Annotated in this window: 230 protein-coding genes, 2 other RNA genes, 3 pseudogenes and 1 other annotated feature; of the genes and pseudogenes, 178 read left to right on the plus strand and 57 right to left on the minus strand. The window is 43.0% G+C overall.

Annotation, left to right across the window (positions count from 1 at the left end):
- The first annotated feature begins 1128 nt into the window (after nucleotides 1–1128).
- From PBF_RS10380 to PBF_RS10415, 8 genes are all read left to right on the plus strand, one after another.
- Nucleotides 1129–2706 (plus strand): PucR family transcriptional regulator, encoded by a 1578-nt coding sequence (locus PBF_RS10380; protein ID WP_035329677.1) that lies wholly within the window; start codon nucleotides 1129–1131, stop codon nucleotides 2704–2706.
- A gap of 111 nt (nucleotides 2707–2817) precedes the next feature.
- Nucleotides 2818–4002, plus strand: a complete 1185-nt coding sequence (locus PBF_RS10385) for a metal-dependent hydrolase family protein (protein WP_035329678.1) — start codon at nucleotides 2818–2820, stop codon at nucleotides 4000–4002.
- Nucleotides 4003–4173: 171 nt separating this feature from the next.
- Nucleotides 4174–5580, plus strand: a complete 1407-nt coding sequence (locus tag PBF_RS10390) for a sodium:solute symporter family protein (protein WP_035329679.1) — start codon at nucleotides 4174–4176, stop codon at nucleotides 5578–5580.
- Between the two features lie 35 nt (nucleotides 5581–5615).
- Nucleotides 5616–6737 carry a M24 family metallopeptidase gene (locus PBF_RS10395; protein WP_235192246.1) on the plus strand — a complete coding sequence of 374 codons (1122 nt, stop codon included), beginning with the start codon at nucleotides 5616–5618 and terminating at the stop codon, nucleotides 6735–6737.
- Nucleotides 6738–6806: 69 nt separating this feature from the next.
- Nucleotides 6807–7988, plus strand: coding sequence for a metal-dependent hydrolase family protein (locus PBF_RS10400; protein ID WP_035329681.1), 1182 nt, complete (start codon nucleotides 6807–6809; stop codon nucleotides 7986–7988).
- A gap of 168 nt (nucleotides 7989–8156) precedes the next feature.
- Nucleotides 8157–8519: a Na-translocating system protein MpsC family protein gene (locus PBF_RS10405; RefSeq protein WP_035329682.1), complete on the plus strand. Its 363-nt coding sequence runs from the start codon at nucleotides 8157–8159 to the stop codon at nucleotides 8517–8519.
- Between the two features lie 133 nt (nucleotides 8520–8652).
- Nucleotides 8653–9675, plus strand: a complete 1023-nt coding sequence (locus tag PBF_RS10410; protein ID WP_035329683.1) for a Nif3-like dinuclear metal center hexameric protein — start codon at nucleotides 8653–8655, stop codon at nucleotides 9673–9675.
- A 17-nt stretch (nucleotides 9676–9692) separates the two neighbouring features.
- On the plus strand, nucleotides 9693–10814 hold the full coding sequence (locus tag PBF_RS10415) for a hypothetical protein (protein WP_035329684.1): 1122 nt from the start codon (nucleotides 9693–9695) through the stop codon (nucleotides 10812–10814).
- 10 nt (nucleotides 10815–10824) lie between these two features.
- Here the strand turns inward: PBF_RS10415 and PBF_RS10420 are convergent, their stop codons facing one another.
- The gene (locus tag PBF_RS10420; protein ID WP_035329685.1) at nucleotides 10825–11289 is read right to left on the minus strand and encodes a hypothetical protein; all 465 of its coding nucleotides are present in this window, start codon (nucleotides 11287–11289) and stop codon (nucleotides 10825–10827) included.
- Between the two features lie 305 nt (nucleotides 11290–11594).
- Here PBF_RS10420 and PBF_RS10425 point away from each other — a divergent pair, with 305 nt between their 5' ends.
- From PBF_RS10425 to cyoE, 13 genes are all read left to right on the plus strand, one after another.
- Nucleotides 11595–12566, plus strand: a complete 972-nt coding sequence (locus PBF_RS10425) for a hypothetical protein (RefSeq protein ID WP_035329686.1) — start codon at nucleotides 11595–11597, stop codon at nucleotides 12564–12566.
- Nucleotides 12567–12595: 29 nt separating this feature from the next.
- Nucleotides 12596–13213 carry a hypothetical protein gene (locus tag PBF_RS10430; protein ID WP_035329687.1) on the plus strand — a complete coding sequence of 206 codons (618 nt, stop codon included), beginning with the start codon at nucleotides 12596–12598 and terminating at the stop codon, nucleotides 13211–13213.
- A 238-nt stretch (nucleotides 13214–13451) separates the two neighbouring features.
- Nucleotides 13452–14078, plus strand: a complete 627-nt coding sequence (locus tag PBF_RS10435; RefSeq protein WP_035329688.1) for a class I SAM-dependent methyltransferase — start codon at nucleotides 13452–13454, stop codon at nucleotides 14076–14078.
- A 602-nt stretch (nucleotides 14079–14680) separates the two neighbouring features.
- Nucleotides 14681–15670: a LacI family DNA-binding transcriptional regulator gene (locus PBF_RS10440; protein ID WP_035329689.1), complete on the plus strand. Its 990-nt coding sequence runs from the start codon at nucleotides 14681–14683 to the stop codon at nucleotides 15668–15670.
- A 219-nt stretch (nucleotides 15671–15889) separates the two neighbouring features.
- Entirely contained in the window at nucleotides 15890–17320 is a 1431-nt protein-coding gene (locus tag PBF_RS10450; protein ID WP_035329691.1) for a PTS transporter subunit EIIC, read from the plus strand.
- Nucleotides 17321–17376: 56 nt separating this feature from the next.
- On the plus strand, nucleotides 17377–18867 hold the full coding sequence (locus PBF_RS10455; RefSeq protein WP_035329692.1) for a glycoside hydrolase family 32 protein: 1491 nt from the start codon (nucleotides 17377–17379) through the stop codon (nucleotides 18865–18867).
- A 10-nt stretch (nucleotides 18868–18877) separates the two neighbouring features.
- Entirely contained in the window at nucleotides 18878–19849 is a 972-nt protein-coding gene (locus PBF_RS10460; RefSeq protein ID WP_035329693.1) for a carbohydrate kinase family protein, read from the plus strand.
- 242 nt (nucleotides 19850–20091) lie between these two features.
- Complete coding sequence (locus PBF_RS10465) at nucleotides 20092–20583, plus strand: fasciclin domain-containing protein (RefSeq protein WP_081757263.1); 492 nt, start codon at nucleotides 20092–20094, stop codon at nucleotides 20581–20583.
- Between the two features lie 406 nt (nucleotides 20584–20989).
- A complete protein-coding gene (locus PBF_RS10470) occupies nucleotides 20990–22084 on the plus strand; it encodes a DNA sulfur modification protein DndB (RefSeq protein WP_035329694.1) in 1095 nt (364 codons plus the stop codon).
- A complete protein-coding gene (locus tag PBF_RS10475) occupies nucleotides 22081–23115 on the plus strand; it encodes a DNA sulfur modification protein DndB (protein ID WP_035329695.1) in 1035 nt (344 codons plus the stop codon). The genes PBF_RS10470 and PBF_RS10475 overlap by 4 nt, the downstream gene beginning before the upstream one ends.
- A 155-nt stretch (nucleotides 23116–23270) precedes the next feature.
- A complete protein-coding gene (locus tag PBF_RS10480; RefSeq protein ID WP_035329696.1) occupies nucleotides 23271–23834 on the plus strand; it encodes a competence protein ComK in 564 nt (187 codons plus the stop codon).
- Nucleotides 23835–24053: 219 nt separating this feature from the next.
- Nucleotides 24054–24794, plus strand: a complete 741-nt coding sequence (locus PBF_RS10485; protein ID WP_035329697.1) for a hypothetical protein — start codon at nucleotides 24054–24056, stop codon at nucleotides 24792–24794.
- 230 nt (nucleotides 24795–25024) lie between these two features.
- On the plus strand, nucleotides 25025–25942 hold the full coding sequence (gene cyoE / locus PBF_RS10490; protein ID WP_035329698.1) for a heme o synthase: 918 nt from the start codon (nucleotides 25025–25027) through the stop codon (nucleotides 25940–25942).
- Nucleotides 25943–25982: 40 nt separating this feature from the next.
- On the opposite strand, the gene PBF_RS10495 is transcribed toward cyoE, so the two are convergent.
- The 3 genes from PBF_RS10495 to PBF_RS26135 all read right to left on the minus strand — a co-directional run bounded on the left by PBF_RS10495 (nucleotide 25983) and on the right by PBF_RS26135 (nucleotide 27576).
- Nucleotides 25983–26984, minus strand: a complete 1002-nt coding sequence (locus PBF_RS10495) for an HAAS signaling domain-containing protein (protein ID WP_035329699.1) — start codon at nucleotides 26982–26984, stop codon at nucleotides 25983–25985.
- Nucleotides 26971–27318: a PadR family transcriptional regulator gene (locus PBF_RS10500; protein WP_035329700.1), complete on the minus strand. Its 348-nt coding sequence runs from the start codon at nucleotides 27316–27318 to the stop codon at nucleotides 26971–26973. Before PBF_RS10500 ends, PBF_RS10495 begins: the two co-directional genes overlap by 14 nt.
- A gap of 117 nt (nucleotides 27319–27435) precedes the next feature.
- A complete protein-coding gene (locus PBF_RS26135; protein ID WP_160169257.1) occupies nucleotides 27436–27576 on the minus strand; it encodes a hypothetical protein in 141 nt (46 codons plus the stop codon).
- Nucleotides 27577–27777: 201 nt separating this feature from the next.
- Between PBF_RS26135 and PBF_RS10505 the strand changes: the two genes are divergently transcribed.
- From PBF_RS10505 to PBF_RS26465, 7 genes are all read left to right on the plus strand, one after another.
- Nucleotides 27778–28104 carry an ArsR/SmtB family transcription factor gene (locus PBF_RS10505; RefSeq protein WP_035329701.1) on the plus strand — a complete coding sequence of 109 codons (327 nt, stop codon included), beginning with the start codon at nucleotides 27778–27780 and terminating at the stop codon, nucleotides 28102–28104.
- 87 nt (nucleotides 28105–28191) lie between these two features.
- Nucleotides 28192–28707, plus strand: coding sequence for an SRPBCC domain-containing protein (locus PBF_RS10510; protein ID WP_019382113.1), 516 nt, complete (start codon nucleotides 28192–28194; stop codon nucleotides 28705–28707).
- Nucleotides 28708–29081: 374 nt separating this feature from the next.
- The gene (locus tag PBF_RS10515) at nucleotides 29082–30845 is read left to right on the plus strand and encodes a Rieske (2Fe-2S) protein (protein ID WP_035329702.1); all 1764 of its coding nucleotides are present in this window, start codon (nucleotides 29082–29084) and stop codon (nucleotides 30843–30845) included.
- A gap of 358 nt (nucleotides 30846–31203) precedes the next feature.
- Entirely contained in the window at nucleotides 31204–31410 is a 207-nt protein-coding gene (locus PBF_RS10520; protein ID WP_035329703.1) for a helix-turn-helix transcriptional regulator, read from the plus strand.
- 32 nt (nucleotides 31411–31442) lie between these two features.
- Nucleotides 31443–31841, plus strand: a complete 399-nt coding sequence (locus tag PBF_RS24925) for a hypothetical protein (RefSeq protein WP_051488863.1) — start codon at nucleotides 31443–31445, stop codon at nucleotides 31839–31841.
- A gap of 17 nt (nucleotides 31842–31858) precedes the next feature.
- Nucleotides 31859–32110 carry a small multi-drug export protein gene (locus PBF_RS26460; RefSeq protein ID WP_051488864.1) on the plus strand — a complete coding sequence of 84 codons (252 nt, stop codon included), beginning with the start codon at nucleotides 31859–31861 and terminating at the stop codon, nucleotides 32108–32110.
- On the plus strand, nucleotides 32088–32402 hold the full coding sequence (locus PBF_RS26465) for a hypothetical protein (RefSeq protein ID WP_051488865.1): 315 nt from the start codon (nucleotides 32088–32090) through the stop codon (nucleotides 32400–32402). The genes PBF_RS26460 and PBF_RS26465 overlap by 23 nt, the downstream gene beginning before the upstream one ends.
- A 205-nt stretch (nucleotides 32403–32607) precedes the next feature.
- Here the strand turns inward: PBF_RS26465 and PBF_RS10535 are convergent, their stop codons facing one another.
- The gene (locus PBF_RS10535; protein WP_035329949.1) at nucleotides 32608–33702 is read right to left on the minus strand and encodes a GerAB/ArcD/ProY family transporter; all 1095 of its coding nucleotides are present in this window, start codon (nucleotides 33700–33702) and stop codon (nucleotides 32608–32610) included.
- Nucleotides 33703–34170: 468 nt separating this feature from the next.
- Between PBF_RS10535 and PBF_RS10540 the strand changes: the two genes are divergently transcribed.
- The 5 genes from PBF_RS10540 to PBF_RS10560 all read left to right on the plus strand — a co-directional run bounded on the left by PBF_RS10540 (nucleotide 34171) and on the right by PBF_RS10560 (nucleotide 39502).
- The gene (locus PBF_RS10540) at nucleotides 34171–34794 is read left to right on the plus strand and encodes a hypothetical protein (protein WP_343299433.1); all 624 of its coding nucleotides are present in this window, start codon (nucleotides 34171–34173) and stop codon (nucleotides 34792–34794) included.
- Nucleotides 34795–35253: a hypothetical protein gene (locus PBF_RS10545; RefSeq protein WP_035329704.1), complete on the plus strand. Its 459-nt coding sequence runs from the start codon at nucleotides 34795–34797 to the stop codon at nucleotides 35251–35253. It abuts the gene before it with no gap.
- A gap of 436 nt (nucleotides 35254–35689) precedes the next feature.
- Entirely contained in the window at nucleotides 35690–37216 is a 1527-nt protein-coding gene (locus PBF_RS10550) for a phytoene desaturase family protein (protein WP_035329705.1), read from the plus strand.
- Nucleotides 37213–38673, plus strand: a complete 1461-nt coding sequence (locus PBF_RS10555) for a phytoene desaturase family protein (protein ID WP_035329706.1) — start codon at nucleotides 37213–37215, stop codon at nucleotides 38671–38673. Before PBF_RS10550 ends, PBF_RS10555 begins: the two co-directional genes overlap by 4 nt.
- Nucleotides 38666–39502, plus strand: coding sequence for a phytoene/squalene synthase family protein (locus tag PBF_RS10560; RefSeq protein ID WP_343299434.1), 837 nt, complete (start codon nucleotides 38666–38668; stop codon nucleotides 39500–39502). Before PBF_RS10555 ends, PBF_RS10560 begins: the two co-directional genes overlap by 8 nt.
- Before the next feature lie 373 nt (nucleotides 39503–39875).
- Here PBF_RS10560 and PBF_RS10565 read toward each other — a convergent pair whose 3' ends face one another.
- The 5 genes from PBF_RS10565 to PBF_RS10590 form a co-directional block, all read right to left on the minus strand.
- Complete coding sequence (locus PBF_RS10565; protein ID WP_035329708.1) at nucleotides 39876–41348, minus strand: phytoene desaturase family protein; 1473 nt, start codon at nucleotides 41346–41348, stop codon at nucleotides 39876–39878.
- Nucleotides 41345–42451 carry a glycosyltransferase gene (locus PBF_RS10570; protein WP_035329709.1) on the minus strand — a complete coding sequence of 369 codons (1107 nt, stop codon included), beginning with the start codon at nucleotides 42449–42451 and terminating at the stop codon, nucleotides 41345–41347. The genes PBF_RS10565 and PBF_RS10570 overlap by 4 nt, the downstream gene beginning before the upstream one ends.
- Before the next feature lie 14 nt (nucleotides 42452–42465).
- Entirely contained in the window at nucleotides 42466–43128 is a 663-nt protein-coding gene (locus tag PBF_RS10575) for a lysophospholipid acyltransferase family protein (RefSeq protein WP_035329710.1), read from the minus strand.
- A complete protein-coding gene (locus PBF_RS10580; protein ID WP_035329711.1) occupies nucleotides 43125–43856 on the minus strand; it encodes a carotenoid biosynthesis protein in 732 nt (243 codons plus the stop codon). The genes PBF_RS10575 and PBF_RS10580 overlap by 4 nt, the downstream gene beginning before the upstream one ends.
- A 370-nt stretch (nucleotides 43857–44226) precedes the next feature.
- A complete protein-coding gene (locus PBF_RS10590; protein WP_035329713.1) occupies nucleotides 44227–44802 on the minus strand; it encodes a CBO0543 family protein in 576 nt (191 codons plus the stop codon).
- Between the two features lie 324 nt (nucleotides 44803–45126).
- Here PBF_RS10590 and PBF_RS10595 point away from each other — a divergent pair, with 324 nt between their 5' ends.
- The 3 genes from PBF_RS10595 (at nucleotide 45127) to PBF_RS10605 (ending at nucleotide 46711) form a co-directional block, all read left to right on the plus strand.
- On the plus strand, nucleotides 45127–45609 hold the full coding sequence (locus PBF_RS10595) for a DUF2975 domain-containing protein (RefSeq protein WP_035329714.1): 483 nt from the start codon (nucleotides 45127–45129) through the stop codon (nucleotides 45607–45609).
- 9 nt (nucleotides 45610–45618) lie between these two features.
- Entirely contained in the window at nucleotides 45619–45828 is a 210-nt protein-coding gene (locus tag PBF_RS10600) for a helix-turn-helix domain-containing protein (RefSeq protein WP_035329715.1), read from the plus strand.
- Nucleotides 45829–45943: 115 nt separating this feature from the next.
- A complete protein-coding gene (locus tag PBF_RS10605) occupies nucleotides 45944–46711 on the plus strand; it encodes a DUF817 domain-containing protein (protein ID WP_200870037.1) in 768 nt (255 codons plus the stop codon).
- A gap of 53 nt (nucleotides 46712–46764) precedes the next feature.
- Here PBF_RS10605 and PBF_RS10610 read toward each other — a convergent pair whose 3' ends face one another.
- From PBF_RS10610 to PBF_RS10620, 3 genes are all read right to left on the minus strand, one after another.
- Complete coding sequence (locus PBF_RS10610; RefSeq protein WP_035329717.1) at nucleotides 46765–47256, minus strand: CBO0543 family protein; 492 nt, start codon at nucleotides 47254–47256, stop codon at nucleotides 46765–46767.
- 119 nt (nucleotides 47257–47375) lie between these two features.
- A complete protein-coding gene (locus PBF_RS10615; RefSeq protein WP_035329718.1) occupies nucleotides 47376–48143 on the minus strand; it encodes a YibE/F family protein in 768 nt (255 codons plus the stop codon).
- The gene (locus PBF_RS10620) at nucleotides 48140–49258 is read right to left on the minus strand and encodes a YibE/F family protein (RefSeq protein WP_035329719.1); all 1119 of its coding nucleotides are present in this window, start codon (nucleotides 49256–49258) and stop codon (nucleotides 48140–48142) included. Before PBF_RS10620 ends, PBF_RS10615 begins: the two co-directional genes overlap by 4 nt.
- Nucleotides 49259–49507: 249 nt before the next feature.
- On the opposite strand from PBF_RS10620, the gene PBF_RS10625 reads away from it, so the two are divergent.
- From PBF_RS10625 to PBF_RS10635, 3 genes are all read left to right on the plus strand, one after another.
- Complete coding sequence (locus PBF_RS10625) at nucleotides 49508–50173, plus strand: TetR/AcrR family transcriptional regulator (RefSeq protein ID WP_051488867.1); 666 nt, start codon at nucleotides 49508–49510, stop codon at nucleotides 50171–50173.
- A 153-nt stretch (nucleotides 50174–50326) separates the two neighbouring features.
- A complete protein-coding gene (locus tag PBF_RS10630; RefSeq protein ID WP_035329720.1) occupies nucleotides 50327–51229 on the plus strand; it encodes an ABC transporter ATP-binding protein in 903 nt (300 codons plus the stop codon).
- Entirely contained in the window at nucleotides 51229–52827 is a 1599-nt protein-coding gene (locus PBF_RS10635) for an ABC transporter permease (RefSeq protein WP_035329721.1), read from the plus strand. Before PBF_RS10630 ends, PBF_RS10635 begins: the two co-directional genes overlap by 1 nt.
- Nucleotides 52828–52936: 109 nt before the next feature.
- Here the strand turns inward: PBF_RS10635 and PBF_RS10640 are convergent, their stop codons facing one another.
- Nucleotides 52937–54940 (minus strand): sigma 54-interacting transcriptional regulator, encoded by a 2004-nt coding sequence (locus PBF_RS10640; protein ID WP_035329722.1) that lies wholly within the window; start codon nucleotides 54938–54940, stop codon nucleotides 52937–52939.
- A 159-nt stretch (nucleotides 54941–55099) separates the two neighbouring features.
- On the opposite strand from PBF_RS10640, the gene yfcC reads away from it, so the two are divergent.
- From yfcC to PBF_RS10690, 10 genes are all read left to right on the plus strand, one after another.
- The gene (yfcC, locus tag PBF_RS10645) at nucleotides 55100–56602 is read left to right on the plus strand and encodes a putative basic amino acid antiporter YfcC (RefSeq protein ID WP_035329723.1); all 1503 of its coding nucleotides are present in this window, start codon (nucleotides 55100–55102) and stop codon (nucleotides 56600–56602) included.
- 36 nt (nucleotides 56603–56638) lie between these two features.
- Entirely contained in the window at nucleotides 56639–57814 is a 1176-nt protein-coding gene (iadA, locus tag PBF_RS10650; protein WP_035329725.1) for a beta-aspartyl-peptidase, read from the plus strand.
- Between the two features lie 150 nt (nucleotides 57815–57964).
- Nucleotides 57965–59491, plus strand: a complete 1527-nt coding sequence (locus PBF_RS10655; protein ID WP_035329726.1) for a spore germination protein — start codon at nucleotides 57965–57967, stop codon at nucleotides 59489–59491.
- A 36-nt stretch (nucleotides 59492–59527) separates the two neighbouring features.
- Nucleotides 59528–60616 carry a GerAB/ArcD/ProY family transporter gene (locus PBF_RS10660; protein ID WP_035329727.1) on the plus strand — a complete coding sequence of 363 codons (1089 nt, stop codon included), beginning with the start codon at nucleotides 59528–59530 and terminating at the stop codon, nucleotides 60614–60616.
- The gene (locus tag PBF_RS10665; protein ID WP_035329728.1) at nucleotides 60613–61692 is read left to right on the plus strand and encodes a Ger(x)C family spore germination protein; all 1080 of its coding nucleotides are present in this window, start codon (nucleotides 60613–60615) and stop codon (nucleotides 61690–61692) included. Before PBF_RS10660 ends, PBF_RS10665 begins: the two co-directional genes overlap by 4 nt.
- Nucleotides 61693–61866: 174 nt before the next feature.
- On the plus strand, nucleotides 61867–62724 hold the full coding sequence (locus PBF_RS10670) for a MurR/RpiR family transcriptional regulator (protein ID WP_035329729.1): 858 nt from the start codon (nucleotides 61867–61869) through the stop codon (nucleotides 62722–62724).
- Between the two features lie 2 nt (nucleotides 62725–62726).
- Nucleotides 62727–63854 (plus strand): M20 peptidase aminoacylase family protein, encoded by a 1128-nt coding sequence (locus PBF_RS10675; RefSeq protein ID WP_035329730.1) that lies wholly within the window; start codon nucleotides 62727–62729, stop codon nucleotides 63852–63854.
- A 2-nt stretch (nucleotides 63855–63856) separates the two neighbouring features.
- Nucleotides 63857–64675 carry a GNAT family N-acetyltransferase gene (locus PBF_RS10680; protein WP_035329731.1) on the plus strand — a complete coding sequence of 273 codons (819 nt, stop codon included), beginning with the start codon at nucleotides 63857–63859 and terminating at the stop codon, nucleotides 64673–64675.
- 21 nt (nucleotides 64676–64696) lie between these two features.
- Nucleotides 64697–65827 (plus strand): o-succinylbenzoate synthase, encoded by a 1131-nt coding sequence (gene menC / locus PBF_RS10685; protein WP_035329732.1) that lies wholly within the window; start codon nucleotides 64697–64699, stop codon nucleotides 65825–65827.
- A gap of 133 nt (nucleotides 65828–65960) precedes the next feature.
- On the plus strand, nucleotides 65961–67046 hold the full coding sequence (locus PBF_RS10690; protein ID WP_035329733.1) for a YkvI family membrane protein: 1086 nt from the start codon (nucleotides 65961–65963) through the stop codon (nucleotides 67044–67046).
- Nucleotides 67047–67227: 181 nt separating this feature from the next.
- Here the strand turns inward: PBF_RS10690 and PBF_RS10695 are convergent, their stop codons facing one another.
- Nucleotides 67228–67689 (minus strand): hypothetical protein, encoded by a 462-nt coding sequence (locus PBF_RS10695; protein ID WP_035329736.1) that lies wholly within the window; start codon nucleotides 67687–67689, stop codon nucleotides 67228–67230.
- Between the two features lie 106 nt (nucleotides 67690–67795).
- Between PBF_RS10695 and PBF_RS10700 the strand changes: the two genes are divergently transcribed.
- Nucleotides 67796–68206, plus strand: a complete 411-nt coding sequence (locus tag PBF_RS10700; protein WP_035329737.1) for a RidA family protein — start codon at nucleotides 67796–67798, stop codon at nucleotides 68204–68206.
- 53 nt (nucleotides 68207–68259) lie between these two features.
- On the opposite strand, the gene PBF_RS10705 is transcribed toward PBF_RS10700, so the two are convergent.
- From PBF_RS10705 to PBF_RS27205, 3 genes are all read right to left on the minus strand, one after another.
- On the minus strand, nucleotides 68260–69726 hold the full coding sequence (locus PBF_RS10705; protein ID WP_035329738.1) for an Msr family ABC-F type ribosomal protection protein: 1467 nt from the start codon (nucleotides 69724–69726) through the stop codon (nucleotides 68260–68262).
- A 2-nt stretch (nucleotides 69727–69728) separates the two neighbouring features.
- Nucleotides 69729–70601: a putative RNA methyltransferase gene (locus PBF_RS10710; RefSeq protein WP_035329739.1), complete on the minus strand. Its 873-nt coding sequence runs from the start codon at nucleotides 70599–70601 to the stop codon at nucleotides 69729–69731.
- A gap of 333 nt (nucleotides 70602–70934) precedes the next feature.
- On the minus strand, nucleotides 70935–70979 hold the full coding sequence (locus tag PBF_RS27205) for an erythromycin resistance leader peptide (RefSeq protein ID WP_142301762.1): 45 nt from the start codon (nucleotides 70977–70979) through the stop codon (nucleotides 70935–70937).
- A 131-nt stretch (nucleotides 70980–71110) separates the two neighbouring features.
- Between PBF_RS27205 and PBF_RS10715 the strand changes: the two genes are divergently transcribed.
- Both PBF_RS10715 and PBF_RS10720 read left to right on the plus strand, forming a co-directional pair.
- A complete protein-coding gene (locus PBF_RS10715; RefSeq protein WP_035329740.1) occupies nucleotides 71111–71608 on the plus strand; it encodes a hypothetical protein in 498 nt (165 codons plus the stop codon).
- A 71-nt stretch (nucleotides 71609–71679) separates the two neighbouring features.
- Entirely contained in the window at nucleotides 71680–72531 is an 852-nt protein-coding gene (locus PBF_RS10720; protein WP_035329741.1) for a GNAT family N-acetyltransferase, read from the plus strand.
- A gap of 231 nt (nucleotides 72532–72762) precedes the next feature.
- Here the strand turns inward: PBF_RS10720 and PBF_RS10725 are convergent, their stop codons facing one another.
- Nucleotides 72763–73632 carry an EamA family transporter gene (locus tag PBF_RS10725; protein ID WP_035329742.1) on the minus strand — a complete coding sequence of 290 codons (870 nt, stop codon included), beginning with the start codon at nucleotides 73630–73632 and terminating at the stop codon, nucleotides 72763–72765.
- Nucleotides 73633–73772: 140 nt separating this feature from the next.
- Between PBF_RS10725 and PBF_RS10730 the strand changes: the two genes are divergently transcribed.
- Nucleotides 73773–74000, plus strand: a complete 228-nt coding sequence (locus tag PBF_RS10730; RefSeq protein ID WP_035329744.1) for a hypothetical protein — start codon at nucleotides 73773–73775, stop codon at nucleotides 73998–74000.
- 77 nt (nucleotides 74001–74077) lie between these two features.
- On the opposite strand, the gene PBF_RS10735 is transcribed toward PBF_RS10730, so the two are convergent.
- A complete protein-coding gene (locus PBF_RS10735; RefSeq protein WP_035329745.1) occupies nucleotides 74078–74368 on the minus strand; it encodes a phospholipase A2 family enzyme in 291 nt (96 codons plus the stop codon).
- A gap of 195 nt (nucleotides 74369–74563) precedes the next feature.
- Between PBF_RS10735 and PBF_RS10740 the strand changes: the two genes are divergently transcribed.
- Nucleotides 74564–74824, plus strand: coding sequence for a hypothetical protein (locus PBF_RS10740; protein ID WP_430515284.1), 261 nt, complete (start codon nucleotides 74564–74566; stop codon nucleotides 74822–74824).
- An 823-nt stretch (nucleotides 74825–75647) separates the two neighbouring features.
- On the plus strand, nucleotides 75648–76763 hold the full coding sequence (locus PBF_RS10745) for a cysteine desulfurase family protein (RefSeq protein ID WP_035329747.1): 1116 nt from the start codon (nucleotides 75648–75650) through the stop codon (nucleotides 76761–76763).
- 7 nt (nucleotides 76764–76770) lie between these two features.
- On the opposite strand, the gene PBF_RS10750 is transcribed toward PBF_RS10745, so the two are convergent.
- Complete coding sequence (locus PBF_RS10750) at nucleotides 76771–77313, minus strand: hypothetical protein (RefSeq protein WP_235192234.1); 543 nt, start codon at nucleotides 77311–77313, stop codon at nucleotides 76771–76773.
- A gap of 101 nt (nucleotides 77314–77414) precedes the next feature.
- On the opposite strand from PBF_RS10750, the gene PBF_RS10755 reads away from it, so the two are divergent.
- The 24 genes from PBF_RS10755 (at nucleotide 77415) to PBF_RS10870 (ending at nucleotide 101683) form a co-directional block, all read left to right on the plus strand.
- Complete coding sequence (locus PBF_RS10755; protein WP_035329749.1) at nucleotides 77415–78422, plus strand: DUF3231 family protein; 1008 nt, start codon at nucleotides 77415–77417, stop codon at nucleotides 78420–78422.
- Nucleotides 78423–78634: 212 nt separating this feature from the next.
- Nucleotides 78635–79288: a DsbA family oxidoreductase gene (locus tag PBF_RS10760; protein ID WP_268745107.1), complete on the plus strand. Its 654-nt coding sequence runs from the start codon at nucleotides 78635–78637 to the stop codon at nucleotides 79286–79288.
- 129 nt (nucleotides 79289–79417) lie between these two features.
- Nucleotides 79418–80326, plus strand: a complete 909-nt coding sequence (locus PBF_RS10765) for a cupin domain-containing protein (RefSeq protein WP_035329751.1) — start codon at nucleotides 79418–79420, stop codon at nucleotides 80324–80326.
- 118 nt (nucleotides 80327–80444) lie between these two features.
- Complete coding sequence (locus PBF_RS10770) at nucleotides 80445–81578, plus strand: endospore germination permease (protein ID WP_035329753.1); 1134 nt, start codon at nucleotides 80445–80447, stop codon at nucleotides 81576–81578.
- Nucleotides 81538–82998: a spore germination protein gene (locus PBF_RS10775; protein WP_035329754.1), complete on the plus strand. Its 1461-nt coding sequence runs from the start codon at nucleotides 81538–81540 to the stop codon at nucleotides 82996–82998. Before PBF_RS10770 ends, PBF_RS10775 begins: the two co-directional genes overlap by 41 nt.
- Nucleotides 82998–84140: a Ger(x)C family spore germination protein gene (locus PBF_RS10780; RefSeq protein WP_035329755.1), complete on the plus strand. Its 1143-nt coding sequence runs from the start codon at nucleotides 82998–83000 to the stop codon at nucleotides 84138–84140. Before PBF_RS10775 ends, PBF_RS10780 begins: the two co-directional genes overlap by 1 nt.
- 119 nt (nucleotides 84141–84259) lie before the next feature.
- Nucleotides 84260–84703, plus strand: a complete 444-nt coding sequence (locus PBF_RS10785) for a DUF2243 domain-containing protein (RefSeq protein ID WP_051488868.1) — start codon at nucleotides 84260–84262, stop codon at nucleotides 84701–84703.
- A complete protein-coding gene (locus PBF_RS10790) occupies nucleotides 84700–85185 on the plus strand; it encodes a hypothetical protein (protein WP_051488869.1) in 486 nt (161 codons plus the stop codon). Before PBF_RS10785 ends, PBF_RS10790 begins: the two co-directional genes overlap by 4 nt.
- 119 nt (nucleotides 85186–85304) lie before the next feature.
- Nucleotides 85305–87218: a PTS mannitol transporter subunit IICBA gene (locus PBF_RS10795; protein ID WP_035329757.1), complete on the plus strand. Its 1914-nt coding sequence runs from the start codon at nucleotides 85305–85307 to the stop codon at nucleotides 87216–87218.
- 282 nt (nucleotides 87219–87500) lie between these two features.
- Nucleotides 87501–89594 carry a PRD domain-containing protein gene (locus PBF_RS10800; protein ID WP_035329758.1) on the plus strand — a complete coding sequence of 698 codons (2094 nt, stop codon included), beginning with the start codon at nucleotides 87501–87503 and terminating at the stop codon, nucleotides 89592–89594.
- A gap of 12 nt (nucleotides 89595–89606) precedes the next feature.
- A complete protein-coding gene (locus tag PBF_RS10805; protein ID WP_035329759.1) occupies nucleotides 89607–90743 on the plus strand; it encodes a mannitol-1-phosphate 5-dehydrogenase in 1137 nt (378 codons plus the stop codon).
- Nucleotides 90744–90984: 241 nt separating this feature from the next.
- Nucleotides 90985–91485, plus strand: coding sequence for an NUDIX hydrolase (locus PBF_RS10810; protein WP_035329760.1), 501 nt, complete (start codon nucleotides 90985–90987; stop codon nucleotides 91483–91485).
- 16 nt (nucleotides 91486–91501) lie between these two features.
- Nucleotides 91502–92260, plus strand: a complete 759-nt coding sequence (locus PBF_RS10815) for an alpha/beta hydrolase (RefSeq protein WP_035329761.1) — start codon at nucleotides 91502–91504, stop codon at nucleotides 92258–92260.
- Nucleotides 92261–92469: 209 nt separating this feature from the next.
- The gene (locus PBF_RS10820) at nucleotides 92470–93189 is read left to right on the plus strand and encodes a GntR family transcriptional regulator (protein WP_035329763.1); all 720 of its coding nucleotides are present in this window, start codon (nucleotides 92470–92472) and stop codon (nucleotides 93187–93189) included.
- A gap of 215 nt (nucleotides 93190–93404) precedes the next feature.
- Nucleotides 93405–94463 (plus strand): ABC transporter substrate-binding protein, encoded by a 1059-nt coding sequence (locus PBF_RS10825; RefSeq protein WP_235192235.1) that lies wholly within the window; start codon nucleotides 93405–93407, stop codon nucleotides 94461–94463.
- 16 nt (nucleotides 94464–94479) lie between these two features.
- The gene (locus tag PBF_RS10830) at nucleotides 94480–95556 is read left to right on the plus strand and encodes an ABC transporter ATP-binding protein (RefSeq protein ID WP_035329765.1); all 1077 of its coding nucleotides are present in this window, start codon (nucleotides 94480–94482) and stop codon (nucleotides 95554–95556) included.
- 5 nt (nucleotides 95557–95561) lie between these two features.
- Nucleotides 95562–96479, plus strand: a complete 918-nt coding sequence (locus PBF_RS10835) for an ABC transporter permease (protein WP_035329766.1) — start codon at nucleotides 95562–95564, stop codon at nucleotides 96477–96479.
- The gene (locus tag PBF_RS10840; RefSeq protein ID WP_035329767.1) at nucleotides 96476–97276 is read left to right on the plus strand and encodes an ABC transporter permease; all 801 of its coding nucleotides are present in this window, start codon (nucleotides 96476–96478) and stop codon (nucleotides 97274–97276) included. Before PBF_RS10835 ends, PBF_RS10840 begins: the two co-directional genes overlap by 4 nt.
- Nucleotides 97277–97291: 15 nt before the next feature.
- Nucleotides 97292–97615 (plus strand): (2Fe-2S)-binding protein, encoded by a 324-nt coding sequence (locus PBF_RS10845; protein WP_035329768.1) that lies wholly within the window; start codon nucleotides 97292–97294, stop codon nucleotides 97613–97615.
- On the plus strand, nucleotides 97605–98684 hold the full coding sequence (locus PBF_RS10850; protein ID WP_035329769.1) for an NAD(P)/FAD-dependent oxidoreductase: 1080 nt from the start codon (nucleotides 97605–97607) through the stop codon (nucleotides 98682–98684). Before PBF_RS10845 ends, PBF_RS10850 begins: the two co-directional genes overlap by 11 nt.
- A 20-nt stretch (nucleotides 98685–98704) precedes the next feature.
- On the plus strand, nucleotides 98705–99043 hold the full coding sequence (locus tag PBF_RS10855; RefSeq protein WP_235192236.1) for a (2Fe-2S)-binding protein: 339 nt from the start codon (nucleotides 98705–98707) through the stop codon (nucleotides 99041–99043).
- Nucleotides 99044–100117 (plus strand): NAD(P)/FAD-dependent oxidoreductase, encoded by a 1074-nt coding sequence (locus tag PBF_RS10860; protein WP_035329771.1) that lies wholly within the window; start codon nucleotides 99044–99046, stop codon nucleotides 100115–100117.
- An 87-nt stretch (nucleotides 100118–100204) separates the two neighbouring features.
- Nucleotides 100205–100537, plus strand: coding sequence for a DUF1904 family protein (locus tag PBF_RS10865; protein ID WP_035329772.1), 333 nt, complete (start codon nucleotides 100205–100207; stop codon nucleotides 100535–100537).
- An 18-nt stretch (nucleotides 100538–100555) separates the two neighbouring features.
- Nucleotides 100556–101683 carry an NAD(P)/FAD-dependent oxidoreductase gene (locus PBF_RS10870; RefSeq protein WP_035329773.1) on the plus strand — a complete coding sequence of 376 codons (1128 nt, stop codon included), beginning with the start codon at nucleotides 100556–100558 and terminating at the stop codon, nucleotides 101681–101683.
- 102 nt (nucleotides 101684–101785) lie between these two features.
- Here PBF_RS10870 and PBF_RS10875 read toward each other — a convergent pair whose 3' ends face one another.
- The 5 genes from PBF_RS10875 to PBF_RS26765 all read right to left on the minus strand — a co-directional run bounded on the left by PBF_RS10875 (nucleotide 101786) and on the right by PBF_RS26765 (nucleotide 103812).
- Nucleotides 101786–102004, minus strand: coding sequence for a DUF2922 domain-containing protein (locus tag PBF_RS10875; protein WP_035329774.1), 219 nt, complete (start codon nucleotides 102002–102004; stop codon nucleotides 101786–101788).
- A 41-nt stretch (nucleotides 102005–102045) separates the two neighbouring features.
- Entirely contained in the window at nucleotides 102046–102264 is a 219-nt protein-coding gene (locus tag PBF_RS10880) for a DUF1659 domain-containing protein (RefSeq protein ID WP_035329775.1), read from the minus strand.
- A gap of 62 nt (nucleotides 102265–102326) precedes the next feature.
- Nucleotides 102327–102815, minus strand: a complete 489-nt coding sequence (locus tag PBF_RS10885; RefSeq protein WP_035329776.1) for a sigma-70 family RNA polymerase sigma factor — start codon at nucleotides 102813–102815, stop codon at nucleotides 102327–102329.
- Nucleotides 102816–102999: 184 nt separating this feature from the next.
- Nucleotides 103000–103422, minus strand: a complete 423-nt coding sequence (locus PBF_RS26760; protein ID WP_235192237.1) for a hypothetical protein — start codon at nucleotides 103420–103422, stop codon at nucleotides 103000–103002.
- A 48-nt stretch (nucleotides 103423–103470) separates the two neighbouring features.
- Nucleotides 103471–103812 (minus strand): hypothetical protein, encoded by a 342-nt coding sequence (locus PBF_RS26765; protein ID WP_235192238.1) that lies wholly within the window; start codon nucleotides 103810–103812, stop codon nucleotides 103471–103473.
- 303 nt (nucleotides 103813–104115) lie between these two features.
- Between PBF_RS26765 and PBF_RS10895 the strand changes: the two genes are divergently transcribed.
- The 7 genes and pseudogenes from PBF_RS10895 to PBF_RS25435 form a co-directional block, all read left to right on the plus strand.
- Entirely contained in the window at nucleotides 104116–104313 is a 198-nt protein-coding gene (locus tag PBF_RS10895; protein ID WP_035329777.1) for a hypothetical protein, read from the plus strand.
- A 3-nt stretch (nucleotides 104314–104316) separates the two neighbouring features.
- Nucleotides 104317–104712 carry a hypothetical protein gene (locus tag PBF_RS10900; RefSeq protein ID WP_035329778.1) on the plus strand — a complete coding sequence of 132 codons (396 nt, stop codon included), beginning with the start codon at nucleotides 104317–104319 and terminating at the stop codon, nucleotides 104710–104712.
- Between the two features lie 703 nt (nucleotides 104713–105415).
- Entirely contained in the window at nucleotides 105416–107656 is a 2241-nt protein-coding gene (locus PBF_RS10905; protein ID WP_035329779.1) for an ATP-binding cassette domain-containing protein, read from the plus strand.
- A 73-nt stretch (nucleotides 107657–107729) separates the two neighbouring features.
- A complete protein-coding gene (locus PBF_RS10910) occupies nucleotides 107730–108452 on the plus strand; it encodes a GNAT family N-acetyltransferase (protein WP_035329780.1) in 723 nt (240 codons plus the stop codon).
- 103 nt (nucleotides 108453–108555) lie between these two features.
- A complete protein-coding gene (locus PBF_RS10915; RefSeq protein ID WP_035329781.1) occupies nucleotides 108556–108957 on the plus strand; it encodes a hypothetical protein in 402 nt (133 codons plus the stop codon).
- Nucleotides 108958–109179: 222 nt separating this feature from the next.
- Nucleotides 109180–109533: pseudogene (locus PBF_RS25430) on the plus strand (FGGY-family carbohydrate kinase); the annotation flags it as partial.
- Nucleotides 109518–109910: pseudogene (locus PBF_RS25435) on the plus strand (MFS transporter); the annotation flags it as partial. The pseudogenes PBF_RS25430 and PBF_RS25435, both read left to right, overlap by 16 nt.
- A gap of 205 nt (nucleotides 109911–110115) precedes the next feature.
- On the opposite strand, the gene PBF_RS26770 reads toward PBF_RS25435, so the two are convergent.
- From PBF_RS26770 to PBF_RS10940, 4 genes are all read right to left on the minus strand, one after another.
- On the minus strand, nucleotides 110116–110340 hold the full coding sequence (locus tag PBF_RS26770) for a metal-dependent transcriptional regulator (RefSeq protein ID WP_235192239.1): 225 nt from the start codon (nucleotides 110338–110340) through the stop codon (nucleotides 110116–110118).
- 31 nt (nucleotides 110341–110371) lie between these two features.
- Nucleotides 110372–111313, minus strand: a complete 942-nt coding sequence (locus PBF_RS10930) for a metal ABC transporter substrate-binding protein (RefSeq protein WP_035329784.1) — start codon at nucleotides 111311–111313, stop codon at nucleotides 110372–110374.
- 275 nt (nucleotides 111314–111588) lie between these two features.
- Nucleotides 111589–112446, minus strand: coding sequence for a metal ABC transporter permease (locus tag PBF_RS10935; RefSeq protein WP_035329787.1), 858 nt, complete (start codon nucleotides 112444–112446; stop codon nucleotides 111589–111591).
- On the minus strand, nucleotides 112446–113192 hold the full coding sequence (locus PBF_RS10940; RefSeq protein WP_035329789.1) for a metal ABC transporter ATP-binding protein: 747 nt from the start codon (nucleotides 113190–113192) through the stop codon (nucleotides 112446–112448). The genes PBF_RS10935 and PBF_RS10940 overlap by 1 nt, the downstream gene beginning before the upstream one ends.
- A 338-nt stretch (nucleotides 113193–113530) precedes the next feature.
- On the opposite strand from PBF_RS10940, the gene PBF_RS10945 reads away from it, so the two are divergent.
- From PBF_RS10945 to PBF_RS10960, 4 genes are read left to right on the plus strand one after another with little or no spacing between them, the layout of a single operon-like run.
- Nucleotides 113531–114109, plus strand: a complete 579-nt coding sequence (locus tag PBF_RS10945; protein WP_035329790.1) for a glycerol-3-phosphate acyltransferase — start codon at nucleotides 113531–113533, stop codon at nucleotides 114107–114109.
- A gap of 3 nt (nucleotides 114110–114112) precedes the next feature.
- Nucleotides 114113–115723 (plus strand): GNAT family N-acetyltransferase, encoded by a 1611-nt coding sequence (locus tag PBF_RS10950; protein ID WP_035329791.1) that lies wholly within the window; start codon nucleotides 114113–114115, stop codon nucleotides 115721–115723.
- Nucleotides 115710–117539, plus strand: coding sequence for an LTA synthase family protein (locus tag PBF_RS10955; RefSeq protein ID WP_035329792.1), 1830 nt, complete (start codon nucleotides 115710–115712; stop codon nucleotides 117537–117539). Before PBF_RS10950 ends, PBF_RS10955 begins: the two co-directional genes overlap by 14 nt.
- Before the next feature lie 16 nt (nucleotides 117540–117555).
- Nucleotides 117556–117861, plus strand: coding sequence for a hypothetical protein (locus tag PBF_RS10960; RefSeq protein ID WP_035329793.1), 306 nt, complete (start codon nucleotides 117556–117558; stop codon nucleotides 117859–117861).
- Between the two features lie 519 nt (nucleotides 117862–118380).
- Here PBF_RS10960 and PBF_RS10965 read toward each other — a convergent pair.
- Complete coding sequence (locus tag PBF_RS10965; RefSeq protein WP_035329794.1) at nucleotides 118381–118857, minus strand: DinB family protein; 477 nt, start codon at nucleotides 118855–118857, stop codon at nucleotides 118381–118383.
- Nucleotides 118858–119075: 218 nt separating this feature from the next.
- Between PBF_RS10965 and PBF_RS10970 the strand changes: the two genes are divergently transcribed.
- Entirely contained in the window at nucleotides 119076–119684 is a 609-nt protein-coding gene (locus tag PBF_RS10970; protein ID WP_035329795.1) for a hypothetical protein, read from the plus strand.
- A gap of 10 nt (nucleotides 119685–119694) precedes the next feature.
- Here the strand turns inward: PBF_RS10970 and PBF_RS10975 are convergent, their stop codons facing one another.
- Nucleotides 119695–120573 (minus strand): AraC family transcriptional regulator, encoded by an 879-nt coding sequence (locus PBF_RS10975; RefSeq protein ID WP_035329796.1) that lies wholly within the window; start codon nucleotides 120571–120573, stop codon nucleotides 119695–119697.
- Between the two features lie 105 nt (nucleotides 120574–120678).
- Here PBF_RS10975 and PBF_RS10980 point away from each other — a divergent pair, with 105 nt between their 5' ends.
- Together PBF_RS10980 and PBF_RS10985 are read left to right on the plus strand one after the other, a co-directional pair.
- Nucleotides 120679–121632, plus strand: a complete 954-nt coding sequence (locus PBF_RS10980; RefSeq protein ID WP_035329797.1) for a DMT family transporter — start codon at nucleotides 120679–120681, stop codon at nucleotides 121630–121632.
- 124 nt (nucleotides 121633–121756) lie between these two features.
- Nucleotides 121757–122758: an LLM class flavin-dependent oxidoreductase gene (locus PBF_RS10985; protein WP_035329798.1), complete on the plus strand. Its 1002-nt coding sequence runs from the start codon at nucleotides 121757–121759 to the stop codon at nucleotides 122756–122758.
- Between the two features lie 114 nt (nucleotides 122759–122872).
- On the opposite strand, the gene PBF_RS25150 is transcribed toward PBF_RS10985, so the two are convergent.
- Nucleotides 122873–123598, minus strand: a complete 726-nt coding sequence (locus PBF_RS25150; RefSeq protein ID WP_235192240.1) for a hypothetical protein — start codon at nucleotides 123596–123598, stop codon at nucleotides 122873–122875.
- Nucleotides 123599–123733: 135 nt separating this feature from the next.
- Between PBF_RS25150 and PBF_RS10995 the strand changes: the two genes are divergently transcribed.
- Complete coding sequence (locus tag PBF_RS10995) at nucleotides 123734–124738, plus strand: LysM peptidoglycan-binding domain-containing protein (protein WP_081757266.1); 1005 nt, start codon at nucleotides 123734–123736, stop codon at nucleotides 124736–124738.
- Between the two features lie 34 nt (nucleotides 124739–124772).
- On the opposite strand, the gene PBF_RS11000 is transcribed toward PBF_RS10995, so the two are convergent.
- Nucleotides 124773–124997, minus strand: a complete 225-nt coding sequence (locus tag PBF_RS11000; RefSeq protein WP_035329799.1) for a hypothetical protein — start codon at nucleotides 124995–124997, stop codon at nucleotides 124773–124775.
- A 182-nt stretch (nucleotides 124998–125179) separates the two neighbouring features.
- Between PBF_RS11000 and PBF_RS11005 the strand changes: the two genes are divergently transcribed.
- From PBF_RS11005 to PBF_RS11020, 4 genes are all read left to right on the plus strand, one after another.
- Complete coding sequence (locus PBF_RS11005; RefSeq protein WP_035329800.1) at nucleotides 125180–125605, plus strand: VOC family protein; 426 nt, start codon at nucleotides 125180–125182, stop codon at nucleotides 125603–125605.
- A gap of 89 nt (nucleotides 125606–125694) precedes the next feature.
- Nucleotides 125695–126240 (plus strand): GNAT family N-acetyltransferase, encoded by a 546-nt coding sequence (locus tag PBF_RS11010; RefSeq protein WP_035329802.1) that lies wholly within the window; start codon nucleotides 125695–125697, stop codon nucleotides 126238–126240.
- Between the two features lie 214 nt (nucleotides 126241–126454).
- Entirely contained in the window at nucleotides 126455–127063 is a 609-nt protein-coding gene (locus PBF_RS11015) for a DUF6944 family repetitive protein (protein WP_035329803.1), read from the plus strand.
- 45 nt (nucleotides 127064–127108) lie between these two features.
- Nucleotides 127109–127684, plus strand: coding sequence for a DUF6944 family repetitive protein (locus tag PBF_RS11020; protein ID WP_035329804.1), 576 nt, complete (start codon nucleotides 127109–127111; stop codon nucleotides 127682–127684).
- Between the two features lie 177 nt (nucleotides 127685–127861).
- Here the strand turns inward: PBF_RS11020 and PBF_RS11025 are convergent, their stop codons facing one another.
- The 3 genes from PBF_RS11025 to PBF_RS11035 are packed head-to-tail and all read right to left on the minus strand — an operon-like array spanning nucleotide 127862 to nucleotide 131002.
- The gene (locus PBF_RS11025) at nucleotides 127862–128956 is read right to left on the minus strand and encodes an acetyl-CoA C-acyltransferase (protein WP_035329805.1); all 1095 of its coding nucleotides are present in this window, start codon (nucleotides 128954–128956) and stop codon (nucleotides 127862–127864) included.
- Nucleotides 128952–130403: an AMP-binding protein gene (locus tag PBF_RS11030; RefSeq protein WP_035329806.1), complete on the minus strand. Its 1452-nt coding sequence runs from the start codon at nucleotides 130401–130403 to the stop codon at nucleotides 128952–128954. The genes PBF_RS11025 and PBF_RS11030 overlap by 5 nt, the downstream gene beginning before the upstream one ends.
- Nucleotides 130404–130438: 35 nt before the next feature.
- Nucleotides 130439–131002, minus strand: coding sequence for a biotin transporter BioY (locus tag PBF_RS11035; RefSeq protein WP_035329807.1), 564 nt, complete (start codon nucleotides 131000–131002; stop codon nucleotides 130439–130441).
- A 261-nt stretch (nucleotides 131003–131263) separates the two neighbouring features.
- On the opposite strand from PBF_RS11035, the gene PBF_RS11040 reads away from it, so the two are divergent.
- The 19 genes from PBF_RS11040 (at nucleotide 131264) to PBF_RS11130 (ending at nucleotide 150334) form a co-directional block, all read left to right on the plus strand.
- Nucleotides 131264–132082 carry an alpha/beta fold hydrolase gene (locus PBF_RS11040; RefSeq protein WP_035329808.1) on the plus strand — a complete coding sequence of 273 codons (819 nt, stop codon included), beginning with the start codon at nucleotides 131264–131266 and terminating at the stop codon, nucleotides 132080–132082.
- A 78-nt stretch (nucleotides 132083–132160) separates the two neighbouring features.
- A complete protein-coding gene (locus tag PBF_RS11045; protein ID WP_035329809.1) occupies nucleotides 132161–132943 on the plus strand; it encodes an IclR family transcriptional regulator in 783 nt (260 codons plus the stop codon).
- Nucleotides 132944–133235: 292 nt separating this feature from the next.
- A complete protein-coding gene (locus PBF_RS11050; RefSeq protein ID WP_035329810.1) occupies nucleotides 133236–134513 on the plus strand; it encodes an MFS transporter in 1278 nt (425 codons plus the stop codon).
- 147 nt (nucleotides 134514–134660) lie between these two features.
- Nucleotides 134661–135197 (plus strand): cupin domain-containing protein, encoded by a 537-nt coding sequence (locus PBF_RS11055; protein WP_035329812.1) that lies wholly within the window; start codon nucleotides 134661–134663, stop codon nucleotides 135195–135197.
- A 164-nt stretch (nucleotides 135198–135361) separates the two neighbouring features.
- Nucleotides 135362–136276, plus strand: coding sequence for a VOC family protein (locus PBF_RS11060; RefSeq protein WP_035329814.1), 915 nt, complete (start codon nucleotides 135362–135364; stop codon nucleotides 136274–136276).
- Nucleotides 136277–136299: 23 nt separating this feature from the next.
- Nucleotides 136300–137091: an SDR family oxidoreductase gene (locus tag PBF_RS11065; protein WP_035329816.1), complete on the plus strand. Its 792-nt coding sequence runs from the start codon at nucleotides 136300–136302 to the stop codon at nucleotides 137089–137091.
- Nucleotides 137092–137118: 27 nt separating this feature from the next.
- Nucleotides 137119–138840: a thiamine pyrophosphate-binding protein gene (locus PBF_RS11070; protein ID WP_035329818.1), complete on the plus strand. Its 1722-nt coding sequence runs from the start codon at nucleotides 137119–137121 to the stop codon at nucleotides 138838–138840.
- Nucleotides 138841–138854: 14 nt separating this feature from the next.
- Nucleotides 138855–140300, plus strand: a complete 1446-nt coding sequence (locus PBF_RS11075) for an aldehyde dehydrogenase family protein (RefSeq protein ID WP_035329819.1) — start codon at nucleotides 138855–138857, stop codon at nucleotides 140298–140300.
- Nucleotides 140301–140312: 12 nt separating this feature from the next.
- A complete protein-coding gene (nadX, locus tag PBF_RS11080; RefSeq protein ID WP_035329820.1) occupies nucleotides 140313–141095 on the plus strand; it encodes an aspartate dehydrogenase in 783 nt (260 codons plus the stop codon).
- Between the two features lie 92 nt (nucleotides 141096–141187).
- Nucleotides 141188–142495 (plus strand): aromatic ring-hydroxylating dioxygenase subunit alpha, encoded by a 1308-nt coding sequence (locus PBF_RS11085; RefSeq protein ID WP_051488870.1) that lies wholly within the window; start codon nucleotides 141188–141190, stop codon nucleotides 142493–142495.
- 38 nt (nucleotides 142496–142533) lie between these two features.
- Entirely contained in the window at nucleotides 142534–143043 is a 510-nt protein-coding gene (locus PBF_RS11090) for an aromatic-ring-hydroxylating dioxygenase subunit beta (RefSeq protein WP_035329821.1), read from the plus strand.
- A gap of 15 nt (nucleotides 143044–143058) precedes the next feature.
- On the plus strand, nucleotides 143059–143844 hold the full coding sequence (locus PBF_RS11095) for a 3-(cis-5,6-dihydroxycyclohexa-1,3-dien-1-yl)propanoate dehydrogenase (protein WP_035329822.1): 786 nt from the start codon (nucleotides 143059–143061) through the stop codon (nucleotides 143842–143844).
- A 29-nt stretch (nucleotides 143845–143873) separates the two neighbouring features.
- Nucleotides 143874–144836: a VOC family protein gene (locus tag PBF_RS11100; protein ID WP_035329823.1), complete on the plus strand. Its 963-nt coding sequence runs from the start codon at nucleotides 143874–143876 to the stop codon at nucleotides 144834–144836.
- Nucleotides 144837–144942: 106 nt separating this feature from the next.
- Nucleotides 144943–145269, plus strand: a complete 327-nt coding sequence (locus PBF_RS11105; protein ID WP_035329824.1) for a hypothetical protein — start codon at nucleotides 144943–144945, stop codon at nucleotides 145267–145269.
- Nucleotides 145266–145826, plus strand: coding sequence for a hypothetical protein (locus PBF_RS11110; RefSeq protein WP_035329825.1), 561 nt, complete (start codon nucleotides 145266–145268; stop codon nucleotides 145824–145826). The genes PBF_RS11105 and PBF_RS11110 overlap by 4 nt, the downstream gene beginning before the upstream one ends.
- Before the next feature lie 109 nt (nucleotides 145827–145935).
- Nucleotides 145936–146700, plus strand: a complete 765-nt coding sequence (locus PBF_RS11115; RefSeq protein ID WP_035329829.1) for an alpha/beta hydrolase — start codon at nucleotides 145936–145938, stop codon at nucleotides 146698–146700.
- Between the two features lie 121 nt (nucleotides 146701–146821).
- Nucleotides 146822–148438 carry an ABC1 kinase family protein gene (locus PBF_RS11120; RefSeq protein ID WP_035329956.1) on the plus strand — a complete coding sequence of 539 codons (1617 nt, stop codon included), beginning with the start codon at nucleotides 146822–146824 and terminating at the stop codon, nucleotides 148436–148438.
- Between the two features lie 108 nt (nucleotides 148439–148546).
- Nucleotides 148547–149509: a bile acid:sodium symporter family protein gene (locus PBF_RS11125; RefSeq protein WP_035329830.1), complete on the plus strand. Its 963-nt coding sequence runs from the start codon at nucleotides 148547–148549 to the stop codon at nucleotides 149507–149509.
- Between the two features lie 369 nt (nucleotides 149510–149878).
- Nucleotides 149879–150334: a S1 domain-containing RNA-binding protein gene (locus tag PBF_RS11130; protein WP_035329831.1), complete on the plus strand. Its 456-nt coding sequence runs from the start codon at nucleotides 149879–149881 to the stop codon at nucleotides 150332–150334.
- Between the two features lie 106 nt (nucleotides 150335–150440).
- On the opposite strand, the gene PBF_RS11135 is transcribed toward PBF_RS11130, so the two are convergent.
- Nucleotides 150441–152114, minus strand: coding sequence for a ribonuclease J (locus tag PBF_RS11135; protein ID WP_035329833.1), 1674 nt, complete (start codon nucleotides 152112–152114; stop codon nucleotides 150441–150443).
- Nucleotides 152115–152453: 339 nt separating this feature from the next.
- Here PBF_RS11135 and PBF_RS11140 point away from each other — a divergent pair, with 339 nt between their 5' ends.
- From PBF_RS11140 to PBF_RS27210, 11 genes are all read left to right on the plus strand, one after another.
- A complete protein-coding gene (locus PBF_RS11140) occupies nucleotides 152454–153803 on the plus strand; it encodes an aspartate aminotransferase family protein (RefSeq protein ID WP_035329835.1) in 1350 nt (449 codons plus the stop codon).
- A complete protein-coding gene (locus PBF_RS11145) occupies nucleotides 153800–155272 on the plus strand; it encodes a pyridoxal phosphate-dependent decarboxylase family protein (protein WP_035329837.1) in 1473 nt (490 codons plus the stop codon). The genes PBF_RS11140 and PBF_RS11145 overlap by 4 nt, the downstream gene beginning before the upstream one ends.
- Nucleotides 155269–157050, plus strand: coding sequence for an IucA/IucC family protein (locus PBF_RS11150; RefSeq protein ID WP_035329838.1), 1782 nt, complete (start codon nucleotides 155269–155271; stop codon nucleotides 157048–157050). Before PBF_RS11145 ends, PBF_RS11150 begins: the two co-directional genes overlap by 4 nt.
- A complete protein-coding gene (locus tag PBF_RS11155) occupies nucleotides 157034–157621 on the plus strand; it encodes a GNAT family N-acetyltransferase (protein ID WP_081757269.1) in 588 nt (195 codons plus the stop codon). The genes PBF_RS11150 and PBF_RS11155 overlap by 17 nt, the downstream gene beginning before the upstream one ends.
- On the plus strand, nucleotides 157593–158921 hold the full coding sequence (locus PBF_RS11160) for a lysine N(6)-hydroxylase/L-ornithine N(5)-oxygenase family protein (RefSeq protein ID WP_035329839.1): 1329 nt from the start codon (nucleotides 157593–157595) through the stop codon (nucleotides 158919–158921). Before PBF_RS11155 ends, PBF_RS11160 begins: the two co-directional genes overlap by 29 nt.
- A gap of 12 nt (nucleotides 158922–158933) precedes the next feature.
- Entirely contained in the window at nucleotides 158934–160733 is a 1800-nt protein-coding gene (locus tag PBF_RS11165) for an IucA/IucC family protein (RefSeq protein WP_035329840.1), read from the plus strand.
- 137 nt (nucleotides 160734–160870) lie between these two features.
- Nucleotides 160871–161095, plus strand: a binding site (T-box leader).
- A gap of 45 nt (nucleotides 161096–161140) precedes the next feature.
- Nucleotides 161141–162271: a glutamate 5-kinase gene (proB, locus tag PBF_RS11170; protein WP_035329841.1), complete on the plus strand. Its 1131-nt coding sequence runs from the start codon at nucleotides 161141–161143 to the stop codon at nucleotides 162269–162271.
- Nucleotides 162262–163494, plus strand: coding sequence for a glutamate-5-semialdehyde dehydrogenase (locus PBF_RS11175; RefSeq protein WP_035329843.1), 1233 nt, complete (start codon nucleotides 162262–162264; stop codon nucleotides 163492–163494). The genes proB and PBF_RS11175 overlap by 10 nt, the downstream gene beginning before the upstream one ends.
- A 275-nt stretch (nucleotides 163495–163769) precedes the next feature.
- A complete protein-coding gene (locus tag PBF_RS26775) occupies nucleotides 163770–163916 on the plus strand; it encodes a hypothetical protein (RefSeq protein ID WP_235192241.1) in 147 nt (48 codons plus the stop codon).
- 106 nt (nucleotides 163917–164022) lie between these two features.
- Nucleotides 164023–165093: a hypothetical protein gene (locus PBF_RS11185; protein ID WP_235192242.1), complete on the plus strand. Its 1071-nt coding sequence runs from the start codon at nucleotides 164023–164025 to the stop codon at nucleotides 165091–165093.
- A 238-nt stretch (nucleotides 165094–165331) separates the two neighbouring features.
- A complete protein-coding gene (locus tag PBF_RS27210) occupies nucleotides 165332–165424 on the plus strand; it encodes a putative holin-like toxin (protein ID WP_226618119.1) in 93 nt (30 codons plus the stop codon).
- A gap of 29 nt (nucleotides 165425–165453) precedes the next feature.
- On the opposite strand, the gene PBF_RS11190 is transcribed toward PBF_RS27210, so the two are convergent.
- The 3 genes from PBF_RS11190 to PBF_RS25445 all read right to left on the minus strand — a co-directional run bounded on the left by PBF_RS11190 (nucleotide 165454) and on the right by PBF_RS25445 (nucleotide 166289).
- Nucleotides 165454–165780 carry a redoxin domain-containing protein gene (locus tag PBF_RS11190; protein WP_268745108.1) on the minus strand — a complete coding sequence of 109 codons (327 nt, stop codon included), beginning with the start codon at nucleotides 165778–165780 and terminating at the stop codon, nucleotides 165454–165456.
- Between the two features lie 18 nt (nucleotides 165781–165798).
- The gene (locus PBF_RS26470; RefSeq protein ID WP_200870033.1) at nucleotides 165799–165966 is read right to left on the minus strand and encodes a hypothetical protein; all 168 of its coding nucleotides are present in this window, start codon (nucleotides 165964–165966) and stop codon (nucleotides 165799–165801) included.
- A gap of 149 nt (nucleotides 165967–166115) precedes the next feature.
- Nucleotides 166116–166289, minus strand: a complete 174-nt coding sequence (locus PBF_RS25445; protein ID WP_081757270.1) for an aspartyl-phosphate phosphatase Spo0E family protein — start codon at nucleotides 166287–166289, stop codon at nucleotides 166116–166118.
- A gap of 249 nt (nucleotides 166290–166538) precedes the next feature.
- On the opposite strand from PBF_RS25445, the gene PBF_RS11195 reads away from it, so the two are divergent.
- The 5 genes from PBF_RS11195 (at nucleotide 166539) to PBF_RS11215 (ending at nucleotide 173282) form a co-directional block, all read left to right on the plus strand.
- On the plus strand, nucleotides 166539–167399 hold the full coding sequence (locus tag PBF_RS11195; RefSeq protein WP_430515283.1) for a glycerophosphodiester phosphodiesterase: 861 nt from the start codon (nucleotides 166539–166541) through the stop codon (nucleotides 167397–167399).
- A gap of 366 nt (nucleotides 167400–167765) precedes the next feature.
- Entirely contained in the window at nucleotides 167766–169028 is a 1263-nt protein-coding gene (locus tag PBF_RS11200; RefSeq protein ID WP_081757271.1) for an L-lactate MFS transporter, read from the plus strand.
- Nucleotides 169029–169286: 258 nt separating this feature from the next.
- On the plus strand, nucleotides 169287–171647 hold the full coding sequence (locus PBF_RS11205) for an FdhF/YdeP family oxidoreductase (protein WP_035329850.1): 2361 nt from the start codon (nucleotides 169287–169289) through the stop codon (nucleotides 171645–171647).
- Nucleotides 171648–171798: 151 nt separating this feature from the next.
- Nucleotides 171799–172680 (plus strand): LysM peptidoglycan-binding domain-containing protein, encoded by an 882-nt coding sequence (locus PBF_RS11210; RefSeq protein ID WP_035329851.1) that lies wholly within the window; start codon nucleotides 171799–171801, stop codon nucleotides 172678–172680.
- A gap of 110 nt (nucleotides 172681–172790) precedes the next feature.
- Nucleotides 172791–173282, plus strand: coding sequence for a hypothetical protein (locus tag PBF_RS11215; protein WP_235192244.1), 492 nt, complete (start codon nucleotides 172791–172793; stop codon nucleotides 173280–173282).
- Between the two features lie 37 nt (nucleotides 173283–173319).
- Here the strand turns inward: PBF_RS11215 and PBF_RS11220 are convergent, their stop codons facing one another.
- The 3 genes and pseudogenes from PBF_RS11220 to PBF_RS11225 all read right to left on the minus strand — a co-directional run bounded on the left by PBF_RS11220 (nucleotide 173320) and on the right by PBF_RS11225 (nucleotide 174350).
- A complete protein-coding gene (locus tag PBF_RS11220) occupies nucleotides 173320–173817 on the minus strand; it encodes a CBO0543 family protein (protein WP_035329852.1) in 498 nt (165 codons plus the stop codon).
- Nucleotides 173818–173860: 43 nt separating this feature from the next.
- Nucleotides 173861–173986 (minus strand): annotated as a pseudogene (locus PBF_RS26780) (glutathione-dependent formaldehyde dehydrogenase); the annotation flags it as partial.
- A gap of 100 nt (nucleotides 173987–174086) precedes the next feature.
- Complete coding sequence (locus PBF_RS11225) at nucleotides 174087–174350, minus strand: spore coat protein (protein WP_051488871.1); 264 nt, start codon at nucleotides 174348–174350, stop codon at nucleotides 174087–174089.
- Between the two features lie 154 nt (nucleotides 174351–174504).
- Here PBF_RS11225 and PBF_RS11230 point away from each other — a divergent pair, with 154 nt between their 5' ends.
- The 3 genes from PBF_RS11230 (at nucleotide 174505) to ssrS (PBF_RS25155) (ending at nucleotide 175256) form a co-directional block, all read left to right on the plus strand.
- The gene (locus PBF_RS11230; protein WP_035329853.1) at nucleotides 174505–174705 is read left to right on the plus strand and encodes a hypothetical protein; all 201 of its coding nucleotides are present in this window, start codon (nucleotides 174505–174507) and stop codon (nucleotides 174703–174705) included.
- The gene (locus tag PBF_RS11235; protein WP_035329854.1) at nucleotides 174698–175000 is read left to right on the plus strand and encodes a spore coat protein; all 303 of its coding nucleotides are present in this window, start codon (nucleotides 174698–174700) and stop codon (nucleotides 174998–175000) included. Before PBF_RS11230 ends, PBF_RS11235 begins: the two co-directional genes overlap by 8 nt.
- Before the next feature lie 60 nt (nucleotides 175001–175060).
- Nucleotides 175061–175256, plus strand: a non-coding RNA gene (gene ssrS / locus PBF_RS25155) — 6S RNA.
- 90 nt (nucleotides 175257–175346) lie between these two features.
- On the opposite strand, the gene PBF_RS11240 is transcribed toward ssrS (PBF_RS25155), so the two are convergent.
- Entirely contained in the window at nucleotides 175347–175622 is a 276-nt protein-coding gene (locus PBF_RS11240; protein WP_035329855.1) for a YqhV family protein, read from the minus strand.
- A 344-nt stretch (nucleotides 175623–175966) separates the two neighbouring features.
- On the opposite strand from PBF_RS11240, the gene PBF_RS11245 reads away from it, so the two are divergent.
- Both PBF_RS11245 and PBF_RS11250 read left to right on the plus strand, forming a co-directional pair.
- Nucleotides 175967–176665, plus strand: a complete 699-nt coding sequence (locus PBF_RS11245; RefSeq protein WP_035329856.1) for a class I SAM-dependent methyltransferase — start codon at nucleotides 175967–175969, stop codon at nucleotides 176663–176665.
- Between the two features lie 18 nt (nucleotides 176666–176683).
- Nucleotides 176684–177223 carry a GrpB family protein gene (locus PBF_RS11250; RefSeq protein ID WP_035329857.1) on the plus strand — a complete coding sequence of 180 codons (540 nt, stop codon included), beginning with the start codon at nucleotides 176684–176686 and terminating at the stop codon, nucleotides 177221–177223.
- Nucleotides 177224–177454: 231 nt separating this feature from the next.
- Here PBF_RS11250 and nagE read toward each other — a convergent pair whose 3' ends face one another.
- Nucleotides 177455–178831, minus strand: coding sequence for an N-acetylglucosamine-specific PTS transporter subunit IIBC (gene nagE, locus PBF_RS11255; protein WP_035329858.1), 1377 nt, complete (start codon nucleotides 178829–178831; stop codon nucleotides 177455–177457).
- Between the two features lie 286 nt (nucleotides 178832–179117).
- Between nagE and nagB the strand changes: the two genes are divergently transcribed.
- From nagB to PBF_RS11270, 3 genes are read left to right on the plus strand one after another with little or no spacing between them, the layout of a single operon-like run.
- A complete protein-coding gene (nagB, locus tag PBF_RS11260) occupies nucleotides 179118–179855 on the plus strand; it encodes a glucosamine-6-phosphate deaminase (RefSeq protein WP_035329959.1) in 738 nt (245 codons plus the stop codon).
- A gap of 14 nt (nucleotides 179856–179869) precedes the next feature.
- Nucleotides 179870–180607 (plus strand): SIS domain-containing protein, encoded by a 738-nt coding sequence (locus tag PBF_RS11265; RefSeq protein WP_035329859.1) that lies wholly within the window; start codon nucleotides 179870–179872, stop codon nucleotides 180605–180607.
- 4 nt (nucleotides 180608–180611) lie between these two features.
- Nucleotides 180612–180794, plus strand: a complete 183-nt coding sequence (locus PBF_RS11270; RefSeq protein ID WP_235192245.1) for an aspartyl-phosphate phosphatase Spo0E family protein — start codon at nucleotides 180612–180614, stop codon at nucleotides 180792–180794.
- Between the two features lie 284 nt (nucleotides 180795–181078).
- Here PBF_RS11270 and PBF_RS11275 read toward each other — a convergent pair whose 3' ends face one another.
- The 4 genes from PBF_RS11275 to PBF_RS11290 form a co-directional block, all read right to left on the minus strand.
- The gene (locus tag PBF_RS11275; RefSeq protein WP_035329861.1) at nucleotides 181079–183019 is read right to left on the minus strand and encodes an ABC transporter permease; all 1941 of its coding nucleotides are present in this window, start codon (nucleotides 183017–183019) and stop codon (nucleotides 181079–181081) included.
- Nucleotides 183009–183770 (minus strand): ABC transporter ATP-binding protein, encoded by a 762-nt coding sequence (locus PBF_RS11280; protein WP_035329862.1) that lies wholly within the window; start codon nucleotides 183768–183770, stop codon nucleotides 183009–183011. The genes PBF_RS11275 and PBF_RS11280 overlap by 11 nt, the downstream gene beginning before the upstream one ends.
- A 99-nt stretch (nucleotides 183771–183869) precedes the next feature.
- Nucleotides 183870–184874, minus strand: a complete 1005-nt coding sequence (locus PBF_RS11285) for a sensor histidine kinase (protein WP_035329864.1) — start codon at nucleotides 184872–184874, stop codon at nucleotides 183870–183872.
- Nucleotides 184867–185562 (minus strand): response regulator transcription factor, encoded by a 696-nt coding sequence (locus PBF_RS11290; protein ID WP_035329865.1) that lies wholly within the window; start codon nucleotides 185560–185562, stop codon nucleotides 184867–184869. The genes PBF_RS11285 and PBF_RS11290 overlap by 8 nt, the downstream gene beginning before the upstream one ends.
- Nucleotides 185563–185673: 111 nt before the next feature.
- On the opposite strand from PBF_RS11290, the gene PBF_RS11295 reads away from it, so the two are divergent.
- Nucleotides 185674–186381, plus strand: coding sequence for a sulfite exporter TauE/SafE family protein (locus tag PBF_RS11295; RefSeq protein WP_035329866.1), 708 nt, complete (start codon nucleotides 185674–185676; stop codon nucleotides 186379–186381).
- A 41-nt stretch (nucleotides 186382–186422) separates the two neighbouring features.
- The gene (locus PBF_RS11300) at nucleotides 186423–186881 is read left to right on the plus strand and encodes a hypothetical protein (RefSeq protein ID WP_035329867.1); all 459 of its coding nucleotides are present in this window, start codon (nucleotides 186423–186425) and stop codon (nucleotides 186879–186881) included.
- A 45-nt stretch (nucleotides 186882–186926) separates the two neighbouring features.
- On the opposite strand, the gene PBF_RS11305 is transcribed toward PBF_RS11300, so the two are convergent.
- On the minus strand, nucleotides 186927–188123 hold the full coding sequence (locus PBF_RS11305) for an MFS transporter (protein WP_035329868.1): 1197 nt from the start codon (nucleotides 188121–188123) through the stop codon (nucleotides 186927–186929).
- A 1-nt stretch (nucleotide 188124) separates the two neighbouring features.
- Nucleotides 188125–188520: a MarR family winged helix-turn-helix transcriptional regulator gene (locus tag PBF_RS11310; protein ID WP_051488872.1), complete on the minus strand. Its 396-nt coding sequence runs from the start codon at nucleotides 188518–188520 to the stop codon at nucleotides 188125–188127.
- A 392-nt stretch (nucleotides 188521–188912) separates the two neighbouring features.
- Between PBF_RS11310 and PBF_RS11315 the strand changes: the two genes are divergently transcribed.
- The 4 genes from PBF_RS11315 to PBF_RS11330 all read left to right on the plus strand — a co-directional run bounded on the left by PBF_RS11315 (nucleotide 188913) and on the right by PBF_RS11330 (nucleotide 192082).
- Entirely contained in the window at nucleotides 188913–189632 is a 720-nt protein-coding gene (locus PBF_RS11315) for a GTP pyrophosphokinase (protein WP_035329870.1), read from the plus strand.
- Nucleotides 189633–189646: 14 nt separating this feature from the next.
- A complete protein-coding gene (locus PBF_RS11320; protein WP_035329871.1) occupies nucleotides 189647–190072 on the plus strand; it encodes a DUF5392 family protein in 426 nt (141 codons plus the stop codon).
- Nucleotides 190073–190085: 13 nt separating this feature from the next.
- Nucleotides 190086–190694: a TetR/AcrR family transcriptional regulator gene (locus PBF_RS11325; protein WP_035329872.1), complete on the plus strand. Its 609-nt coding sequence runs from the start codon at nucleotides 190086–190088 to the stop codon at nucleotides 190692–190694.
- A gap of 122 nt (nucleotides 190695–190816) precedes the next feature.
- The gene (locus PBF_RS11330; RefSeq protein ID WP_035329873.1) at nucleotides 190817–192082 is read left to right on the plus strand and encodes an L-lactate MFS transporter; all 1266 of its coding nucleotides are present in this window, start codon (nucleotides 190817–190819) and stop codon (nucleotides 192080–192082) included.
- 40 nt (nucleotides 192083–192122) lie between these two features.
- Here the strand turns inward: PBF_RS11330 and PBF_RS27020 are convergent, their stop codons facing one another.
- Genes PBF_RS27020 through fdhF form a run of 4 tightly spaced genes read right to left on the minus strand, consistent with a single transcriptional unit; the run spans nucleotide 192123 to nucleotide 195956 of the window.
- A complete protein-coding gene (locus PBF_RS27020) occupies nucleotides 192123–192251 on the minus strand; it encodes a hypothetical protein (RefSeq protein ID WP_268745106.1) in 129 nt (42 codons plus the stop codon).
- A 12-nt stretch (nucleotides 192252–192263) separates the two neighbouring features.
- Nucleotides 192264–192479 carry a heavy-metal-associated domain-containing protein gene (locus PBF_RS11335; protein ID WP_035329874.1) on the minus strand — a complete coding sequence of 72 codons (216 nt, stop codon included), beginning with the start codon at nucleotides 192477–192479 and terminating at the stop codon, nucleotides 192264–192266.
- 5 nt (nucleotides 192480–192484) lie between these two features.
- Nucleotides 192485–192991 carry a DUF1641 domain-containing protein gene (locus tag PBF_RS11340; RefSeq protein ID WP_035329875.1) on the minus strand — a complete coding sequence of 169 codons (507 nt, stop codon included), beginning with the start codon at nucleotides 192989–192991 and terminating at the stop codon, nucleotides 192485–192487.
- Nucleotides 192966–195956 (minus strand): formate dehydrogenase subunit alpha, encoded by a 2991-nt coding sequence (gene fdhF, locus PBF_RS11345; RefSeq protein ID WP_035329876.1) that lies wholly within the window; start codon nucleotides 195954–195956, stop codon nucleotides 192966–192968. The genes PBF_RS11340 and fdhF overlap by 26 nt, the downstream gene beginning before the upstream one ends.
- Before the next feature lie 236 nt (nucleotides 195957–196192).
- Here fdhF and ssrS (PBF_RS25160) point away from each other — a divergent pair.
- From ssrS (PBF_RS25160) to PBF_RS11410, 15 genes are all read left to right on the plus strand, one after another.
- A non-coding RNA gene (ssrS, locus tag PBF_RS25160) (6S RNA) lies at nucleotides 196193–196389 on the plus strand.
- A gap of 153 nt (nucleotides 196390–196542) precedes the next feature.
- Nucleotides 196543–196683, plus strand: coding sequence for a hypothetical protein (locus PBF_RS26475; protein ID WP_175609081.1), 141 nt, complete (start codon nucleotides 196543–196545; stop codon nucleotides 196681–196683).
- 105 nt (nucleotides 196684–196788) lie between these two features.
- Nucleotides 196789–197766, plus strand: coding sequence for a ring-cleaving dioxygenase (locus tag PBF_RS11350; RefSeq protein WP_035329877.1), 978 nt, complete (start codon nucleotides 196789–196791; stop codon nucleotides 197764–197766).
- A gap of 108 nt (nucleotides 197767–197874) precedes the next feature.
- Complete coding sequence (locus PBF_RS11355) at nucleotides 197875–199113, plus strand: MFS transporter (protein WP_035329878.1); 1239 nt, start codon at nucleotides 197875–197877, stop codon at nucleotides 199111–199113.
- Nucleotides 199114–199276: 163 nt separating this feature from the next.
- Nucleotides 199277–200485, plus strand: a complete 1209-nt coding sequence (locus PBF_RS11360; RefSeq protein ID WP_035329879.1) for an acyl-CoA dehydrogenase — start codon at nucleotides 199277–199279, stop codon at nucleotides 200483–200485.
- A 14-nt stretch (nucleotides 200486–200499) separates the two neighbouring features.
- Nucleotides 200500–201273: an SDR family oxidoreductase gene (locus PBF_RS11365; protein WP_035329881.1), complete on the plus strand. Its 774-nt coding sequence runs from the start codon at nucleotides 200500–200502 to the stop codon at nucleotides 201271–201273.
- Between the two features lie 27 nt (nucleotides 201274–201300).
- The gene (locus tag PBF_RS11370; RefSeq protein ID WP_035329882.1) at nucleotides 201301–202914 is read left to right on the plus strand and encodes a long-chain-fatty-acid--CoA ligase; all 1614 of its coding nucleotides are present in this window, start codon (nucleotides 201301–201303) and stop codon (nucleotides 202912–202914) included.
- Between the two features lie 51 nt (nucleotides 202915–202965).
- The gene (locus PBF_RS11375) at nucleotides 202966–203529 is read left to right on the plus strand and encodes a TetR/AcrR family transcriptional regulator (protein WP_035329884.1); all 564 of its coding nucleotides are present in this window, start codon (nucleotides 202966–202968) and stop codon (nucleotides 203527–203529) included.
- Nucleotides 203530–203833: 304 nt separating this feature from the next.
- Entirely contained in the window at nucleotides 203834–204718 is an 885-nt protein-coding gene (locus PBF_RS11380) for a 3-hydroxyacyl-CoA dehydrogenase family protein (RefSeq protein ID WP_035329885.1), read from the plus strand.
- 11 nt (nucleotides 204719–204729) lie between these two features.
- Entirely contained in the window at nucleotides 204730–205131 is a 402-nt protein-coding gene (locus PBF_RS11385) for an acyl-CoA thioesterase (protein ID WP_035329886.1), read from the plus strand.
- Nucleotides 205132–205313: 182 nt separating this feature from the next.
- A complete protein-coding gene (locus tag PBF_RS11390; RefSeq protein WP_200870034.1) occupies nucleotides 205314–206387 on the plus strand; it encodes a phosphotransferase family protein in 1074 nt (357 codons plus the stop codon).
- Between the two features lie 33 nt (nucleotides 206388–206420).
- The gene (locus tag PBF_RS11395; RefSeq protein WP_035329887.1) at nucleotides 206421–208196 is read left to right on the plus strand and encodes an acyl-CoA dehydrogenase family protein; all 1776 of its coding nucleotides are present in this window, start codon (nucleotides 206421–206423) and stop codon (nucleotides 208194–208196) included.
- Nucleotides 208197–208221: 25 nt separating this feature from the next.
- Nucleotides 208222–209199: a quinone oxidoreductase family protein gene (locus PBF_RS11400; protein WP_035329888.1), complete on the plus strand. Its 978-nt coding sequence runs from the start codon at nucleotides 208222–208224 to the stop codon at nucleotides 209197–209199.
- A 116-nt stretch (nucleotides 209200–209315) separates the two neighbouring features.
- Entirely contained in the window at nucleotides 209316–210089 is a 774-nt protein-coding gene (locus tag PBF_RS11405) for a class I SAM-dependent methyltransferase (RefSeq protein WP_035329889.1), read from the plus strand.
- Nucleotides 210090–210101: 12 nt separating this feature from the next.
- Entirely contained in the window at nucleotides 210102–210887 is a 786-nt protein-coding gene (locus tag PBF_RS11410) for an SDR family oxidoreductase (RefSeq protein WP_035329890.1), read from the plus strand.
- Nucleotides 210888–211291: 404 nt separating this feature from the next.
- On the opposite strand, the gene PBF_RS11415 is transcribed toward PBF_RS11410, so the two are convergent.
- Nucleotides 211292–212476, minus strand: coding sequence for an MFS transporter (locus tag PBF_RS11415; protein ID WP_035329891.1), 1185 nt, complete (start codon nucleotides 212474–212476; stop codon nucleotides 211292–211294).
- 98 nt (nucleotides 212477–212574) lie between these two features.
- Between PBF_RS11415 and PBF_RS11420 the strand changes: the two genes are divergently transcribed.
- The 16 genes from PBF_RS11420 to PBF_RS11495 all read left to right on the plus strand — a co-directional run bounded on the left by PBF_RS11420 (nucleotide 212575) and on the right by PBF_RS11495 (nucleotide 230458).
- Entirely contained in the window at nucleotides 212575–213615 is a 1041-nt protein-coding gene (locus tag PBF_RS11420; protein WP_035329892.1) for a P1 family peptidase, read from the plus strand.
- A 137-nt stretch (nucleotides 213616–213752) separates the two neighbouring features.
- On the plus strand, nucleotides 213753–213944 hold the full coding sequence (locus tag PBF_RS11425; RefSeq protein ID WP_035329894.1) for an IDEAL domain-containing protein: 192 nt from the start codon (nucleotides 213753–213755) through the stop codon (nucleotides 213942–213944).
- A gap of 654 nt (nucleotides 213945–214598) precedes the next feature.
- Nucleotides 214599–215765 carry a pyridoxal-phosphate-dependent aminotransferase family protein gene (locus PBF_RS11430; RefSeq protein WP_035329896.1) on the plus strand — a complete coding sequence of 389 codons (1167 nt, stop codon included), beginning with the start codon at nucleotides 214599–214601 and terminating at the stop codon, nucleotides 215763–215765.
- Nucleotides 215766–215794: 29 nt separating this feature from the next.
- The gene (locus PBF_RS11435; protein WP_035329898.1) at nucleotides 215795–216490 is read left to right on the plus strand and encodes a hypothetical protein; all 696 of its coding nucleotides are present in this window, start codon (nucleotides 215795–215797) and stop codon (nucleotides 216488–216490) included.
- Nucleotides 216491–216602: 112 nt separating this feature from the next.
- Nucleotides 216603–218501, plus strand: a complete 1899-nt coding sequence (locus tag PBF_RS11440; protein WP_035329899.1) for a sigma-54-dependent Fis family transcriptional regulator — start codon at nucleotides 216603–216605, stop codon at nucleotides 218499–218501.
- A gap of 11 nt (nucleotides 218502–218512) precedes the next feature.
- Entirely contained in the window at nucleotides 218513–219949 is a 1437-nt protein-coding gene (locus PBF_RS11445; protein ID WP_035329901.1) for an FAD-binding oxidoreductase, read from the plus strand.
- Nucleotides 219950–219967: 18 nt separating this feature from the next.
- Nucleotides 219968–221302: a (Fe-S)-binding protein gene (locus PBF_RS11450; RefSeq protein ID WP_035329902.1), complete on the plus strand. Its 1335-nt coding sequence runs from the start codon at nucleotides 219968–219970 to the stop codon at nucleotides 221300–221302.
- Nucleotides 221303–221656: 354 nt separating this feature from the next.
- The gene (locus PBF_RS11455; protein WP_035329961.1) at nucleotides 221657–222652 is read left to right on the plus strand and encodes a tripartite tricarboxylate transporter substrate binding protein; all 996 of its coding nucleotides are present in this window, start codon (nucleotides 221657–221659) and stop codon (nucleotides 222650–222652) included.
- A gap of 266 nt (nucleotides 222653–222918) precedes the next feature.
- The gene (locus PBF_RS11460) at nucleotides 222919–223572 is read left to right on the plus strand and encodes a GntR family transcriptional regulator (protein ID WP_035329904.1); all 654 of its coding nucleotides are present in this window, start codon (nucleotides 222919–222921) and stop codon (nucleotides 223570–223572) included.
- 158 nt (nucleotides 223573–223730) lie between these two features.
- On the plus strand, nucleotides 223731–224951 hold the full coding sequence (locus tag PBF_RS11465; RefSeq protein WP_035329905.1) for a CaiB/BaiF CoA transferase family protein: 1221 nt from the start codon (nucleotides 223731–223733) through the stop codon (nucleotides 224949–224951).
- Nucleotides 224952–224969: 18 nt separating this feature from the next.
- Nucleotides 224970–225791 carry an enoyl-CoA hydratase-related protein gene (locus PBF_RS11470; protein WP_035329906.1) on the plus strand — a complete coding sequence of 274 codons (822 nt, stop codon included), beginning with the start codon at nucleotides 224970–224972 and terminating at the stop codon, nucleotides 225789–225791.
- Nucleotides 225792–225848: 57 nt separating this feature from the next.
- Complete coding sequence (locus PBF_RS11475; RefSeq protein ID WP_035329907.1) at nucleotides 225849–226355, plus strand: tripartite tricarboxylate transporter TctB family protein; 507 nt, start codon at nucleotides 225849–225851, stop codon at nucleotides 226353–226355.
- Nucleotides 226356–226385: 30 nt separating this feature from the next.
- Nucleotides 226386–227897 (plus strand): tripartite tricarboxylate transporter permease, encoded by a 1512-nt coding sequence (locus PBF_RS11480; RefSeq protein ID WP_035329908.1) that lies wholly within the window; start codon nucleotides 226386–226388, stop codon nucleotides 227895–227897.
- A gap of 20 nt (nucleotides 227898–227917) precedes the next feature.
- Nucleotides 227918–228433 (plus strand): gamma carbonic anhydrase family protein, encoded by a 516-nt coding sequence (locus PBF_RS11485; protein WP_035329910.1) that lies wholly within the window; start codon nucleotides 227918–227920, stop codon nucleotides 228431–228433.
- Nucleotides 228434–228565: 132 nt separating this feature from the next.
- On the plus strand, nucleotides 228566–229408 hold the full coding sequence (locus tag PBF_RS11490) for an ABC transporter ATP-binding protein (RefSeq protein ID WP_035329911.1): 843 nt from the start codon (nucleotides 228566–228568) through the stop codon (nucleotides 229406–229408).
- A gap of 63 nt (nucleotides 229409–229471) precedes the next feature.
- On the plus strand, nucleotides 229472–230458 hold the full coding sequence (locus PBF_RS11495) for a Gfo/Idh/MocA family protein (protein WP_035329912.1): 987 nt from the start codon (nucleotides 229472–229474) through the stop codon (nucleotides 230456–230458).
- Nucleotides 230459–230686: the final 228 nt, after the last annotated feature.

Raw genomic sequence — 230686 nt, forward strand, 5'->3', positions numbered from 1 at the left:
TTTATTCCGGCTATATTGAGGATTTTAACATCGGCTTTAACACAAGGTATTGGTGGCGATAAATTAGGTGAACAAACTTTTAATATTAAATAAAAGTTTAAAAACAGAAAAAACACTTACTTTTACCAATTAATCCGAAAATTAAAGCAGCAGAATTGCAGAAAGTCAATACAATGTGTATAGAAAAGTGTAAGCAGGGAGTATCATTTTGATGAGTAAAGGAAGACTTGAGAGCCAAAATCTGCAGATTATTTGCTGCATTATCGTTTTTGTTAGTGGTGAACAATAACCAATAGGTGGTTTCGTATTATTAAGTTAACCAGAACATGGTCGTTTGTTTGTCTTTTACTATGATTTCATTATGATGCTAACCCATTCACAGCTCCCAGCTTTACATTATTATGAGGAAGGCACTGATTATTCAATAAATTAAGATGTATAAAATATAAAAATATGAAAGAACCGACCATGATTGATCGGTTCTTTCTTTTACCCCTGGTAACTAGTAAACCAGGCAGGCCTTTTATTTGTTGATTTACTCCCATTGTAAGCAAAGGTGAAGGTTATTTTTTGTTTTCTCAGCTCTTTTATCAAGTCAGTTAGCTCTTGATCGCCGATTAGCCATAGTGCTCCGCCTTTTTCTCTTTTATCAACCACTTCGTACCCTAGTAATAGATCCTAATGATACTATTGAAGTGCCAATTATGAATGCTGCTAAAACAGAAATAGCATTCTTAGTAATGATACTGCCGAAAAAATAAGACAATTAAGTAAGAGATACAGCTACTCAAAACTAAAAAAATAGTTCATATTAACCACCTTTGAATTTTATTACTAAATTATACCAAAAATACCAAAAAGTGAAATGTTTTATTTAGGTAAATATTTAAAGCAGAAAACAGCCTTCATAATAATAATAAGGCTTTTTTCGATATTATTTAGCAGAAGCTGCCTTTATAATATAAACAAGCTAAGAATAATCATAAGTGTATTGATTAAGTGGATAAGAGATTCATACTAAAAATTGGGGACCTCGCACAGGTATGATAGACAAATGTCGAATGGCAGATTGAATCAATGAAGCTGTCCAAAAACCATGTTACATAGGCACTTTCAAAGGGGGATCTTATGATTACAGTCAAAGAGTTTGCTGATGTATTAGAAAGGGATAATATTTTGCTGGTGAGCGGCGGCAGGCAAAATATAAATAAAGAAATCGCCTACCTAACAAGCATGGAACTGACCGAAAAAACATCCCGCATGAAAGAAAAAGGCTTTGTTATGACCACATTTCACGCTTTTAAAGATGTGAATCAAATCATTAGCCATTTAGAATGGATGCAGGAGATCGGAATCAGTGCTATTGGTTTTCATACAGCAGCATTGAAAACGATTCCGAAAGAAGTTATCGACTACTCCAATACCCATTCTTTCCCGCTTTTTGAAATCCCCCAAGAGGTCCCGTACTATAGCATCCACGAGAAATATAATCAGCTGGTAAATAAGAAGGAAAATGAACAGGCTTCGAAAATACATAGATTAAATGAAAAACTGATGGAAATTGTTCTCCTGGAAAAGGATTTGAACTCAATTGTAAAAGTAATAGGAGAATATATTAACAATGTTGTGTGCGTGCTAGATCCGTATTTTGATTTGATGGCGTATTGGAAAACGAAAGAGCAAACCAGAGATGAGATTAAGCACCTGATTAATTTAATCATAAACCAGCATAAAGAGAACGTGTTAAAAGTGCGCTTCACCAATCGTGAGACGAATATAGCTGTGAAAATGGATTCTCTTTCTGACCAGAATTTCAAGGTAGCCCCGCTGTTTTCTAAGATGAATTTTCTTGGCTATCTGATCATTTGTCAAAATGGAGCAGCGGATAAGTTTTCAGAAGAGGTCATTAAGAACGGAATACGTGCTTTAAGTTTAGCTGCCTATAATAAAAATACATTGCTTCATTATCAAAAGAGCAAAGATATAGAAATGCTTGAAGGTATTTTTCAAGGTGAGTCCGATGATAAAAATCTATCTGACTTTTATATGGACCTTAAGAAGGTAAGATGCATTTTCCAGGTGCAGTCCTCCACTCCGGAAACACTTCAGTCAAAGCTTCAAATGCTTTCAGAGAGTTTAATAGAAAATGAAACAAATTCGCGATTATGGATTTATAACAGAAAAATTGTCGGGGTGATCGATTCGATATTAGACAGAGAGAGGGTAGCGACCATTCTGACAAACTACTCTGGAATCCGTATCGGCGTAAGTGCGATAGATGAAGTGAACCATTGCAGTAAAATTAAAGTTATGTATGACCAATCATCAATTGGGCTGCTGCATGGCCACATTCATGATGCACAATTGGTGTTTTGGGATCAGATGGGGATTGAAAAAATCGCCTACAATTTACAATCCCATCATTTGTTTCAAAACTTTGATGAAGAATTACTGGGTCCATTGATTGCCTATGATCTGGAAAAGAATGCTTCCTTGACCGAAACGCTATATACATACTTGAAACACTTTTTTAATCTTCAAAAGTCGAGCAGTGAATTATTTGTGCATCCTAACACGGTAAAATACCGATTGCAGAAAATAACTGAATTAATGCAGGTGGATATTCAAAATCCATCCCATTATTCAATGCTGATGCTGGCCTTTTCCATATACAGATTTAAACAAAAAGCAGATCAATTTCAATAGAATTGTTTAAAAGGGACAAATTACTGTCTCTTTTTTGTTTGTAGTATACAATGATAAATAATCTTTTTATTGTTATGATTTTGAATAATCAAACAATAGGAGGGCTTCAAAATGCCAGCAGACACGAAATGGATATTAAAAGGCGGCAGCATTATTGACGGACTTAATGATGAGGTGCTGGAGAATTCGTACATCAAGGTTGAAAACGGAAGAATAACTGAGGTCAAAGAAGGGGAGCCAGGTGATACAGAAGGATTTGAAGTCATTGATTGTGCCGGAAAATATATACTTCCCGGTCTGATTGACTGCCATGTGCATCTCGTTTGGAATGGCAGTGCAGACCCGCAATCGGTCATAAAAAATGAAGAGAATGACAGAATCGCTTTGGAAGCCTACAAGCATGCATTGGATACACTGAAATTAGGCGTCACTACGGTCAGAGATCTGGGTTCACCGGATCGAACCGTATTGCATGTAAGAAATGTCATTGATTCCGGCTTGCTTTCAGGGCCTACCATTATTGCTGCTGGCGCACCTATTTGTATGACAGGCGGACATGTCTATTATTTAGGCTATGAATCTGATGGGCCGGACGAAGTTCGCAAGAATACAAGAAGGGTGCTCAAAGAAGGGGCGGACCTGGTGAAAGTGATGGCAACCGGCGGTATTTATACCAAAGGGGAAGAGCCCGGTTCCGTTCAATTAACAATAGAGGAACTGAGTGCGGCAAAAGAAGAGGCACTAAAGAAAAATAAGAAGGTATCTGCTCATGCAGATGGAATTGAAGGGATCATGAATTGTTTAGAGGTCGGGATTGACACAATTGAGCATGGAATATATGCAGATCGTCAGGCTCTTGAAATCATGAAAAATCAGGGTACCTTTTTAGTGCCGACAATGGCCGTCATGAGACAGCTTATAAGCAGCCCGGACATTCCGGCATATGCTCTCGAAAAAGCGAAGCAAGTTGTGGGACCGCATTTCTCGATGCTGCAGGAAGCTGTTCAAATCGGAGTGAAGATTGCGACTGGAACTGACTGTGGCTCTCCATTAACCCCGCCCCGCTATTATTACGATGAATTAGCGATCATGCATGAAGCGGGAATGTCGGAAATGGAAGTCATTAAAGCATCAACGAGTGTTGCAGCTGAATGTCTCGGGATTGAAGATCAGCGCGGCAGCATTTCTCCAGGAAAGTTCGCAGATTTGCTGATTGCGGACAGCAATCCACTAAATGATTTAAATAGTTTGCGGGGAGACAAGCTTGTGATGAAAAATGGGGTTTTGGTCAGCTGAAGTCTTCTGTAAGCTGAAACGGAAACTGCAATGGGGCTCTGCAAGTGCGGGGTCTCCCTTGGATAAATTCCAAAGAAAATTTAATAGGATACATGGATCACTGTTCCAAGATTAAATCTGCATTAAGCTTCCACACAGCCTTATATAAAAATAGTAAAAGGAGTGAGCTTATTGAACATTTATTTAGTTGCAGTTGTGATTTATCTGGTTTTCATGGCGTTAATTGGTGTGTATTTCGCAAAAAAATCGGTGAAAAACAGTGATGATTTCATGGTTGCAGGACGAAGCCTGCCGCTATTCGTCGTCATGGGTACTCTACTTGCAACGTTTGTTGGATCTGGAACTGTTGTCGGCGGGGCAAGCTTTATTTACCAATACGGACCGTTTGCCGCTATTTTTAATCTGTCAGGCGGAATTGTTGGAGCTATCATTTTGTATTTTATTGCTTCTAAAATCCGCCAGATTGAAATCTATACAGTACCAGATCTTTTGGAACGGCGCTTTGGAAAAGCAGCTCTTTATATATCATCCGTTATTATCATCTTTGCCTTTGTCGGAATCACAGCCTACCAGTTTACAGGCGGTGCCTATGTGCTGCAATTAACCACAGGTATTCCACTGGAAATAGGAGCCATCATTATGTGTGCACTGGTTATCTTCTTAACGGTAAGCGGCGGGCTATTTTCAGTTGCATATACGGATGCGCTTAGTGCCATTCTCATTATCATAGGCTTTCTATTCGGAGTTCCCTTTGCATTGAATGCTGTTGGGGGATTTGAAGGATTATCTCTTTCTTTGCCTGAAATGAATAAGACCTGGAATGGCGGCTTATCATTTCCTCAGCTTCTCGGCTTCTTCCTGCCATTGTTTTTACTCGTTCTGGGTGATCAAAACATGTATCAGCGATTCTCTGCTGCGAAAGATCCGAACGTAGCCCGGAAATCCACTATCGGCTTTTTTGTTGGCAGTGTATTTGTCATTAGTTTAACCATCATCCTAGCAACTACCTCCATTGTACTTTTCCCAGAAATCAAGCCTGATACAGCTATACTATCGCTCGCGATTGATGGTGTACCTTTAGTAATCGGATTGCTTATTCTCTGTTCAGCCGTTGCCTTTATTATCACAACAGCAACATCTTATCTTCTATCAGCATCAGGAAATATTGTCAGTGACCTAATCCAGCGCTCAAGTAAGAGCAAGCTGTCAGAAAGTAAACTTCTATGGTACAACCGCGTGATTGTTGTGATATTAGGAATCCTTGCTTATGTGTTAGGTCAATTCTTCCCAAGCGTCCTGGCCATCCAAATGTATTCGTATACGATGTATGGCGCGTCCTTAACTCCTGCCATTCTTGCAACCGTATTATGGAAGAATGCGACAAAAGCAGGCGTGATCAGCTCCATGCTTGTGGGTGGTTCTGCCACTATGATATGGGAAATCGCTCTTGACCGTCCTTTAGATTGGAATAGTGTCCTGTTTGCTTTGCCATTATCCGTTTTAACACTCATTATTGTCAGTTTGGCAACGAAAAATAAAAACGTCACAACAGATCTGACTACTGATCATACAATCTAAAATGATTTTTAAAGGAGTTGGAAAGCGTGGATTCAATGAAACGAATCAATCGATTAAAAGAGTATATGAAAGAACAAGGAATTTCTGCCGTATTTGTCTTTAATCCTGACCATCAATTTTATTTAACGAATTTTAAAGCTTTAATTTATTCACGGCCCATCATCTTTCATTTACAGGAAAAGACAGCCATGATTGTTCCTGGCCTTGAAGAAACCCATGCACTGGAGCATTCACATGCAGATGATGTCCTGGTCTATTATGAGCATCCTGTAGCCGGCAGGGATGAGACTTCGCATATAGAGCATATACGTGCATTGGTAAAACAAAGTCCTGACTCATCAAAAATTGGTGTGGATTTAGCGTTTATTCCGGGTGATGCACTTCTCTATCTTCAGCAATCAGGCTATCAGGTGGTTGACATCGGGCAATTCATTTATCAAATGCGATTTATCAAAGATGAAGAAGAAATCCACATGCTGGAGCAGGCAGGACAATTAGTGAATCTGGCAGTAGGCAAGTCATTAGCGCAAATTCAGGCGGGCATAACAGAAATGGAAATAGATGCAGCGGGAAATGCGGCGCTGTTTGAAGCAACTGCTGCAGAATATCCGGATTCAGTTATTGATGTAGTGGTTATGTCGCCTTCCGGGTTAAAACGAAGCATTATGCCGCACGTCTTCTCCAACACAAGAAAAATTGAAGCGGGAGATGTCATTATCCACAGCAGACAGGTTGGGCTAAATGGATATCGTGCAGAATTAGAGAGAACCGTCATTGTCGGAAAGCCGACACCCCAGCAGGAAAAGGCATTTCAGGCTGCTATTGAAGCGCAGCAGCGTGCGATTGATTTTATTAAGCCAGGTGTGAAATTTTCAGAGGTAGATGGTGTTGCCCGTGAAGTGTTTGAAAGGGCGGGACTTGAAAAATATGCGATTCACCGCACCGGACATGGAATAGGTGTATCAGCACATGAGCAGCCATTTTTGCGTTATGACCATCATGATGTGGTAGAGGAAGGAATGGCATTCTCAATCGAACCTGGGATTTATATACCTGAGGTTGGCGGTTTCAGACACTCTGATACTGTTCTTATTACATCTGATGGATGCCGATTAATCACAGAATACCCGCGTGATATGGAGTCACTGCTTTATTAACTTAAATATCAAACTTGAAAGGGAGAAGTATCACACTTCTTCCTTTTAAAATGATAGGAGGAACATGTGATGGAGTTTGTGATAACGAATGTACAGCTATTGTATGGGGAAGAATTGGATTGTAAGAAGGGGTTAGCACTTTGGATAAAAGATGGTTTGATCAAGGAAATGATCCCTGAATCCAAACTGCCAGCCGGCGTAAAGGTCATCGATGGAAATGGAGGATTTCTCGCTCCAGGCTTAATAGATTTACATATTCATATGATGTGGGACGGCTCATTAAATCCAGTTCAAACCTCTGAAACAGAAGGATATGAGCAGATGCTTATAAGGGCCGTTGCCAATTGTCAAACCTATCTTCAGCACGGAATAACGACTGTCAGGGACATTGGCTCCATCGATGACATTGCTCTGCATGTGGCAAAAGGAATCAAAAGGGGGCTTATTCCAGGTCCTGATGTGATAGCCAGCGGAAAAACCTTAACCATGACAGGAGGACATGATCCGTTCTGGGCAAGATTTGTCGATGGGAAGGATGAGGCTTTAAAGGGTGTACGCGAACAAATTTTTAAGGGTGCTGAAGTAATTAAAGTAAGTGCAACTGGCGGGGTCTATGGCAGAATAGAAGGGGAACAGGTCGGCAATGCAGAGCTTAGCCTTGAAGAGCAGGAAGTCATCTGTAATGAGGCACATCGCTTTGGACTCAAAGTGGCGTCACATGCGATTGGCCGTGATGGAATACTTAATTCGATTCTTGCTGGTGTGGATACAATTGAGCATGGTCATTTTCTGGATGATGAACTGGCTGTCTTAATGGAGGAGCGGAATACCGCCTGGATTCCAACATTGTTTGTCTACAAGCAAATTGCCACACAGGAAGGAATTCCATCTTATGCACGAAATAAAGCAGAGGAAATCGTCAGCATTCACCGGAATGCATTTGAGACCTATTTTAACCGGAATTTTATAATTGGGGCCGGTTCAGATGCGGGTTCACCATGCACTTCTCACCGTGCGCTGCTGGATGAATTGTATACCATGAATGGTATTGTTCCTGATGCGAAAAAAGTCCTTAAAACAGCTACAGTAAATGCAGGGAAAATCTTAGGACGTGACGTTGGGCAAATTAAAGAGGGATACAGGGCAAATCTGATTTTGCTTAAAGAAAACCCATTGGAGTGCCTGAGTAATTTAGAAAGTATAAAGATGGTTGTAATCAGGGGAGAAGCTGCTTATGAAGCATATCAATAAGAACCTTGATAAGCAGGCGAAATAAGCAGTGTCCAGGTGACTAGTGTCTGAAGGTGGATTTTATCTAGTAAAATATAATTTTAATATAAACACTTTACAGATAGTATTAACTATGTTAAATTCTATTTATCAAATGATTCTGAAATTTCAAAAAGATGGTGTAAGTAAATGAGTTGGACTGCTGGCCCATTTAAACAGGAACTTATCAAGGATTATAACAATATCAATCTTCTTTTGTTTAACATTGGCGTCAAAAGTCAAAGAGTCGAGTTTTTGGGGGATAAGATATTAATTTTCGCCAATCATAAGAGAATTCCATCTCTTAAACATTTGGACGAGATTAATCGCTTTGTAACCCGAATGACTGACATTGCCATCATAGATAGTTATAAGGAACATTTAAGGAATGTCCTGGAAGAAAAGTATGGGATGAAGGTACTTTCTATATTAAAAGACTATGATCCCGTTACTGAACTCTCAGGAACGATCATTACCCTGGATCGGGATACAAGTGCCTATATTTCCAGGTAATTAAATAATGGTGACTGGTCCATTGAACTCTTAAGAGTGCATAAAAACCGTCAGTACAAGCTTTCAGACTAGCGTCTGTTTGTTTTGTGCTGACGGTTTTTTTTATAAAAAAAATAGAGGAGGCAGCAACATTATGAAAACAGTAGAAGATGTATTGATTGCGCTGGATGAGCTGACAGGAGGAAGAGTGATTAAATCTCTAAACGATATTACGAGAGGTGAGCATCCCTTTGTCATCATGAAATCTTCCAACATTCCCGGGAAAGAGATCATTGAAACGCCAGGTCTTGTCTATGGCGATATGAAAAAAGAAGTAAAAAAAGTAGCAGTTGCCATGACAATGACAGAAGGATGTATCGAACTTGCCGGCGCCACTGGTGTCGATGCCATTGTTGCTCATCATCCGATAGCTGAAGCGGCTAATTCGGGTGGAGTCATCTTGAAAAACTATCTGGATTTGTATAATGTAGCTGCATTTGAATTGCATGAAGCCTTCCATGGATTACATCCTGGCATCCCATTTTTGCACGGCCATCAGGTATACCGGACAGAGGTTTCTTATGGAGGACTACACGGAAATATTTTATATGCAGGGAAAGTGCTCCCTGAGGTGAAAACGCTGGGGGATATTTTAACACGGCTGGACAATTTTATGGGTCTGAGAGATGAAGAGGAACTGTTACATACTGAAAAGGAAATACGCAATAGTTCATCTCTGTCTGAAACTAGTATAGTGACACGCGGGAGAATCGTTCATGGAGAAGAGACCAGCCCCGTGAACAATATTGTGCACATTTTCCCGCATACGGGATTTTCTCCTGAACATTTGCGTCAAGCGATCCAGGAACACCCGGAGGCTGACACAGTTCTCGCTAGCATTAGCCGGGTTTATGATGGACATCCGCTTATTGAAACAGCTAAGGAGTTAGGACTTAATTTTATTATCGGAAATTGCCATGTGTTAGAAATACTTGAAAATGGTTTACCTTTAGCTTACGCCTTAGACAGATTGCTGCCTGATGTTGAAGTTGTAGTTTTTCGGGAACGTGTGACTAGCATATCCCTAAATGAAATGGGATCTCCTCAGTTAAAGAAATATGCAGAAGAAATGGCTGAGGGTTATCTATTGAAAAAAACGGCTGTCCAATCAGTATAAAAAAGGAGTGCAGGTAGATGAGCGAGGTTAAATCTTTAGTACAAGAAAATCTAGAAATAGAAGAGAATAGTGTCCCGATTCCTTTAACGAGAAAATGGACACGAATTGAAGCAGTCGGTCTTGGTTTAGTCATCATCTCACTGCTGGTATTGTTAATCACGCCAGGTACATTAGCCGGGTTATTTACTTCCATTGTCGACCAGGTTTTCCCGGTCATCGTAGAGATATTTTTAACCGGTACTGTAGGGGTTTCCATTATTGTCAGTGTTATTATAGGCCGGGTACTGGAAAGACTGGGATTTACGGATGCGTTAATTCGGATATTCATTCCTGTTACAAAGCTGATGAAAGTGAATTCAGCTGTTATCATTCCAAGTATATATAATATTCTTGGTGATATTAATGCTGCCGGGAAAATTGCTGGACCGATCTTAATCCGTTCGGGAGCAACAAAAGCAGAGCAGAAAATAGCCGTTGCCACCATGGTTCAATCGCAGCAGTCTTTTGCTACTTTTATGTTAGGTATGGTTGCATTAACGGCTGTAGGGGCCAATGCCTTTGTCGTGGTCGTGCTGGCTGTTTTCATGCCTGTCATTGTTGTCCCGTTCCTGCTTTCTAAAACCATTTACCGGGATACGAAAGCTGTCCAAATTGCAAAGCTGCCTCAATTTACGCCGAAGACTGGCTTTTTACCCACTTTGTTTAATGGAGCCAGGGAGGGAGCAGAGCTTTTATTCCTTCTCATTATACCGGCTGCCGCCGTCGTGTTTGCTGCTATTGGCGTTCTCGATTATATCGGCATATGGTCAAAATTTGAATCCGGCCTATCAGCCGTTTTGTTAGCTCTAAATATTCATCCTGAGACCGGAATTCTCTCCATATTAGCAAGCCCGGCGCTGGCCATGGCCCAGTTATCGGAAGTTGCTGGTTCTTTGGATCCGCGTTTGGTCATCGGATCCTTCGTATTAGCTTCATCCGGCTTGCCATTGTCTACAATCTTTGGTCAAATTCCGGTTATATGGGCAGCTAATTCTGATCTTAGTGAAAAGGAAGCAATGGGAGCGGCTGTACTAGGAATCGTCATGCGTATATTCACAGCCTTTTTGATTGTTTATTTCTTAACGCCGATATTGGTTTAATGCTCGGAGATTAAATTTTACCCAGTAAAAAAGAAAGATCGATAAAAAATTGATCTGGAGGGATCCTTTCAAATGATTGGGGATCCAGGTGGAGCTCTGTTTTTCTTAAAAGATTGTTTTCCTTGCTCCATAAGAAAAGAACGGCTGTTTGATGAATGGGTTCCATAATCCCTCTCATCGGCGCAATAAGTTCAATTTTTAGATCATTCAGGGGAAAGGCAGGCCGGCAAATAAGCCTACAAGGTGTTGTTTGTATGGGTTCATAGTGATTTATTGTATGATCAGACAAATGATGAATCCTCCCGGTGGCTGCAATTCTTTTATCAGGGAGAATCAGTCCAGATTCATGATAGATATCTCTTCCGATGGAGGAAGGGATCTTTTTTTTGTTCCATAAAATGGACATCGAAAAAGTGTAGCCAGGCAAAATCGTCCATGCTCTTTTGGCTATTAGTTCAAATCCGATAAAGGACATGGCTATCCCTCTTTCCTGCTGCTCAATACTGATGTTTATGCTCGAGAAGGAAAAAATATCTACTATGTCTCCATCGATTATTTATGATAGCTATTACTCACGAATCCTCTTTTTGTTGAGAACTGATCTGTTAAGATAGCAATCCCTTGGAAAACCGCCTTAATAAAAATAATTTAGCCTTTCTGCAGTATGCAAAAAAGTATGCTGTTTTTCTTTTTCTACCCACCCGATTTTTTGTGCACCTTCCTTGTTATGATTGATGTGTACCAGATAATTGGTAAAGAAATGGAAGGGGAGTTGTATTTATGAGAACAAAAGTGTTAATGGGGCTAATGCTTGTTCCATCAATTTTATTTGCCATGACCGGTTGCGGAAGTGAGGAGGATCCTGAAACATCAGTGAAATCAGCAGAAGCAGATTCAACTGATGTAGCAGCTGTTGAAGAGAAAGAAGAAGCTGCTGAAGAAATGGAGTCACAAGAAGAGGTTGAAGAAGCAGTGGACCCTGGTGAAATGTTCTCTCGTTTTATGGCTGAAAAAAACATTCAATTAAAAGCAAGAGATATACAGTTTGATATGCAAAATAATTTAGATCAGCAGTTTGCCATAATGGGAAATGCGAGTCTTGATACGTATTACAACTATGGATTTAGCAATCTGGAACAATCCCATTTTGCTGTCAGTATAGAGGACGAAGGTGCAGGGTATGCTGACCGCTGGGTTTTGTACTTTGACCGAGTAAAGTTTTCTAATTTGTATGAAACACTGAAAAAAGGTGACACCTATTTAGCAGCAGCGGCCACAATCCCAAAAGCACAATATGAAGATGGCCAGGATGAATTGGCGCTGGGTGTTGAATTTGAGTTAATGGGAGGAGAATCTGCTGCTCCAAATGAAGCAGGTTCAGTTGTCCAGGCAGCTGAAGAATATAAAACCCAAAAAGGTTTGAATCTGGTGGCACAGGATGTTTTGTATGATATGAAAAATCATTTGGATAAAGAGTTTTTAATCTCAGGTACCGCCAGTCTGGATACGTATTATAACTATGGTTTTAATGCTCTTGAAAAAACTCATTTTGCCGTAGGGGTATGGGATGAGTCAACAGGAGGAAAATGGACCGTGTACTTTGACAGGGAAGAATTTGCTGATCTATTTGAAACACTGAAGCAAACTGAAGAGTACGTAACCATTACCGGAATTATTCCCTCATCCTTATATGAAGATGGGCAAGGGGAATTGGCAAAGGGACTGGATATCAGTATTGGAACTGGGTATTAAATAATTTATCTAAAAGGGGAGTTCAAACGATGAAAAAGGTTATTGTATTTATGTCAGTTATGATGGTTTTGTTGAGTGCATGTTCAGAAAGTGAAAAGACAGCAGGTGAAAAAGAGACTGTTACTGAAAAAACAACGGAGGAAAGTGAAGCTGTTGAAGTTGATAAAGGCCTGCTAAATGTTGAGGTAACCTTGCCGGCTTCCATGTTTGAAGGAGAGGATGCAGATAGCTCAATTGCAGAAGCAGAAAAGGAAGGCATAAAAGTCACCAGGAATGACGATGGCTCAGTCACGTATAAAATGTCTAAAGCTAAGCATAAAGAAATGATGAAAGAAATGGAAACAGAGCTGCAGAAAACCATTGCCGATACGAAGAATGGAGAAGATTACCCATCCGTAAAAGAAGTTACGAATAACAAGGATTTTTCAGAGTTTACATTGGAAGTCGACAGAGAAGCCTATGAAAATAGCTTTGATGGATTTGCGGTGTTTGGACTGGGACTTTCCGGAATGTTTTATCAACTATTCAACGGTGTTGATCCTGAGGACTATGAAGTGAAAATCCTGGTGAAGGATACTGCGACAGGCGAGATATTTAATGAGGTCATATATCCGGATGCGTTGGAAGAGGCAGGGGACGAATCATAATATAATAAATAAACATAGGTAATAAATATAGGGGCGGTTTCTGGCGACTCACTCTGATGCGTAGGAACCGTCTCTATGTTTCCATAGTTGTTGCATGAATGATAAATATGTGATTTAATGAATTATAAATCGTAACAATTACGATTTGTTTGCGAATAAGGTAAATTTCAAAATAGAGCGAAGGTATAGATAACAGCCTTGTCTTAAGAAAGAGAGCCAAACAGAAGGAGATTGAAGGATGACAGAATTCTGGGAATCAAGTTTTATAGAAAAGCAGACGATGTGGGGATTTGAACCTTCAGACTCAAGCATTTTGACTAAGGATTTTTTCCTTGAACAGAAAGTGAAGGATATTTTAATTCCCGGTTTTGGATATGGGAGAAATGCGAAGGTTTTTATTGACAATGGAATAGATGTAACAGGTATTGAGATTTCAAAAACAGCGATTGAATTGGCAAGAGATAATGGGCTTACAATGCCTATTTTTCATGGTTCCGTAACCGATATGCCTTTTGATGACAAGCTTTATGATGGGATATTTAGTTATGCGCTTATACACTTATTGAATAAGCGTGAAAGAGAGAAGTTCATTCACTCCTGCTATAATCAGTTAAAGCCAAACGGATATATGATTTTTACTGCGATTTCAAAAGAAGCCCCAATGTATGGAAAGGGTAAACAATTGGGTAAAGACTATTTTGAGATCATGGACGGAGTAAAAATGTTTTTCTATGATTCCGACTCAATTAAACAGGAATTTGGACAATATGGACTGATCGAAATCTCGGAAATAGTGGAGCCGCATAAGGACAATGAAACGAAACCTCCATTTACATTTACAATAGTAAAATGTCAGAAAAAATGATTAACAGAATTGCACAAACTTTTCACTAAGGCTTGTAAAAAAGCAATAGGATTTCCTTTTAAACCAAAATGCCTGCCTATTAATAAAGGCAGGCATTTTTTAGAACGTATAACAGCTTAGGAAAATAGAATCTATCTCTTAACACATGATTAACAACTAATCACCTGTCCCTCCTTTTGAATAATCTATCATGAAGGAGGTGAACTGTAATGTTAGGGGATTCGAAAGATAATCAGTCAAGCTGTTCTTCAGGAAGAAGAGTTAAATCATTATTTCCACAAATAGAAATTGTGCCTAGAAGTAATCCGGGAGACACTTCAGACGACAACTGCGAGTATTATTGTATCGGCTATGTTTGTGTTAAAGTCTGCTATGGAGAATAACCAGCTTAATTAGACCATGAGCGTGTTTTGCGCTCAGGTATACATAATAGCACAGGTACTGGTCGTGGTTGGATATACTTTATGACTTAACATTCAGTTAGCGGTATTAATTGAATTTTACCTGGAGGACGATGGTTCCAACACGCAACTCCCTATAATTACTTCCTCTATTCATATATAATAAAAGCAATTCTAATTACAAAAATAGGTGAACAATTCATGAATACAACGATCAAAGATATAGCGAAGCTTGCCGGTGTGGCGAAGAGTACTGTTTCCAGGTATTTGAATGGCGGCAATGTAAGTGAACAGACGAAAGCCAGGATCAGAAAAGTAATTGAGGAAACGAAGTATGAGCCTAATTCGTTTGCGCAAAGCCTGAAGGCAAAGAAAACGAACTTTATTGGGGTAATTGCTCCTACACTTGATTCTTATGTAACATCGACGGTGCTGATGGCCATTGATGAACAACTGAGAAAGCGTGATTATACCACGTTGATCATTAGCACAAGCAAGCATGTGGACCGGGAAATCGAAAGCCTGATCAGCTTGTCCCGCCAAAAAGTGGACGGCATTATTCTGATTGCAACAGGGGTAACGGAAAAACACATCGAGACGATTAATTCCATTCAAATACCAGTCTTAATCGTTGCCCAGGAAGTTGATCAATGCACCTGCATTATTAATGATGATTATCTGGCAGGTTTTAAAATGGGCCAGTATGTTGCAGAAAGAGGACATCGCGCAGTAGCATATATTGGGGTAACGGAAAGTGATATAGCCGTAGGGCAGCGCCGAAAGCAGGGAATCATGGAGGGGTTAAAGACTGCCGGAGTCTCTGATGTTAAAACCTTTGAATCCCAGTTTGATTTGCAGGATGCAGCCAGAGTTACACAGGAAGCGCTCGAGGACTGCTCGCCGACAGCCATCATTTGTGCGACTGACACAATCGCGTTTGGGGCGATGAAAACAATCTCGAAACTGGGGAAAAAAGTGCCGGAGGATTTTTCAATCGCAGGTTTTGGGGGATACAATATTTCAGAAGTCATTCATCCTTCCCTAACGACCATTCGCTTTAAAAATGAAGAGACAGGTGTAATGGCTGCCGAGACGATTATTAAATTGACGAACGGGGAAGAAGTCACGCCATTACAGGTTTCCGGGTTTGACTTTATTGAAGGTGAGAGCGTGAAAAGTGTAAAAAGCTGATAACGTTTTCAAAAAAGGGTTGTTGAAATTTGAAAATTATACTATAATCACATCAATGGAACCGGTTCCCGCACAACGAACCCATGTAAGGGTAAGAAGCGGGTCATTTTTTGAACGGAAAAGGAACCGGTTCCAAAAACCAAAACAACATACATGACTATTTTTTTATCCAGAAATGGAACCGGTTCCGTTACTGAATAAAGGGGAGGAAATAGACAAATGGCAAACATAAAATCCAAATACCTGCCTACAGTCCAAGAGTTGCTAAAATTAATTGGAGGGAAGGAAAATCTTCAGGGTGCAGCCCACTGTGCCACAAGGCTGCGGCTCGTTCTGAAGGATAATTCCCTGGCAGACACAAAGGCAATCGGTGAGCTTGACCATGTAAAAGGATCGTTTGTAGCAGGAGATCAGCTGCAGATTATCTTTGGGGCGGGTACGGTTAATGATGTGTACGCTGTCTTCACAGAAGAAGCGGGCATTACAGGGATGTCGCTTGGCGACGTAAAAGAGCAATCTGCCCAGAAGCAGAATGCTTTCCAAAAAGGAATCAAGGCTTTATCAGATGTGTTTGTTGAAATCATTCCAGGCTTATTGGCCGCTGCGCTTTTGATGGGGGTAACAGGACTTCTCAGCCAGGAAGGAATTTTCGGTGAACAGTCGGTGGTTGAGATGTATCCGGCCATAGCTGGTTTTAATCGTTTTATCAGCATCATGTCAACCGGGATCTTTACGATTCTTCCATTGCTCGTTGTATATTCGGCGACAAAGCGTTTTGGCGGCAACCCGGTTCTCGGGTTAGTGCTTGGTGCGATTATGCTTCACCCGGATCTTGCAAACGCTTATTTAGTTGGAAACGGAACGGTCGAACCGGAAGTCATCAGCTTATTTGGCTTAAAGATTTCACTTGTTGCGTTCCAGGGCGGCATCATCATTGCTTTATTAATGGGGCTTGTTGTGGCAAAGCTCGACCAATTTTTCAGCAGGAAAGTTCCGGATATTATCAAGCTTTTCCTTGCGCCATTTCTAACAATTGTCGTTTCTGGTTTTCTATTATTCTCGGCTATTGGCCCATTTGGCCGATTGTTATCAGATGGAATTACCGCTGGTCTGATGTGGAGTGTCGATAACTTAGGGATTGTCGGGTTTATGCTATTTGCAGGGATCCAGCAGGTGATCGTTATTACCGGCCTGCATCATGTGATTGGGGCGGTTGAAGCACAGCTGATTGCTGACACAGGATCGAACTTCATTATGCCGCTGATGTCGGTTGCTTTAATGGGACAGGGCGGAGCAGTGCTTGGGTACACTTTGGTTCTTTGGAAAAATGATAAAGCCAAACAGATTGGCATTTCAGCGTTTGGTTCGACAATGTTTGGAATCTCTGAACCTGCACTGTTTGGGGTTAACGTGAAATATAGATTTCCGCTCGTTATGGGCTGTTTGGGCGGTGCCATCGGCGGAGCGTATGTATACATGACTGGAGTCAAGGCATTAGGGTTTGGTGCGACTGCACTGCCTGGATTCGCAATAGTCGCGGCACAGGGAAACGGACATATCAACTACATTATCGCCAATGTACTTGCCTTAGCAGTTGGTGCGGTTCTGACAGTTGTGTACTTTAAAGTAAAAAAACCAAACTTAGATTAATAGAAGGGGAGGGAGAAATTCCTCTCTTCTCTATTTTTTACAGGAGAGGACTTAGTATGGAGAGATATACAGAAGCAAAGTATCGAACGCTGCATGAAGCAAACGAGAATGAACTGGAGAGGCTTCGGGGAAAATCCGCTGAATCCCCATGGAAGCCGGCATACCATATTCACCCGCAGTATGGCTTAATGAATGACCCTAATGGTCTTGCATACTTCAACGGAGAATTTCAGGTGTTTTATCAGTGGTACCCATTCGGGGCCATCCACGGCATGAAGCATTGGGCCCATGTGAAATCAGCAGACCTTGTAAACTGGGAGCGCCTTCCGGCTGCACTGGTTCCGGTGGAGGATTATGAGTCCCATGGTGCCTATTCCGGGGCTTCCCTTGAGGTGGACGGAAAACTCTATTTGTATTACACAGGCAATATCAAGTACAGCGCAGAGGAAAGATCCGCGAATCAGTGCCTGGCAATCATGGATCAGGAAGGGAAGATTCAAAAGTATAAAAACAACCCGATTATTGAAGGGGTTCCGCAGGGATATACAGGGCATGTCCGCGATCCGAAGGTGTTTGAAAAGAACGGACGCTATTATATGCTGCTTGGTGCACAGCGGGAAAATATGACGGGTGCCATCATTGTCTATGAATCTGATAATGCCATTGACTGGTCTTTTAAGGGTGAGCTGAATCTGCAGATTGATTTTCCTGAATCAGTTTATATGCTGGAGTGTCCGGATTATTTTGAGCTGGATGGCAAGGATGTCCTGATTTTCTCTCCGCAAGGGTTAAAGGCGGAAGGGCATGATTACCATAACCTTTATAATGTGATGTATGCGGTGGGCCATTTGGATGTGGAAGCTCTTTCATTTGTGCCAGAGCATTTCCAGGAGCTTGAAAAAGGATTTGATTTTTACGCACCGCAAACTTTTGCCGGCAAACACAATGAGCGCCTGTTATTTTCATGGGCCGGAATGGGTGAAATCGATTATCCGAGTGATAAGGAAGACTGGGCGCATTGCCTGTCCATTCCGCGTGAGCTGGGTCTTGTGGATGGCAAGCTTGTTCAAAAGCCTTCGGTTATGCTGAAGCAGCTTCGTGCAAAGTCGGAAACGAACAGTGTGACTATCGAAGCAGGAAGCGTGATGATCGATGAAGGAATCGGGCAGCACGAGCTCGAATTTAATTTTGACACAGAAAATGCTGATGTTTTTGGGATTGAGCTGTTTGCTTCTGAAAAAGAAGGCTTAGTGCTTGAGTTTGACTGCAGCTCACAAGCTGTGAGGCTTAACCGGGAAAAATTTGAATGGGCATTTGGAGGGGAATACGGCTTTGTAAGGAGCTCCGGGCTAAAAATCGGCACTTCTGTAAAAGTTCAAGTGTTTGTAGATCACAGCATTGCAGAAATTTTTGTTAATGACGGGGAAGCTGTGTTCACGGCAAGAGTGTTTCCTGAAAACGGATCAAACGGAGTCAAACTGTTCACTGATCAAAAAATGACATGCAGTTATGTGAAGCATGAGTTAAAGCAAGGGATTACACGGTAAGGGTGAGGACATGACGAAACTATACTCGATTGGTGAAGTGTTGATTGATTTTATCCCGTTAAAGAAGGGGGAGGCCCTGAAGGATGTCGCAGCTTTCGAGCGGGCCCCGGGCGGTGCGCCGGCTAATGTTGCTGCAGCAGTGGCGAAGTTCGGCCACGAAGCTTCCATGATTACCAAGCTGGGGAATGATGCGTTTGGCGATTTCCTGATTGAGCAGCTGCAAAGTGCCGGGGTGAAAACAGACAAAATTCTCCGCACCAGTGAAGCGAATACAGGACTTGCGTTTGTTTCTCTGAAAGAAAACGGTGAGCGGGATTTTTCTTTTTACCGGAAACCGTCTGCAGATTTGCTTTTTGAGGAGTCAGAGCTTCAGGCAGAATGGTTTGGACAAGGGGATATTCTGCACTTCTGCTCGGTTGATCTTGTGGATAGCCCGATGAAAGAAGCCCATAAGAGAGCTGTGGAGTTAGTGAAGGAAAATGGCGGTCTTATCAGCTTTGATCCGAATGTCAGATTGCCATTATGGGAGAGTCCTGAGGAATGCCGGGCTGCCATTTTGGAATTTTTGCCCCATGCACATATTGTTAAGGTATCTGATGAGGAACTTGAATTCATTACCGGAATCAGGGAAGTGGATGAAGCGATTGCTTCGCTGTTTACGGGCGATGTCCAGGCTGTGGTCTTTACTAAGGGCGCTGATGGAGCAGAGCTGTATACACAAGCTGATAAATGGGAGTCTTCGGGATTTACAGTAGATGTCCAGGATACTACAGGTGCTGGTGATGCTTTTATCGGCGGATTTTTATTTAAGCTTCTGGAAGCTAAAGCAAATCCTGAAAATGTGTTAAGCATACTAAGAGAAAAGCATGCAGACATTTTGCTGTTTGCCAATGCAAGCGGGGCGTTAACCGCAGCAGGCAAGGGGGCTATTTCAGCACTGCCTGTTAAGGAAAAAGTGCTGGCTCTTATAAAAGAACAGTAAAAAAGCTAAAGACGGCATGCCATGTTTAACTTTCAAAGAAGATGCAATGAAGCATAATTTCCGTATGAGGAGATTATGCTTTTTTTTATGAAAGATAAATCATTTCTGAGCAGAAGGGAAACATCCATTCATGCTGCCGATTAGGTACTCGAGTGCAATCAGGATAAAATTTACAGAAATGCAAACAATAAAACCTGGTGTTTACATAGTGTGCACCATTAAATAAAAAGGAGGCATTTCTAATGAAGAAGATTTTTGCTTTTTCACTGGTTTTTATGATGCTGCTGTCCTTCTCTGGACTGGCATCAGCTGCAGATAACACCGGCAGCAAGAAAGACATCGTTGATACTGCTGTACAAGCAGGAGATTTTAAGATCCTGGCAGCTGCTTTGGAGAAAGCGGGGCTGGCTGGGACGCTTAAAGGTGAAGGTCCATTCACTGTATTTGCTCCAACAGATGCGGCTTTCAACCAGCTTCTGACGGATTTAAACATTACGGCAGAACAGTTATTGGCAAGAAAGGATCTGAAGGATATTTTGCTTTATCACGTGGTTCCGGGTAAAGTCATGTCTGCTGATTTGAAAGATGGAATGAAGGCAAAAACACTCGCAGAGAAAGAAGTGACAATCTCCCTTAACCCTGTAAAAGTCAATGATGCAACTGTAGTAACACCTGACATTGCAGCATCCAATGGTGTAATCCATGTCATTGATCGGGTATTATTGCCGAAATAGTTCTGAGAAGAGACTGAAATTCCCTGGGGTTTTCAGTCTTTCTTTATGTCTTTTTTGCCATATTTACGTTATTAGTTATTCAAGAATGATCCTGGTGAGATTAGCCTGTCACAAAATGTTCGAAATTTGGAGGAAAATTTGTTTATTATACTCATGATTATTGTGAAAGCAGCTGAAAAGAGTGTTTAAATGAGGTATTTGTGACACACATCACAAATATAAGTCCTACGCTTCGTTCTAAAATTGAGAAGCATATTATATGTTGTCTTCCCGCTTCTGTCAATAGTAAGAAAACAGGCTAACTTATTAAAATCAAGACTAAGAAAGAAGGTAGCCGGTGTGAAGCTGAAAAAAGATTTTACAATAATCAGATAACATGCCTATAATAAACCTCGGGGTGAGAATTATGACAGATATTGGTGTATTAACCAGAATTATGGGATCAGCATACAATCAGTTTGGTAAAAAAGTACTGGCTACTCAGCTGAGGTATGCGACTTTGGAAGCTGTTTTTGAAGTGGATGAGGAAGTTCAGAGAAAGCTGGATCCTAAAAGGCGGGTGGAGATCAGAGAGTTTATCATTCAATCGCTGGAAGGAGGCAGGGACTTTTATTTTTCTCCATTTGTTTTTTCGGCCAGAGGCGCGATTCGCCAAACGGAGGATGGATGGGAACTGACTCCCGGAAGCAAGCTTTACATCATTGATGGACAGCACAGAAGCGCGAGTTTTTCATCTGCCATAAGCCATCTTAAATCCAGAAAAGAATCAGCGGAAGAAACAGGCAGGCTGGATGAAGCAAGCAAACTGCAGACCTATATTGAAAGATTGAAAGAATATCCTGTTGCCTTGCAGGTATTCCTGGATTTGACAACCTCTGAGGAGAAACAGCTTTTCACAGACATAAATACTGAAAGAAGAGAGGCTCACATCGGGCAGATCATGCTTTATGATCAGCGTGACCCATATACTGAGCTGACAAGAACTGTTGCAGCGAAGCTTCAGCCAATCTTTGAAATAGAACAAAGCCTTTCCAGAATTTCCATTCACAACTCCGCACTTACATCATTAGCCACCATGAAGAGATGCATCATTGCCTTGTTTGAAGGTATTTTGACTGTAAAAAAAGGACCCCCATATTACAGATGCAATCCGACGGAAGCAGAAGAGATTGCACTTGGATTCTTTCAAGTATGGCAGCAGATTTTCCCGAAGAGAAGCGCTGACAGATTTAAATTTGTAAGCGGTTACTCCGGTGTGCAAATAGCTCTTGCTTATTGCGCCAACCAGCTGGCCAGGACTCATAACTTATCCTGCAAAGAAGCTATACACGAACTCAAACACTTAAAACGAGAGTGCAGCTGGAAGCATGATGATCCGATGTTCCGGCATTTGTTTGACCCTATGTCTTCCAAAATTAAAGGCCATTCTGCCACGAGAAAAATCCAGCAGACCTCATTGGAATTTAAAAAGAAAATCGAACAGGGAGGGCTGAAGCCGTGATTGTTCATGACATTTTTACAAAGCGGCAGACCTTTATAGCGCTGTCTGTTTCCCAACTGGTCCATATGCATAAAGAAGAAGGGCTTATTCTGAGAGACACGAATCAGCTTCAGGTCAGAAGGATTAAAAAGTATATCTTCTCTAATGCTGCAGGGGGAGAAATATATCTGCCGCCGCTGGTTGCCGCAGCAGAAGAGGGGATGTTAGGGGGACAAACTCCAGGCAAATTAAAAATCGTAGATGGATCACACCGGATGAAAGCCCTGCTTCAGCTCGAGGATCAAATTTTCATGAGCATGAAAAGTGAGAAGGACGAAGAGATCCGGAATGCTTATCATCTTCAATATCTGCTGGAAAAGACAGAGATTGCCATTCAGGTCCTTGAAGGCCTTTCCAATGATGAGGAGAACCAGCTTTTTATTGATTTAAATACAAAAGGGAAACAGGTGGCATTGTCCAAGCGAATCGCCTATGATTCCAGAGACCGTTTAAACGGGATTACCAACCGGATTCTTCAATCGAATGCAAAGCTGATCGAAGCAGGTGTGGAAACCGAAAAAAGAGCCATTATTCGGCCAGCTAATAAAAAGTTTCTCTCACTTTCCCAGCTGCGTTTGCTTGTGGCCACTTTTCTGGCAGGCAAGCTGTTAAGCAGAGCAGATGAATGGAAGGAGAATGCCGGGGGAGAGGATGAAGCCTATATGGATATCGTAAATTGCTGGTTCGATAAACTCTTCACCTTTGATTCTCCTAAAAGAATCGGAAACTATCACGAAACCATGCTGGCGAGCTTTCCGCTCATTCAAGCTGTTTCGTTATACGCAATTAAAGACTGGGAAAATCAATCCCTGTCTGCCAAAAAACGAAGTCTGATTGTGCGAATGGATAGCATAAAGGGTGTAGATTGGAGCAGCAAGAACCCGCAGTGGCGAAGATTTGACGGAATGGGAAGAGGAGAATTCTTTTACCCTGATAAAAGCAAGAGAAATATAGAGGAGATCGCCAATTGGCTGGAGTCGCAAAGGAGGTGAGCAGGATGTAGCAGCATAAAAAAAACCCTCAGGCGGGTCTTGGTGGACGATAGCCTGAGAGTCTCGGTGAGATGGAGTATACCAGCTCATAAGTTAGTATACTCCTTAATTTGCATTTTTTAAATAGTGAAGTTTAAGGGAGGGTATTCAATACAATGAATGCATTACTAATCAAGAAGTACATCATCATTCCTGAAACGAAATCAATCAGGGCCTATTTTTCCGAAATAGGTGAATGCTGCAGTTTGGTTTTGGAAGGGAATTATACGTTTATGGTAAAGATGAAACCGATTGAAATTATAGACGAAAGCATCAATTATTATGGCTTTGATTTGAATGGTGCATCTAGCGGTTCAAAAACCATACTTGGACCCTGCAGAGCTGCACCCGTACGAATTCCAGGCGGAATGGATATGTACTGGTTTCCTCATACTTCGCCTGGACACGATGAATGTGTGTGGTTTGCGCTGCATCATGTGGATGCCATCATGCCTGAGGGCCATAATACCTCAAACGTTTATGTGAGTGGCGGGCATTGTTTTAAACTGAATGCTGCTGAAAAAGAGGTTTCTATGAGATATGACCGGGCAGAGAAGCTGGAATCAAGAATATCCAAGCGCAAGGTAAACACCTTCAGCTTTATTATGGAAAGAACCACCGACACTTACTCGGTTAAAAAAGGAAAGCGAAATTATCTCATTGACAGGAAGAAAGAGTAGAAACAGTTAGCGTCATTTCGGGCTTAAGAGTGCCTGTCCGCATAACAGCATGGGGATAGGCACTTTATTTGTTCCAAATCAGGCACCTGACCTCATGGATTGGACTTAGAGGACAGGTGTTTTCATTTTTCTGATCCACCTATCTGAAAATTTAACAGGTCAGCGTCGTACAATTAATGGGGAAAGATGATGACATAACTCAAAGGGAGATAATCATACATGAAAAACCTGACCATATTCACCGCCTCAGCTGTTAAGCCAAATATCATTGTGAATCCTGCTGATGATTCAGACCGAATGGAACCTCCAGCCGGCTGGAGCATCTCAGCCGAGAATCCTGAAGATATCATCCATGGCTTCTCTCAATTAAAGATCAAAAAAGAATTCAAGCTAAGAGGCTATCAATACTTCAGCGGAGGAAACGGCAATGGAATGGTCTGGGCGATTCCAGCTGCAATGGAGCTTCCTGAACCTGACCTTTGCGACCGATTGGATGACTTTTTCCTCAGTCCTCCTAAGCCTCAGTTCGCATTGGATGACTTTATGGGTGCGATTGATGGGGACAGGTCACCTTTATCTTATCTGCAGGCAGCGATTGCTTTGCATGAGCTTCATGAATTTGGGGCGATGTGGCACGGCTGTTCCTGGGGACAGGATCGGATTTTGCCGTATACGGATGATTACAGAGAAGAGATGCTTTCAGACATAGACGATCATGTTCCCACAATAGAAGATTACTTGAATTTTATTCACCCGTGGGATGAACTGAAGGAAATTCCGGATATCCTAAATCCTCATTTCTTCTATAAAAATGGAAAACCGGTAATCATTTTTTATACGATTAATGATATCGGCTATTACAAATTAAACCGGTATATCCATACCTTTGAAAAAGAATCCTATATTCAGAAGGTTGAACGTGAAGAAATTGGGTCAGGCCCAGGGGGAATCATTTTCTGATTGAAATGAAACAAAGATGTCACGATTATAAGCCCCATTACCATGCAAATAATGTTAGAATCAACAGGGAGGACTAAGCGGAAGGCAAGGTTCTCTTTTCTTTTTCCGGGGAGTTTACCAGCATTGGGATTTTTCAGAAATCATTGAGCATCAACTCCTGTTATAATAGGTGTATAATAAGTATTGGCGTATAGAGAAAGAGAGAATAATTAAAAGGGGAAGAAACGATCATGAAAGAGGAAGCAACCCTGAAAATGCAGGGACGGCCTTTATCAAAGATCCTCGCACTTACAGTCAAGACAGGGATTATTAAATCTAACCTGATCCCGATGTTTGCAGGATTAACACTGGCCTTATATACGTATGACTTCGGCCTTCTGGAGAAACTGCCCGAGATTCTGCTGGCCTTTATTGGCTCAAGCCTTGTAATGGGGGCAGCCGGAGCTTTTAATAATTTATATGACCGTGATATCGATTCGATCATGAAGCGGACCCAAAGCAGACCAACTGTCACAGGGGAAATCAAGCCAAAGCAGGTGTTGTGGCTTGCATCCTTCATGTCTGTGTTTGGAATCCTCGCTCTTGCCTTCACGACTCCGTTAGCGGGGCTGCTTGGATTTTTAGGGCTGTTTTTTTATGTGGTCCCATACACGATGTGGAGCAAGAGAAGAACCATTTATAACACGGAGATCGGAAGCATTTCCGGTGCGACGCCGCCGCTTATCGGCTGGGCTGCCATCCATCCGGATATCACGCATCCTGCGATTCTTGGCCTGTTTATCATCACCATCATCTGGCAAATGCCGCATTTTTATGCGATTGCGATCCGGAAGCATGATGAATATAAAGCGGCAAATGTGCCGATGCTGCCTGTTGTTAAAGGTGTCAGAAGGACGTATATCCAGACGAATGTTTACTTAGTTATTCTGATCGGGATCAGCTTTCTGTTAGGTTCTTTAAGCCTTGGCCTTATGCTGGTTGCCCTTCTTTTGGGAATCATTTGGCTGGGCATAAGTGTCTATGGGTATAAACGGATGGACCCGGAAAAGTGGGCAAAATCACTGTTTATCTTTTCGCTTGTTCATATGACAGTACTGTTCTCGACGGTTATCATTTACTCGATTATGGGGATTATTTTTAATTTGTAAAAAAACAGACACACTGGACAATCAGTGTGTCTATTACTGTTTAAGAGGTTATTCTTGATTTGCGGATTCCGTCATAAATACTGATTCCTGCATAGATGATGAAAATGATAATGATGCTGCTTAGCAGCCAGCTCTTCAATTGGGCAGCTGAGATTGAAAATAAATCGGTCATGTATGCTATAAATTCCGCCTGTAGCAAACCCGGGTTCAGCAGGATGAAGATGAACACTATGGTTGCAAACAGTTCAAGGATGGTATTGAAGATCGCCATTTTTTTCGTCCATTGCCCAATGATTAGTTTGTAAAGAGCGAGTCCCGCTTCGAGCGCAATTATGATCACAACGACCGGCCAGTATCCGAGCAGCACATCCTGGTTGACCGCAGGAATCTTAAACTCCAGTCCGTCACCTCCGCTCCTGTAGACACCCATCAGCCTGTCGGCATAAAAGTAAAGGGTAGCCCAAATGGCAGTCCACATTAAGCTTCCGAACACCTCGAACTTGGAAATGGCTTTTTTCTTCGGAATATATGTGATGCTTTTCAAATCGTCCGGAGTCCACGGTTTTAAGCTTGGTGACAACGGATGCTGCTCTTTACCTTTATCCAACCTCTCAATAACCGCGAACACTATCGTCAGCCAGAAAAATACCTGGACGGCCACTTCAATGAGTCTCCAAATTCCGTAGCCCATTAATTCGAGTATGGCATTGATGATCGTTTCCTCACGGTTAAAATTAAATATAAACTCGGCAGCAATCGAAATCAATGAAATCGCTGCGGCAATCGGCAGGATCATTTTTAACAGTGATACATATACATCAAAATAGCGCGGCCCGATAAGATGCATCGGCTGATCCCGGTATCCTGCCGCCAGGGCTGCGGGACTGCCCAATTTGCTGAGGACATCTTTAACAGCTTCCTCGTTGTAATCATCCGGAAGCATATCGCCGATCGTTGACTGGAGCTCGAGTGCGATATCCGCACGGCTCTTTTCAGGCAGCCTCCGGGTCACTTCCTGTATATAAACCTCAATTAAATTCATCTTCCTCATCCCCCTTTAACAGCCCGTAAAGCTGTTTGGAATTCTTAATCCATTCTTCTCTCAGTTGCAGAAATGTCTCCAGACCAAGTTTGCTTAAAACATAATACTTGCGCGGCCGGCTCTCCGTATGATCCCAGCTGCTCGTGACAAGCTCCTGTTTTTCCAGACGCCTCAGCAATGGATATAACGTGCTCTGATCAATATTGATACCGGAGTCCTCCAATAACTGAACCAGTGAATAACCGTATTGCGGTGTCCGAAGCTGGCTCAGCACTGCCAGCGTCAATGTCCCTCTGCGCAGTTCGGTTGTTAACGAATTCAGCAGCGTGCTCATTCAATCACCTCGCTTGATATACTATATGTCATACACTATATGGTTTATACTATGTATCATACAGTACAAAGGTGAAAAAAACAACAAAGAAAAAAACATTGGCTGAATCCCAATGTTTTAATGCTGTTTACCCAGTGCCATATTATATCCATCTGCTCTTCCGTCTGCAATCGTCCTCTTTGTAATAAGGGCTGTATCGATCCCCGGGCTTATGACTACATTATCTCTTTTAATTCTAATCCGGTAGGAAATATTCAAGATTAATAATCCTTCTTTTCTGATGAAAATGCCCTTAGTGGGTCGATATTGGCCATTTTTAAAATTGTTTAAAATATTCCTTTACAGGAATATTCCTAGTAGTGTATATTGTTCTTAAGGAAAGTTACAATAAGGAGCGGGGGTGGGATCTACAATTGAAATGGGAAAAGTGAACACAATCACACTGGGAGATGATTCAACATGAACGGGCAAATTTTCAGTGCACTGGCTGAGCCCAACCGCCTGGATATCATTGACCTGCTGCTGGAGGGAGCACTTCCGGTGGGGGATATTGCCAAAAAGCTAGATTTGAACCAGCCTCAAACCTCCAAGCATCTTCGCGTTCTTTGCGACGCTGGCCTCGTTGAGGTTCAGCCGATCGCCAACCGCCGGATTTATAAAATCAGGCCTGAACCTTTTCAGGAACTGGATAGGTGGCTTGATTCCTACCGCCGATTATGGGAAGGCCGAATGGATAGGCTGGATGATTACCTTAACGTATTGCAGGGCAAAAAACCTTTGAATTGATGGTATTAAAATGGAGTAAGCTCAATAAAATTTGTCTCTTCAGTTACAAACGGTTTTACAAATACAGCTTCTAATGGAGGAGTAACAATGTCAAATAATGCAATGCTTTCAAGAGTTGAAGATGAACGAGTGCTGGTATTGGAGCGAGTATTCGATGCACCGCGTGAGCTTGTCTTTAAAATGTTTAAAGAGCCGGAACACCTGAAACATTGGTGGGGTCCGAGAGGCTGGGAGCTCCCGGTTTGCAGCGTTGACTTCAGACCTGGTGGAGTATGGCATTATTGCATGAAGTGTGTTGATCGGAATCAGGGCCAATTCTATGGCATGGAATCTTGGGGCAAGGGGATATATAAGGAAATTAGCGAGCCGGAGAGCATCAGCTATACGGACTACTTTTCCGATGCTGAAGGGACTATTAATGAGGAAATGCCATCTACAGAAGTGACTCTGGAATTTGTGGATGTGGACGGCAAAACGAAATTAATTAACCGGGGAGAATATGTATCTGCAGAAGCGCTCCAGTCCGTGATGGAAATGGGTATGCTGCAGGGTATTACAGATACCTGGAATCGTCTGGAAGAGCATTTGAACGAGATCAAATAACGAAATTGAACATATAGAAGGCAAGTTTTGCTGCAAATTTATAAATTAACAAGGCGTTGATCCTAGAAGGATTAACGCCTTGTTTGGTTTCACCTGAGCCCTATATCTCTGTGGGAGAATTCATAATTGGATTTTTAATGATTATGTTAATAGGTTATCAGTCAAAGTCGTTATGGGACTCCATCCGGTCTTCTGGTTGATAAGCTAGAAAATTTTAGGGTTTATCTATCAGCCTTTTGGATGAGAAAAGTCCACACTTATGAAGGATTACTGTATTCCATCAATAATATAAAGTAGTAGATAACCATTTTTTTGTATGCCCTCTATCCTTATCTGGAGGGTCCATTTAAATTTCATTTTTGGGAGTGATACCATTGTCAGAATTGATTTATGCCGGTTCATTAAAGACGCTTGAAGATGAAGGTGCAAAGGTAATTAAAGGTGGAAGTCATGCAATTGCCGTATTTGTTTACGAAAAACAAGTCTATGCGGTGGATAACCGATGTCCTCATATGGGATTTCCCCTCCATACAGGAAGCCTATGTGATGGGATTCTGACGTGTCATTGGCATCATGCCCGCTTTGATATAAAAAGCGGTGGAACCTTGGATCCATGGGCAGATGATGTTCCTACTTATCCTGTTGAGATTAAGGAAGATGGGGTTTGGGTTCACCGGGTTCCTTTTAATAAGGTGACAATCGAAAAATTGAGGCAGCGATTACGTGACGGCCTTGAGCAAAATATTAGTCTTGTCATCGCTAAATCAGTTGTCGGATTGATGGAAGCGGGTTTTCCAGCGACTGAGATTGCAAAAATCGGCGTCGAATTCGGAACAACACATCGGAGGAGTGGATGGGGATCGGGATTAACGATTTTAACAGCCATGACAAATGTATTGCCCAAATTAGATAAAACTGGGCAGGTTTTAGCGCTGTTTCAAGGCCTGGTTCATGTTGCACGGGAAAGTTCCGGCATGGGAACACGCTTTTTGCTTGGATCCCTTCCTGTATCAAATGAAAAGAATACCCAATCATTCGAACAATTATCAGAATGGTATCGTCATTGTGTGGAGGTGCGGGATTCTCAGGGAGCTGAGCGTGTGCTGTTGACCGCGATAGAATTGGGATTCTCGGACGAGCAGCTTGCTGATATGATGACCACAGCGGTCACGGATCATTTTTATGTAAATACAGGTCATACTCTTGATTTTCATAATAAGGCATTCGAGATTATAAATCAGATTGGTATTGAGCACCGGCCCTATGTATTGTCATCCCTGCTGTCTGGTATCAGTGATGTAACCCGCAGTGAAGAATCCCATAGCTGGCAATCACCTGTGAACCTGGTCATACCCTTAATGGAGGCGTTCCGGGAATTACCTGATATTCTTGCTGATGACGCATCACGAGGGGACGCAGGTATAGATGAAACAGCCCTGGTTGAACAAATTTTATCAGATGAACCTATTAAAACGGTAAATATGATGATGGATGCACTAAAAAACGGCGTCACTCCTTCCCGGTTGGCCCAGCTCGTAACTTTAGCAGCTGCTGATCGGATTTCCCGCTTCCATGTACAAAATGATTTCAGGGATTGGATTACTGTACTTCATACATTTACTCACGCACATGCGGTACACGAATCGTTACGCCGCTCTGCTACACCTGAATTGACCCGGGCTGTTTTCCATGGAGCAATGAGTGTGTATCTTGATCGTTTTCTCAATACACCGTCTGCCAGAAGGCCGGAACCAAAGGATGTGGAAACTGAACCGCAGAATCCTTCAGAATTATTGGAGATGATGAATCAACAGCAGCAGGTTGCAGAATCTGCAAGATGGGTAGTAAATCACCTGACACGCGGCGGTGATAAAAGTGAACTCTTCAATACGCTCGGGCACGCTTTACTAAGAGAAGATGCAGAGTTTCATTCATTTCAAATGTATGAAGCAGCAATGATCGAACATGATCATTGGGAAACGGAGGATTCCGAGCTTGCTAAATATGCACAGGAAACATTGATCTTAGCAGTCACACGTTATCTGGCAGGCCATGCCCCAACTGCGAGAGAAATGCCGCATACAGCACAAATTGCCATGCGCCTCCACCGGGGAGAAAAATTATTTGAAGATGCATGATCAATCGATGACGAGTCATGATTCAGAACGAGAAAGACAAATGATTATATCATGCTAATTATCGCTTTTATAAACCTGTTTTAAAAGTGTCTAATCCCTTGGTAAATAAGGGGTTAGGCATTTTTTTAATATCATAATTAACGTTATGAACATCAGGGAAGTGGAATAATCGTCATGACTATTTTCAAACAAACAAAAAGCCTAAGAAAGGGATCGTTAATTTATTGTTTTATAGTTGAAGTCTCAGGCTTTGAATTTAAATGGAATTAATTCTTAACAAAATGACAAATATTCTTGACCTAATGTTAAGTATTCTTTACAATGAAAAAGCAGGAAATGGTAATAGGGGATGTTAAATATGCTGAGAAATAAAGTGAAGGAATTAAGAGCGAGGCATAATTATACTCAGTCTGATTTAGGTAAATTGGTTGGGGCTACCCGCCAAACCATTGGCATGATTGAAAAAGGTGACTATGCTCCGTCTGTGCTGTTAGCATTGAAAATTGCTAAAGCATTACGGGTCGATTTAGAGGAACTGTTTTGGATAGAGGGGGAGGATGAGTGAACATGGAACGGTTTTAGCGTTCACCTTTTACAATGAGTGTGTTTCTGATTGGGCTTGCGATCATTTATTCGCTGAGCATCGTATTGGAGCAGCGGAATTACATGACGACGACTATTTTTATTGCTTATGCTATTTTTGTCATCAGCTATTTCGGAACAATGGTTTATTTTAACCTTAAATTCCCAGACCGGAAGATTCGTATTCTTACCTTCATCCCTTATGAGCTGAAAGAAGAAGATGAAGGGCATCAATATATTACGTATCGTGCTTGCCGAAAAGTATATATTTACTACTATTTTGCAATTCCGGCAGCCATTGTTGCAGTTGCACTGTTTAAAGAAGTCGAGTTGCTCCCTGTCATCGCTTTGACTGTACTTGGCATTGGGCAGTATTTTATTTTTTGGTCGGAAGTAAAAAAACTATATGAATAAAGGGGAGGATGAAGGATATGCTTTTATCGTATCTATTTGTATTTCTTCTGGCAGCAATTCCGTTATTTGAACTTGTTGCTGTGATTCCATTGGCTATCATCGGAGGTCTATCTCCAGTTTTGACAGCGATACTTGCTTTTTTGGGGAATGCTCTGACAGTGGTTCTATTAATTGTTTTTGTGGATCAAGTGAAGAAATGGATGAGAAAGCGAAAACAAAAAAAAACGTATGCAAGATATTATCCATGTGGAAGAAGTTGCGGCGACTGAAGCTGAAGCTGCAGGCATGGAAGAGTCGAAAAAAGGCAAACGCGCACGGGCGCTTTTTGATAAGTATGGGTTACCTGGCTTGGCGATTATTGGTCCTTTTTTCGTTGGGTCTCATATCTCCGCGTTTATGGGAATGAGCTTTGGTTCGACAAGAAAAAGGGTAACCGGCTGGATGTTGACCAGTTTATTCCTATGGACAGTCGTTATGGCTGTAGCTTCAAGTTATGGAATCACCTATTTTATGCCTCATGTTGAAGAAGATGGTTTTTTAATCCGACTATTCAGCAACTAACATTTCATTAGAGACTTTTAAGGTCCTTCGTACTAAGCGGGCGCTTTTACTGAGATGTTCACTTTGTTAAGAATACTTTTTGCCGGTTTAGTTGCAGAAGTAAAGTACTTAAGCGATTCACCTTATTCAGCAATTTATTATGCTTGCCGGTTAAAACCAAAAGAAAATACATCCGGCAAGCAGCAGAACACATTAAGATAAGCCTTTATCGCCTTTTTTTTACTCTCTTGGCAATCATGATGGCGGCAAAGAACAAGGGAATATAAATGAATGTAAAGCCAAACCCCATTTTTCCAAAAAAGTCATTAAGCATACTAATTCTTTCGCGCGAATTAATAAAGTTAATTAATATTAATAAAGCACTGACAATAAAAAACACTCCGATCTTTTGTCTAATATTAAAGATTCTCTTGATAAGTCTCGAACAAATCCAAATAGCAATACACACATTCGGAAGCATTATTAAGTTCCAGTTTGCAATTCCAATATATTCGAAACGTTCCACAAAAGGCATTTCAACAATTTTCCACATTGTCAAAGTGGGCCAGACCTGTTTAGCAAGCAGATCTTCCGAATAATAGGCAAACGTAATGACTGCTAAAATCGTATAAATCAAGGTAGTGGTGAAAACAGCAAGGTGGGCCCACTTTTTGGATTTCTTTGGTTCTTTTATAAAAGGATAAAGGAACAGAATAATCTCAAAACCGATGAAGGTAAGCGACATATTGTAGGAACTCATGAGAAGTTCCTTAACGGAATGATCCCAAACTGGGAGAAGATTATAGAAATTTGAGAATTTAATGGCCCAGCCAAATGTGAGAAGAAGATAAGATGGCAATATAAGACCAAAAAAGGCTATACCGACTACCGTTCTGAACCCTCCAAAAATGATATATGTACAGAGAATCATGAAACCAAAGGAGAACCAGAAAGTGCTCAGATCCGGAAACATCCACACTTGAATAATTTCGATAAATGTTCGTGCTATAGCTAAGACATATAAAAAAAAGTAACCTATGAAAATGGAACTGATTGCTTTGCCGATTAAATTGCCTAGAAGGTACTTATGGGCTGTCACAAAATCTCCATCAACCGTTTCGGCAATTTTATAAATCATCCAAAGGATGACATGTATGCATCCCCCGGCAAACAGGATGGAAATCCAAGCATCATAGCCTGCATACTTTGCGATGTCTCTCTGATAGACAAGAACCCCAATGCCAATTTGCATGGACATAATTAAATAAAATACTAGAAATGGGGATATCTTCAGTCTGTCTGGTATTGGCTGCTCCTGTATCTGGTTCACCCCCGTTACATGATATGGTAACTGGCTGCGGTAAAAACTGCGTTTTCCTCTCCCTCGTTATTCATCAATATCCTTATAGGCTCATCACAAACCTGCACATCAGGTACAAGCTTTAATGTCCGCAATTTCCGAATTTCTCTTCCGGAAGATTAGGAGATAATACCATCCGGAATCAAATTTTCATCAATTAAAGTGGCTAAGTAAGCCCAAAGCGCACATTTGATTATTTTCGGCATTACGCTTATTGTTGCCGGTTTTGGAAAACTTATGAATGGATGGCAATAAAAATTTAAGGTGTGAAGGTAAGGCATTTATATTCAGTAAGATCATTAAATTCAATGGAACGGAGGTAGTAGTTCACAGCTTCATCTGCGAAACCCTTATATTATTGCATGGTGGTCGGCGGCATTTCCTGGATTCGGTCATCTTCTTTTGTCAAAATATCTTAGAGGTTATGCCTTGTTTATTTGGGAGATTTTTGTAAATAATATGGCCCACATAAACCATGCGATGGTTTTATCTTTTACTGGGAATATTGAAATGGCAAAAGATGTTCTTGACCCAAGGTGGACCCTCATGTATATTCCTGTATACATTTTTGCGATTTGGGACATTTATCGGACAACCGTAGATTTGAATAGAGTATTTCTATTAGCTGAACAGGAAAATGCAGCTTTCAATTCATATGTCATTAGTGCCTTAGAGATAAATTATTTGGATAAGAGGAGACCACTCAACGCAATAGTGTGGTCTATTTTAACCCCTGGATTAGGCCAATTATATATCCATAGAGTGTTGACTGCGATTTTTACAATGATTTTTATGATTGCATTTGTCTATTTTTCAAAGTTTCTTGTGGCCATTCATTTTCTTTTCATAGGAGAGATTAGTCAGGCAACACAAGTCATTAATCCGCAATGGTTTCTTTTTATTCCTTCTCATTACGGGTTTTCTATATATGATTCATACGTTAATACAGTTGAAAATAATAAACTATTTGAAAGTGAACAACGAAAATATCTAAAGGAAAATTACCAGCAGTATCGAGTGAAAATTCCCGTTTCAGTGAATGAGGTGAAATGAATGCAGATAATCTCAACCTTTGAGCATTCCTCCTATCTGGAATTAGCAATCACAGCTTTGGAAAAAGAGGGTGTAAAGAAAGATAGTATTCTTGCTGTCCCCCTTATTAACAGAGTTGAGGAAAGGAGATTATTTGATACACTTCATCGGGCAGACGGCATTAGCCTTTTTGATAAAGGAGCAGCGATTGCAACGGCGTTTTCTGTTATTGGAGCAAGCGTAGGGTTTATTTTAGAATGGGGTCCCATTTATTGGGGACTAATTGGTGCGGCAACTGGCTTTATACTCGGCTTTATTATCGACTACATTATTTTTAAAGTTGTACATAAAAGAAATAGGGTGGTAAAAGGAAAAAAGTCTGAAGTGGTTTTAGTCTTAGAATGTCAGAAGGAATTGGCTGAGAAAGTTGAAAAGGTGCTGTGGGAATACTTAGCATTAGGAGTAGCAAAAATAGAGTAATTGTTTTGTTCAGATAGTAATACATCAGGAATGGAACTTTTGCTTATCAAAATCTGGCTGAAAGCGAAGATCAGCCAAGACAATTAGTGAGTATTGCAGGGCAACAGGAAGATAAAATGGTTTATATTCAGTCTAAGACCGCTTAACGAAGCGGTTTTTTATTTAAAGGTAAGAAAGTATAAAATTTTGAACGTCGATAACTGTCCAGCTCCAGCGCCTACCCCCTCGAGGTCACAAGCCGAGCCTCCCAAAAAGGCAAAGAACGCCTTTCCGGGAGGCTCGTCTTGTGCTTGTCGGGGGTGGGCAAGGCGCTTGCGCTTTTGTCAATACAAGGGAACACATTCAATCAAGTAAAAATGTAGCAATGAGCATATAAAGATTGTATAATAATTGTACATAATTTGTATAAAGTTAATGTACAAGGAGGCTCATGAAGTTGCCGAAAAAAATGATAGTGATCGGAGCAGGGCCTGGAGGGCTGGCTGCAGGTATGATGCTTGCCGGCAATGGTTTTGAAGTGGAGATTTATGAGAAGCAGACCTATATCGGAGGCCGCAATTCACAAATCCGGCTGGGAGATTACAAGTTTGATATGGGGCCGACTTTTTTGAGTATGCTCCATATTGCAGAGGAGCTATTCCAGGCATCAGGCCGAAACATGCACGACTATATACAGGCTGTTGAACTCGATCCCATGTATGAGCTTATATTTGAAAATAAAAAACTGCTGATGACACGAGATGCGCAAAAAATGAAGGCGCAAATAGAAGAGCACTATCCCGGAAATGGGGAAGGCTATGAACGTTTTATGAGGGAAACGGCCAAAAAGATGGAAGCTTTAACACCGATTCTTCAATCCAGGATGGACCGTTTCAGGCACCTGTTTCAGCCGAAGGTGATCAGAGCGCTGCCCCAGCTTGAAGTGGCCAGCAGTCTCTATGATGTGCTCTCACGCTATTTTACAGAAGAAGAACTGAAGCTGGCATTCACATTCCAGTCCAAGTATCTCGGGATGTCACCGTGGGAATGTCCGGGCGCCTTTTCGATTCTCTCCTATATGGAACACGCTTACGGGGTATTCCATCCCATTGGAGGAGTGAATCAGTTATCAGAGGCAATGGCAAAGGTAATTAAAGAATACGGAGGGAGCATTCACACAGGCAGCGGAGTGAAAAGACTCTGGTTAGAAGGAAAAGCCGTTAAGGGAGTTCTTTTGGAAAATGGTGAGCGCAAGGAAGCCGATGAGGTCATTATTAATGGGGATTTTGCCCACGTCATGACTAATTTGGTTGAAAAAGGAACGCTGAAAAAATACTCACAGGCAAAGCTTGAACGCAAGAAATATTCATGTTCTACGTTTATGATCTATCTCGGAGTAAGCAAACAGTTTGATTTACCTCATCATACAATCGTGTTTGCAAAAGATTATAAGAAAAATGTTGAAGAAATAACGAAGACACAACTGATTTCAGAAGACCCTTCTATTTATATCCAGAATGCAAGTGTTACAGACCCTACACTTGCACCTGAAGGCAAATCAGCTTTGTATATCCTCGCGCCGGTGCCTAATAACTTTAGCAGGATCAATTGGGAGAAGGAAAAGAAGCGGGTGAGAAAGCTTATTTTGAAAACACTGGAAGAAAAAACAGGGTTCAAAAATCTCGAGGACTATATTGAGGAAGAAAGAATCATCACGCCTGCGCAATGGGAGAAAGATATTTTGGTTTATAAAGGCGCCACCTTCAACCTGGGCCATCAGCTTTCCCAAATGATGGTTTTCAGGCCGCACAACCAATTTGAAGAGCTGGATCACTGCTGGCTTGTTGGCGGGGGAACCCATCCGGGAAGCGGGCTTCCGACGATTCTGGAATCAGCGAGGATTACGGTAAATGGCATTCTCGAGCAGAACGGGCAGCAAACGGTAAGTGTTGCTCCATTGCCGGCTGTGGAGGGATTCCGATGAAAGCAGCCATAATCGGGGGAGGCATTGGCGGCATGATGGGTGCGCTGTTTCTCTCCAGGCAGGGTATAGATGTCACGATTTATGAAAAAGAGAACCGTCTTGGCGGACGACTTTCATTTATTGAGAGAGAAGGGTTCAGAATAGATGAGGGTCCGACAATCGTGCTGCTTCCGGAAATGCTGCAGCAGATGCTTGATGAAGCGGGAATCTGCAGGCATGATTATGAGCTGATTACATGTGATCCTCTTTATTCCATACACTATCGGGATGGTTTAACGTATACGAAATATCCAGATTTAAATAGGCAAATGGAAGAAATTCAGCGTGTGTTTCCCAATGAAACAGAGGGTTTTCAGCTTTTTATAAAAGAAGGGAAGGTGCGCTTTGAAATCGGAAAACAGGCTTTTCTGGAACAGGAATTTTCCAATCCAAGAGCGTTTTGGACCCGCAATAACGTAAAGAAACTATTAAAACTGAAGCCTTACCAATCTGTCCAAAAGCTGATGTCATTCTATTTTCAGGATGAAAGGCTCCAGGCCGCTTATTCGCTGCAGACCCTTTATATCGGAGGAGATCCTTTTCATGCCCCGGCCATGTATTCACTGGTCCCTTTCAGTGAACATGAGCATGGTGTGTTCTATTTAAAGGGCGGGTATGCGAGTCTGGTTAAAGTCCTGGAACGCGAGCTTGAACGGAGGGGGATCAGTATTATATTAAACTCAAACGTTGCGAGAATCACAAAAACAGGGCAGAGGGTGACAGGGCTGGAAACGTCAGAAGGTGAACAGCACTATGATGCGGTTATTTTTAATGGGGATTTTCCGCACTTAACCAATATCCTGCAGCAGCCAGCCAAGCGTTCCTTTGTTCCTTCATCAGGCTGTGTCCTGCTTTATTTTGGATTGAATCGTGTATACAAAGAGGCGAATGTCCACCAATTTCTGATGGGCGGAAATTTCGCCGGCCACATGAAGGATGTTTTTGAACGGAAGCAGGTACCGGCAGACCCTGCCATCTATGCGTTCCATCCTTCACTCATAGATGACAGCCTGGCACCTGCGGGAAAAGGTGTTCTATACACGTTAATTCCTGTACCTTCTGATACATCAATAGACTGGAAAAACCAAAGGGACTGGATAGACCAAATAATCCGCCGATTGGAACGGGATGCTTTCCCCGGCCTCCGGGAAGCGATTGAATGGATGGAAATCAGGTCACCGGAGGATGCCGAAACGTTCGGTTTATTTAAGGGAGGCAGCTTTGGCATAGCCCCTTCTTTATTCCAGTCAGGTGTGTTTCGTCCCCAGGTAAAGCCATATCCTTTAGAAAACCTTTATGCGGTCGGCGCTTCGATTCATCCGGGAGGCGGCATTCCGATCGTGATGCAGGGAGCCAGGCTGATGGCAGAGCAGCTGCTTCAAGACCGAATCGGAAAAGGAGTGAATGTCCATGCTTAGTGTAGAAGAGGCTTACAATCATTGTGAAAAGATTATTGCCCATCATTCCAAAACCTTTTACAAAGCATTCTCCATGCTTGAGGAGGACGATTTCAAAGCCGTTTGGGCTATTTATGCGTTTTGCCGTACAGCGGATGATATAGTGGATGAAGGTAAGAATCCTGAAGCAGAACTGACTCTTTTTAATCAGGAATTCGAACTGTTTTTAAGAGGGGAATATAATCCTGAAAATCCGATGTGGACGGCATTGAATGATGTTTTCAGCCGCTATCCGATGGATGAAATGGCGTTCCGTGATTTGCTGAAAGGGCAGGAAATGGACCTTTCTATTAATCGGTATAAATCGCTTCATGATCTTTTGGAATATTGCTACCGGGTTGCCAGCACAGTGGGATTGATGCTCTTGCCTATTCTTGCGCCGAAGAAAGTCAATATCCTGAGGGAAGGCGCCATCGCTCTTGGGCTTGGAATGCAATTGACGAATATACTCAGGGATATTGGTGAAGATCTTGAGAGAGACCGCATTTATCTCCCGGAGGACATCATGAAGAGAAATGGGTTAACAGAGGGAATGCTTCTTATTGGAGAGAGTACATCGGATGCATTCAGGAATACTTGGGAGCAGCTGGCAGACTTCGCGGAGGAATTCTATCAGAAAACATTCCAGACGATCGATGAATACCCGAATCAATCCAGGTTTGCCGTTAAAGGAGCAGCTTTACTATATCGTGAAATATTGCCGACAATCCGGGCAAAGCAATACAAGGTTTTCCATGAAAAGCATTATGTAAAAGAGGAAGCCAAGCAGGCGATTCTGACTAGTACTTAACAAATTAAAAAGGGCAAGAGGAGCACATTTGCTTCTCTTGCCTTTTTTTAAAAGATAAGAAAGTATAAAACTTTGAAGGTCGATAACTGTCTAGCTCCAGCGCCTACCCCCTCGAGGTCACAAGCTTGTCTAGTTGCGGCTCCTAGGGACTCGGGGGCATAAGCCGTATCCTTTCAGAAGGAAAAACGCCTTCTTACAGGAACCGTCTTATGCCTGAGGCCCGCAGGACAAGGAAGGCTTCGTCAGCATAATCATCGCACGACCAAAAGCGACAGCTTTTGGGAGGATGCGGGTCATGCAGACGTTGCCACAGGACGTGGCGTTCTTAGTCTGCGTTCATTCGTGGGCAAGGCGCTTGCGCTTTTCTTATAGGCTATCTTTCTGCCTTGATAATTAAATTGGCCGTATTCATGCCGCTCAATGTCACGATCGGCGACCCGCCGCCGGGATGGGTGCTGCCCCCGGCGAAATAAAGATTGGCGATATCAATGCTTGCGTTCCGAGGACGCAGAAAAGCATCTCTCTTCCGATTGGAGGACGGTCCATACAGCGCCCCGCGGAAAGCGCCAAATTGGGATGCGATGTCCGCCGGTGTATAGACTTTTTCCTCTGCGATATGCGGCTTTAATGTAAGCCCGAATGAAGCAAGCCTGCGATAGATAAGCTCTTTATACTCTTCCGGATCTGTCTGCAGCAGTGCGTCAGCAGGCAGTGCAGGTGCATTTGCAAGGATAAACAGATTGCTCCCTCCAGGCGACTGGGCGGGATCGGTAAAGGAAGAGCTGCTGATATAAATGGTGGGCTCTTTGCTGTACTGTTTGTGTTTGAATAAGTCTGTGAATTCCTGCTCATAGTCATCCGAAAAAAAGACGTTATGGTGCCTGAGCTGGGGAAATTGCTTATTGACTCCTGCAAGCACGACAAAAGCGGAAGTGGAAGGCTCCATTCTTTCTGCTTTTGAATCCGGAAAGGAGGGGCGGTCCCTTTCATCTGCCATTTCAGGATAGGCTTTCAGCAAATCAGCATTCATGATGACATAATCCCCGTGTATCTTCTCGCCATCCTCAAGCTCAATCCCAATGGCTTTCTTGTTTTTGACGCAGATTTTCTTTACAGGTGTTTCACTGTGAAGCCCGGCACCGAGTTTTCTGGCTAACGATACATTGGCCTCGGCAATTTTAGCGTTTCCGCCTTGCACATAATAAACTCCGCCAATCATTTCAAGGTAAGCAATCATGGCAAAAGTGGCAGGGGTCTTATAGGGAGATGAACCGATGTATGTGGAATAGCGATTAAAAGCCTTAATCACATGAGAGCGGGAAAAATATTTCCGGAAAAAGCTGTCCAGGCTTTGTGCCGGCCTCACCCGCAAAAGTGCTGCCCCAAGAGACGGTGATAAATAGTCCTTAAAGGAGCTGAATGTTTTCGGGAGGAAGTGCGCCTCTGATAACTTATATAATTTTGTAATTTCTTTTAAGAAATCATCATATCTATGCGCAGGATCCATCCGATTCAGCTGCTCTATCATATATTCTCTGCTGCTTGAAAAGTCAAAGATGCTGCCATCAGAAAAGACATTTCTTGTATGATTCTCAAGCTTAATCATATGAAAATAGTTTTCTGCTTTTTCGCCTGTCTGTTCAATCACTTTCCGGAATACTTCCGGCATGGTGATTGTATTCGGCCCGAAATCAAATCTATAATCCCCCAATGTCACAGGCATTAATTTTCCGCCAAAATGCTTGTTCTTCTCGAACAACTCTACTTGAAATCCATTGCTGGCAAGTGTTACAGCTGCTGAAAGTCCTGCCAGCCCGCCGCCGATGATGATTACTTTTTTCTTCATGTATAGTGCCTTCCTTTCCAGCTATAAGGCTTTTTCCTGATCCATCTCCACATAGAAGCATTCATGATGATAATCAGTGAGACCGCCGATAGCGGCATGAAAAAAGATAGTGACAGACGCTGATTGGCTTTCCAATCCACGGCCATGCGCTGCAGGACAGTCAGGAAACAGGGGAGTGCATAAACCGGCTGCAGCGTCCATAGTCCATACAACAGCAGCAGTCCTGGCAGTACATAAAAACATGCATAAAACAGGCTCAGGAGAATGACCATCGGGACTGAACGGCCAAGGCCTGAAAAAATATTTTTGACAAACCCTTCCCATACCTCGCTATTTCGTTCATACATCCGGCACGAAATGTCATCACTTATATCAGCAAGACAGACGCTGAAGCCAGATGTTTTCATGTTTTTGGCCAGCTGAACATCCTCGACGATAGAAGATTGTACGGAATAATGCCCGCCCATTTCCTGGTAGGCTTTTCTTTCAAAAAGCATGAATGCCCCATTGGCAGCCGTTGCGGATATCATCTTCCCCTTGTTTGCGATGCGGATAGGAAGGTGGAACAGGACAACAAAATGCATCATGGGAATCAGCAGCTTGCTCAGAATTCCCGGAACTTCAAAGGAAGGGAACCCGGTTAGCAGTTTGCTGCCTGTTTTCTTTAAGAGAGCAAGCGCCTTTTCAATTAAGTCAGGGGATAACCGGACATCTGCATCAAGGAATAGGAAGTAATCTCCTTTTGCTTCCCGCTGGAGCTGATGACAGGCATACACCTTGCCAGCCCACCCTGAAGGTAGTTCTGTTCCTATTACTATCTTAAAGCGGCTGTCTCCGGCGGTATGGTCCCTCAGTAATGACAGTGTCCGGTCTCTCGAGCCATCATCCAACAGAATGATTTCCACATTTGGATACGATATGGATTTTAGACTGCTGATCAGTCCGCTTACGTTTCTCTCTTCGTTCCTTAAGGGCACAAGGATGGTAACAGGCGGATGGGAGGATTCTGTCAAATCTGGAGCAGGCAGGCTTGGCAGTCCGCTCATATTCCAGAGTGTCCACAGCAGAAAAAGGGTGAGACTTATGATTAAAAATAGGAGCATCCTTTCATCCCCCCTTAAAGTAAGTTAATGAAATTCTTCGTATTTTCACTGATCACTTCGGTTTTCAAAACATCCAGGAGGTTCGTGCATGTCTTTTCCAGTGATGCTGTTTTTTCGCGCCTGGAACTTCCCGGCAGGTCCTTACTGTACAACGGGCTTCCTGCGCTTATCCATACTTCAGGCTTTCGTTTATGTGAGAAAGAATAATAGAAAGCGACAGGGATCAATGGGATTTCCGGAAGCTTCTCCTGCAGGTATAAAGGTCCCTGCTGAAAATGCAGCGGCCGTTTTTCCAGGTGAAATTCATCGCCCTGTGGAAAGATCCATATACTGCTCCCGTTTTTCAGCAGCTTCTCAGCATACTTCATTGTTTTTAAGGTTTCCTTTGGACTTGAGCTGTTGATTGAGAAGGCTCCAAGTTTTTTGAAATAAGGAAACTGCTTCAGCCCCTGCTCATGCATCATGATATGCAAATCCTGCTGAATAACGCTTTTCGTGAGCTGGTAGTAGATGAGCCCATCCCACCAGGATGAGTGGTTGCAGACAAAAATGGCAGGGGAAGCAGGCTGGATTCCGGTGTTCTGCCAATACACTTTGTCAAAGGAAAAGGACATCAGCCTCTTATGGAAAATAGAAAACAGTTTATCAAATATAACGTCTTTTTTAGCTTCAATCATGCTGGTTTCCTTTTTAAAGCCGTATATAGTATCAGTCCTGCCAGTGACGCTGTCAGGATGCCTGCCGGCCAAAGTCCGCCGGTGATGGCAAGCAGGACAAACATGGCAATGGTCAGGGCAAACAGCAGGAACATCCGCATTTCCCATAATACATTCGTGTTTGGAGGAAAGATTAGGATGAACAGATGCAGAACGAATGCCACAAGGAACCATCCTAAAAAATTGCTGAACGGAATGTCATAGTAGACACCGGCTTCTTCCCAAATCCAATATTTTTTAAGCTTAAAGGCGACCGGATCAATGATTAAATCGATGATCACAGCAATACAGGCACCGATCACAGGCTGAAGAAGTTTTTTGCCTGTTATGGCTGCGGCCAATGCATGGGAGGATCCCATCACCATCAGCCATGCAAACCCAATGGCTATCGGAACGCCGAATAAATTGGGTGCAAACCGATCTGTGTAATAATACTCGCCAAATAAAATGCCATAATACGATCCTATGAATTCTGCAAGATAGGAAACTATGAAAATACCCATGCTGATCAGATAACCTGTTCGTCCAAAGACTTTGGTAAAATAAACAATTGCCAGGAGGCCGCTTAAAATCAGAAAAACAGCGTTCGCCCATTCAAGCCAGGGGGGCAGCAGATCAAAGCTGAGCAGAATCACTCCGCAAATATACCAAAATATAAAAAAATGAAATAAGACATTGTCAAAGGTCATCGGTTTCTCCTCTTTATTATTTGTACAATTATTATACATTAATTATACAAATGTGAGAACTAATATGAAATGAATTGTCTCTTTTGAAAACTAAACACATTTATAAAGGGGTCTGATGTTCTTTGCGGAAGGAATATTTCCGGTTATAGAGAATATGAAGAGAAAAAGTGGATTAAACAGGAAGATTCCTATGGACTCATTATTTTTTTGCATTGCGAAGACTCCCTTTAACCCTGCGCCTGCATTTCGTTTAATCGTTACTGGCATGTTTTTTTGCATGCCTGGGGATGGATTCATTGCTGTGCCGTTTCCAGCCATGCTTTTTAAACCAATCGAAAAAAAGACTTTCTGAAATATCCGGGAAAGTCTTTTATTTTTTTCCTGTTCCTTTTTCAAGACTCTGAAAACTCTCCATTCTCGTTACCCAGTACCCGCTGTAATATAGTGTGAGAAAAATGACAAAATCATATAAAGTAGACCAGCCTTTGGGATTGTAGAAATCAATGGCGTCAAATAAATTCATCCCTCCGAATGCTGCAATAGCAGAAAATATGATTCCCTTTACCAATGTATTCATTTCAGGTTTAATTTGAAGAGCTAACATTATCCATGTTGGAGCCAATGAAAAGTGATACGGCAAAAATAAAAAAGGTGCCAGGGGGATAATAATCATAGGGTAGGACCATAATCCCAAAGATAATGCTGCCAGATCTATTGTCAGGGATAAAATGATGACTGCTAATCCAGCCAGGAGAAGACGCCCGGTGCTGTCTTTCTTTCTAAACTTAAACCATATCAGCCAGGGAATGATAAACAAAGCAAGTCCGGCCCACCATTGCCACGTATTAATAAAATCATTCTTGACTATATCCGCGAATACAGAGCTTATATCCGTAAATTGTTCGTATGCCTGTTCAGACTTGGCCAGTCCTTTATCAAACGTCATGCCCAATCACCCATTCTTTCTAGTTTAGCTTCCAGGGCTTTCATTCGTCGTTAGAAGCAATTTTTAATATGCACATAATTCCGTCTGTTAATACAAATATATAAACCTGATTCTCCCTTGCCCGATATTGAAGCAGGAGGAAGGACTAGGATTAATCACATCTTCAGATGATGAAGTGAAAGTTGTGCAAAGTAGCATCCCTGAAAATTCAGGGATGCTCTTTGTCTATTCGATAATAAAATAATCAAAAACATTAAATATTTATTGAAAAACGATAAATAATAGATTAAAATCAAATTGAAAATAAGAAATGAGGTGCTTTTTATGGAAAAGGTAACAACGCTGTTTTTAAAAATAGCCGTTATTCTATTAGGAGTCCCAATTTTAGTTTTGTGCATTTTTTTGGTGCCTGAACTGGGGAATGTCGCAGGTGAATTGCTGCCGAAGTTTGCTTTTTTTAAATATTGGGTTTACATCGTATTTTATGGATCGACGATCCCCTTTTACTTTGCGCTGTACCAGGCTTTCAAACTTTTACGCTATATTGACAAAAATAAAGCGTTCTCTGATTTATCTGTCATCGCATTAAAGAAAATCAAATATTGTGCCATCACCATCGCCTGTCTGCATGTGCTGGTCCTGCCGCTATTCTATGTTTTTGCAGAGTTAGACGATGCCCCTGGTGTTATCTTCGTCGGGTTGGTCGTTCCTTTTGCTTCAATGGTTATCGCCGTTTTTGCGGCTGTTCTCCAGAAGCTGCTGAAAGAAGCAATTGATATCAAATCAGAAAATGATTTAACGGTCTGAGGTGAGAACATGACAATTATAATCAATGTTGATGTGATGCTGGCAAAAAGAAAAATGAGTGTAACGGAACTCTCAGAAAGGGTAGGAATCACCATGGCCAATCTCTCTATCTTAAAAAATGGAAAAGCAAAAGCGATCCGGTTTTCAACTTTGGAGGCCATCTGCAAAGCATTGGACTGCCAGCCTGGCGATATCCTGGAATACCGCAGTGATGAATAAATGGGACAGGGGGATAGGTTCATCGTCCCAATTGGGACAATGAACCTGTCCCTTTGTCCCAGAGAAAGGAGTATTTCAAATGCATTTGACTATTCGTAAATTGGAATCTCAGCCGGTGAGAGCCCTAAAGCAGCTCTTTCGTTTCGGCTGGGAGCAGGCTTTGTCCTGCTTGTTTCCTGTTGTCATTTTTGCTTCTTTAGCTTTAACCAAATTCCTGCCGTTGCCCATTCTGCCGCGGTATGACTGGCTTTTGATCATATGTCTTCTGATGCAGTGGGTAATGGTGAAATCGGGGCTTGAAACAAAGGATGAATTGAAGGTTATCACTTTGTTCCACATTATTGGGCTTGCACTTGAACTTTTTAAGGTGCATATGGGCTCATGGGCTTATCCGGAGGAGGGCTATTCCAAGGTGTTTGGAGTTCCTTTGTACAGCGGCTTCATGTATGCCAGTGTAGCAAGTTATCTGTGCCAGGCATGGAGGAGGCTGAAGGTTGACCTGGTCAAGTGGCCGCCTTTCCTGGCAGTAGTGCCTCTTGCCGCTGCGATTTATCTGAATTTTTTCACTCACCATTATTGGATCGATATCCGCTGGTGGCTCTCCGGAATGGTTCTGGTCATTTTTTGGAGATCCTGGGTCAGTTACGAGGTAGGCGGAATCCAGTACCGTATGCCGCTTGCACTATCTTTTGTTCTTATCGGATTCTTCATATGGATAGCGGAAAATATCGCAACATTCTTTGGGGCCTGGGAGTATCCCAATCAGGCCGATGCATGGAGTCTCGTTCATCTGGGGAAGGTGAGTTCATGGCTTCTGTTAGTGATTGTGAGCTTTCTTATAGTGGCGACCCTTAAGCAGGTTAAAGGGAAGACTTGCGCTTAAGAAGCTTTCGGTCAATAATAATTGAATTTATTGGGCTGGCATCAATCCGCACGTTATAGAAAATCAAACAAGAACAAATATAGGGCAGCTATAGGAACAGAAAGAATCAATGCCCGCAGTTTATGTGCATGGTGTAAACGGATCATAGGAAACATAATGGCCACAAATTGAAAAGACCACCAGATATTCCATCCGTTATGGTAGGTTATGAGACTAAGACGGGATGCCAGCCATTCAGCCGCCCAAAACAAAACCATCCATCTTGCATAATAAAAGATTTTACTTTTAAGATTGCTGGGATAATTAGATAAAAACACAAAGCCAAGTAAAGGATTAATAACGATGTTATGCAAGAGATGGACGCCCATCAAATTCAAAAGCCCTTTTTCAAGCTCCCATAGGTGAAAATGGCTGTGGGAAATAAATTCATAAATGAAAGATGCCACGGAAATATACAGCAGGGTAGGATAATATCTTTCCCAGTTTTTCCAGTCGCCTCTTATATAAGAAAGAATGCTAACCAATAATACAAGGATGTAGTGCATAGGTTCACCTCATTTTACTGTTACTTAGTATGGACGATTTCCATCATCAAATACCATTATCTGTAAAAAATAGGTCATTCATCCTTGTAATATTGTGTAATTATCCATATGCAATCGAGCTATTCAGCAGAATTTCCTCTTTTCACTAAATACAGTGCAGTAATCCAGGAAGTAACAGGAATGACCATTGTTACCCCAATTCCTGCACAGAAAATTGTAATCATCTCGCCGCTGAAAATCTTTGAATTAATAATTTCTCCTGGTGAATAGGATAGGTCTTTAAACCAGATCAGGAGTGCTAAATATCCCCCGAAGAAGGCAAAAAATAACGTATTGGTGCTTGTTCCCAGGATATCCTTGCCGATGCTGATGCCAGCCTGGAACAATTCCTTTCGGCTAATGTCCGGGTGATGATAATGGATTTCCCTCATTGGGGAAGAAATGGCCATAGCAGCATCCGTGATGGCTCCAATTGTACTCATGATGATGACAGACGCAGCCACTTTAACGAAATCAACCCCAATATAAAGCGAAAATATGCTCAACTCTTCTATTTCCTCTTCACCAAATCCCTGGATCATGGCCTTTTCTGCAATAATGACAATGAACACAATGAGAACGACCGTAGTAATGATCGAAGCCAGAAATGCGGTTATCGTCTTAATGTTCACTTCATTTATAAAAAATAGATTGATGCAGCCAATGAAGGCACAGGCAATTAATGTAACGATAATGGGATTGATGTTTGGATCGTTCATAAAGAAAAGGACGAAAATAATTACTCCGAAGTTGAGGAAGATCGCAAAAAATGATCTGGCCCCTTTTTTTCCGCCTATAAGGATCATCAGAATAAATAATATGGCAGCCAGCACTAGAATTGCATTCATTTTCGTGCCCTCTTTCTATTAATGAAATATATGGCAGTATACAAGCCAATCGGAATGGTGATCACGATTCCGATTCCTCCGGCAAGTGCCCGGGCTAATTCAAGTGAAAGGTTCATGGATAGGCTGAATCCGAGCGGTGAGTCATTTTTTATATACAAAATAAGCATCGGAATGGAGCCGCTGATATAGGCGAAAAACAAGATATTCGTCATGGTGCCCATAATATCTTTGCCCACTTCCATTCCAGAGCGTTTAAGATCCTGCACTGGAATGCTGTTATTTTTTTCATATAAGCTGAACAGGGAAGATGACATGGTAATGGCGACATCCATAACCGCTCCTAACGAGCCGATAAATAACCCGGCTAAGAACACCATCTGATAGGGCCTGGTTATAAACTGGAGCTCTTCGTATCTCAGCCCCTTCCCGCCAGTCAGCCATATGACCAGATAAGTGATCAATAATGACAAGAATGTTGCCGCAAGCGTTGCGATAATGGCTGCATACGTTTTTTCGTTAAACCCGTTTACGAGCAGAAGGGAGGTAACGGTAAATAGGATGACTGCCGCACTGCATATCAGCAGCAGACTTATTTCCGGATTTTTCAAATATACATCTAATGCATAGGAAAGCAGCACGGCATTAACTGCCAGGCTGATGATGGAAAAGAGGCCTTGCTTTTTACCGACAAAGAGCAGTATCAGGATAAAGATCCATCCTGTTAGCAGTATGTAATGATCCCGCTTCAGATCAAGGATATCTCCGCTTAATTCTGCAGTACCCCCTTTTTTCTCCTTTATGGACACAAATAATTTTTGGCCGCTTTGAATTTTATAGTCATATGCTTTGGCTTTCGAATACTGATTTGTTAAGTGAATATGCTGTCCTTTTGCTTTTCCATTCGTAATCTCAGCTATAATCCGCTGTTCATATATGCGATCTTTATTATCATAAACATCCGTTACTTCTTCAGAGTGAACAAGCTGGACTTCCTTTACTTCAGCTATTGTCCGTTCATAGAAAGAATCATTGTTCTGGACAAACAGTACGGAGGCAGCTATGCCTATTGCCAATATGATATAAAAATAGAACTTTTTAATAGGGATGTTATTCAAAATAAACCTCCAGGAGTATAAAAATACAAGACCTTTGCAACGGAATAAGGATATCAGTAACTTTTTCGGATAGTCAAGTTTATCCCTGTTCTGGATGGGAGACTTGTTGATCAAAAAAAATGATAAAATTTGTCAGAATACTGGACGGAAATATATTGACCAATGTGGTCATCTTTGCTACTCTTGAATTGACCATATTGGTCATTATTGCGAAAGGAGTGCAATATAATTAATACTACTTTTTACAGTTTGAAACCCGAAAAACAGGAACGGATTATCAATGCGGCCATGAAGGAATTTGTAAAGAGCGGCTTTGAAAAGGCATCTACAAATGAAATGGTAAAGGATGCACAAATAAGTAAAGGCTCATTGTTTAACTATTTCACCAATAAAAAGGATTTGTACTTCTTTTTGATTAAGAATGCCGTAAACATCATTGAACAAATCTATGTTGAAATAGACATGAATGAAAGGGACATTTTTGAAAGGATCAGTCAGGTAGGGTTCATTAAGCTAAACATTCAAAAAAAGTATCCCCTTGTATTTGATTTCTTGAAATCGCTGCTTGAAGAAGATGCGCAGGATGTGAAATCTGAAATAAATCAACTGCTGGCAACCATTCAAAAAGATGGCTTCAAAAGAATTTACGAAAACATCGACTGGTCAAAGCTTCGGAAGGATATTGAACCTGAAAAGGCGATGAATATCCTGAATTGGACCATGACTGGTTTTGCGGAACTGCAAATCGCCAAAATCAAGTCATTTGAGGATATCGGTACCGAGGTGTTTAACGAATGGGACAGCTATAAAGAAATTTTAAAGAGCTGTTTTTATCGCAGTCTAACGGGCAGTAAGACCCCACTTCAAGACTCAGAGGAATCAAAGGATGATAAGTGGGGGTCAAACTGCCCGTAAAGGCCCGAAAGAAGGACAAAGACTAAGGACGCCACGTCCTGTGGCAACGTCTTTGTGACCCACTTCCTGTGGGCCTCAACTAACAATCAGTGGGGGATAAAGAAAACCCCCACTGATTGAAGTTTCACTTTATAAAAACGGGGAGGAATGAGCATGAGCCTTTTAAAAGTAACCAATCTAACAAAAAAATTCGGCAAGTTTACGGCATTGGATGGGGTAAATCTTGAGTTAAACGCAGGTGAAGTACTGGGCTTCATCGGACCCAATGGCGCGGGCAAGTCAACCACGATCCGAGTGTTATTGGGAATCTTAAAGGCAACAGATGGAGAAGTAAAAATTTTTAGCAAGGACGCCTGGCAGGATGCTGTCGACATTCATAAAAGGGTTGCCTATGTGCCTGGTGACGTGAATCTATGGCCAAACTTAACCGGGGGAGAGGTCATTGATTTATTTATAAAATTAAATGGTGCTGCGAATAAGGCAAAACGTGAGGAGTTAATCGATAAGTTTGATTTGGATCCATCCAAGAAGTGCCGAACCTATTCCAAAGGCAACAGGCAAAAGGTTGCTCTGGTTGCGGCCTTTTCCTCTGATGCTGACCTGTTCATTCTGGATGAGCCGACATCAGGACTTGATCCATTGATGGAAAAGGTTTTTCAGGAATGTGTAATGGATGTTAAAAAACAAGGAAAGAGCGTTCTCCTGTCCAGTCACATCTTATCGGAGGTAGAAAAGCTGTGCGACCGGGTAAGCATAATTCGTCAAGGCAAGATTATTGAGTCGGGAACTTTAAGTGAGCTTCGCCATTTAACCCGGACTCAAATGCTCGTTGACACGAAGCTGCCTATTACAGGATTAAATGAACTGAAAGGCATCCATGACATTCAGGAAAGTAAACATGGGATGACGTTTCAGGTGGATACGACGCAAATGGATGATGTGATTAAGCATATTTCTTCATTTGGCATCATCAGGCTGGAAAGTGCCCCGCCAACATTAGAGGATTTATTTATGCGCCATTATGAAGGGGAAAAGGATACAGGAGGTGTCCGCTGATGGCAGGCAATCACTTGGCAAAAACCGCTTTCCTTTCAAAATTTATTTTCCGGCTGGACCGTTTGCGGATCCCATTATGGGTGCTGTCACTGACCTTTTTTACGATAATCGTTCCAAGTTCCTTCAAGGGATTATACAGTTCTCAGCAGGAAAGAGACGCTATGGCACAAACGATGGCCAACCCGGCGATGACTGCCATGACTGGTCCCGCGGATTTAAGCAACTATACAATCGGTGTCATGACAGCCCATCAAATGCTTTTAATGACAGCTGCTGTAACCGGTTTAATGAGCATCCTGCTGGTAACGCGGCATACAAGGGCTGATGAAGAGGATGGACGCCTGGAATTGCTTCGTTCGCTGCCTGTAGGGCGATTATCCTATTTAAATGCATCATTGTTTACAGTGTCAGCAGCTTGCATCGGCTTGGCACTGATTAATGGATTCGGCCTTTACGCCCTTGGAATTGAAAGCATGGATCTCGAAGGATCATTGCTTTATGGTGCGGCATTAGGGGCATCAGGTTTATTTTTCGCTGGTGTAACAGCTGTATTTGCTCAGGCTTCAGATAGTTCACGGGGGACAATTGGGTATTCGATAGCCGTTCTTCTTATTTCCTATCTTTTTAGAGCCATCACAGACATCAGCAATGAATCATTGTCCTGGCTTTCGCCGCTAGCATGGGTAACCAAAGCAGAAGTCTATGATTCTAATAATTGGTGGCCTATTGTATTGATGATTGCTGCAGCCATGGTTCTATTTGCTGCTGCGAATTATTTGAACGCTATTCGGGATCTGGATCGCGGATTTCTGCCCTCCAGGCCGGGAAAACAATATGCATCCCGCTTTTTGCAGAGTCCAATCGGCCTTGCGTTAAGATTACAGCGGACCGGAATCATTTCATGGGCAATCGGCATGTTTGTTCTCGGGGCTTCCTACGGTTCAGTATTAGGGGATCTGGAATCATTTTTCTCCGATAATGAAGCCATGAAGCAGCTCCTTAAGCCAACAGAAGGGGTAACATTGGTGGAACAATTCATTCCCATGCTGATGATTGTCATTTCACTGATGGCAACAATCCCTCCGGTGATGGCCATGAATAAACTTCGGGGAGAAGAGAAGAAGGAACGAATTGTTTATCTTTTAAGCAGAGCGGTTTCTCGGAGCAAACTGTTAGGCAGCTATTTTGTTATTTCTGTCATTAATGGATTTCTCATGCTCTCGCTGGCAGCACTTGGGCTATGGTCTGCCGGAGATGCAGTGGTTGAAGGCGGTTTATCCTTTGGAATGATTTTTGGGGCAGCACTGTCCTATTATCCAGCCATGCTGGTCATGATCAGCATGGCCGTCTTTCTGATTGGATTCCTGCCAAAATTCACAGGTTTCATTTGGCTTTATGTATTATATTCTTTTATTGTGCTGTATTTAGGGGGGTTATTCCAATTCTCTGACTGGATCGGCAGCCTTTCTCCTTTTGGCCATGTTCCGCAGGCACCGATTGAGGAATTTTCGATTATCCCGCTGCTGTTATTGTGTTTGGCTGCCGGGGTGCTGGCTGCTGCAGGATTTATCGGATTCCATAGACGGGATATTGAATAATAATAGAACGTACCTTTAATAGAAATAATCTGGAATGATCAGCACGATCTCTAGTATCGTGCTGATTTCTTTCATTTTTCGATTGAATAAGTTATTTTCTGATTTTATTTCAAGACAGTACATCCAGCCCCATCTCTGTAATAAGGGTACCGCTCCTTCCCTGTGGGATCATAACATATCCCAAATGTTCCAATTCCTTAAGTCGTAACCTTACCTGCTGTTCCGTAAGAGGGAAGAGTGTATTCCGGGTAAGAGCTGACAATTTTTTTCGGCTTGCTGGTATTCCTTTCTCATTTAACTCGGCAATAAATGCAAGCAGGATCTTGTGTTCAGCTTTTAAGTTTGATAGAGTCTTTGGCATTGATGGCACTTTTGCCGGAACAAGGTCTGCCGGCAAATCAGAAGCTTTCAGAACATTATTATCTGAAACGGCAAGCATGTACTGTACCACATTCTTCAATTCTCTTATATTACCCTTCCATTCCATCCCGGACAAAAGTTCTAAAGTTTCCTCAGTTATGTCAGCAGCAGGTTTGTGGCTCTGTCTTATGAAGGATTTTATTAAAATTGGTATATCTGTTTGTCTCTGTCTTAAAGAAGGAAGGGACAGGGACAGAACTTTTAAACGATGATATAGATCTTCGCGAAATCTTCCTTCTTCGATCATACTCTTTAAATTCCGGTTCGTCGCCGCAATGATTCTGACATTTATAGGAACAATCTTGTTTCCTCCTATTCTGCGGATCTCCCATTCTTCAAGAACGCGTAAGAGCCTGGCCTGCAGTTTCATACTGATATCTCCAATCTCATCCAAAAATAAAGTCCCTTGGTCAGCCTGCTCAAACAGTCCCTTTTTTCCGCCTTTTCGTGCCCCGGTAAATGCCCCATCCTCATATCCGAATAATTCACTTTCAAGCAATTCTTCTGGAAGAGCGTTGCAATTAATCCCTAAAAAAGGTGCATTTCTCCTGCTGGATTCCGAATGGATGGCACCGGCGAACAGTTCTTTTCCCGTGCCGCTTTCCCCCTGAATCAAGATAGGAAGGTCGGATAATGAAAGTTTCCCGGCAATCCGAATGGTTTCCTGAAGAGCAGGGCTCTCACCTAAAATGCTCTGGAAAGTATATTTGGATACAAAACCCTTTTTTTGAAGCTCCAGTTTAACCCTTCTTTCCATTTCGATGGTTTCATCCATATTTTTGAATGTGGCAACAATCGTGTCATCATTCTTCATTGGAAAGCGGTGCACCAGCAAGTTTGTTTGTCTTACCGTAAAAGCTTCCTGATTGCCGGATTCATCATTTAATAAAAATTCCAGCAGTTCACTGTTTCTGAAAACCTGGCCGAGTTTCTTCTTAACCGCATATTCAGGTGATATTCCTATCATTCTCTCAAGCTCTTTGTTGAAGACTGAAATCGAACCGGATCTGTCAAATGCCAAAATCCCATCATTTACTCCATCCACAACCCTTTTTAAATATTGATTGAGTTTATCGGCTTCCTGTTTCAACGATGAGAGTTTCTTGCTCAGTTCTATTATTTTTCCGGTGTACCTATCGGTGATATTTATTCTGAGGGCTTCCGGCAGTTCAAAATAATCTATTATAGCCATAATCGTGTGGATATCAATAAGCCGTACACCGAGATTAAGTTTCTTCGGGATAGAAGAAGGAATTAGATCCATTTCTCCAGGAGTAACGGCAATCTCAATTGAATCTGGAATTTCTCCGCCTGGTGAATAAGGAATATATCGGAGATGGCTGATTCCGAGTCTGTTCAGGGTTTCAATAGAGTCTATGGTGCTCTGGGGAAAGTCATTTACAAAAAGGACATTTGTGTCATTTGGTATTTCAAATAGGTAATCGATATATTGATAATTTACGGTTCTGTGTGCTGTGATCACTTCACAGGAAGGAGCAATAACATGCTTTACTTCATCATGAATCAGGTAGGAAGAATACACGATTAAGGCATTCTCTATTAATGGGGGGAGATATTCCTCCGAAGCAAAGCTTTTTATTCGGATATACTGTCCGAGCATTCCTTTTAGCTGTTCTGTGAGAGCTTTGCATGTCTCTCTTGTTCCGGCAAGCAGCACTAATTCATTTTTCATGGTAAACTCCTTTAATGGTTGATTAATGGTTAATATTATACCAATTAAATCACCCATTAATAAACCAGTTTCTATTCTTTTATCCATTTATTCAGAATTTTCAACTTGGCACACAAATTGCATTAGGTATTTACATCTAGAAATGAAGGGGGAAATAGAATGAAAGAAAAGAACAGAGTCTGGAAAGTGCCGCACACGTTTGTCATCGTTTTCTTTGTGGTCCTTCTGGCAGCCATTGTTACATATTTGGTTCCCGTTGGTCAATTTCAGACGGAAGAAGTAACTTATACGCAAAATGGGGAAGAGTCAACAAAGACCGTATTGATTCCCGACAGCTTCGAAATAGTGAAAGATGAAGAAGGAAATCCTGTCCGCCAGGGTACAAGCCTTTTTGAATCCGGGGGAGAAGCCGGGTTTTTAAATTATGTTTTTGAAGGACTCGTATCAGGAGATAAATGGGGATCCGCTGTGGGCGTAGTAGCATTCATATTGATCATTGGCGGAGCATTTGGAATTATAATGAAAACCCGTGCAATTGAAGAAGGCATTTTAAGCGTGATTGATAAGACAAAAGGCAGAGAAATCTTAATCATTCCGATTATGTTTTTCCTGTTTTCGCTTGGCGGAGCCGTTTTTGGCATGGGAGAGGAGGCCATTGCGTTTGCGATGATCCTTGTTCCTCTTATGGTTGCACTTGGCTATGATGCGATTACAGGAGTGATGATCACCTATGTGGCAACACAAATTGGCTTTGCCACCTCCTGGATGAACCCTTTCAGTGTGACCATTGCACAGGGTGTTTCGGGAGTTCCTGTTATGTCTGGCGCACCGTTTCGCATAGGCATGTGGGCTGTTTTTACATTAATAGGCATTATCTATACATGGAGATATGCAGCTGGAATAAAAAAGGATCCATTAAAATCAGTAAGCTATGAATCAGACAGCTATTTCAGGAAAGAAATGAAAACGGGGGAGCTGAAGGTCCGATTTACTCTTGGACATGGTCTTGTTCTATTAACCATAGCAGCCGGAATTGCCTGGATTGTATGGGGTGTTGTGGAACATGCATACTATATCCCGGAGATTGCCTCGCAATTTTTTACGATCGGATTGGCAGCGGGCCTCATTGCCGTCTTCTTTAAGCTTAATAATATGAAGGTAGATGATATTGCTGAAGGATTCATTGAAGGGGCAAAAGATCTTCTGCCGGCAGCATTGGTTGTAGGAATGGCAAAAGGAATTGTCATCATATTAGGCGGTGACAGCCCGGATGCGCCGTCTGTACTGAATACAATGCTCTTTGGAGCAGGCCAGCTTATAGGAGATTTCCCTTCAGCCCTGTCGGCATGGTTTATGTATCTTTTCCAATCCGTCTTTAATTTCTTTGTTGTTTCCGGTTCAGGCCAGGCAGCTCTTACGATGCCGCTGATGGCTCCGCTGGCTGATATAGCCGGTGTATCCAGGCAGGTTGCGGTGCTTGCTTTCCAGCTTGGCGATGGCTTGACAAATATTTTTGTTCCTACCTCTGCAGCTCTTCTGGGGGCTCTTGGAGCTGCGAGGCTCGACTGGGGAACATGGGCAAAATTCATCATCAGATTTTTGCTGCTCCTCATGGGGGTTTCTTCATTATTCGTCATTGGCGCAGTCTTAATCGGTTTTTAACCTGACATCATAAGTTAGACAGAAAGGGGTTTATCCTTGTTAACTCTTATAAAAAACGCAGAAATTTATTCTCCGCATTATCTTGGGAAAAAGGATTTATTACTCGTTCATAATAAAATAGGCTACATCCGCGATTCCATTGAACTGCCTGAGCTTTCATTTGCGGATATTGAAGTCATTGATGCCGAAGGGAAAATGGCCGTTCCGGGTTTTATTGATTCGCACGTACATATCATCGGCGGCGGCGGTGAGGGGAGCTATAAAACCCGGACACCGGAAATCCAGCTGACAGATGCTACACTGTCTGGCATCACTACGCTGGTGGGTGTCATTGGTACAGACGGAACAACACGGAACATGGCTAGTCTTATTGCAAAAGCCCGGGCACTTGAGGAAGAAGGAATTACCTGTTATGTCCAGACGGGTTCTTATCAGGTCCCGGTAAAAACGCTGACTGGAAAAATTGAAGATGATCTCATTCTGATTGACAAGATTATCGGTGTCGGAGAGATTGCGATCGCAGACCACCGTTCTTCCCAGCCGACGGTTGAAGAGATGGCCAAAATTGCTTCAGCTGCACGTGTTGGCGGCATGCTTTCAGGTAAAGCGGGAATCGTAAATGTCCATGTGGGTGATAGTTATGATCATTTAAAGCTCCTGGAAGACATTGCGGAGAACACGGATATACCAATCAAACAATTCTACCCGACACATATAAACCGTAATCCGCATTTGTTTGAAGCTGGCATACGTTATGCCAAAAAAGGAGGCTATGTAGACTTCACGACAAGCTCGATTCCAAAGTTTTTCGAAGAGGGGGAAGTTAAGTGCAGCAAGGCTCTCAGAATCATGCTGGACGAAGGGGTTCCTGCTGGCCAAATTACGTTTACGTCTGACGGCCAGGCCAGCCTGCCTGATTTCAATGAGCAGGGAGAACTAATTGGTCTGCAAATCGGCAAAGTTTCCACACTTTTTTCCGAAGTGCGGGATGCCATCCTTCAAGAAGGGGTCTCTATCGAACATGCAATTTCTGTAATAACTAAAAATCCAGCTTCTATCCTCAAGCTTCACCAAAAAGGCAGGATCGAGGAAGGGAAAGATGCAGACGTTGTGCTTTTAAATAAAGAAACACTGGCAATTGAAACCGTTTTTTCCATGGGAAGAAAAATGGTTGAAGACGGTAAGGCTGTTGTGAAGGGTACCTTTGAATAATGGCCTGAAAATGATTAAAGTATATTAAATGGCATGATTGTTTTTCGCAACATCAAAAGCAGATATTGATCTAACATTTTGCAATAGAATAATTAAAACCCACCGGCACATACTAAAACTACGATTTGTTAAGTTTTGGAGGAGTGTCCGGTGGGTTTTTTTAAATCTAAATTAAAAAGGTTTAATAGGGACAATAAACAAAAGAGGAATGGAAATAGTGAGCATGAATTAAGAATTGATGAACTCCTTCATCGCTGTAAAGAATCTGCGGATTTTGTTTCCTACAGATATTCAGAATCCAGCCCATTTTATATCCATTATTACCAGACTATTGTAGACATTAACATCCTGCATCAATATGTCTTGCCTTATATCAAAGAAAATGAGAGTAAAACTCTGTTTGATCTTCAGCAGGCTATTCCCATCGATAATACTGAAATTATAGATAATGTTCATGAAATAAGGGATAAGCTGCTGACAGGCTGTGTTGTCATAGAAGTAAAAGGTTCGCTGCAGGAGGCTCTGGTCATTTCTGCTGTTTCGCTTGAGAAGAGGCCCGTCAGTATGCCGGAAGTCGAGTACAGTGTTGTGGGGCCAAAGGAAGCTTTCGTCGAATCGATTGATGCTAACATCAATCTGGTCAGGAAGAGGCTGCCTATTCCAGATCTTATCGTGGAAGAAGTAAAGATAGGCAGTCTGACGAAAACAAGGGTGGCTGTTATTTATATTGAAGGAATTACGGACAAAGAAAACGTGAATACCATTCTGCAGCGGCTGAATGAGATTCAATTTGATCAAATCGTGGACAGCTCTTTTATAAATCAGATCATTTCCGATAACCACAATTCTCCCTTCCCTCATTTAATTGACACGGAAAGGCCTGATAGGGTAGCGAGTGTGCTCTCGGAAGGGAAAATAACGATCATTGTAGATGGCTCACCTCATGCCCTGACAGGCCCTACAACTCTCGTAGAGTTTTTTTCAGCTTTTGAGGATTACTTTTTATCATGGCATATTGCCTCTATTTTTCGGCTTGTCCGCTTGTTTGCCGTATTCTTTTCCGTTTTGTCGACTTCTCTTTATGTCGCCGTGCTCACATATCATTACGAAATGATTCCGGAAAACCTGCTTAACCCGTTAATTGCTTCAAGGAGCGGGATTCCGTTCCCCCCTATACTGGAAGCGATTATTCTGGAATTGACCATTGAATTATTGCGGGAGGCTGGAGCAAGGCTGCCGACCAAAATCGGTCAGACGATTGGTATCGTAGGCGGTATTGTTATCGGGACTGCAGCAGTACAGGCCGGGCTGACCAGTAATGTGCTGCTGATCATCGTGGCGCTTGCGGCCCTGGCATCTTTTACAACACCTGTCTATCAAATGGGCAATACGATCCGCTTAATCCGTTTTCCTTTTTTAATCACTGCCCAGTTATGGGGGCTTCTTGGAGTTACGTTTTGTTTCTCATACATCTTGAGCCATTTGCTTAAAATGACTTCTCTGGGACGCCCATATCTGGCACCTGTCTATCCATTGCGGCTGGATGATTTAAGGGATTCCCTCTTCCGACTTCCGTTTTTCATGCAAACGAAGCGGCCTTTGCAGGTCAGATCTCCTGTACGAACTCGTTTTCAGCCCAAAAAGCACGAGAAATCGAAAAGAGACATAGAAGATTAATTGGAGTAAATATGTTCCGATAAAGGAGGCTAGCTGATGTTTCCATTGCCTAAAGAGGATAAAAAGGTATCTCCCTATTTTGTATTTTATTTAATACATGCGATGCAAATAGGCGTAGGGATTCTGGGTTTCGAAAGAATAATTGTCCAGACGGCCGGCTATAGCGCCTGGATTGCAATCTTAACTTCCGGCGCCTCCATTATCGGATTGATCTGGGTTTCCTATCGAATTCTGAATAAGGGGAACAATGATATCGTTGCCATCCATGCTGAAATTATGGGGAAATGGATTGGCGGTTTTTTCAGCTTTCTATTCTTGTTATACTTTTTTGCTTTTGCATTGGTTGTTCTTAGATCATATGTGGAAGTACTCCAGGTTTGGGTATTTCCCGAAGTCTCAGAATGGATATTCGTACTCATTATTATTTTTTTAGCTTATTCCTATGTCACAGGAGGTTTTCGGGTTGTAACAGGGGTAAGCTATTTAGGGATTTTATACGGCTTGCCGCTATTGTTGGTGAAATTTTACCCTTTACAGTATGCAGATTATGGAAATTTGCTTCCAATCCTGAATGCTTCTCCCGCAGAATTGTTTAAAGCTTCAAAAGAAATGACTCTTAATTTTCTCGGGTTCGAGACGCTTTTTATGTTTTATCCATTTATAAAAGACGGGCCTAAGTCGGAAAAGTGGGCATATTTTGGGGTGCTGTTCAGTATATTTATATATTTGCTCACTGCTTTTGTTACGTTTGTCTACTTCAACCAGGAACAGTTGAAAGGCACCATTTGGGCTACACTCACACTATGGAAAATCGTGGACTTAATCATAGTGGAAAGGTTTGAATACATCGGAATTTCCGTATGGTTCTTTGCCATTCTGCCGAATATTTGCATCGGCCTCTGGTGTGCCAGCCGGGGGATGAACCGTCTGTTTCCCGTCTCTCAAAGAAGTGCATTAAGGATCTTTTGCCTATTGCTGTTTTTCATCAGCGTTCTATTAACAAATAGACAGCAAATTGATTTGCTGCAGAAAGCTGTCTCCCAAATTGGGTTATATACCATCTATTTTTACTTACCATGCTTACTGGTCCTGCAATATATCATCATGAAGGTGAAAAAAGCATGAATGTTAAAAACTATCTATGCTGTTCCTTGATTCCAATCCTCCTGGCAGGCTGTACTCCAAGTCCTAAGGTTCTGGAGGATATTCAATTAGTGCAGACCATTGGCTATGATTATGTCAATGGTGAGGAATTTGAAGGAACAGCAGGCTCCTCCAATATACCACCAGGTGAACAGTCACTGCCGGTAAACGAGGTCTTTACCGCAACAGGGAAGACAAGTAAGCGGATCAGGCAAAAGATTCAGGCGGAATCCGCAAGGCCTATAGTTGTCGGAAGGGTGGGACTGGTCATTTTCAACCAGGAACTCGCTGAGAACGGCATTGAAATTCAAATAGACAGCCTGCAGAGAAACCCCAGCATTGGCAGGAAATTGCTGCTGGTTGTATCAAAGGAGAAGGCGAAAGACATCATTGATTCTAATTACTCGCAGAGTGATTCTGTATCACAGTATTTAATTGATGTGGTTGAACAGAACCTTGAGCAGACTATTCCTAAGGTAAATTTACACCGCTTTCTTGTCCACTATTACAGCAAAGATGCCGACCCTTTTTTACCTTTAATAGAGAAACAGGGGAAGCACTTGAAAGTAAGCGGCCTGGGAATTTTTAAAGACAATAAGCTTGTTGATACAATCAGCTTTGGTGACGCCTATATCTTTAAGATACTTTATGAAAAATTCCGGCGGGGACAATTTGAAGTGGAGCTTAGCGGCGGAGAAGATGTAAGTCTTGAAAACCTGTCATCAAAACCTAAAATAATGGTGGACAAGAGAAATGGGAAATATACAGCCGCCTTTAAGGTAAAAGTTAGCGGCAGAGCGATGGAAGGAGTTGATTTAGATCTTACAGACAAGAAAACGATTGAGAGAATTGAAAAAGCAGTGGAAAGAGAAATAACTGAGAGAGCAGAGAAAATGGTCAAGAGGTTTCAGGAATTGAACACAGATCCCCTCCGCATCGGTGAAAAGGCCAGGCAGCGCTCCGATTTTAATCGGAAGGAATGGAAAGAGCAGTATAGTCAAATGGAAATTAAGATTGAAGCAGATGTGAATGCTGTTCAATCAGGGATAATAGAGTAATCCTGTAAATGATATGTAACTTGGCATCCGTTAAGGGTGTCATTTTTTATTATAAAATTTTCAGAATTATTATTGTTTTCCGAAGAGTGATGTGGTAGTTTAATAAAAACGAAGTTAATACTTCAAAAATCTATTTAATACAGCTCAAACTTCATATGTGTAAGGTGATCCTAAATGATATTAAAAGAAACAATAGAAAAAGAGTTTTCTAACCTGTCCAAAGGCCAGCAAAAGGCTGCGAAGTATTTGCTCGACCATCCTAAGGATTTTGCCGTAAAGTCAGCGGGTGAGATTGGCAAGAAGATTGGGATCAGTGAAACGACAGTTATTCGATTTTGTTATTCCATTCAGCTTTCCGGCTATTCGGAGCTTCAGAAGACGGTAAGAGAACAGCTATTGAAGGCAAATAGCACACTTGGTCAATATTTTACCAGCAAGGTGGAACTGGCCAAAAAGCCGGAGTTCCTTGCGAGTGTTATGGAAAAGGATTGTCTCCATATCAGGGAAACGATTCAGAATATAAGTCAGGACGATTTTGATGTTTTAGTAGAGCGTTTGATCAAAACGAGAAAAATATATGTGACAGGTTTGCGGTCTTCCTTTGCGGCAGCAAGCTGGCTTTCTTTTACTCTTGGTGTTGTAAGGGGCAATGCGAAGCTGATCCGGCCGGATACGGATGATCTGCTCTTGACGGTCACCGAAATGGATAAAGATGCAACATTTATTGCCATTTCATTCGACCGCTACATGAAAGATACGATTAAAATGGCGGAACTGGCGAAGAAGCAGGGAGCTTTTGTAATTGGCATAACCGATTCAGCGATCGCGCCAATTAAGGAGCATGCCGATTTGCTTTTTCAAATTCATTCTTCCGAAAAATCGACGATTGATGCGGCACCCGCCCTATTTTCCTTTCTGAATGCGGTGATTGCGGGGGTGTCCATACAAGATCAGGAACGATTTCAAACAAGAAAAGAACAATATGAAAAGCTGGAAAGTGAACATTTTTTTATTCAGCCGGGAGGGAAGTAGGATTGAAGGACATGATTGAAGAGCTAAAACCCGCATTAGAGATGGTATTTACTCATTTGCACGAAAATCCGGAAGTGAGCTGGAGGGAATATAAGACAACCGAGTTCCTGCAGAAATTCCTGGAATGCCGGGGGTTTCAGGTTCAGCTGTTTGGGGATTGCACCGGCCTGGTTGTTGAAGTGGGGGAAGGGAGTCCGTGTGTCGCGCTGAGAGCGGATATGGACGCACTTTGGCAGGAAGTGGACGGCAAATTTCAGGCGAATCATTCCTGCGGCCATGATGCCCATATGACAATCGGGGTCGGGGCGATGCTGCTGCTTCAAAAGGCGGGATTTCCCAAGAAAGGCAAGCTGAAATTCATCTTCCAGCCGGCTGAAGAAAAGGGCACCGGAGCTCTGAAAATGATTGAGCATGGCGTGCTGGATAATGTGAATTACCTGTATGGTGTACATCTTAGACCCATCCAGGAAATAAGAGACGGGGAAGCATCTGCAGCCATTTATCATGGTGCTGCAAGATTTCTGACCGGGGAAATTATCGGGGAAGACGCCCATGGCGCCCGCCCGCATCTTGGCCAGAATGCCATTGAGATTGGCGCTTCTTTTATTCATGAAATCAAAAATATTCATTTGGACCCTATGGTTCCGCATACGGCTAAGATGACCAGGTTCCATGCAGGCAGTGACTCAGGCAATATCATACCAGGAAAAGCATCCTTCAGTTTAGACCTGAGAGCTCAAACAAATGAAGTGATAAACGCATTGTCTGAAAAAATTGAAACGATCACGGAGTATTTATCCAAGCTCTACGGAGTCAAAATTACACTGGAGACGAAAGCGAATGTGGCAGCAGCTGAAGTAGATGATGAAGCCCAGCATTTTCTTGAGAAGGCCATAATTGATGTACTGGGAGCCGGCCAATTACGGGAGCCAATTGTGACTTCGGGCGGGGAAGACTTCCATTTTTATACCCTCAAAAAGCCGAATATTAAAGCCACGATGCTAGGATTGGGCTGTGATTTGCAGCCTGGGCTTCATCATCCGGACATGACGTTTAATCGGGAAGCCATTTACTCAGGAGTAGAAATACTGGCCAGGGCGGTAATGGCCACTTTGGTAAAGGAGGAGTGAAGATGGCAGCTGTGACAATCGATTTGCGGATATTAAAGACAGCGTCCGATATGAATCTTATTCAAAAACTGGAGGAGACAATCTGGAGCATGGCACCCCTGCCGGTTCATCAAACCATTACAGCTGCCCAGAACGGCGGGCTTCTCCTCGGGGCATTTATAGAAGAAGAACTGGTGGGGTTCAGCTATGGATTTCCCGGTTTCAGCAAGGGAAAAGGGTATCTGTGCTCTCATATGCTCGGCATTCACCCCGACCACCAGGATAAGGGGCTTGGCGCATTATTAAAACAGAAGCAAAAGGAACTGGCCGCTGAGATGGGATATGATCTGATCACCTGGACGTTTGATCCGCTTGAAAGCCGGAATGCATACTTGAACCTGTCCAAGCTGAATGCGGTTTGTTCCACTTATGTGGAGAATTGCTATGGAGATATGGATGATACTCTGAATCATGGACTGCCGACAGACCGTTTAAAAGCAGAATGGTGGATTGCCAGTTCACATGTGGAGGAGCCATTGCGTATAGAAACAGCTTCTGCAGAGAACCCGTTTGACTGGGGAGTATCAGAGGACAACTTTCCAGTTTTATTAAATACGGAATGGGATGGTTCTGGAGTCCCTGTGCTTGTGCCGATTCCGGCAAACTTCCAGGCTGTAAAAAATCAAAATTTCGAGCTTGCAATGGACTGGCGCTTCAAAACTAGAGAAATTTTTCAGGCGTTATTTTCAAGAGGGTACGCAATGGCGGGTTTTCAAAAAAGTACAGTTGGACCGGTACACTACTATGTATTAGTTCAAAGAAACGAACTTAAACTCAACTAACAGGAAAAGGCGGGAATGAATATGAAAGTGACAGAAGTCGTGTTGAGGCATATGAAAATGAGAATGAAAGCGCCATTTACCACAAGCTTTGGCACGTTTCAGGATAAAGAATTTCTCTTGCTGGAAGCTAAGGATGAGAACGGTGTGAGCGGCTGGGGGGAATCAGTTGCCTTTCATTCACCATGGTATAACGAAGAAACACTGAAAACGAACTGGCATATGCTTGAAGATTTCATCATTCCGAATCTATTACACAAAGAAATGGAACACCCTGATGAAGTATCGGAAACCCTCTCCTACATACGGAAAAACAATATGGCGAAATCGGCTTTTGAAGGGGCCGTTTGGGACATATATGCCAAGCAGAAGGGAATTTCGCTTGCGAAGGCGCTTGGCGGAACAGCGAACGAGATTGAAGTTGGAATCAGCATCGGGATTCAGGATCGTGTTGAGGACTTGCTGAACCTTATTGGTGAATATGTAGAGGATGGCTACAAACGAATTAAAGTAAAAATCAAGCCGGGCTGGGATGTTGAAGTCATGAGAGAAGTGAGAAAGCATTTCCCGGATATAGCGCTTATGGCGGATGCAAACTCAGCCTACACACTTGATGATATTGAACTGTTAAAACAGCTGGATGAATTTGATTTAATGATGATCGAGCAGCCGCTGGCCTCCGATGATATTATTGACCATGCTGTCCTTCAGAGAGAACTTAAAACACCGGTCTGCCTTGATGAAAGCATCCATTCCTATGAGGATGCGCGCAAGGCGATTGAGCTTGGAAGCTGCAAAATTATTAATATCAAAATCGGCCGCGTCGGGGGCTTGACAGAATCCAAAAAAATTCATGACCTCTGCCAGGAACGCGGCATCCCCGTGTGGTGCGGCGGCATGCTGGAATCGGGCATCGGCAGGGCACACAATATTGCCTTAACCACTCTATCAAACTTTATTATGCCAGGGGACACAGCAGCATCATCCCGCTATTGGGAAAAGGATCTGATTGCCCCTGAAGTAACAGTTGCAGATGGAATGATCAAAGTTCCAGAAAAATCCGGACTCGGTTATGAACCGAATTATGAAACTATCAGGGAGTTTACTGTTTTTGAAAAGAGATTTGCGTTGGAGGAGATGAGTAAACAAGCGTGAGTGGCCCTCAACGGTTAGAATAGTGCCACTCAAGTCACATAATCAAGCATGAATGGCACTCAGAGAGAGGATTCTCTCTTTCTCTTTTAAGTAAAGTTGTCGAAAAATTCAAATATCAATAGGGGGAATCAGTGTGAAAAAGAGTATTCAGATTGCCGGGGCCTTTATTGGGGTCATTGTCGGAGCAGGCTTTGCTTCGGGGCAGGAGATTTTGCAGTTTTTTTCGGGCTTTGGCTGGATGGGGATAGCCGGAGCCGTGCTGGCGACTTTTTTATTTGCGTTTCTTGGCATGAATTTAACGCAGCTGGGGAGCCGTCTGCAGACAGATTCCCATAAAGATGTGATTTACCATATCTGCGGAAAGTATCTTGGGATGGCTGTTGATTTTATCATTACATTCTTCCTTTTCGGGGTGGCCGTCGTCATGCTTGCCGGATCGGGATCGATCTTCGAAGAGCAGTTCGGCATCCCAAGCATGGCAGGGAATATCATTATGGCTGTGTTAACGATACTGACCGTATGTCTGAACATCCAAAAAGTCATTTCAATTATCAGCCTGGTGACTCCATTTCTGCTGCTCATGGTGGTTATCATTAGCGTCTATGCCCTAAGCACGATGGGGCTGGATATCTCGGAAGTTCAGAAATTGGCGGACAGTCAAACGCCAGCTGCATCCAACTGGTTTATGGGCGGATTATTATATGTTTCTTATAATATCGCTGCTGGTGCTGCCATGCTTGCTGTCATGGGGGGCACAACAAAGGATGAAAAGCAGGCAGGGATGGGCGGCATACTGGGCGGTGTTGGACTGGGTGTCCTGATTTTACTTATAAATATAGCCATGCTGGTCAAAATGGATGTTGTTGAAGGATCCCCGATGCCGATCCTTGCTCTAGCCAATGAAATCTCACCGGTATTTGGACTGTTCATGTTCACAGTCCTGCTGGGCATGATCTACAACACCGCTGTTGGTATGCTGTATGCATTCACCGCAAGGATCGTGAAAAGAGAGAATCCTAAATTTAATGTTTTTGTTGTATTATTTGGAGCTGCAGCTTTTGGAGCAAGTTTCATCGGTTTTATCACTTTGGTCGGAACGGTTTATCCTTTAATGGGGTATTTAGGATTTACTTTGATTGCGGCTATTGTGTTTGCATGGTTTAAGGGGAAGAGGAAGGCTGTTGGGAGGATTGGAAGCGGGATTGGCATTGAATCGTAAAAATGGTAAAATAGCTGGTCCCCGTTAAGGAAGGATCAGCTTTTTTTACGGTCTTTGCGGAGAACATTGATGGACCACGCGCTGGCAAAGAATATCGAAGAGAAAGTTCTAAATGGTATAAAAATCATAAAATAGTAAGATAACTGACCCAGCAAGGTAAACCATCCTTTTGATTTCCCTATTACTGAACTTCCACCACAAATGTATAAGAAATTTCACCGTTTTTCCATTCAGCTAAGACTTCATAAATATACGTACCTTTATGTGCAGGCACAGTTATTTGGTCATCCTCCAGCTTGATTTCTTTTTCTTTTCCTGTTTCATTCCATAAAAACACATTAATAATTGGGTCATCTTCTATCTTAACTTTAACTTTCTGTCCTGGCTTTACAGAAATAGGTTTAAGATCTTCTGCCATCTGATTCGGTGATGCGTGATCTGTAGTCACTGTTTCTGTTTCAAGGCCATTTTTTCTGACCCACTGATAGCTTCCTTTTTCCATTGGATATTTTGAGCCGTTCACTTCAACAGCTGCCGTCTTCTCTGGAGGAAATTCAGCTTGATCCACCGATTTATCTGTACATCCAAGCAGCAGGCTGGCAGTAAGAATTCCTATCATTCTTACTAACTTTATACCCCGCATCTTGCCATCCCCCTTTTAAGATATTAAAAACAGTTTAACTGAAAAAGGAAATCTTAAATATAGGTGGAATTAAAATAGTAAAGGCCAAAGGAAAGGAATTTAAGAAATGAAGAAAATCTCATTAATACATTCTCCAGTTTTACCTGCCGTTGACTATGCTTACGCCTCCCATGTTCCTGCAGGAATGGAACTATATTTTATGGCAGGGGCGTGTCCGCTTGATCAAGAGGGAAGAGTGCCTGTGGGAATAAGGTATGAAGAACAGGCCAAGCTTTGCGTGGATAACCTGAAAGCAGCCTTACAGGAATGTGGCGCTGAATTAAAGGATGTGGCTTATTCAAGAGTCCTTGTTGCATCCTCTGACCATTCAGATTTGGTGGCTGTATGGCAGGCAGTCAGAGAAGAATTCGGTTCACATGATGTTCCAAGTACACTGTCCGGTGTCACTGTTTTAGGTTATAGCGGCCAGTTAGTTGAGATAGAAGCGGTTGCTGCTTTACCCCAAAACACAAAATAGCCGTCTGAATAAAAAACTGGACCCGACTGCAAGCAGTCGGATCCAGTATTCGTTTAGTTCTTCTTTAGAACCAGCACTTGTTCTTCTATTACATACACGCAATCCGCCACCCGTTCCACAAATACTTTATCATGCGAAACCAGCAGGATGGTTCCCTCATATGCTTTAATAAATGTCTCCAGAGCTTCAATACAGAAAATATCCAGGAAATTCGTCGGCTCATCTAAAATCAGTACATTATATCTGCCAAGGAACAGCTGACACAGCACTAGGCGGATGGCTTCCCCGCCGCTTAAGCTGCGGACGTTCTTTTTCAGATCATTCCCTGTAAAACTCATGGAATGGAGGACAGAACGAATTTTACTATCTTCATAAACGCTTTTTTCTTTCATATATTCCAGCACGGTTTTGCTTTTATCGAACTGATAATCCATCTGTTGATAGGCGCCTATTACCGCTTTAGGAGAGATGGTTATGCCCTCGCCGCGATTCAGGATGTGGTTGAGCAGAGTTGTTTTTCCAGATCCATTTTTTCCTGTAATTGCAATGGTATGGCCAAGGGGGAATTGAAAGCTTGCTTCTTTCAGGAGTGTTCTTTCTCCGCCTTTTAACGTTAACCGATCGCCCATGATGGGAAATTTATTGTGCATTTCCAGTGCCGGATGCTGATGAAAGCGTATCGTCATTTCTTCCTTTGGCGCATCCACATTCTCCAGCATCTGTACCCGCTGTTCAATTGCTTTGGCAGCGCGCTGGACAGCTTTTTGGCTTGTATCCTTGGATTTTGTCATAAACATTTTATTGGCTTTCGCCTTTGTTTCCTTTTTGGAGATATGCCCATTAGCCTGTGTAATCTTCTCCGCCTTTTTCATTTTTTCCTCAGCCGCTTTTAATAGGCGCGACTTCTCTTTCACAAATTTTTCATGCTGCTCGAGCTGCTGTTTTCGCTGCAGTTCTTTTTGTTCCGTGTAATCAGAGTAGTTCCCGGTATATTCTGTCACAGAACCCTCTTCAATTTCCCAAATTTTTGTGACCAGCTTGTCAAGCACATACCGGTCATGGCTGACCAGCACAAGGGCACCATAATAATAGGTCAGCTCTTCAATAAAGAATTGTATGCCTTCCTTATCGAGGTGGGTGGTTGGCTCATCAATTAATAAGCCTTCATAATAGCTGGAAAACATTTGTGCCAATTTCCTCCTGGTTCTTTCCCCGCCGCTTAAATTTTCTATTGCGGTTTGAGGAATCGATAGCTGACCAGCCAGTTTATAGTCTATTTCGCCCGATTCTGGCGCTGACAGCTGATCGAAATAGGCAAAATCAGCAAAACCTTTAACCATTCCTTTTTCAGGCTTTAACTGTCCAGCCATCAGCTTCAGCAGGGTGCTTTTACCAGCACCGTTCTTACCGACAATGCCAATCCGGTCAAACTGGTGCACGGCCAGCCGGGGAATGTTTAATACTAATCTATCTAAATAGGACACTTGTATATTTTCTAATTCAAAAAGTACATTTTCCATGCTTATAGCCTCGTTTCTTTTTGGTTTAATCCGATTAAAATATCTGCATCGATGGTGATTTGGCTGCTCCTGGTGATAAATGCATCCAAAGCTTTCTCATTTGAATCCCAGGCAAGCGGAGACATCTGCACTAAATGTGTCCGTTCGCTTTTATCCAACTCTCTTGCATCCGTCACAGTGATGATGTCAGTGAGTGTAAAATGCTTTTTAAAAAGAGAAATGGTTTCATCATTCTTATAAAGATTATTCTCTTCGATTCCATGAATGGCATCCCGCAGCTCTTTTAAATGGTCAGCTCGCGGAACCACCTTAATGATGAGCCCATCTGGAGCCAAGATCCTTTTAAACTCCTTGTAATTAGAAGGAGAAAAGATATTTAAAATCAAGTTCATAGAGTGATCTGCCAGAGGAGATTTTGCCAGATCCCCGACAAGCCAAATTGAATGTTTATAATTTTTTGCAGCCTGAGCAATACCGTCTTTGGATAAATCCAGGCCAATACCTGTCACTGTTTCGTTTCTGGAATTGTCCAAAATCTTTTCCAGATGTGATCCTTCACCGCATCCTGCATCAAGGATAAAGGCAGGCTTGTCAGAATCGGCGGAATAGGTGTCAATTATGGCTGATATTTTCTCATGGAGCCTTTTAAAAAGTTCACTCTCCATAATGATTTTCTTCCTCGCTTCAAAAAAGGCTTTATTGTAACGGCTTTTCGGTGAATGGCTGAGCGTGTTCACATAGCCATGGTGTGAAATATCAAAGGTATGCCTGTTCGGGCAAATCAGGCTTTTCGATTGAACAACCTGAAGTGATTCCTCACAAAGCGGGCATCTAAGTGCATTTCCGAAATTTTTATATTTTGCATGATTCTCCATTTTTCTTTTCCTTTCAATAAAAAAATCACAGGCATCTGCCTGTGATTCAGAGTAAAGGGAAGAGGACCCATCCTAATTCGGTTAGGGGCTGATCAGGAGCCGTCAGCAAATAAACCTTCCTTTTGCTTGTCTATGGGAAGGCGTATAGACATAAAAAAAGAAAGGCAGAAAAATCTGCCTTTCCATTCATATCAAAATTGCCATAGATTTACTGGCAATTCTAAGAAACAACACCAATAGCGGCTATTTCAATATGAAATGAAGATTATTAAAAAAGGACAGACTAATCCCGTTTACTCTGTTAACACAAACAGAGCCTTTGAACGTATTAAATTACTGGTTCAAAGTTGGGAATCGAAGTCTCATCGCGTGTGTCATTTTTTAATAATCCTCCTAGATAATTAGATTCAATGATTATTATAAATTCCTCTATTAAAAAAGTCAAAGGTTCATCCGAATTTTTGAGCGTGTGCAGGGGGAAATTAGTCTTTGAAATGGAGGTAATTCAGATGAAAAAAAGATTCTTAATTTTACCGGTGTTTATTGTGTTTTTTGCACTTCAAATAAATACAGCACATGCAGGGTTCCTTTCTTATCCGTGCAGCATTGTATTGGAGCCGGTAAATGAAATCCCCAATAGCAGCGGCACCGCTTTAATTGCAAAAATAAAGAAACCGTATACAGACCAGCCGGGAAGTTCAGCAAGAGAACGAACTGGTGTCGGGGTATACGCTGATTGGATGCCTATGCCTTCTGCCTTTGGCGATTATGATCAATATGAAGGATTTGCCCAAATACCCGGTGAGATCAGCTGGAGATTCCACATGAATTTAGTAAAGGAAGATCAGCCAAGCTGGTTTGGCGGTTCGCCTTGGGTGGGGAAATTTGATGAAATCTCAGCAGCGCTATCTGCTGAGACGATCGTAAGCATAAGGCTGTCCAATTCCAGGACCAATCGTCTGGGACCGGCAATTTTACAAGGTACATTGAAGGGATGTGTAAAGTAAGAAGGATTTTGTATAAAGGATATTTAATACTTATTAGGGTGAAAAAACAAAAGACTAAGAGGGAGAAGCGAATGATAGCGGAATTAGCAGAATTAAATCAATATGATATTCCCGGCCTAATAGATTTATCGGCATCGGTTGGTTGGGATTATGATGAATATGAAGTAAGAACACTTTTGGAATCCGGAAGAGTTTTCGGTCATAAGAATGCTGCAGGGAGAATTGTATCCAGTTCAGCCATAATCCCCTATGACACAAAACTGGCGTCAATTGGCATGGTTATTGTCCATGAAGAATTCAGGGGATTAGGGCTGGCAATGGAAGCAGTCCGGAAGTGTGCTGAAAGTATTAATGGGGATATGTCGCTAATGCTCATTGCAACGAAGGAAGGAAAGCCCCTTTATGAAAAAATGGGCTTCAAAACAGTGGATTATATAAGCAAATTTCTCTGTGATCAATTTGTCCCTGCACATTTACACGATCATGATGGAGTTTTCATAGAAGACTTCAATCAGTCTGATTTAGCCCAACTTCTTGATTTGGACGGGGCTGCCTTTGGGGATAAGCGAAGCGTTTTTCTCCGCAATCGAATCAGCCAGTCCCAACAATGTCTTGTTGTTAAAAATAATAATGGTGAAATCATTGGATATGGATTATCCATACAGGGGCCAGTCAATTTAATACTTGGACCCATTACAGCAGCTGATTCAGATACAGCTGCCTTAATCGTAGAAAAATTGGCTTTACATCATAAAGGGAAGCTGCGAATTGATGTTCCGGAAGGAAGAGCGGATTTCATGTCCTACCTGGAGCGAGCGGGTTTTGTTAAAACAAATACTCCTCCAGTCATGATGAAAAATTCAGCAGCTATGCCGAAGAGAAACAATTCCTTATATGCTATTGCTTCGCAGGCTTTTGGATAGGGGAATGTTGAAATTGTCTATAAGCAAATAAATAGTTTTATCCGCAAGTAAAATTGGGCTATGTGCTAATAAAATATTTTATCCGCAAGTAAATTTCACTAGCACGTCAATAATGATTATATAGCTCTGAAAAACGGCTGCAGGAAGTCCAATTTCCATGCAAAATCATAGAAAAACGACTTAATCTCAGGATTAAAGCCGTTTTTTCATGTGTTAAACTCAAATTTCCGCCTAGATGATCAGCAATGCCGTTCCGATCGTAATCATAATGGCGCCTCCAATTGTGTTCATTGCCGGCTTCTCTTTTAAAAAGATAAAACTTAAAATCATTGTCAGCACCACACTGAACTTATCAATAGGGTTCACGATACTAACCTTGCCGATGGCGAGAGCGCCGAAATAGCACAGCCAGGATAACCCGGTTGCGGCTCCGGAAAGGAAAAGAAACAGGTAGGCCTTTTTTGTGATATTTTTTAGATCCTTAAAGGTCCCCTGAAAAAGCACTATTCCCCAGGCGAAAAGAATGATAACTACAGTCCTGATAAAAGTTGCCACATTGGAGTCGACGTCTTCAATTCCGATTTTCGCTAAAATATTGGTGGCTGCCGCAAATACAGCTGAAAGGACTGCAAGAAAAATATACGATTTTGTATTGAATACTTTCTTCTTGCGGCTCTTTTTCCGGTCTTTGCCGATTAATACAAAGGTTCCAATGGAGATAATGACTCCCCCTGAAACGACTAAAGCTGTGGCGGGCTCCCTGAGAATAATAAATGATAGCAGGATCGTTAAGACGACGCTCGACTTATCGATGGGAACTACTTTTGATACATCTCCGATCTGGATGGCTTTAAAAAAGCAGATCCATGATAAGCCGGTTGTCAGGCCCGATAGGATCAGAAATATGTAAGATTTCACTGAAATAGTCAAGATGCTTTCTGTTTCACCAGTAATTAAGACCATTAAAAAAGCCATGATGACCACCACAATCGTCCGTACTGCGGTAGCCAGATTGGAATCAACTTTTTCAATGCCAATTTTTGCGAGTATGGCTGTGAAGGATGCAAATACTGCGGCAAGCAGAGCTAAAATGATGCTCATAGACATGATCTCCATTCAATGGGATGATTATATACATTTAATTTTGCTGAAATGCATACAGAATATTCTATGATTTATTTAGTGATTTTTATCTTGTTAAGTATTCTATATTATATTTTGGTTAAACAAGGAGGCAGGAAATGGATTATATTGATAAAAGAAATCGCCTGGATGAAGAACCATTTGGTTTTCGTGTAAATAAAAATAGCACAGTGTTCCTTGATTATTGTGGAAAACAAGTGAAAATCCTCAAAGGAAAAGAGGCAGAGAAGTTTCTAAAAAAAATGAATGATGCTGAAGGTGAAAAGAGCAGGCAATTAATCATGGCGAAGATAACCGGGAATTTTAAGCGGGGAAATGAACGTTAACAGCATTGCCGATTGGTCCAGTTGTTCTGCTCTATTAGGTAAAGACATTTAAAAAAAGCGACTGGCGCCGCTTTTTATTAAAGTCTTCTCCTCCGAAACCGGCTGCAGGTAAAATCAGTTTGAATCTTCATGTAAATATAAATGATTGCCGCAATGGTTCCTTCTTCGCCGTGCCTGTTTGTCTTAGGCTTCAGACATCTGAGAAACTCCCGGTCACAGCTGCATTTGGATCTTCCGCTTGCCCAGCATTTATCGTGTGCTCTGCAGCAATCATCCACTTCATTGATTGGGGCGCCTGGCCCGCTGCAGCCGGGACCGCACCATTTGTAGCCCGGGAAAAGGCAAGGAATCTGTTTTCTTCCAGTCACTAGTATCCCTCTTTTTAAAATCAATTTATTTTAAGATATGGCAGAATCATAATAGAGGTGTGGTTACTTATCTATTAAATGAAGATTGTTTTCAGATTAAGGGCAGGGGCCCATACCCCATAGGCAACTGACGCATATCCTTTACTGTAGACAAATACAGAGGAGGAGTTCCGATTGGATTATCAATACCAGCACATGCCGGTGACACAGGAGTTTGTTCCACACAATAACATGTATTTCACTGACCATCGAGTTCGTCCCGGCTTTGGAATTGGAAGAAGACCCGGATTTGGTTTTGGCCGGCCGGGATTCGGGTTTGGAGGACCAGGCTTTGGTCTGGGGCTTGGGTTTTTAGGCGGGCTTGCAACAGGAGCATTGCTGACACCAGGACCAGGCTTTGGATATCCTTACTATCCATACCCGCCATATCCGTATCCGCCATATTACTATTATTAAGGGAAGAGAGCTTTGTCCTAGGGCAGGGCTCTTTTTTAAAAGATAAGAAAGTATATAATTTTTGAACGTCGATAACTGTCTAGCGCAAGCAGCCTACCCCCTCGAGGTCACAAACCTGTCTAGTTGCGGCTCTTAGGGACTCGGGGTCATAAGCCGTTTCCTTTCAGAAGGAAAAACACCTTCTTACAGGAACCGTCTTATGCCTGAGGCCCGCAGGACAAGGAAGGCTTCGTCAGCATAATCATCGCACGACCAAAAGCGACAGCTTTTGGGAGGATGCGGGTCATGCAGACGTTGCCACAGGACGTGGCGCTCTTAGTCTGCGTTCATTCGTGGGCAAGGCGCTTGCCCTTTTCTTAATATATATAATGATGAAAGGAGTGTAAGAACAGGATTAAACAAGAGAAGAAAATTACTTTGCAGTGATGGAGAGAAAGTGAGAAGTTTGAATCAAAGCCGGATAGCTGCAGTTGTTTGTACATTACATAATACTTGTCAGCTCACATTTTGATGCCGGGTTTCCAATGGGAGATAAAAGAAAAACTAAAAACTGAGTTCTTAGGTTAAAAGTTTACGGGAAAAGTGTACAAACAATAGTCAGGACAGCTAATCTAAAAAGTTTCTCAAGCATAGCGCCAGCTCCTCTCATTAGTTGGTATATTTTTATTTTAAGCCTGCTTTATTAAAGCAGGATAAAAGGTCTGTAAATTTATTGTTAAATGGTTTTTTGGAGGGATGAGGGGACATCCCTTTTAAATTTGATTAAAGCTCCAGTTCCTCTATTTTCATGATTTTGATATTCTTATAGAAAGGGGGAAGGGAAATGAACAAAGTATATCTCGATTACAATGCAAGCACTCCTTTGGCACCAGAGGTTGTACATGATATGTATCCTTTTCTGACAGACTTTTACGGAAATCCTTCTGCAGTGCACTGGGCAGGGCAGCCGGTTAAAGAAAAAATGAATCGTGCGAGGGAACAGGTATCTGACTTGCTGTCATGCTCACCTGAAGAGATTATTTTTACGAGCGGAGGAAGTGAAGCAAATAACCTGGCATTAAAGGGCTATTTTTTCAAGCATCTGTCAAAAGGCAAGCACATCATTACCTCAAAAATAGAGCATCCTGCCATAATCGGGCCTTTAAAATTTCTGGAGCGATTAGGTGCTGAAATCACGATGATAAATGTGGATGAATATGGTATGGTTTCCACTGATGATATTGAAAAGGCCATTCGGGAAGATACGATCCTGATCACTGTTATGCATTCAAACAATGAAGTGGGGACTCTTCAGCCAATAGAAGAAATAGGAGAAATCGCAAGGAGGCATAAGATCGCTTTTCATACCGATGCTTCCCAATCCGCCGGAAAGGTGCCAGTTGATGTTAATAGGCTGAACGTGGATATGCTCACCATTGCCGGGCATAAATTGTACGCGCCTAAAGGGATTGGCGCCTTATATATCAGAAAAGGCATAGAGCTTGAACCGCTTATTCATGGGGCAGGGCATGAGTTTGGAATGCGGGCAGGAACAGAGAACACATTGCTTGCAGCAGGGCTCGGCAAAGCATGTGAGTTAGCAGGGAAGCATGTGACGGACGGCAGGCTTGCTGACTTAACGAATTATTTTTGGGGTGAATTGAAGGAGGCCTTTGGAGCTGAAGTTGTCCTTAATGGACATGAAGAAAAACGGCTGCCGAATACCCTGAATGTCAGTTTTATTAATCGGATTGGCCAGGACATTTTAACAGCCATTCCTCAGCTTGCAGCCTCTACAGGATCCGCCTGCCATGCAGGCAAAGTGGAATTATCTCCTGTATTAAGGGAAATGGGGGTTCCTGAACATATTGGAATGGGCGCTGTCAGATTCAGTCTGGGGAAATATACGACAAAGGAAGAGCTTGATCAGGTGGTTTCCTGGCTTAAAGAAGTGATTTAGGCACCCGCTAATCCAATGAAAAGACATCAGCAATCTGCATAATATCACCTGAAAAAATGCAATACATATCTTCCGGGCCGGTTTCAATTGGCATTTTCGGAATGATGATACCATCGCAGCCTTGCTTCGTAAGGCTTTTGCGAAATAGGGTGTTGGCTTCATCTTTATTCAATAAGATCGCCTTATCTTTCCAGGTAAGGTGTCTTTTTTTTGCACTTGCGTAGTCACAATAGGGATCCCTTTCATTCATGAAAAGTTCATAGGAATCATACTCCTTTAAGCTTGGCTCATCCATATACACTTTATAGACAAATCCGCGGATTGGCTTATCGTATTGAACCACTTTCGGTGTTCCATCCTCCCAGAACTCCGTATCCGATTTTTCGCAGACTGTTTCTGTCCCGATGGCAAATGACTTAGCAGACTCAAAATCCGTTGTACACCAGATCCCAAGTGTATCAAGTTCCTTCATAGTTTTTTGACCTGCCGGCTCTTTTTGAAAGTAATCCAATTTCTTGATGGACCCGTAATAAACGATCAAAACAAACACCTCCCATTGTTAGGATGTGCAATATTTAGCCATTTAGTAAATCCCATTGTTTTTCTTTCAGCTTTTGGAAATGCTAATAGAAAAAGGAGGGACGTGCAGTCATGGATGATAGTCAGAGAACTGCATTAACTGCAGCTGAAATAGCACAATTATGGTCGGCTTATTTGAACAGCAGCATGTGTAATTGTATTTTCATATACTTTTTTAATGTTATTGAAGACCGGGAACTGAAGTCAATGCTTCAGGATAGTATTCAACTGACAGAAACACATTTAAAGAAACTGAAGGGCTTTTTTGAAAACGAAGGGTTATCCGTGCCCCATGGATTTAAACCTGAAGAGGATGTAAGAGAAAACGCTCCACAGCTGTTTTCGGAGAATTTTTCACTGCATTTCTTCTACAATATTGCCATGTTTGCGGTGAATTTTTATGCGCTGTCCAAAACACTTTCCGTCCGGTCCGATATCCAGGAATACTTTAACAATTGCTTGATGGAAATTAATGAATATGAAACAAAGCTAAAAAAAATGCTGGTAATCAGAGGCTTGTATATGAGATCCCCTCATGTCATTCCAGTGAAAGAAACCAGCTTTGTTGAAAGCAAAAAATTCATGGGTGGCTTGTTAGGAGATAAAAGGCCTCCAAATGTTATAGAAATTACAAATATCTATATGAATTTGAAAAGTAATGCCATGGGAAAAACGACCATGGTGGGATTTAGCCAAGTCGCCCAATCGAAGGAAGTTGGCCAATTCATGGTAAGGGGAAGGGACATAGCTGCGAAGCATACAAAAGTATTTGCCGGGATGCTCGAAGAAAGTTATTTGCCTGTTTGTATGTCTTGGGATATGGAAGTAACAGACTCCACTGAACCGCCATTTTCAGATAAGTTAATGATGTTTATGACCACATCCCTCATCGCACTGAGTGCAGGAATTTATGCAACAAGTGCAGCTTCGTGCGCACGAAAAGATATATCAGTTAATTTCATCCGCTTGTCTGCTGAAATCGCTGGTTTTGCTGAAGATGGTGCAAACATACTTATCAAAAACGGCTGGTTCGAGGAGCCGCCGCATCCAGCGGACCATGATGAACTGGCGAATAGATGAGAGGAATTACGTGGAAAAAGAGGGTAGCCTGAGACAAATGAAATAGTAGTTAATCGGGTGGAAGTCTAATCCTAAGTCTGCTGACTCCAGCTCTGAGCTTTTTCCGTGTAAAATAAATTTCCCCCAACTATACTTAAGAAGAAAATACTGTATGGGAGGAATCAGGTATGCATATTGAAATGTGGACTGACTTCGCTTGACCGTTTTGCTATATTGGCAAAAGGCATCTGGAGGATGCCATTAAACAGATTAATCATCCAATTGACGTGACTTATCGGTGCTTTGAGCTGGACCCGACGGCAGAGCGGGATATTCAGGATAACATGTATGAAAAATTGGCGAAGAAATATGGGATGACGATTGAGCAGGCGAAAGCCAACACGCAAAACATGGTGCAGATGGCGAGAAACGCCGGGCTGGAATTCAACATAGATACCATCGTTCTCACTAATACGTTTGACGCTCACCGTCTCACGATGTTTGCCAAAACAAAAGGGTTAATGAAAGAAATGACAGAACGTCTGCTGCGTGCTTATTTTACTGATTCCATACATATCGGAGATCCTGCGACGTTAGCCCAGTTAGCAGAAGAAGTTGGCCTGAACCGGGAAGAAGCTGAACAAATGCTTGCAGGCAATGCGTTTGCAGATGAAGTCCGTGCAGACGAGCAATTGGCACAGCAGTACCGCATTACAGGGGTACCGTTCTTTCTAATTAATAAGAAGTACGCACTGAGCGGAGCACAGCCAACAGACATGATCGTTCAAGCGCTGCAGAAGATTATTGCAGAGGACGAGATTACTGTTCTAAATGACAGCGACAGTATGATCTGTGATGATGACGGCTGTGAAATTCCCAAAAAATAATTTGTTTAAAGAACCAGTCAAACAAGACTGGTTCTTTTACGTACATAAGCCCAACTTATTAAAACAACGTACCTTCTTTTTTTATAGGCATATGATGTGATGATAATTCTGTGAAGGGAATGACTAGTATTGTATCATCCTAATGCGTATTCCTATCCTTACTATCCGCAGCCTCATTCACCTGTATATCATACGGACGAAATGTTACGAAGCAATCAGGATCATTTTCAGCAGCTTTGTGAAACGGTTCTTGAAGGAGTCAAAAGGGAGGCATCTGCACTTGAGCTTTACACTCAGCTGGCAGAGCATGCCCCAAATGAAGAGCACAAGCAGAACATTATTCAGGCAATTGAAGGAAAGAAAATCTATTTAAACCATTTTTGCAACCTTTATTACAATTTAACAGGAAAACAGCCCGAGTTTCAGGTCGGCCATGTTGCCATTGATCATTATCGTGATGGATTGCACAGGGCTTATCAAATCGAAATGGAAGGTTTCGAGGAGAACCAAAGGGGTTCTGTGCTTACTCAGCTTCCACAGGTTCAAAATGTGTTCTTATGGGCAATGAGCGGAGAACAGGAAAATGCTGCTCGATTAGTCTCACTGAATAACCGGGTGACTGATTTCGGTCCGCAGCCTTTTGTTGTGGATATTGAGGAAGCAACGAAGAAAAATAACAACTTCCGGACAGCCCTATGGACTGGAGAGCATTTGCAGCTGACATTAATGAGCATCAATGTTGGCGAGGATATTGGCCTTGAGGTTCACCCGGAGCTCGATCAATTCCTAAGACTGGAAGATGGTGAAGGAATGGTTTATATGGGGGACAGTCCTGACCGTCTGGATTTCCAGCGGAAAGTAGCGGATGATTTTGCGATTATCATTCCTGCAGGCAAATATCATAATCTCATCAATACAGGCAATAAACCACTTAAGCTTTATTCCATTTATGCGCCGCCGCAGCATCCTTTTGGAACGGTGCACCAGACGAAAGCTGATGCGATGGCTGCGGAGGAAGAGCATCAGCAGGGAAATTAAAAGAAAAGGGATGAAATGAAAGCAATCAGCTTTCGTTTCATCCCTCTTTACTATCTCATTACATAAATTGCTCTTGTATGGTAAGTATATTAATTAAAACAATTAGCTGGAGATATTTATGCAAAATTTAGTTAAAGTACTGATACCCAGACAACTATTGTTATTGCTCATCCTGTCTACAGGCTTGCTTAACCATGTAATATTGATCCCTAATTTATTGACAGCTGCCGGCAGAGACAGTTGGCTGAGTGTGATTGCAGCTTATCCAATCTCACTATTTTTTATGTGGCTTATTTACTACATACTTAAAAATTCTACAGATGAAGGTTTCTTCTCAATGCTGAGAAGGCGTCTCGGAAGGACGATTTCCGTTCTCTTATCGGTTCCGGTTATTGCTTTTCTAATCATCAGTTCCTATATAACATTCAGAGACCTAATGATTTGGTTAAATGCGTTTTTCCTGGCAGATGCCTCTGTATTAATGATTAACATCATTTTAATTATTGTTTGTTCCATCATGACTCTGGCCGGTGTGAAATATATGGCTATATCAAGCGGTGTACTGCTGCCCTTAGTGATGCTTTTCGGAGTATTTATTTCCATTACAAACACCAGATTGAAGGACCCCGGCCTGTTGTTTCCCTTATTTGCAGGGGGGTTAGAACCTTTCATGAGCGGAATTGTTTATACTCTTTCGGGGCTGCTTGAGATTTATATCATCCTCTTACTGCAGCCATACTCACAAAAACCCTTTAAATTCAAGCATTTACTTTTCCTTTTGACGCTTCTGACAGGATTAACTTTGGGGCCGCTTACAGCCTCGATCATGGAATTTGGTCCTGTAGAAGCCACGAAATTTCTTTACCCTGCCCATGAGCAATGGAGGGTCTTAAGCATTGGAGAGTATATCTCCCATTTGGACTTTCTCGCTTTATACCAATGGCTGAGCGGTGCATTGATCAGAATTGGCTTATTTATGTATTTAGTAGGTGGATTTTTTCAAGTCAAAAAGAAACATTATCGATTGAATCCCAAATTGGTCCTTACTTTATACGTTGGTTTGTTTGGATTGATGAGCATAAAGATTGAAACCCATACTTTTTATCAATTTATCTATAAGTATTATCTTCCAGTCAGTATGGTTTTTTTTCTGTTCTATATCCTTTTGTCTGCCCTGATTGTATTAGTTCTGAAGAAAAGGGATGAAAAACATGGCAAGAACAAAAATTCTCAAGTCGAATCCACAACCTAAAGAGAATGGCTGCGCGAAGGCAGAAGAATTAAAACAGCTATTTTGCAAAAGCAGTGATTTTGTGAAGAAATCCCACATCACAGAGAAAGATCAGTTTGAAATTTTATATTTCGATACCTTGGTCGATACTCAATATTTGGATCAATATATTCTGCCGATGGTTGCTGCTGAGAAGGAGAGTTTGGCAAAAGATAAGCTCATGACTTTATTTCAAGCGGACCTTGTAACGGATAAGTCAATTGATGACTTGTCTCAAATGCTTTTTGAAGGAAACTTTATTTTCCAGGCTGACAGGGACCTGTTAAGTATTAGGGCGGCCAACCTTCCAAAAAGGCAGCCTGAAGAATCTGCGCTGGAGACTTCCATCAGAGGCCCAAAGGATGGATTTGTTGAAGATCTGCAGACCAATATATCTTTAATACGCAGAAGGCTCAATACCAGCACGTTATGTGTTGAAAAATATACAATTGGAAAAAGAAGCAAAACAAAAGTAGCCCTTATGTATATGGATGATATTATTGATAAGCGTGTGCTGGAAGAAATTCACAAAAGGCTTGGCAAAGTTGAGCTCGATATTTTGACGAGTATCCATGAACTCGACTCTTTAATCAGGGATCGTCCTTATTCGATATTCCCCAGCCTTGATTATACCGGCCGTCCGGATTTTATCGTTCAGGCACTGAATCAGGGACGGTTCGCCATATTGGTGGATGGAAATCCAACCGTTACTTATGCCCCGGTCAATTTATTACTGCAGACCAAATCACCTGAAGATTATTACATGAATTATGCGTTTGTGAGTATGGAAAGATTTATTAGAATGATCGGGATAACCGTATCAGGTTTCCTTCCAGGGGTATGGATTGCTTTTTCCGCTTTTAATATTGAACAGATTCCATATTTGCTGGTAGCCACTATTTCAGTGTCGCGTTTTGGGCTGCCGTTGAGTGCGCCAATTGAAATGTTCATCATCCTCCTGTTGTTTGAGCTTTTTAATGAAGCAGGAATCAGGCTGCCGAGAGCCATTGGGCAGACAGTGGCCGTACTGGGAGGTTTGATTGTTGGGGATGCCGCTATAAGAGCAGGCTTAACTTCGCCAACTATGCTGGTTGTTGCTGCGATAACGTATATTTCATCCTTTACCCTTGTAAGTCAGTCCCTTAGTTCTGCCATTACCATTATTAGATTTGTGGTCATCATCATGAGTACTTTTTTAGGCTTGTTTGGGGTCATCTTATGCTATATTATCACTGTTTTATACTTTTCAACGCTTTCATCCTTTGGAGTACCTTACCTCTCAGCTGTAGCTCCAATCAGCTGGAGAGAAAGCATTAAGGCCTTTCTGTTGCTCCCTGTACAATTTTATAAATCCCGCTCCACTACCACCAGCCCTGAAGATCCCATGAGAGGGGAGAAATAATGGCCAGAAGTGTGATTCTGATGATTGCCTTATGCGTTCCAATGCTTTCAGGCTGTTCGGGCATCAAGAATATACAGGATTTAACCTATATAGTGTCAATCGGCATGGATTATGACGATGAAAAAGGTGAGTATACAGTCTATCTCCAGGGTCTGAACTTTTTAAATGTCGCCAAGCAGGAAGGGGGAAAATCAGCAGAGCCAGTCCCTATTTTTGTGGCTTCAGCAAAAGGAGAAACGTTAAATTTAGCTGTAAGGAAGCTCTATAAAATGTCCGAACCTCCTCTATATTTCGGGCATATAAAAACCCTTGTCATTACCGATCGGATCGTTCAGCACAAGTTCAAGGAAGTTGTGGAGGAAGTCGGGAAGAACCGTTCCATTCGTCCTACACTTCATGTCGTCACAACGGATGAAGAAATTGAAGAGGTTTTTAATATTAATGCTCTTTTTAATTATCCAGCTGTATATACTGTTTTATTTAAAAAGGATACTTATGAGATTGCACAAAATGAAATTAGACCAGTAACATTAATGAAATTCCTGCGGGAATATTATGAGCCAATGAATGCAGCGAAACTGCCTGCCGTTAAAATTGATAAAACAAGCTGGAAGGCGGAAAAGGATTATCCGGTATTATATTTTGATGGCTATACCGTTTTTCAAAACAGGACCTATAAGAAGGAACTGGCTTTTGAGGATTCCTTATTTCTCAATTGGCTGATGGAAAAGTATATTGCTATAGACCGAAGAGTGGATATAGAGGATAAGTTGGCTGCAGCAGTAAAGCTGGAAAGCCCGAAACTGAAAATCAAATATGATGAAGATTCTTCCAGCCCGAAATTTTCAATTAATTTGTCCATTCGCGCTGATTTACTGGAAAAGGTACAGGACATTTCCATGAACCGATTAACCAGTCTGGTTGAAGAGGAAATAAAAGCGAAACTTAGAACACTATATTTGAATGGAGTGGAAAATAAAATTGATTATCTAAATGCCGGAGAGAAATGGTTTCGGATGCATCCTGAGAAATTTGCAGAGTTACAAAAAACTGGCCATTTCTATTTGGAAGATGACTCTCTCACTGATATAGAGGTAAAAGTTCAGATTTTTAACTTCAACAGCTATAAATATAATCAATGAAGCTGGGAAGAGGCTGTGTCTCTTCCTTTTTTTGGGGGTAAATTTGATTGATAAGAATAATTCCTCTCCATTTTGGGCACTAATCAAAGTATTACTATTTTTTCAGGATGGTGCTTAAGGTGAGAAAAGAAAATAAAAATCTCTTTATAGCCGGCTTAATACTCGGTTTAGGGCTTGTAGGGGCGATTGATGGCATCGTATTTCATCAGCTGCTGCAATGGCATCATATGATTCTGAGCCCGAATATCAAACTCGAAATTTTTACAGATGGCTTATTCACGGCTTTATTTTCGGCGAAGCTGCTTTGGGGCGGGATGAAGATATTTCAGGATGCACGGAAAAATGAATTGGGCACCAGCTGGAAGATCTTCACTGGCGGTATATTCATAGGGGGAGGGGCCTTTAATCTTGCCGAAGGAATTGTCGACCATCATATCCTCCAGGTGCACCGTGTCAGGCCATTGGCAGAAAATCCTTTATTCTATGATCTTGCCTTTCTGGCAATTGGATTATTGCTTGTTATCATTGGGTTTATGATTAAGAGGATGGAGAAGGAAGCATGATGAAAAAGGTAAGAAGCTTGATCAGTTTTATCATTATATTTTTAGGCTTTTTTTATTTTTACACCAGCCAAAATCCTCATTATCAGACCGGTGCAGCGGGTCACATGGCACATGGATATGTGGAAATTCCAAAAGAGAATGAGATTCCGGCTGTAAACTTTACCGTATCCCAGGATGGTCCGGATACATGGCTTTTAAAGCTGGATCTGCATCATTTTACATTTGCGCCTGAGAAGGCGGGCGAGAAGCAGCCAAGCTATAACGAGGGCCATGCGCACTTATACATAAATGGCAAAAAAATCAGCCGCTTATACGGAGAGTATTATCATTTAGGCAACCTGAAGGAAGGCAGAAATGAAATTACCATAACCCTTAATTCCAACAATCACGGGGCCTTAATGGCCGGCGGAAAACCCGTGAAGGCAACCAGGTTCATTGAAGTGAATAAGCAGGGAAAGAGCGGGGAACTCGATCAGGAATAGGAGAAACTATAGTTTTGTCATCAGTCATGCGACAAAGTTAGGTTTCTCCTTTGTTGAGTCCGGCGGTTATGTACTTTACCATTATTAATAAAGTACTTATTTTGAAAGGATGAGTGTAAATGGCTCAATCTAATCTAAAAGTTGCTGTACAAAAGTTCGGTAACTTCCTGAGCTCCATGGTAATGCCGAATATCTCAGCATTTATAGCTTGGGGTCTTATTACAGCTTTATTTATACCTACTGGTTTCATTCCAAATGAAAGCCTTGCCAAAATGGTAGGGCCAATGGTGACATACTTGCTTCCGCTGTTAATCGGATACACCGGAGGTAAGCTTGTACATGATCAGCGCGGTGCCGTTGTTGGTGCCATCGCGACAATGGGGGTTATCGCAGGAGCGGAAGTTCCGATGTTCCTCGGCGCCATGATAATCGGTCCTTTGGCTGCTTATGTGATTAAGGGCTTTGACAAGTTAATCGAAGGCAGAGTGCGTGCAGGCTTTGAAATGCTCGTGAACAATTTCTCTGCGGGAATTCTTGGTGCGTTTATCGCAATCCTGGCGTTCAAGGGGGTTGGTCCGGCAGTTGATGTCTTCACAGGGTGGCTTGTAGCCGGTGTTGACTGGCTGATAGGCACAGGGCTGCTTCCTCTGACAAGTATCCTGATTGAACCGGCAAAGGTATTATTCCTGAACAATGCCATCAACCACGGTGTACTTTCACCAATCGGAGTTGAACAGGTAAAAGAAACAGGACAATCCATCCTGTTCCTGCTTGAAGCGAACCCTGGACCTGGTATTGGTGTTTTGCTTGCTTACATGTTCTTTGGAAAAGGCAATGCAAAGAAATCTGCTCCAGGTGCCGGAATTATTCACTTCTTCGGCGGGATTCATGAAATTTACTTCCCGTACATTTTAATGCGTCCTATGCTCATTATTGCGGTTATCCTTGGCGGAATGAGCGGTGTGTTCACACTGGTTCTTTTAGGCGGCGGATTGTTCGCTCCTTCATCACCGGGAAGTATCATCGCAATTACCGCTGTAACACCTCATCATGCAAGTGCGTATATTGCAAACTTTGCAGGTGTGCTTGTGGCTGCTGCTGTTTCATTCATTGTCTCTGCATTCATTATGAAAACAGGCAAGCAGGGTGAAGAAGATATTGAAGAAGCTGCGAAAAAGATGCAGGAAATGAAAGGCAAGAAAAGCTCTGTTTCAAACGTATTAGAAGGCGGAAAAGCTGCCATGCCTGATAACGTATCTAAAATCTTTTTTGCCTGTGATGCGGGAATGGGCTCTAGTGCCATGGGTGCGTCACTGCTGCGCAAAAAGGTGAAGGAAGCAGGCATGGACGTTGCAGTTACAAATACAGCGATCTCCAATCTTCCTGCAGATGCCCAAATTGTCATTACTCAGGAAGAACTGACACCAAGGGCACGCCAGAAAGTGCCGAATGCATTCCATGTATCGGTTGATAATTTCCTGTCAAGTCCGGAGTATGACAAGCTGATTGACGCACTGCAGTTCCCGGCTAACTCGGAACTGCACGAAATCGTTGAAAAAGCTGAAGAAAATGTTCCTGATACGAAGGATGAGGAAATGGCTCATGAAGACGACTTATTGCGTCCGGAAAATATTTTTCTGAACAAAGAGTTTGCTGATAAGGATGAAGCAATCCGCTTTGCCGGAAGAGTGCTTGTGGATGCAGGCTATGTTGAAGAGAGCTATATTGAAGCGATGATTGAACGTGATAACATCACATCCACTTATATGGGGAATGATGTAGCAATCCCTCATGGAACAGAAGAGGCAAAAAAGGCTGTCATCAAATCAGGCTTTACTGTTATCCAGGTGCCAAATGGCGTAGATTTTGATGGCCAAAAGGTCCGTCTGATCTTCGGAATTGCAGGAAAAGACGGCACACATCTTGAAATCTTATCAGGCATCGCGGTAACATGTTCTGACATGGATAATATCGAGAAACTGGCTTCAGCCGAATCCGTACAGACTATCATGGATATTATAGGCAAGAAATAATTTTTACGAATAGAAAAGCGTCTCAATGCGCTTTTCTATTCAGTGTTTATCGCAGTCTAACGGGCAGTAAGACCCCTGCTTCAATACTTAGAGGAACCAAAGGAGGATAAGTGGGGGTCAAACTGCCCGTAAAGGCCCGAAAGAAGGACAAAGACAAAGGACGCCACGTCCCGTGGCAACGTCTTTGTGACCCACTTCCTGTGGGCCTCAACTAACAATCAGTGGGGGACCACTGATTGAAGTTTCACTTTATGCAACTAATTGTAGAAATGAGCTGATCTCATGTATATTACATCGAGGGAAAAAGCCATTATTGAATTCATTATTAAAACTTCTGGGAAGCATACGGCCTTGTCGATTGCTTCTTCATTAAATGTCAGCTCAAGAACGATTCAGAGGGACTTAAAGGCAGTTGAGAAAATTGTCAGTGAGTTCGGACTGACCTTAACCCGAAATGTAAATCAGGGACTTGTCATTGAAGGGAAAAACGAGCAGATTTTCAGGCTGATCCAGCATTTGGCCAGCAGTGAACCGATCGATGAGCTCCCTCAGGAAAAGAAGCTGCGCCTTCTTTTGGCTATTCTTGAAGAAGAGGTATATAAGACTCAGGTGCTTGCCGGGTACCTCGGCATCAGCACGGCAACTTTGACAGCATATCTCGACGAGCTTGCTGAATGGCTATCCCTTTTCCGGGTGGGCTTGACGAGAAAGCGGGGAGTCGGTGTAGAGATTCACGGAACAGAAGCAAATAAACGAATGGCGCTTGCCCATTTTCTCATTCAATACTTTCATGAAGAATTAATTGAGATATTATTTTTGCTGGAAAAAGGAAAGCTCGGTGAAGACAGGATTCTGCACTATTTTGAAGCGGATGATATCCGCCATGTGAACAGCATCGTTCAGACTGTGTTTACTGGCGCACCTTCCCGGTTTGCGGATAGCGGATATCTGGAGATTGTGCTGCATACCTGCATAACACTAAAGAGGGCACTCAGCGGCTTTCCTGTGGAATGGAAGGATCTTCCGGAGGCAGAGGTTACGGTTGAATACAGATTGATCCAGGAGGTCACAAGCAGACTCGGGCAGACATTTGACTGCGAGTTTTCAGAGGGGGATATCCTTTACCTGGCGCGTATACTTAAAGGCACCAAATGGAGCGGGGCTGAGGCTTTTCCGTACGACAGCATTGTACTCGCCCAAATGATCAGGAACGTGATTAAATCTGTTTCGGAACAGCTTCATGTAAATCTGAACAAGGATTTTTCCTTATTTCAGGGGCTGCTCGCACATATGGAGCCATCCTTATACCGGATCAAGCAGAATATGGAATCCTATAACCCGCTTAGAGAGGAAATCAAGCGTAAATATCCGGTTCTGTTCATGGCTGTGAAAAATAGTCTTGAAGAGGAGTTTACAGATATTGATCAATTTTCAGATGACGAAATTGCGTTTATCGTCCTTCATTTCGGATCGGCTCTTGTCATGCAGGAAGAGAATCTTTACATAAAGGCCCTTCTTATTTGTCCGACAGGCATTGGCACATCCAAAATGCTGAAAAGCAGGCTGAAAAAAGAGGTGGCTGAAATTGATGTCATCGAAATCAAATCGCTTAAGGAAATGTCAGTGGGTGCCGAGATAAAGGAATATGATTTAATCCTTTCTACTGTCAGACTTCCTTTTATGAATGCAGAGTATATATTGGTGAACCCCCTCTTAAGTGAAGAAAATATTCTCACGATAAAAAACTACCTGAAGAATAACATTGAAAGCCTCACAAAAGGGAAGCAGTATCAGGAATTGGCGGAGCATGGGCAACGGCAGACTGAGCAGAGCAATGTCTCTTTAGACTCCATGCTGGAGGAGATAAGAGATATTCAGGAGAGCATCCAGTCTCTAATTCATAACTTCCGGTTTTACCGGATGGATGAGAAAGCAACCCAGGAGCAGATTCTCACAAAAATGCTGGTGAATGCAGAAGAAGATCATCTGCTGGCGAATCCAGAAGATGTTCTGCAATCTTTACGGAAGCGGGAACAAAAAGGCGGTCTTGGCATCCCTGAAACGAATATGGCTCTCTTTCACACCCGCAGTAATAACGTCCGTAAGCTTATTTTTCAAATTGCCCATCTGCCAAAGCCATGCCTGGTAAAGGGAATGGACGGAAAAGAAGTGGCAATGAAAAACCTGCTGCTGATGCTGGCCCCAGACGAGCTAAGCAGAAGAGAGCAGGAAATAGTAAGCTTAATCAGCACGAATATCATTGATACAGAGGAAGCGATATTACTATTTTCTTCCGCAAACGAAGAGATGATCTTCAAGAAGCTTGAATCGATTTTTACAGAATATCTCCAGTCTCATTTTAAAATAAACCGGTAAAGGAATGATTCGATGAAACAGGCAGTGCATTTTGGAGCAGGGAACATAGGAAGAGGATTTATCGGAGCACTATTTTCACAGTCAGGCTACCATGTGACGTTTGTTGATATTGCTGAAGGGATTATTAATCAATTAAACGAAGAAAAACAATATAAAGTGATACTGGCTGCAGATGAACAGGAAAGCCTGACCATTGAAAACGTGTCAGGATTGAATAATCTGAAGCAGGAGGCTGAAGTGATTGAGGCCATTAAACAGGCTGATTTCTTAACAACAGCCATTGGGCCTAACATCCTTCCGCGGATTGCGCCGTTAATGGCGAAAGGCTTGGCTGCCAGAGCAGAAGCAGGGATCACGGAAAAGCTTTATGTCATCGCATGTGAAAATCAGATCTCGGCAACTGACTTATTAAAGGGTTATATTTTGGAGAATCTGGAGAGCGGTATTAATCTTGAGAATGTATTTTTCTTAAACTCCGCTGTTGACCGGATTGTCCCTATTCAAAACAATCAGGGATCACTCGATGTTCTGGTTGAACCGTACCATGAATGGGTTGTCGAAACAACTGAAGACATTCCGCATATCGAAGGAATGAAAATCGTTCCGGAGCTTGCGCCGTTTATCGAAAGAAAGCTGTTCACAGTTAACACAGGGCATGCAGTTATTGCGTACTTTGGCTACCTGGCAGGGAAAGAAACCATCGATCAGACACTGGCTGACGGGGACATTTATAAGCAGGTGCAGGCAACACTTGGCGAAACAGGTGCTTATTTAATCGATCGCTATGATCTGAATCCCGCCGAACATCAGAAATATATCGATAAAATTATCGGCCGTTTTGAGAATGCCCGCCTGAATGACGGTGTCACACGAGTCGGCCGTTCACCAATAAGGAAGCTCGGCCCTGAAGACAGACTGGTCCGCCCGGCACTGCAGGCCCAGAAGGCAGGCTTATCCTTCACAAACCTGGCAAAAGCCATTGCTGCAGCCCTATTGTTTGATAACAGGGAAGATGAAGAAGCGGTTAAGCTGCAGGACATGATCCAGGAAAACGGAGTGGCATACGTACTGAAAGAAGTATGCGGACTTGAAGAATCAAGCGAGCTCGCAGGAGAAATACTGAATCAATATGAAACATTGAGAAAATAAAGTGAAACTTCAATCAGTGGGGGGCTCGTTATCCCCCACTGATTGTTAGTTGAGGCCCACAGGAAGTGGGTCACAAAGACGTTGCCACAGGACGTGGCGTCCTTAGTCTTTGTCCTTCTTACTGCCCGTTAGACTGCGATAAATGGAATGAAGACTGCTGAGAATGATCTGCAGTCTTATTTTTTTGGAGCTTTTTTCGGTGTAGCGCTGTAAAATATTTTACAAGTGAGGTGATGTAGATATGATATTTACTATAGTGTTTGAAGAAGAAGGTCTGAAGTATCATTCTTTGAAAACGAGGGAAGCTGTCAGGGCCGTGATTTTGGGTGAAAATGGAATTTTGCTGGTGCGCTCGAATCGCAGTGATTATAAATTCCCTGGAGGTGGTGTTAAAGGAAATGAAGATTGGCATGATGCGCTATTACGCGAAGTGGCAGAAGAAACGGGTTACATACATGCAGCCGTAAAAAACAAACTGGGTACCGTTATTGAACGGAAAATCGATGAGTTTGATGATACCGTGCTGTTTCAAATGAATTCTCATTATTATCTTTGTGAATTAATCGATCATCAGCAACTAGACCAGCAGCTTGAAGGCTATGAGATCACACAGGAATTTTCACCGGAATGGGTGGCTATTGAGGAAGCGATCGCAAGGAATGAGGCAGCAGCTAAACTGAATGGAGCCAATAGATGGATAAGAAGAGAGAATTTTGTTTTGAACGCATTATTAGAACAGTGAGAATGAGGTGGCAGCCATGCTTGAAGTGTTAACTGTGTCCATTTTTAATCAGGAAAGAAAGATTCGAATTTACCTGCCGGAGAATTATTACTGCAGCAATAAACGTTATCCAGTTCTATACATGCATGACGGGCAAAATGTTTTTGGTGCTGAGGAAGCAATTGGCGGAGTGTCACTGGATCTGCATAACCATCTGGATCAATCCAAATCAGATTTAATCGTGGCGGCGATTGACCAAAATACAGAAGGCGAAGAACGGATTCATGAATATTGCCCATGGAAACATGGAGATTTCAGCGAGCAGCTGTTAGGCTATAATAGCGGCTCAGGCGGTAAGGGGAGTGATTATGCTGACTTTATCGTGGATGAACTGAAGCCAATAATAGATGGAAAATATAAAACTATGACTGATGAAAACTATATGGCTGGCATCTCTTTGGGCGGACTCCTCTCTGTTTATGCCGGCTGCAAATATCCTGATGTTTTTAAAAAAGTCGCAGGGATGTCATCTGCTTTTTACCGGAATCAAGAAGATATAGAAAAACTGGCGGACAGCACACCTCCATTAGGGAAAATATATCTCGATTGCGGCACTGCAGAGGCGGGGGAAAATAGAAAGATCAGTGAATTATTTTTGGAGTCTAACAAAGCTGTTTATGAAAGGTTAAAAAGCAGCGGATGTGAGGTTGAGCTTCGGATCGTTGAGGGGGCGGGGCATAATTATACTGCATTTAAGGATCGAATTGCTGGTGTGATGGAGTTTTTCCTGGATTAGAAGTGTGGGGAGATGACTAGGGACGAAAAAGAGTGGAGAGTAAGGGGAATGAAATGGTAGTTAACCAGGAGGAATAACGACCAAGAAAGCAGATTATTAATTTAATAATGATTAAATTTTCAAAAAATATTGACAACTAATCTAAAAACAGATAAATTATAAAATAATATAAAGTTATAACATTATATTCTTTCAAGGGAGATACATAAATGCAGATAGATAAAAGTTTACATATACCCCTATATAGACAAGTAGAACAGATTCTGGAAGAGAAAATCATATCCGGACAATGGGAGGTAGGGAGCCAGCTGCCGACTGAGCAGGAGCTGTCCGATCGATTCGATGTCAGCACAATTACGGTTAAAAGAGCGGTGATTGAGCTTGTGAATAAAGGTTATCTATTCAGACAGCGAGGAAAGGGGACTTTTGTATCCGGAGCTGCAAAAGAGCAGGACCTTAATTCCATCATTTCGCTTTCCACCGGTTCGGAACAGGAACATCCTCATGAAATGATCAGCTTTAAATATGAAGCTGCAGGTTCTGAAATTGCGCAGAAGTTAAGGATTGATCCAGAGGATGAGGTGATCAAAATTGAGAGATTAAAAGTGGAAAACAATGATCCTCTCGCGCTGGAATATACCTATCTTCCGGCGGATAAATGTCAGGGGCTTACACCTGAGATGATCAATAACGACTTAATTTTTAACATCTTAAAAAATAGATTCCATATAGCGCTAAACCGGGCTAAGGTATTTATCCGGCCTTATATTCTTCCCAGTCACCAGGCAAAGCTGCTTCATGTGGAACCCGGGACCCCGGTATTTGAGTGGGAGCGTACTACATACACAAAGCAAGAAGACATTATTGAGTTCTCTAAATTCTATATCCGCAGTGATAAAGAGGTTTATTATACAGAGGTTCAATTGTAAAAAAATTGCTGAAATCCCATAGGACAATTTATATATATAAAAGATATAAAGTTATAATATTATATCTTTATATTTTATATAGAAATCAATCTCTTTCTATAGATTGATCTAAATTAAAAAGGGGGTATGCTTTTATCAGGTCTTCATCCTAGAACTGCTCCTTATGCGAAAAGCAAAAATAAACGAGGGGGAAAAAGAAAGCTTATTTAATTGTATTGCTTTGTTTATTGCTTGTCACGGCTGCAGGATGCAGCGGCCAAACAGGAAGTTCTGCAGATGAAGGATCAGGAAAAAGTGATGAAAAGACACTTGTCTTAGCGGCATATGGAGGAAGCTATGAGCAAAAGATGAAGGAGGACTTGATCCCTAAGTTTGAGAAAGAGCATGGCGTAAAGGTGAAATATATTACGGGAAGCTCTGTTGATACGTTATCCAAGCTTCAGGCCCAAAAGGATAATCCTCAAATTGATGTAGCTTTCCTTGATGATGGACCTCAAGCTCAGGCAAAGGCGTTTGGATTGCTGGCGCCAATGGATGAGAGTGTTGTTACGAATCTGGCAGATGTCTATGATATTGCAAAAGACAAAGATAATGTGGGTGTAGGATTTGGAATCATTTCAACCGGCTTGGCTTATAACAAGGATGTCTTCGAACAGAATGGCTGGGAACCGCCGACATCCTGGAATGATTTGGCCGATCCGAAGTATAAAGGAAAACTCGTACTGCCTTCCATTGCCAATACGTATGGAGTTCATTTTCTGCTCATGACTGCGATTGCCAATGGCGGAGATGAAGAAAACATTGAACCAGGCTTTGAAAAAATGAAGGAAATTGCCAAAAACGCGATTACTTTTGATAAAACGGCTGACGTATCCAACTACTTCCTGCAAGGGCAGACAGTTGCAAGTGCATGGGGAAGCAGCCGGGTGTTTACCCTTCAGGATAGCGGATTCCCGATTGAGTATGTCATTCCGGAAGAAGGGGCTCCGGCCCTGATGGCCACCGTCAGTGTGGTGAAGGATGCTCCAAATGGGGATCTTGCTCAGGAATTTGTCAATTTTGTTCTGGATGAAGAAGCACAGCTTCTATTTGCCAACTCCTTGTTTGACGGTCCGGTTAATAAGAATGTGAAGCTTGATGGAGACATCGTCGATAAAGTGGCTTATGGGGAAGAGGAGATTGCCAAATTGATCAAAGTCGACTGGGAAACTGTTAATGCAAAACGGGCTGAGTGGACAGAACGGGCCAATAAAGAAATCGAAGTAGCCCATTGAAAGAGAGGGGAAACGAATGAGTTACTTAAGCCTGGAAAACGTGGTTAAGACATTTAATAAAACAGAAGTCGTTAAAAAGCTCAGCCTTGACATCCAAAAAGGGGAACTGGTCTCCTTTTTGGGGCCTTCGGGCTGCGGAAAAACGACAACACTGAATATGATCGCCGGATTTTTGGAAGTGGATGGCGGGAAGATTGAGGTGGACGGCAAACCCGTTCACCTGCTTCCTCCCAATAAAAGAGAAATGGGCATGGTGTTCCAAAACTATGCTTTGTTTCCGCACATGACGGTTTTTGATAATGTCGCCTATGGGCTTAAGCTCCGTAAAGTGCCAAAAAGTGAAATCAGCAAAAGGGTGTTTGAAGCATTGGAGATGGTTCGTCTGGCTGGCTATGAAAAACGTTATCCAAAGGAACTTTCCGGAGGGCAGCAGCAGCGTGTTTCATTGGCGAGGGCCCTGGTCATTAAGCCGAAGGTGCTTCTACTGGATGAGCCATTGAGCAATCTTGATGCCAAGCTTCGCCAGGAAATGCGTGAAGAAATTGTTGATATCCAAAAGCAGGTGGGGATCACAACGATATTTGTCACACATGACCAGGAGGAAGCATTGGCCATATCGGACCGTATTGCGGTCATGTATGAGGGCCGGATTGAACAGGTTGATGATCCGGCATCCATCTACAACCATCCAAAGACTGACTTTGTGTCCCAGTTCATAGGGGAAGTTAACCACATCCAGGGGAAAGTCCTGGAAACTTATGAAAATAAGAAATGCAAATTGCACTTTTTTGGGAATGAACAGATTGTTTCAGTCCCATCTGTAAAAAATTCCGAAGTTCACTTTTTCATCCGGCCGGAAAAAATCCAAATCGCTTTAGCCGGATCAAATGAAAGAAATGAGGCTTTTCAAACCAGGGTGGAACGTAAAATGTTTCTCGGAGCCAAGACAAGATACATTTTGAAGGTACATGACCGGCATCTGATTGCAGATATTTCCAATACCGTATTAAATCCTACCGAAATTAAAGAAGGAAACAGTGTCTACACATATTGGAACCCTGAAGACCTGCTGCCTTCGAGAATGGCGAGGTGACTCACATGCAAGCCGGAATCGGAACGGAACATGACTTATTGCTTCAGCAAAAGAAAAAGAATGTGAATAAAAAACGGCTTGATACGTGGCTGCTTTTGCTTCCGACGCTGGGAATCTTCATTTTCTTCTTTTTGCTGCCATTGTTTTTCTTATTTATTACAAGCTTTAAAAATTTTGATGCCAGTACAGGAGTGGGAAATGAATGGACGCTCCAGAACTACATCAAGTTCATGTCAGATCCTTTTTACCTTGGAGTAGTCTGGCGCACGGTGAAAATCGCTCTTTTAACAACATTGATTACGATCATTATCTCTTACCCGGTAGCTTTTCAGATTTCAAGATCAAAAGGAAGAGCCAGAAATTATTTAACCCTTCTGGTGCTTTCTCCGCTTCTGATCAGCATGGTTATACGCTGCTACGGCTGGGTGATTCTATTATCCAACAATGGTGTAGTCAATAATACACTATTAAAGCTGGGCTGGATTGACCAGCCTTTAACCCTCTTATACACCGAATTGAGTGTGGTCATCGGTATGGTGCATGTTCTTTTCCCATACATGGTGCTGAGCATCATGGGCTCACTCGAAAAAATAGACCCTTCTGTCATCAGAGCCTCGCAGAACCTTGGGGCCGGCTCCTTCAGAACTTTCTTTTCCATTTTGCTCCCGTTAACCTTGCCTGGTGTTTTTGCCGGATCGGTTATGGTATTCAGCTTAAGCGTCAGCTCATTTGTTACACCGGCCATTCTTGGCGGCCCGCAGGTGAAGGTTATGTCCTATTTAACGTATGAACAGGTAGCTGTGATGCTGAACTGGCCGTATGGAGGCGCTATTGGCTTCCTGCTGATCCTGATTGCCACCATTACCATCATCGCATACAGCAAAATCCTTGCCAGGTCTGAGAAAGGGGTGGCCATACAATGAGCAGGAAGCTTCCCAAGTATTTCTTTAACTTTGTTTGTTTACTGGTTTATATATTCCTGCTGGCGCCAATCGTGGTTGTATTGCTTTCCTCTTTAACAACTACCGAATACATTGTATTCCCGCCAGAAGGCCTGACTCTCAGATGGTACACAGAGTTAATTGAACATCCGGAATTTATGCAGTCGTTTACACTGAGCATTATTGTGGCGTTCGGAACTGCCATTATTGCCACTGCCATTGGCACATTGGCTTCACTTGCAGTTGTCCGGCGTCAATTTAAAGGGAAGACAGCGATTGTTCAATTAGTGGGTTCGCCTCTCTTGATTCCATCTGTTGTTTTTGGTGTGGCTCTCTTGCAGTTTTACTCATGGATTGGTTTGGCTGCGAGCCCCCTTGCATTGATTTTGGGTCACATCATCTTAACGGTTCCTTTTGTGATGCGCCTGGTTGTTGCCAGTTTAGTAGGTTTTGACCGTTCTATCGAACAAGCTGCCTTGAACCTTGGTGCAGGACCGATGAAAGTTTTCTTTCACATCACACTGCCGATCATTAAATCAGGCGTGATAGCCGGCGCCATTTTTGCCTTTATTACTTCATTTGATGATTTAACAGTTGCCTTATTCATTGTCAGCACCGACGTTGTGACACTGCCAGTACGGATTTACACATACATGCAATATCAATATGATCCGATTATTACATCCGTATCAAGCATCATGATTCTTTTCACTGTCGTATTAATGCTCATAATTGAAAGAGTGTTAGGTGTTGGGAAAGTGTTTTCCTCTAAAAATTAGATAGGAGAGGTCTTTATGCACATTGAGAAACATCCGGTTCTCGGCAGGAAGCTCCACACGCCTGTAACCATTTATTTCAATGACCAGCCATATCAGGCCTATACGCAGCAATCTGTCGCTGCCGCGTTAATGGCAAATGGAATTAAGAAATTGGGTGTCAGCCGAAAGCTGGTCCAATCCAGAGGATTATTCTGTTCGCGCGGGAGATGCTGCAGCTGCTATATGACCATTGATGGAGAGGACCATGTACGGAGCTGTATGACAGAAGTTGAAGATGGCATGCGAATATACCCGAATATGGATGATCCCGAGGTAAGGAGAGAGATTGATGAAGACTGATGTACTGATCATTGGAGGCGGTCCTGCAGGTCTATCAGCAGCAATTGAGACAGCATCAAGGGGACTGGATGTAACTATTGTTGACGAAGCTTCCCAGCTTGGCGGGCAGCTAAACCAGCAGACTCAAGTGATGCGTCAGCTTCCTTCTGTATATGAACCCATGCGTGGCTTTGAATTGGCCAATAAACTAATTGAGCTAATTAAAGATTGTAATGTAAGACAGCTCCTGAATCACCGTGTGGTTGGATTTTACGCAGATGGAAGTGTCGGAATTACCGATGAAGAAAATGTATTCCCTGTAAAAGCAAAAAAGATTATTGTGGCTTCCGGAGCGGCTGAAAAGGCTGTGGCGTTTCCAAAATGGACCATGCCGGGGATTATGACAATCGGTGCTGCACAGACATTGATCAATCGTGATTTTGTGATGCCTGGGAGAGAAGCTGTGATTGTGGGCTCCAGTGATTTTGCCATGGAAACGGCTATACAACTGATGGATGTGGGTATCCGGGTCAAAGCAATTATAGAAAAACAAAGTGGAGCTTTGGCAAAAGAGCAGGAAAAAGTGAGTGAACTGTCACGGAGCGGAATTCCATTTTATTTTAATAGTTTTATAAAAGAAGCAAGAGGAAATGGGCAGGTGGAACAGATTGATGTTGCGCTGCCGGATGAAGTCATTACCCTGAATGTGGACCTCGTTTGTATGGACGGAGGCAGGGCACCCATACTGGATGTTTTTTATCAGCTGGGCTGTTCCTTTGGATTTCAAGAGGAGCTGGGCGGATGGGTTCCGCAATATAATAATAGATTCCAAACCGATAGGGAAGATGTATTCATAGCCGGGAATGCGGCTGGCATTACCACCCAGGGTCCGTTGCTTTTAACAGGAATGATTGCCGGCATCAGTGCAAGTGAAGAACTGCAGGCAATCAGCCCGGCAGAGGCCAATGAGATGAGAGAGGCACTTTGGAAGGAACTCGGATTATTGGAGTACAGAGAAGTGTACAGCGGAAGAGTCAAGCATCTCGAGAACTTCGCAAGCCCGGTACTTAAAGATCAATTTATCTCCTAGATAGGAAAAGAGAGAAGAAGGTGAATAAGTTGGATAAAACGACGATCATCTGCAGATGTGAAGAAATCAGCTGTGAAGAAGTGGAAGAGGTTATCAGCAATGGTGGAAGGACCTTTGATGATGTGAAGAGGATTACCCGCTGCGGAATGGGTCCTTGCCAGGCTAAAATCTGCACCAGCATGGTGGCAGAAATTATTCACCAGCAGACTGGGCTATCACCTTCAGAGATTCCGCTGCCGAGAATGCGGATGCCGTTATCCCCTATTAAGCTTGAAACACTGGCAACGAACAGTACATCCTTTAGTACCGTCAAGTCTGTTCTTGATGAGGTGGAATTGGAAGAAGGGAAGGTGAGGTAATTGGAAACCAATTATGAAACAATTGTTATCGGAGGGGGTGTAGTGGGCAGCGGAATTGCTTACCACCTTTCTGAGCGGTACAAAGAAGGCGTGCTTGTGCTTGATAAAAAATACCCCATGTCAGGAACATCCGGATCCACCCAGGCCTGGGTATGGGTACATAATAAAACACCTTCCTGGTATGCGGAATTTAATATGTACAGTGCCGAACTCTATCCTTATCTGTCTAAAAAGATCGGGGACGTTGAATACAAGCGGACAGGAGGGCTATCGCCTTTTTTCAATGAAAGTGACCGTGAAAAGGCACAGAAGCTCGCGGAATCATATCGGAAAATCGGCATCAAAATTAAAGTATTATCCAGGGAAGAAGTTCTCGAAAAAGAGCCCTATATGAATCCGGAAGTAGCAGGGGCTACTTACAGCTCCATTGATGGCAATGTCAATCCATTCCGCTTGATTGATATGTACATGCGAGCAGCTAAAAGAAATGGCGTCCGGTATTCTACTTATAATAAGGTAACTGAGATAAAAAAGCAGGATGGTAAATATTCAGTTGTATCAGATAAGGGTGCGTTTGAATGTAAAAACCTTATTCTGGCTGGCGGAACCTGGTCGAGAGAAATAGGTGACATGCTTGGAGTTAAAATTCCTGTTAATCAATTAAGAGGGCAAATCCTGGTGTCTGAACCATTAAAGCCTTTCTTGAATTTTACAATCAGCGGATTAAGGCAGGCAAACAATGGGGAAGTTCTGATGGGCTATTCAATGGAAGAAGCAGGCTTTAATCGGGCAACAACGCTTGATGTGATTCAGGAAACAGCCAATATGGCAGTCCAATATGTACCCGGATTAAGAAAAGCCAAAATTGTCCGCGCTTTTTCCGGAATCCGGGCTATGCCTGAGGACGGCTTTCCGATTCTCGGTAAAGTACCCGGTCATGAAAACCTTTATGTAGCAGCGACCCATAGCGGAGTTACACTTTCTCCCTTAATAGGAACGTTAATAACAGAATTAATCATGGATGGAGAAACATCCATACCAATCGACAGGTATTCTTTAAGCAGATTTGGTTAGAGTGAATGTTATTAAGTTATAATATTATAACTTTTTTATTCCAGTTGTCAGGAAAAATATTATGTAAATTAGCTTGGAGGAAACAGGATGCCGCATTTGTTTATTAGAGGAATTTCAGTGGATCAGACAAAGGAAATCAGTACCCAGCTGGTGAAAGACCTGGCTCGGCTATGTGAATGCGGAGAAGATAACTTTACATTGGAAGTTTTGCATTCAACTTTTGTGTTTGATAAAAAAGAAGTTCCAGCATATCCATTTATAGAAGTAAAGTGGTTTGACAGGGGCAAAGGAGTTCAAAATCAATTTGCCGGGATTGTTTCGAATCATGTTCGGTCGCTTGGAGTGCCGGAGGTTGAGGTGGCATTTACTGCATTTTTAGAGGCTGATTATTATTTGAATGGGAAGAGTTTTGCGGATTAAAAGGGGGGGAGTTCAACCATGAAAATAGCAGTCATAGGCTCAGGAATTGTCGGTGCAAGTGCAGCCTATTACCTCTCAAGGGAAGGTGCAGAGGCAGTCATTATTGATAAGGCACATCAGGGACAGGCAACTGCAGCAGGCGCAGGAATCATTTGCCCGTGGATTTCCAGAGCAGATCATAAAGACTGGTACACCATTGCAAAACGAGGAGCTCTTTACTATCCATCTTTAATAGCAAACCTTAAACAAGATGGTGAAGAGAATTTTGGATATGGAATGGTAGGAGCCCTGGCAGTCAGCAGCAGTTCGGATGAGCTGGATGCGATTGAACAAAGTGTCCGGCAAAAAAAGGCTGAAACCCCTGAGGTTGGGCAGATTACGAGATTAACAGCAGCGGAAGCCAGGGAACTTTATCCTCCGCTCCGTGAGAATCTGCAGGCTGTCCATGTTACGGGTGCAGCCAGATTGGATGGCAGGCTGTTAAGGGACGCCATGATAAATGGTGCAAAAAAACATGGTGCTGTATTACTTGAAGGTGAAGGTGACCTTGTACTTCATAATAATAAGGTTACAGGAGTAAAAGTGAACGGGGATGTCATTACTGCGGATGCAGTTATCGTTACTGCAGGTGCATGGGCTAAGGACTTACTTGCACCGTTGGGAATTGATCTTAAAATTGAGCCTCAGCGCGGGCAAATTGCTCATCTGGAAATGAACAGTGTGGACACTTCCAGCTGGCCTGTTGTCCTTCCGCAAAGCACTCATTACTTAGTAGCTTTCGACCATTCGAAAGTGGTGGCTGGAGCTACCAGGGAAACGGGAGCCGGGTTTGATTATAGACTAACGGCGGCAGGTGTGAAAGAAGTGCTGGATGAAGCTTTAACAGTGGCACCAGGATTAGCTGAAAGCACACTAAAAGAGGTAAGAATTGGCTTCCGTCCGGCTGGACCTGATATTTTGCCGCTGCTGGGTACGGTTCCTCCTGCAGAGGGGCTGGTAATCGCAACAGGATTAGGGGCATCAGGGCTTACGATGGGACCTTACGTGGGCACCCTGGCTGCAGATCTTGCTTTGAACAGGGAGATGGAACTGGATCTGTCACCCTATGATCCATTAAGAACAGGCTTGGAAGCAGGAATAAAGTGAACTATTCTCTAGAAAAAGCTGCCATACTAATTTATGGCAGCTGCTCCTTTCTGGAGAGTAGTGTAAAAATGGCCGGGTTCCAAGGAATCCGGCCACTGATGATTATACTAATTCGTATTCAGTTACATTCCGTTCAACTAATCTGGCACTTTCCGCTATAACCAAATCTCCGCCATTTCCATCAAATGCATTGGCAGCAATGATTTGCTCCATGGCTGCTTTTACAGAAGCAGGATCAATCGGTTCAATCGGGTTATCAACAGATAGTTTCGTTGGCTTGCCCAGTTCAGAGATGAAAGTCATTTCTAATGATTTAGCCATTTAATATTCCCTCCTTATGTTTTGGTTTTTTAATAGTTTGTTTAGCCTATAATATCGAAGCTGTCATTTCTGTTGATTTCAGCTAAAGGATAGCTGCTAAGTCCGGCGATTGCCTGTCCAACTGTGAAAAGCTGGTCTGCTGTGGCCGATTGCTTTACGCCGCTGTAGGTTTTTGATTTGTGAACCGGCTTACCCTGCTCATTAAGGCCTGTTTCAAATACCAGGCGAAGTTTGGAATCAGTGATTACTGCTTGTGCCATCTTGGGTCACCTCCTTTCACCTTTTATATACAGTTTGGAGGGCGAAAAGGACAGGGTGAATTTTAATTAAGCTGCAAAATTTTCTTCAGCTTCTCACGGGCACCGTGCCGCCAGTTTTTGACTGCAGACAATGAGAGCTGCTCTTTATCAGCAATTTCCCTGACTGATAGCCCATCACATAAAGTATATTGGAGCCATTTCATTTGGTTTTCAGATAACATTCCGCATTTTCCAAAAAGATCTTGTGTGAGCTCTGAGCTGGGGGCTGGTGAGGTATCTTCGATAAATTCCCAGAAGTCTGCCTCTGGATAGATATACCGGTCAATTTGGCTTGTTTGCCTCGTTAATTCGTTCATCATTTTTCCTTTTACCATTCCGTAAGCATAGGAAAAGAAGTTTCCTTTTTCATCGTCATGATTTTTCCACGCCTGCCAAAGTGTGATTAAACCCAGCTGCTGGAATTCCTCAGTGTTTTTATAGATGTTCAATTTATGCATGATGTCATGAATCATAGGTTCATATTGTGCTGCTATTTGTTCAAAACTCTCCATGAAAATGTCCCTTCAAGGAAAGCGCGCTCTCTGTGATTCCCGGGTAGTTCAAACATAGCCTGACAGCCAATTTTTTACGAATCGGGTAAATGTCGTATATCGGCCTTTAACTCCCTCTGGGTCCGGAGTTAAGGGGTCTAAGTCTGAAGTTAGGGGGTCTAACTCCCAGCAAAGGGGCATTTAGCTACTTTTTGTAAAAAAAATTTAGCGAAAAGGCATTGTCTTCAGCCGGAAACCCCATTTCAAGCAATTCTTCAAAGTAATTTTCTTCAAATTTCTTATTCAGAATTCCATAGAAATAAGCGATGGGCTTAGCAATGGTGCTGGTTTTCATTTTTCGGATCAGCTGCTTAAAGGAATGGATGGCTGTATCTAAAATAGTGATCGAATCTTGTTCACAATTGCTTTTATATGCTGCGAGTGATGCCATTCTCCAAAACTCTTCAATCTGCCTGGCTTCCGAAAAAAAGTACTTTACTGTGCTGATAAATGATTTTGGTACACGGTCACTTGTAAAAGTGTGATCGAGGACGGTTTCATTACGTTTAGTAATCTTTAGATTTTTATTAGTTTTAGAAAGATTGATAGTTTTATTAGGGTGGTCCAATTTATCCTTCTCAGGTGGTTCACTCTTGGGAAAACGATTAAAAACATATTAGTTACTGGATTGTGAGCCGTTTTTTCTCTCTGTTTCATGAACAGTAAAAATACCGATTTCTGCCGCTTTGGCAATCATTCTTTTAAACGTGGAGCGGGAAATGCCATTGCCGTTATATTCTTCGTGAATGGCTTTTAAAACAGTGCCAATCTTGGCATTGGATACCCCCGGGATTTTCGCAGCAAAACGAACCAGCCTTTTTAAACCAGCCAGCTCTCCCTTTGAAAACTTGTCTTTATGTACCGATAGCCATTTCTCCAAATGGGCATTAAACTCCTGAAGATCTTTAAACTGAGAAAACTGTTCAAACTGCTCGACTCTGCCTGATTTCAAATTCATAAAATTGCACCACCCTTTCACCTTCTATATACAAATCAAGAAGGGATTTGGACAGGGTGGTTTTAGGAAGGGTGTGACAGTTTTGTGAACATGGGGTTTGTTAAGAGCAGTGATCCATTTATGGAGGAGAAAAAGAAGAGGCGCCAGTAAAAATGGTAGCCATGAGAGGTTTATGAGGACGAAAAAGGGGAGGCTCAGGTAAAAACGGTCGCCATAGAAGTTCCATGACTGTAATTAGTCTCATGTAACGTATCCTATCCACTTGACCTTGATAATCATTTTCACTTAAAATGGGTTTTAACAATGATAATCATTATCAATAGAGATAATATACATAATAGATCCACTATGAAGGAGGGAGCTAAGTCGATTGAACAATATATTTGCGGCTGGTGTGGGTATCTAGCGGATATGGAAGCTGATGAATGTAACGATGACAGCTGCCCTTGCTGCGGTTTGGATCTTATCGGAGCAGCTGAATTTGACATGTGGGAGAGTTGAAGAATGAGTGAACTTTATATCGCAATAGAGCAATTTGAACATCAAATCGATTGCTTTTGTCCAGATTCAGATCATGTGAATATACTGCACTTTCAAAAGGGAGATTTAATTGAGGTTACTCCTGACCGTAAATACACATTTTTGGGATGGTATGCGCTTGTGGTGATTAATGGACAGCAGGCATGTTACATGGCTATTGAGGATATAGAAAGATATTTCATGGGTGAATGCATATCATCACAGTTAGACATAGATTTGAAAATCAATTATCTGCAGTATAAAATTGATCAGGATCTTGAAGCGGGGGACAAAGATTCATTTGCTGAGAATAGCAGAAAGCTTAGCGAAACCTGCAGCCTGAAAAAGGAATTGGAATATTACATAGCCAAGGCAATTTAACCTGAATAAAAACATAAAGCTGGCGTGAGAGCGTTAGCTTTTTTTGGCTTTTTTTCGATTGTAGAGTCTCCAGTTACTGGTTTGCAGCAATGTCATGGGAAAATTGCTTTACTACATTATAATTGTCAGCCATATTGACACAAGTTTTAAATTGGAGATACCTCCATCACTAAATTTTGCGGCGCTTTTGATCAGCTTCAGAGAACTATAGAAGAACAGGGAGGAACAGTTGTCAGGAATCCCCTGAGAATAAAAGAAACCGGTAGTGCAGCCCTTTATTCTACGTTGGGAAAACTGCTCCTCAACATTTCAAAAAAAAACCCCTGTTGGGGAATGAAAGAGTAGCTCACTATTTTGATTTTTTCTCATTCGACTTTTCCTTTTGAAGCTTTTCTTTTTCCAGACGCTCTGCATCCTTCTTAAACGCCTCCATCGCTTTGTAAAAAAGGAGAGTCATCGCTATTTCTCACCTCCTTATCCAGTTTACTTCGTTAAGTTCTTACATTTTCCTTTTGAATTTCATTAATTGTTAACATTTGGAAGGAATTCACGCATTTTAAGAGAATTCATTTTTAAGGTAAGATGCTTGAGTATTTTTAAAAGAATTAAAGAATATTATTGCAATTTGTTTTCCACTATTGGTATGATAATTCTCCGCGCAAATTTCTTACATAAGAAAAGTATTTCAAAAGGAGCTGATTGTGTGAAGCAGGAATTCATCGAAATTTTCAATGCAAGAGTAAACAACCTGAAGAATATTAATCTGCAGATTCCAAAAGGAAAGATTACGATCTTTACAGGCGTCTCCGGTTCAGGCAAATCATCCATCGTGTTTGATACGATTGCCCAGGAGGCAGGCCGGCAGTTAAATGAGACGTACAGCAGTTTTCAGCGGCTGTTTCTTCCGAAGTATAGCCGTCCGGAAGCAGATGAAATCAACAATCTATCTACAGCCGTTGTAGTCGATCAAAAACGGCTCGGCGGAAATGCCCGATCTACACTTGGAACTGCTACAGATATTAATCCTCTTCTTCGCCTGTTATTCTCCCGATTTGCAGATCCTCATATAGGGTACAGCAACGCATATTCGTTTAATGATCCCAGCGGCATGTGCCCGAAATGTGAAGGGATTGGAAGAATTATTACACTGAACCTTGATGCTGCTCTTGATAAGGAAAAAAGCTTAAATGAAGGTGCTATTCTGCTTCCGGGTTTTGGACCTGGAACATGGCAATGGAAAGCGTATGCGGAATCCGGATTCTTCGATAATGATAAGAAAATTAATGATTATACTGAAGAGGAGTTTAATAAGCTCGTCAATGCAGAACCGCAAAAAGTAACAGTCAGTTATATGAATAATGATATGAATGCAACCTATGAGGGCCTGGCAGTCAAATTTATGAGGCAGCATGTGAAGAGGGACAAAGAGACTTCAAAAACTGGCGAGAAGCTCCTGAAGAACTTCAGCACCATGACGAAATGTCCTTCCTGCGGAGGAAAACGGTACAATGAAAAGGTGCTTTCATCCACAATCAAAGGCTATACCATCTATGACCTGACATCCATGCAATTGGACCAGCTAATCAAAACTCTTCCACAGATTACTTCACCTGAAGCTAAGCCAATTCTTGACGGGATCATGGAACGGTTGAGAAATCTTTGTGATATTGGACTTGGCTATATGGATCTGACAAGGGAAACGCCAACTCTATCGGGCGGTGAATCCCAAAGGGTGAAAATGGTCAAATATTTATCCAGTAACTTAACAGGCTTGATGTACATATTTGATGAACCCAGCACCGGCCTGCATCCGAGGGATGTCTACCGGTTAAATGAATTGCTGGTTCGGCTGCGTGACAGAGGCAATACCGTTTTAGTTGTGGAGCATGATTCTGATGTCATTCAAATAGCTGACCATATCGTTGATGTGGGGCCGCGTGCGGGAACAAATGGGGGAGAGATCATGTATACCGGCAGTTATCAGGGTTTCTTATCTTCTGATACATTGACTGCCAATTATTTGAACCGCAGTGCAGAAATCAACGCCAATCCGAGACCGGTTTCCGAGTTTATGGAAAGCAGGAAAAGCACTCTTCACAATTTGAAGAATGTTAGTCTTTCAGTTCCTAAAGGGGTTTTTACGGTTATTACAGGAGTAGCGGGTTCCGGGAAAAGCACTCTTGTGAATGAAGTGTTTGCTAAAGATTTTCCGGAGGCCATCCGGATTGACCAAAGCCCGGTTCATGCCAACATACGGTCCAATCCGGCAACTTTTACGGGTATTATGAATTCGATCCGCAAGTCATTCTCAGATGCCAATGGAGTGGAGAGCGGATTATTCAGCTATAATTCGACCGGGGGATGTCCGACATGCGGAGGCACCGGGACGGTTGAGATCAATTTATCTTTTATGGATACAATGGAAGTCGAATGCAGTGAATGTCATGGAAGCCGTTTTAGGCAAGACGTGCTTCAATACTTATATAAGGGCAAAAATATTGTTGAAATCACGGAGATGTCTATAGCGGACGCTGTGGAGTATTTTGATGCAAAAGACATTCAGAAAAAGCTCAAAGCCCTGGAGACTGTCGGTCTTGGCTATTTGTCATTGGGACAGCCGCTGACCACCTTGTCAGGAGGCGAATGTCAAAGACTTAAGCTTGCAAAGGAACTGAATACGAAAGGAAACATTTATATACTTGATGAACCAACGACGGGATTGCATATGTCGGATGTCGCCAATATTCTGGACATCATTCATAAATTGGTGGAAAAGGGCAATACCGTTATAGTCATAGAACATAATCTGGATGTCATCCGGAAAAGTGATTGGATCGTGGATTTAGGTCCGGATGGAGGCGCTGGAGGCGGAGAAATCCTGTATGAAGGACCGCCGGCAGGAATATTGGAATGTGAGCGTTCAGTTACTGCACAGCACCTGTAAATGAATGAAGATCAAATGGCCATGGAATTTTTCAATGGCCATTTTCTTTATCGGTTAAATGGAGGTGATTACTATGGATGAACTAATAAAAGAACTAAAAGCGGAAGGTGTTCACAGTATAAAAGGTGATTCGGAGATAATATTGGAAATCTTTCAGGAGGAACAAATAAGTCCCAATAAAGCAGATTATTTAATAAATAGGCTTCTTACCCTGGATGAAAGCAGAATTGAAAAAGTGAAGCTTCAGTGCTCTCAAGGAATCCTGGATAAATTAATGCTCACCCGAGGAAAAATGAAAGTGATTGGTGAGAGAGTTATTTTTAAAAAGTCGTTTGCAGAATATGAAAATGAAAAAGTCCATCCTTATGAAGTTTGGCCGCTTCTTAACAAAAGTTCCATTGCTTTTTTATCTGAAGTTATGAATTTTAGTAATGAGCAAACTGCAAACTTTTTAAAGAGCATTGAGGCAGAACTCCCAGAACAGGCTGATAAAATGTTTACCGTTTATACTGTTAATTCTGAACCGGCTGGAGCCGTTTTTCCTCATTTGGAACCTGACCGTGACCGGGAAGGAAGGATGTTTTGGATCGGCATCCACCCTGATTTTAAGGGTAAAGGGTATGGTAAGAACCTGCATTTAATAGGGCTTCATAGGTTGCAGTATGATTTTAAAGCTGAAAAATATCTTGGGGCAACCCGCGCTGATAATGCTGCAATGAGAAAAATAATGGAAGCGAATGGATGTACACAGGATAGCAATTCTGTTATTTCCTTAGTGTATACTTTTTCGGGATAATCAAGAATGATTTATGAAAACAGGATCCTTCCCGGCACAAGTCAAGGTGTTAAAAATAGAGAAGTTGTAAATAGAAAGAACGTTTTTGAGGGGGTTTTTCAAAATGGAACAATACACGGGCTTTTTCATTACACTGCTGCTTATCATTATCATTGTCGTTTCCAGCAAGTATATTGTCTGGTGGGTAAAATGTGTCATTGTAGCTTACTATATTGTGGTTTCCTATTATTTTATTACGGTAAAAAACAGGATTGATAAGGAATTCGAAGGAATATCCCCAGTGCCTGATGCTTATTGGGACCAGAACTCAGGATGGGTTGACACAATCACAAATTATCTGTTCCTTCCGCTTGCAGCGATCCTGGTTTTCATTTATGTTAAGTGGTTTACCAAAACACAGAGCAGGAAGGCTAAAATTCTTATTCTTATTAGTTTGATTCCATCTGCATTGCTGTTTATGTTTTTTCTGATTTTATTTTCGTTTGCTTATGGATATAGGCCATAAAAATGTTCCGAACACATCCGGGACATTCTTTTTCTTTTTCGTTAATCTGCAATAAAGGCCGATCAGGCAGTCTATTTATTCAAGTTTCCCTGCAGATCCGAGTTCAGAAAGTTCTCTGTTGCATAAGCTGAAGCTCCAAGTGCTGTGGATTAGATCGATAAATCTGCAAATGTAATATTTAGGTTTTGCTGGTTAAATCTTAAGGAACGTTTCTCGGCAACTTCCATAATCGAATCCAGTAATTCTTTATCCTATGAAGAACAAATTAATCATGGTGAAGAGAATGCCCATTACACAATGGTTGTAACCCTGGCAGCAGGACATAGTTTGAGGTGGTTTAAAAATACGTTTGCAGAAAAGGAATCATTTGACTCCCTGCTGGCTGAAATAAGTGAGGTTCCGATTGGATCGACCGGTCTTTTGTTTACGCCCTATCTAGCTGGTGAGCGAACGCCACATTCAGATTCGCAGATTCTGGGAAGCTTTATCGGCATGGACTCTTCACATAATCGAAACGACTTTGTACGATTGGTCATTGAAGGAATTACCTTTTCATTAAAATCACAGGTTCCATTGGCATGGCGATTGGGATGTTTGGTGTTGCTGGAATGGCTTTTTCCATATAATTGGCATGGGTACATTAATTTTTATTATCGTTTACACATCGTCTTTCATGATGTCATGGGGGCCGATCTGCTGGGGATTGATCTCGGAAATTTACCCGAACAAAATCCGCGGACAGGCAGTTGCGGTAGCTGTAGCAGCGCAATGGGCCGCAAACTATTTTATTTCATCGACTTAACCGATGATGATGGAATTCAGCGGCGGCTTAACTTACGGCTTCTATGGACTGATGAGTGTTCTTTCAGCCATTTTTGTTTGGAAGTTCGTGCCTGAAAACGAAAGGGAAGACCCTTGAGAACATGGAGAACATATGGAAAAAAACAGCCTGATGGATTGTACTCCCAATCAGGACAAAAAAACGCTTGAATGTGTTCAATAAACACCTCAAGCGTTTTTCTTATTTTCTGCTATAAAGCTCTTAATTTTAAAAATAACTTCAGATCCAAGATACATTTCCACATCTCTAACTTTCTGCGGGATCTGTTTCTCTTCAACCCCAATTATTTGATAGAACTCCATTAAGAACTGATGATCCTAGAATAGCTTTTTGCCCATTTCTGCTCCATGTTTTGTCAGAGTAATGGTTCCATAGGGCTGAAAGTAAATGTAACCGTCCTCTTTAAGTTTTCCGGCCATTTTAGAGGCAGCCGAGGCGGTGACCTTCACTGCCTTGGCGATGCCGGAAATGGCTGCATAGCCATGTGCTTCCTGTAAGATATAAATTTCCAGAATATATCTCTTTATACGAATGGGGATCACATGTTTCACCTGCTTGCTGGAATCGTGTGATTTATTGCTTCGTCAAGCCTTCTTTAATGGTTTTTATATTCCATTCCATCATCGAGATGTACGTATCGCCGTCTTCACCCGGCTTTGCCAGAGAGTCTGTAAACACTTTTCCCATGATCGGGACATTGGTTTCATCCGATACAGCTTCCATGCTTCTTGCGTCTATGCTGGTTTCGAGGAATAGTCCTGTAATGCCTTTTTCATTAATGATATCTACAATTCTTGTAATTTGTTCTGGTGTTCCCTGGTTTTCCTGGTTGATTTCCCAGATGTATTCTGCCTGGAATCCGTAGGCTTCGCTGAAATATTTAAAAGCACCTTCACTTGTTACGAGAACCCGTTCAGATTCCGGGATTTCGTTAAATCGTGCCACAGCTTCATCATGCAGCTTTTGAAGCTTTGTAATATATTCTTCCGCGTTTTTTTCGTAAACCTCTTTGTTGTCTGGATCAGCTTTGATGAGTCCATCTCTGGCATTTTCCGCGTATTTGATCCCGTTTCGAATGTCGAGCCATGCATGGGGATCTTCTTCACTTTCTTTACCCTTTGTGGTTAAGTGCATGGCCTCAACGCCTTTGCTCATCAGGAAGACCGGCGCATCTTCACCGTCTTTTCCGGCCGTTTCCATCAGCTTGTTGAACCATGAGTTGCCGGCTTCGAGATTCAGGCCGTTATAAAATACAGCGTCTGCATCCGTTGTTTTTTGCACATCCTCAGGGAGGGGGTCATATTCGTGGGGATTGGAGCCGATGGGTGCCAGGCTATGAATCTGAACCAAATCCCCGCCTACATTTTTCACAATGTCATAAACAATCGAATACGTAGTGACAACCTGGATTTTTCCGTCATTATCAGATGAAGTGCTCTTTCCGCTGCTGCAGGCTGACAGGAATAACACAGAAAGAAGGGATGCAGCTAATAAAAGAAAGCCTTTTTTTAACATTGGGAAAACCTCCTCAGATTTTTTTATCGCAGTCTAACGGGCAGTAAGACCCCCACTTCAAGACTCAGAGGAATTAAAGGAGGATAAGCGGTGGTCAAACTGCCAATTGGTGAGATACAGTGAAACTTGCCGACGCGCAGGCAGAGGCTTAGTTGAACCAATCGGGTTCGTAGTGTCGATTGATCGAAGCGCTAGCGGAGATCTTAGCGACACTAGAACGCGACTAACAATCAGTGGGGGATAAGGATAACCCCACTGATTGAAGTTTCACTTTATCACACTAATGAAGCTCTCTTTTTCTTTACTTTCAGCGTTTTCCATATCAGCCCATGCTTAGGGGAGAATAAGAAAACGAGAATGAAAATAGCGGTGGATGAAATGACGATCGTTGCTCCTGAAGCTAAGTTGTAGGTGAAGCTGAAGTAAAGTCCAACGATGGATGAAATCACCCCAATGCCAGAGGCAAGGAAAATCATCATCCACAGCCGCTCGGTTAAGAGATAAGCTGCCGCTGCAGGGGTGATCAGCATGGCCACCACGAGCACAATTCCTACTGTCTGGAGGGATGCAACGGTTACCATCGTCAAGAGAGTCATTAGGAAATAATGAATGAAACGAACTGGCAGTCCGTAAGCTGCTCCCATGGTCGGATCAAAAGAGGTGACCAATAATTCTTTGTAAAAGAGGTATACAGCCGCTAATACAATCAGGCTGATGCCCAATGTGATCCACATATCGGATGATCTTACTGCAAGAACATTTCCAAATAGAATATGGTACAAATCAGTACTGCTTTTTAGCATCGTAATAATAATGATTCCTGAAGCAAATGCAGCTGTAAACATAATGCCAATTGAGGTATCATGCTTAATCCGGCTGTTTTGCGATACAAAGCCGATAGCAATCGCCGTGATTACACCGCTGATCACGGCCCCAAAGAAGAAATTAACACCCAGCATATACGAAATGGCGATACCGGGAAGTACTGCATGTGAAATGGCATCTCCCATAAGAGCCATTCCTCTCAGGATGATAAAGCACCCAATGACTCCGCAGATAATTCCTACCATAACCGAGGTTAATAACGCTTTTTGCAGAAAACCATATTGCATGACCGCTTCAATAAAAGCCATTATAATGACACCCCAATCTCATTCATAAAAGCAAATTGCCCCTGGTAGGCTTTGGAGATTACTTCCGGTTTAAACACTTCTTCAACAGTTCCGAAGCTGATCAATTCCTTATTTAACAGGATTAACTGATTGAAATAATCGTTGGCCTTACTTAAGTCATGATGTACGACAATCACCGTTTTTCCCTGTCTGCACAGCTCCTTCAGAATGTTCACAATCGTTTCCTCACTCGATACATCAACCCCGACAAACGGTTCATCCAGGAAAAACAGATCCGCTTTCTGGGCAAGGGCTCTCGCCAGAAAAACTCTCTGCTGCTGGCCGCCTGACAGTTCACCAATCTGTCTTTTGCTGAATTCCTGCATGCCGACTCGCTGAAGGCATTCCATGGCCCATTCTTTATCCTTCTTCTTTGGACGGCGGAACAGTTTTAAATGAGGGTAGGTCCCGATAAGAACCGCATCAAGCACCGTGATTGGAAAATCCCAGTCTATGTCATTCCGCTGCGGGACATAGGCTATGCTTTTGCGCACTTCAGTGATGGGTTTTCCCAGCACCTTTACTGCACCTTTATCCTTTGGTATGAGATTCAGCATGGCTTTTAGGAAGGTTGATTTGCCTGCGCCATTCGGGCCGATAATGCCCACCAGATTCCCGGTATTCACCGATAGGCTGACCCCCGTGACCGCTTCATTTCCAAAATAGGAGACATGCAAATCCTGTATGGAGATAGCTGGATCCTTCATTTTTTATCCTCCTTTATTTTCCAAGTTTAAATGGATTCAAATTAATTGTTTTTATACAATTTAAATTCACGTGGACAAGATTAATGGACTTATTAAAAAGTTTTGCCTTAATGCAAATTATATGCGAATGATAAACAATGTCAACACAAAAAAATTATTTTTACTGAAAGTTTATTGTTGGCATTAAAATAGCTGAATTATGATATAAGGCTCTGGCATTCAACTTGTTTAATGGTAAAATTAGGTGAGTAACGGAAAAATTAGATTGTAAATTTGTAAATATATGAAACTTTTTACCCTTTTTGATCGTTTAATTAGTAGAAGGCGGGATAGGTTTTATGATCGAAGATGTCTGGTCCGCTCTGATCGTTATGGCCTTTTCTTACGCATTGGGCAGCATAACTGGAGCTTATTATGTGGTTAAATATTTGGCTAAAGAGGATATAAGGTATATAGGGAGCGGGAATGCAGGGGCTACCAATGCCGGAAGAGCATTCGGGAAGACTGGTTTTTTTCTGACCATAGCAGTTGATGCGGGAAAGACATGGGGAGCTTTATATGCAGCTGGACTCTTGTTTGAAGGTGATGGTGTATTTATTCTTAGCGCTGTTTGCGTGCTCTTAGGCCATCTTTTTCCAATTCAACTGGGGTTACATGGCGGAAAAGGAGTGGTTGTCTATCTGGCTTCTGCCTTGTATCTGGAGCCCCTAACGATAGCAATCATGGCCATAACAATGGGAATCATGTTTGCATCTTTTCGGAAGTATACATTATCGGGTTTTATCTCGATGGCTTCAATTCCCATAACAGCCTCTGTGATTGGGGATTCATTCATTATTGCGCCTGGCCTGCTGCTGATGCTTATCATCGTCCTAATTTCCCACACAAACTTCATCATGCCTAAACATAGGAGGTAAACTATGAATATTATCTGTAAAATCGCAGCCGAACCTGATGAATTTGACCAAATTCATCAGCTGAACTATCAGACATTTGTGGAAGAAATTCCTCAGCATAAACAAAATGAAGATCAGCATTTAATTGATAGATTTCATGAAGAAAATACATATGTTATTGCCAAGGCTGGCGGGGAAGTAGCTGGAATGATAGCCATTCGTGCGAAAAGGCCATTTTCGCTTGATTACAAACTTCCTAATCTCGAAGACTATTTGCCTGATAAGGGTAAATTTTGTGAAATTCGCTTGCTGTCAGTCAAAAAAGAGTATCGCAGCACCCGTGTTTTTTATCAGCTTTGTGAAAAGCTTGTAGAGCATTGCCTCGAAAAAAATTACACGATGGCGCTGATATCTGGTACGGTCAGACAGCTGAAATTGTATAAGAGGATGGGGTTTCTGCCTTTTGGTCCTCTGACAGGAGAGGAAGGAGCCCAGTTTCAGCCCATGTATCTGACAAAAAAGAATTTCGAACGCTCAACGAAAGCCTTTGAACGCTTAATGGCCAGAAATTCAGCACCCGCCGGGCAGCATTCTTTTTTGCCGGGGCCAGTCCCTATTCATGAGAATGTGAAAAACGCTTTTGCCATAGAAGCCGTATCTCATCGCAATGATGATTTTATCAACGGCTTGAAAGAGCTGCGTTCTCAATTATGCAGGATGACAGGTGCCTCCTATGCGCAAGTTATTGTCGGGACGGGAACCCTTTCCAACGACCTTGTGGCTGCCCAGCTGAAAAGCATGGAGGGGAATGGGCTGATCCTGGCCAATGGTGAATTTGGCTATCGTCTCATTGATCATGCCAGAAGATTTCAGTTATCTTTTCAGACGATTGAAAAACCCTGGAATGAACCGATCCTGCATGAGGAAATAGCATACATGCTGGCAGAAAATCCTTCTATAAAATGGGTATGGACTGTCCATTGTGAAACCTCAACCGGGTATTTATTTGATATCAGCGCAATTCAGGAGCTGTGTGCAAATCATGGTGCAGAGCTTTGCGTTGATGCATGCAGTACAGCAGGGATCGTTCCGCTAAACCTTAAGAATATTCATATGGCATCGTCCGTGAGCGGAAAAGGATTTGGCTCGTACCCGGGTCTTGCGATCGTGTTTCATAGAGACAGAATTAAAGGTAACAGCAGTGTTCCAAGATATCTGGATTTAAAGATGTATGAGGACAATGAAAGCATCCCATACACCCATTCTTCCAATTTGGTCAACGCCTTAAAAGAGAGTATAAAGCTGATAGATTTTGAGAAAATAAAACGATTGTCCTTAAAAGTAAGGGGAATGCTTGCGGAAAAGGGTTTTTTCGTTCTGGGCGGGGAAGGTTATTCGCCGGGCATCCTTACTGTCAATTTGCCGGAGGGCATTTCGAGCAGGGAATTTGGCGACTTATGCAAACAGAAAGGAATTCTTCTAAGCTATGAAAGCGGGTATCTGCTTGATAGAAATTGGGTTCAGGTGGCTCTGATGGGTGCGCAGGAAGAAAAGAAGGTCATGCTTTCTATCGAAATGATGGCACGTATTTTCGAAAAACAATATGAAAAGCGGTATGATTATGAAGTTATTTAATAAGCTTCCACCTATTTGGGCTGCTGTCATACTTTTCTGGATCAAGACGGCTGCTGTATCCTTTATCGGATTCAATTTGCACCCGGAGAACTGGACTGATATTTTATTTATGCTATTAAGCCCGATTGGGGCCATTATGGTCATTCTCGGAATTCCTTATTATTTTAAGCGAAAGGCCAAACCGGGAGCTATTTTTGCAGTGATGGCAGTACTGACCGGCATTCTTTTTGGGGACCTTCTTTATTATCGTTTCTATACCGATTTTGTTACCGTTCCGATCCTTTTTCAGTTTAAAAATGTCGGAGGGATTGGACCGAGTACTTTTGAATTGATCAGTCCGTGGGATCTTCTGTTATTGGCTGATCTGGTTATTTTCTGGATTTTCTATTTAAAAAGGAAATCAGCAGGTGAGCACGTTACAAATAAATCAAAAAGAATCTATGGTGCTATCAGTCTGATGTTTGTTCTGATAACCATCACCCTCGGCATGGTGAAGGTGCCTCATTTATTTTCGGAATCTTATAATCGACAGCAGCTTGTAAAGCATATCGGCTTGTATCAGTATCATCTTTATGATATTGGCATCGCTGCAGCAAACCCGCTCAACCGCGCTTTTGCCAGTGCAACTGATGCTGAGGCTTCTGCTGAGTATGTCCAATCCCATGAAGATAAGCCATCGGATTATTTTGGTGCCGCAAAAGGAATGAATGTCGTTCTGATCAGTATGGAGTCCACACAGAATTTTGTGATCAACCAGAAGGTGAACGGCCAGGAAATAACGCCTTTCCTGAATTCACTGATTGAAAACAGCTTTTATTTCAGCCGGGTCTATGATCAGACCGCACAGGGCAAAACATCGGACTCTGAATTCATGGTTGATACAGGCCTTTATCCGTTGTCCAGCGGCTCGGCATTTGTCCGAAAAACGGAAAACGCTTATCGGAGCCTGCCGCATATATTAGCTGAGAAGGACTATTACGCAGCCGTTTTCCATGGGAATGACGCCTCTTTCTGGAATCGGGAGGCCATGTATGATTCTTTAGGGTATAATCGGTATTTTTCAAAAGCTGATTATCTGGTTACGGATGAGAATTCTGTGAACTACGGGATTAAGGATATCCCATTTTTCAAGCAATCCATTCAGCATCTGGAAGAATTGCAAAAGCCATTCTATGCAAGGTTTATCACATTAACAAACCATTTCCCGTTTTTGCTGGAGGAGGAAGATCAGTTTATCCCTGAGGCCAAAACGAGTGAAATGGTGGTCAATCGCTATGTCACAACCGTCAGATACCAGGATGAAGCCATAAAAACCTTCTTCCAGGACTTAAAAAAGAGCGGACTCTATGAAAATACGATGTTCGTATTGTACGGCGACCATTATGGCATCTCGGACAAATATGAGCATGGCGTGCTTGAGCTGCTGGGCCAGGAAGATACGATTGTGAACCGCATGCAGCTGCAGAGTGTGCCGCTGATTATCCATGTGCCGGGGGTGGAGGGCAAAACGTTCTCGAACCTTGGCGGGGAAATCGATATCAGGGCAACCATTCTTCATTTGCTCGGCATAAGTGCTGATGATAATTTCAGCTTTGGGCAGAACCTGTTTACAAGGGATCCCCATCACCCCGTTACCTTCCGTGATGGAAGTTTCATAGCGAAAGACTATTTGTACAAATCCGGTAAATGCTTCAATAGTAAATCGGAAGAAGAAGCGGATATTACTGGCTGTGAACCTTTAATGGATATCTCCAGAAAAGAGCTTGGGTTCTCTGATGATATTGTACATGGGGATTTAATGCGGTTTATGGAGTAAAATTTGGAGGAGAAGCATGGAAGTATTCGGGTTTATATTCTTATGGGGGATACCTTTGCTGCTGCTTTGGAGCTTTATTTTAACGCTTATCGAAGTTAAGAGAGCAGGCAGCGAAGGACAGTTCCTGGGCAGGACGCTGGCATTTATCGGCGGAATTTATCATTACGCCATTTCCTCATTTGCCGCTTGGGTTGGTTTGATTGCTACCGCATTCGGAATTGCAGCCCTGGTGGAGGGGTCAATTTTCGGTGCATTATTCTTTGGTTTATTCGGTGTTTTTATGGTTTATAACTTTTTTCCGAGATTGAATATGCCGGAATGAGATTGAGGTATGTCCTGTAGGGCATGCCTTTTATCTTTTTCTAGTAGCAATTTGGTCTTTGGCCAAACATAGAAAGCGGAAAGAGCAAGTCAGAGTCTGAACCGGGGGAACATCGGACACAGCAAGCGGGGAATCGTTTGAGTCAGAACCCGGTGCAACTTCGGACACAGCAAGCGGGGAATCGTTGATTTGAGTCAGAACAGGGGTCAACTTCGGACACAGCAAGCTGAGAACCGTTGATTTGAGTCAGAACCCGGTGCAACATCGGACACAGAAAGCGGAAATCCCGAGTTCTGAGTCAGAACCCGGAGCAACTTCGGACACAAAAGGCGAGATTCCCGTGTCCTGAGTCAGAACCCGGGTCAACATACGACACAGCAAGCGGGGAACCGTTAATTTGAGTCAGTATCCGGAGTAACTTCGGACACAGAAAGCCGGGAAATAGACAGACACAGTCCGAACTGGAAGCTTTTGTAAACAACAGACAGGAGTATGAAAGGCTGTACTTTTTTGAACAATTCAGCCTTTATTTAAAATAGAACGATAAATCTGTTTAATCGTTTCCATGTGCAGCGCTTCATGATAAAAGCCGAATAAAAAAGCCTCCCCGGCTGTATAGAAGGTTATGCCACCGCGGTTTGTGAAGGGACTTGGAAGTTTTTGATCCATACGCCCATGAAGAAAAGTCTTTATTCTGGGCTTTTGTTCGGTTAGGACAAATGCAATTTCTTTGAAGGAAGGCGGTGGCTCATTCCAATCGGCAGGCTTAGTTCCAGCGCCAAATAACCTTTCATAGTTCATCGGGACGTTCATTGTTTCACCCGATATTCCAAAGACAAGCTTTTCCTGAACAAATGCAATATGCCCGAAGTTCCAGCGGATACTATTGTTAAACCCTTCCGGTATGATATCAGCCATATCTTCAGGAATCCGTTGAATCGATTTTTCAGTAATGCCCCGCACTGTCTCCATATGATCAAAAATTTTCTGTTCCAAAATTCTCACCCTCCATAATCATACTCATTGGATAAACTTCTAGGGATTCACTTCATTTTCCTACATCTATATTTATTATTATCTAAAAGAGCCATGAATGAAAATTATTAACCTTAAGTCTCAAGTCCTATAAGCATATACAGCGCAGGCTTCTTAATCTAAAGACCGTGCTTCTTTATTATAAAAATATAATCATATTTTTGATAAGGAGATACGTTATGTCTAATCAAAAAATCTATATACTCCTTACGGATACCGGAACATTATTTACCCGGCTTATTAAACTTTACACAAAAAAGCCGTATAATCATGCTTCTATCTCCCTTGATCCTGAGTTAAAAGAAGTTTACAGTTTTGGCAGAAAAACGGCGAAAAACCCATTTATCGGCGGTTTTGTTCAAGAAAATATCCGAGGAGAACATTTTAGCAGCTCAAGATGTACAGTCATTAGCTGTTCTGTTACAGAAGAACAGCACAACAAGCTTAAAGCTTTCATAAATAAGATAGAATCAGAAAAACAACATTACGGCTATAATCTGCTTGGGCTATTTGCGATTATGTTTAATAAACCACTTTCAAGAGACAATGCTTTTTTCTGCTCTCAATTTGTAGCTACTGTCTTACAGAAGTGCCAGATTGTCCATTTTACTAAACCTCCCGCGCTGGTTATACCGCATGAGTTTCTGGAAATGGAAGATTTCCATGTTGATTTTCAGGGTAACCTGAAAGATTATTTTCAGAATATAGACAGCCGGAATATAGAAATGAACACATTTATTTCATCTCATGACCAGGAACAGTGTGGACAATCAATGGCAATTTCCTAATGTGCTGCAGTCAATTCCGATTCTTTTTATAAGCTAATGGTGTCATATTCATCGCTTTGCGGAATTTTTCAATAAAATAACTGCTGCTGTTGAAGCCAACTTTATACGCAACCTCAGTTACATTCGAGCCCGGCTCCTGAAGCAGGGGAAGGCTTTTTTGCAGGCGGTGCTGAATCAGGTAATTAATGGGTGTGGTTCTTAGAATCTTTTTAAAGTATCGGCAGCATTCAGAATTGCTCAGTCTGCCGGCTTTGGCAATACATTTTAGGGTGACTTTTTCAGCATAATGCTCATGGATCCAATTCAGCATTTCTTTCATCCGCATGTGTTTTTCAACCTCAGTCTGGCTGTATTCCAGCTGGAATCCGTTCCTGATTAACTGCTGCCAAATGAATGTGAGCAGACGGGCTATATCAATCTCATAAAATGGTGAATTCTCATGAATTAATTTCCTGACATCCAGGATGCTGTCTGAAATATTTTTCCCCCATTCCTCACGTACGTCCAAAATGATGTATGGAAGATTTGTTGCTGAAATATACGGAGAAATATAGCTGCTGTATAGTTCCTGGGGAAGCAGAAAATGAGGGGAGACATTTAAGCATATGTAAACGCAATCTCCGCTGATATCTTCGGCTGAATGAAGGCACCCGCTATTGATGAAAAGGCAGTCTCCTTCTTTCATCGCAAATTTCTCCTCATTTACTTGAACCATGGCTTCGCCTTTAAGTGTCAGGATAAATTGAATTTCTTCATGCCAATGCAAAGGGATTTTGCCTTGGATATTATCTGCAATCTTCGTTTCGTAGCAGGCGACAGGCATCACCACCGTCCTGTGGCTCGTCAATTCCTTCAGGCTTTCATCCACTTTAAAATCTTTAATCTGCAAAAAAGCCACCTCAATATTGTTATACTTTTTTATTTTATCCAGCTATTTTTATCACAGAATTTGGTTTATTATAACACTATTATTATATTTAAGGTGGAATCGAACATGAAAGGACGTTCAAGGAGTACGGGTTTATTGCTCGTAATTTTTGGAGCATCATTCTGGGGAGTTGGCGGAACAGTTGCCCAAAAGCTTTTTCAGGAATTTGGAATCTCTGTTGATTGGCTTGTCACAGCCCGGCTTCTGATCGCGGGTGTTCTTCTTTTGGCTGTTCAGTTTTTGCTGAAAGATCGCTCACAGGTATTTGGGGTCTGGAAGAATAACAGGGCAGCCATCATGCTCTTGATCTTTGGCCTCGCTGGAATGCTAGCCGTGCAGTACACCTATATGGCATCGATCCATCATGGCAATGCGGCTGTTGCCACACTGCTTCAATATCTGGCACCGGCTATGATAATTATTTACCTGGTTTTACGGAGACAAACGGTGTTTTCCAGACAGGATTTTGTAACAGTATCCCTTGCATTAGCAGGGTGCTTCTTTCTATTGACTAACGGTTCCATTTCTCAGTTATCCGTACCGGCACCTGCAATTGTGTGGGGAGTTCTATCTGGTGTGGCACTCGCTTTTTATACTTTGTATGCCATTCCGCTGCTGAAGGAGTATGATTCACTTGTCGTGGTTGGATGGGCAATGGTCATTGGCGGATCTGCATTGAGTTTCGTCCATCCCCCATGGAAAATGGAGTTTGGCAGCTTAACGGCTGAAGCTTACCTTTATTTGGTCTTTGTTATTATTTTTGGAACAATGCTTGCATTCTGGTTCTATATTGAAAGTCTCCAAACGCTGTCTCCAACAGAAACCAGTCTTTTAAGCAGCCTCGAGCCGCTTGCCGCCGTATTTACTACGGTTATCTGGCTGAACGAACCATTCGGCATGTTCCAGTGGGCGGGTACTGCCTGTATCTTTGGCATGATTCTGCTGCTGGCCTTGAATAAGAAAAAACCGGAAAAAACCAGTGTTTCTGCTGAAAATGAAGAACCATTAAGAGTAAGCTGAGAGCCAGTCCCTTTCGCGGGGGCTGTTTTTTTCTTATTAATTTTGCTCACACTAAGCATTATATTTTCCTAAATTTATTTCGGTTGTTAAAATAAAATCAATTCTTCATGAAGGAGATTATAAAATGACCAATATACAAATTCCTGTTTCTGTTTTAAACCTTGCTCCGATACGGGAGGGGAAAGACAGCAGGCAGGCTATCGAGGATCTTGTTGATCTGGCTCAGGCAACAGAGGAGATGGGCTACAAACGCTATTGGATAGCGGAGCATCATAATACCCCGACACTCGTCAGTTCTGCCACGGCTATTTTAATAAAACATGCATTGGAACATACTAAAACGATCCGCATAGGCTCCGGCGGAATAATGCTGCCGAACCATGCACCATTAGTGGTTGCCGAGCAATTCGGCACGATGGCGACCATTTATCCGGATCGGGTGGATTTGGGCCTTGGAAGGGCACCTGGAACAGATATGATGACCGCTAATGCGCTTCGCCGTTCAAAAAATGATTCTGTTTATACATTTCCTGAGGATGTGAAGCAGCTGCTGACATACTTTGGTCCTTTAGAGGAGCAGAGCTATGTAAAAGCGCACCCGGGGGTTGAAACGAACATTCCCATTTATATTCTTGGTTCTTCGACAGATTCAGCGTATTTGGCTGCTGAGCTGGGGCTTCCATATGTGTTTGCTTCACACTTTGCTCCAAGGTGGATGGAGGACGCCATCCGGATCTACCGTGCCAACTTTAAGCCTTCGCAGTATCTGGATAAACCATATATGATGATCTGCCTAAATGTTATTGCTGCAGAAACGGACGAGGAAGCTGAATTCCTGTCAACTACGATGAAACAGTTTTTCCTGAATGTGGTCAGAGGGACTTCCATGAAATTGAGCCCTCCGGTCGAGGACCTGGACTCTATCTGGAACCCAATGGAGAAGGAAGCGGCAGAGGGGATGTCAAGCGTCACCCTGATGGGCAGCAAAGAAACAGTCAAAGGGCAGCTGGAGCAGTTCCAGAGCATGTACAATGTGGACGAAATCATGGCGGTTTCTTATATTTATGATGAAGTAAAACAAAAACGTTCCTATGAACTATTGAAAGAAATTACAGACGGCAAATGAGCGGGGAAATTATTCCCCGCTTTTCATATTTCTCGGGAAAGCGCAGGATTAGACTTTTCTTGCATCCGGCGGTCGTATGATGGCTTTTAATGGCGAAAAATGAAAATTCCTGCACTAATCTATGGTTTCCTGTTTGTAGAGTGCGGGATTGGCTGCCGTATTAAGGCTCTGTGCAGACGCCCACAGATTCGCCAGGAACCGCGGCATCATCTGCTGTGACGGAAGAGTGCCATATCTGGAAAAGTAAACAAACAGCTTCAGATATGTTCTTGCATTATTCGGCAGATGAATTTCCCTTGCATAGTATTCATTTTCTGTATAGGTTGCAAAAGAACGGGTTTCAAATCCGGAAATAAACCGGGTGACCTCTCCTTTGTATTCATTTTGAATGTAATGGATCTTTTTTATTATTGTTGGGTCATCAGAGCCATCATAATTAGCAAGCCTTGCCTGCCGGAATACGGGGACAGATGACAGATTATCAGTAAGTGCAAGTGCATGACCGTATGCTTTGTCATGACCTTCATATAGAGGCCGGATATCAGCATTCTCCATTAAATCCACTAAACGCAATTCCTCATTTTCCAAATAGGGCGGCCTGTAAATCTGTCTGGAAAGCTTAAGCTCATCAAGTGAATTACATACGAATGAAGTGAAAAAATACCACTGCCCATTGTCATCAAGGCTGATATTATAATTCTTCCCATCTTTTTCAATCCGGTAATCAATAAAGCGGTCTTTGCGGTCGAAGGTAAAATCAAATTGTTCTTTTTCTGCTGGATTAAATCCATATGGAGTTTGAATCGGTACACAGATTTCTGAGAAGTATTGACTTTTCATGCTGATCCACACCTTACATTTCTTTTATTCTGCTATAGAAAATACCCTGCAGATTTCTTTATCATGCCAAAAAATGAGGATAATTTTCTTTAGTTATACAAAAATAATAAAAATCGAATGGAAAGGACTTTGAGTATGAAAAAATGCATTTTTCTTTTCCTCAGTTTCGCAGTGTTCTGGCAATTGAATTGGAGCAGTGCACATGCCGAAAACAATCCCCGCAATATTTATGATGTAAAGCAGGGGGATACCCTGACATTGATTGCAAAAAAATATGGATCAACAGCCGCGGACTTAAAACTGTTTAACGGCCTGCAGTCAGACAGGCTTTTTGTCGGGCAAAAGCTTCGTGTCCCGATCATGTACAAAGTGGCACCCGGAGATACTCTCTGGAAGCTGGCGGAAAAATTTGATTCAAGTGTACCGATAATTATGACAGCAAATGGACTATCCTCCAATACTATAAATGCTGGGCAAAAAATAAAAATTATTCCAAAGGAATTAGCCATGGATGGAAAGTTTGTCCTCATGACAAGAGAGGAATTCCGGGATTGGATTTTCAATCAGAAATTTACGAGGAAAGTGGCAAAAGTTCAGCAGCATCACACTTATCAGCCATCATACAAACAGTTCAACGGCACAAATCATTTTGCGATCATGAAGGGGATGGAGGAGTATCATGTAAGCGGCATGAAATGGAGAATGATCAGCCAGCAGCTGACCACTTTCCCGGATGGAAAAGTGGCAGTGGGAAGGCCGTTCGATGTGGCCCCTGAAGGATCATTCGGCCTGCAGAATAAAAAAGCGATGCACAAGATCGAAGCGGATGCGATAGCGATCGAGAATCTCGGTGATTTTGACTCCAATCAAATGACTGCCGAACAAAAAGAAACGATCGTGACTGTCACAGCTCTCCTGATGCTGAAATATGGCCTGGCGCCATCCATTGACAGCATTACCTATCACCATTGGTGGGATATAAACTCAGGTGAGAGGGTGCTGGATAACAGCCATGGGCATGCCGTAAAAACCTGCCCCGGCACTGAATTTTTTGGCGGGAATTCAACTGCAAATGCTAAGAATAACTTTTATCCTCTGGTCAGGAAAAAAATGCAGGAGATCAGAGCAACCTTTCATTAATAGGAAAAACCCGCAGACAAGGTGCGGGTTTTTCTCATCGCTTCTTCTTTTTCTTTTTCTCATCGTCTGCTGCAAGCTTCGCTTTGTTTACACTTTCCAGCTCTACCTGTACATGAATTTTATTTTTCTCTAATGATGTTACACTGGTTACTATGCCTTTGCGTCCCTTGATTTTGACCTCTGCTCCTTCATTTGGAACACTTTTGCGAAGCTGATTTAATAATACATTTTTCCCATCAAGATAATACACCGTAAACATTTTCATCTCACCTTTGTCTATGGATTGTGGTACAAGTTCCTGCACCATTTCTATAAAATATAGACTTAGGGATAAAAATAGACCGGTTTTTCAAAAAAAACATTGCGAACATTTGTTCCCGATAGTATAATAAGCTTGCAACGAATGTTAAGAAAAATGAAAATATTTGGGAGCTGATTTAAATGACAGTAAGAGTGATTCCTTATTTGGTGATGGACGGAAATGCGAATGAAGCAATTGAATTTTACAGAGAAGCGCTGGAAGCCGAGGTTTTGTATAAGCAAACATTTGGGGAAGGTCCCGATAACCCTGAATATCCGCTCCCTGAAGAAGCAAAGAACCGAATTATGCACGCAACTGTAAAGGTTGGGGAGAATGAACTTATGTTTAGCGATACATTCCCGGGCCAGAATCATCAATTAGGCAATCAGGTGACCATTTGTCTTTCAACATCAGATCCTGAAAAATCGAAGAAATTTTATGATTCACTACAGCAGGGCGGGCAAGTGACCATGCCTCTTCAGGAAACTTTTTTCAGTCCGGCATATGGCAGTGTAATCGACAAATTCGGAGTGCATTTTCAAATCTATACAGAGGGCGAGCATTAATTAATTGCATGAAAGAGCCATTCTTTTTTAGGAGAGAATTGGCTCTTTATCATGAATTTCGAAATGATTCACTAGAGTGAGGGATTGTTGTGATTATAAAATCAAAAGAATACCTAATCAAAAATCTGAACTATATGATCAGATCGGCTGTCGAGGAAGATGCAAAGGAACTATCTGAAGTAAGGGTGCAGATTGATGGCGAAACGGAGAACATGGACAGGGAAGCTGGTGAAGCATACATTGATGAAAAAGGTTTCAAAGAATTAGTGAATAAAGATTCCATTAGTGACCGGAATATATTCCTGGTTGCTGAGGTGAATGGCAGAATTGCCGGCTTCTCCAGATGTGAAGGCAGCGAACTGAAACGAAGCAGACATAAAGTGGAATTTGGTGTATGTGTGCTCAAGGAATTCTGGGGCTTTGCGATTGGAAAAAACCTTTTAGCTCAGTCTATTCAATGGGCGGACTTTAATCATATTAAGAAGATTACCTTAAATGTCCTTGAGACAAATGAGAAAGCGATTAAGCTATACGAGCAAAATGGCTTTGAAATTGAAGGGGTATTAAAAATGGATAAGCAGCTGTCGGATGGAAACTACTACAATACCTTCTTAATGGGAAGGATTAGTGATTAAACTCAAAAGGAAGAATTGAACATATGAAGGAGTTAATGCATACAACACGGCGTAGTCGCCAAAACTCTATGCTTCACTGCTTGTATAAGAATCCAGTTTAGAGTTGACTTCTTTATACTCCGACACCGGAACTTCCTCTCGTCAACCCATAACATCGTACCCATTATTTACGTTATTGAATATAATTAAACATACGTCAGCTAAGGAGTATGTTATGGACAATCAACTAAAAGAGATCATCGGAGCCGCTTTAGCTGCCATTGGTACGGTCATTTCAGCTGTCTCAACCATACCCGCAAAGACAAAGAAAATGGAAAAACTATTTGATGGCTTTGATATCGTGGGGAATAGCCTCCAGGCAACAGGAAATGCCCTCGAAGCAGACGGACAGGGTGAACCATCTCTCGAAAAGGCAGGCAATGAGATACAGTCTATTGGAAACATTACAGTCATTGCTGGATTAACTTTAGATTTAGAGGGAGAAAATGAAGATAAATTAGTGATTGCAGGGAATTGGATTCAGGCACTTGGCGGGGCCGCTGCACTTGGAGACGAATTTGAAGATCCCACTGCAGCAGGTCAGCTTTTTAATATATACGGCAACCTGCTTCAGGCGATTGGCAATTCCCTGCAGGCAATCGGGGGGACTATAAATCTCAGGGAAAAAGAGAGGGGAGAATCGGGAGATAGCGCAAACAATATTATTGCAGCAGGAAGCTGGATACAGGCAGTTGGTTCTGTTTTATCACTAATTGGCCAGATTCAAGAGGAGAATCAGGAGACTTCTTCTGGAAGCAGTGATGAAAGCGATGAGCCGAACTGAAAATCTTCTTTGGCGAATGAAGAAGTTAATTAGAGAGGGGTAAACATGAATCTGGAAGAAGATGATTTATTAACTGTCGGAGCTTATTTTTTGGTTGCAGGTACATTTATTTCTGCGATTGGAGAAACCATGAAGCCGGATGTAAACAATGTGAACAAAAAATTGATACGGGACGGAAACGGTGTTCAGGCAGTTGGCAATAGCCTGCAGGGATTCGGAAGGATAAGCCTGGCTGAAGAAAGTGAAACAGCTAATTTATATGGAATTATTGGGAGCTTTACGCAGGCAGGCGGGAATTCCATCAACACGGCTGCAAATAATATTGAAATTCAAAATCCATCAGTTTCTGTGTCAGGCTTTAATTCACTAGGCAGTACCATTCAATCCATGGGTGCAGCATTGGAAGCTGCAGGAGTTGAAAACGATGAAAACAATCTGCTCAGCAATCTAGAAACTCTGGGTTACTCATTGATTTCGGTATCTGCTATCCTCGACGCTATAGGAATTCTTATAGAAGATGAAAAGAGCATTCAAAAAAGAGTCCTGCTGGCTGCAGGAGGATGGCTTGAATTCATTGGTGCAGTTCTTGGCGCATATGTGATCATTCAGGCAGGTGAATAAGCTGCATATTTTGCAAAAAAAGAGAAAAAGCATGGTTATCATTGTGATATCAGGTGATATTTGTCGACTATCAATCTGCTAGCAGTTGATAAAATTGTGCTAATACGTCGGATTCTGCCAGATTTCAAGCCGAAAAATAACCTGGAATCACACTTCTCCAGGCCATCCTTCAAGCTTTCAACAAACTGCTTCAAACAAAATAGCAACACCAACTCCGCCTCCGCTTCCAATGGCAGCTAATACATATTTGCAAGAACGTCTTCGCTGCACATCATAAAATAATTTTGTAACCAACACAGCACCTGACGCTCCATAGGGGTGGCCAATTGTTAAAGCCCCTCCATTAACGTTCAGTTTTTCATATGGAATGGAAAGCTCATTGGCACATGCTGTAATTTTTGAGGCGAATGCTTCATTAATTTCTATTAAATCAATATCGTCAATGGTTAAATAATTTCTTTCCAGTATTGTCTGTATGGCTGGAACAGGCGCAAATCCCGGATAGTTGGGGTGTACACCAGCAACGGCACTATCAGCAAAACGCAAAATGGGTTTGTAGCCATTTTTAATTGCTGTTTCTTCCTCCATCACCAGCACAGCAGATGCCCCGTCATGAATGCCGCAGCTATTGGCTGCGGTAACAGTTCCATCCTTTTTAAATATTGGCTTGGCTCGTTTTAAAAGGGTATCCATTTTTCTTTTTTTGAAAAACTCCTCATCATGTGAATGGCTTCCAAAGGGAATCAGTTCGTCTGCCAGGATTCCATTTTCAAAAGCTCTCCAGCTCCGTTCATAGCTTAATCGTGCATATGTATCCTGAGCTTCTCTTGATATGCTGTACTTTTCCGCAACATTTTCCGCTGCGGCACCCATATCAGGGTCTCCAATTTTGTCGGGGGAGAATCGGGCCCTTTTGGAAAATGGCGAGGTACTGGCACTTTCCGTACCACCTGCTAAATAACAAGTACCCGCACCTCCCTGGATAAGATAGCACGCCAGCCGAATGGCCTCGAGACCTGCACTGCATTGCCTGTCCAGGGTTAAACCCGGAACGGACAGAGGGATACCTGCTTCCAATGCAGACAAGCGGGCTACATTGCCGCCAGGTCCAACGACATTGCCCAAAATGACGTCATCAATTTTTTCTTCTATACCTGCAGCAAGATAATTCAGAAGCGGGGCAGCGAGTTCATGAGGTTCATAGTCTTTGAGCATCCCATTTACTTTTCCAATTGGCGTTCTTTTGGCTTTTACAATCACTGCTCTCTTAATGGCTGATCACCTTTCTTTCGATGGAATCCTTCAGCTGGGCTCTGGCGATTTTCCCGCCTGCTGTGTAGGGCATTTCTTCAGTAAAGATCCATTTGCGCGGTATTTTATAGGAGGCAAGATGTTTTTTGCATAAGCGTTTTAACGAAAGGGCATCCGTGTTGCCTTTAATAATCGCCACTGCTATTTGGCCCCAATATGGATCATCCATCCCGATCACAGCAGCCTCCTCGACAGCGGGATGGAGCCTGATCACCTTTTCGATTTCTTCAGGGAAGATATTTATGGCTCCATATAAAATGATGTTCTTTTCCCGCCCGCTGATGTATAAATATCCTTCTTCATCAACATAGCCCATATCATCAACAGTTGCCCATCCATCCTGATCCTGTATGGAATGGATTGTTTCATTTGAAAGGTATCCATCGAAAATAAGTTCACTTCGTACAAATATTTTGCCAATTTCATAAGGAGCAAGCTTCCTTCCATCTGTACCTCTAATTTCGATTTCAACACCATGGCAAGGCTTTCCGACTGATCCTGCTTTATCCTCATCCGCAAGAAATGTTACATAGCTCAATTCACTGGCTCCATAAAATTCGATCATGGAGAGCTGGGGGAATATGTTGCTGATTTCCAGCTTCGAAGTTTCATCCCATTTCGCACCTGAGGAACAGATTTTTATCGGTTTCTCTACGATTCTCTTTTCTCTTAAAATAGCTGAAACCATCGTAGGAACTGTATAAAGTGTGCTGATGGGCTGCTCCTCGATACATGAGAGAACCTTGGCTGCACTGAATTTTTCGAGCAGGTGAACCGTTCCTCCCGTACACAGCGTACTTACCGCACCATACAAAAAATGAGAATGGATAAGTGCCCCCGGTATCAGGACGTGTTCTTTCTCATTCATTTTAAAATCATAATGGTTCACCTTGAAGCTGGCCGCCCAGGAATTATGGGAACGGATAAATGCTTTTGGGCTGCCGGTAGTACCTGAAGTAAAACCCATATAAAAAGGTTTGTTGCTTTCTGAATCGATATGAAAGACAGGAATTTGTCCGCCAATTTCCATTAAGGCATCCTCCCATAACAGGACGGAAGGGTGCATGCTGGAAACTTTGTCATAATTTTCTCTAACTGTTACCACAATAGAAGGGCTGGATATCCTGATCCGCTCATTAAGTTCCTCAGCTTTCCATTTTATGTCGTAAGGAACAGCTGTCCATCCAGCCATGGCGGCAGCTGTGAATAATTGGAGAAATTGAATCCCGTTTGGCAGCAGGAAACCGACAGTTTTATTGGTCAAAGGAATGGTGTCAAACCAGTTAGCCGTTTGACCCAGCAGATTTATCCACTCTTTATAGGTTAGTATTTGGTTTTGGGTAATAATTGCTGCTTTATTCGGAGATTCTTCGGCGAATTTTTTGATATTTGCTGTAATATTCGTCATTGGGCTGTTCCTCTCCTTATGGAAAAGGAGACACCTTAAAGTGTCTCCAGAGATTTAGAGAATTGCTTATTAATAATCGGATGCTTAAGCAGTCTGTATACCAGGAATGAGGCAAGAGTCGCCTTCAATACATCTCCCGGGATATAAACCAGGCTTAATTTAATTGCTTCTGCCAGAGGAATATTCATCATAAAGGCCTGTACCGGAATGCCAAACAGATAGATTAGGAATATTCCGACAGTCAGATTTATGAGAAGGATATTCATTAATTTTAAAGTTTTGAAGTGTGAAAGTAAATAGCCGATAAAAAATGCTGTTACCGGGTAAGAAATTAAATAGCCGGCGCTGGGACCGAAGAAAACCCCAATGCCGCCGCGGCCACCCGATAATAATGGTGCACCGGCAGCAACCAAGAGTAAAAACAATGCCATGCTGATTCCACCAAGCCTTGCACCTAGAATACCGCCGGCCAAAAGGACTCCAAGAGTCTGCAAGGTAATCGGAACGGGTGTAAAAGATAGCATGATAGGAGGAACAAGACCGAGTGCTCCCATAACAGCCGCAAAAAGTGCTACAAATGTCATCTCTTTAACTTTCATAATACCTCTCCAATTCATATTAATAGGTTAACTGGTTTTATTTTATGGTTTACATAAAAATTTGTCAACCTGATATATAATGCAGTTTACACTTGTTTTTAGGAAGGACTGAAAACGTGTTAACTAAATCTTAATAGGCAATGAGTTAATGGATATAATATATTTTGATTATTCAGTTGACTATTCCAGAATATGATTTATGATTAGGTTAACCGAAACGATGTTTTACTTACAAAACAAACATGTGTGGAGGTTAATAAAATGCCATTTATTGATGTCAATGATTTAACTATTCATTATGAAGTAGAAGGAAATGGTGAGCCGCTTGTTATTCTTCATGGACTGGGAAACAATTCACAATCCTGGAAAAAGCAGCTGGAAGGGCTGAGTAAGGAATTTACTGTTATTGCCTGGGATGCGCCCGGCTATGGCAAGAGTTCTGATCCTTGGGAGGAATTTACACAGTTCAGCCAATTTGCTGATGTTTTGAAGGGCTTTATTGAAGGGCTGCATTATCAATCTGTTAATCTATTAGGCCATTCAATGGGCTCAGCCATCGCGCTTGATTTCTGCAGCCGTTATCCCGATATGGTGACCAGGCTGATTATTGCAGATGCCACTCGCGGTGCCGCTGGGCAGAGTCATGAAGAAAACGAAAGAAAGCTGAAGAACCGCTTACATAATATTGATACATTGGATCCAAAGGAATTGGCTCAATTAAGAGTAAAAGAGCTTCTTGCGCCAAACCCGGATCCAGCAGTAAAGAAGGAAGCAGAACGCATCATGTCCCAAGTGAGGCCGATGGGCTATCGCTCTGTGGCTTTTTCACTTTCAAATTTAAATCAAATGGATATTCTGCCTTCCATTCCTGTTCCTGTCCTTGTTATTTGCGGGGCATTGGATAAGGTTACTCCTGTAAGCGAATCTGAAATTTTCCATCAGTACATCCCAAATTCAATTCTGAAAACCATTCCGAAAACAGGGCATTTATGCTATCAGGAGAATCCGGACTATTTTAATGCCCTTATTTTGAATTTCCTGCAGGGAGCATACAAAAAAGAAGAATTAGCAGAAAGGTAACCATAGAGAAATACTTCCTATTTCTATCCTGGTTTTGTTAATATGTTAGTAAAAATGTAAACACAGGGGGTGACTTGCATGGCAAAAGAGGAAAAAGAGCGGTATAATGCCAATGCACTGGTACGGGGACTGGAAATCTTAAAGCTCTTTAATGAAGAGCGTCCAACTCTGTCATTGGTTGAAATTGCAAAAGAATTGAATGTTAGCCGAACAGTCCCGTATCGATTATTGTATACCCTCCAATCGCTTGGTTATCTTGACCAGGATGAAAACTCAAAGAGATATAGTTTAACGCCCCAGGTATTGGAATTGGGCTTTTCCTATTTAAGTACGTTAAAACTTCCGGAAATTGCCCAGCCTTATTTGGAAACATTAAGAGATGAAACAGGGGCTTCCTGCCATTTATCCATTCTGGATGGGAACGAAGTGGTGTATGTTGGCAGTGCGCCTGTCAGAGGGGTATCTGCTATTAATGTCAATATCGGACTGAGGCTTCCGGCTCATGCAACCGCAAATGGAAAATTGCTGCTGGCCTACCAGCCGCAGGAAAAGCTGAAACAGCTTTTTTATGGGTCCGAATTGAAGCCGTATACGGATAGGACCAAAACGTCCCTGGCTGATTTTCAAAATGAAATTGAAATAATCAGGGGAAATGGATACTCCATTACAAAAGGAGAGCTTCACCATGGGATTCAATCGGTAGCGGCACCGATATTTGATAAATCCGGCAGCATTATGGCTGCTATTAATGTTGTAGCAACAGAGGCAACATTCCATGATGAGTTTATTGAACAAGTAGCGCTGCCTAAAGTGCTTGAGATTTCAAAAAAGTTATCTGGCTATATGGGATATCATCTATAGGAATAAAAAGAAATGGTTAAAAGCTTGCAGCACTGCAAGCTTTTTTGTTTTGTATATAAAACATAATTTAGCAAATGAAACAAATTGAAATTTTTTATTGACTCAATTTTCGAAAAACTTTACACTATTAATAAGTGGTAAACATTGTTTTATATATAAAACGAAGAATGGCTGAAAGGAGGGCAAAAAATACCACCAAAAAATTTTTTCTTATGAAGTATAATATTTGAGAATCGAAGGTAATTGAAAGCGGTTACAAAAAATGAATATGTTTCTTGAAAGGGGATCACAAATGCTGAAGGGGAACAAAAGATGGCTCTATATTGCTGTGCCTATATTCTTTTTCTGGTTTTTTGGACAAATTGATAAACTGGGAATCTCGGTTATTCAAACGGATCCTGGCTTCCTTAGTGATCTGGGGCTAACAGGGGCAGACAAAAACGCCAAAATTGGCTTAATAACATTTATCTTTACAATCTCTTACGCCGTTTCAAACATTTTCTGGGGCTTTGTTATTGATAAAGCAGGCCCGCGGAAAACCGCTGTATTCGGGCTGGTAATTTGGACTGTGACCATGATTGCAGGCGGTTTGTCAACTTCCTATGAGATGTTTTTAGTCAGCAGGGTTATTCTTGGATTCGGTGAAGGGATGATGATTCCGGTTTGCGGAAAATTCATTTCGAATTGGTTTAACCAGCGGGAACTTGGCCGGGCACAATCTACCTGGCTCGCGGGCAATTATTTCGGACCTGCCTGTGGTGCCGTTATATTGACTTTAGTGCTTGCCACTTTCCATTGGGAAGCTGCGTTTTTCTTCCTGGCTGCTTTTAATCTATTTATTGTTATTCCAATGTTTTGGTTCCTTAGCCGGGATACTCCTGAAGAGCATTATGCAATTGATAAGGAAGAGCTTGCGTATATCCGCAAGTCTGATGGCACTGAAAAACCAAAGAAAAGCTTTGCCCAGGACTACCGCTACTGGATCGTTTGGTTTGGCATGTTAATGTCATCGTTTTTGTTTTTCGGAATAAGCATCTGGCTGCCTACTTATCTCGTTGAGGCGAAAAGTTTCTCAAGAGAAGCAATGACAGGGATTACCTCATTATCCTGGCTTTTTGCTCTAGGGTTTGTATTATCCTGCGGATTTTTGGCAGACAAAACAAGACGTCCAAGCTTGCTGGCCACGATTCTGTTCAGTTTAACGGCAGTATTCTTAACAGCAGCTATTTTTGCACCGCATCCGGTTCTGGCAGGTATTTGTATGGGACTCGCAATGGGAACTCAAGGCGGAGTCTTCCATTTAAGCAATTTATTTATCGTGAAATTTTCGACCCCGGAAACAGCAGGGCGTGCTGCCGGTCTTATGGGATTCACAAATATATTAGGCGGTTTTTCAAGCTATATCATGGGATGGATGAGAGACCTTGCAGGCGGGGATTTTGGCCCATCTATCGTTATGCTTATTATTGCAGCGAGTCTGGGCTTCATCGCTTATATATTCACAATCAAAAAAGAGGCAGCGGAGCTTCGGATAGAACAGATTCCTCCAAATAGAAAAGTAATCGTATAATAGTTTTATATTTAAAACCAAGTTTCAATATTTTAATTTTTCTCAATATTTTTAATTGACATATTAAATATTGGGATTTATTATTAACCTGTAAGTAAAACATTGTTTTGTATATAAAACATAATAATGGTTTAGGAGTGATATTAAATGTCAGCTGAAAAATTTGATGTGCAGGCTTTTGAAAAAAAATATGTAGCAAGGCTGGAAGACCGATCACTGGACTGGAATGTTCTTAAATTTCAGGAAGAAATTGATCCAAAGTATAAAAGGGCGCAAATGAGATATATTGGCCGCGGAGCAACAGCGAATAATGATTCAAATGTAATTGCAGCGGAACATTTCACACTCAGTACGATGGTCCTTCCAGCTGGATGTGTTGGACCTCTTCATCTTCACGATGATGTGGAAGAAGTGTTCTTTATTCTTAAGGGGAGTGTAAAGGCTCTTATCCAGGAAGTAGGGAAGGAAGAAGTTCATGAAATTCGTCTGAATGAACGCGATTGCATCAGTTCTCCACCAGGAGTGTACCGCGGCATTCATAATGATGGCGATGAAGAAGCGTTAATGCTGGTTATGCTTGGTGCCGTAAAACCAAATCTTCCTACATATCCGAAGGGGAGTGCTCTTGAGGAGCTTCGCATTCAGCGTGCGAAAGAAAGAGAAGCCATTATCAACGGAAAGTAATCGTTTTCAAGCAAACTGGCAATCTAATAAATATTACCGGGATGGACCGCTAACACTTAAATTTGCCGGGTCATCCCGGTTCCTTTAACAAAAAAGGTTTCCTGATACACATGGCTGCATGCAACTGATTGAATGAAAGACTTATTACTTTGGAGGTGCATGGGATGTTAGGCATTACTCACTTGAGGCACATTAGTCTCATTACTCCAGTTCTTGAGGAGCAGGCTGAATTTTACGAGAAGATTTGGGGTCTTGATAAGGTATCCGAAGATGGGGATTCTGTCTATTTCAGAGGTGCTGGTTCAGAGAATCATATTTTACATTTGAAGCGGGGAGAAAAAGCGGGGCTTCATCATATTGCATTTGGAATGGTTGATAAGAACGCCGTTGACAGGGCTGCGGAGATTCTGGCTTCCAAGGGGATCCCGATTATTTCACCGCCGGGCTATTTAGATGAAGAAGGTAAAGGGTACGGGCTACGCTTTGCTGATCCGGAAAACCGCTGCATTGAACTTTCAGCATGGGTGGAAATGCACACGACAATCTGGAATAAGAAGAATGTTGATCCGGTGAAGCTGAATCATGTTGTCATGAATACGGCAGACCTGGATATGATTACAGACTTTTATACAAATATTTTAGGATTTAAGGTTACTGATTGGAGCGAACACCAAATGTCCTTCCTCCGCTGCAACAGGAAGCATCACTCAATTGCCTTCAACCAGGACCAGCATGCATCTGTCAATCATATTGCCTATGAGGTGGACACAGTGGACGAAGTTATGCGGGGGATTTCGAACGTCCGAAAGGCAGGCTATCAGGAGCTTTGGGGTCCTGGACGCCATGGACCGGGAAATAACATCTTCTGTTACTTCCAGGATCCTGCCAAATTTGTCATGGAATACACTTGTTACCTCGAAACCATTGAAGACGAGGAAGAATGGGTGGCTCGAGTATGGAAAAGGGTTCCACACCTGATGGATCAATGGGGAATAGCCGGACCTCCAAAACCTGAAGCACGTGCGGCGATGGGCGGAAAGCCAGATCCGGGCTGGATCAGCGTGAAAGCATTAACCTAAAGATATTTGAAAGGGGTATCGTGATGGACTTTGGTTTAAAAGGAAAAACAGCAGTCATTATGGGCGGGACTTCTGGAGTAGGCCTCAAGACAGCAGAAATGTTCCTTCAGGAAGGTGCCAATGTGGCAGTATGCGGCAGGAATGCAGAGAGGAAGGATAATGCCTTTGACCATTTATTGCATTTCGGATCCCGTGAGTCGATTCTTGCTGCCACTTGTGATGTAACAAATAAAGAGGATGTTACCCGTTTTGTCGATTCGGCAGCAGCCCGATTTCAGGGAATTGATATTTTGGTTAATGCAGCCGGACAAAGTGTTATGGGCCATTTCTTCGATATTACAGATGAGCAATGGCAGGAGCAGATTCAGTTAAAATATTTTGCCATTATCCATGCAGTACGTGCTGTTCATCCATATTTGGTGAAGAGCGGAGGCGGAAGGATCATTAATATTAATGCGACGCTCGCAAAGGAACCTGAAAGACATATGGTTGCTACAGCTGCTACAAGGGCAGGTCTTCTGAACTTAAGTAAAACGCTTTCCCAAGAGCTTGCATCAGACAATATCCTGGTCAACTCCGTAAGTCTTGGATTAATCCGTACAGACCAGTGGGAACGCAGACGATTAAAAAATGCACCTGATATGGATGCCGAGGAATATTACAAAGATCTTGCAGCAAAGCGGGAGATTCCGCTGGGCAGGGTTGGAGAAGCAGAAGAAGTAGCCAGTGTCATTCTCTTTTTAGCCTCAAAGCAGGCAAGTTATGTTTCAGGATCAACCATTGAGACAGCTGGAGCGCTGGGGAAAGCGCTTTAATATTAAGCAAAGGCAGGAATGATTAGGATGAGCCAACAGGAACAATTGGTAATTGCACCGGTAAAAGCAAGTGAGCAAATGGAATTTACTGCAGCAGATGCAGTTGTGAAGGAACTCGTCCGTGCTGGTGTTGAGGTGGCATTTGGGATTGTAAGCATTCATAATATGCCGATTTATGATGCCATCCTCCGTGATGGAAGAATTCATCTGGTATGCTCCCGCGGGGAGAGCGGTGCGGCAAATATGGCAGATGGTTATGCCCGTGCGACAGGAAAATTGGGAGTGGTCATCACGAGTACGGGAACTGGTGCAGGAAACGCTGCTGGTTCACTGATTGAGTCATGGGCAGCGGGGGTTCCGCTCCTGCATTTAACAGGTGAGGTTGCATCCCCCTATTTGGGAACTGGAAGAGGCTATATTCACGAGTGTAAAGACCAGCTGTCTATTATGGAGGGTTCATGCAAAAAAGCTATGCGGCTAAGAAGGCCTGAACAGGCAGCTGCGGTTATCAGGCAAGCCATTAAGGAAGCTGCTGCTGTACCTTCAGGACCTGTTTCAGTAGAAATTCCAATCGATTTCCAATCTGCAATTATACCGGATTATTCATTGGAAGAAGTGAATGTTTCAGTACAGGAAAACAGCTCAATATCGTATCTTCCAAAAGAGGCGATAACCAAAGTCAGCCAGGCCCGCCGCCCGGTCATTTGGGCAGGTGGGGGCGTCATTAGCTCCGGGGCTTCCAAAGAATTGCAGGAGCTTGCGGAAAGGATCGGGGCAGCCGTTATTACGAGCCAATCAGGAAAGGGCAGCATTCCGGAGGATCATCCTCAATGTATTGGCCACTTTGCATCATTTGAATTAACAAAAGATTTAGTGAAAAAATCGGATCTCCTGATCAGCATTGGAGTCAGATTTAGAGGGAATGAAACCTCCAACTGGAAAATAGAAGTTCCAGAAAATCATATCAGCATTGATGCTGATCTCCAGGCAATGAACAGAAATTATGCCGCGGCCATTGGGCTGGCAGGTGATGCTAAGCTTATATTGAGAAAAGTAAATGAAGAATTGGCTAAGGAATCATTATCACCTTCCAAAGATTATTTGGAAGAAGTGCTATCAGTAAGGAAAGAACTGCGTCTTCAGTTGAGAGCAACACTTGGACCATATGAAAAAATTGCTGATGCTATGCGTAAATTGCTCCCGCGGGATACTGTATTGGTGCGTGACGTTACGGTACAGGCAAATGTCTGGGGCAGCCGATTATTTGAAATATATCAGCCGCGTACATCCATACATGCTTCAGGCGGAGGAATTGGGCAAGGCTTGCCGACTGCAATCGGAGCACAAATGGGATGTAAGGATAGACAAGTTGTTTTATTAGCTGGAGATGGCGGCTTCATGGTCAATGTCGGTGAAATGGCAACTGCAATACAGGAAAGCCTTCCGATAATCGTCATCCTGTTTGATGATGCAGGATATGGTGTTCTCCGAAATATTCAGGATGCCGCCTATGGACGGCAGGTTGCGGTCGATTTAGTTAGCCCCGATTTCGTTTTGCTGGCTCAGTCCTTGGGATTTGCATCTGCAAAAATCGGTTCTCCGGAAGAATTCGCATCCGAGCTGGAGAAGGCAATGGACAGGAGAAAACCATCCATGATTGTAGTGGATATGGAAGCAGTCGGGCCAATGGCGAAACCATTTGGTGGGCCTCCTGGCGCGGCGGAAGCGTTCAAACCGAAAAAGTTGTAAGGGAGTGATTTGGGATGATTTCGACGTATCCATTTGTTTCAGGAAAATATTTAATAGCTGGAGAGTGGATCCAGACAGAAAATACAGCCCATGTTCTTAATCCGGCTGATCATCAGGAAGTTGTGGGCGAAGTTGCCTTGTGTACAGAAGAACAGGTTGAATTGGCCATTTCTGCTGCAGCAAAGGCTTTTGAAACCTGGTCGAAAAGTGAGATTGAGGACCGGGCAAACCGGATGAAGCTCGCTGCCGACGAGATTAAAGCAAGTGTCGAAGAGAACGTCACTTTGCTGATCCGAGAAAATGGAAAAGTGCTGGTGGAAGCGAAAAAAGACCTTCTGCGCTGTGTCGATATTATGAAGGAAACTGCCGAAGAGCTTTTGGAATGGTGGAAGCCTGAATCCATTCCCGGTTCCCAGAAGGTCCAAATCCGAAAGCGTCCCCGTGGGGTAACGGCAGTGATCTCTCCATGGAACTCACCAATGATCCTTACGTTTAAGCGGGTGATCCCAGCTGTTCTTGCCGGAAACACAGTCGTTGTAAAGCCGGCGACAAGCTGTCCGCTAACAATCATGTCATTCCTCAAGACAGTGGCTTCTTATTTCCCTGATGGAGTCATTAATGTTGTAACTGGTTCAGGAGGGCTGATCGGCAATAAGCTTTGCTCAGATCCGCGAATCCGAACCATTGCATTTGTCGGCAGTACCGAGACCGGGAAAGAAATCATGCGAGCTGCTTCAGGCACGGTGAAAAATGTCTACATGGAGCTTGGCGGAAATGATGCGGCTATTATTCTCGAAGATGCCAATCTGGATGAAAGCGCTATTAAGCGACTGCGTTTCGGAGTTCTTAGGGCAGCAGGCCAGGTGTGCTCAGCCATCAAAAGGATCTATGTCCATGAATCCCGATACGGGGAGCTGGTAGAAAAGCTTAGAAAAGAATTTCAGCATATTAAGGTTGGAAATGGCATTCAGCCTGATGCCGAGATGGGGCCTTTGAACAATAAGGCCCAGTACGAATATGTGAATGGCCTGATCGAACGCGCCAGAAAATCCGGAGCCACCGTCATCACAGGAGGGATTCAGCTTGATCCAGAGTCCTGGGATAAAGGCTATTACATACTGCCTGCAATCATCACCGGAGTGGATCAGAAAAGTGAAATTGTTCGTGCCGAACAGTTTGGACCTGTCATACCAATCCTTCCATTTAAAGAGGATGAGGAAGTCATCAGCCTGGCAAATGACAGTGAATTTGGTTTAAGGGCTTCTGTTTGGACAGAAGATGAATCCAAAGCACTTGAATTTGCAGACCGGTTAGAGGCCGGCGCCGTTTTCCATAATAATCATACCGTTTTTCAGGATCTCCGTCTGGACTTCCCGGGCCTAAAGGAAAGCGGACTTTCACGTGAAACGCGGCATTGCGGCCTGGAGTTTTTTGCAGATTCCTATGGTTTTGCCAATTAGGGGGATACCGATATGAAATTAGCCTTAATAGGAGGCGGGAATATAGGCAGGTTCCTGCTTCAAAGCATTAATATAGACTGCTTAATACCGAATGCGAAAATTATTGGCCTTCATACTCGCTGCCAGGAACAGGCAAAGGAACTATCACGTGAATTTGAAGCGGAAATCTTTGAAGACGTGGAATCCCTTTTAAAATCCGATGCCGACCTGGTTATTGAAGCAGCAACTGTTGAAGCTGTAGAAGAGTATGCTGCTTCCATTTTGCTTTCAGGCAAAGATCTGGTTGTCAGCAGTGTTGGGGCATTGGCAGACCGGGAATTTTATAAGTGCCTTGAAGAAATCTGCATCTTAAATAATACGAAAATCCACTTGCCATCAGGGGCAATCGGCGGACTGGATATTTTAAAAGCTGCCAAATCGATTGGTGAGCTGGATTCTGTCTCCATTATCACCAGGAAGCCTCCTCAGGCACTTCCTGGTGCCCCGCTTAATGGGGAAAAGGTGCTTTTTGAGGGTTCTGCCGCCGAAGCCATTAGATTATTCCCAAAGAATATCAATGTTTCCATTATCTTGTCTCTCGCGGGATTAGGTGCCGAGAATACCGGAGTTAAAATCATATCCGATCCAGCAGCAAGGAAAAATAGCCATACGATTGAGGCAGCAGGTTCTTTCGGAAAGCTGTCGCTTCAAGTCGAAAATGACCCGATGCCTAATAATCCAAAGACAAGCTACCTGGCAGCTCTAAGCATCCTGGCTTCATTGAAGAATAGGGATGAGATGATCCGGGTTGGATAGATGTAAACTGGTGCAACAGCAGGAAGAGAATATTTCATTCTTTTCCTCGCTCCTTGGAGAAGCTTATTTTAAGACGAAGGGGGAATTTACATATGATTAAAACGACAACTAAGAATTTAGAAGAAATGACCCAAAAAGAAACGATCGGCTACTTGAACGAAACAGTCCAGCCTGAGGCTGGATCCATTCCTGCTTTTATCCTCGCAGATCCTAAGATTTACGATATTGAGCATAAAAAGGTGTTTATGAAAACCTGGCTTTTTATTGGCCATGAATCAGAAATCCCAAATAAAAATGATTATATGCTAAGAGATTTAGCAGGCTACTCTATTATCATTACAAGAGATTCAGAGAATGAAATAAGCGGCTTTTACAATATGTGCACACACCGGGGGATGAAATTATGCCGTGCTGACAAAGGAAATAAATCCTCATTTGTATGTCCTTATCATGGATTCAATTTTAAAAACAATGGAGATCTGATTGGAGTGCCTCTGCAGAAGGATATTTATGGAACTGACCTGGATAAGTCCAAGCTGGGACTCCACAAAATAAGGATTGAATCGTATAAAGGCCTTATTTTTGGAACCTGGAATGAAGAAGCAGAGTCTCTTTCAGATTTTTTGGGCGATTTCAAATGGTATTTGGACATTTTAGCCGGGCGTGCTGAAATGGAGGTCGTCGGCCCTCCGCAAAGATTCATCATCCATTCGAACTGGAAGGTAGGAGCAGATAACTTTGTCGGCGATTCCTACCACACAATGGTCACTCATGGATCCATTGCAAAATTGGGCATGGTGCCCAGTGCAACATATTCCAAAAAGGGATACCAGATCCACACAATGAACGGGCATGGTTTAAATCTGGGCACTCCTAATCCTGATTTCGCATTCCCTGAAGAGCTGAAATCGGAATATAAATCCAATTTAACAGATGAACAATATGATGTGCTGGCCAATTTGAAAAATATGATCGGTAACATCTTTCCCAACCTGAGCTTCCTCATTTCGCATACAAAAGTGAAAGGGCAGCTGATTTCGAATACAACCGTTCGGATGTGGAGGCCAATTGGGCCCGATAAAATGGAAGTAATCGCCTGGTTCCTCGTAGAGAAAAATGCTGCAGAGGACTGGAAGAAACGTTCAAGGGATTCATTCATTTTAACGTTCAGCCCTTCAGGCATTTTCGAGCAGGATGATACAGAAGTATTTACTGACATAACCGCTGCCGCATCAGGTCCAATGCCTGTTATGAAAGAACTTGTCTACAATTATACGATGGGGATGCACCGTGAACCGGTCAGTGGTTTCAACGGTCCTGGTGTTGTCTACGATGATAAGTTTTCTGAAGCGAATCAAAGGAACTTCTATCGCTACTGGCTTGATCTCATGAACGCTTAAGTAAACTGGAACGATGCCTGGAAATGGGGGAATACAGAATGAGTTTAGAGAAAATGCTCGCAACCTATGAATTTGAACAATGGCTATACAGAGAAGCTGAGCGGCTTGATCATATCGATTTTGATGGCTGGTTCAGCCTTATGCATTCATCCCTGATTTATCAAATGCCTGTACGCGTCAATAAAGAAGGCACTGAAAGGCCGGATTATGCGGAAGATATGTTTTCGTTTAATGATGATATAGAGTTGCTGAGCCTGAGAGTCGAACGGTTAAAAACGGATTATGCCTGGGCGGAAATTCCGCCTTCCCGCACTCGCCGCTATGTAAGCAATGTGAAGCTTTCCGACTATGTCCCGAATGAAAAAGCATCTGTAAATAGTTATCTTCTAATCTATCGCAGTCGCAGTACAGACATCCATCATGACCTGATTTCAGGAGAACGGCGTGATGAATTTATATATGAGGATGGAGTCTGGAAATTGTCCAAGAGGGTTTTCATTGTCGATCAGACGACACTCAATACCAGAAATCTTGCTATTTTTGTATAAGGAGGAGCATCCAGTATGGCACTGCTTAGCGGAAAATCAGTCTATTTGACCGGAGGCGCCTCTGGCATTGGAAGGGCTGTTACAGAGAGTTTTATACAGGAAGGAGCCTTTGTAACTGTCCTGGATAAGTCAGCAGCTGGCCTCGAGCAATTGAAAAAGGAATTCGGTGATCGTGTTCTATGCGTGGAAGGGGACGTCACTGAATACGGGGATCACATTCACGCCGTTGAAGCGGCTGTGGAAGCGGCTGGGAAACTGGATGTATTCGTTGCTAACGCCGGCGTATTCGACGGGTTTGCCAATTTTAGTGAAGTAACACCGGAGGCCATGTCAGATGCCTATGACATGTTATTCAATATTAATGTCAAAGGGTATTTTAATGGTGCAAAAGCTTCAGCGGATGAATTAAAAAAAACAAATGGAAATATGATTTTCACGGTTTCCGGAGCCGGCTTTTACCCGGACGGGGGCGGAGTCTGGTATACAGCAAGCAAGCACGCGCAAATCGGCTTAATGCGCCAGCTTGCCTTTGAATTAGCCCCGGATATCAGGATAAATGCAGTCGCCCCCGGCGGCACATTGACGGCACTCAATGTCATTCATCCGCTTAAGCCGTTTGTGAAATCAGTCGATCCGGAAGCTAAAGCGAAAAGCATTAAATCCCGAAATCCACTTCGCATAGCCATGACCAGTGAGGACCATGTTGGAGCGTATCTATTGCTTGCTTCTGATCAATCCCGTGCCATTACAGGAGAAGTGATTTCCAGTGATGGAGGTCTTGCTGTACGGGGTTTATCCTGAGGAGAAGCGTTATTTAGGAGGAGTGTCTTATGGCAGAAAGCAAAACCGCTAAAGCGCCATTGGCAGGAAATCAGTCCATTAACCAGCTGGCTTTTGTAGTTCGGGATATTGAAGAGGCAAGTGAAGCTTTTTCAAGTTTACTGGGTGTTCCGAAACCTGAATGGTTTTTAACTGGTGATCAGGAAGTATCAAAGGTCATTTTCCGTGGAAAGCCTACTGCATCAAGAAGCAAATTAGCTTTTCTAAATACGCCAACTGTTCAATTTGAACTTATTGAACCGAATGAGGAACCGGGCACGATGCGGGAGTTTATGGATAGAGCCGGAGAAGGCATACACCATATTGCCTTTGATGTGGAATCCATCATAGAGCGGATGCCTTTTTTCGAGGAGAGCGGATACTCATCACTGCAAAGTGGAGAGTTTACAGCCAGTGAAGGCAAATATGTTTATGCAGATACCTTGAAGGACTGCAAGATATTGGTTGAACTCCTGGAAAGCTCTGAGGCAAGAAATACTGCAGCTGCCCCAGAATTACAAAGCTCTTTGCTTGGAACAAATAAAGTCGAGCAGCTGGCAATCGTGGTAAAAGATCTGGAGTTAGCTGCAGAAGCTTATTGTAAGCTTCTCGGTGCCGATAAGCCACCCATTATACAATCAGGCCCAAGTGAAGAGACACAGGTTATTTTCAGAGGTCAGCCAACAGAAGGTAAATCTAGATATATGTTCATCAATACACCCTTCATTCAAATTGAATTAATTGAACCAGGTGATTCACCAAGTACTTGGCAGGAACATCTGGAGAAATACGGGGAAGGTGTCCATCATATTTCGTTTCTTGTCGATAACCTGGATGAAAAAATCAGATTGCTGGAAGGAATGGGATATCCTGTCATACAAACTGGCAATTTTTTTAATGGGAAAGGCAAATACGCCTATATGGATACAACCTCAACATTTAAAGTGATTATTGAATTACTTGAGAGATTTTAAAGAATGGCCGAACGGCTGCACATAATTGTGCAGCCGTTTTTTAAGGTGGCATACATACCTGTTTAATTGTAAAATAATACCAATCTTGAAATAATTAGGGCGATTTATGTACACTTATGAATCTTTTGTAACAGATGGAACGTTTACATTATTAAGGCCGGTTATTTCCAGTTTCCTTTTAATAACCGTGATTCTATTCGTTCTTGTTTGGCTTCCTAAAGCCTTGCAGGGTTTTATGAACATATTTACGGTTATGGCGGTGGCCCTCATTTCAATCATTATATCTGGCCAGGTTATATTTTTCGAAGCCATTCTTGCCGATGAGCTGGGGATGGGAGGAGGAAGTGGATTTTGGATGTTCCTTGTGATTGTCTTCCTGGGAACCGTGAGCCCCATTATTTATTTAATGAGACATAGGGAGGCGGGATCGTGACTATTTCTGAAATTAAGAAACTGAGAATCAGACAGCTCCTGCTCTTAAATGCCACACTCCTATTTTTCTTAACAGCTTCTTACATTTTACAAATATTAATAGATATTACTTATTCACAAATGTTTATACTCCTTGGCATGGCAACTCTGATTCAATCCATAGTGGGATGGGTAAAGCGTAATTCCGCCAAATCTATTCTTCCTGTAATCGAACAAATTGCCATCTATGAAAAAGAAAAAATGGGCAATGAATGGAGTAAGCAGCGGACTGTGGGGAGTATTTGGACTCTGCTTGTCAGCAGCATCCTATTTTTCAATGCTTACTTCCATTCTGATTCCGGGGAATTTCTGAATATTGAACCGATGTTTTTATTTTTTCTGACTATCGGCATTCTAGTCATGATCAATATCAGCATGGTCATTCACACCAGAAAGGTGGATGGTGCTCAATCACCTGCAGACTTCACATGGTATACACGAAGCTCTAATGTAAGGGCTATTATCTTTGGTGCATATTACGCGATCCTTATCTGTGTATTCATACTATCATTAGTTTAACCGCTCCATATATGTTTTGGAGGGCCTTTTCTCTGCTTAAATACAAGTTGACAGGTCGGAATAGTTGGTTATATAATGTGAATAATTAATTCTGAGGGAGGAACAGATTATGAATGAACGTTATCCTGTTTTGGACGGTGCAGAATCATTTTACTATGAAGGCAATGAGATTGGGATCCTGATCACTCATGGTTTTCTTGGAACTCCCCAGAGTGTCCGGTTTTTGGGGGAATCATTTGCCAGGCTTGGCTATACTGTCTTTGCACCAAGGCTTAAAGGCCACGGCACACATTATAAAGATATTGAAAATACCTCTCATGAGGATTGGTTTGCTGAAGCAGAAAAGGGTTATCAATTTTTAAAAGAAAGATGCACATTTGTCTATGCTGCAGGTCAATCGATGGGTGGTGCCTTGACACTTTGGCTTGCTAATAAATATCCGGAAATTGCAGGTATTGTGTTAATAAATGCCGCTCTCCGGGTTCCATGTTATGAAAATTTAATCGGAAAATCAAACCCCAGGTACATTGATGAAGGTGCACCTGATATTAAAAAAGAGGATGTAGAGGAAATTACGTACGGGAAAGTTCCGGTCCCCTCCATCATCGAATTGCAGAAAGTCATGGAAAGAACACCAGACCTATTATCTTCCATTAATACACCTGTGTTAGGCTTCAAGTCGATAGAAGATCATGTAGTGCCTGCAGAGTGTACAGATTTTATTTTTCAAAAGATTGGCTCCAAGAAAAAGAAAGCTATATCGCTCTATAACTCCTATCATGTGGCATCCATGGACCATGATAAAGAAAAGATTGTCAGCATAACTCATCAGTATATCCAGGAGAATCAGGCAAACAGCTTGTCCTTTGTGTAAGGACGGGCTGTTTTTTTACGTTATGAAACTTTTTAAACATGCTGTCGTATAAAAGAAAAGGGTATTTAGCCTGTATTACAGAATAATACAGTACATCTACATAGGGAAGAAGATGATGGAAATGAAGGCGAGAAGTAAATGGCTCCGCATGTATAAAGTGTTTTCTTTGGCACTTCACATTATATTACAGATTTACTGGTATAAATGGACCCGCAAATCAGAAGCTGAGTGGGAAAAATTATGGTCTGCCATCGGGAAAAGCTTCCGGACAACACTTTTTGAATTAGAAGGGCTGCTGATTAAGATTGGTCAGTTCATCAGCATTCGTTCTGATTTGCTACCAAAAGCTTTCATCCAGGAACTTCAAGACCTGACTGATAAGGTGCCTGCGTCAGAATGGGGTGAAATCCAAAAAATTTTAAACGAAGAGTGGGGAAGCGAGCTCTCTAAAAAGGTGGTGGCGATTGAAAAAGAAGCCATAGCATCTGCTTCGATTGGAGAGGTATATAAAGGCGCTCTGCAGAATGGATCAATTGTCGCCATTAAAGTGCAGCGACCAAATATTCAATCTATCGTACATACCGACTTCCGGACCCTGAGTATTCTTGTCTGGTTCGCAGATCGGTTTGTCCCTATTCCAAAGGGATTCATTAATTTAAAAGTCCTTTTTCAGGAGCTTAAGCAGGTTATTGAGCGGGAGCTTGACTTTACAAAGGAAAAGGATACCCTGCTTTATTTTAAGGAACGCTTTAAAGACAGTGAAATGGTGAAAATTCCTGATGTGCATCAGGAGCTTTGCACCTCGAAAGTGCTTGTGATGGAATGGGTGGAGGGAAAAAGGCTTAATGATTCAGAAGCAGTTGAAAAACTTGAAATGCCCCGCCAGGATCTGGCCCGCCGTTTGATGAAGATCTTCCTGCCTCAATGGCTGGAACCTGGTATGTTTCATGCCGATCCCCATCCAGGAAATGTACAGTTCACAAGGGAGGGAAGGATCATTCTTCTCGATTTCGGTATGGCCGGTGAGATTTCAAAAAAAGATGCAGTTTCTTTTCAGAGTCTAATTGAATCCATTCTCGCTAAAAACTACAGTACAGCAGTCGAATGTCTGTCACAGCTGGGATTTCTTCTGCCGGAAGCTAATGCGGCAACAATGGAGAAAATGCTGTCAGAATGGATGGCATTTGATCTCTCTCAGGTAAAGGACATGGATTTAGTGGCTCTTAAGCTTGAACTAAATGATCTGATTGCTGCTCTTCCGATCCAGGTGCCAACACGTTTTGTTTTTCTTGGCAGATCATTTATGACAATCGAAGGGATTGTTCGCCATCTGGCACCAGATGAAGATCTTCTTGAGCTAGGGAAACCTGTTTTTACAGAATGGTTAAGCTCACAGGGGAATAAATGGTCATTTATTTGGAACATTATCCAATCCCAGCCGTTCTTTAAAATTTTTCATTCCGCAGCGGAGTTCCTGGAAACACCTCGTAAATTGGAAAAAATGAAAGAGGCCGGTCAAAGAAGAGAGTTTCAATTTACGATCTATGAAAATCGGAAAAAGCAGCTTTTTCAGCTATTCATGCTGGGTTTAACTGGGTCAGGCTTTGGCGTTTATGCAGAAGAAACACTGATCATGCAGTTATCCGCAGGCATAGCAGGCATTGCGCTTTTAGGGTATGGAGTGAACAGCTGGAGACTGGGGAAATGGCTGAAATATATGCCGGAAAAACGGCGATAATCAAAAGAGCCGATTTTGGCTCTTTTTCACTTTTGAACTATAAACTGCCGGATTATGATAAAATATTTTGTTAGGTAAACAATTATTCGGAAAAGGAGAGTACTCAGTGTGCTGATTCAAATCAATAAACAGCTGGAGAAAATGATGCCATTGATTACTCCAATAAGCGTGGTTCTTGGTGTTATGCTCGCAGGTTATATAAAGGATTTTGCCTTTATCATTCCTTGGGTTTTTGCACTTATGACGTTTTCAGGCAGTCTGAACTCGAGTTTTAGCAGTTTAAAGGAAATCATTCACCATCCAAAGCCGCTTTTTCTCATTTTGTTTTTGCTTCATATTTTGATGCCTCTCTTTGCATGGAGCACCGGCACACTTGCGTTCGGGGATGATTCTTTAACTATTACCGGGCTGGTATTGGCTATGGCCATTCCGACTGGCATATCAAGCTTTATATGGGTTTCGATATATCGCGGAAATATCCCGCTGACTTTGTCTATTATTCTGGTAGATACCTTTCTGTCACCCTTTATTGTACCGCTGACTTTGTCTGTATTTTTCCAGAAATCTGTACAGATCGATGCCGTGCCGATGATGACCGGGTTATTTGGCATGATTGTTCTGCCTTCTTTTCTTGGCATGCTTTTCAATCAATTTGCAGGAAAAAGCGCTGCAGCCTTAAGCAGCCGGCTATCTCCTTTTTCAAAGCTTGGCATGGCCATTGTGGTTATGCTAAATGGAGCAGTTGTTGCCCCGTATTTGAAGGAGGTCAATCTTAAATTGATCCTCATCGGGATCACTGTATTTTGTGTGGCATTTATGGGCTATCTGATCTCCTTCATCATCGCAAATGTACTGAAATACGATCAGGGCACGACGGTGGCTGTTACATTTAATGGAGGCATGAGGAATATAAGTGTTGGCTCTGTCCTGGCAGTCACTTATTTTCCTGCACCTGTTGCGGTTCCTGTAGTCATCGGCATGCTCTTTCAGCAGGTATTGGCATCCCTGTATGGACTCATTATGAAGCGTCATTTCAGCAGGAAGGTTCTGCAGGATGGTCATAGTGTGTAACAATTTAGCTCCTGTTTCAGGAGCTTTTTTAGTTTGAAAATTAGTAACTTAATCAAGAATTTCAATTTGTATAAGAATAATTGGCTAAATCAACTTTCCGCACATAAAGAAGCGTTATGCGCACATAAAAAATTTTTTTCAATATAAAAGAGCGGCATCCGCATGGCAAGATATGAATATGGTCACTAATTTCATTTAAAAAATTCACTTAATGGTCCAATACGCAATGAAATACATAATTTTCACCCGAAAACAGGTTTTAACCCCCTTAATTCCGGGTAGAATATCGGGGGATATCGCCGGCATTGAAATTATCTTTAAAAAAAGTTATAATAAGACGTTGTTAACACTACCGAGGGGGAAGTTTTTTTGTCAATCGAAATTGGAAGCAAGGTACAAGGAAAAGTAACAGGGATTACAAATTTCGGAGCTTTTGTCGAGCTGCCAGGCGGCACGACTGGTCTAGTTCACATCAGTGAGGTAGCTGACAGCTATGTTAAAGATGTCAATGATCATTTAAAAGTTGGCGATGAAGTAACTGTTAAAGTGCTTAGTGAGAAGGAAGGCAAAATTGCCTTGTCCATCAAAAAAGCAGTGGACAGACCGGAAGGCCAATCCTCTTATTCACAGCGCCCACCGCGCCAGGGAAGAGATGATCGCCGCGGCGGTGGTTCCAGAGATTTCCGTTCAAAAGGAAACTTTAAGCCAAAGGAAAGCTTTGAAGACAAAATGGCAAAATTCTTAAAATCGAGTGAAGAAAATATTTCTTCATTGAAGCGCAATACTGAAGGAAAGCGGGGCGGCCGAGGCGGACGCCGCGGATAAGCAGCCCTTTAGATAATGGGAAACTTCAATCAGCAAGGAAGTTTCCTGACTGATTGTTCGTTATCCTGTGATAAAGGCAAGCCGTTTAAGGCTTGCCTCTTTTCGTTTATATTTCAATTATGATCGGCAGGATCATTGGTTTACGCTTTGTTTTTTCAAATAAAAACTGTCCAAGTGATTTTTTGATGCTCTGCTTGATGACATTCCACTGGCTTTTATCCTGTTCAGGAAGATCGTTGACGGTCTTTTCGGCAATCCGGTTTATGTCTCTCAGCAGGTCTTCGGATTCCCGTGCATAAATAAAACCCCGGGAGATGGTATCCGGCCTTGATATCATTTTGCGTTCACTCTTGCTCATGGTCAGTACGATCACAAGCATGCCATCCTCGGAAAGCTGCTTCCTGTCGCGGAGCACGATGCTGCCAATGTCACCCACACCCACTCCATCCACATACGTATCTCCTGCAGGCACCCGCCTTGTCTGGCGTGCTTCTCCGTTTTCAATATCAACGACATCTCCATTTTTAATGATAAAAGTATTCCCTTTTTCAACACCAATCGATTCAGCAAGCAATTTATGATGATGAAGCATTCTGTATTCACCGTGAATGGGAATAAAATATTTCGGCTTCATCAATGTGAGCATAAGCTTTAAATCCTCCTGATAGCCGTGACCGGACACATGCATTCCTGTTGAGCTGCCTGAACCGTAAATTACGCGCGCTCCCAATTTAAACAGGTTGTCAATAATTTTTGAAACATCGCGTTCGTTGCCTGGGATTGGGGAGGCAGCCAGAATCACGGTATCTTCAGGATGAATTTCAGCGTCACGGTAATTTCCGGAAGAAAGGCGTGAGAGGGCAGCCATCGGCTCACCCTGGCTGCCGGTACATAGTATGCATACCTTTTCAGGAGCGAGATTCATTGCCTCTTTTGGGTTGATGATCATTCCCTCCGGAACGGCCAGATACCCGCGTTCAATGGCCACATCCACCACATTCACCATGCTTCGGCCAAGCAGGACAAGCTTCCGGTTTGCCTTAATGGCTGCAGCGACCACCTGCTGAACACGGCTCACATTGGAAGCGAAAGTTGAGATGATAATCTTGCGCGGAGCCTTCATAAATGCTTCCTCAATATTTTCCCCGACAATATGCTCAGTTGGCGAAAAGCCAGTCCGCTCAGCATTAGTGCTTTCTGAAAGTAATGCGAGAACTCCTTCCCGCCCGATTTCAGCCATTCTGTGAATATCAGCATGCTCTTGATTTACAGGGGTCAAATCAAATTTAAAATCACCGGTATGAACGACATTTCCCTCGGGTGTTTTAAACACGATACCCAGACAGTCCGGGATGCTGTGATTCACTTTGAAAAAGCTGACGCCTAACTCACCAAAATCAAGGCGGGTATCAGAATCAATGGTGATCAGCTCGGAGTCACCAAGCAGGCGGTGCTCCGTTAGTTTTAATTCAATAAGCCCAAGTGTAAATCGGGTGGCATAAACAGGCATATTAATTTTTTTCAGGAGATAGGCAACCCCGCCAATATGATCCTCATGTCCATGAGTGACAATCAACCCGCGAATTTTCTCCCGGTTTTCCTCAAGGTATGTGATGTCCGGAATGATCAAATCGATCCCCAACAATGTCTCGTCGGGGAATTTCCCTCCAGCATCAATCACGACAATATCATTATGATATTGGATGACATACATGTTTTTCCCAATTTCATTGATGCCGCCCAGAGAAAATATGGATAACTGCTTACCGTTTGACTCCATATGCAAATCCTCCCACTTTAAGATTTTTCTTAGCATTCCCATTTGGATGTCTGAAATGTAGAACAGGGAGAAAAAAATAGTGCCGAATCGGTGACAAAAGACTTAATAAGCCTAGTGACAATCTTTACCGCTTCAAATGAGTTCCAATACTGAAATTGTTCTCGAATTTTACTGCATCACTATCCAACGGAAGACTTAAAAAAAATAGAAATAATTCAAACAAGAAAGTAAATTAGGGAAGAACTCCTATTGACGATGATAATCATTATCATTTAAAGTGATCATGTAATCAGTAATGATAATCATTTTCAACAAGAATGAAGGAGGAAAAATAAATTTATGAGCATTTTGCAAATAGAGAAAACCAATGAATTTTATTTAAAACAGCAGGAAAGGCGCGAATCGAACGCACGAAGCTATCCACGGCGGATTCCGATTGCGATTGAGGAAGCCGAAGGTGTCTATGTGAAGGATGCAGACGGAAAAAGGTATATCGACTGCCTTGCAGGTGCCGGAACCCTGGCCCTTGGCCATAATCACCCGGTCGTTACGGAGGCTATCGAGAAGGTCCTTCATGATAAGCGGCCCTTACATACACTGGATTTAACAACACCTGTAAAAGAAGAATTTGTAAGTGAAGTGTTTAAAAGCCTGCCACAAGAACTTGCCGAAGGGGCGAAGATTCAATTTTGCGGCCCAACCGGAGGAGATGCGATCGAAGCAGCTATCAAACTCGTTAAAACGGCAACAGGCCGAAGGAGCATCCTGTCTTTCCAGGGAGGATATCACGGGGCTACACATGGAACGATGGCGCTGTCGGGAAATCTTTCACCAAAGGAAAAAGTCCAGGGATTGATGCCTGATGTCCACTTTATGCCATATCCATATGAGTACCGCTGTCCTTTCGGGGTTGGCGGGGAAGAGACACATAAAATCAGCAGCCGCTATATTGAAAACCTTCTCGATGATCCCGAAAGCGGTATACTGCCGCCTGCTGCCATCATTCTGGAAGTGGTTCAGGGCGAAGGAGGTTCAATCCCGGCACCGGTCGAGTGGCTAAAGGAAATTCGCCGAATTACAAAAGAAAGGGATATCCCGCTCATAATCGATGAAGTACAGACAGGCATTGGAAGAACTGGTAAGCTTTTCGCTTTTGAACATGCAGGCATTATCCCTGATGTTGTTGTTCTCTCAAAGGCAATTGGCGGAAGCCTGCCATTATCCGTCGTCATTTATAACCAGATGCTTGATCAGTGGTCTCCGGGTGCACACATTGGAACATTCAGAGGAAACCAGATGGCGATGGCCGCTGGAACAGCCACTCTTCGCTATATAAAAGACAATAAATTGGCTGAAAAAGCTGGCGTATTAGGTGAAAAGCTGATGGTGGCGCTAAAGGTTCTGCAGGAGGAATATCCTGAAATTGGCGATGTTCGCGGCAGGGGGCTAATGGTTGGAGCAGAGATTGTTGATCCATCTGCACCAACCGGCCGAAAAGGGGAATTCAAAGCAGATCAGGCCCTTGCAAGCCGTATCCAGAGAGAATGCTTTAATCGAGGCTTAATCCTTGAAGTCGGCGGCAGACATGGCAGCGTTGTCCGTTTCCTTCCTCCGCTTATCATTACAGATGCACAGCTGGATGAGGTCATAAGCATCTTTACAGATGCTGTAAAGGCAGCAGTCAAATGAATCATTTTAAGCAGTATTTCTTATCTCACCACGCTGAAAGCCAGAATAGCTTTCAGCGGACCCTTTCTGAGGTCCAGAATTTACTTGGTGAATTTTACCGGCTGCAGCCGAACGTGTTCAACGGCAAAAAGGCAGAGGAAATTGAAAAGGAAATTGTCCTATTAGCAAACAGTTCACAAAATGGCGAGTCTCCGTCTAAGGTAATTGAGGAGATAATGGACAAAGTCGTAAGCAACAGTATCCATGTAACTCACCCTGGCAGCATGGCGCATCTGCATTGTCCCCCGCTGATCCCAGCCATCGCCGCTGAATTGATTATCGCTGTTCTCAATCAGTCGATGGACTCATGGGATCAGAGCACAGCCGCTACTTATCTGGAAGAAAAAATGATGAAATGGATGTCAGAAAAGCTTTCGTTAGCCGATAGTGCAGACGGCACCTTCACAAGCGGAGGTACACAATCAAATTACATGGGATTGCTGCTGGCACGGGATCATTATTGCCAGACACAGTGGAATTGGGATGTAAAAAAACTGGGGTTGCCTGCTGAAGCTCATAAGCTGCGGATTCTTTGTTCAGAAAAAGCCCATTTTACTGTAAGTAAATCAGCTTCCCAGCTCGGGCTCGGTGAACAGGCTGTGGTGAAGATCAAAACCGATGCAGGAATGAGAATGTGCATTACTTCTTTAGAAGAAGAAATCAAGCGCCTGAAATCTGGCGGTTATCACCCTATGTGCATCGCTGCCACGTGTGGAACGACTGATTTTGGAAGCATGGACCCTCTCGTGGAATTGGGGGATATCGCAAGTCGAAACGGAATGTGGCTGCATGCAGATGCTGCATACGGCGGAGCACTGGTTATGAGTGAAAAACATCACGGCAAATTGGCTGGAATCAATCTGGCAGACTCGGTGGCCATCGACTTTCACAAAATGTTTTATCAGCCTATCAGCTGCGGAGCCTTCTTTGTTAAAAATAAATCAATCTTCAGGTATTTGTCCTGCCACGCAGATTATTTAAATCCCGAAGAAGATGAACTAGTTCATCTGGTGAATAAATCGGTCCAGACTACACGGCGGTTTGATGCTCTAAAGCTCTATATGTCACTAAGGATGGTTGGAGAAAGAACCTTTTCCAGCATGATTGACCATACGATTGAGCTGGCAAAACAAACCGCCCTATGGCTAAGGGAAACACCAGGGATTGACGTGGTAAATCCTGAACCTGAATTAAATGCCATTGTCTTCCGGTTATCCGATGAAAAGGATGCTGATGGGCTTAACATGTACATTTATAAAAAACTTCTGCATAGCGGAGAAGGACTGATCGCTAAAACAAGAGTAGATGGCTTGCAGTTTCTGAAATTCACACTATTAAATCCGCAGACAACAATGGCTGAAGTGAAATTAGCTTTTGAATCTCTCATGCAATTTGCAAAAGAGTTCAAACAGAAGGAGGAAGCCCTTTGACAGATCATACTGTAATAGCACAGCAGGCAAGCATGCAGAGTTTTTTAAACTGCTATTTAAGAGAAACACAGCAGTTTCGGGTGTCTGAAAATTGGAAGCCTGAATGGGAAGGAAAAACACCTTCTATTTGGCTGGAAATCAAACTGGCCCAATTGGATATTGTTATTTATGCTGCGGTCAGGCACTGGTCTCTGACCGGAAGCCATACCTTTCAATTTCCGCTCTTTATGGAAGTCAATGGGAAGAGTGTTCCTCTTGATTATGTCACACTGGTCTCCCTGATCAGCAAGGAATTACTGTCATCTGCAGAAAGAGAAGGAGCGGAAGATGAGCTGATGCTGCGGGCGATTCTCAGCTGCCGCAATATTCAGCGCTATTTGCAGGAGCGTGAAGGGGATTCAGAAAGTCTTCAGAAAACTGACTTTACCTTTATTGAAGCAGAGCAGTCGCTGTTATTTGGCCACCTGCTCCATCCTACGCCAAAAAGCAAACAGGGAATGTCCTTTGAAGCGGAGTCTTCCTATTCTCCGGAACTAAAGGGCAGCTTCCAGCTTCACTTTTTTAAGGCGGACCGGGCGATTGTCTCTCAGGACTCAGCTGATCTGGCCAGTGCCGCAGAGATTATAATGGAGCTGCTGCAGAGTGATGAAGGATTTAAAGAAAAGTTTGGCCTGGACCCTAAATCTGTCTTCATCCCTGTTCATCCGCTCCAGGTGCCTGTTCTGTTAAAAGACAGGCAAGTGCAGGATTTGATTCATTCAGGTCAACTGGTCTATATTGGCCCTTACGGAATGCCATTCGAGGCGACGTCTTCCATGAGGACCGTTTATAATCCGGATTTTCCCCATATGTTTAAGTTTTCAGTTCCGGTGAAAATTACAAATTCACTGAGGGTGAATCTCGAAAAGGAACTTTACAGGGGAGTAGAAGTGACGAGGCTGATGCAATCCCAGTTGGGCAATAAGCTCCAGGAACTGTATCCAGCTTTCCATATCATTCAGGATCCTGCTTTCCTGAATATTCCGTTGGATAAAGAAATCTCCGGATTTGAAGTGGTCATCCGTGAAAATCCCTTTTATGAGAATGACAGCAATATAAGTTTAATAGCAGGCCTTGTTCAGAATCATGGTTATGGCGGGCGCACCCGCCTGGAATCAATTATCCATGAAATAGCAGAAAAAGAAAATCGGATGACGGCGGAAGTCAGCCGGGATTGGTTTGAAAAATACCTATCCATTACACTCGATCCTTTGATTTGGCTGTATGAAACTTATGGGGTAGCGCTGGAAGCTCATCAGCAAAATTCAATTGTCCAGCTGGACAACGGCTACCCGTCCACATTCTATTACCGGGATAATCAGGGATATTATTTTAGTGAATCAAAAGCTGAGCTGCTTTCCGAAATCATTCCGGATGTGAGCCGGAAAAGTTCTACACTCTGCAGTGATGATGTCGCAATCGAGCGCTTCCGCTATTACTTTTTTATGAACCATCTGTTTGGGCTCATAAATGGTTTTGGGACAGCGGGACTCGCTGATGAGGAAGCACTCCTGTCCATTTTGAAGAAAAAACTCTTAAACCATGATCAAAAGACCGGGGGGAGATGCGCCTTGCTTAGAAGCTTGCTCCATTTGAAGGAGCTTCCTTGCAAAGCCAACCTGCTCACACGTTTTTATGATATGGATGAACTGGTCGGTTCACTGGAAACCCAATCTGTTTATACGAAAATCCCAAATCCGCTGCAAAAGGTGCTGATTGCTGATGAAGCCGGAGTTTAGTTTTTATGATCGGGAAGTGTATCAGGCCATATCCTTTGTAAAAGTCGAGCTGGAAAGGGATGCGGGGACCCTTCATAAATGGCACCAGGAGCGTCATGTCAGTCCATTCTGGAATCTGAACATCCCTTATGAAAAATATTGGACTCATTTGGAAGGCTTTTTGGCTGATACACATCAGACACTTTTTTTAGGCCTGATGGATGGAGTTCCAATGAGCTATTGGGAAGCGTATTGGGTTAATGGGGATGTGGTTGAAAGCTGCTATGATCCTCATCCTGAAGACCGGGGAATCCATCTGCTGATTGGTGAATCAGATTATTTGGGAAAAGGGTATGCTCTTCCGCTCCTGCGTGCAATGGTCCATTTTCAATTTTTACATCAGGGGACAGAAAAAGTAATCGCAGAGCCGGACATCCGCAATAAGAAAATGATTCATATTTTTGAGAGATGCGGATTTGAAAAAATAAAGCCCATTGAGCTGCCGGATAAGACGGGCATGCTGATGTTCTGTGAAAGAGAACAGTTTGAAAGGAGATGGAAGGATGTCTTTACAGCAGCAGAAAGTGTATGACCTAATAGGTGTCGGCATCGGCCCATTCAATCTCGGCCTTGCCGCCATGATGGAAGAAACAGGAGGAAAGGATGTCCAGTTTTTTGAACAAAGGTCGGAATTCAATTGGCATAAAGGGATGCTGATCGAGGGAACAACCCTTCAAGTGCCATTTTTCGCTGACTTAATCAGTATGGCCGATGTGCAAAGCAGATTTACATATTTAAATTATCTTCAAACCCATAACAGGCTTTACCATTTTTATTTTCTGGAGAAATTTCACATTCCGCGAAAAGAATACAATGACTATTGCCGCTGGGTAGCCGGCCAGCTGCCATCCTGCAGATTTGGCTTCCGGGTCGAAAAAATCAGCCCAATAAATGAACTGTATGAAGTTGTTGTCAGAAATGTGCAAACAGGTGAAGCTGAATTTTACCTGACAAAACATGTCGCAGTCGGAATTGGAACTAGCCCCTCAGTTCCTTCACATCTGGAAGAGCATCTGAGTCCACATGTCATGCATTCTTCTCAGTATATGGAGCGTAAAAATGAGCTTGAGCAGGCAGGTTCGATCACTGTAATCGGCTCAGGCCAGAGCGCAGCCGAGATTTTCTATGATTTGCTGCAGGAGCAGGAGGAAGGTGCCTATGAATTAAATTGGTTCACAAGGTCAAAAGGGTTCTTTCCGATGGAATACAGCAAATTGGGCCTGGAGTATTTTTCGCCGGATTACATCGATTTCTTTTTCCAGCTTCCTGAGGAAAAGAAGGAGGCTCTGCTCTCTAAGCAGGATCTTCTTTACAAGGGAATCAGCATGAATACGATCGCTGATATTTATGACCTTTTGTATGATAAAACAGCTTGCGGGGATAGGCCGCCGATTCATTTGCTCGCCATGATAGAACTGGAAGGAATCGAACGAAGGAATGGCACTCATTTGCTGACATTAAAACATTGTGTTTCTGAAGAATTATTTCAGCTGGAGTCAGATTTCGTCATTTTAGGGACTGGTTATGCACCGTCCATGCCGCATTTTCTTCTCCAGATGCAGGACGAAATCGTTTGGGATGATCATAATCGCTTCAAGGTGATGCGCGATTATACTTTGGAGACTAGAACCACGAAAAAAAATAAGATTTTCATCCAAAACGGGGAACTTCATACACATGGCATCGGTGCACCTGACCTTGGGCTAGGGGCATACCGGAACGCTGTCATCATCAACCAGGTCTACGGCAGGGAAATCTATCAGGTGAACAAAAAGAATGTATTTCAATCATTTGAAGCGGATGAATCCTGGAAGACAGCCGCAGTCAGATAAAGGAGGAACAGTATGTTATTTATCAATGAAACTGAAGAAATTTTGCAGAAGGAAGTCTGGGAAAAGGTAAATCAAAATCTGCTGGCCAAAATGCTTTCAGAATTTATGTATGAAGACATGATTCAGCCAGAATTAGAAGACAATGTTTACTATTTACAGACAGCCACAGGCCGCAGGTACCGCTTTAAGGCACAAAAACGGTTATTTGACAGTTTTGACATAAAAGCGGATTCCGTTGAAGCCTTTAAAAAGGACGCATGGCAGCCGGCTGTCAATGCGATTCAATTTCTCACTGATATCAAGGAGAGTATTGGCATGTCATCCGAAACAGCGGGGCACTTGATCAGGGAATTGAATCATACCCTGATTGCCGATGCAAATTTAATGGTACATCACAGAAAAGAAGCTGATGAATTAACGGAACTTGATTATGCGGAATTGGAAGGCGAAATGACCGGCCACCCTTGGATTACCTATAACAAAGGACGCATCGGTTTTGGCATGGATGATTACTTAAACTTCGCTCCGGAAAATCACAATGAAACAAAGCTGTTCTGGATAGCGATCCACCGGGGGCGTGCCCAATTCCAGTCTGTCACTGGGCTAAACTATGAGAAACTGATTCAGAATGAACTTGGTGATGAAATGACCAGAAATTTTTCAGACATCGTCAGAAAATATGGTTTGAATCCCTCAGAATACTTTTTTATGCCGGTGCATGAATGGCAATGGAAAAACATTCTGATCCAAAACTTCCCGGAAGATTTGGCAAATAAAAAAATGATCCCTCTTGAAGAAGGGACAGACCATTATCTGCCCCAGCAGTCCATACGGACATTTGTGAATATGAGTGATAAGAGGAAACACCATGTGAAGCTTCCGATGAGCATTTTAAATACACTGGTCTACCGCGGGCTTCCTTCCGAACGGACGGTAATTGCCCCGCAGGTTACGGCCTTTATTAAAGGAATTTTTGAGAATGACAGCTTCTTAAAGGAAGAGTGTGAGGTTGTGCTGCCGGGGGAAATCGCTAGCATCAATGTCGATCACCCTTATTACAATTCTTTAAATGGAGCACCTTATCAGTACAATGAAATGCTCGGCGCCATTTGGCGGGAAAGCATCTATGCGTATTTGAAGGAAGGGGAAAAACCGATTACCCTTGCAGCTCTGCATCACGAAGATGCCTATGGAAAACCGTTTGTTCATAGTCTGATAGAGAAGTCAGGAATCAGCGCGAATGAGTGGATGAAGCAGTTTTTCAATGTCGTCATGCCGCCCCTGCTGCATTTCCTTTATCAGTATGGAACCGTCTTCTCCCCACATGGGCAAAACACCATTCTTATCTTAAAAGATTCACAGCCCGTGAGATTGGCAGTTAAAGATTATGTAGATGACGTTAATATATCAGACCAGCCATTTCAGGAGCTTTCCGGGCTGGATGAGAACCTGAAAGCTGTGCTGCGCAGTGAACCGCCTGAGGGTCTTACACAATTTATTTTTACCGGCCTGTTTATCTGCCACCTCCGCTATTTATCAAACGTGCTGATCAATCATAACTTGATGGAGGAAAATACATTCTGGTCCTATCTGGCAGAAGCTATTCAGGATTATCAGGCAAAGTTCCCGCAGCTTGAAGAACGGTTCAAGTTGTTTGATTTCTTCAAGCCGGAGCTGACCAAACTCTGCTTGAACCGGAACCGCATGGTTGACTATGGCTACGGTGATGGGGAAGACCGGCCGCATGCCTCTGAATTTGGAAAAGTGCGCAATGCTTTATATGATATTAAGGAAGAAAGGATTATGGCGTAACAGAGTATAAACTTCTAAAGTTAGTAAACTGTCCAGCTCCAGGCGCATTGCGCTTTCATTTACCCCTTTAAATCAGCAAATTAATCATTGACATAAAATACAGAAACATGCATAATAATTCTAATATTATGAAAACATTAACAGCATTGACAGGGAATCAGTAAATAGAACTCAGGCAAGAAGAGAGCGGGATTCACCGGCTGAAAGATCCTGCAGCCTGCAAAGCTATTGAACCTAGCCCTTGAGCTGCCAGGCAAACCTGGCCGAATTTCCTGCGTTAAAGGATTTCCAAAGCGGGCACTTGCTGTGTGAAGTGCCAATAAAGGTGGTACCGCGAAAGACAAAGCTCTTCCGTCCTTTTTTTAGGGATGGGAGGGCTTTTTTTATTTATAAAGGTGGTGGTAAATGTGAAAAGGGAACGGATTGTCGTCAAGATCGGAAGCAGCTCGCTGACAAATATGAATGGCGGACTTTGTATTGAAAAGCTGGAGGAACACGCAGCTGCCCTTTCCCTGCTGAAAGAGAAGGGGCATGAAGTGATATTAATATCATCCGGGGCCGTCGCCGCAGGGTTTGCGGATCTTGGCTATCCTTCACGCCCGGTGACGATCGCCGGAAAACAGGCCGCCGCAGCTGTCGGTCAAGGGCTGTTAATGCAGGGATATACCGAAGAATTTAAAAAGCATGGAATCGTAGCGGCGCAATTGCTGCTGACCAGACAAAACTTCCTGCACAAGGAGCAATATCAAAATGCATATGCCACATTGTCTGAACTATTGAAGCGGAATGTGCTCCCGATCATTAACGAAAATGATTCTGTATCGATTGAGGAGCTGGCCTTTGGTGATAACGATATGCTGTCAGCACTTGTCTGCGGGCTGGTACAGGCACACCGCCTGATCATCCTGACAGATGTGAATGGAATTTATGATGCCAATCCCCGCACTCATTCAGAAGCAAAAAAGTTCAATTTTATAACAGAAATAACTGAAGACTTGCTGAATGCTGCCGCGGGCTCAGGCTCAAAGGTGGGAACCGGCGGAATGGTGACAAAGCTTGCGGCGGCAAGGACAGCTTTGGCTCTGGGTGTGCAGGTTTTCATAGGCGAGGGGCATGGCGCGGAAAAGCTGATTGAGATTCTTGAAGGCAAAGGGGATGGGACTTATATCGGCACGGGGTCACAGCCGAGTGTCAAAACCTCCAAGCAGTGGCTTGCGCTGCACTCTGTTCCGAATGGGAAAATTGAAGTGGATCACGGAGCTGCACATGCCATATTAACTCAGGGAAAAAGCCTTCTGCCTGCAGGAGTGACCAGCATAATAGGCCATTTTCAAATTCAGGATGTCGTAGAAGTGATAGGTCCAAAAGGGGATTTGATCGGCAAGGGGCAGGTTAATTTTTCATCCGATGAGCTGCGGGCTATTAAAGGGCTATCCAGTGCGGAAGCCATGCAGCTGGCCGGGAGTGACAGCCGGGTTGTCATTCACCGGGATCACTGGGTAACCCAAAAAAGAAAGGAGAAAAGTTCATGGAGTTAATTCATAAAGGCAAAAAAGCGAAAAAGGCAGCTGCAGAGCTGGCGAAAAAAACGACAATGCAAAAGAATCATGCGCTTGAACTGATCTCAGGGCAGCTGATGCAGGAGAAGAATTTTATTTTAGAAGAAAATGGGAAAGACCTGGACGCAGGAAAGAAAAATGGAATGAGTGATGCTTTATTAGACCGTCTGCGTTTAAATGAAGCCCGGCTTCAGGATATGGCGGACGCACTACTCCAACTTACTCATCTGGACGATCCGGTTGGGGAGGTTTTATCCTCATGGGAACGTCCGAACGGTCTCGCCATTACACAAGTAAGGGTCCCGCTTGGAGTTGTCGGCATGATCTATGAAGCTCGTCCAAACGTCACGGTCGATGCATCCAGCTTATGTTTGAAGACAGGTAATGCTGTTATCCTGCGCGGAAGTTCAACTGCCATTCATTCAAATAAAGCCATTGTGAAGGTCATTCATCATGCCCTGGAAAAGAGCGACTTGCCGTCTGATGCTGTGCAGCTTATTGAGGATACGAGCCGCGAAACTGCTTCAGCTATGTTCAAACTGAACGATTACCTGGATGTCCTGATTCCGCGTGGAGGGGCAAAGCTAATTAAGACAGTAGTTGAACATTCCACAGTTCCGGTACTTGAGACAGGTGCCGGCAATTGCCATATCTATATTGATGAAAGTGCTGATAAGGAAATGGCGATTAGCATAGCGGTTAATGCCAAAACACAGCGTCCGTCCGTTTGCAATGCCTGCGAAACGATCCTTGTTCACAGAGAGTGGGAGGGGCTGGACGATCTGGTGAATGCATTAAATGAAAAAGGGGTTGTGATTCATGGCGGTGAAGGTGTCGGCGGGGAAGGAATCATCCCGGCCGTGGAAGAGGATTGGGCCGCTGAATATTTAGGGCTGGAAGTCGCATTGAAAGTGACGAAAAGCGTGGACGAGGCTATTACTCATATCAACCGCTTTGGCACAAAACATTCAGAAGCGATTATTTCTTCAAACATAAAAAGTGTGGAAAAATTCCTGAATGAAGTCGATGCAGCTGCAGTTTACCATAATGCATCCACCCGTTTCACAGATGGCTTCGAGTTTGGCTTCGGCGCTGAAATCGGCATCAGCACCCAAAAGCTCCATGCCCGGGGTCCGATGGGGCTGCCGGCTCTGACATCGACGAAATTTATTGTGAAAGGGAATGGGCAGGTGAAGAAGTAAGCGGGATTTATGGTCATTTAGGCAGTCGAATAATCTTCATGCCCCCATGATTCATTGTGAAAAAAATCAATTGAAACAGGTATTCCTGAATATCATTAAGAATCGCTTGAAGCCATGCCAGACGGCGGCCAATTAACGATTAAAGTCATGAAAAAGACCGGCAATACCGTTTCCGTTCAATTCATCGATCAAGGGGTTGGCATTTTGGAAGATCGGATTTCAAGCCTGGGGGAACCTTTTATACAACAAAGGAAAAAGGAACCGGGCTGGGTCTGATGATTTGCTATAAAATTATCGAAAACCATAATGGCCGCTTAACCATCGAAAGCAAAGTGGGGGAAGGCCCGAAGATGGAAATTGAACTTCCATTTGAGGGTGCTAATTTAGAAGGCAAAGAAAATAGAAAAAACGGTCTGATCTAGAGAGCTGGCAGTGCATGTAAAATGCGCTGTCTTTTTTTCCGCAGCAAAAGTGTCACTTGCATAGAATGCTATAATAATAGTAAATAAATTAAATACGGTGATTATAGTGTTATATTTCCTTTTGCTCGGCTTTCTTTTTATTGGGGCTGTTTTATTTATCATACTTAAAAAAATTAATATCAATACGGCTGCCATGGCGGCTGTGATGGCATTTGGCATCGTGACACAGGGCGTTTTGCTCAATTTTTTCGGGATGCCTTTCTTTTTGGGAAGCTTCGGCAAGATTCTCAGCATAGCTGATTTAGCTTTATGGCTGGCATTCCTCGTATCCATTGGAATGACCATTCTTAAAGGAGAGTTCAGGAGGCTGCATTATGCTAATCCCATTAATCGTTTTGGCATCGGAACCTGGGTGGCCGGCACTTCGATTTGCGGCACTTTGTTCTCCAGGCAATTTGGAGCAGGTGCGGAAGCCCAGGCGCTGGCGATCCTGAATGCAGGATTATGGGTTATTTATATTTGGATTAGCTTTAAAGGTTTCAAGGAGCTGGGAGCTGCACCTTTTGGCCGGCAGGCACATGGAGTTCTGCTGCTGACCACGGTCAGCACACAGTCACTTGTGCTCCTTTTTAATACTGTTTTTAAAGAGGTTCCTGTCTTATTGAATGCCGTTCTTATTATTACTGGATTGCTCCTTTATTTTATCAGTGCCTGGTTTATTCTGAAGCGTTATGCTTCGCGCGACTGGAATTTAGCGAAAGACTGGAATAATACCAATTGTATTTTTCACGGCGCGTTATCGATCAGCGGGCTTGCCATGTTCAAATCCGGTATCGCTGCAGGTCCGATTGTTTTGTGGTTTTGGCTGGCTGTTTTCCTGATCTTCATGATCGTAGAGTCTATTGAAATCATAAGACTTGCAGGTCGCATTCGTATTTATGGCTTAAAAGAAGGCATCTTCACCTACGATGTGACACAGTGGAGCCGAATCTTCACTTTTGCGATGTTCTTTACGTTTACCTTTTTCATAGAAAGCCCTTTGCAGGCTGTTATCCTGAATACAGGCATCTGGATCATTTTATTGTTACTTGTCGTTGAAATATATTTAAGTGCTGATGCATTAAGAAGGAGGCATGTCCGGATTCCTGCCGGATTCAGAAAGGAAAGTTCGGCCTAAGTGCAAACGCACATAAATAAATAGGGCTATACGAAAGTAAATAGGTCGATACAAAAGTAAATTCAGGTTATGCGAAAATAAGTATAATCCCGGAGACGGAAAAGAGCCAGCCGCATGCAATTCTGCAATGCGGCCGGCTCTTTTTAGGCCTTTTGAACGGATTTTCAATTAGGCACTTATCCTGAGTATAGGACAAGTTTGCTTCCGGGAAGGCTGAAGGTAAGGAGGCGATGTATAAATGGGTACCTTTGAAGTGTTGTCTTTGATGATCAGTTTCGGTATGTTTGTTATCGCCATGCTCCAGTTCACAGATAGAGACAGGAATTCATGAACACGCTCTCAAGCGTGTTTTTTTCGTCTTTATTTGGAAAGCCCCTCGTATTCTTTCTTAATATCTTCTGCGGTTTTATCGATTTCTTCTCCCCAATGGTCATTAACCTTGTTGAACACAATATTGCCTTTTTCATTCATTAAAGCATAGCCTCTATAGGCTGATTCGCCATTTTTCATATCGGCCCTTTCAATGAGCTCCATTTCAGGGTCTGAGACAAACGGGAGGCTGTGCCCCATCTTTTCTTCCAAAGCCTGATAAAGCTCAAGCTGCTGCTCAGGCTGATCATTGCTGACGATGTACATATTGGCATCCAAATCCTCAAATTTATCCATATTCTGATGCAGCTCGACCAGCTGCTGCTGACAGAGTCCTCAGGTGTATGTTGTGATAAAGAAGAAGACACTTGGCTTGTCCTGCGGGAAGGTAATATCATTGCCGGTTTGGTCCTTTAAGGTGATTGCTTCCTGTGCCTGATCTTTACCGCAGGCTGTCAGAACAAGAAGAACGATTGCTAATAAAAACATGAACTTTTTCTTCATATGATCTCCATTTCCTTGAAGTTATTATCTTATCATTATGGAGGACTTTTTCGTTTTTCTCAATTAAAATGCACGATTGAGCGCTTAAATCTAAAAAAACACACTCCTTTTTACAAGAGTGTGCGTTTTATGAAATATTGAGGGTTGTTCTAATGGATGAGCTTGCTTCGCTGCACTTTATAGATGAGCTTATCGAGCTCCTCTGAGTACATGAGCGTTTCAGGGTGTGACAATCCCTTGTTTTTTCCAACAGAAATCATCTTTTTGCGCAAGATATCGATGTCGTGATGAAGTTTTTTTATAGCAGTCGAAGGTGCAGTCATTGATTCGGCTCCTATTCGGGATTAAATAATAAATAATATATTCTATTATCGACAAATTAAACGGCAAATAAACAGATTCGACAAAACTTATAAAAAGATTACAAGTTTCTACAATGGTAAATGAGTCCCATTCAGAAAGGCTTGTATTAATATTTCTGTAATCTATTATTCTTCCAGGTTTTACATAAAAATATAACAGGGTTAATATTTCGTCACTATTCTTAATGTGTAAACCATTATAGATAGGGGATGGAAACATTGAAGAAGAAAATGATTTCGGTTATTGGTGCGGCAGTTATTGGGCTAAATGCGTTTGGAGGAGGTGCGGCGCTGGCAAAAGACATGCATAAGGACATTGTAAATGTGTCACATCGCGGGGCTTCTGGTTATGCACCTGAGCATACAATTGCTGCATATGACATGGGCGAGAAAATGCATGGGGATTATATTGAAGTGGATTTGCAGATGACAGAGGATGGGCACCTTATTGCGATGCATGATGTGACGCTTGACCGGACGACAGATGGAACAGGATCCGTAAAGGATTATACTTTAAAAGAAATTAAGCAGCTTGATGCTGGCAGCTGGTTTAACGAAAAGTACCCTTATGCAGCAAAAGCGGAATACGAAGGATTAAAGGTGCCAACACTTGAAGAGGTTTTCAAGAAATTTGGAAAAAACAGCAGCTACTACATTGAAACAAAATCACCGGATGTTTATCCTGGCATGGAAAAAGAACTGCTTCGTCTGGTTGAAAAGTATAATATTAATAAAAATAAACTGCTGGTACAATCATTCAGCCCTCAAAGTCTTAAAGTGATGAATGAATTGGACCCCTCTATTAAACTTGTACAATTAATTTCATATAAAGCGAACGCAGAAATCACTGATGCAGAGATTATGGAAATAAAGCAGTACGCGATGGGCATTGGTCCTAATCATACGTATTTAAATGAGGAATATGTACAAAAGGTTGTGAACAGCGGACTTGAACTGCATCCATATACTGTCAATGACAAGGAAAGAATGAAGCAGCTGATTAATTGGGGAGTAACCGGCATGTTCACAAACCATCCGGATTTGCTTCATGATGTGAAAAAAGGGCAATAATTAGAAGAACTCCTGGAATCATTTCCGGAGTTCTTTTTCTATTTAAACCAACACTGCCATAGTGAAAAATTGCTAAAAAGGGCTTGAACATGTTATTTCAAAGTGATATGATTTTTAATAGTTCAAAAATCTGTCACATTTTGATTTGAGATAGCGAACCTGTCGTCGGTTAAAATGTCATCAGATTCTATGAAGATTAACAGTTGGTCCTTTAAGCAGCGAATCCTGCTTGATACTAACCGTCAATCCTGCTTCGGCATACCCAAGTTTGGGCATGCGGGAGAGATTGGCGGTTTTTTTATTTCAAGGAACAATCCTGTAACCGCTTTAATAAGCAGGGTACGAGCATTATGAGGGGGAAAGATAGTGAAAAAGACAAAAAACCGGTGGCTGATTGCCGCCTCGGCCGTAGGGATTCATATCTCCATCGGTTCGGTTTACGCCTGGAGCAATTTTACCAATCCATTGATTGAGCAGTTTGGCTGGTCATCAAAGGAAGTACAGCTGACCTTCAGTTTGGCGATTCTATTTCTGGGATTGTCAGCAGCATTTCTTGGCCACTTTGTTGAGAAGCATGGACCAAAAAAGGCTGGTCTTCTGGCAGCAGGATTCTTTGGAGCCGGCATGCTTGGAGCCGGATTGGCAGTTAATATGGGTTCCTTGCCATTTTTGTACATAACCTATGGCGTTCTTGGGGGAATTGGTTTAGGGGTAGGCTATATTGCACCTGTATCCACATTGGTAAAATGGTTCCCTGACCGCCGCGGATTTGCAACAGGCCTGGCCATCATGGGATTCGGCTTTGCTGCAGCGGTAGCGAGCCCTGTCATGGATGGACTGATTAAATCTGCGGGTACTGCTAACACGTTCTTTATTTTAGGTGCAGCATACTTGATTATTATGACATTATCATCTTTATACCTAGAAAAGCCGCCAGAAGGCTGGGCACCTGAAGGCATGAAGGAAAAGGCTGCAGCCGGAAAAATCAAAATCAAACAGGATTTGGCACAGTTAACGGCGAATGAAGCTGTAAAGACAACCCGATTCTATTATTTATGGTTCATGCTGTTCATTAATGTAACGTGCGGAATTGCGATTTTGTCAGCTGCAAAGCCGCTGGCACAGGAAAGCATAGGCCTGACAACGGCAGAAGCAGCAACCCTTGTCGGAGTGCTTGGCATCTTTAATGGACTGGGCCGTCTGGCATGGGCATCCATTTCTGATTATATTGGCCGCCCGAACACGTATACGATTTTCTTCGTATCACAGATCGCCCTATTCCTATTGCTGCCCATCACAAAAGAAGCGATTCTTTTCCAGATTATGCTGGCTATTGTGTACACCATGTATGGCGGAGGATTCTCATCCATCCCGGCATTTATCGGCGACGTTTTTGGAACAAAGCAGCTTGGCGCCATTCACGGCTACATCCTTACAGCATGGGCAGCAGCCGGGCTTGCAGGCCCGATGTTTGCAGCATGGATGAAGGATTCAACAGGAAGCTATGCTTCAAGTCTGACAAGCTTTGCCGGACTTTTTGTGGTGGCACTTATTGTGTCCATCTTAATCCGTTTTGATATGAAAAAATTGCGCAGGCAAAATGAAGCAAATGAGCGTATGGCAAGCTAAATTTTAAGAAAAACAGCATGGAAAAGCATTCAGCCCCGCTTCCGTTTTTCTATTGGTATGGCACTTGGCAGCGATCCTGCTAAAGACTAACCGCCGCAGAAATCAGCATCTAGAATTTAGAGGCTTTTTGCGGCGGTTTTTCATGAAAAAAGGCAAGTTTATAACATTTGCCCATATAGAATAATAAGCAACTTAACCATTGAGAATTAAGAGATTCAGGATCTCTATCAAATAGAAAAAGATAAAGGAGTGTTTCAGATGGGAAAAACAAAACATCCAGGACCTCAGAATAAAAAAGCCATGCCGGATCCAAAGCATTGGGTGAGTCCGATTCCGTTCGGGCTTGGTAAAATAAAGCCTAAACATATGAGGGATACAGCAAAAATCCTGTGGGAAAACAAAGATAATATTGGGTATGCCACAAATATTTTAACAAAAGGTGTCTGCGACGGCTGTGCGCTTGGCGTTTCCGGACTTTATGACCAGACGCTTAAAGGACCGCATGTTTGTACAACACGTTTAAATGTTCTTCGTTTAAACACAGCCGGTGCGATTAAACCGGACATTTTGCATGCTGATATTGATGAGTTGCGCAAATATGACAGCACGGAGCTTCGCAAGCTCGGCCGCATCCCTTATCCGATGATCCGCAGAAAAGGGGAGCGCAAATTCTCCCGGATCACTTGGGATGATGCGATGAACATGATTGCTGAAAAAATGAAGGTGCTCGATCCGAAGCAGTATGCATTCTACCTGACGAGCCGCGGAATTACGAATGAATCCTATTATGTGGCCGCAAAAGTTGCCCGCTTCCTGGGAACGAATCACATCGATAATGCGAGCCGCATTTGCCATTCGCCTTCTAAAACCGCGTTAAAGCGTTCTATTGGAGTTGGGGCTTCCACAGCCAACTACCTTGACTGGATCGGAACGGATGTCCTGTTATTCTGGGGAAGCGTGGCATCCAACAGCTCGCCAGTATCATCCAAGTATATGCTTGAAGCGAAGAAGAACGGCACAAAAATTATCGTTGTCAATCCATATAAAGAGCCGGCGATGGACAAATATTGGATTCCGTCAAATCCTGAATCTGCTTTATTCGGCACAAAAATCGCAGATGACTTTTATCAGGTCAACATCGGAGGAGACATTGCCTTTATGCATGGCATCATGAAGCACTGGTTTGATATGGAGAAAGCGGAGCGGGGTTCTGCCATCAACCATAAATTTGTGAATGAGCATGTAAATGGCTACGAAGACTTGAAAAAGAAAGTGAAAGAGCAGTCATGGGAAGACATTATTAAATCCTCCGGTGTAACGAAAGAGCGTATCATTGAGCTTGCGGAACTGCTTGCGAACAGCAAAAACGCTGTCTATGCCTGGGCTCTTGGCCTGACCATGCATTCCTTTGCGACAGATAATATCTCACAGGTTGCGAATCTTGCGCTGCTTCGCGGCCATCTGGGCCGAAAGCATAATGGCTTGATGCCATTCCGCGGCCATTCATCTGTACAGGGAAGCGGTGAAATGGGTGCCGATCCATTCGTATTGCCTGGCGGTGACTTTTACGGAGACAATTTTACCCGCATTCAAAATCTTTGGGGCTTCGAGCTTGAGAAATGGCAGGGTGATATTGTCGGGGTGACACTGGAGAATATCCTTCTCCCAGAAGACCATGAGCGAAAAATCAAGCTTTACTATCTATCAGGCGGTAACTTCCTAGAGACAATGCCGGATCCTGATTTTATCGAAAAAGCTCTTTCTGAACTGGATATCCGCGTTCACCAGGATATTATTTTAAATACGTCTACCCTGGTAGATGCAAAAGAAGCGGTAATCGTGCTGCCTGCTAAAACAAGGTACGAGCAGGAGGGCGGCGGTACCTCCACTTCAACGGAGAGAATGGTGTACTTCAGTCCTGAAATTGAAGGAAATAAAAATAAAATTGCAGAGGCGCGCGAAGAGTGGAAAATTTATATCGATCTGGCAAAACGCGTAAAGCCTGAAACTGCCCATCTTGTCGATTTTAAAGATGCACAGGAAATCCGGGATGAAATTGCAGTGGCGAATCCTAATTATGATGGCATCCAGCACTTGAAAAAAGCAGGGGATGTCTTCCAATGGGGCGGAGCATGGCTATGCGAGGACGGAATCTGTCCGACACCGGATGGAAAAGGAACACTTATTACAGTCGATATACCTGACCTTGGCAAAAAAGAAGGCCAGTTCATCGTCACATCCCGCCGCGGCAAGCAGTTCAATTCCATGGTCTACAAAGAAGTGGATCCGCTGAACGGTGCCGGACGATACGATGTATTAATGAACGCTGAAGATGGAAAAGACTTAAGCATTGCAGAAGGTGAAGGGATCGTCCTTTACAACGGATTCGGTGTCTTCCAGGGAAGAGCCAAATTCGTTGACATCGCCCGCGGCAACGTCGAAGTCCACTTCCCTGAAGGAAACTTCCTGTTGCCAAGAGGCCGCTACGAAAAATTCGCGGGTATCCCTGACTACAACATCACAGTCACCCTCGAAAAAGCGGACCGCTACAATGCACGCAAAGACGTGGAATATAACGAAAAACACATCGCTGAAGATGAAATTGATGCACCAGCGTAAAAGGAGGGAGATGGCTTTTTGGGCCATCTCTCTTTTGTTTGGAAATGGAATAGAAAAAATATAGCAACTGCTGCTGCCCAATTTTCAAAATAGGCTCGTCCTCCTGCAACATCCATTATTTCCCTTCGTCATATTCAGTGAGGTGAAAATAATGAAGAAAATAAAACAGGCATTTGCAGCAGGAGTCATTTCTATGGCAGTTATTTTTTCAGGGGGATCTGTTTTAGCGGACCACAGCGGTGATAGAGAAATAGCTATGGTGAAAAAAGGGGATACTCTATATTCTCTGGCAAAGAAGCATCATCTGAGTGTGACGCAGATTAAGGAGCTGAATGATTTAACTGGTACGACCATCTATCCTGGTCAGCGTCTCATTTTATCCGGGGAAGAAGCTGGATACCATAAAATTATTGCCGGTTCTTTCAGTAAAAAAGAGAATGCGGAAAAGCGGGCAGCATTGCTGAAGAAAAAAGAAATCCCTGCCGCATTTAGCACGGCTGTCATAGATGGCAAAACATATTACCGTGTGCAGGCAGGTGCTTTTAAGGACAGGAGGAATGCTGTGAATGGGCTGGAGGCAGTCAAAAAAGCAGGAATTAAAGATGCCTTTATTCTTTCCAGCGGTGAGCTTCATATTTTTGGCATAAAGCCGGGAGATGCCTATGATGACATCATATCGAGAATGGGCAAGCCAAAAAAGACTGACACTCAGCTCAATATTAAAAGCCTTTACTACCAGGGTGATGGTGCCGGTGTAAGGGCAACCATAAATATGAAGGATGGTACAATTCGCAGCCTTGCTGTATATCCGGAATATTTAAGCCCGCGTCTGTTTCCGGCTCTTCCCTTTACTAAAGCTGAAGCAGTTAAAATGTATGGCGGTGCTAACAAGACAAAAACGGTAACTTGCTACGAATCAGCCAAGTGTGAAGAGTTAACCTACCAGCTTGATGATATCGAACTCAAAGTCCGGATTGACAGGGATCAAACCACTGTCCAGTTTCTGGAAATAACCGATCTCACTTATCGATAATTCTATTTGGAGGCCTCCTGAGCCTCCGTTCTTTTTTTTGAAGGAATATTCTTCCTTTTGAAGAATACCTATTTATCTGGGTATTATTTACCAAATCAGGAGGGGAAGTTATGGAACAAAGAAAATGGACACCGATAAAGGAAATGGACGGATCAAATACGCTTGTTTGGGGTGATAAGCCGGAAATGCTGCCTGAACAGGCATTTATCTCACTGACAAGAGGGGAAGGATTAAATCTCATTCAATTGTTTATTAATCAGGTGCTGACATTATTGGTAATGAATCAGATGAAAAAAACACCGGGTCTAATCTATGCTGAACTAAATGGAGAACTAAAGAAATGGAAGGGAAACGGGCAGACCATGACCGTATGGGACGGAAAGCAGATGCAGAAATTCCGTAATCACAATACACATGATTTTGCGATGAAATTTTTTACTTGGATCATCCATCGGAAAAACACTAAAAACTACTATCTTACATATTCTGCAAATGAGACAATCCCCACCGTTCCTGAGGTGAGAGATATCTTAAGAAAATACGGCAAGTTTTATGATGGAGGTGTTCTTGCCAGGAAGGAAGGCTGGACCGCCAAAATTTGAGAAAGATAAGAAGTCTTCATAAAAAAACCAGCTCCAATTATTGTTTTGGAGCTGGAGTTTTTTGCTTTTCTGAAGATTTACTTATCATACCCATTATTCCGCGTGTCAGCAGGAAGGTCGCCAATATAGATATAAAGCTATAATAAGAATTCCATGATTTCTTATATTTGATCAACTGTGTGTGTTTTTCAAGAAAATGTTCTGCAATTGCCGATGGAACACTAAATATCAGGGACTTCAGCAGGATCCCTTTTAGGCCGCTATTTCGGGTCTGCTGATTAAAATAAACACATGTGATGGGAAAAATGATATAGCTGAATAGTACACTGACATCGAACGTCTTAAACAGATTAACCGGGTACTTGAGATAGCCTTTTCGCACTAAGAGATTATCTAAGAAGGTGGCAATATAGCTTTTCAAAAAGAACACGATAAGCCAGTCTTTTATAGGGGGCTTTCTGACCAAATGGAAGAAAGCCCCGATTCCGAAAATAAACAGGCTGCGCAGCAGATTTCGTTCAAACTTTCTTCCCAATTGCAATTTCTCCTTTGTAACCTGGTGTAACTAAAAAATCAGGTTAAGGCTTTAGTAAGACTTTAATGCAGTCCTCCGTTTTCGTATCAAATGCTTCGTAGCCATGCTTTGCCTCATCCAGCGGCAAAACATGGGTGACGATGTCGCTTGGATCGAATTTGGCTTCAGCGGCGAAGTTACAGAACTGATGTTAAAAAAAGGCTGGATTTATCCGCGTGATATCGGAAAACAAATAGAGCTGGATATAAAATCCGCTGATATGGCCATTACTATTGGAAATATGGAGCTGTTTCCAGCGAATACTGACCGGCTTGGCACTTTTGCCACACCGGAAAAATCGCTTTCTTGTATAGTTCCTTTAATTCCTGAATTGCTTGAATCGACTGTTCCACATCCTTTTCAAGCAATTTTTTTAAATCGTTATCAAAGCAGATGCCTATAACCATCTTAGACTTAAGCAGGCAATCTGTTTTAAAATTCAGCATTTCATGTGTTTCCATTGTTTCATGGTAGCCAAGGCCTAACTCGTCCATAATTACGCCCTCCTTTTAACTGTTAATGTTTCTTCTTTCAACTGCTTTATACGTAATTCACAGTGACTGGCAGAAGAAATAAATACCACAGGTTTCTAAAGTGGGAAATGAGCAAAATGAGAATATAAATGTATGGGAGGATTATTTATGATGAATGAAATGGGATTGCATGAAACATTGGAGCTTCATGAGCTTCTGGTTTTTAAAAACCTGTGTCACTAAATCGGTGGCTATGGGCGGGCTTGTTCAGGATCCGACTTTAAAAACGATATTGCAGGACAGTGAGGCGGGGGATGTTAAATTCATACAGGAGATGCAAAGCATTCTGAAAAGGAGGCACGGAATAAATGAATAATTTTTTGAAGAATTTAATGGGAATGGGCGGAATGTCTGATCAGGTGATTGCAACGGATTTTTTAATTTCCGCGAAAGCGGGCATCCGGAATATTGCATTCGCCCTTACTGAGAGCGGTTCACCTGAAGTAAGGGAACTTCTAAGGGAGCAGTTAAAGATTGCGGTAGAAACTCATGAAAAAATAACAAATTACATGATCAGCAGGGGAACCTATTATCCGCATAATTTGAAAAAACAGCTGGAAACGGATATGAAAATTACTGAAACCGCATTGAAGCTAAGTCAAAAGAGTTAATAGATCTAGACAGGAAAAAACTTCTATTGAATCCTTGTGTAAATTATATTATTATAATAAAACAAGCTGCATTGTACGTAATCATACTAAAGTTTTAACCTTTAAGCTGAAATAGGGAGTTTCACATCGGAACAGGAATGACAAGCCTCTGTCTATAAGACAAGGAGGACAGGCAGGAATGTTTCTGCGAACACCCACTTTGAGGAGTGGTGGTTTAAAACTTTCTTATACCAGTTACGGCAAAAGCGGCTGCATACTTATGTTATCAAACCAGTTTCCAATCGGGGGCTGGTTTTTTTATACATAAATTAAATGAAACATCAAAGATAGAGCTGTCTATGCAGCTCTATCTCCCTTTTACACCATACAAAATGCAGCCAACCCCGCAAAGCACCCATAAGATCTTGCTTAGTGAAACTTTATCAGCCATTCCTGTCAATCCAATGACTGTTGTCAAGAGAAGCACAGGCGGTCCTATAAGGGCCAGTGAACTATTCACAATCAATGCTTTTTCGATATCATTCATTTTTAAGATTAATAGTGCAACATAAATTTCAATGCTTCCGGAAATAAGCCGCAGTATGGCCATACCGAGAATCGCTTTATCAAGAAAAAGAAACATTATGTACCTCCTAAACCTTCTTGTCGTCATTATATGAGAGCTGACCGAAATGAAGGACAAGTTTTCAAAAGTAAATGTTTCATAAGTGTTACAAAGATTACAAGCAACAGTGAATTAATGTTTTTTAAAAGTCCATAGAATGCGCTTACAAGTATTTTTCTTTGTTTAAAGACTTAATTATTTCTTAGCCTATCAAACTTTAAAATACCCCCTTGCAGGGTTTCCAGATGGAAGAATAATGCAAAATCAGCAATGCGCTTTTGTTTAAATAATCTATTTTTAACGCAGCTGTAATCCTTTCCATTAAGGGTTTAAGTAAAATAAAAGTAAGGGGGAGGATTGCTATGGAGAAAGCTATTTTACATCATCATGACTTATTGGAAATGCTGGATGGATTGTTAAGAGAACCAAAATTATTCTGGGAAACTTTCTACGAAGACCGGGACAAAGAGATTCCATTTTTTAAAGTGAACGGGCCTGATGAAAACCTGTCTGAGTACATTCAACATGGCCTGCAGCCTGGAAAGGTACTCGAAATTGGATGCGGCCCAGGAAGGAATGCCATTTTTTTGGCGAAGAATGGGGCACAAGTGGATGCCATCGATTTTTCCGAAAAGGCGGTCAAATGGGCAATTGAAAGAGCAAATGAAGCACAGGTGAAAATTAATTTTGAATGTGTATCTCTATTTGACTTAGATTTTGAACCTGACAGCTATGATTTTATTTATGACAGCGGCATGTTTCATCATCTTCCGCCTCACAGAAGGCTTACATATCTGGAAATAGTTAAAGCCGCACTCAAGCCTGGAGGAAAGTTTGGGCTGGTGTGCTTTAATCCGGATGGCGCGCTTCCCACGCCGGACTGGGAAGTGTATCGCACCGGCAGCTTAAAGGGGGGCATCGGGTATACAGAAGAACGTTTGAAAGCGATCTTTCAAGATGATTTTTATTTTCTGGAATTTAGAACGATGAAAAAAATTCAGGAGCCCAGCGATCTATTTGGCGAAGATTTTTTATGGAGCTGCCTGATGCAAGTAAGGTAGATTTTATAGGGGGACATCATGAGGAGGAAAGTAGAAGTTACCGTATATGATTCTGATTGGGAATTTAAATTTCAAAGTGAGGCAGAGCTAATCAAGACCATTTTTAAAAAAGAAATTCGGGCCATTCACCATATTGGGAGCACTTCGATTCCAGGTCTGGCAGCAAAGCCGGTCATTGATATAATGCCTGTCGTAATAGATATTAAGATGGTTGATCGCTTCAATACGGAAATGATTTCACTTGGGTATGAGCCCCGCGGAGAAAACGGCCTGCCTGGCCGGCGGTATTTTCAGAAAGGAGGCAATCAGCGGACACACCATGTCCATATATACGAAAAAGGGAGTCCTGAAATCACGCGCCATCTTGCTTTCCGTGATTATCTAAGGGAAAACGAGGAAGATGCCAAACAATATGGAGCCTTAAAAATGAAGTTAGCGAAACAGTTTCCCTTTAACATTGATTCTTATATAAAAGGGAAGGAAGCACTTGTGCAGGAAATTGAGATGAAGGCGGTGGAGTGGTGCAAGAAAAGGCATTCAGTCCAGGCAATTCAATAAAATCTTCAGACACAGAAATGAGAGATGGCGTTCATAGAGTCCGAACCCAGGTCATCTTCGGACACAGAAATGGGAAAAGGCGCTCATAGAGTCCGAACCCGGTTCAACTTAAGACACAGAATTGAGAAAACACACCACCAGAGTCAGAACCCGCCACATCTTCAGCCCGAAAAACCGCCACTTATGTAATAAAAAACCAGTGTCCGCCTCGGGACACCGGTTTTCAGTCAATTACTTCTTTATTTTTTTCATCTCATCTGCAACAAACTCAACGTCTGTTCCAACAATGATCTGCAGATTTGTCTTGCTTAATTTCATGATTCCTTTAGCACCATGTGCCTTCAGTGCGCTTTCCTTCACTTTTTCCATATCAGCAATGTTTAAGCGCAGGCGTGTGGCACAGTTATCAATGCTAGTGATGTTGTCAGCACCGCCAATATCTTTAATAAAATGGCTGGCCATGACTTCATACTTGCTGCTGCCGGATGATACAGGTTCATCTTCATCTTCCACGATATCTTCTTCCTCTTCACGGCCAGGCGTTTTCAGGTCTAATGCTTTAATTAGAGCATAGAAGATAACGAAGTACAGAATAGCGTAGATGACACCAATTCCCAAAAGCAGCAGCGGCTTTTCAGCGATATTAAAGTTCAGGGCAAAATCGAGTGCGCCTGCTGAGAATGTGAAACCATCGCGGATCCCCAATAGAGAGGTAACCCACATGGAAACCCCGGTTAAGATGGCGTGCACTCCATATAGAAGCGGTGCAATAAACATAAATGAGAACTCGATCGGCTCAGTAATACCAGTCAGGAATGAAGTCAGCGCAAGACCGATGAACATTCCTGAGACCGCTTTTCTTTTTTCAGGCTTAGCAGTTGCAATGATTGCAAATGCAGCAGCTGGAAGACCGAACATCATGACAGGGAAGAATCCAGTCATGTAAGCGCCTGCTGACGGGTCTCCGGCGAAGAAGCGGGCAATATCTCCATTTACTCCTTCAAATTCGCCGAACTGGAACCAGAATAAACTGTTCAATACGTGATGAAGACCCAATGGAATAAGCAGGCGGTTTAAGAATCCAAATAGACCTGATCCCAAAGCGCCGAGACCAATAATCCAGTTGCCCAGTGAATCGATTGCACCCTGGATTGGTGGCCAGGCAAAACCTGCGATGGCAGCCAGAAGAATCATCGTTACGGAAGTAATAATAGGAACGAAGCGGCGGCCGCTGAAGAATCCGAGCCAATCCGGCAGTTTAATATCATGGAAGCGGTTATATAATAATCCAGCAATAATACCGGCAATAATCCCGCCAAGTACTCCCATATTTATATTTTCATCGATGGCAATTGCCCCTTCGGTTAATACAAGAAAACCGATGGCGCCTGAAAGGGCAGCTGCTCCATTATTGTCCTTCGCGAATCCCATCGCAACCCCGATGGCAAAAATAAGTGCCAGGTTGGCGAATATGGCATTGCCGGCATTTGCGATAAACGGAATGCCCAATAAATCATCTTGTCCAAAGCGGAGCAGAAGACCGGCGGCAGGGAGGACGGCAATCGGAAGCATTAATGCTTTGCCAATTCTTTGTAAGAATCCTAACATATTGATCTCTCCTTAATAAAAAATAATGAATAAGAAAGCGTTTTACTAAACTGTCGTAATCATACCAAAATATAAATATAGTTGTCTATACCATTTTAAAAGAAAAAAATCTAATGAGGAGGATTTTCAATCTTATATTAAGACTTTTCTAACAATGAAATTGGTATAGACAACTATACTTAGAGGTGATACGATACTTAATAAATGGGTTTATTTAATTACTATATTTTGCATTTAAGCGTGCAAATATATACTTATTGAGCTTATTGCAGGGAGGAAACTCATGATGGAGATCATTAAAGTAAACAACTATGAAGAAATGAGTACAACCGCAGCAGATTACATCATCAGGAAGGTACGCCAATTTCCTGAAGCAACATTCGGATTGGCAACCGGGAGTACACCAGTGGGAACATATAAACGGTTGATTGAAGATCACCGGGATAATGGAACATCATATAATAAGGTGACAACCTTTAATTTGGATGAATATATCGGCCTTTCAGGAGAAAATCCGCAAAGTTACCGATATTTTATGGATTCTCAATTGTTTAACCATATCGATATTCGTAAGGAAAATACGTTTGTTCCAAGCGGTACAGCCGGGGATTTAAGAGCAGAATGCCGAAATTATGAAAGTAAACTTAAAACCCATGGCGGCATTGATCTGCAAATTTTAGGCATCGGCAATAATGGACATATTGGCTTCAATGAGCCTGGCACGTCTTTTTCATCCAAAACTCATGTTGTTGATCTAGCAGATTCCACTATTAAAGCCAATGCCAGGTTTTTTAATACGATCAAAGAGGTGCCGACCCAAGCCATTACAATGGGAATCGCTACAATCATGCAAAGCAGGGAGATCCTTCTTCTTGCTTCAGGTGAAGCAAAAGCCGATGCCATTCAAAAGCTTCTTGGAAATGGTGTTCATGAACAATTCCCGGCATCCATCTTAAGAAATCATCCGAACGTGAAAGTGATTGCTGACGAAGCGGCTTTATGTGCATCAAAAGTCTCGGTATAAATGGGGTAGGAGCAATGATTGCGAAATATCTGAATGAAATAAAAGAATTATTGACCATTTTGGAAAAAGAAGAGAGTCAAAAAATGAAGAACGCTGCCCGTGCAGTGGCTGAATGTATCCAAAACCATGGAATTATTCATGTGTTTGGCTGCGGACATTCTCATATGCTCGGGGAAGAGCTGTTTTACCGTGCAGGCGGACTTGCCCCCATTAAACCCCTTTTTGTTGAGGATTTAATGCTGCATAAAGGCGCAGTCCGTTCTTCTTTTATGGAAAAACAAAATGATCTTGCGGAAAGCTTCATGGAGAATGCTGATATCCAGCCTGGTGATGTTGTCATTGTAGCATCCACATCAGGACGGAACCCAGTTCCGGTCGATGTAGCAGAAATTTCGAAAGAGAGTGGAGCATTCGTCATTGGGATTACATCCCCTCGTTATGCGAATACACAATCCTCCCGGCACAAAAACGGAAAATACCTATTTTCATCTGTGGATCTGGTCATTGATAATCATATTGAACCTGGGGATGCCTTAATGGAGCATCCTGCATTGGGAATCCGGTTTGGCTCCGCATCATCTATTATCGGCTTTGCGATTGTAAACAGCCTGATGGCAGAAGCAGTCGAAGTGATGATTGAAAACGGGTTCGAACCGCCAATTTTCAAAAGCGGAAATGTAGATGGAGCAGAACAGCATAACCGCGAGCTGGTGAAAAGATATAAATCCCGAATTCCGCTTCTGGAAGGATAACCTAATGAGATTAAAAAAGGCGATTGAACTGACCAGGCAGGCAATGATTCAAAGCATTTATTCTAAGGGGCTTATAGATGTAGAGACCTTGAAATTAAGCCAGGAACTGGATAAGTTAATTGTTGAATCACAGCGATTGAAACGAGAGGCTAAAAAATTGGACCCTTTTGAGGTTATTTGCAAATAGATATGAAGAAATTGCAAATAAATAAGATAATTTGCAAATAGCCCGGGCAAACCTGCAAATAAAATGGAAAACTTACAAATAGAGTGGGAAGACCCGCAAATAAAGAGAAGTTCGAAAAACAAACACTGACCATTGTGCAAATAAATCCGGTAATTGAAACTAAACTTGGAAAACTTGCAAATAGACATAGAAAACCCGCAAACAAGCTCTGCCAATCTGTAACGAAGCCAAATCCCACCATATAAAAACCGCTCAGGCCAGCACACCTGAGCGGTTATTGCATTTTATAGTGCATCTTTTATCACTTTTTTTGAATAGATCACAGACAAAATTCCGAAAATCGAATAAAGCACCGTGTAAAGCGCCATAACCAGGATCATCGGCATCCAAAGCTCGCTTCCGAAGAAGAACCAGCCGGATTGTACGGCAAAATAGCTGTGCAAAAGGCCGACGATAAGCGGAATTCCAAAGTTGAATGCCATTTTGGAACGAATCCCGCGCAGCAGGTCTCCCTGTGTAAAGCCGAGTTTCCGCAGGATCGTATAGTTTGGTTTTTCATCCTCACTCTGATCCATTTGTTTGAAATATAGAATGCAGCCTGAAGTGACCAGGAAGGTTAAGCCGAGAAAACCGACAATAAACATGATCAGTCCCATGTTCATTTTTTGCCTTGTGCTCATCTCTTGCTGGGAATCGGCTCTGCCGCTGAATTCCATCTCTTTGAAGAGTGAATTGGCTTTTTCAATATCGCTGTCACTCTTCATATCCACCCCGATGAAAATCGAATTTTCATCCTGGATTTCTGGATTAAGGTCAGCTTTCAGCTCTGCATATACCTTCTCATCCACAATAGCAACCGGCAGCCCGCCTGATGTAAAATAAAACGGAAGAACAAAATCTTTTTTTAATCCTAAATAGTTTTGTTTAATCGTGTTTGTTTTTCCCATGAACTCAAGTTCTCCTGAGTCTTTGAGCGTCATGAACTTCTGCAGTGCATCATTATATCCTGTAAGTACGGTTTCCTTTGGAGAAAGCTTAATGCCAGCTATGGAAGTTTCGCTTACAACCGGCAGGATCATATTTGGTGAATCAAAATTCATTTCTTCCAGATTGACATCAAGAATGTCCTCCATATTAGCATCCACATGAAGTAACTCAATATTTTTTTCCTTATATTCTAATCCCTCTTTTTGAAGGCTACCGGTAAACTTCCCTGCATCTTCGTTGTCAGTGAATGAAAAGTGGGAGGGGAGGCTATCCCGGGCAGATTTTTCCGCTGAGTAGTAAGAAATATAGCTTAATGACAGCAGCCCGATCGCAAGGGCGGACACAGTTGTAATAATCGTTAAAAGCAGTGCACTCGATTTCATGCGGAACATGATGGAGGACAATGAAAGCACTTCGTTAACATTCAGGTATCCATCTTTCCTTTTGCGGATCAGGCTGGCGATAAAGCTTACCGATCCTTTATAGAAAAGGTAGGTTCCAATAATAACGGAAGCAAGAATGACAACCATCGCGAGGAACAGTTCGTTCATGGATGTGAAATCCCCGCCAAATAAAAGGGAAGAGATATAATAGCCGGTTATGATCAGGGCTAAACCAAGTACGCCCAATATCATTTCCAAAATGGACAGCTTTTTGACTTTACCTTCTGCAATCGAAACCACCCTGAATAAAGATAGAATGGTTTGCCTTTTGATAAAAACAAAGTTCATCAGCATGATGAAAATATAAATAACCGTAAAGACGATGACAGTCTGCAAAAGCGCCTCACTTGAAAAGTGCAATGATGCAATTCCTTCAACACCTGTCAATTTAAAAAGGACCATCAGTATTAATTTCGAAACCGAAAAACCGATAAAGATTCCAATGATCAAGGAACCAAAATACAGCAGGAGATTTTCCAGGCTAAGCAGCCTGAAAATTTCATTTTTTGTCATTCCGATCAGCTGAAAAAGCCCGATTTCTTTGCTGCGCCTTTTGATAAAAATAGTGTTGGCGTACAGAAGAAAGATGGAAACGATCGCCACGAGCAGAATAGAGGCTGTTTTGATTGCTGCTGCACCTTTAATCGAGCCTTTTGCTTCGGACATCGATGGGTCATATTGAAGGGTGACAAATGCGAAATAGAGTGCGACACTGAAAATGAGTGCAAACACATAGAGATAATAATTTTTCAGATTCTTTTTCAGATTACGAAGGATGATCGTATTAATGCTCATGCTGCACACCGCCCAATACGCCTTGTGTTTTCATAATATCCTTGAAAAAAGCCTGTCTTGATTGATCACCCTTATTCAGCTGAGTATAAATCTGGCCATCCTTGATGAAAATAACCCGGCTGCAGAAGCTTGCCGCCACAGGATCATGGGTGACCATGATAATCGTTGCTTTCCTTTTCTGATTTAAATCACTTAACTTATTCAGTAAGTCTGATGCTGATTTCGAATCCAGCGCACCTGTCGGCTCATCCGCGAAAATGATGCTTGGTTCATGAATGAAAGCACGAGCTGCGGAAGTCCGCTGCTTTTGCCCGCCGGAAATTTCATTAGGGTATTTATCCTTTAACTCGAAAATTCCGAGCTCACTCGCAACCGCTGCAAACTTTTCATCTGCTTCTTTTTTTGGTGTTTTGCTGACGGAAAGGGGGAGAAGGATATTTTCCTTCACTGTCAATGTATCCAGGAGATTATATTCCTGAAAAATAAATCCGAGATGCTTCTTGCGGAACTGGGCGAGCTGCTTTTCCTTCAGTCTCGTCATTTCCTTTTCTTCAATCTTGATTTCTCCGCCGCTAACACTGTCAATAGACGAGAGTACATTGAGGAGCGTGGTCTTTCCTGAACCGGAAGAGCCCATAATGCTTACAAATTCACCCGTTTCAATTTTCAAATCAATTCCTTTTAATACTTCCTGCCTATTAAATTTATTGCCGTAGCTTTTATGAATTTTTTTGGCTTCAAGTACAAACATGGGTAACCATCCTTTCTTTTATAGCCTTATTATAAAAGGGTACGTCTATGTAATTCCTTCGATTGTACGAACAAACAGCAAAAGCATGTGACATTTTTGTCACATGCCTGTTATGCTGACGAAATCATTCCGGGTAGGGAAGATAAGTGTCATGATGGTGCCTTTGCCTAAAACAGACTCCACATGGATGTTTATTTTCAGCTGGTCTGCGGCTTTTTTGGCTAAATATAACCCCATGCCTGTTGCTGCGTTTTCATGGTGATTTGCAGTGGATGTGAACCCCTTCTCAAAGATTCGCGGCAAATCTCTCTGATCAATGCCTCTGCCAAAATCCTGAATCCTCAAGGATATTTTACCGTCATGCTGGGAACTCGAAATCGAAATGTCTGATTTTTCACTATACTTTACAGCGTTGGTTAAAAGCTGGCGAATGATAAAACTGAGCCATTTCGCGTCGCTCAGAGCTTCTGTTTCTTCCAATTCCATTTCAAAGCCAATGCCTTTTTGCATGCACCAGGACTGCAGAGATTTGATTTCACTGAATAGAATGTCTTCGAGATGAATCATCTCAATATACAAGTCATTTTCCATAGAAGGAATCCGCTTTTGATGCAGCTGCTGATCAAGAAGAAGGTGGATGCGAAGCCATTCATACGTCAGGGACGATTTAAGATCCTGATCCCCAATCCGGTCAATCATGAGATGCATGGCAGTCAAGGGTGTTTTTACTTCATGAATCCAGGACAGCAGTTCATCTTTTTCCTGCTCGAGAAGTGTCCAGTTCCGGGTAAACTCCTGTTTAAACCGTTCGGTTTGGCTGACCAGGCCCGACTCCACTATTTTTTCAAACGGGCTTTCAGACTCCGGTATGCTAGACAGATCTAAATTATCTTCCCGTTCGGCTACTTCTCTGTAAAATCGTGTTTCCTTTTGATAACGGAGAAAGATGAACCCAGTGAAAATGATGGCAGATAAAAAGGTGTAATATAGGAAGGGCTTTAGGGATATGGCCGAGTCCATATATACTACAAAGGCAGCAAGCAGCTGAAGGAAACCGAAAAGCAGTATCCAGCTTACCCTTTCCCTGATATATTTCCTAAACATGCGGGGCATCCTCTTCAATTGCCATGTATCCCTGGCCGACCTTTGTTTCGATCCCGGCGCCAAGCCCGATTTCATCAAGCTTCTTCCTGAGTCTATTAATATTGACCGTAAGAGTATTGTCACTAATGAATCGTTTGTCATCCCATAGGCTGTTAATGATATCATCCCTGCTGACAATTTGATTTTTTCTTTCTATCAAAAGCTTTAATATGTAAATTTCATTTTTGGTTAATTCTATGCAGCCGCTCTCATTTGTAACGGTATTCTTCTCAAAATCAATCGCTGCACCGCACCAGGTCCTGAGGTTATTCTGAACGGCACTATAGTTATAGACACGTCTGAGTATTGCCTGTATTTTGGCAATCAGGACTTCGAAGTGGAAGGGCTTTTGGACAAAATCATCAGCGCCAAGCTGCATGGACATGACCATATCGGTTGGGTGATCCCGGGATGACAGGAAAATAATCGGCACATTCGAATGTGATCGAATCATCCGGCACCAATGAAACCCGTCGAACTTCGGAAGCTGGATATCGATAATGACCAAATCAGGCTGGATGCCGGCAAACTCCTTCATGACTCCACTGAAGTCCTGAACTCCATGGACTTCGTAAGACCACTGGGAGAGACGGTCTTTGATTTCAGTAAAAAGGGAGGCATCATCCTCAATTAAAAGCACTTTAAACAATCAGCTCACCACACTTTTGCATATTCCTTCCATTATTGTATAGGAAAAGCTCAAGGTGTGCCAGATTGTTTCCGGTCTATGGTAAAATAGGGTAAAAAGCAGGTATTGTACATGGAAATTTTTCTCTTTATTCTTATTATTTTAATTGCATCCATACTGCAGACAAGTACGGGATTTGGTTTCTCGATCCTGGCCACACCGTTCTTGCTGCTTCTATTTGAACCTAGGGAAGCCATTCAAATTAATTTGATTTTATCTTTAATCATTTCTGCTGCTTTATTTTCAAAAATCAAGAAGGATACAGACTTTGGAGTTCTGAAAAGGTTCGCAATTGGCAGTGCAATAGGGCTGCCTGCCGGTATTGCCATTTTTTTATTTTTGGACATTTCCCGGCTGAAGTTAGCGGTCAGTTTCATTATTTTGATTTTAACGCTCCTTTTGATGGCGAATGTCCGTGTGAAAGAAACAAGCCGCAGGGATTATTCAGTGGGCGGGTTATCAGGAATAATGACAACCAGCATTGGCATGCCCGGCCCGCCGCTTTTGTTGTATTTTTCAGGAACGGATACCAAAAAAGAGCGGCTTAGGGGAACCACTTTAGCTTTTTACTTGTTTATCTACTCGGCCAGTCTGGTATTTCAGATCATCTTTGCAGGGACCAATAAGACGATTTGGCTTTCAAGTTTGTATGCTTTGCCGCTGGTGCTGCTGGGTCTATACTTGGGACAAATTTTATTTATTAAAATCAATCAGCGCTTTTTCAAGGTTTTTACATATATTATTTTAATTTTCACAGGGATTTACCTGCTGATTGAATGACTGAAAAACTTCACTAGAAAATCACGAAATGGGTGTCCGTCTTGAGAAAAAAACAGATCTATTGGAGCTTAAGCTTCCTGTTTTCATTCTTTGGATTTTACCTGATAGAGCATCTTTTTACGGTAAAGCCGCATGTAGTTTCAGGCAATGGAAATTTAGGCATCCTCGTAATTTTTCTTTTTACTCCTGTCTTTATTTCCAGCTGGATCTATACTTTTAAGCTGGCAAAAGTAAAGATGGTGAAAGAGGGTAAAACCACAATCGGAATTCTGCTTTTTGCACTTGCCGGATGTGTTTTGCTGCTGATTCTAATTAATGATTACACCAGTGAGCTGATCACTGCTCTTGGAGGAACACCTGATAACCCGGAATCAAAAATTTACCGTTTTGGCTGGTTCAATCAATACACAAATAGTCTATTCTTTAATGTTTATACCTTTTTCTTATCCCATGTATTAATAGTGATTTCAGGCAGCATTTCAGTTTTGAGGAAAATATAGCTACAAACAAAATCCCGCCGCAGAGAATTTGGCGGGATTTTTACATTAAGCTGTTTCTTTCAGGAAACGTTTTTGCATTGTTTCTTTCTTCCCATGCAGGAAATAATATAAAATCGCTGCCAATAATACAAACATGGCCATCATTCCATATAGTCTGCCATAGCCTGTAATCGGAATAATGAATCCCAGCAAATAGGGGCCAAATCCCAAGCCTGCATCAAGAAAGATAAAGAACGTTGACGTCGCCAATCCCATCCGATGAGCGGGTGTCAGCTTGACGGCCACTGCCTGGGTGCAGGACTGCATGTTCCCAAAGCCCAGCCCAATTAGCGCACCTGCCAAAAGCAGCGTGAAACTGCTGTTTGCTGTGCTAAGGACAAACATGCCTGCTGCAAATAAGATAAAAGCGGGGTACATTACATAATTTGCTCCTTTAAGATCCATCAGCCGTCCGGTAAATGGACGTGAAACCAGGACAGCTGCCGAGTAGATGAGAAAGAAAAAGCTCGCAGCCTTCACTAAATCGACTTCTATCGCATAAAAGTTGATAAAAGAGAGGACCCCGGAATAACCGAATGCGATTGCCAGTGTGATGAATGCAATCGGGACTGCTTTTGGCTCGATAAAGCTGGAAATTTGGAAGCCCTGCTTTTTCACACCAGAGGTTTCTATTGCAGGAACATATAAAAAGAAGGATGTAATCAGGGCAATGATGCCGATGGCCAGACAGAAGGCAAAAATCAGTTGGAAAGAAACCTTTTGCATCATCAATAAGCCAATAAATGGCCCAACAGCTGTCGCCAGCGTTGTGCTCATGCTGAAGTAGCCAATTCCTTCTCCCTTGCGTGCCGCAGGAATAATTTGTGCCGCGATGGTTCCAGTTGCTGTGCTTGCCACTCCTAAAGCAATGCCGTGTATAAACCTGGTAATCAGCAGGAAAGCAATTCCAATGTTCACGAAATACAAAAGGGTCGTCAGCGTAAAAAAGATCAAACCGATAAAAAGTGTTTTCTTGCGTCCGATATTATTAATGGCCCGCCCGATATAAAGCCTGCCAATGAGCGTTCCAATAATAAAGATGCCCGTAACAAGCCCGGCCTGGCTGGTTGTGGCACTATAGTAATCCACTGCAAAGACAGCAATGCTCACCATCAGTAAATAGAAAATCAATGTTAAGAAAAAATTAACGGATGAAACAATAATAAAATCCTTTGTCCAAAGCTTCGGATTAGGCTGATTCAATTTATAACTCTCCCTGCATTAAATTTTTGCGGATCAGGCTCATCAAACGAATCCCTTCCAGCTGTTCCTCCTCTGAAATTCCTTTTAGAATGTCCTGTTCGAATTCATCAATTGTAACGCGGACCTCCTGATAAACCTTCCTGCCAGTATCGGTCAGCTGCATTCTTTTTTCCCGTTTGTCTTTAGTCGGAACAGGTTCTAAATAGCCCATTTCCTCCAATTTTGCAATCGTCCTTGTCACCGTTGGTTTTTCAACGCCAAGATAATGTGAAAGCTCCACCAGTGTGCCAGAGCCATCATTATTCAAGTAATACATGATGGACCATTGAGCCCTGTATAAATGATGCCTGCTTAATTCATTGTTCAGCCTATTCTCAAATGGGCGATACAATAGCACAAGCTGATGAAAAAACCGCTGAAATGTTTCGATCTTAAAAACCTCCCAAATGGTTACTCTGAGTAATAGTTATCTACAGTAACTAATTATGTATTATACAGCTCTGGCTGGGGACATGTAAATAGGCTAAGGCACTTGTTCTAAAACAGCTATCCCTCCAAACAAAAGTAGGCAAATTTGTGACATTGTATCATATCCAATTGACGTGTGACACGATGTCATATACAATTCAATTGTAAGGATGACACAGTGTCACATCGAGGTGAAAGCATTGTCCAAAATTCAATTGCTTATTGCTGAATTGCAGAAACAGGGAGTAAATGCAGCAATCTGCAAAAAGCCATCCAATATTAAGCCTCTCAAAAACAAGGCGAAAATTCAAAGGAGCCCATATGGTCACCAATATGCCTGAGCAAATGTCACTTAAAGAACTAAGAACAGATCTAGTGCGTTTTATGATGTCCTACAAGTTCGCATTGGAAGAAATAAACACGAAATTAAATATCCTGAAAGAAGAATTTCAGTATGTGCATGACTATAATCCGATCGAGCATGTAAAATCACGAATTAAATCTCCGGAAAGTATTTTTAAAAAGCTGCAAAGAAAAAAATTGGAGATTTCTTTGGAATCCATTAAGCAGAATATTAGAGATATTGCGGGCGTCCGCATTACATGTTCCTTTGTATCTGATATTTATAAAATCAAAGCAATGATTGAAAACCAGAAAGATATAACCGTGCTCGAATGCAAGGATTATATTCAGCATCCCAAGCCAAATGGCTACCAGAGCCTGCACCTGATTGTCCAGATACCCATTTTTATGTCTGACAGGGAAGAGCCGGTTCCTGTGGAGATTCAAATCCGGACGATTGCCATGGACTTCTGGGCGAGCCTTGAGCACAAGATTTACTACAAGTACAATAAAGAAATTCCGCAAAGAATAGTGAATGAACTGAAAGAGGCAGCTGATACCGCTTCACGCCTCGATCGGAAAATGGAGAATCTCCATGATGAAATGATTGCTTTAAAACAGCTGGATGATGATGAAGACATGAATTTTTCGCCCGAAAGCCTGCAATTACTGCTGGGCCATAAAGGGATTAAAACCTAAAGGAGACGAAATAAATGCAAGTGTGGACAAATATGCCGAATTTCGTAAAAAGAGAGTTGGAGCAGCTTGAAGAAATAGTATCTCCCATCATGAAAAAAGCTTCCAGATATATTTTTTGGTCAACACCCTTGATTATTCTGTCACTAATCAATCTCATGACATTGTTTTTCACCGTTCAGGATGAGAAAACATCTCCGGCAGCCATCCTGATTTACGCTATTATTGGTGCGCTCGGTTTCGCACTTTCCAAAGAAGGGAAGCATCAGCAGCTGGAAATTCAAAAACTGAGCTTACAGTACATGAAAGAACGGATTTCTAAAAGTCAATGGGCTTCTGATCATATTAAAACGAGATATCAAGCATTGATCAATGAGAACCCCAGAAAGGCAGTCCCTTATTTTATCCAATTCTTAAAGGAGGAAAAAAGAGACTGGCAATAAGGAGGAACAAAATTTGCCGAAAATTACTTTTTTCAATTTGCCTGAAGACAAACGGGAAAACCTAGTCCATGCGGCCAAAAAGGAATTTGCCCGCGTGCCGCTTTACCAGGCATCCATATCCAATATCATCAAAGATGCCAAAATTCCGCGCGGCAGCTTTTATCAGTATTTTGATGACAAAGAAGATGCGTTTTTCTACTTATTGAATAGCCATGTGTCTGCTTATAAGATGTACTTTCTTGAAACGCTCCAAAAAAATAATGGTGATATTTTTGATGCGATGATTGATTTTTATACAGCCATCATTACAGAAGAACGGGAAAATCTGCAGTTTTTGAGGAATTTGTTTCTTAATATGACGCACCGGATCGAAAATGTTATGGCAAGAAGCTTCGGGGAAAATGATCTGAATGAGAATTTCAGGAAAATCAGCAATCTGATTAATAAGGAACGGTTGAATATGCAGGACGAGCAGGAGCTTTTTCATATGATGCAGATTATTTCTTCTGTCACGTTTCATAATATCGTTAAAAAATTTGCAGGGGAGCTGCCATTCGACGAGGCTGTCCATAATTACAGTACAGAAATCTATTTACTGAAAAAAGGGTTCGCGTCTATATGATTTTTTGAAAGCCTGTCTCTAAAAGGATTAGAGACAGGCTTTTTTGGGAAGGTAAAAAATAGCATGAAGCTTATTTCCCATTAGGGGAAAAAATAAAACAATATTCAGGAAAGGGGTTCTTTATGGCGAACAAGAATAGATGGCTGATTGCCCTTTCAGCCGTCGCCATTCATTTATCAATCGGTTCAGTATATGCGTACAGTGTTTATCAAAATCCCTTGAAAGAAGCGCTCGGCTGGGAAAAAACAGATGTTTCACTTGCTTTTACCATTGCCATTTTTATTCTTGGGATTGCGGCAGCTTTTTTTGGCCGGTTTGTGGAAAAGCGGGGACCGAGAGTTTCAGCCATGATTGCCGCAGTCTTCTTTGGAATTGGGATTATTGGATCCGGCTTTGCCATTCAATTGGAAAACTATATCCTATTCCTGATTTTCTTCGGTGTCATTGGGGGACTGGGTCTCGGATTCGGCTATATTGCACCTGTCTCCACGCTGGTAAAATGGTTTCCTGACAGAAGGGGACTAGCCACCGGGATGGCGGTTATGGGATTTGGAGCAGGGGCCCTCATTACAAGCCCTATTGCCAGCAGATTAATGATCGCAACTTCAATTCCGACAACCTTCTATGTCCTGGGAATCAGTTATTTTATTCTGATGATTTTGGGTGCGCTTTATATCGCTAAGCCGCCTGCAGGATGGGCACCTGAAGGAATGGAAGAGAGCAGGGAAGAGCGGCCGGTAAAAGCGGACCTGGCACAGATGACTGCCAATGAAGCAATTAAGACGAAGCGATTCTGGCTGCTTTGGTTTATGATGTTCATCAATATTTCTGCAGGCATCATGATTCTCTCCGTTGCCGCACCAATGGCACAGGAAATCACTGGAGCCAGCGCCATCACCGCAGCTAGCATCGTCGGCATTATGGGCCTCTTTAATGGAGGCGGAAGAATTGGCTGGGCGTCTGCATCCGATTATCTTGGAAGAGGAAATACATATATGACCTTCTTCCTGATCCAGGTTGCTGCTTTCTTCATTCTTCCATTCATCACAAACTCGTTTATCTTTTCTGTTTTCCTTTATATCATTGTTTCCTGCTATGGGGGCGGATTTGCATCGCTTCCGGCCTTTATCGGGGACCTGTTTGGAACCAAACAGCTTGGCGCGATTCATGGCTATCTGCTTACATCGTGGTCGATCGCCGGAGTGGTCGGACCTATGCTCGTCTCGAGCATATATGAAAATACGCAAAGCTATACGATTACCTTCTATGTATTTGGCACCATGCTTGCCATAGGCTTCATCGTTTCCCTGCTGATGAAGCGCGATATCAAGAAAATCAGAACGGCTAAGAAAGAAAAAAGAACAAGCGGGCAGCTTGTGACTGAATAAAGAGTAAAGCTCCTGCCGGGCCAGCTGGCAGGAGTTATTTTTATTTTTCGAATGAAAATGGATGAACGCGGTCATTGGAGCAATCCGGGCAGATAACCAGCATGTCAATACTGTTCACCTCTTCTTCCGTTTCCTCCCTATGCCCGCAGATTTCACAGACCCTTGCCAAAGTAACACCCCCTTATTCATCACTTGATAGGATGTTATATCCGCAGTCTTTAATAGCCTGTTCAAAATCCATGAAGGAGGCAGCATCTTCATCAAATGAAATGACTGCTTCGCCACTCATGGAATTCACCTTAATCTTCCGGACACCCCAGATATCATACAGAGCTTTGCTTAATTTTTCTTCATCCGTCTGATCCATGTTTTCTATAGAGACTGTTCGAGTAATCATTAAAATCACTCTCCTGTTTTATAATGACTGTGCTCTTTGCCCATTTCCCTGCCCATTCCTTTTAGAAAGCCGAGCATAGAATTGATGGCCAGATTTATATCAGGATCGCGCAAGGCTTTCATAAGCCCAAGCACACCGGTCTTTTCATTCCTTTTCATCACTTCTGCCGACTCATCAAGGCCTTTCGTGACAGCACTCATCATGATATTCATCTGCTGGGGATCGAGGGAGCCCAGAAAATCGACCGTATTAAAACCGTTGCGGATGATATTGTGCATGTTCGGCTGGTTAACCTGGTCAATCGCAATCGCAGCCACTTTTTCCTTCGAATGCAGAAATCCTTGAATAATATCAAGTATTCCAGACTTTTGAAGCTGTCCGATAATATCGATGGCACTTGAGATGGCCTCCCTGTTCTGGCTAAGCTGCGTTATTAGACCTGCTATATCCTGCGCTTGTTCTTCCTGGGCCGAAGGCTGAACCAGTTCAATTTGCTTGATCGCTTTCGCCATCGTAGATACCCTCCTTTTTCAGCATTTCCGGAATGGAGATGAAGTCGTCCCGGCTCCATTTTTTCTCTGTTTCGACGCCAATATGCGGCTGCGGGTTGCCAAACCTGAAGTTGTGATGAGGAAGCGGTGAATCGCCGTCCCGTTCCAGCACTTCCATTTTCACCTGCATTTCCTTGTAGTTCGGCGTATGCGTAATTTTGTCATGATAGCTGCTGGTCAGCTTGTTGACTGCTCCCATTCCTTCTGTTGTATGCATCGGCAAATACAGTTCTTTTCCCTTAACCTGATCTGTCACCCACACTTTTACTTTGACTTGGCCGTAAGGGGAGGTGAGACGCACAAGACTGCCGGTTTTGATATTCCGTTCGTCTGCCAGCTCAGGAGAAACCTCCAGCCATAGCTCCGGCACCTTATAGGAAATGCCTTCGGATTGATAGGTCATATTGCCTTCATGAAAGTGCTCCAGAATTCTTCCATTATTCAAATGAAGGTCATATTCCTCTCCGGCTTCAAAAGGCGGAGTCCAATCCACAGTAATTAAGCGGGCTTTTCCATCCGGAAAATGAAACTTTTCCTTGTAAAGCAATGGCGTATCAGTACCATCAGGAGCGACAGGCCAAACAAGGCTTTCCCAGTTTTCAAGCCGCTTGTAGCTGACGCCGGCAAAAACAGGCGAAAGCTTAGCAGCTTCATCCATGATTTCACCTGGGTCTTTATAATGCCAGTTTGCGCCAAGCTTGTTGGCAAGCTCCTGAAAGATGAGCCAATCCGGTTTGCTATCCCCAAGAGGCTCGAAAACTTTGTTGAATCTTTGGATACGCCGCTCCGTATTTGTGAAGGTTCCGTCTTTTTCAAGGCTTGGCGCTGCCGGCAGAATCACATCCGCAAATTGGGCCGTCTTGGAAAAGAAAATATCCTGCACCACAAAGAAATCCAGTTTTTCAAAGGCTTCGTGAACATAATTGATATTCGAATCCACAAGTCCCATTTCTTCGCCAAAAAGATACATCCCCTTTACTTTGCCAGCCTGGATGGCTTCTACAATCTGATGGTTGTTGAGACCAGGGTTTATTGGAAGTTCTGTGCCCCAGGCTTGTTCAAAGCGGGTGCGTATTTCGTCATTTTCAATTGGCTGATATCCCGGAAGCCAGGTAGGCATTGTCCCAAAATCACTCGCACCCTGCACGTTATTGTGACCGCGCAGAGGGTAGGCGCCCGCACCCGGCTTGCCAAAATTGCCTGTTACTAAAAGCAGGTTGCAAATCGCGGTGCTTGTATCTGTGCCGCCTAAGTGCTGGGTTACACCCATGGCCCATAAAATGCATGTGCCTTCTGCAACATGAATCATCTCAGCCATTTTGATCAATGTTTCTTTTGCGATTCCGGTTTTTTCTTCCGCATATTCCAGCGTGAATTTTTCAAGGGACTTTTTGTATTCATCCACTTGATTCACACGCGTGTTAAGGAATTCACGGTCTTCCCAGCCCTGGTCAAAAAAGTATTTCGTTACAGCCGAAAGCCATACAAGATCCGTGCCCGGTTTCGGATGGATATGCAAATCAGCCCGGTCCGCCAGATCATTTTTCCGAAGGTCGGCAACAATCAGCTTCTGGTCTGCCAATTTATGTGCCCGTTTAATTCGTGTTGCGAGAACAGGATGTGATTCTGCAGGGTTCGCTCCGACAACAATGATTAATTGAGAGCTTGCAATATCCTTCATCGTACCGGAGTCCCCGCCAATGCCCACAGTGCGGATGAGCCCCATGGAGGCAGGTGTCTGACAGTATCGGGAACAATTATCAATATTGTTCGTTTTAAAAATAGCCCTGGCAAGCTTCTGGAACAGATAGTTTTCTTCGTTGGAACACTTGGAAGATGCGATAAAGCCGAGCGCATCCGGCCCATATTCTTCTTTTATGCCAGTGAATTTCTCTGCAATCAAAGAGAGAGCTTCATCCCATGTCGCTTCATAGAATTTTTCGCCTTTTCTGATTAGGGGCTTGTTGAGGCGCTCTTTGCTGTTTACAAAGCTCCAGCCGAATTTTCCTTTTACACAAGTTGAAATCCCATTAACAGGGGCTTCAGGCGACGGCTGGATTTTGAGAATTTCCCGGTCTTTCGTCCAAACCTCAAAGCTGCAGCCGACTCCGCAATATGTGCAGACCGTTTTGGTCCGCTTAATACGGGCTTCCCGCATCGCTGCCTCTACATTGGATATAGCAAAAATCTCTTTATAGCCAGGCTCAACTTCTTTCGTTAAATCAATCATCGGCTCAAGAAGAGGCTTTGGAATATTCGTGAGATAGCCGGCTTTGCCGAGCATCGATTTCTCCATTAATGCATTGCAGGGGCACACTGTCACACAATGCCCGCAGGATACGCAGGAGGATTCATTGATCGGCACATCATTATCCCAAATCACACGCGGCTGCTCCCGGTCCCAGGAGATGCTCAGCACCTCGCTCACCTGCAGATCCTGGCATGCCTCCACACAGAGGCCGCAAAGGATGCACTGATCCGGCTCATACCGGTAAAAGGGATTTGATGTGTCCTGAGGGTAGGGCTTTGGCTTAAATTCATACTTCTGATGCTCAATCTTAAAATGCTCAGCTGTATTATGCACTACACAATTTCCGTTATTGTTATCGCAAACCGTGCAATAAAGCTCATGATTTTTCAAAATGCGGGACATTCCCTCAAGCTGAGCTTCCTTGGCCAGCTCCGACACCGAACTTACTGTTAGATTTGGCTCGGCCATAGTCGCACAGGACCTTTTCAGTTCCCCATCAATTTCTACATAACACGTATCACAAGTCTGGATGACGCCAACCCCTAAATCCGGCTGGGAAGAACAGATCCCCGGGAGAAAGTGATTATGATCCCGCGCCGCCTCAAAAATCGACTGACCCGGTTTTGCCTCGATCTCTTTCTCATCCAGGTAAAAAGTAAATTTTCCACCGTCCATACTGCACCACCGCCTATTCATTCGTTCTATTTAAAAAGTATTTGTTAAAAGTGGGAAATGTATTACAAAATGGGCTAAATTGGCAGGGGGAAATACATATGAGCCCACTTTTGAAGAGTGAGGAGAAAACGGTCGCCATGGAGCACTTAAAAGAACACTTAAAAATAATATAATGATTATATTCTAAGACTGAGCATGCCCATTGAAAAATCCGCCGGCATCCGTTAATATATAAATACAAGCTGCATTGTTCGTAATCATAATAAAGTTTTAACCTTTAAGCTGTAACAGGGAGTTTTACATTGAAACGGGAATGACAGGCCTCCGTCTATATGACAAGGAGGACAGGCAGGAATGTTTCTGCGAACACCCACTTTGAGGAGTGGTGGTTTAAAACTTTCTTATCATTATTTACGGCAATGGCGGCTGTACATACTGTAATTAAACCAGTTCCCAATGGGAGCTGGTTTTTTTGCGTTTAGAAATCAAAATTCTGGTTAAACCAAGATAAAGTGAAACTTCAATCAGTGGGGGTCTTACTGCCAGTTAAACTGCGATAAACGGCACATGAACAGGAGATGGAATAATGAAGGAAGTTACGGAAAAAAGATATTGCGAAGTCTGCGGAAAAGAAACGGTCCACATCGCCAGGGAAGATGCACTGGAAATCGAATACATCTGTAAGGAATGCAATCATGAGGAAGACATTATTAAATCCTTTTTCTAAGGCCCCAGGTAATATTGACAACAGCAATATACCGTGATAAAGTAAAATTATCTCGAATTAAAGATATTTTATTTTAAGATAGTTAACAAAGGGGAGGAAGTCCACTTGAATCAATTAAAAGGCATTCATCATGTTACAGCCATCACAAGCAGTGCAGAAAAAAATTATGAGTTTTTCACATATACATTAGGAATGCGTTTAGTAAAGAAGACCGTCAATCAGGATGATATTCAAACGTATCACTTATTTTTTGCAGATGATACAGGAAGTCCGGGAACGGATATGACATTTTTTGATTTTCCAGGGATTCCGAAGGGCTCTCACGGAACAGACGAAATTTCGAAAACCTCCTTCCGGGTTCCGACAGATGAAGCGCTCGAATATTGGGTAAAGCGGTTTGACCGCTTAGAGGTCCCTCATTCAGGCATTCAGGAGCAGTTTGGCAAGAAAACTCTGTCATTCACAGATTTCGATGATCAAAAATACCAATTGATTTCGGATGAAGCCAATAAAGGAGTTCCATCCGGAATACCATGGCAGAAAGGGCCAATCCCGCTCGAATATGCGATCACCGGTCTGGGACCGCTATTTGTAAGGGTTGCTCAATTTGATTACTTTAAGGAAATGATGGAAAAAGTGCTGCACTTTAAGGAAATAGCTCAAGAAGGAGATTTCCATTTATTCGAAGTGGGTGAAGGCGGTAATGGGGCACAGGTGGTAGTGGAATATAACCCATCTCTTCCTCAAGCGCGCCAGGGCTACGGAACCGTTCATCACGCTGCATTCCGCGTGGAAGATAAATCTGTTCTCGAGGAATGGGATCAGCATTTGAGAGGCTTTGGTTTCCAGACTTCAGGGTTTGTCGACCGCTTCTTCTTCGGTTCTTTATACTCCCGGGTTGCTCCGCAGATTTTATTTGAATTCGCAACGGATGGACCTGGATTCATGGGTGACGAGCCTTATGAAACACTTGGGGAAAAGCTGTCACTGCCGCCTTTCCTTGAGCCGAAAAGGGACCAAATCGAAAGCTATGTCCGTCCGATCGATACAGTAAGAAGCACAAAGGATTTTGTAAAAGAATAACCATGCCAAAGGCACCTGTCAGTCCACTGCTTTAACGCGGTGGGGGACAGGTGCCTTTTTTTAGGGTATAATGGAGGTTATTCATTATAAAAGTAGGAGCAGAGGGCAGTGGAGAAACATAACAGCAAATACAGGTGGCTCGTCTTTGGCGCGGTTTTATTTACATACTTTTTGATTGTGAGCCAAAGGACAGCACCTGGTCTAATTACTGATCAATTAATGAAGGAGTTCGGCGTGACAGCTGCGGCCATTGGGCTTCTGACGAGCATCCAATTTTTTGCCTATGCGAGCCTGCAGGTCCCCATTGGAATATTATCCGACCGTTTTGGCCCTAATGTATTTTTAATTGCCGGAACTCTTCTAAACGGAATAGGGACGTTATTATTCAGTTTTGCCGCGAATGAATACATCCTTTTCGCAGCCAGGATGCTGGTCGGAATAGGTGATGCGACGATTTGGATTAATGTTGTCATCATTTTAGGCAGATGGTTTAAGGTAAATGAATTTGTGAAGCTGCTTGGCTTTGCAGGCATGTCCGGAAGCTTTGGATTTTTGCTCGCGACTGTGCCATTTTCCAATTGGATTTCCATATGGGGGTGGCGCATTCCGTTTTTGGCAGTCGGAATTATTTTGACCATCCTTGCCGTATTGCTATATATCATTTTAATCTGGCAGCCTTCACGAATGGGTATGGAGCCTAAAAAAACCAAAGATAAGAAAGAGCCAAAAGAAAAAACAGCAAGCATATTAAAGAGAATTTTTTCTGATCGTCAGGCTTGGGCCACGTTCTTCTGTCATTTTGGCCTGGTCGGCACTTATGTTGGTTTCATCGGATCGTGGGCTGTTCCGTATGGCATGGACATATATGGCCTGAGCCGTTCGGATTCCAGCCAGCTTGTTATGATCGGATTATTTGGTGCCATTATTGGTGCTCCCTTAATGAGCTTTATATCTGGCCGGATGGGCAGCATCAAACGTCCTTATCTTTTTGCCCACTCAATCGCAGTCCTTGGATGGGCAGCTTTTCTATTATTTCAGGGTAAGCCTCCATACCCGCTCCTGATTGTTCTTTTCCTGATCATGGGCTATGGAAATGGAGCAAGTACGCTGACGTTCGCGATTGTCAGAAAATCATTTGACATTCGGGATGTAGGTGTCGTTTCAGGATTTGCCAACACCGGAGGCTTTCTGAGCGCAGTTCTGCTGCCATTTATATTCGGAAAAGTATTAGATACATTTGAAGCAGGCTACCAGTACGGATTTATTATTCCGGTCATCTTTTCACTGATAGGACTCATGGGAGCTGGGTTAATAAAGGAAAAAGAACGCGCTCGGGCTGCAAATTAGCAAGGAGGCTGACAATTGCGTCAGCCTCCTTATTCTTTTATTCAAAAACAGCCGGGAATGCAAAAAAATAAATTTTCTGAAAATAGATTGATTAATTTCTGAGATTGTTTATACTAAACTTGTAACATACCGACCGGTCAGTTAGTGGAGGAGGGACAGAAATTTGGATTTCTCATACACACCAAAAGTGCGGCAGCTCATAAGGAAATTACATTTGTTTATGGAAGAAAGCGTTTATCCGAACGAAGCTTTATATGAACAGCAATTGAATGAACAGGAAAACCGCTGGAGTGCTATTCCGCCGATTATGGAAGAGCTGAAAAACAAAGCAAAAGAAGCTGGATTATGGAATCTGTTTTTACCGGATAGCGACTATGGTGCAGGCCTTACAAATGTTGAATATGCGCCGCTTTGCGAAATAATGGGGCGTTCAATAATCGCACCGGAAATCTTTAATTGCAATGCACCTGATACCGGAAACATGGAAGTGCTCGCAAGATACGGCACGGAGCAGCAGAAGAATGAGTGGCTGAAGCCGCTTTTAGAAGGGGAAATCCGATCCTGCTTTTCGATGACAGAGCCGGATGTGGCTTCCTCTGATGCCACAAATATTGAAGCGCGAATTGAAAAACAAGGTGCGGAGTATGTCATCAATGGTCGGAAGTGGTGGTCTTCCGGTGCGGGAGATCCGAGGTGCCGGATAGCGATCGTTATGGGAAAAACCGATCCGGACGCCAGCCGTCATGAACAGCAATCGATGATTCTCGTTCCTATGGATACCCCTGGAGTGAAAATAGAGAGGATGCTGCCGGTGTTTGGCTATGATCACGCTCCCCATGGTCATGCTGAAATTACATACGAGAATGTCAGAGTTCCGGCTGAAAATATCATTTGGGGAGATGGAAAAGGGTTTGCCATTGCACAGGGCAGGCTTGGTCCGGGGCGCATCCATCATTGCATGAGGCTGATCGGGGCGGCAGAGCGTGCTCTTGAAGAATTATGTAAGCGTGTACAAAATCGCGTTGCCTTTAGAAAACCGCTCGCAAGCCAGGGAGTCATCCGTGAATGGATAGCCGATTCCCGGATTGAAATTGAACAGGCAAGACTATTAACGCTTAAAGCGGCCCATATGATGGATACAGCCGGCAACAAAGCGGCAAAAACCGAGATTGCTATGATTAAGGTTGTGGCGCCATCCATGGCCCTTAAGGTGATTGACCGGGCAATCCAGGCGTTTGGAGCAGCAGGAGTGAGTGAGGATGTTCCGCTTGCCGCATTGTGGGCAAATGCCAGAACGCTGAGATTGGCAGATGGGCCTGATGAAGTACACCGGGCACAGGTTGCTAAGCTTGAATTGAAAAAATACCAATAGGAGCTGAAAAATTCATGAATGTGATGGAACTATTTGACCTGACCGGGAAGACTGCACTGATTACCGGAGGCGGGCGTGGGCTGGGTGCCCAGATTGCTGAAGGCTTAGCCGAGGCAGGGGCAAATGTCGTACTTTGTTCAAGAAAGGTGGAGGCATGTCAGGAAACCGCTGACCGCCTTGCAGCACTTGGTGTGAAAACATTAGCGCTTCCCTGTGACATCAGCAAACAGGAAGATGTCCGGAAAGTGGTTGAAGAAACGGTTAAGGAATTTGGAGCTATCGATATTCTTGTCAACAACAGCGGGGCCACTTGGGGAGCCCCCGCCGAGGAGATGCCGCTTGAAGCCTGGCAAAAAGTCATCAATGTAAATGTGACAGGGACGTTTCTAATGAGCCAGGCTGCAGGCAAGGTCATGATCGGGCAAGGGGCAGGAAAAATCATTAATATTGCCTCTGTTGCCGGACTTGGGGGCACTGACCCCCGGGTGATGGATACAATCGGCTATAACACCAGCAAAGGGGCCGTCATCACGATGACAAAGGATCTGGCAGTAAAATGGGGCAGATACAATATTAATGTGAATGCCATCGCGCCAGGCTTTTTTCCTACTAAAATGTCATCAGCGATTATGGAGCAGGGAAGAAACCCCATTCTGGAGGCAACACCTCTCCGACGCTTCGGTTCTGAGGATGATCTGAAAGGGGCCGCTTTGTTTCTGGCTTCCAATGCTTCAAATTATGTAACAGGAGACGTATTAATTGTGGATGGCGGAACACACGCCATGTAAAATGAGCAAATTTTGGAGGGGATTATTATGAGCGAGAAGAAAACCTGGCATGCCCGATATCCTGAATCAATTGCAGCCGAGGTAACGATTCCGGTTAAATCGATGCCTGAGATGCTTCAGGAAGTGACAGCGATGTATCCGCAAAATATTGCACTATCTTTTTATGGCCAAAAGATGAATTACGCGGAACTTCAAAAAGCCGTCTATGGATTTGCTGCATCTCTGCAAAAAAATGGCCTTCAAAAAGGCGACCGTGTTGCCATCATGCTGCCCAATTGTCCTCACTATGTGATTGCTTATTATGGAATACTTGCAGCAGGAGCGATTGTTACTCAAGTAAACCCGATGCTGGTTGAACGCGAGATCGAGCATATCATGAATGACTCAGGTGCTGAAACCCTTGTCGTGTTTGATGCCCTGTATCCTCGTGTTAAGGGTGTTCAAGGCAGAACGAAGGTTAGAAATATAGTCATTGTCAGTCTGCAGCCAACAAAAGCAGATTTTTCACCTGACAAAACATTCGAAGGTTTTTTACAGGAAGGCAATGGACAATACACCCCGGTCAACGTTGAGCCACAGCAGGATATTGCCGTTCTTCAATATACGGGCGGAACAACCGGACGGTCAAAAGGAGCCATGCTGACCCATTACAATGTTCTCGCAAATGTGGTACAGTCTTATGAATTTTTTAAAGATAGAACGGAAATAGGCGGGGAAAAATTCTTAACCGTCATACCTCTTTTCCATGTATTCGGCATGACAGCATGCATGAACTTTGCCATTTATACGGCCAATGAATCGATTTTATTGCCTCGCTTTGATTTGGAGGAAGTGCTGAATACGATTAAAAATGAGCAGCCATCTGTATTTCCAGGTGTTCCAACCATGTATGTGGCCATCACCAATCATCCGCGTGCAGAGGAATATGGCATTGACAGCATTGAAACGTGCAATAGCGGAAGCGCGCCAATGCCTGTCGAACTGCTGCGCGATTTTGAAAGAAAGACAGGGGCAAAAATACTTGAAGGCTATGGTTTATCCGAAGCTTCCCCAGTAACTCACTGCAATCCGCCTTTTTCAGAACGAAAGCCTGGAAGTGTCGGAATCGGCTTTCCTTCAACCGATTATAAAATAGTCGATCTGGCCACAGGTACTGAAGAGGTCCCGAATGGAGAATTGGGTGAGGTTATAATCAAGGGCCCGCAAATTATGAAAGGCTATTGGAATATGCCTGAGGAGACAGCGGTTACCTTACGGGATGGCTGGCTCTACACCGGTGATATTGCGAGAATGGACGAAGATGGATTCCTATATATTGTCGACCGCAAGAAAGACTTGATCATTGCAGGAGGGTATAATATTTATCCTCGTGACATTGAGGAAGTGCTTTATGAGCATCCGGCTGTCCAGGAGGCCGTAGTCATTGGCGTCCCGGATGCCTACCGGGGTGAAACAGTAAAAGCTTTCGTCGTCCTGAAAGCTGGCAAAACTTCGACCGAAGAAGATATCATTTCATACTGCAAGCAGAACCTGGCTGCCTATAAAATCCCATCGGCCGTTGAATTCCGCCAGGAGCTCCCAAAGACAAATGTCGGGAAAATCCTTCGGCGGGCTTTGCGGGATGAGGTTCGGAACCACTGATTTATATGTTATAATTCTGTCGATATTTACTAACAGAAGCGGGGACTAACATTGAAAGAAAAAATTACTGAAAAGAGCATCCGGCTATTTGATCAGAAAGGATTCAGCGAGACATCGATTCAGGATATAGTCGACAGCCTCGGTGTGACGAAAGGGACGTTTTATTACTATTTTTCCAGCAAAGAAGAGCTTCTGATGGACATCCATCTTCGCTACATTGATGACATGCTGGCCTTTCAGCACGAAATTCTCGGGGATGATTCAAAATCCAGCAAAGACAAACTCTTTGCGATTGTTCAAATGCTGATCAGCAATATTAAAACACAGGGAGCCAGCGCGAAAGTCTTTTTTAGGGAAATGCGCAACCTCAGTGACGCTAGCTTATCGGAAATCATTCCGAAAAGAGATCAGTTCAGGCTGAATATCGAAAAGTTAATCGAAGAAGGCAAACAGAACGGAGAGTTCCGTGAAAATCTCAACTCTCCGATTATTGCCTTTGGCATCCTGGGCGTCACCAACTGGAGCTATCAGTGGTTCAATCCGGATGGATCTATATCTGACCGGGAAGTGGCGGAGATATTTACGGAAATGATCTTAAAGGGGATTGAGATGTAAATCGAAATTCTTTTAAAGTAGGGAAAATAAAGATTCTTCTTTGTCTCTATTATTTAGTAGGTGACAGCATAGGACGGGAACTATATTTTAAGATACTGAGTTGATTGTAGCGGAAGACACTTGACTCCTGCGGGAGGAGAGGGAGCGGGAGACCCCACAGGCGAAGCCGAGGAGGCTCCCGTTCCTCCCCGCGGAAAGCAAGTGACTGCAGCGGAAATCAACGGGCAGTATAAATAAGGTATAACAATCTATTAAAACATAATTTTTAAGACATACCAACTGGTCAGTATAAGGAGGAGAAAAGATGAATGCAAATGATGTTAAGCAAATTACCGTTATCGGTGCCGGGCAGATGGGCCACCAGATCGGAATGCTGTGTGCGCTGGGAGGTTATGAAACGATTATCCAGGATCTGAACGAAAACGCATTGCAGGATGCTGAAGCAAAGCTTCAAACCATTATGTCTAAATGGGTCTCCAAGGGCAAACTAGCTGAAGATGCTAAAGCCTCTGCATTTAATAGGCTGCGCTTTTCCGCCAGCCTTGAAGAAAGTGTAAGGAACTCCGACTTGATCATTGAAGCAGTAACCGAAAAGCTTGATGTAAAAAAAGAGGTCTTCAGGAAACTGGAGCATCATGCTCCTCCACATGCCATTTTTGCGACCAATAGTTCAACCATCGTGAATAGTTTAATAGCTGGTGAAACGGAGCGGCCGGAAAAAGCCGTCAATATGCATTTCTTTTTCCCTCCTCTCGTGATGGACTGTGTGGAAGTAGTCATGAGTGAACAGACATCTGAAGAAACGGCACAAATAGCGATGGAAGTCTGTAAAAAGATTAATAGAACTGCCGTCCTGCTGAAAAAAGAAATTTCCGGCTTCGTCGCAAACCGCATTCTAGGTGCGCTGCAAAAAGAGGCAGTGGCTTTGTATGAACAAGGGATTGCAGATTATAAAGATATCGATATCATCTGCCGGAAAGCCTTGAATCACCCAATCGGCCCTTTTGAGCTCATGGATTTATCCGGACTGGATGTCGCCTATTATGTAATGGATCAACGTTATCGCGAGACAGGAGATCCTGCAGATAAACCATTTGACTGTGTTGCCGAAAAAGTGGCTAAGGGAGAATTGGGCAGAAAAACAGGTAATGGATGGTATGAATATTCTCCCAATAAGGTGAAGAGTTAAGGGGTGTCATCATGCATGAAATGCAGGTAACAGTAAGGTTTTGTGAGACCGATGCACTTGGCCATATCAACAATACAAGTTATTTTATTTACCTTGAAGAAGCACGGGTGAAATATTTTGAGACACTTGGCTACACCATGGATGTGAAAAAATGGTGTTTTATCCTGGCCTCCACCAAGTGCGACTTTCTAAGCCAGGGATATTTCAACCAAATCCTTACGGTAAAAACCTGGGTATCAAGGATTGGCAGCAAAAGCTTTCAGCTGGATCATGAAATTGTCTGCACCCAGACAGGCAACCTTATTGCCAGAGGGAGCGCCGTAATCGTCTTTTTTGATTTCGCCAACCAGGAAAGTGCTGTTATACCTGATTTTCTTAGGGAAGGTTTAAACCAAAATTTAATAGAAACATAAATTCATTTTCCTATAAAGTGAAACTTCAATCAGTGAGGGTTTTCCTTATCCCCCACTGATTGTTAGGTGAACTAATCGGGCCTTACGGGCAGTTTGACTCTCCACTTATCCTCCTTCGATTCCTCTGAGTCTTGAAGTGGGGGTCTTACTGCCCGTTAGACTGCGATAAAGAGGAGGACCACATGCCGAAGCAAATGAGCAAGGATACCATTCCCGTTAGAAAAGGAGAGCAATTGAATACCGTTGAATTGGAAAAATTCCTGCGGACTGAAATCGGGAATCTTCCAAATGAACCTCTCGATATTCTGCAGTTCTCTGCAGGTCACTCCAATCTGACATATCAGCTGAAAATAGGAGATTGGGAAGCCGTACTCCGCCGGCCGCCGCTTGGGCCGGTCGCTCCGAAAGCTCATGACATGGAGAGGGAATTCAGAGTGATTTCTGAAATCCACCCTTTCTTCAAGGAAGCCCCAAAGCCGCTCCTATTTACGCAGAATAGTGAAATCACAGGGGCACCGTTTTTCATTATGGAAAGGCGGCATGGAGTTGTTTTAGATACCTCCTTCCCTGAAGGAATGGAACCGGACGAGGGAATATGCGGCAGGCTGTCCGAAATTATGGTTGATAAACTTGCCGAACTTCATTCCATTGACTATAAGAAAACCGGATTAGCCGAAATCAGCAATCCTGATGGATTTATGGATAGGCAGGTGCATGGCTGGATTGGCCGGTATGATCGGGCAAAAACGGATGAAGTTTCTGAAGCGGATATGCTTAAAAAGTGGCTGAACCGCCATATCCCGGTAAGTCCCGATCCCGCCATCATCCATTATGATTATAAGCTGAACAATGCAATGTTCAATGAGGATTTTACAGAAATGACAGGCCTTTTCGATTGGGAGATGGCCACGGCAGGCGATCCGCTTGCAGACCTTGGTGCAGCGATGAGCTATTGGATACAGGGAGACGATCCCGATCTGCTCAAGTTTGGTTTAGGAAAACCCCCGGTAACCGTTCTTAGCGGTTTTTACTCCCGCAGAGAATTTATGGAGGCATATGCGAAAAAGACTGGGCGTGATCTCGGCAGCATGAATTTTTATTTAACTTTTGCTTACTTCAAGCTGGCCGTCATTTGCCAGCAAATCTATTATCGCTACAAGAATGGCCAAACATCTGATCCTCGATTTTCACAATTCAATCGATTCGTTAAAGTACTCCTGAAACATGCTGTACAGGCTGCAGATGAGAAAATTTGAAATGAATAGATGCTAAGGAGAGTGAATCCGTATATGGAAAAAGTAAACACAGCCAATCGCGGTGCGAGTTTTTTGTTCGCAAAGCTTAATCCTGAAACACTTTTCACACCCGAGGATTTTACAGATGAGCATATCTTAATCGGAAAAACGGCTAAACAATTTGCTGAAAAAGTGGTTCAGCCTGAAAAGGAACGGATCGAAAACCAGGATTTTGAGCTGGTTACGGATTTACTGAGGAAGGCGGGCGGACTTGGTCTGCTTGCCCATAGCATTCCCGAAAGATACGGCGGTCTGGGCCTGGATAAAATCAGCAAGGGAATCGTCGGTGAAAACATTGCCTCATCAGGCGGTTACGGGGTAGCCCACTCCAACCATACCTGCATTGCGACCCTGCCGATTACTTACTTCGGAACGACTGAGCAAAAAGAAAGGTATTTGCCGAAGCTTGCCTCTGGGGAGTACATTGGCGCTTACTGCCTGACAGAACCGAACGCAGGATCTGATGCTCTTTCCTCACAGACTACGGCCGTTCTGAATGAAGAAGGAACCCATTATATTTTAAATGGCACCAAAATTTATATTACGAACGCTGTCTTTTCTGACACATTCATTGTTTATGCCAAAGTGGACAGCCGGCATTTTACCGCATTTATCGTCGAACGGAACACTCCGGGGCTATCCCTTGGCCCGGAAGAAAATAAGATGGGCATCAAAGGATCTTCAACCAGGTCGGTCATTTTTGAAGATTGTCCTGTGCCTGCAGAAAATTTGCTTGGGGAAGTAGGCAAGGGCCACATCATTGCTTTGAACGTCTTGAATTTGGGCCGTTACAATTTAGGTTCTGCCTGCATGGGGGCAGCAAAATCAGGATTGAAGAAAGCCCTCCAATTCACAGGTGAAAGAAAACAATTTGGAAAATCGATTGCAGATTTCCCGGCTACGAAAGAAAAAACGGCGAAGATGGCAGCCAGAATTTATGCTGCTGAATCACTGCAATACCGCACCGCAAGCCTGCTGGAAGAATCGCTGGGAGACTTATATTATTCAACTGATTTAAAGCTTATTGGAAAAAGAATGAGCGTATATGCCACAGAATGTGCGATCTGTAAGGTGTTTGGCTCGGAAACACTGGATTTTACGGCAGATGAAGCACTGCAGCTTCATGGCGGAGCGGGATTCATCAAGGAATACGGTGTGGAACAAATGTATCGGGATTCCCGCATTAATCGTATTTTTGAGGGAACAAATGAGATTAATAGACTGCTGATTCCTACACACCTTTTCCGTAAAGCACTAAAGGGTGAAATTGATTTAGCCGCAAGAGTTGAGGAGGCTGTTGTTCAGTTGAGCAAACCTGCTCCAATCAGGCCGGCGATTTTTGAGAAAGAAAGAGCAGCGGTTGATACAATAAGAAACCTGTTCCTGCTGAATGCAGGACTCGCTTATGAAGCATTTGGCGATACCCTTGTTCATGAACAGGAAGCCCTAATGAAGCTTGCGGATCTCGCCATTGCCCTGTATGCAGCAGAATCAGCTGTTTATCGGACTTTCAAAGTCATTCTGAAAAATGGCGAAGAAAAAGAAGAATTGAAAATTCAGCTGTCCAGGACTTTTCTGGAAGGGGCAATTTGGGAAGCAGAAAGGCTATCCCGCCAGCTGGTGTCAGAATTGGCTTCAGATGATAAAAGGGATGCGCTGATCGGAGTAGTCATCCGGGAATGCAGCAGGTTCAGCTCCTTTGGGAAAGAAAGTGCCAGGAACCGGAGAATAGCTGAGCTTGTTTATGAAAAGGGCGAATATTGCTGCTAGAAATATAGAGAAGGAGTGTTTGAAAATGAAAGCCATTCAATTCAAAGAATATGGGGGACCTGAAGTTCTTAACGTAATCGAAATGGACCGGCCGAAGCCGGCCGGCCGGGATGTTTTAATCGAAGTGCATGCCATTGGAGTGAACTATGCCGATACCGCAAGAAGAGAAGGGCAGTATGTGGTACCGACTCCTCTGCCGTTCATTCCAGGTGCAGAGGTGGCAGGTGTGGTCGCAGCAGCAGGTGAAGAGGCGAGTATTCCCGTCGGCACCAGGGTTGTGACGCTAATTGAATCAGGCGGCTACTCGGAATATGTTACAGCCGATGAAAGGGGTCTGATTCCGCTGCCGGAAGGACTGGATTTCAATCTTGCTGCGGCACTGCCCCTGCAAGGACTGAGTGCCTATCATATTTTGAAAACGATGGGCCGGCTTGAAGCGGGTGAAAGTGTCCTTATCCATGCAGCCGCGGGAGGAGTGGGAACACTTGCCGTTCAGCTTGCAAAATTATTCGGGGCCGGGAATGTCATTGCTACAGCCAGCACTGATGAAAAACTGCAGCTTGCAAAAGCAATGGGAGCCGATGTCCTCGTCAACTATACAAATGAAGGCTGGGAAAATGAAGTACTCGAAGCAACTGGCGGAAAAGGTGTGAATGTAGCACTCGAAATGGCAGGCGGGGAAATTTTTAATAAAACCCTGAAATGCCTTGCCACCTTTGGCCGCCTGGTCATTTATGGTGTGGCAAGCGGGGAGCAGAGCCGGTTTTATCCTTCTTCCTTAATGGGGCGGAACCAATCGGTCATCGGATTTTTCCTGCCGCAGATTATGAGGAAACCGGAGTTGCTGCAGCCGAGCATGCAGGAATTATTATCTTACACAGCCAAGGGAAAGCTGAAGCTGACCATTGGAGAAGTTCACCCTCTAGAAGATGCTGCCAAAGTGCATGAGCGGATGCAGTCGCGGCAAACAAAAGGAAAGCTTATTCTTGTACCTGCAAGATAATCGGAAGCCTGCCATTAATCAAGTGGCAGGCTCTTTTTCTATTAAACTGACAGGATAATAGGGATTTGTATAGAAAATAAGTAGTATAGGCGAATTTTTGATGGTGGTGTTTACATATGGAAAAGGAAGAGATCAAGAAAAAGGTACAAAATACATTCGGTAAAAACGCAGAAAAATATGTTACAAGCAAAATTCATGGAGATGCCGCTGAATTACATCAGCTCGTTCAAACTCTGAATCCGCAGGAGGATTGGGTGGTGCTGGATATCGCGACAGGCGGCGGGCATGTGGCCAAAAGTCTGGCGCCATTTGTTTCCCAGGTCTTCGCAGCTGATTTGACAAAAGAAATGCTGGTGAATACCGCACGCCACCTGGAAAGCTATAAAAATATCTGGTATATCGTTGCAGATGCGGAAGCTCTGCCATTTCTGGATGAGTCCTTTGATGCTGTCACCTGCCGGATTGCGCCACACCATTTTCCCCATCCGGAGAAGTTCATTGCTGAAGCTGGCAGGGTATTAAAGCCAGGGGGAAGCTTTTTGTTAGTCGATAATGTATCACCCGATGAAAAAGAGCTCGCAGACTATATGAACACTGTTGAAAAATTGCGGGATGACAGTCATTGCCGGTGTTTGTCTAAGGCAGAGTGGAGAAAGCTGTTTGCTGCTTCGGGACTAAATGAAACGAACACGAAAAGCAGGAAGAAAACCTTCGAATTCCCTTCCTGGGTGAGGCGGACGGCTGAAAGTGATGAACAGATCAGGGCAGTCGAAGAGTATATTCTGCAGGCTGATCAGGCTGCTGCGGATTATTTTCAAATTGAACTTCATGAAGGCAAGGTCCAATCCTTTAAAGTGGATGAATGGATGGCACTTTGCATAAAACAATAGGAGGAAACGATCATGGATTTAAACCTGAAAAATAAAATTGCGCTTGTCGTGGCATCAAGCCAGGGCCTCGGAAAAGCAATTGCGGCACAGCTTGCAAAAGAAGGCACTAAGGTAATGATAACAAGCAGGGACGAAGCCAAACTTAAGAGCGTTCAAAAGGAATTCCGTGAACAATTCAATGCCGATGTTGAGTATTACCGCGCAGATGTAACGAACCCTGAGGATATTAAAAGCCTGATTAAGCATACAGCAGAAACCCTTGGGGGAATTGATATTTTAATCAACAATGCCGGAGGGCCTCCCGGGGGAACGTTTGAAACCTTAACAGATGAAGACTGGGAAAAAGCGTTTCAGCTAAATCTATTAAGCCATGTCCGGCTGATCCGTGAAGCACTTCCTGAATTAAAGAAAAACGGCGGCAGGATCATTAATATAGCATCATCAAGCATTAAGCAGCCGATACCGGGCCTTCTGCTATCCAATACATTCCGGCTTGGGATTGTCGGACTGACCAAAACACTCTCAGAGGAATTGGCAGCTTATAATATTTTAATCAATACAGTAGCTCCGGGAAGAATTGCGACCGACCGCGTTGATTATCTGGATCAGCATAATGCCGACCGGCAGAATATCACCAAAGAAGAAGTGGTGGAAAGGGCTAAAAGCAGCATTCCGCTGCGCAGGTACGGTACGCCGGAAGAATTTGCGAACGTCGTCACTTTCCTTGCATCTGATGCCAGCAGCTACGTGACCGGAAGCTCAATTTTAGTCGATGGCGGGATGGTGAAAGCTTTATAGGAGGGGGCTAATGGGGTAGTTTGCTTGTCAAGTTCAAATCGACAGAGAAGTAGGAAAACCTAGAGTCTGAGTCCGAACCTGGCCAAACTTCGGACAGAGAAAGTGGAAAACCTAGATTTCGAGTCGGAACCTGGCTCAACTTCGGACACAGAAAGCAGGAAAACGTGGATCTGAGTCCAAAACCCAATGCAACTTCAGACAGAGAGGACGTAAAACCTGGAGTCTGAGTCAGAACCTGGGCAAACTTCGGACACACTAGACGGAAACCCTAGTGTGTACCCAGCTCAACTTCGGACAAAGAGCCCGTAAATCCAGAATCAAAGCACAAACCCAGCGCACCTCCTGAAAAACTCAGCAAAAAAGACGATTTTCCGCATCACCTCCCCGGAAAATCGTCTTTCTCATTAATCCCGTTTTGTAATTAGAATCCAGATATACAGAAGAATTGAAATCACTACCGATCCGGCTGCTGCCAAATAAATCGTGTTGTACCCAAACAAATGAGCGATCTGCCCAAACACGATGGCGCCAATTCCAACCCCAAGGTCAAAAAAGGAGAAGAATGTTGCATTGGCCATCCCGCGCCGATTGACAGGCGCTTCTTTTACAGACCATGCCTGAAGGGCAGGCTGGACTGATCCGAATCCGAGACCATAAAAAATCGCAGCTATATACATAATCATGCTGCTCGGAAGCCATGCCAGCAGGAACATGGCTGCCAAAATCAGCACCGCTCCTGGTAAAAATACAGCCTGGTGGCCTCTTTGATCATATAATCTGCCGGCAAAAGTCCGGGAAATCATTAATGCTATGGCAAACAGCAGGAAGTACCAGTGGATGCCGCCTATCCCTTTTTGGGCTGAGTAAATAGGAAGAAATGATGCGATGCCCCCGAAGGTGACGGTGATGAAAAATAAAAGAAAAGAAGGTCTTAAAGCACTTTTTTCATAGATATCCCACCGCTTCAAAGGAACAGTTTGTTTTTCAGCCTGCTTGTAGCTGATCCTCGATGACAATACCAGTGCGGCTAAACCCAGCAGGGCACAAATTAAAAATAAGAGTTTGAAAGAGATAACTCCGGCGAGCGCCAATCCGAGGGTGGGGCCGAATGCCAGGGCAATGTTCCCGGAAAGCCCGAAGTATCCCATTCCTTCCCCGCGCCGCTTGGCAGGTATTAAATCAGTGGCAATGGTTCCCGAGGCTGTAGTTGAGAAACCCCAGCCAAATCCCTGGATAATCCTTAACACAAATAAGAAGATTAAACTATTAATAAAACCGAATGAACCTACTGAGAGCACGAAAATTGCAAGACCTGTTAAATAGACAAAGCGCCTGCCCCTCGTCTCCAGGGTATGCCCTGCATAAGGACGCAATAGCAGAGCAGAAAAGGTAAAGATCCCGACAACTATCCCGATCAGCTGGTCATTCCCGCCCAATTTTTCCACAAAAAGAGGGATAGTGGGCAAAGTCATTTGAAATCCGAGAAAAATAAAAAAGTTGGACATCAAGATTAGAACAAAATCCCTGGACCATATCTTTTCGGAACCTGCAGTCTGTTTTTTTGCTTCTCCTGTTAAAGTATCAGCCATATAATTCCTCCCGCATTGCTGTAAAATGATTAGGTAAACTAAATATTTTTCTATTATAAAGGAAAACAAATGGAAATTCTATTTTAAGGAGCGGAAAGATGAAGATTAGAGAAAGAGGAGTAACAATTGGGAAACTCCAGACTGGCGAAAAAAATTGCATTACAGATGTAGAAGGGGTCATGGTAGGCCACATCACTCTGGAATATCCTCTGGATGATGACCAATATGTCTGTACTGGCGTAACCGCCGTTTTGCCCCATGGAGGAAATCTTTTTCGAGAAAAAGTCCCGGCAGCCTCCTATGTCATCAATGGCTTTGGAAAAACGACAGGTCTGGTGCAGGTGGAAGAACTGGGTGTGATTGAATCTCCAATTATGCTGACCAATACATTTGGGGTGCCGGCAGTCACACAGGGAACTCTGGAATACATACTGCGAACCACTCCGGAAATTGGGGACACAACCGGAACCGTGAACATCGTCGCGGGAGAATGCAATGACGGATATTTGAATTCCATCCGGGCACTCCCTGTAAAACCGGAACATGCAATAGCAGCCATTCAAAATGCCAAGCCGGAAAAAGTGGAAGAAGGTGCGGTCGGAGCGGGTAAAGGCATGGTGTGTTTTGGCTATAAAGGCGGCGTGGGTGCTTCTTCACGGGTAATCACTGAGGAACAAAGCACAAATGAATACAAAATCGGATGTCTGGTGGTCACCAACTTCGGCAATAGAGACGAATTTCCGTTCAATAAATATGGACTCTCAGAAATTCCGCCGAAAACAAAGGACACGCCGGATGGCTCAATCATGATCATCCTGGCTACAGACGCACCTGTCAGTGACAGGCAGCTGAAAAGGTTCGCGAAGAGGTGCGGGATAGGCCTCGGGCGGACAGGAAGCCATTTTAGTAACGGCAGCGGTGACATTGTTATAGCTTTCTCCACCGCTAACAAAATACTTCATGGAAGCAGCAGTATGATCGAAACTGCCCAATTTATCAGAGATGATCACCCTATAATGAATCAGCTATTTCAAGCTGCAGCCGAGGCGGCGGAGGAAGCGATTCTTAATTCGCTGTCACAGGCAAGGACCACAAAAGGGCGGAATGGAAGAGTAGTGGAGGGGATGTTTTCCCATTAATTGTTTAAAAGTTCTCTTGAGCGGGTACATTGTAATTAACAAGCTTAGCAGCTGCTAAAAAAATTTCCAAAAAAATATGATTTGAATTATCTGAAAACTTCTGTTATAATAGAAAAAAGGTCAAGGGGTTGATTTTAATGGAAAAACGTCTACTTAACTCGCCGCAACAGTCTGAGGAAAACGTGTCATTGTTAGCAGAACAAGTCCTAAATCAAGCTCTTAAGGAATATCGAATTGAAAAGCTTCGCGAAAAAATTGATGAAGCTCTCACTAGCCGAAACCAAGAAGAATTCATGCGCCTTACTGATGAATTAAAGAAAATCTCTTAAACAAAGCAAATAATACTAATGTTAAAAAGGCAGCCGGTTCGAAAGAACGGGGCTGTCTTTTGTTGTTTTAAAGCCTAGATATTATGCGGTGTAATAGCTCCCAAAATATAGAGGAACTGAGAAAAATGGTGGTTAATCTGCCGGATTAATGACGATGATCGGAGCAGAACAGAAGGAGTGGCAGTTAATCGGATTGAATAGAGACTAAGATGAGAGTAGAGCAGAGAAAATGGTAGTTAATCAGATGAAATAGCGACGAAAATAGAAGTAGAGCAAAGAAAAAGGTCGTCATAACGGCTCCATGACGCCAAAAATCTGAAGCAGGGTAGGAAAATGGTCGTCATACCCGCTCTATGACGCCCAAAACCTGGAGCAGGCGAGGAAACAGGTCGTCATCACCGCTCCATGACGTCCAAAATCTGAAGCAGCTAAGGAAAACGGTCATCATACCCAACTTCCCACAACAAAGCATCCTCCCGCTGTCCCACCAAAGCCTGTTCCACCAAACTGTTCCAAATCGTTCCAAAACGAAACACTGAAACTGTCCCCAAACACATCAATCCTTAGTACAAAGGGCATTCCGCATTGGCACAATAATTGCAATAAAAATAACTAAGCAAAAATGAATATAAAAAGTGCAAAGGGGAGGAAGCTATGTTTGAAGAGAAATTGGATTTAAGATTGCCGGGGCCAGTTCAGGTTCCGAAAGAAATACAGCGTGCCATGCTGAGAAGTTTCGATCATCCCATGATGGATTACCGGAATCCGGCCTTCCAGGATGTGCTGCAGGAAACAACTGAAAAGTCCAAAATGATATTCCAGACTGAAAACCTGGTGATCCCGCTTACCTCGAGCGGAGCTTCTGCTCTTGAAACAGCGATCATTAACACGGTTGGCCCTAATGATACGATCATTCTTTGCGTAGTCGGCTATTTTGGCGAGTACCTCCAGGGAATTACAGACCATATCGGCTGCAAAACCGTCCGGGTCGATGCGGAATGGGGAAATATTGTCGATCCTGAAGATGTGAGAAAAGCATTGAAGGAAAATCCTGAGGCAAAGGCGGTTTTTGCGACACACTGTGAAACATCCACCTCTGCAATCAATAACATTCAAGAGATTGCAGCAGTTGTAAAAGAATCAGAAGCAATATTCCTCGTTGATGCGGTCAGCTCGATTGTAGGAACTCCTCTTTATATGGACGAATGGGATATTGATATAGTGGCAACCGGAGGACAGAAAGCATTAATGCTGCCCCCCGGACTTGCCTTGATTACTTTGAGTGAAAAAGCGTGGAATACTGTAAATAGTCATCAATGCCCATCCTTTTATTTTGACCTAAAACTTTATAAAAAAAGCCTGGAATCTGGAACTGGAACACCTTATACGCCTAATATATCACTTGTGTGCGGACTGCTTGAAGCATGCAATATGATTGAAAAAAGCGGAGGAATAGAAGCTGAATATAAAAGGCATGCTGCACTTCGGAACATGACAAGGGCAGGGGTGAGGGCATTAGGCCTAGAACTGCTGGTGGATGACTCTGCTGCCAGTCCAACCCTGACTGCCGTAAAATTAAATAATGCCGATGAATTCCGAAAGATGATTCGGGAAGAATTCCATATCGCATTGGGAGGCGGTCTTGGAAAGGTGAAGAATCAGATTCTGCGCCTGGGACATATGGGTTATACAGATGCTGCAGACATGCTGAAGATGTTTGCTGCGATGGAGCTTGCTTTAAAGAAAAGCGGACACGAAGTGGAGTTGGGTGCAGGAGTTTCCGCAGCTCAGCGGCATTGGCTTGAAAATCCATATTGTTAAATTCCTGATCCTAAGGAGATGTGATCCCGGTGAACATACTTGAAAAACGACTCGCCGACCTGGCAAACCTGCCTTCAGTTACTCCTGGGGATCAGATCCATTTGACACCTGATTGTGTATTTGTCAGCGGCCAAAGTTCCCGTAATGTCATTAAGGCATTTAACAGGCTGGGCTTCAAAAACGTAAAAAATTCAGCCAGGATTCTCTTTTCTCTTGGAAAGACAGAAGATAAAGATATCCGCCAATTCTGTAAAGAGAAAGGAATAAGAGTTATAGATTGTGATCTGCCCGAGCATTTTCGGGCAGAAAATAAGCTGATGCATGGAATGGTCATTGCAGTGATAGATGAGGATATGAAGTGCCTGGGAGGAAGAGGGGCCATTCCCATCGTCATCTCGCCGGATTCAATGGCAGCTTGCCTGGCAGCTGGATCATTTACTATGTTCATACCTGAATCTGTTTATATTGAAATAAATGGAGCATTAAGCGGAAAAGTAAACGGTAAAATGCTTTGCAGCTATCTGTTGAATATTTTTGAGGACAGCTTAATAGGAAATGCAGTGATTTTGGGAGGAAAGGTTCTTGAACAATTGAATACAGACGATCTTAAGGAGCTATCCTATTTTTTTCAGCTTTCCGGCACGGCAGTGGGGATTTGTTCACCCGGGGGGCCGTTTGGCCAGGTTGAAAGCGTGATTAAAATAAAGTCAGACGCTATGAATTAAAAATAGTCCGACTATTATGAAAACTTACCGAAATTTTCCTTGGCATCTGGTAAGATAAAATTAATATAATAATTAAACTTGTCCAAGAGAAAAAGGAGAATGAGGTGTAGTGATGTCTGAAATTGCCATTCTGACCCCCCTTGATGCACTGATACAAGTCTCGAGGGAAGCTGCGAAAAAGACAGGAGAAGATGTCGCTGTAAGAAAAGTGAGCTTCCAAAATGCTATTGCAGCTGCAAAGGAATTTGAAAAATCCGGCACAGAAGTCATTATCAGCAGAGGAACAATGGGCTTAAAGCTGATTGAGTCCGACCTTAGCATACCGGTTGTGCAGATTCCCATAACCGGGTATGATCTGCTCCGTACGATTAAAGAAGCACAAAAATTAGGACAGAGAATTGGAATAGCTGACTCCCGGGATGTTCTGCAGGGAATCGAAACGATTGAATCTGTGCTGGGCATTTCGATTGAAAAGCATAGTGTTGTCTCACCAGAGGAAGCAGAGGCAGCGGTAGAGGCTCTCAGAAAAAAAGAAATAGATGTACTGATCGGCAAAAGTATTTTTATAAACAAAGTGAAAAAGGATTCGATTAAAACGGTGATATTAACGTCTGGAGTGGAATCGGTCATCCAGGCGATTCATGAAGCAAGAAGCCTGATTGATGTAAGGCGCACAGAACTAAAACGAACAAAGGAACTTCAGGCAATTCTTGATTTTATTGCGGATGGTGTAATTGCTGTGGATGAAAAAGGGATTATTACAGTATGCAATCCTTCCGTCTACAGCATCTTGAACCTCCCTTATGATTCGGTTATCGGTAAGCAGATTGATGATATTCTCGTAAATTCACAAATGAAAAAGGTTCTTTCGACCGGGAAGGAAGAGCTGAACCGCATCCAGGATGCAAATGGTGTGAAGGTGGTTGCCAATCGAATACCCATAAGGCACGAGCAAAAGGTGTTTGGGGCTGTCTGTACGTTTCAGGCGGTACACAAACTTCAGCAGCAGGAGCAGGAAATCCGTAAAAAGCTTCTTCACCGCGGCCATGTTACGAAATACAGTCTTAATAATATAGTCGGGGAAAGTGAGATGTATCAAAAAGCGATTCAAAAAGTGAAGAAATATTCACAAGTGGATTCTACAATTCTCCTGACGGGTGAAACGGGCGTAGGAAAAGAAGTGTTTGCCCATCTGATCCATAGTTTCAGCAAGCGGTCGGAAGGGCCATTCGTTGCAGTGAACTGTGCGGCTATTCCAGAAAACCTCCTCGAAAGCGAGTTATTTGGCTATGTCGAAGGAGCCTTTACGGGAGCGAAAAAAAGCGGAAAAACTGGATTATTTGAATTGGCTCATCAGGGAACCATTTTCCTCGATGAAATCGGCGAACTTGCTGAATCCCTTCAGGCCCAGCTGCTCAGGGTTCTGCAGGAAGGGGAAGTGATGCGGCTTGGAGATGAAAGGGTCATCCCCATTAATATTCGGGTGGTCGCTGCATCGAACCGGAACTTTGAAAAAATGGTTGAAGAAGGAAGCTTTAGGGCTGATTTGTATTATCGCCTTAATATCCTTGATATCCCGATTCCTTCATTGCGTGAGCGGATTCCTGATATTCCTTTATTATGCGATTTCTTCTTGAATGAATTGGAACCGGGCATCCGGAGAAATAGTAAGGGTTTCACTGCTGAAGCTATGAAAATCCTGCAAAGCTATGATTGGCCGGGGAATATACGCCAGCTAAGGAACATTGTTGAACGGGCAATGATTCTTTCCCCTGAAAGTATGATAGATGCAGAAACAGTTATAGCAGCAGGCGGGAAAGACTTTACCAAACTGCATGAGTTTAAACAACACAGCAAAGATGAAGAATTTGATTCAGAGACGAAACTTCAGAACTTTGAGAAAGAGTATATTCTGAACGTGCTGAAGCAGGTAAACGGCAATAAGACAGAAGCGGCAAAGATTCTGGGGATCGGCAGGACGACCCTCTGGCGAAAAATAAATAGTTTGTGAGGAGGAGAAAAATGAATGAAACAATGGCACCGCCTCCGCTGAATGAAAATGTCCTATCCAGATTAAGAAGTATTTTCGGCGAAGACCGGCTTTTAACCAATAGCACTGACATGATGACTTACTCCTATGATGCATCCTTTGAAACACAGCTCCGTCCAAAAAATCCCCAGGCGGCCGTTATTGCGCTTTCAACTGAAGAAGTCAGTGAATGTGTTAAGCTGGCCAACGAATTTAAAATTCCTGTATACCCGAGGGGAGCAGCAACAGGGCAAACAGGCGGAGCCGTTCCAGTTAAAGGCGGCATTATGCTGGATTTATCGAAAATGAACAGGATACTGGAAATCGATCACCGGAATATGCAGGCAGTGATTGAGCCGGGAGTCATCCAAAATGATTTAAATGAAGCATTAAAGCCTTATGGGCTAAGGTTTCCACCAGACCCGGGAAGCGCCAATATGTGCACAGTGGGCGGCATGGTTTCTAACAATTCAAGCGGACTGAGGGCAGTCAAATATGGTGTCACCCGCCATTATGTGCTGGGAATGGAAGTCGTGCTGCCCACTGGTGACATCATCGTGACCGGCGGAGCTAAATCGAAGGCGCTTAAATCGGTCTCCGGCTATGACCTCGCCCACTTAATGATCGGTTCGGAAGGCACGCTTGGAATTGTGACGCGACTGCGACTCAAACTATTGCCGCTCCCTGTCACGAGAGGAATCGTCCTGTGCTCTTTTGAGAGATTGGAAGAAGCAGGCGAGGCTGTTAACGCTGTATTTTCTTCAGGCCTGCAGCCATCAGCCATCGAAATCATGGACTTCAATTGTACAAAGGCTGTGAATATGATGAAGCCGGAGCTGAGTCTTCCGCTGAACAATGAAGCAATATTGGTTTTTGAAGTGGATGGAGCCAGGGAGGAAGTTACTTCGCAAGTGAACCGGCTCAAAGCTGTGGTCGAAAAATTTACGAATTATATAAAGTTCAGCGATGAGCCGGAAGAGTGTGAAAAGCTCTGGCAGGCAAGGAAGCTTGTTGGTGCAGCTGTTGGGCTTTTGAAGCCGGGCGGTTTCCGGGTGTATGGCGGCGAAGACATCTGCGTGCCAATTTCAAAACTCCCTGAAACACTGCGGGAGATTCATAATATCGCAGACAGATATGGCATCATCTGCGGGATATACGGTCATGTTGGCGATGGGAATATGCATACTGGTCCTGTGGTGAATATGAATAACCAGCTGGAAATGGAAAATGTGCAGAAAATGATCGATGATATTCATGAGCTCGCAATCAGGATGGAAGGAACCACAACGGCTGAACATGGAGTGGGAATTGTCCGTGCCAAATATATGGATGTTGAGCATGGAGCAGCCATGGAAGTGATGCGGGCTATTAAGAAGACTCTTGATCCGAATAACATTTTAAATCCGGGCAAAATGGCACTGCCTAATTAGGGTGGAGGTGAATGAGGATTGAAATTGCTGACGGCGGAAGAATCTATGAAAACCTGTGTACGCTGCGGTGCATGCCGCAATGTGTGCCCAACTTTAAACATTACAGGCAGGGAAGCTGATGGCCCCAGAGGAAGGGTATTAATGGCCAGAAGTCTGATTGAGGGCAATATTCCCGTAAATCAGGAAATCAAAGAACAGCTCGACCGATGCCTCCTGTGCTCAGCCTGTGTGGATGCCTGCCCTATTGATGTTCAGGTGCCGGATATCGTCATGCTTGCCAAGGAACGGATAGCAGCAGAGACTGAAACAGCTGCTAAAACGGATATTAAAAAGCCTGCATATCCGGAACGCACTTTTAAAGACTACTTTTTTGATCATGTTCTTGCCAATCAAAAAAGGCTCAATACGGTTGGCAATCTTCTATGGTTTTATCAAAAAAGCGGACTTCAGACCGTAACCAGAGGACTGGGCATCCTAAAATTCTTCCCGGAGCAGATGAGGCAAATGGAAAGAATAACGCCTGCCATTTTGCCGCCTTCAAGGCGGAAACACCATCCTGAGTTTACGCCGAGTGCATATGAAGAAAAGGAACCAAGGGGCCGGGCAGCCTTTTTCCATGGCTGTATTATGGATGTAATGTTCAGAGAAACGAATGATAATTCTATTAAGCTCTTGTCTAAAACTGGCTTTGATGTAGTTACACCGAATGCACAGGTATGCTGTGGGGCACTGCACCACCACAGCGGAAAAAAAGACAAGGCTATTGAATTGGCCAAAGCGAATATACAGGCTTTTGAAGAAGAAAATGTGGATTATATCATTACCAATGCCGGTGGGTGCGGTTCCGCACTCGCGGAATATGCAGACTTGTTCCGGGATGATCTACATTGGCTGGAACGGGCAAAAGCATTCTCTGCCAAAATCAGGGATATCAGTGAAATCATTTATGAAAAAGGCGAAATGCCTGCAGCTGCCGGCAGGGGGGAACGGGTTACCTATCAGCCTTCATGCCATCTCCAATATGTAATGAAGGTAAAAGATGCTCCAGCTAAATTGGTGAAGCAGATTTCAAACTCAGAGTATGTGGACCTCCCTGAAAAGAAATATTGCTGCGGGTCTGCAGGAATTTATAATTTATTGCAGCCGAAGCTTGCGAATGAAATATTGGATAAGAAAATGTCCCGGGTAAAAGAAACAGAATCTGCTGTTCTGATTACAGCCAATCCGGGGTGTTTCCTACAAATGAAACTGGGGGTTTATCGTGAAGGAATGGAAGATCAGATTGAAACAAAGCATGTTGCCGACTATCTGATGGAGTCGATTGAAAGGGCAGAATCTGCCGGTAAACAATAAAAGTTTCAAATTGAAACAGAAGAACGGGCAGTTTGTTTCAAATGAGAACGATCACCACCAATAAGTCGTATTAGAAGGAACTCAGAAATGAAATTCAGTAAAAGTCTGAATGTCCTATTGCATTTGAAAACGCTTACTATTTCAGTTCACGGCAAAAAAATTAATCAGGTTTTTGGGCTTTTCGGCACGAAAATTGCATTGAAGATTAATGAAGCATTACATAAAAATGGAGGTGACTATACTGACCGGGGAATAAGTCCATACCAGAGAAAGAAATCTAATGTTTTTAAGGGAACACTTACGCATCTAATTTACAGAAATTTTAAAATTTTCTTTATATGGGGGGAAAATAACATGAAATTAAAGAGGATTTCGTTTTTGTCTCTTGCCATTGCATTGGTATTCTTTTTGCAGGCATGTAATTCTTCACCTCAAGGTGCCAGCTCGGAGGAAAAGAAAAGCGGCGGCAATTATCCCGAGCGGCAGATTGAAATTATTGTTGGCTTTGGTGCGGGCGGCGGGAGTGACAATTTTGCAAGGGCCATTGCAAAAGAACTGAAAGATATTCTTGGTGTAAACATAAATGTTGTGAATATGCCTGGTGCGGCTGGGATCAATTCCGCTGACCATGTGGCCAGGCAGCCTGCTGACGGCTATACCATCTGGTCTGCAACATCCAATCATCCCGTAAATATTGCAGCAGGTGTGGAAAAGAATGATTTGAGCAAATTAACTTCTGTCGGAAGAGTCCAAAATGATACCATGACCCTTCAAGTAAAAAGCGATGGCAAGTTCAAAGATATTGATGATCTTATCGCACAGGCCAAGGAAAAACCCGGCGAGATCACAATTGGCGGTACAGGTTCAGCAGGGTTTGATGAACTGGTAGTCAAACAGTTTGAAAAAGCCACAGGAACAAAGTTTAATTATATCTCATTTGAAGGTTCAGGAGAGATGACAGCAGCACTGCTCGGGGGACATATCGATGTCATAGCAGAGGAGCCTGGCCCATCGATTGCCCAGCTGGAAAGCGGAGATATTAAAATGCTGATTGCCTTTACTGAAGAGAAAATGGAAGGCTTTGAGGACGTCCCGACTTCAACTGAAATGGGGATAGATGTAACAGACGGGCAGGGAAGAGGCTTTATGGTCCACTCAGATACACCGCCGGAAATCATTTCTGCGCTTGAAAAAGCCCTTGAAGAAGCGAAGGATCGTCCGGACTATAAAGAGTATGAAAAAGCCAATTACCTGCATCTTAGGGATGGCTGGCTGAACTCAGAAGAGTATAATGCAGAATTTGAGAAGCTTATAGACACCTACGGTTCTCTATTAAACGATATGAAATAACATCAAGCCAAAAGGCAGGATACCTGCCTTTTGCCTCTCTGCCGGTTAAATGATGGATTTTCATAGATTTGCTCGATAGGCTGCTGAAGATTTTGTCGAAGGAAAACAGGTTTTATCTAAACATGAGAACTTTTGTTCAGGTTATTGACTGCCGTTCCAAATGGCAGATATGATCGCACTGGAAGCTGTATCCAGAATACAGCACACAGTATACAACAGCAGGAAATTCATTTCTTCTGAATTATAAAGAAGGAGGATAGGCAAAAATGGTGCAAGCCCTGAAATTTACGCAGCCGCTTTATCAGCAAATCTATGACATTATAAAAAGTTCCATTTTGTCAGGTGAATTGATGCCAGGTGAGAAGATCAATGTTTCTCACCTGGCGAAAAAATACAATATCAGCCGGACGCCGTTACGGGAGGCTCTCCGCCAGCTGCAAATAGAAGGACTGCTGGTTCAGGATCAGCTGGGGCTGACTATTGTAAGACTGGATGAAGCCGATTTTAAGGATCTATACGAAACTCGCATCATGCTTGAGCCTCAAATAATAGTACTTGTTTTGAAAACGATTACAGATGAGAAGCTTGATGTCCTCCACAAAATCCTTGAAAGAGCAGAAGATGCCTTTACGGCAGGAAACCATCTTCATTTACTTGAATTGAATGCAAAGTTTCATGATCGGCTCTTGGAAGCAAGCCCAAACAAGCGGGCAGTACACTTGCTGCAGCAAGTACGTTCATTTCTATTGCTTTACCGGGCCAATATATTAAAAAACAACGAGCATAATAGAGAAATTCTTAAGGAACATCGCCAAATCCTTCATGCTCTTAAAGCCCGGGACGACATAGCTGTCTATCAATCTGCAGAAAACCATCTGCGCAATGATCTGGAGCGCGGGACAAATATGATCCGCGAATAAAAAAGGGGAGCATCTCCACTCGCCAAAATAGAAATGCTCTCCCGTCATAAAAAATCGATTTTATTATAACATGCACAAATTAGGAATGTATAGAAATGAACAGCTGCCGGTCACTTCGGGCTCACTTCCGACACAAATATTCAAATGGGGTGTTCTGGATGGGACCATTACAAGGAATGAAAGTCCTTGATGCATCGCAAATCATGGCGGGCCCATACTGTACCATGGTCCTTGCTGATCTTGGTGCGGAGGTCATGAAAGTGGAGAAAGTGAACGGCGGAGACGATTCCCGCCAAATGGGGCCTTATGTGAATGGGGAATCCACTTGCTTTTTCCAAATTAACCGAAATAAAAAAAGCATCGCTTTAAACCTTAAAACTCAAGAAGGAAAAGATGTTTTTTACAAGCTGGCTAAGGAAGCAGATGTGGTGGTGGAGAATTATCGACCGGGTGTGACCAAATCACTTGGCATAGATTATGAAAGACTGAAACAGATTAATCCCGGTCTGGTATATTGTTCGATATCAGGCTATGGGCAGACCGGCCCTTATTCCCATAAAGGCGGATTTGACCTGGTAGCCCAGGGGATGACAGGCCTTATGAGCATGACCGGGGAAAAAGGAATGCGGCCGATGAAATCCGGCATTGCCGTTTATGACATTGGTGCAGGCATAACTGCAGCCTATTCGATTCTGGCTGCTTATATCCATAAAATGAAGTCGGGGGAAGGCCAGCACGTGGATATTGCCCTCGCAGAAATCGGTCTTCCATGGTTTACGTGGGAGGCAGGAGCCTATTTTGCAGAAGGAACCATACCTGAAGCTACCGGCTGGCGCCACCGGGTGTCTGCCCCTTATCAGGCTGTTAAGACCAAATCGGGTTATATGATGCTGGGGTGTGCCAATCAGAGGACCTGGGAAAGGTTTTGCACAGATGTTGCCGAAAGGCCAGATTGGATAAACGATCCACGCTATAAAACGAATTTATTGAGAAACCAGCATGTGAATGACCTGGAAGAAGATATTGAAGAAGTACTTATGCAGCAGGATACGAAATATTGGATAGACCGCTGCGAAAAAGCGGGAGTGCCTGCGGGACCAATCAATAACTTCGCAGAGGCTGTTCAGGATCCGCACTATGAAGCGAGAGGCATGATCCAGGAAGTTGAACATCCTGTCATCGGAAAAATGAAAATGATAGGCATTCCCACAAAATTTTCTGAAACTCCTGGTGAGGTGAAAACACCTTCACCACTGTTCGGACAGGACACGATTAATGTATTAACCGGCCTCGGGTATGACGAAAAATCCATCCGGGAGCTAACAAAAGCCGGAGCAGTCAGAACATTGCATAATGATCCTATCCTGAATAAAAAATAGCAGAAAGGTCGGCGTGATATGTCTAAAAATCTCGAAGCATACAGCGGGGAAAAAACGTGCAGTGAGCCGGTTTATCTGAAGGTTGAAGGAGATATTGCCTATATCTGCTTCAACCGGCCGGAAAAAAGGAATGCACTCAGTTATGACATTTGGTTAAGAATTCCACAGCTTGTGGAAGAATGCGAACAGGATGCTAATGTAAAAGTGATTATTTTTAAAGGGACTGGTACAGCTGCCTTCTCGGCAGGAGCGGATATCAGCGAATTTAAATCCCTAAGATATACAGCAGAAGGTGCTGAAAAGTATAACGAGGCTACCATGATAGCGGAAAAAGCAATTATGGATGCATCAAAGCCAACGATCGCTATGATAAAGGGATATTGCGTGGGCGGCGGATGTGAGATTGCCGTTGCCTGTGACTTCAGGTTCTCAGATGACAATGGCAGGTTCGGCATAACTCCAGCCAAACTTGGGTTAGTATACAATACACCAGGGACCAAAAATCTGGTAGATTTGGTCGGGCCGGCAAAGGCCAAGGATATTCTTTATACCGGAAGGCTGATGGATGCGGACGAGGCATACAGAATCGGTCTCGTTGACCGGATATATCCAACAAAGTCCATAAATGAGGAAACCCTTAAATATGCAGAGTTAATTTGCCGAAATGCCCAGCTGTCAGTCCGCGGTTCCAAAAAAATCATTCACGAAGTGCTTGCCGGGGCAGTGGAGGATTCCCCTGAAACGGCCAAGATGGTGATTGACTCATTTATTTCAGAGGATTATAGAGAAGGAGTTCATTCATTTTTGGAAAAGCGCAAACCTATTTTTAAGTACTCTTAATGATAATCTCCGGGAGGCTCATAGCCTCCTCTATAAAAATTTCAGGGGGAATGAGAGATGCAGCTGGAACGAAATCTTTCGATAATCATGATCGTCTTTTCGTCTTTTTTTCTGGTCATGTCACTCCAGGTAGAAAATAGGACAGGGAATATCATTTCAGCAGGAACATGGCCGGCAGCTTTAATGATCCTGATGCTGGTTTTATCGGTTATCCTGCTGATGAGGGCTCTGAAGGCGAAGGATGTTCAGAATATCAAGGGGGATCCCGATGACTCAGCAGACGCAGATAACGAAGACCAGCTTGTTCATCCGAAAAAGTTCTTCCTCTTGTTTGCGGTTCTTGCAATCTATACCTTAATTCTTGGTTATGTTGGTTTTATTGCCGCAACGATTCTGGGGATTTTTGTTATGGCGCTTCTGTTTGGAATAAAAAGCTATATTCGGGCATTGCTGACAGGTATTCTGGCAACTGCAGGATCTATTGTGCTGTTTCCCATTTTATTAAATTTGCCTTTCCCGCGGGGAACCGGGATTTTTTATACACTTAGCTTGCTGTTTTATTAATAGCCAACTTTAATAAAAGAGGTGAACGGAATGATAGAAGGACTTTTAGGCGGTTTTGGCAATCTTTTTGAGCCTTTTAATTTTTTCATTCTTATGGTCGGCGTCCTGCTTGGTTTCATTGGAGGAGGGATCCCCGGTATAAGCGGAACTATGCTGGTCATTATTCTTCTTCCTGTCAGTTATGCAATGGATCCGGCTGCAGCATTTTTGCTGCTGACCTCCATTTATGCCACATCTGTTTTTTCAGGATCCATAAGCGCTATTCTATTTAGAACCCCAGGTACTCCGGAAGCGGTGGCAACCGTTTTCGATGGGTATCCCATGGCCAAGAAGGGTGAAGGGGGAAAAGCCCTCGGCATTTCCATCTTCAGTTCCGCAACAGGCGGTGTTTTTGGAACGCTGGTATTAATCTTTCTGACGCCTCTGCTCGCCTCTTTTGCTCTAAGTTTTTCGTCCCCGGAGTATTTTGCGTTGGCTCTAATGGGACTGACGGTAGTAGCTTCCTTGAGCGCAGGCAATTTGGTTAAAGGATTTATTGGTGTTTCCTTCGGTTTGTTTATCGCCACGATAGGCATCGATACAATGACGGGTGTGCCAAGATTTACATTCGGATCAGGCCAGTTAATGTCGGGTATTGACTTCATCCCTGTTCTGATTGGATTATTCGCGATTTCAGAGGTGCTGCGCCGTGTCCAGCAGGTTCACAAAGTAAACACCAAGCAAAAAGTGAGTTCCGAACTTCCAAACTGGAATGTTATGAAACGTATTTCCGGCGTCATTGGACGTTCTTCCTTGTTAGGTGTTTTTATTGGAATCCTTCCCGGGATAGGAGCAACTACTGCAGCCATGCTCAGCTACAGTGAAGCTGCCAGGTGGTCAAAAAGATCAAAAGAATTTGGAACTGGAATACCTGAAGGAGTGGCTGCGCCGGAATCCGCCAATAACGCAGCGGCGATGGGTGCCATGGTTCCACTGCTTTCCCTGGGAATCCCGGGCAGTGCAACAACTGCCATTTTGCTCGGTGCCTTTATTCTGCATGGGATCCAGCCGGGCCCTTTGATGTTTTCCACACAGGGTTCTTTAATTTATACCATCCTGATGGGACTTCTGGTTGCCAATTTGATGATATTGCTTATTGCCAAACCGTTTATTTCGATCTTCTCTAAGATTTTGCTGGTACCATACACTGTTATTGGACCACTTATTATTCTCTTTTGTATTGTGGGTACATTCGCTGTCCGCAACTCCATATTTGATGTGGCTATGATGCTGGTATTCGGAATCATCGGCTATTACCTGGAGAACGCTAAATTTCCGCTCGCACCCATTGTGCTTGGCGTTGTGCTCGGTCCCATTGCTGAAGACCAGTTCAGAAGAGCCATGCAGATGTCCAACAATGATATCTCCATCTTCTTCACAAGGCCGATTGCTTTAGCCTTCATCATCCTGTCCATCATCAGTATTTTGTATCCTTTCATTAATAAGTGGATTAAAAAACGCAGAAACCAGGGGGGCGGCACGGATCAGACCGTGGCTTCCTAAGAGGCTGAGGTGTTGTGGAGATGATATATAATTTTGAAGGGCAGAAGCCGGATGTGCATGAATCTGTCTATTTGGCACCAAATACTTATATCATTGGCAATGTAAAACTGGAGGCGGATGTATCGATCTGGTTCAATTCTGTACTGCGCGGTGACAATGATTCCATTAAAATCGGTACAGGCACCAATGTACAGGAAGGAACGATGATTCATGTGGATGAAGGCTACCCGGTTACCATTGGACAGAATGTCACAATTGGCCATAATTGTGTGATTCACGGCTGCACCATTGAAGACGGTGCCCTGATCGGCATGGGTGCTATCATCCTGAATGGTGCTCAAATAAAGGCAGGGGCCGTGATTGCGGCTGGAGCAGTCGTCGGTGAGAATAAAGTAATTGAAGGTAATATGCTTGCAGCGGGCGTTCCAGCAAGAACGTTAAAGCCGGTACAAGAAGAGCTTCAGGAGCGTATCCTTGGAGGTGCGGAATTTTATCGGAAGAATGCTTTAAAGTTCCGCCGTGCCGGTATCCTCTGAACAGCATAAGCCTAAAACCTAGATGTCCAGAAAAAAGAATGAGCTAAAGACAAAGGATTTCCGGCAGCTTCCGGGGAAGTCTATATTGTCTCTAGCTCTATTTTAATTCAATGATAGAAGGAGTGTACTAAAATGAGCCATGGGGAAACAAAAAATATCCTATCACTGGATAATGTCAGCTGGAAAAGAAACGGGAAGCAGATACTGGACAATGTTTCATGGAAGGTATGGGAAGGAGAGCATTGGGCCCTTTTAGGCTTGAATGGATCAGGGAAAACCACAATTCTGCAAATGATTACCGGCTACCTGTGGCCTAATGGCGGCCAGGTGTCCGTTTTAGGAAATCTTTATGGGAAGACCAATATCCCGGAGCTTCGAAAATCCATCGGGTGGGTGAGCACCTCGCTTGACGATAAGTTTCAATTTCGGCCATCCGATTCCGCCCTTGAAATTGTTCTGAGCGGAAAATTTGCGTCAATCGGTCTTTATCAGGAGATAACGCAGCAGGACCTGGATAAAGCAAAAGACTTAATGCATCAGTTCAATATTGGCCATGTCCAGAATCAGACTCTCACATCCCTCTCACAGGGGGAGAAACGAAAAGCGATGATTGCAAGAGCGCTAATGGCTTCACCTAAGCTGCTCATTCTCGATGAACCATGCAATGGGCTGGATATCTATTCGAAGGAAGAATTGCTTGCCTCCATTGAAAAAATGGCTGCACAGCCCGATGGTCCCACGATTCTTTACGTTACCCATCATATCGAGGAAATTGTTCCGTCTATCTCCCACACCATGCTGCTGAAGGATGGAAAGGTCATCGCACAAGGGAGTAAGCGTCATACCTTGACCGATCAGCTGCTTGAAGAAACATTTCGTGTACCAATCTCGGTAGAATGGGAAAACGGCCGTCCCTGGGTGCGGGTAAAACCTTCTTCCAGCCTGGCAGAGCCTTTCATAATGGCAAATGATTGATTTTTTTCAAATTGTCCTTCAATATATGAAGATATCTTATACATACAAAATGGAGGAATGAAATTGGTTCGTTTCGGAATAGTAGGGACTAACTGGATTACAGAAAGATTTTTAAAAGCGGCACTGCAGGCTGAAGATTTTCAGCTGACAGCTGTTTATTCCCGCACTGAGGAAAAAGCAAAAGAATTTGCAGGCAAATATGGTGTGGAGAGGACTTTTACTGATTTACATACAATGGCTGAAAGCGGGGAAATCGACGCTGTTTATATAGCGAGCCCAAACTCCCTGCATGCTGAGCAGGCGGTCATATTTATGGAAAACAAAGTTCATGTTTTATGCGAAAAGCCGATCGCCTCGAATGCAAAGGAATTACAGACGATGATCACTGCAGCAAGGGACAACAACGTTCTTCTCATGGAAGCCCTAAAGTCTACCTTAATGCCTAACTTTCTGGCGGTAAAAGAAAATCTCCATAAAATCGGACAGGTACGCAGGTATTTTGCAAGTTATTGCCAATATTCTTCCCGTTATGATGCCTACAGGCAGGGGACTGTGCTGAATGCATTCAATCCCGAATTTTCGAATGGTTCAATAATGGATATCGGGATTTATTGCATATATCCAATGGTAGCGTTATTCGGTAAACCAGAAGAGATTAAAGCTGCAGGCTATAAGCTGGAATCCGGTGTTGATGGGGAAGGCAGCATTGTCCTGAAATATCCGGACATGGATGCAGTAATTATGTACAGCAAAATAACCAATTCAAGTCTGCCTGCTGAAATTCAAGGTGAAGAGGGTAATATTGTTATAGATAAAATAAGTACACCTGAAAAGGTTGAATTGCATTATCGGAACGGAGAGAAAGAGGATCTCACTCAGGACCAATTAAGTGATTCTATGTATTACGAAGCCAAAGAATTTATCCGTTTGGTTCAGGCTGGAAAGACTGAATCCGATATCAACTCCTTTGCAAACTCCATGATAACGATGGAGATAATCGAAGAAGCCCGAAGGCAAATTGGTGTTGTTTACCCGGCAGATCGAAATTAAAGGGAAGGACCGGACATTCTATTGTTCGGTTTTTTTTAGTTCTTTTTACATATCAAACAAAAGGGATTTTTTTGGATATCGTTACCAGACTGGTAATATTGGATTAATTTTACACATTATTTCGTTATTAAACTACTCTTTTTATACTTATTTCGGTATGCGAAATTTGTCAAAAGAATAGGCATCATACTCTATTATCACTCTTCAATTAGTTCACTAGAATTAATA

Source organism: Cytobacillus firmus DS1, assembly GCF_000565285.1.
GTDB classification, from domain to species: Bacteria; Bacillota; Bacilli; order Bacillales; family Cytobacillaceae; genus Cytobacillus; species Cytobacillus firmus_A.

Excerpts from the sequence above, each read along its gene's own strand:
- PBF_RS10380 (WP_035329677.1), top strand. The coding sequence starts at position 1,129 with ATGATTACAGTCAAAGAGTTTGCTGATGTATTAGAAAGGGATAATATT.
- PBF_RS10385 (WP_035329678.1), top strand. The coding sequence starts at position 2,818 with ATGCCAGCAGACACGAAATGGATATTAAAAGGCGGCAGCATTATTGAC.
- PBF_RS10395 (WP_235192246.1), top strand. The coding sequence starts at position 5,616 with ATGAAACGAATCAATCGATTAAAAGAGTATATGAAAGAACAAGGAATT.
- PBF_RS10400 (WP_035329681.1), top strand. The coding sequence starts at position 6,807 with ATGGAGTTTGTGATAACGAATGTACAGCTATTGTATGGGGAAGAATTG.
- PBF_RS10405 (WP_035329682.1), top strand. The coding sequence starts at position 8,157 with ATGAGTTGGACTGCTGGCCCATTTAAACAGGAACTTATCAAGGATTAT.
- PBF_RS10410 (WP_035329683.1), top strand. The coding sequence starts at position 8,653 with ATGAAAACAGTAGAAGATGTATTGATTGCGCTGGATGAGCTGACAGGA.
- PBF_RS10415 (WP_035329684.1), top strand. The coding sequence starts at position 9,693 with ATGAGCGAGGTTAAATCTTTAGTACAAGAAAATCTAGAAATAGAAGAG.
- PBF_RS10420 (WP_035329685.1), bottom strand. The coding sequence starts at position 11,289 with ATGTCCTTTATCGGATTTGAACTAATAGCCAAAAGAGCATGGACGATT.
- PBF_RS10425 (WP_035329686.1), top strand. The coding sequence starts at position 11,595 with ATGAGAACAAAAGTGTTAATGGGGCTAATGCTTGTTCCATCAATTTTA.
- PBF_RS10430 (WP_035329687.1), top strand. The coding sequence starts at position 12,596 with ATGAAAAAGGTTATTGTATTTATGTCAGTTATGATGGTTTTGTTGAGT.
- PBF_RS10435 (WP_035329688.1), top strand. The coding sequence starts at position 13,452 with ATGACAGAATTCTGGGAATCAAGTTTTATAGAAAAGCAGACGATGTGG.
- PBF_RS10440 (WP_035329689.1), top strand. The coding sequence starts at position 14,681 with ATGAATACAACGATCAAAGATATAGCGAAGCTTGCCGGTGTGGCGAAG.
- PBF_RS10450 (WP_035329691.1), top strand. The coding sequence starts at position 15,890 with ATGGCAAACATAAAATCCAAATACCTGCCTACAGTCCAAGAGTTGCTA.
- PBF_RS10455 (WP_035329692.1), top strand. The coding sequence starts at position 17,377 with ATGGAGAGATATACAGAAGCAAAGTATCGAACGCTGCATGAAGCAAAC.
- PBF_RS10460 (WP_035329693.1), top strand. The coding sequence starts at position 18,878 with ATGACGAAACTATACTCGATTGGTGAAGTGTTGATTGATTTTATCCCG.
- PBF_RS10465 (WP_081757263.1), top strand. The coding sequence starts at position 20,092 with ATGAAGAAGATTTTTGCTTTTTCACTGGTTTTTATGATGCTGCTGTCC.
- PBF_RS10470 (WP_035329694.1), top strand. The coding sequence starts at position 20,990 with ATGACAGATATTGGTGTATTAACCAGAATTATGGGATCAGCATACAAT.
- PBF_RS10480 (WP_035329696.1), top strand. The coding sequence starts at position 23,271 with ATGAATGCATTACTAATCAAGAAGTACATCATCATTCCTGAAACGAAA.
- PBF_RS10485 (WP_035329697.1), top strand. The coding sequence starts at position 24,054 with ATGAAAAACCTGACCATATTCACCGCCTCAGCTGTTAAGCCAAATATC.
- cyoE (WP_035329698.1), top strand. The coding sequence starts at position 25,025 with ATGAAAGAGGAAGCAACCCTGAAAATGCAGGGACGGCCTTTATCAAAG.
- PBF_RS10495 (WP_035329699.1), bottom strand. The coding sequence starts at position 26,984 with ATGAATTTAATTGAGGTTTATATACAGGAAGTGACCCGGAGGCTGCCT.
- PBF_RS10500 (WP_035329700.1), bottom strand. The coding sequence starts at position 27,318 with ATGAGCACGCTGCTGAATTCGTTAACAACCGAACTGCGCAGAGGGACA.
- PBF_RS10505 (WP_035329701.1), top strand. The coding sequence starts at position 27,778 with ATGAACGGGCAAATTTTCAGTGCACTGGCTGAGCCCAACCGCCTGGAT.
- PBF_RS10510 (WP_019382113.1), top strand. The coding sequence starts at position 28,192 with ATGTCAAATAATGCAATGCTTTCAAGAGTTGAAGATGAACGAGTGCTG.
- PBF_RS10520 (WP_035329703.1), top strand. The coding sequence starts at position 31,204 with ATGCTGAGAAATAAAGTGAAGGAATTAAGAGCGAGGCATAATTATACT.
- PBF_RS24925 (WP_051488863.1), top strand. The coding sequence starts at position 31,443 with ATGAGTGTGTTTCTGATTGGGCTTGCGATCATTTATTCGCTGAGCATC.
- PBF_RS26460 (WP_051488864.1), top strand. The coding sequence starts at position 31,859 with ATGCTTTTATCGTATCTATTTGTATTTCTTCTGGCAGCAATTCCGTTA.
- PBF_RS10545 (WP_035329704.1), top strand. The coding sequence starts at position 34,795 with ATGCAGATAATCTCAACCTTTGAGCATTCCTCCTATCTGGAATTAGCA.
- PBF_RS10555 (WP_035329706.1), top strand. The coding sequence starts at position 37,213 with ATGAAAGCAGCCATAATCGGGGGAGGCATTGGCGGCATGATGGGTGCG.
- PBF_RS10560 (WP_343299434.1), top strand. The coding sequence starts at position 38,666 with ATGCTTAGTGTAGAAGAGGCTTACAATCATTGTGAAAAGATTATTGCC.
- PBF_RS10565 (WP_035329708.1), bottom strand. The coding sequence starts at position 41,348 with ATGAAGAAAAAAGTAATCATCATCGGCGGCGGGCTGGCAGGACTTTCA.
- PBF_RS10570 (WP_035329709.1), bottom strand. The coding sequence starts at position 42,451 with ATGCTCCTATTTTTAATCATAAGTCTCACCCTTTTTCTGCTGTGGACA.
- PBF_RS10575 (WP_035329710.1), bottom strand. The coding sequence starts at position 43,128 with ATGATTGAAGCTAAAAAAGACGTTATATTTGATAAACTGTTTTCTATT.
- PBF_RS10580 (WP_035329711.1), bottom strand. The coding sequence starts at position 43,856 with ATGACCTTTGACAATGTCTTATTTCATTTTTTTATATTTTGGTATATT.
- PBF_RS10590 (WP_035329713.1), bottom strand. The coding sequence starts at position 44,802 with ATGACGTTTGATAAAGGACTGGCCAAGTCTGAACAGGCATACGAACAA.
- PBF_RS10595 (WP_035329714.1), top strand. The coding sequence starts at position 45,127 with ATGGAAAAGGTAACAACGCTGTTTTTAAAAATAGCCGTTATTCTATTA.
- PBF_RS10600 (WP_035329715.1), top strand. The coding sequence starts at position 45,619 with ATGACAATTATAATCAATGTTGATGTGATGCTGGCAAAAAGAAAAATG.
- PBF_RS10610 (WP_035329717.1), bottom strand. The coding sequence starts at position 47,256 with ATGCACTACATCCTTGTATTATTGGTTAGCATTCTTTCTTATATAAGA.
- PBF_RS10615 (WP_035329718.1), bottom strand. The coding sequence starts at position 48,143 with ATGAATGCAATTCTAGTGCTGGCTGCCATATTATTTATTCTGATGATC.
- PBF_RS10630 (WP_035329720.1), top strand. The coding sequence starts at position 50,327 with ATGAGCCTTTTAAAAGTAACCAATCTAACAAAAAAATTCGGCAAGTTT.
- PBF_RS10635 (WP_035329721.1), top strand. The coding sequence starts at position 51,229 with ATGGCAGGCAATCACTTGGCAAAAACCGCTTTCCTTTCAAAATTTATT.
- PBF_RS10640 (WP_035329722.1), bottom strand. The coding sequence starts at position 54,940 with ATGAAAAATGAATTAGTGCTGCTTGCCGGAACAAGAGAGACATGCAAA.
- yfcC (WP_035329723.1), top strand. The coding sequence starts at position 55,100 with ATGAAAGAAAAGAACAGAGTCTGGAAAGTGCCGCACACGTTTGTCATC.
- PBF_RS10660 (WP_035329727.1), top strand. The coding sequence starts at position 59,528 with ATGTTTCCATTGCCTAAAGAGGATAAAAAGGTATCTCCCTATTTTGTA.
- PBF_RS10665 (WP_035329728.1), top strand. The coding sequence starts at position 60,613 with ATGAATGTTAAAAACTATCTATGCTGTTCCTTGATTCCAATCCTCCTG.
- PBF_RS10670 (WP_035329729.1), top strand. The coding sequence starts at position 61,867 with ATGATATTAAAAGAAACAATAGAAAAAGAGTTTTCTAACCTGTCCAAA.
- PBF_RS10680 (WP_035329731.1), top strand. The coding sequence starts at position 63,857 with ATGGCAGCTGTGACAATCGATTTGCGGATATTAAAGACAGCGTCCGAT.
- menC (WP_035329732.1), top strand. The coding sequence starts at position 64,697 with ATGAAAGTGACAGAAGTCGTGTTGAGGCATATGAAAATGAGAATGAAA.
- PBF_RS10695 (WP_035329736.1), bottom strand. The coding sequence starts at position 67,689 with ATGCGGGGTATAAAGTTAGTAAGAATGATAGGAATTCTTACTGCCAGC.
- PBF_RS10700 (WP_035329737.1), top strand. The coding sequence starts at position 67,796 with ATGAAGAAAATCTCATTAATACATTCTCCAGTTTTACCTGCCGTTGAC.
- PBF_RS10705 (WP_035329738.1), bottom strand. The coding sequence starts at position 69,726 with ATGGAAAATGTACTTTTTGAATTAGAAAATATACAAGTGTCCTATTTA.
- PBF_RS10710 (WP_035329739.1), bottom strand. The coding sequence starts at position 70,601 with ATGGAGAATCATGCAAAATATAAAAATTTCGGAAATGCACTTAGATGC.
- PBF_RS10715 (WP_035329740.1), top strand. The coding sequence starts at position 71,111 with ATGAAAAAAAGATTCTTAATTTTACCGGTGTTTATTGTGTTTTTTGCA.
- PBF_RS10720 (WP_035329741.1), top strand. The coding sequence starts at position 71,680 with ATGATAGCGGAATTAGCAGAATTAAATCAATATGATATTCCCGGCCTA.
- PBF_RS10725 (WP_035329742.1), bottom strand. The coding sequence starts at position 73,632 with ATGAGCATCATTTTAGCTCTGCTTGCCGCAGTATTTGCATCCTTCACA.
- PBF_RS10730 (WP_035329744.1), top strand. The coding sequence starts at position 73,773 with ATGGATTATATTGATAAAAGAAATCGCCTGGATGAAGAACCATTTGGT.
- PBF_RS10740 (WP_430515284.1), top strand. The coding sequence starts at position 74,564 with ATGCCGGTGACACAGGAGTTTGTTCCACACAATAACATGTATTTCACT.
- PBF_RS10745 (WP_035329747.1), top strand. The coding sequence starts at position 75,648 with ATGAACAAAGTATATCTCGATTACAATGCAAGCACTCCTTTGGCACCA.
- PBF_RS10755 (WP_035329749.1), top strand. The coding sequence starts at position 77,415 with ATGGATGATAGTCAGAGAACTGCATTAACTGCAGCTGAAATAGCACAA.
- PBF_RS10770 (WP_035329753.1), top strand. The coding sequence starts at position 80,445 with ATGCAAAATTTAGTTAAAGTACTGATACCCAGACAACTATTGTTATTG.
- PBF_RS10775 (WP_035329754.1), top strand. The coding sequence starts at position 81,538 with ATGGCAAGAACAAAAATTCTCAAGTCGAATCCACAACCTAAAGAGAAT.
- PBF_RS10780 (WP_035329755.1), top strand. The coding sequence starts at position 82,998 with ATGGCCAGAAGTGTGATTCTGATGATTGCCTTATGCGTTCCAATGCTT.
- PBF_RS10790 (WP_051488869.1), top strand. The coding sequence starts at position 84,700 with ATGATGAAAAAGGTAAGAAGCTTGATCAGTTTTATCATTATATTTTTA.
- PBF_RS10795 (WP_035329757.1), top strand. The coding sequence starts at position 85,305 with ATGGCTCAATCTAATCTAAAAGTTGCTGTACAAAAGTTCGGTAACTTC.
- PBF_RS10800 (WP_035329758.1), top strand. The coding sequence starts at position 87,501 with ATGTATATTACATCGAGGGAAAAAGCCATTATTGAATTCATTATTAAA.
- PBF_RS10805 (WP_035329759.1), top strand. The coding sequence starts at position 89,607 with ATGAAACAGGCAGTGCATTTTGGAGCAGGGAACATAGGAAGAGGATTT.
- PBF_RS10810 (WP_035329760.1), top strand. The coding sequence starts at position 90,985 with ATGATATTTACTATAGTGTTTGAAGAAGAAGGTCTGAAGTATCATTCT.
- PBF_RS10815 (WP_035329761.1), top strand. The coding sequence starts at position 91,502 with ATGCTTGAAGTGTTAACTGTGTCCATTTTTAATCAGGAAAGAAAGATT.
- PBF_RS10820 (WP_035329763.1), top strand. The coding sequence starts at position 92,470 with ATGCAGATAGATAAAAGTTTACATATACCCCTATATAGACAAGTAGAA.
- PBF_RS10830 (WP_035329765.1), top strand. The coding sequence starts at position 94,480 with ATGAGTTACTTAAGCCTGGAAAACGTGGTTAAGACATTTAATAAAACA.
- PBF_RS10835 (WP_035329766.1), top strand. The coding sequence starts at position 95,562 with ATGCAAGCCGGAATCGGAACGGAACATGACTTATTGCTTCAGCAAAAG.
- PBF_RS10840 (WP_035329767.1), top strand. The coding sequence starts at position 96,476 with ATGAGCAGGAAGCTTCCCAAGTATTTCTTTAACTTTGTTTGTTTACTG.
- PBF_RS10845 (WP_035329768.1), top strand. The coding sequence starts at position 97,292 with ATGCACATTGAGAAACATCCGGTTCTCGGCAGGAAGCTCCACACGCCT.
- PBF_RS10850 (WP_035329769.1), top strand. The coding sequence starts at position 97,605 with ATGAAGACTGATGTACTGATCATTGGAGGCGGTCCTGCAGGTCTATCA.
- PBF_RS10865 (WP_035329772.1), top strand. The coding sequence starts at position 100,205 with ATGCCGCATTTGTTTATTAGAGGAATTTCAGTGGATCAGACAAAGGAA.
- PBF_RS10870 (WP_035329773.1), top strand. The coding sequence starts at position 100,556 with ATGAAAATAGCAGTCATAGGCTCAGGAATTGTCGGTGCAAGTGCAGCC.
- PBF_RS10875 (WP_035329774.1), bottom strand. The coding sequence starts at position 102,004 with ATGGCTAAATCATTAGAAATGACTTTCATCTCTGAACTGGGCAAGCCA.
- PBF_RS10880 (WP_035329775.1), bottom strand. The coding sequence starts at position 102,264 with ATGGCACAAGCAGTAATCACTGATTCCAAACTTCGCCTGGTATTTGAA.
- PBF_RS10885 (WP_035329776.1), bottom strand. The coding sequence starts at position 102,815 with ATGGAGAGTTTTGAACAAATAGCAGCACAATATGAACCTATGATTCAT.
- PBF_RS26765 (WP_235192238.1), bottom strand. The coding sequence starts at position 103,812 with ATGAATTTGAAATCAGGCAGAGTCGAGCAGTTTGAACAGTTTTCTCAG.
- PBF_RS10895 (WP_035329777.1), top strand. The coding sequence starts at position 104,116 with ATGATAATCATTATCAATAGAGATAATATACATAATAGATCCACTATG.
- PBF_RS10900 (WP_035329778.1), top strand. The coding sequence starts at position 104,317 with ATGAGTGAACTTTATATCGCAATAGAGCAATTTGAACATCAAATCGAT.
- PBF_RS10910 (WP_035329780.1), top strand. The coding sequence starts at position 107,730 with ATGGATGAACTAATAAAAGAACTAAAAGCGGAAGGTGTTCACAGTATA.
- PBF_RS10915 (WP_035329781.1), top strand. The coding sequence starts at position 108,556 with ATGGAACAATACACGGGCTTTTTCATTACACTGCTGCTTATCATTATC.
- PBF_RS10930 (WP_035329784.1), bottom strand. The coding sequence starts at position 111,313 with ATGTTAAAAAAAGGCTTTCTTTTATTAGCTGCATCCCTTCTTTCTGTG.
- PBF_RS10935 (WP_035329787.1), bottom strand. The coding sequence starts at position 112,446 with ATGGCTTTTATTGAAGCGGTCATGCAATATGGTTTTCTGCAAAAAGCG.
- PBF_RS10940 (WP_035329789.1), bottom strand. The coding sequence starts at position 113,192 with ATGAAGGATCCAGCTATCTCCATACAGGATTTGCATGTCTCCTATTTT.
- PBF_RS10945 (WP_035329790.1), top strand. The coding sequence starts at position 113,531 with ATGATCGAAGATGTCTGGTCCGCTCTGATCGTTATGGCCTTTTCTTAC.
- PBF_RS10950 (WP_035329791.1), top strand. The coding sequence starts at position 114,113 with ATGAATATTATCTGTAAAATCGCAGCCGAACCTGATGAATTTGACCAA.
- PBF_RS10955 (WP_035329792.1), top strand. The coding sequence starts at position 115,710 with ATGAAGTTATTTAATAAGCTTCCACCTATTTGGGCTGCTGTCATACTT.
- PBF_RS10960 (WP_035329793.1), top strand. The coding sequence starts at position 117,556 with ATGGAAGTATTCGGGTTTATATTCTTATGGGGGATACCTTTGCTGCTG.
- PBF_RS10970 (WP_035329795.1), top strand. The coding sequence starts at position 119,076 with ATGTCTAATCAAAAAATCTATATACTCCTTACGGATACCGGAACATTA.
- PBF_RS10980 (WP_035329797.1), top strand. The coding sequence starts at position 120,679 with ATGAAAGGACGTTCAAGGAGTACGGGTTTATTGCTCGTAATTTTTGGA.
- PBF_RS10985 (WP_035329798.1), top strand. The coding sequence starts at position 121,757 with ATGACCAATATACAAATTCCTGTTTCTGTTTTAAACCTTGCTCCGATA.
- PBF_RS25150 (WP_235192240.1), bottom strand. The coding sequence starts at position 123,598 with ATGAAAAGTCAATACTTCTCAGAAATCTGTGTACCGATTCAAACTCCA.
- PBF_RS10995 (WP_081757266.1), top strand. The coding sequence starts at position 123,734 with ATGAAAAAATGCATTTTTCTTTTCCTCAGTTTCGCAGTGTTCTGGCAA.
- PBF_RS11000 (WP_035329799.1), bottom strand. The coding sequence starts at position 124,997 with ATGTTTACGGTGTATTATCTTGATGGGAAAAATGTATTATTAAATCAG.
- PBF_RS11005 (WP_035329800.1), top strand. The coding sequence starts at position 125,180 with ATGACAGTAAGAGTGATTCCTTATTTGGTGATGGACGGAAATGCGAAT.
- PBF_RS11015 (WP_035329803.1), top strand. The coding sequence starts at position 126,455 with ATGGACAATCAACTAAAAGAGATCATCGGAGCCGCTTTAGCTGCCATT.
- PBF_RS11020 (WP_035329804.1), top strand. The coding sequence starts at position 127,109 with ATGAATCTGGAAGAAGATGATTTATTAACTGTCGGAGCTTATTTTTTG.
- PBF_RS11030 (WP_035329806.1), bottom strand. The coding sequence starts at position 130,403 with ATGACGAATATTACAGCAAATATCAAAAAATTCGCCGAAGAATCTCCG.
- PBF_RS11035 (WP_035329807.1), bottom strand. The coding sequence starts at position 131,002 with ATGAAAGTTAAAGAGATGACATTTGTAGCACTTTTTGCGGCTGTTATG.
- PBF_RS11040 (WP_035329808.1), top strand. The coding sequence starts at position 131,264 with ATGCCATTTATTGATGTCAATGATTTAACTATTCATTATGAAGTAGAA.
- PBF_RS11045 (WP_035329809.1), top strand. The coding sequence starts at position 132,161 with ATGGCAAAAGAGGAAAAAGAGCGGTATAATGCCAATGCACTGGTACGG.
- PBF_RS11050 (WP_035329810.1), top strand. The coding sequence starts at position 133,236 with ATGCTGAAGGGGAACAAAAGATGGCTCTATATTGCTGTGCCTATATTC.
- PBF_RS11055 (WP_035329812.1), top strand. The coding sequence starts at position 134,661 with ATGTCAGCTGAAAAATTTGATGTGCAGGCTTTTGAAAAAAAATATGTA.
- PBF_RS11060 (WP_035329814.1), top strand. The coding sequence starts at position 135,362 with ATGTTAGGCATTACTCACTTGAGGCACATTAGTCTCATTACTCCAGTT.
- PBF_RS11065 (WP_035329816.1), top strand. The coding sequence starts at position 136,300 with ATGGACTTTGGTTTAAAAGGAAAAACAGCAGTCATTATGGGCGGGACT.
- PBF_RS11070 (WP_035329818.1), top strand. The coding sequence starts at position 137,119 with ATGAGCCAACAGGAACAATTGGTAATTGCACCGGTAAAAGCAAGTGAG.
- PBF_RS11075 (WP_035329819.1), top strand. The coding sequence starts at position 138,855 with ATGATTTCGACGTATCCATTTGTTTCAGGAAAATATTTAATAGCTGGA.
- nadX (WP_035329820.1), top strand. The coding sequence starts at position 140,313 with ATGAAATTAGCCTTAATAGGAGGCGGGAATATAGGCAGGTTCCTGCTT.
- PBF_RS11085 (WP_051488870.1), top strand. The coding sequence starts at position 141,188 with ATGATTAAAACGACAACTAAGAATTTAGAAGAAATGACCCAAAAAGAA.
- PBF_RS11090 (WP_035329821.1), top strand. The coding sequence starts at position 142,534 with ATGAGTTTAGAGAAAATGCTCGCAACCTATGAATTTGAACAATGGCTA.
- PBF_RS11095 (WP_035329822.1), top strand. The coding sequence starts at position 143,059 with ATGGCACTGCTTAGCGGAAAATCAGTCTATTTGACCGGAGGCGCCTCT.
- PBF_RS11100 (WP_035329823.1), top strand. The coding sequence starts at position 143,874 with ATGGCAGAAAGCAAAACCGCTAAAGCGCCATTGGCAGGAAATCAGTCC.
- PBF_RS11105 (WP_035329824.1), top strand. The coding sequence starts at position 144,943 with ATGTACACTTATGAATCTTTTGTAACAGATGGAACGTTTACATTATTA.
- PBF_RS11115 (WP_035329829.1), top strand. The coding sequence starts at position 145,936 with ATGAATGAACGTTATCCTGTTTTGGACGGTGCAGAATCATTTTACTAT.
- PBF_RS11120 (WP_035329956.1), top strand. The coding sequence starts at position 146,822 with ATGAAGGCGAGAAGTAAATGGCTCCGCATGTATAAAGTGTTTTCTTTG.
- PBF_RS11135 (WP_035329833.1), bottom strand. The coding sequence starts at position 152,114 with ATGGAGTCAAACGGTAAGCAGTTATCCATATTTTCTCTGGGCGGCATC.
- PBF_RS11140 (WP_035329835.1), top strand. The coding sequence starts at position 152,454 with ATGAGCATTTTGCAAATAGAGAAAACCAATGAATTTTATTTAAAACAG.
- PBF_RS11145 (WP_035329837.1), top strand. The coding sequence starts at position 153,800 with ATGAATCATTTTAAGCAGTATTTCTTATCTCACCACGCTGAAAGCCAG.
- PBF_RS11155 (WP_081757269.1), top strand. The coding sequence starts at position 157,034 with ATGAAGCCGGAGTTTAGTTTTTATGATCGGGAAGTGTATCAGGCCATA.
- PBF_RS11160 (WP_035329839.1), top strand. The coding sequence starts at position 157,593 with ATGTCTTTACAGCAGCAGAAAGTGTATGACCTAATAGGTGTCGGCATC.
- PBF_RS11165 (WP_035329840.1), top strand. The coding sequence starts at position 158,934 with ATGTTATTTATCAATGAAACTGAAGAAATTTTGCAGAAGGAAGTCTGG.
- PBF_RS11175 (WP_035329843.1), top strand. The coding sequence starts at position 162,262 with ATGGAGTTAATTCATAAAGGCAAAAAAGCGAAAAAGGCAGCTGCAGAG.
- PBF_RS26775 (WP_235192241.1), top strand. The coding sequence starts at position 163,770 with ATGATTTGCTATAAAATTATCGAAAACCATAATGGCCGCTTAACCATC.
- PBF_RS27210 (WP_226618119.1), top strand. The coding sequence starts at position 165,332 with ATGGGTACCTTTGAAGTGTTGTCTTTGATGATCAGTTTCGGTATGTTT.
- PBF_RS26470 (WP_200870033.1), bottom strand. The coding sequence starts at position 165,966 with ATGAAGAAAAAGTTCATGTTTTTATTAGCAATCGTTCTTCTTGTTCTG.
- PBF_RS25445 (WP_081757270.1), bottom strand. The coding sequence starts at position 166,289 with ATGACTGCACCTTCGACTGCTATAAAAAAACTTCATCACGACATCGAT.
- PBF_RS11195 (WP_430515283.1), top strand. The coding sequence starts at position 166,539 with ATGGAAACATTGAAGAAGAAAATGATTTCGGTTATTGGTGCGGCAGTT.
- PBF_RS11205 (WP_035329850.1), top strand. The coding sequence starts at position 169,287 with ATGGGAAAAACAAAACATCCAGGACCTCAGAATAAAAAAGCCATGCCG.
- PBF_RS11210 (WP_035329851.1), top strand. The coding sequence starts at position 171,799 with ATGAAGAAAATAAAACAGGCATTTGCAGCAGGAGTCATTTCTATGGCA.
- PBF_RS11215 (WP_235192244.1), top strand. The coding sequence starts at position 172,791 with ATGGAACAAAGAAAATGGACACCGATAAAGGAAATGGACGGATCAAAT.
- PBF_RS11225 (WP_051488871.1), bottom strand. The coding sequence starts at position 174,350 with ATGGACGAGTTAGGCCTTGGCTACCATGAAACAATGGAAACACATGAA.
- PBF_RS11230 (WP_035329853.1), top strand. The coding sequence starts at position 174,505 with ATGAAATGGGATTGCATGAAACATTGGAGCTTCATGAGCTTCTGGTTT.
- PBF_RS11235 (WP_035329854.1), top strand. The coding sequence starts at position 174,698 with ATGAATAATTTTTTGAAGAATTTAATGGGAATGGGCGGAATGTCTGAT.
- PBF_RS11240 (WP_035329855.1), bottom strand. The coding sequence starts at position 175,622 with ATGTTTCTTTTTCTTGATAAAGCGATTCTCGGTATGGCCATACTGCGG.
- PBF_RS11245 (WP_035329856.1), top strand. The coding sequence starts at position 175,967 with ATGGAGAAAGCTATTTTACATCATCATGACTTATTGGAAATGCTGGAT.
- PBF_RS11250 (WP_035329857.1), top strand. The coding sequence starts at position 176,684 with ATGAGGAGGAAAGTAGAAGTTACCGTATATGATTCTGATTGGGAATTT.
- nagE (WP_035329858.1), bottom strand. The coding sequence starts at position 178,831 with ATGTTAGGATTCTTACAAAGAATTGGCAAAGCATTAATGCTTCCGATT.
- nagB (WP_035329959.1), top strand. The coding sequence starts at position 179,118 with ATGGAGATCATTAAAGTAAACAACTATGAAGAAATGAGTACAACCGCA.
- PBF_RS11265 (WP_035329859.1), top strand. The coding sequence starts at position 179,870 with ATGATTGCGAAATATCTGAATGAAATAAAAGAATTATTGACCATTTTG.
- PBF_RS11270 (WP_235192245.1), top strand. The coding sequence starts at position 180,612 with ATGAGATTAAAAAAGGCGATTGAACTGACCAGGCAGGCAATGATTCAA.
- PBF_RS11275 (WP_035329861.1), bottom strand. The coding sequence starts at position 183,019 with ATGAGCATTAATACGATCATCCTTCGTAATCTGAAAAAGAATCTGAAA.
- PBF_RS11280 (WP_035329862.1), bottom strand. The coding sequence starts at position 183,770 with ATGTTTGTACTTGAAGCCAAAAAAATTCATAAAAGCTACGGCAATAAA.
- PBF_RS11285 (WP_035329864.1), bottom strand. The coding sequence starts at position 184,874 with ATGTTTAGGAAATATATCAGGGAAAGGGTAAGCTGGATACTGCTTTTC.
- PBF_RS11295 (WP_035329866.1), top strand. The coding sequence starts at position 185,674 with ATGGAAATTTTTCTCTTTATTCTTATTATTTTAATTGCATCCATACTG.
- PBF_RS11315 (WP_035329870.1), top strand. The coding sequence starts at position 188,913 with ATGGTCACCAATATGCCTGAGCAAATGTCACTTAAAGAACTAAGAACA.
- PBF_RS11320 (WP_035329871.1), top strand. The coding sequence starts at position 189,647 with ATGCAAGTGTGGACAAATATGCCGAATTTCGTAAAAAGAGAGTTGGAG.
- PBF_RS11330 (WP_035329873.1), top strand. The coding sequence starts at position 190,817 with ATGGCGAACAAGAATAGATGGCTGATTGCCCTTTCAGCCGTCGCCATT.
- PBF_RS11335 (WP_035329874.1), bottom strand. The coding sequence starts at position 192,479 with ATGATTACTCGAACAGTCTCTATAGAAAACATGGATCAGACGGATGAA.
- PBF_RS11340 (WP_035329875.1), bottom strand. The coding sequence starts at position 192,991 with ATGGCGAAAGCGATCAAGCAAATTGAACTGGTTCAGCCTTCGGCCCAG.
- fdhF (WP_035329876.1), bottom strand. The coding sequence starts at position 195,956 with ATGGACGGTGGAAAATTTACTTTTTACCTGGATGAGAAAGAGATCGAG.
- PBF_RS26475 (WP_175609081.1), top strand. The coding sequence starts at position 196,543 with ATGAAGGAAGTTACGGAAAAAAGATATTGCGAAGTCTGCGGAAAAGAA.
- PBF_RS11365 (WP_035329881.1), top strand. The coding sequence starts at position 200,500 with ATGAATGTGATGGAACTATTTGACCTGACCGGGAAGACTGCACTGATT.
- PBF_RS11370 (WP_035329882.1), top strand. The coding sequence starts at position 201,301 with ATGAGCGAGAAGAAAACCTGGCATGCCCGATATCCTGAATCAATTGCA.
- PBF_RS11380 (WP_035329885.1), top strand. The coding sequence starts at position 203,834 with ATGAATGCAAATGATGTTAAGCAAATTACCGTTATCGGTGCCGGGCAG.
- PBF_RS11385 (WP_035329886.1), top strand. The coding sequence starts at position 204,730 with ATGCATGAAATGCAGGTAACAGTAAGGTTTTGTGAGACCGATGCACTT.
- PBF_RS11390 (WP_200870034.1), top strand. The coding sequence starts at position 205,314 with ATGCCGAAGCAAATGAGCAAGGATACCATTCCCGTTAGAAAAGGAGAG.
- PBF_RS11395 (WP_035329887.1), top strand. The coding sequence starts at position 206,421 with ATGGAAAAAGTAAACACAGCCAATCGCGGTGCGAGTTTTTTGTTCGCA.
- PBF_RS11400 (WP_035329888.1), top strand. The coding sequence starts at position 208,222 with ATGAAAGCCATTCAATTCAAAGAATATGGGGGACCTGAAGTTCTTAAC.
- PBF_RS11405 (WP_035329889.1), top strand. The coding sequence starts at position 209,316 with ATGGAAAAGGAAGAGATCAAGAAAAAGGTACAAAATACATTCGGTAAA.
- PBF_RS11410 (WP_035329890.1), top strand. The coding sequence starts at position 210,102 with ATGGATTTAAACCTGAAAAATAAAATTGCGCTTGTCGTGGCATCAAGC.
- PBF_RS11415 (WP_035329891.1), bottom strand. The coding sequence starts at position 212,476 with ATGGCTGATACTTTAACAGGAGAAGCAAAAAAACAGACTGCAGGTTCC.
- PBF_RS11420 (WP_035329892.1), top strand. The coding sequence starts at position 212,575 with ATGAAGATTAGAGAAAGAGGAGTAACAATTGGGAAACTCCAGACTGGC.
- PBF_RS11425 (WP_035329894.1), top strand. The coding sequence starts at position 213,753 with ATGGAAAAACGTCTACTTAACTCGCCGCAACAGTCTGAGGAAAACGTG.
- PBF_RS11430 (WP_035329896.1), top strand. The coding sequence starts at position 214,599 with ATGTTTGAAGAGAAATTGGATTTAAGATTGCCGGGGCCAGTTCAGGTT.
- PBF_RS11440 (WP_035329899.1), top strand. The coding sequence starts at position 216,603 with ATGTCTGAAATTGCCATTCTGACCCCCCTTGATGCACTGATACAAGTC.
- PBF_RS11445 (WP_035329901.1), top strand. The coding sequence starts at position 218,513 with ATGAATGAAACAATGGCACCGCCTCCGCTGAATGAAAATGTCCTATCC.
- PBF_RS11455 (WP_035329961.1), top strand. The coding sequence starts at position 221,657 with ATGAAATTAAAGAGGATTTCGTTTTTGTCTCTTGCCATTGCATTGGTA.
- PBF_RS11460 (WP_035329904.1), top strand. The coding sequence starts at position 222,919 with ATGGTGCAAGCCCTGAAATTTACGCAGCCGCTTTATCAGCAAATCTAT.
- PBF_RS11465 (WP_035329905.1), top strand. The coding sequence starts at position 223,731 with ATGGGACCATTACAAGGAATGAAAGTCCTTGATGCATCGCAAATCATG.
- PBF_RS11470 (WP_035329906.1), top strand. The coding sequence starts at position 224,970 with ATGTCTAAAAATCTCGAAGCATACAGCGGGGAAAAAACGTGCAGTGAG.
- PBF_RS11475 (WP_035329907.1), top strand. The coding sequence starts at position 225,849 with ATGCAGCTGGAACGAAATCTTTCGATAATCATGATCGTCTTTTCGTCT.
- PBF_RS11480 (WP_035329908.1), top strand. The coding sequence starts at position 226,386 with ATGATAGAAGGACTTTTAGGCGGTTTTGGCAATCTTTTTGAGCCTTTT.
- PBF_RS11485 (WP_035329910.1), top strand. The coding sequence starts at position 227,918 with ATGATATATAATTTTGAAGGGCAGAAGCCGGATGTGCATGAATCTGTC.
- PBF_RS11490 (WP_035329911.1), top strand. The coding sequence starts at position 228,566 with ATGAGCCATGGGGAAACAAAAAATATCCTATCACTGGATAATGTCAGC.